The organism is Bordetella sp. 2513F2 (assembly GCF_054642735.1).
On record NZ_CM137755.1, the window covers coordinates 776,681 to 999,488 of the forward strand.

205 protein-coding genes, 3 tRNA genes, 2 pseudogenes, 1 CRISPR repeat array and 1 riboswitch (2 of these 212 cut by a window edge) are annotated in these 222,808 nt (G+C 69.1%); of the genes and pseudogenes, 77 read left to right on the forward strand and 133 right to left on the reverse strand.

Annotated features, from left to right (window positions below; all coding sequences use genetic code 11):
- Positions 1-1,626, reverse strand: partial view of a long-chain-fatty-acid--CoA ligase gene (locus tag ACYBYQ_RS03670; protein ID WP_459617024.1) — the 5' portion only. Its footprint begins 12 nt before the window's first position; the window shows 1,626 of its 1,638 coding nt (coding positions 1-1,626); it begins with the start codon at positions 1,624-1,626; its stop codon lies beyond the left edge, outside the window.
- A gap of 314 nt (positions 1,627-1,940) precedes the next feature.
- On the opposite strand from ACYBYQ_RS03670, the gene ACYBYQ_RS03675 reads away from it, so the two are divergent.
- Positions 1,941-2,717, forward strand: coding sequence for an SDR family NAD(P)-dependent oxidoreductase (locus tag ACYBYQ_RS03675; protein ID WP_459617025.1), 777 nt, complete (start codon positions 1,941-1,943; stop codon positions 2,715-2,717).
- A gap of 10 nt (positions 2,718-2,727) precedes the next feature.
- Here ACYBYQ_RS03675 and ACYBYQ_RS03680 read toward each other — a convergent pair whose 3' ends face one another.
- The 5 genes from ACYBYQ_RS03680 to ACYBYQ_RS03700 are packed head-to-tail and all read right to left on the reverse strand — an operon-like array spanning position 2,728 to position 7,451.
- Complete coding sequence (locus ACYBYQ_RS03680; RefSeq protein WP_459617026.1) at positions 2,728-3,723, reverse strand: Bug family tripartite tricarboxylate transporter substrate binding protein; 996 nt, start codon at positions 3,721-3,723, stop codon at positions 2,728-2,730.
- A 33-nt stretch (positions 3,724-3,756) separates the two neighbouring features.
- Positions 3,757-4,665 carry an NAD(P)-dependent oxidoreductase gene (locus ACYBYQ_RS03685; protein ID WP_459617027.1) on the reverse strand — a complete coding sequence of 303 codons (909 nt, stop codon included), beginning with the start codon at positions 4,663-4,665 and terminating at the stop codon, positions 3,757-3,759.
- Positions 4,662-5,084 (reverse strand): carboxymuconolactone decarboxylase family protein, encoded by a 423-nt coding sequence (locus tag ACYBYQ_RS03690; RefSeq protein ID WP_459617028.1) that lies wholly within the window; start codon positions 5,082-5,084, stop codon positions 4,662-4,664. The genes ACYBYQ_RS03685 and ACYBYQ_RS03690 overlap by 4 nt, the downstream gene beginning before the upstream one ends.
- Positions 5,085-5,105: 21 nt before the next feature.
- Positions 5,106-6,245 (reverse strand): acyl-CoA dehydrogenase family protein, encoded by a 1,140-nt coding sequence (locus ACYBYQ_RS03695; protein WP_459617029.1) that lies wholly within the window; start codon positions 6,243-6,245, stop codon positions 5,106-5,108.
- A gap of 15 nt (positions 6,246-6,260) precedes the next feature.
- A complete protein-coding gene (locus tag ACYBYQ_RS03700) occupies positions 6,261-7,451 on the reverse strand; it encodes an acyl-CoA dehydrogenase family protein (protein WP_459617030.1) in 1,191 nt (396 codons plus the stop codon).
- A gap of 348 nt (positions 7,452-7,799) precedes the next feature.
- Between ACYBYQ_RS03700 and ACYBYQ_RS03705 the strand changes: the two genes are divergently transcribed.
- Positions 7,800-8,756: an adenosine deaminase gene (locus tag ACYBYQ_RS03705; RefSeq protein ID WP_459617031.1), complete on the forward strand. Its 957-nt coding sequence runs from the start codon at positions 7,800-7,802 to the stop codon at positions 8,754-8,756.
- Positions 8,757-8,759: 3 nt separating this feature from the next.
- Here ACYBYQ_RS03705 and ACYBYQ_RS03710 read toward each other — a convergent pair whose 3' ends face one another.
- Positions 8,760-9,242, reverse strand: coding sequence for a cupin domain-containing protein (locus ACYBYQ_RS03710; RefSeq protein ID WP_459617032.1), 483 nt, complete (start codon positions 9,240-9,242; stop codon positions 8,760-8,762).
- A 46-nt stretch (positions 9,243-9,288) separates the two neighbouring features.
- On the reverse strand, positions 9,289-10,425 hold the full coding sequence (locus ACYBYQ_RS03715; protein WP_459617033.1) for a DUF1615 domain-containing protein: 1,137 nt from the start codon (positions 10,423-10,425) through the stop codon (positions 9,289-9,291).
- Positions 10,426-10,594: 169 nt separating this feature from the next.
- Here ACYBYQ_RS03715 and ACYBYQ_RS03720 point away from each other — a divergent pair, with 169 nt between their 5' ends.
- Together ACYBYQ_RS03720 and ACYBYQ_RS03725 are read left to right on the forward strand one after the other, a co-directional pair.
- Entirely contained in the window at positions 10,595-11,035 is a 441-nt protein-coding gene (locus ACYBYQ_RS03720) for a GNAT family N-acetyltransferase (protein ID WP_459617034.1), read from the forward strand.
- Positions 11,036-11,095: 60 nt separating this feature from the next.
- Complete coding sequence (locus tag ACYBYQ_RS03725; RefSeq protein WP_459617035.1) at positions 11,096-11,785, forward strand: MarC family NAAT transporter; 690 nt, start codon at positions 11,096-11,098, stop codon at positions 11,783-11,785.
- An 8-nt stretch (positions 11,786-11,793) separates the two neighbouring features.
- On the opposite strand, the gene ACYBYQ_RS03730 is transcribed toward ACYBYQ_RS03725, so the two are convergent.
- The gene (locus ACYBYQ_RS03730; RefSeq protein ID WP_459617036.1) at positions 11,794-12,696 is read right to left on the reverse strand and encodes an NAD(P)-dependent oxidoreductase; all 903 of its coding nucleotides are present in this window, start codon (positions 12,694-12,696) and stop codon (positions 11,794-11,796) included.
- A gap of 13 nt (positions 12,697-12,709) precedes the next feature.
- On the reverse strand, positions 12,710-13,681 hold the full coding sequence (locus ACYBYQ_RS03735) for a Bug family tripartite tricarboxylate transporter substrate binding protein (RefSeq protein WP_459617037.1): 972 nt from the start codon (positions 13,679-13,681) through the stop codon (positions 12,710-12,712).
- Between the two features lie 197 nt (positions 13,682-13,878).
- On the opposite strand from ACYBYQ_RS03735, the gene ACYBYQ_RS03740 reads away from it, so the two are divergent.
- Complete coding sequence (locus ACYBYQ_RS03740) at positions 13,879-14,778, forward strand: LysR family transcriptional regulator (RefSeq protein ID WP_459617038.1); 900 nt, start codon at positions 13,879-13,881, stop codon at positions 14,776-14,778.
- A gap of 27 nt (positions 14,779-14,805) precedes the next feature.
- Here the strand turns inward: ACYBYQ_RS03740 and ACYBYQ_RS03745 are convergent, their stop codons facing one another.
- A complete protein-coding gene (locus tag ACYBYQ_RS03745) occupies positions 14,806-15,705 on the reverse strand; it encodes a LysR family transcriptional regulator (protein WP_459617039.1) in 900 nt (299 codons plus the stop codon).
- Between the two features lie 109 nt (positions 15,706-15,814).
- Between ACYBYQ_RS03745 and ACYBYQ_RS03750 the strand changes: the two genes are divergently transcribed.
- Both ACYBYQ_RS03750 and ACYBYQ_RS03755 read left to right on the forward strand, forming a co-directional pair.
- Entirely contained in the window at positions 15,815-17,029 is a 1,215-nt protein-coding gene (locus tag ACYBYQ_RS03750) for an alpha-hydroxy acid oxidase (RefSeq protein ID WP_459617040.1), read from the forward strand.
- A 23-nt stretch (positions 17,030-17,052) separates the two neighbouring features.
- On the forward strand, positions 17,053-18,030 hold the full coding sequence (locus ACYBYQ_RS03755; RefSeq protein WP_459617041.1) for a D-2-hydroxyacid dehydrogenase: 978 nt from the start codon (positions 17,053-17,055) through the stop codon (positions 18,028-18,030).
- 10 nt (positions 18,031-18,040) lie between these two features.
- Here the strand turns inward: ACYBYQ_RS03755 and ACYBYQ_RS03760 are convergent, their stop codons facing one another.
- The 8 genes from ACYBYQ_RS03760 to ACYBYQ_RS03795 form a co-directional block, all read right to left on the reverse strand.
- Positions 18,041-19,048: a tripartite tricarboxylate transporter substrate binding protein gene (locus ACYBYQ_RS03760; RefSeq protein WP_459617042.1), complete on the reverse strand. Its 1,008-nt coding sequence runs from the start codon at positions 19,046-19,048 to the stop codon at positions 18,041-18,043.
- Between the two features lie 353 nt (positions 19,049-19,401).
- Complete coding sequence (locus ACYBYQ_RS03765) at positions 19,402-20,508, reverse strand: porin (protein ID WP_459617043.1); 1,107 nt, start codon at positions 20,506-20,508, stop codon at positions 19,402-19,404.
- Between the two features lie 567 nt (positions 20,509-21,075).
- Positions 21,076-22,185, reverse strand: coding sequence for a porin (locus tag ACYBYQ_RS03770; protein WP_459617044.1), 1,110 nt, complete (start codon positions 22,183-22,185; stop codon positions 21,076-21,078).
- A gap of 319 nt (positions 22,186-22,504) precedes the next feature.
- A complete protein-coding gene (locus ACYBYQ_RS03775; protein WP_459617045.1) occupies positions 22,505-23,497 on the reverse strand; it encodes a Bug family tripartite tricarboxylate transporter substrate binding protein in 993 nt (330 codons plus the stop codon).
- 121 nt (positions 23,498-23,618) lie between these two features.
- Complete coding sequence (locus ACYBYQ_RS03780) at positions 23,619-24,845, reverse strand: pyridoxal phosphate-dependent aminotransferase (protein ID WP_459617046.1); 1,227 nt, start codon at positions 24,843-24,845, stop codon at positions 23,619-23,621.
- Between the two features lie 10 nt (positions 24,846-24,855).
- Entirely contained in the window at positions 24,856-25,209 is a 354-nt protein-coding gene (locus tag ACYBYQ_RS03785; protein ID WP_459617047.1) for a RidA family protein, read from the reverse strand.
- Positions 25,206-26,129, reverse strand: a complete 924-nt coding sequence (locus ACYBYQ_RS03790; RefSeq protein ID WP_459617048.1) for an NAD(P)-dependent oxidoreductase — start codon at positions 26,127-26,129, stop codon at positions 25,206-25,208. Before ACYBYQ_RS03790 ends, ACYBYQ_RS03785 begins: the two co-directional genes overlap by 4 nt.
- A 22-nt stretch (positions 26,130-26,151) precedes the next feature.
- Positions 26,152-26,820 carry a GntR family transcriptional regulator gene (locus tag ACYBYQ_RS03795; RefSeq protein ID WP_459617049.1) on the reverse strand — a complete coding sequence of 223 codons (669 nt, stop codon included), beginning with the start codon at positions 26,818-26,820 and terminating at the stop codon, positions 26,152-26,154.
- Between the two features lie 268 nt (positions 26,821-27,088).
- Here ACYBYQ_RS03795 and ACYBYQ_RS03800 point away from each other — a divergent pair, with 268 nt between their 5' ends.
- Genes ACYBYQ_RS03800 through ACYBYQ_RS03815 form a run of 4 tightly spaced genes read left to right on the forward strand, consistent with a single transcriptional unit; the run spans position 27,089 to position 30,584 of the window.
- Entirely contained in the window at positions 27,089-28,744 is a 1,656-nt protein-coding gene (locus tag ACYBYQ_RS03800; protein ID WP_459617050.1) for a thiamine pyrophosphate-binding protein, read from the forward strand.
- A gap of 48 nt (positions 28,745-28,792) precedes the next feature.
- A complete protein-coding gene (locus tag ACYBYQ_RS03805; RefSeq protein WP_459617051.1) occupies positions 28,793-29,515 on the forward strand; it encodes an aspartate/glutamate racemase family protein in 723 nt (240 codons plus the stop codon).
- A gap of 32 nt (positions 29,516-29,547) precedes the next feature.
- Positions 29,548-30,279 (forward strand): GntR family transcriptional regulator, encoded by a 732-nt coding sequence (locus ACYBYQ_RS03810; RefSeq protein WP_459617052.1) that lies wholly within the window; start codon positions 29,548-29,550, stop codon positions 30,277-30,279.
- Positions 30,276-30,584, forward strand: a complete 309-nt coding sequence (locus ACYBYQ_RS03815) for a 4a-hydroxytetrahydrobiopterin dehydratase (RefSeq protein WP_459617053.1) — start codon at positions 30,276-30,278, stop codon at positions 30,582-30,584. The genes ACYBYQ_RS03810 and ACYBYQ_RS03815 overlap by 4 nt, the downstream gene beginning before the upstream one ends.
- A 33-nt stretch (positions 30,585-30,617) precedes the next feature.
- On the opposite strand, the gene ACYBYQ_RS03820 is transcribed toward ACYBYQ_RS03815, so the two are convergent.
- The 3 genes from ACYBYQ_RS03820 to ACYBYQ_RS03830 form a co-directional block, all read right to left on the reverse strand.
- Entirely contained in the window at positions 30,618-31,310 is a 693-nt protein-coding gene (locus ACYBYQ_RS03820; protein WP_459617054.1) for a DUF6776 family protein, read from the reverse strand.
- Positions 31,311-31,458: 148 nt separating this feature from the next.
- Positions 31,459-32,151, reverse strand: a complete 693-nt coding sequence (murU, locus tag ACYBYQ_RS03825) for an N-acetylmuramate alpha-1-phosphate uridylyltransferase MurU (protein ID WP_459617055.1) — start codon at positions 32,149-32,151, stop codon at positions 31,459-31,461.
- A complete protein-coding gene (locus ACYBYQ_RS03830; protein WP_459617056.1) occupies positions 32,151-33,191 on the reverse strand; it encodes an aminoglycoside phosphotransferase family protein in 1,041 nt (346 codons plus the stop codon). Before ACYBYQ_RS03830 ends, murU begins: the two co-directional genes overlap by 1 nt.
- 165 nt (positions 33,192-33,356) lie before the next feature.
- On the opposite strand from ACYBYQ_RS03830, the gene ACYBYQ_RS03835 reads away from it, so the two are divergent.
- Genes ACYBYQ_RS03835 through rsmA form a run of 3 tightly spaced genes read left to right on the forward strand, consistent with a single transcriptional unit; the run spans position 33,357 to position 38,120 of the window.
- Complete coding sequence (locus tag ACYBYQ_RS03835) at positions 33,357-35,738, forward strand: LPS-assembly protein LptD (RefSeq protein WP_459617057.1); 2,382 nt, start codon at positions 33,357-33,359, stop codon at positions 35,736-35,738.
- On the forward strand, positions 35,738-37,264 hold the full coding sequence (locus ACYBYQ_RS03840) for a peptidylprolyl isomerase (RefSeq protein WP_459617058.1): 1,527 nt from the start codon (positions 35,738-35,740) through the stop codon (positions 37,262-37,264). The genes ACYBYQ_RS03835 and ACYBYQ_RS03840 overlap by 1 nt, the downstream gene beginning before the upstream one ends.
- Before the next feature lie 13 nt (positions 37,265-37,277).
- Positions 37,278-38,120, forward strand: coding sequence for a 16S rRNA (adenine(1518)-N(6)/adenine(1519)-N(6))-dimethyltransferase RsmA (gene rsmA, locus ACYBYQ_RS03845; protein ID WP_459617059.1), 843 nt, complete (start codon positions 37,278-37,280; stop codon positions 38,118-38,120).
- Here rsmA and ACYBYQ_RS03850 read toward each other — a convergent pair.
- On the reverse strand, positions 38,083-39,222 hold the full coding sequence (locus tag ACYBYQ_RS03850) for a glycerate kinase (RefSeq protein ID WP_459617060.1): 1,140 nt from the start codon (positions 39,220-39,222) through the stop codon (positions 38,083-38,085). The two genes, rsmA and ACYBYQ_RS03850, sit on opposite strands and share 38 nt — an antisense overlap.
- Positions 39,223-39,336: 114 nt before the next feature.
- Between ACYBYQ_RS03850 and pyk the strand changes: the two genes are divergently transcribed.
- Entirely contained in the window at positions 39,337-40,779 is a 1,443-nt protein-coding gene (gene pyk / locus ACYBYQ_RS03855; protein ID WP_459617061.1) for a pyruvate kinase, read from the forward strand.
- Positions 40,780-41,037: 258 nt separating this feature from the next.
- Here the strand turns inward: pyk and ACYBYQ_RS03860 are convergent, their stop codons facing one another.
- The gene (locus ACYBYQ_RS03860) at positions 41,038-42,267 is read right to left on the reverse strand and encodes a spore maturation protein (RefSeq protein WP_459617062.1); all 1,230 of its coding nucleotides are present in this window, start codon (positions 42,265-42,267) and stop codon (positions 41,038-41,040) included.
- A 130-nt stretch (positions 42,268-42,397) separates the two neighbouring features.
- Here ACYBYQ_RS03860 and ACYBYQ_RS03865 point away from each other — a divergent pair, with 130 nt between their 5' ends.
- The gene (locus tag ACYBYQ_RS03865; RefSeq protein ID WP_459617063.1) at positions 42,398-44,641 is read left to right on the forward strand and encodes an acyl-CoA dehydrogenase; all 2,244 of its coding nucleotides are present in this window, start codon (positions 42,398-42,400) and stop codon (positions 44,639-44,641) included.
- Positions 44,642-44,668: 27 nt separating this feature from the next.
- Here the strand turns inward: ACYBYQ_RS03865 and def are convergent, their stop codons facing one another.
- The 13 genes from def to ACYBYQ_RS03930 all read right to left on the reverse strand — a co-directional run bounded on the left by def (position 44,669) and on the right by ACYBYQ_RS03930 (position 57,575).
- Complete coding sequence (gene def / locus ACYBYQ_RS03870) at positions 44,669-45,202, reverse strand: peptide deformylase (protein WP_459617064.1); 534 nt, start codon at positions 45,200-45,202, stop codon at positions 44,669-44,671.
- 14 nt (positions 45,203-45,216) lie between these two features.
- Positions 45,217-45,612: a lactoylglutathione lyase gene (gloA, locus tag ACYBYQ_RS03875; RefSeq protein WP_459617065.1), complete on the reverse strand. Its 396-nt coding sequence runs from the start codon at positions 45,610-45,612 to the stop codon at positions 45,217-45,219.
- 109 nt (positions 45,613-45,721) lie between these two features.
- A complete protein-coding gene (locus tag ACYBYQ_RS03880) occupies positions 45,722-46,696 on the reverse strand; it encodes a Bug family tripartite tricarboxylate transporter substrate binding protein (protein WP_459617066.1) in 975 nt (324 codons plus the stop codon).
- 83 nt (positions 46,697-46,779) lie between these two features.
- Positions 46,780-47,847, reverse strand: a complete 1,068-nt coding sequence (gene tcuB, locus ACYBYQ_RS03885; protein ID WP_459618702.1) for a tricarballylate utilization 4Fe-4S protein TcuB — start codon at positions 47,845-47,847, stop codon at positions 46,780-46,782.
- Between the two features lie 40 nt (positions 47,848-47,887).
- Positions 47,888-49,312 (reverse strand): FAD-dependent tricarballylate dehydrogenase TcuA, encoded by a 1,425-nt coding sequence (gene tcuA / locus ACYBYQ_RS03890; protein ID WP_459617067.1) that lies wholly within the window; start codon positions 49,310-49,312, stop codon positions 47,888-47,890.
- Positions 49,313-49,394: 82 nt separating this feature from the next.
- Complete coding sequence (locus ACYBYQ_RS03895; RefSeq protein WP_459617068.1) at positions 49,395-50,336, reverse strand: LysR family transcriptional regulator; 942 nt, start codon at positions 50,334-50,336, stop codon at positions 49,395-49,397.
- Positions 50,336-51,238, reverse strand: coding sequence for a M48 family metallopeptidase (locus ACYBYQ_RS03900; RefSeq protein ID WP_459617069.1), 903 nt, complete (start codon positions 51,236-51,238; stop codon positions 50,336-50,338). Before ACYBYQ_RS03900 ends, ACYBYQ_RS03895 begins: the two co-directional genes overlap by 1 nt.
- A complete protein-coding gene (locus ACYBYQ_RS03905) occupies positions 51,222-51,953 on the reverse strand; it encodes a lysophospholipid acyltransferase family protein (RefSeq protein WP_459617070.1) in 732 nt (243 codons plus the stop codon). Before ACYBYQ_RS03905 ends, ACYBYQ_RS03900 begins: the two co-directional genes overlap by 17 nt.
- A gap of 1 nt (position 51,954) precedes the next feature.
- Positions 51,955-52,494: a D-glycero-beta-D-manno-heptose 1,7-bisphosphate 7-phosphatase gene (gene gmhB, locus ACYBYQ_RS03910; protein WP_459617071.1), complete on the reverse strand. Its 540-nt coding sequence runs from the start codon at positions 52,492-52,494 to the stop codon at positions 51,955-51,957.
- Positions 52,491-54,626 (reverse strand): glycine--tRNA ligase subunit beta, encoded by a 2,136-nt coding sequence (gene glyS, locus ACYBYQ_RS03915; RefSeq protein WP_459617072.1) that lies wholly within the window; start codon positions 54,624-54,626, stop codon positions 52,491-52,493. The genes gmhB and glyS overlap by 4 nt, the downstream gene beginning before the upstream one ends.
- A gap of 1 nt (position 54,627) precedes the next feature.
- The gene (gene glyQ, locus ACYBYQ_RS03920) at positions 54,628-55,536 is read right to left on the reverse strand and encodes a glycine--tRNA ligase subunit alpha (RefSeq protein WP_459617073.1); all 909 of its coding nucleotides are present in this window, start codon (positions 55,534-55,536) and stop codon (positions 54,628-54,630) included.
- Positions 55,537-55,662: 126 nt separating this feature from the next.
- Positions 55,663-56,427: an alpha/beta fold hydrolase gene (locus ACYBYQ_RS03925; protein WP_459618703.1), complete on the reverse strand. Its 765-nt coding sequence runs from the start codon at positions 56,425-56,427 to the stop codon at positions 55,663-55,665.
- Positions 56,427-57,575: a cupin domain-containing protein gene (locus ACYBYQ_RS03930; protein WP_459617074.1), complete on the reverse strand. Its 1,149-nt coding sequence runs from the start codon at positions 57,573-57,575 to the stop codon at positions 56,427-56,429. Before ACYBYQ_RS03930 ends, ACYBYQ_RS03925 begins: the two co-directional genes overlap by 1 nt.
- A gap of 82 nt (positions 57,576-57,657) precedes the next feature.
- On the opposite strand from ACYBYQ_RS03930, the gene ACYBYQ_RS03935 reads away from it, so the two are divergent.
- On the forward strand, positions 57,658-58,710 hold the full coding sequence (locus tag ACYBYQ_RS03935) for a LacI family DNA-binding transcriptional regulator (protein ID WP_459617075.1): 1,053 nt from the start codon (positions 57,658-57,660) through the stop codon (positions 58,708-58,710).
- 22 nt (positions 58,711-58,732) lie between these two features.
- Here ACYBYQ_RS03935 and ACYBYQ_RS03940 read toward each other — a convergent pair whose 3' ends face one another.
- The 9 genes from ACYBYQ_RS03940 to hisD form a co-directional block, all read right to left on the reverse strand.
- Positions 58,733-59,788 carry an ABC transporter ATP-binding protein gene (locus ACYBYQ_RS03940; RefSeq protein WP_459617076.1) on the reverse strand — a complete coding sequence of 352 codons (1,056 nt, stop codon included), beginning with the start codon at positions 59,786-59,788 and terminating at the stop codon, positions 58,733-58,735.
- An 8-nt stretch (positions 59,789-59,796) separates the two neighbouring features.
- The gene (locus ACYBYQ_RS03945; protein WP_459617077.1) at positions 59,797-60,654 is read right to left on the reverse strand and encodes a carbohydrate ABC transporter permease; all 858 of its coding nucleotides are present in this window, start codon (positions 60,652-60,654) and stop codon (positions 59,797-59,799) included.
- The gene (locus ACYBYQ_RS03950) at positions 60,651-61,526 is read right to left on the reverse strand and encodes a carbohydrate ABC transporter permease (protein WP_459617078.1); all 876 of its coding nucleotides are present in this window, start codon (positions 61,524-61,526) and stop codon (positions 60,651-60,653) included. Before ACYBYQ_RS03950 ends, ACYBYQ_RS03945 begins: the two co-directional genes overlap by 4 nt.
- Before the next feature lie 15 nt (positions 61,527-61,541).
- Positions 61,542-62,873: an ABC transporter substrate-binding protein gene (locus tag ACYBYQ_RS03955; RefSeq protein ID WP_459617079.1), complete on the reverse strand. Its 1,332-nt coding sequence runs from the start codon at positions 62,871-62,873 to the stop codon at positions 61,542-61,544.
- A gap of 151 nt (positions 62,874-63,024) precedes the next feature.
- Positions 63,025-63,810, reverse strand: a complete 786-nt coding sequence (locus ACYBYQ_RS03960) for an HpcH/HpaI aldolase family protein (RefSeq protein ID WP_459617080.1) — start codon at positions 63,808-63,810, stop codon at positions 63,025-63,027.
- 31 nt (positions 63,811-63,841) lie between these two features.
- On the reverse strand, positions 63,842-64,828 hold the full coding sequence (locus tag ACYBYQ_RS03965) for a Bug family tripartite tricarboxylate transporter substrate binding protein (RefSeq protein ID WP_459617081.1): 987 nt from the start codon (positions 64,826-64,828) through the stop codon (positions 63,842-63,844).
- A gap of 63 nt (positions 64,829-64,891) precedes the next feature.
- Positions 64,892-65,917 carry a LacI family DNA-binding transcriptional regulator gene (locus tag ACYBYQ_RS03970; protein WP_459617082.1) on the reverse strand — a complete coding sequence of 342 codons (1,026 nt, stop codon included), beginning with the start codon at positions 65,915-65,917 and terminating at the stop codon, positions 64,892-64,894.
- Positions 65,902-66,669, reverse strand: coding sequence for an SDR family NAD(P)-dependent oxidoreductase (locus tag ACYBYQ_RS03975; protein ID WP_459617083.1), 768 nt, complete (start codon positions 66,667-66,669; stop codon positions 65,902-65,904). The genes ACYBYQ_RS03970 and ACYBYQ_RS03975 overlap by 16 nt, the downstream gene beginning before the upstream one ends.
- Entirely contained in the window at positions 66,666-67,985 is a 1,320-nt protein-coding gene (gene hisD, locus ACYBYQ_RS03980) for a histidinol dehydrogenase (RefSeq protein ID WP_459617084.1), read from the reverse strand. The genes ACYBYQ_RS03975 and hisD overlap by 4 nt, the downstream gene beginning before the upstream one ends.
- Before the next feature lie 200 nt (positions 67,986-68,185).
- Here hisD and ACYBYQ_RS03985 point away from each other — a divergent pair.
- Positions 68,186-68,431: pseudogene (locus tag ACYBYQ_RS03985) on the forward strand (enoyl-CoA hydratase-related protein); the annotation flags it as partial.
- A 350-nt stretch (positions 68,432-68,781) separates the two neighbouring features.
- Positions 68,782-74,179: a CRISPR direct-repeat array (repeat unit 29 nt; unit sequence GGGTCTATCTCCGCGCATGCGGAGCAACC).
- Between the two features lie 424 nt (positions 74,180-74,603).
- Here the strand turns inward: ACYBYQ_RS03985 and cas2e are convergent.
- The 8 genes from cas2e to cas3 are packed head-to-tail and all read right to left on the reverse strand — an operon-like array spanning position 74,604 to position 83,281.
- Entirely contained in the window at positions 74,604-74,900 is a 297-nt protein-coding gene (gene cas2e, locus ACYBYQ_RS03990) for a type I-E CRISPR-associated endoribonuclease Cas2e (protein ID WP_459617085.1), read from the reverse strand.
- The gene (gene cas1e, locus ACYBYQ_RS03995) at positions 74,872-75,765 is read right to left on the reverse strand and encodes a type I-E CRISPR-associated endonuclease Cas1e (RefSeq protein WP_459617086.1); all 894 of its coding nucleotides are present in this window, start codon (positions 75,763-75,765) and stop codon (positions 74,872-74,874) included. Before cas1e ends, cas2e begins: the two co-directional genes overlap by 29 nt.
- On the reverse strand, positions 75,759-76,505 hold the full coding sequence (gene cas6e / locus ACYBYQ_RS04000; RefSeq protein WP_459617087.1) for a type I-E CRISPR-associated protein Cas6/Cse3/CasE: 747 nt from the start codon (positions 76,503-76,505) through the stop codon (positions 75,759-75,761). Before cas6e ends, cas1e begins: the two co-directional genes overlap by 7 nt.
- Positions 76,502-77,215: a type I-E CRISPR-associated protein Cas5/CasD gene (gene cas5e / locus ACYBYQ_RS04005; RefSeq protein WP_459617088.1), complete on the reverse strand. Its 714-nt coding sequence runs from the start codon at positions 77,213-77,215 to the stop codon at positions 76,502-76,504. Before cas5e ends, cas6e begins: the two co-directional genes overlap by 4 nt.
- A gap of 2 nt (positions 77,216-77,217) precedes the next feature.
- Positions 77,218-78,399, reverse strand: coding sequence for a type I-E CRISPR-associated protein Cas7/Cse4/CasC (gene cas7e / locus ACYBYQ_RS04010; protein ID WP_459617089.1), 1,182 nt, complete (start codon positions 78,397-78,399; stop codon positions 77,218-77,220).
- Positions 78,400-78,433: 34 nt separating this feature from the next.
- Positions 78,434-79,018, reverse strand: a complete 585-nt coding sequence (locus ACYBYQ_RS04015; RefSeq protein WP_459617090.1) for a type I-E CRISPR-associated protein Cse2/CasB — start codon at positions 79,016-79,018, stop codon at positions 78,434-78,436.
- Positions 79,005-80,624, reverse strand: coding sequence for a type I-E CRISPR-associated protein Cse1/CasA (gene casA, locus ACYBYQ_RS04020; protein ID WP_459617091.1), 1,620 nt, complete (start codon positions 80,622-80,624; stop codon positions 79,005-79,007). Before casA ends, ACYBYQ_RS04015 begins: the two co-directional genes overlap by 14 nt.
- A complete protein-coding gene (gene cas3 / locus ACYBYQ_RS04025) occupies positions 80,621-83,281 on the reverse strand; it encodes a CRISPR-associated helicase Cas3' (protein WP_459617092.1) in 2,661 nt (886 codons plus the stop codon). Before cas3 ends, casA begins: the two co-directional genes overlap by 4 nt.
- A 447-nt stretch (positions 83,282-83,728) precedes the next feature.
- Between cas3 and ACYBYQ_RS04030 the strand changes: the two genes are divergently transcribed.
- From ACYBYQ_RS04030 to ACYBYQ_RS04055, 6 genes are all read left to right on the forward strand, one after another.
- Positions 83,729-84,496, forward strand: coding sequence for a crotonase/enoyl-CoA hydratase family protein (locus tag ACYBYQ_RS04030; protein ID WP_459617093.1), 768 nt, complete (start codon positions 83,729-83,731; stop codon positions 84,494-84,496).
- A gap of 52 nt (positions 84,497-84,548) precedes the next feature.
- On the forward strand, positions 84,549-86,072 hold the full coding sequence (locus ACYBYQ_RS04035; protein WP_459617094.1) for a fumarate hydratase: 1,524 nt from the start codon (positions 84,549-84,551) through the stop codon (positions 86,070-86,072).
- Positions 86,073-86,176: 104 nt separating this feature from the next.
- Positions 86,177-86,890: a class I SAM-dependent methyltransferase gene (locus tag ACYBYQ_RS04040; RefSeq protein ID WP_459617095.1), complete on the forward strand. Its 714-nt coding sequence runs from the start codon at positions 86,177-86,179 to the stop codon at positions 86,888-86,890.
- A 44-nt stretch (positions 86,891-86,934) separates the two neighbouring features.
- On the forward strand, positions 86,935-87,729 hold the full coding sequence (locus ACYBYQ_RS04045) for an aminoglycoside adenylyltransferase family protein (RefSeq protein ID WP_459618704.1): 795 nt from the start codon (positions 86,935-86,937) through the stop codon (positions 87,727-87,729).
- Positions 87,730-87,742: 13 nt separating this feature from the next.
- Positions 87,743-88,489, forward strand: a complete 747-nt coding sequence (locus ACYBYQ_RS04050) for a hypothetical protein (protein ID WP_459617096.1) — start codon at positions 87,743-87,745, stop codon at positions 88,487-88,489.
- The gene (locus ACYBYQ_RS04055) at positions 88,486-88,776 is read left to right on the forward strand and encodes a hypothetical protein (RefSeq protein ID WP_459617097.1); all 291 of its coding nucleotides are present in this window, start codon (positions 88,486-88,488) and stop codon (positions 88,774-88,776) included. The genes ACYBYQ_RS04050 and ACYBYQ_RS04055 overlap by 4 nt, the downstream gene beginning before the upstream one ends.
- Here the strand turns inward: ACYBYQ_RS04055 and ACYBYQ_RS04060 are convergent.
- Positions 88,766-89,158, reverse strand: a complete 393-nt coding sequence (locus ACYBYQ_RS04060; RefSeq protein WP_459617098.1) for a hypothetical protein — start codon at positions 89,156-89,158, stop codon at positions 88,766-88,768. The two genes, ACYBYQ_RS04055 and ACYBYQ_RS04060, sit on opposite strands and share 11 nt — an antisense overlap.
- Positions 89,159-89,292: 134 nt before the next feature.
- On the opposite strand from ACYBYQ_RS04060, the gene ACYBYQ_RS04065 reads away from it, so the two are divergent.
- Positions 89,293-90,693, forward strand: coding sequence for a 3-deoxy-D-arabino-heptulosonate 7-phosphate synthase (locus ACYBYQ_RS04065; protein WP_459617099.1), 1,401 nt, complete (start codon positions 89,293-89,295; stop codon positions 90,691-90,693).
- 31 nt (positions 90,694-90,724) lie between these two features.
- On the opposite strand, the gene ACYBYQ_RS04070 is transcribed toward ACYBYQ_RS04065, so the two are convergent.
- Both ACYBYQ_RS04070 and ACYBYQ_RS04075 read right to left on the reverse strand, forming a co-directional pair.
- Positions 90,725-92,050, reverse strand: coding sequence for a PQQ-dependent sugar dehydrogenase (locus ACYBYQ_RS04070; RefSeq protein ID WP_459617100.1), 1,326 nt, complete (start codon positions 92,048-92,050; stop codon positions 90,725-90,727).
- Positions 92,047-92,475: a DUF2231 domain-containing protein gene (locus ACYBYQ_RS04075; protein WP_459617101.1), complete on the reverse strand. Its 429-nt coding sequence runs from the start codon at positions 92,473-92,475 to the stop codon at positions 92,047-92,049. Before ACYBYQ_RS04075 ends, ACYBYQ_RS04070 begins: the two co-directional genes overlap by 4 nt.
- Before the next feature lie 211 nt (positions 92,476-92,686).
- On the opposite strand from ACYBYQ_RS04075, the gene dbpA reads away from it, so the two are divergent.
- A complete protein-coding gene (gene dbpA, locus ACYBYQ_RS04080; protein WP_459617102.1) occupies positions 92,687-94,075 on the forward strand; it encodes an ATP-dependent RNA helicase DbpA in 1,389 nt (462 codons plus the stop codon).
- A gap of 13 nt (positions 94,076-94,088) precedes the next feature.
- On the opposite strand, the gene ACYBYQ_RS04085 is transcribed toward dbpA, so the two are convergent.
- A complete protein-coding gene (locus ACYBYQ_RS04085) occupies positions 94,089-95,825 on the reverse strand; it encodes an ABC transporter ATP-binding protein (RefSeq protein WP_459617103.1) in 1,737 nt (578 codons plus the stop codon).
- 268 nt (positions 95,826-96,093) lie between these two features.
- On the opposite strand from ACYBYQ_RS04085, the gene ACYBYQ_RS04090 reads away from it, so the two are divergent.
- Genes ACYBYQ_RS04090 through ACYBYQ_RS04100 form a run of 3 tightly spaced genes read left to right on the forward strand, consistent with a single transcriptional unit; the run spans position 96,094 to position 98,950 of the window.
- Positions 96,094-96,924 (forward strand): HTD2 family dehydratase, encoded by an 831-nt coding sequence (locus ACYBYQ_RS04090; protein ID WP_459617104.1) that lies wholly within the window; start codon positions 96,094-96,096, stop codon positions 96,922-96,924.
- Positions 96,921-98,120 carry a CaiB/BaiF CoA transferase family protein gene (locus ACYBYQ_RS04095; RefSeq protein ID WP_459617105.1) on the forward strand — a complete coding sequence of 400 codons (1,200 nt, stop codon included), beginning with the start codon at positions 96,921-96,923 and terminating at the stop codon, positions 98,118-98,120. Before ACYBYQ_RS04090 ends, ACYBYQ_RS04095 begins: the two co-directional genes overlap by 4 nt.
- Complete coding sequence (locus tag ACYBYQ_RS04100) at positions 98,120-98,950, forward strand: HpcH/HpaI aldolase/citrate lyase family protein (protein WP_459617106.1); 831 nt, start codon at positions 98,120-98,122, stop codon at positions 98,948-98,950. The genes ACYBYQ_RS04095 and ACYBYQ_RS04100 overlap by 1 nt, the downstream gene beginning before the upstream one ends.
- 32 nt (positions 98,951-98,982) lie before the next feature.
- Here the strand turns inward: ACYBYQ_RS04100 and ACYBYQ_RS04105 are convergent, their stop codons facing one another.
- The 4 genes from ACYBYQ_RS04105 to hda are packed head-to-tail and all read right to left on the reverse strand — an operon-like array spanning position 98,983 to position 102,243.
- A complete protein-coding gene (locus ACYBYQ_RS04105) occupies positions 98,983-99,480 on the reverse strand; it encodes a 2-amino-4-hydroxy-6-hydroxymethyldihydropteridine diphosphokinase (RefSeq protein WP_459617107.1) in 498 nt (165 codons plus the stop codon).
- Positions 99,477-100,847, reverse strand: a complete 1,371-nt coding sequence (gene pcnB / locus ACYBYQ_RS04110; RefSeq protein ID WP_459617108.1) for a polynucleotide adenylyltransferase PcnB — start codon at positions 100,845-100,847, stop codon at positions 99,477-99,479. The genes ACYBYQ_RS04105 and pcnB overlap by 4 nt, the downstream gene beginning before the upstream one ends.
- Entirely contained in the window at positions 100,847-101,545 is a 699-nt protein-coding gene (locus tag ACYBYQ_RS04115) for an HAD family hydrolase (protein WP_459617109.1), read from the reverse strand. Before ACYBYQ_RS04115 ends, pcnB begins: the two co-directional genes overlap by 1 nt.
- The gene (hda, locus tag ACYBYQ_RS04120) at positions 101,542-102,243 is read right to left on the reverse strand and encodes a DnaA regulatory inactivator Hda (RefSeq protein ID WP_459617110.1); all 702 of its coding nucleotides are present in this window, start codon (positions 102,241-102,243) and stop codon (positions 101,542-101,544) included. The genes ACYBYQ_RS04115 and hda overlap by 4 nt, the downstream gene beginning before the upstream one ends.
- Positions 102,244-102,459: 216 nt before the next feature.
- On the opposite strand from hda, the gene purM reads away from it, so the two are divergent.
- On the forward strand, positions 102,460-103,509 hold the full coding sequence (purM, locus tag ACYBYQ_RS04125) for a phosphoribosylformylglycinamidine cyclo-ligase (protein WP_459617111.1): 1,050 nt from the start codon (positions 102,460-102,462) through the stop codon (positions 103,507-103,509).
- A gap of 25 nt (positions 103,510-103,534) precedes the next feature.
- Here purM and miaA read toward each other — a convergent pair whose 3' ends face one another.
- Together miaA and mutL are read right to left on the reverse strand one after the other, a co-directional pair.
- Positions 103,535-104,512, reverse strand: a complete 978-nt coding sequence (gene miaA, locus ACYBYQ_RS04130) for a tRNA (adenosine(37)-N6)-dimethylallyltransferase MiaA (RefSeq protein ID WP_459617112.1) — start codon at positions 104,510-104,512, stop codon at positions 103,535-103,537.
- Between the two features lie 7 nt (positions 104,513-104,519).
- Positions 104,520-106,403: a DNA mismatch repair endonuclease MutL gene (mutL, locus tag ACYBYQ_RS04135; protein WP_459617113.1), complete on the reverse strand. Its 1,884-nt coding sequence runs from the start codon at positions 106,401-106,403 to the stop codon at positions 104,520-104,522.
- 128 nt (positions 106,404-106,531) lie between these two features.
- Here mutL and ACYBYQ_RS04140 point away from each other — a divergent pair, with 128 nt between their 5' ends.
- On the forward strand, positions 106,532-107,179 hold the full coding sequence (locus ACYBYQ_RS04140) for a VTT domain-containing protein (RefSeq protein WP_459617114.1): 648 nt from the start codon (positions 106,532-106,534) through the stop codon (positions 107,177-107,179).
- A gap of 36 nt (positions 107,180-107,215) precedes the next feature.
- On the opposite strand, the gene ACYBYQ_RS04145 is transcribed toward ACYBYQ_RS04140, so the two are convergent.
- The 3 genes from ACYBYQ_RS04145 to tsaE all read right to left on the reverse strand — a co-directional run bounded on the left by ACYBYQ_RS04145 (position 107,216) and on the right by tsaE (position 109,616).
- Positions 107,216-107,641, reverse strand: a complete 426-nt coding sequence (locus tag ACYBYQ_RS04145; RefSeq protein WP_459617115.1) for a VOC family protein — start codon at positions 107,639-107,641, stop codon at positions 107,216-107,218.
- 71 nt (positions 107,642-107,712) lie between these two features.
- Positions 107,713-109,149 (reverse strand): N-acetylmuramoyl-L-alanine amidase, encoded by a 1,437-nt coding sequence (locus ACYBYQ_RS04150; RefSeq protein WP_459617116.1) that lies wholly within the window; start codon positions 109,147-109,149, stop codon positions 107,713-107,715.
- Complete coding sequence (gene tsaE, locus ACYBYQ_RS04155; protein WP_459617117.1) at positions 109,074-109,616, reverse strand: tRNA (adenosine(37)-N6)-threonylcarbamoyltransferase complex ATPase subunit type 1 TsaE; 543 nt, start codon at positions 109,614-109,616, stop codon at positions 109,074-109,076. Before tsaE ends, ACYBYQ_RS04150 begins: the two co-directional genes overlap by 76 nt.
- Positions 109,617-109,749: 133 nt before the next feature.
- Here tsaE and fumC point away from each other — a divergent pair, with 133 nt between their 5' ends.
- Positions 109,750-111,141 carry a class II fumarate hydratase gene (gene fumC / locus ACYBYQ_RS04160; RefSeq protein WP_459617118.1) on the forward strand — a complete coding sequence of 464 codons (1,392 nt, stop codon included), beginning with the start codon at positions 109,750-109,752 and terminating at the stop codon, positions 111,139-111,141.
- Between the two features lie 19 nt (positions 111,142-111,160).
- Here the strand turns inward: fumC and ACYBYQ_RS04165 are convergent, their stop codons facing one another.
- The gene (locus tag ACYBYQ_RS04165) at positions 111,161-112,057 is read right to left on the reverse strand and encodes an AEC family transporter (RefSeq protein ID WP_459617119.1); all 897 of its coding nucleotides are present in this window, start codon (positions 112,055-112,057) and stop codon (positions 111,161-111,163) included.
- Positions 112,058-112,292: 235 nt separating this feature from the next.
- Between ACYBYQ_RS04165 and ACYBYQ_RS04170 the strand changes: the two genes are divergently transcribed.
- Positions 112,293-113,282 (forward strand): tripartite tricarboxylate transporter substrate binding protein BugE, encoded by a 990-nt coding sequence (locus ACYBYQ_RS04170; protein WP_459617121.1) that lies wholly within the window; start codon positions 112,293-112,295, stop codon positions 113,280-113,282.
- 94 nt (positions 113,283-113,376) lie between these two features.
- Here ACYBYQ_RS04170 and ACYBYQ_RS04175 read toward each other — a convergent pair whose 3' ends face one another.
- Complete coding sequence (locus ACYBYQ_RS04175) at positions 113,377-114,276, reverse strand: LysR family transcriptional regulator (RefSeq protein ID WP_459618705.1); 900 nt, start codon at positions 114,274-114,276, stop codon at positions 113,377-113,379.
- Positions 114,277-114,388: 112 nt separating this feature from the next.
- Here ACYBYQ_RS04175 and ggt point away from each other — a divergent pair, with 112 nt between their 5' ends.
- From ggt to ACYBYQ_RS04190, 3 genes are all read left to right on the forward strand, one after another.
- On the forward strand, positions 114,389-116,128 hold the full coding sequence (gene ggt / locus ACYBYQ_RS04180) for a gamma-glutamyltransferase (RefSeq protein WP_459617122.1): 1,740 nt from the start codon (positions 114,389-114,391) through the stop codon (positions 116,126-116,128).
- Positions 116,129-116,337: 209 nt separating this feature from the next.
- Positions 116,338-117,156 (forward strand): SDR family oxidoreductase, encoded by an 819-nt coding sequence (locus tag ACYBYQ_RS04185; protein ID WP_459617124.1) that lies wholly within the window; start codon positions 116,338-116,340, stop codon positions 117,154-117,156.
- A complete protein-coding gene (locus tag ACYBYQ_RS04190) occupies positions 117,156-118,976 on the forward strand; it encodes a glycoside hydrolase family 15 protein (RefSeq protein WP_459617125.1) in 1,821 nt (606 codons plus the stop codon). Before ACYBYQ_RS04185 ends, ACYBYQ_RS04190 begins: the two co-directional genes overlap by 1 nt.
- Positions 118,977-119,012: 36 nt before the next feature.
- Here ACYBYQ_RS04190 and purU read toward each other — a convergent pair whose 3' ends face one another.
- From purU to ACYBYQ_RS04220, 6 genes are all read right to left on the reverse strand, one after another.
- Complete coding sequence (gene purU / locus ACYBYQ_RS04195) at positions 119,013-119,867, reverse strand: formyltetrahydrofolate deformylase (RefSeq protein WP_459617126.1); 855 nt, start codon at positions 119,865-119,867, stop codon at positions 119,013-119,015.
- Between the two features lie 10 nt (positions 119,868-119,877).
- Positions 119,878-120,987, reverse strand: coding sequence for an L-2-hydroxyglutarate dehydrogenase LghO (lhgO, locus tag ACYBYQ_RS04200; RefSeq protein ID WP_459617127.1), 1,110 nt, complete (start codon positions 120,985-120,987; stop codon positions 119,878-119,880).
- Between the two features lie 4 nt (positions 120,988-120,991).
- Positions 120,992-121,507, reverse strand: a complete 516-nt coding sequence (locus ACYBYQ_RS04205; RefSeq protein WP_459617128.1) for a flavin reductase family protein — start codon at positions 121,505-121,507, stop codon at positions 120,992-120,994.
- Positions 121,508-121,530: 23 nt separating this feature from the next.
- Positions 121,531-122,163 carry a pyridoxamine 5'-phosphate oxidase gene (gene pdxH / locus ACYBYQ_RS04210; protein ID WP_459617129.1) on the reverse strand — a complete coding sequence of 211 codons (633 nt, stop codon included), beginning with the start codon at positions 122,161-122,163 and terminating at the stop codon, positions 121,531-121,533.
- A gap of 69 nt (positions 122,164-122,232) precedes the next feature.
- Positions 122,233-122,883 (reverse strand): gamma-glutamylcyclotransferase, encoded by a 651-nt coding sequence (locus ACYBYQ_RS04215; protein WP_459617130.1) that lies wholly within the window; start codon positions 122,881-122,883, stop codon positions 122,233-122,235.
- Positions 122,880-124,022 (reverse strand): MFS transporter, encoded by a 1,143-nt coding sequence (locus ACYBYQ_RS04220; protein WP_459618706.1) that lies wholly within the window; start codon positions 124,020-124,022, stop codon positions 122,880-122,882. Before ACYBYQ_RS04220 ends, ACYBYQ_RS04215 begins: the two co-directional genes overlap by 4 nt.
- 370 nt (positions 124,023-124,392) lie before the next feature.
- Between ACYBYQ_RS04220 and ACYBYQ_RS04225 the strand changes: the two genes are divergently transcribed.
- The 4 genes from ACYBYQ_RS04225 to ACYBYQ_RS04240 are packed head-to-tail and all read left to right on the forward strand — an operon-like array spanning position 124,393 to position 129,866.
- Complete coding sequence (locus tag ACYBYQ_RS04225; RefSeq protein WP_459617132.1) at positions 124,393-125,577, forward strand: efflux RND transporter periplasmic adaptor subunit; 1,185 nt, start codon at positions 124,393-124,395, stop codon at positions 125,575-125,577.
- Between the two features lies 1 nt (position 125,578).
- Positions 125,579-127,552, forward strand: coding sequence for a MacB family efflux pump subunit (locus ACYBYQ_RS04230; RefSeq protein ID WP_459617133.1), 1,974 nt, complete (start codon positions 125,579-125,581; stop codon positions 127,550-127,552).
- The gene (locus tag ACYBYQ_RS04235; protein ID WP_459617135.1) at positions 127,549-128,994 is read left to right on the forward strand and encodes an efflux transporter outer membrane subunit; all 1,446 of its coding nucleotides are present in this window, start codon (positions 127,549-127,551) and stop codon (positions 128,992-128,994) included. Before ACYBYQ_RS04230 ends, ACYBYQ_RS04235 begins: the two co-directional genes overlap by 4 nt.
- A gap of 8 nt (positions 128,995-129,002) precedes the next feature.
- A complete protein-coding gene (locus ACYBYQ_RS04240; RefSeq protein ID WP_459617136.1) occupies positions 129,003-129,866 on the forward strand; it encodes a tRNA threonylcarbamoyladenosine dehydratase in 864 nt (287 codons plus the stop codon).
- Positions 129,867-129,888: 22 nt separating this feature from the next.
- On the opposite strand, the gene ACYBYQ_RS04245 is transcribed toward ACYBYQ_RS04240, so the two are convergent.
- The 3 genes from ACYBYQ_RS04245 to uvrA are packed head-to-tail and all read right to left on the reverse strand — an operon-like array spanning position 129,889 to position 137,552.
- Positions 129,889-130,521, reverse strand: coding sequence for an aminotransferase class IV family protein (locus ACYBYQ_RS04245; RefSeq protein ID WP_459617137.1), 633 nt, complete (start codon positions 130,519-130,521; stop codon positions 129,889-129,891).
- Positions 130,522-130,544: 23 nt separating this feature from the next.
- Complete coding sequence (locus tag ACYBYQ_RS04250; protein ID WP_459617138.1) at positions 130,545-131,666, reverse strand: aminodeoxychorismate synthase component I; 1,122 nt, start codon at positions 131,664-131,666, stop codon at positions 130,545-130,547.
- 42 nt (positions 131,667-131,708) lie between these two features.
- On the reverse strand, positions 131,709-137,552 hold the full coding sequence (gene uvrA / locus ACYBYQ_RS04255; RefSeq protein WP_459617139.1) for an excinuclease ABC subunit UvrA: 5,844 nt from the start codon (positions 137,550-137,552) through the stop codon (positions 131,709-131,711).
- 212 nt (positions 137,553-137,764) lie between these two features.
- Here uvrA and ACYBYQ_RS04260 point away from each other — a divergent pair, with 212 nt between their 5' ends.
- The 4 genes from ACYBYQ_RS04260 (at position 137,765) to ACYBYQ_RS04275 (ending at position 139,825) form a co-directional block, all read left to right on the forward strand.
- Complete coding sequence (locus ACYBYQ_RS04260; protein WP_459617141.1) at positions 137,765-137,908, forward strand: hypothetical protein; 144 nt, start codon at positions 137,765-137,767, stop codon at positions 137,906-137,908.
- Between the two features lie 15 nt (positions 137,909-137,923).
- The gene (locus ACYBYQ_RS04265; RefSeq protein ID WP_459617142.1) at positions 137,924-138,574 is read left to right on the forward strand and encodes a bifunctional 4-hydroxy-2-oxoglutarate aldolase/2-dehydro-3-deoxy-phosphogluconate aldolase; all 651 of its coding nucleotides are present in this window, start codon (positions 137,924-137,926) and stop codon (positions 138,572-138,574) included.
- A complete protein-coding gene (locus tag ACYBYQ_RS04270; protein WP_459617143.1) occupies positions 138,567-139,511 on the forward strand; it encodes a sugar kinase in 945 nt (314 codons plus the stop codon). The genes ACYBYQ_RS04265 and ACYBYQ_RS04270 overlap by 8 nt, the downstream gene beginning before the upstream one ends.
- Positions 139,512-139,696: 185 nt before the next feature.
- Entirely contained in the window at positions 139,697-139,825 is a 129-nt protein-coding gene (locus ACYBYQ_RS04275) for a hypothetical protein (protein WP_006226408.1), read from the forward strand.
- Positions 139,826-139,960: 135 nt separating this feature from the next.
- Here ACYBYQ_RS04275 and ACYBYQ_RS04280 read toward each other — a convergent pair whose 3' ends face one another.
- Positions 139,961-140,878, reverse strand: a complete 918-nt coding sequence (locus ACYBYQ_RS04280; protein WP_459617144.1) for a LysR family transcriptional regulator — start codon at positions 140,876-140,878, stop codon at positions 139,961-139,963.
- A gap of 196 nt (positions 140,879-141,074) precedes the next feature.
- On the opposite strand from ACYBYQ_RS04280, the gene ACYBYQ_RS04285 reads away from it, so the two are divergent.
- Positions 141,075-142,010 carry a glycosyltransferase family 2 protein gene (locus ACYBYQ_RS04285; RefSeq protein ID WP_459617145.1) on the forward strand — a complete coding sequence of 312 codons (936 nt, stop codon included), beginning with the start codon at positions 141,075-141,077 and terminating at the stop codon, positions 142,008-142,010.
- 107 nt (positions 142,011-142,117) lie between these two features.
- Positions 142,118-142,820 (forward strand): annotated as a pseudogene (locus ACYBYQ_RS04290) (2OG-Fe(II) oxygenase).
- A gap of 17 nt (positions 142,821-142,837) precedes the next feature.
- Here the strand turns inward: ACYBYQ_RS04290 and ACYBYQ_RS04295 are convergent.
- From ACYBYQ_RS04295 to ACYBYQ_RS04370, 16 genes are all read right to left on the reverse strand, one after another.
- Positions 142,838-143,608 (reverse strand): class II aldolase/adducin family protein, encoded by a 771-nt coding sequence (locus ACYBYQ_RS04295; protein ID WP_459617147.1) that lies wholly within the window; start codon positions 143,606-143,608, stop codon positions 142,838-142,840.
- Between the two features lie 13 nt (positions 143,609-143,621).
- Positions 143,622-144,608 carry a ketopantoate reductase family protein gene (locus ACYBYQ_RS04300; RefSeq protein ID WP_459617148.1) on the reverse strand — a complete coding sequence of 329 codons (987 nt, stop codon included), beginning with the start codon at positions 144,606-144,608 and terminating at the stop codon, positions 143,622-143,624.
- Positions 144,609-144,641: 33 nt separating this feature from the next.
- Positions 144,642-145,394, reverse strand: coding sequence for an ABC transporter ATP-binding protein (locus ACYBYQ_RS04305; RefSeq protein WP_459617149.1), 753 nt, complete (start codon positions 145,392-145,394; stop codon positions 144,642-144,644).
- The gene (locus ACYBYQ_RS04310) at positions 145,391-147,187 is read right to left on the reverse strand and encodes a branched-chain amino acid ABC transporter ATP-binding protein/permease (RefSeq protein ID WP_459617150.1); all 1,797 of its coding nucleotides are present in this window, start codon (positions 147,185-147,187) and stop codon (positions 145,391-145,393) included. The genes ACYBYQ_RS04305 and ACYBYQ_RS04310 overlap by 4 nt, the downstream gene beginning before the upstream one ends.
- The gene (locus ACYBYQ_RS04315; RefSeq protein WP_459617151.1) at positions 147,184-148,224 is read right to left on the reverse strand and encodes a branched-chain amino acid ABC transporter permease; all 1,041 of its coding nucleotides are present in this window, start codon (positions 148,222-148,224) and stop codon (positions 147,184-147,186) included. The genes ACYBYQ_RS04310 and ACYBYQ_RS04315 overlap by 4 nt, the downstream gene beginning before the upstream one ends.
- Positions 148,225-148,241: 17 nt before the next feature.
- Positions 148,242-149,390, reverse strand: coding sequence for an ABC transporter substrate-binding protein (locus ACYBYQ_RS04320; RefSeq protein WP_459617152.1), 1,149 nt, complete (start codon positions 149,388-149,390; stop codon positions 148,242-148,244).
- Between the two features lie 65 nt (positions 149,391-149,455).
- Positions 149,456-150,184, reverse strand: a complete 729-nt coding sequence (locus ACYBYQ_RS04325) for an SDR family NAD(P)-dependent oxidoreductase (RefSeq protein WP_459617153.1) — start codon at positions 150,182-150,184, stop codon at positions 149,456-149,458.
- Positions 150,181-150,975, reverse strand: a complete 795-nt coding sequence (locus tag ACYBYQ_RS04330) for a cyclase family protein (protein ID WP_459617154.1) — start codon at positions 150,973-150,975, stop codon at positions 150,181-150,183. Before ACYBYQ_RS04330 ends, ACYBYQ_RS04325 begins: the two co-directional genes overlap by 4 nt.
- A gap of 29 nt (positions 150,976-151,004) precedes the next feature.
- Positions 151,005-152,246: an SDR family NAD(P)-dependent oxidoreductase gene (locus tag ACYBYQ_RS04335; protein WP_459617155.1), complete on the reverse strand. Its 1,242-nt coding sequence runs from the start codon at positions 152,244-152,246 to the stop codon at positions 151,005-151,007.
- Positions 152,243-153,418, reverse strand: a complete 1,176-nt coding sequence (locus ACYBYQ_RS04340) for a thiolase family protein (protein ID WP_459617156.1) — start codon at positions 153,416-153,418, stop codon at positions 152,243-152,245. The genes ACYBYQ_RS04335 and ACYBYQ_RS04340 overlap by 4 nt, the downstream gene beginning before the upstream one ends.
- The gene (locus tag ACYBYQ_RS04345) at positions 153,415-155,049 is read right to left on the reverse strand and encodes an AMP-binding protein (protein WP_459617157.1); all 1,635 of its coding nucleotides are present in this window, start codon (positions 155,047-155,049) and stop codon (positions 153,415-153,417) included. Before ACYBYQ_RS04345 ends, ACYBYQ_RS04340 begins: the two co-directional genes overlap by 4 nt.
- A 10-nt stretch (positions 155,050-155,059) precedes the next feature.
- Positions 155,060-155,551, reverse strand: a complete 492-nt coding sequence (locus tag ACYBYQ_RS04350; protein ID WP_459617158.1) for an aromatic-ring-hydroxylating dioxygenase subunit beta — start codon at positions 155,549-155,551, stop codon at positions 155,060-155,062.
- Positions 155,548-156,879, reverse strand: coding sequence for an aromatic ring-hydroxylating dioxygenase subunit alpha (locus tag ACYBYQ_RS04355; RefSeq protein ID WP_459617159.1), 1,332 nt, complete (start codon positions 156,877-156,879; stop codon positions 155,548-155,550). The genes ACYBYQ_RS04350 and ACYBYQ_RS04355 overlap by 4 nt, the downstream gene beginning before the upstream one ends.
- A 19-nt stretch (positions 156,880-156,898) precedes the next feature.
- Positions 156,899-157,864, reverse strand: coding sequence for a PDR/VanB family oxidoreductase (locus ACYBYQ_RS04360; RefSeq protein ID WP_459617160.1), 966 nt, complete (start codon positions 157,862-157,864; stop codon positions 156,899-156,901).
- A 15-nt stretch (positions 157,865-157,879) separates the two neighbouring features.
- Entirely contained in the window at positions 157,880-159,442 is a 1,563-nt protein-coding gene (locus tag ACYBYQ_RS04365; protein ID WP_459617161.1) for an indolepyruvate oxidoreductase subunit beta family protein, read from the reverse strand.
- Between the two features lie 30 nt (positions 159,443-159,472).
- Entirely contained in the window at positions 159,473-161,692 is a 2,220-nt protein-coding gene (locus tag ACYBYQ_RS04370; RefSeq protein ID WP_459617162.1) for a thiamine pyrophosphate-dependent enzyme, read from the reverse strand.
- A gap of 345 nt (positions 161,693-162,037) precedes the next feature.
- Here ACYBYQ_RS04370 and ACYBYQ_RS04375 point away from each other — a divergent pair, with 345 nt between their 5' ends.
- Positions 162,038-162,571 (forward strand): MarR family winged helix-turn-helix transcriptional regulator, encoded by a 534-nt coding sequence (locus tag ACYBYQ_RS04375; protein WP_459617163.1) that lies wholly within the window; start codon positions 162,038-162,040, stop codon positions 162,569-162,571.
- Positions 162,572-162,619: 48 nt separating this feature from the next.
- On the opposite strand, the gene ACYBYQ_RS04380 is transcribed toward ACYBYQ_RS04375, so the two are convergent.
- Both ACYBYQ_RS04380 and ACYBYQ_RS04385 read right to left on the reverse strand, forming a co-directional pair.
- The gene (locus ACYBYQ_RS04380; RefSeq protein ID WP_459617164.1) at positions 162,620-163,225 is read right to left on the reverse strand and encodes a M23 family metallopeptidase; all 606 of its coding nucleotides are present in this window, start codon (positions 163,223-163,225) and stop codon (positions 162,620-162,622) included.
- 71 nt (positions 163,226-163,296) lie between these two features.
- On the reverse strand, positions 163,297-163,824 hold the full coding sequence (locus ACYBYQ_RS04385; RefSeq protein WP_459617165.1) for a hypothetical protein: 528 nt from the start codon (positions 163,822-163,824) through the stop codon (positions 163,297-163,299).
- A 148-nt stretch (positions 163,825-163,972) separates the two neighbouring features.
- Here ACYBYQ_RS04385 and ACYBYQ_RS04390 point away from each other — a divergent pair, with 148 nt between their 5' ends.
- The 4 genes from ACYBYQ_RS04390 to ACYBYQ_RS04405 all read left to right on the forward strand — a co-directional run bounded on the left by ACYBYQ_RS04390 (position 163,973) and on the right by ACYBYQ_RS04405 (position 167,566).
- Positions 163,973-164,845 carry a DMT family transporter gene (locus tag ACYBYQ_RS04390; RefSeq protein ID WP_459617166.1) on the forward strand — a complete coding sequence of 291 codons (873 nt, stop codon included), beginning with the start codon at positions 163,973-163,975 and terminating at the stop codon, positions 164,843-164,845.
- A gap of 78 nt (positions 164,846-164,923) precedes the next feature.
- Positions 164,924-166,597: an energy-dependent translational throttle protein EttA gene (ettA, locus tag ACYBYQ_RS04395; RefSeq protein WP_459617167.1), complete on the forward strand. Its 1,674-nt coding sequence runs from the start codon at positions 164,924-164,926 to the stop codon at positions 166,595-166,597.
- A 14-nt stretch (positions 166,598-166,611) separates the two neighbouring features.
- Positions 166,612-167,145, forward strand: coding sequence for an isochorismatase family protein (locus ACYBYQ_RS04400; RefSeq protein ID WP_459617168.1), 534 nt, complete (start codon positions 166,612-166,614; stop codon positions 167,143-167,145).
- Between the two features lie 199 nt (positions 167,146-167,344).
- Positions 167,345-167,566, forward strand: a complete 222-nt coding sequence (locus tag ACYBYQ_RS04405; protein ID WP_459617169.1) for a YMGG-like glycine zipper-containing protein — start codon at positions 167,345-167,347, stop codon at positions 167,564-167,566.
- 158 nt (positions 167,567-167,724) lie between these two features.
- On the opposite strand, the gene minE is transcribed toward ACYBYQ_RS04405, so the two are convergent.
- From minE to ACYBYQ_RS04425, 4 genes are all read right to left on the reverse strand, one after another.
- Positions 167,725-167,994, reverse strand: a complete 270-nt coding sequence (gene minE, locus ACYBYQ_RS04410) for a cell division topological specificity factor MinE (protein WP_459617170.1) — start codon at positions 167,992-167,994, stop codon at positions 167,725-167,727.
- Positions 167,995-167,997: 3 nt separating this feature from the next.
- Entirely contained in the window at positions 167,998-168,813 is an 816-nt protein-coding gene (minD, locus tag ACYBYQ_RS04415; RefSeq protein WP_459617171.1) for a septum site-determining protein MinD, read from the reverse strand.
- A 152-nt stretch (positions 168,814-168,965) separates the two neighbouring features.
- Positions 168,966-169,778, reverse strand: coding sequence for a septum site-determining protein MinC (gene minC / locus ACYBYQ_RS04420; protein ID WP_459617172.1), 813 nt, complete (start codon positions 169,776-169,778; stop codon positions 168,966-168,968).
- A 10-nt stretch (positions 169,779-169,788) separates the two neighbouring features.
- Positions 169,789-171,549, reverse strand: a complete 1,761-nt coding sequence (locus ACYBYQ_RS04425) for a glutamine--tRNA ligase/YqeY domain fusion protein (RefSeq protein WP_459617173.1) — start codon at positions 171,547-171,549, stop codon at positions 169,789-169,791.
- A 149-nt stretch (positions 171,550-171,698) separates the two neighbouring features.
- On the opposite strand from ACYBYQ_RS04425, the gene ACYBYQ_RS04430 reads away from it, so the two are divergent.
- Together ACYBYQ_RS04430 and ACYBYQ_RS04435 are read left to right on the forward strand one after the other, a co-directional pair.
- Positions 171,699-173,039, forward strand: coding sequence for a cytochrome ubiquinol oxidase subunit I (locus tag ACYBYQ_RS04430; protein WP_459617174.1), 1,341 nt, complete (start codon positions 171,699-171,701; stop codon positions 173,037-173,039).
- On the forward strand, positions 173,036-174,076 hold the full coding sequence (locus ACYBYQ_RS04435; RefSeq protein ID WP_459617175.1) for a cytochrome d ubiquinol oxidase subunit II: 1,041 nt from the start codon (positions 173,036-173,038) through the stop codon (positions 174,074-174,076). The genes ACYBYQ_RS04430 and ACYBYQ_RS04435 overlap by 4 nt, the downstream gene beginning before the upstream one ends.
- Positions 174,077-174,118: 42 nt before the next feature.
- Here ACYBYQ_RS04435 and risK read toward each other — a convergent pair whose 3' ends face one another.
- Positions 174,119-175,540 (reverse strand): sensor histidine kinase RisK, encoded by a 1,422-nt coding sequence (risK, locus tag ACYBYQ_RS04440; RefSeq protein ID WP_459617176.1) that lies wholly within the window; start codon positions 175,538-175,540, stop codon positions 174,119-174,121.
- Positions 175,540-176,241: a response regulator gene (locus ACYBYQ_RS04445; RefSeq protein ID WP_459617177.1), complete on the reverse strand. Its 702-nt coding sequence runs from the start codon at positions 176,239-176,241 to the stop codon at positions 175,540-175,542. The genes risK and ACYBYQ_RS04445 overlap by 1 nt, the downstream gene beginning before the upstream one ends.
- A 138-nt stretch (positions 176,242-176,379) precedes the next feature.
- Between ACYBYQ_RS04445 and ACYBYQ_RS04450 the strand changes: the two genes are divergently transcribed.
- Together ACYBYQ_RS04450 and recQ are read left to right on the forward strand one after the other, a co-directional pair.
- Positions 176,380-177,774: a fimbria/pilus outer membrane usher protein gene (locus tag ACYBYQ_RS04450; RefSeq protein WP_459617178.1), complete on the forward strand. Its 1,395-nt coding sequence runs from the start codon at positions 176,380-176,382 to the stop codon at positions 177,772-177,774.
- Positions 177,775-177,853: 79 nt separating this feature from the next.
- Positions 177,854-179,671 (forward strand): DNA helicase RecQ, encoded by a 1,818-nt coding sequence (gene recQ / locus ACYBYQ_RS04455; protein WP_459617179.1) that lies wholly within the window; start codon positions 177,854-177,856, stop codon positions 179,669-179,671.
- 15 nt (positions 179,672-179,686) lie between these two features.
- Here the strand turns inward: recQ and ruvB are convergent, their stop codons facing one another.
- Entirely contained in the window at positions 179,687-180,754 is a 1,068-nt protein-coding gene (gene ruvB / locus ACYBYQ_RS04460) for a Holliday junction branch migration DNA helicase RuvB (protein WP_459617180.1), read from the reverse strand.
- A 97-nt stretch (positions 180,755-180,851) separates the two neighbouring features.
- On the opposite strand from ruvB, the gene ACYBYQ_RS04465 reads away from it, so the two are divergent.
- Together ACYBYQ_RS04465 and ACYBYQ_RS04470 are read left to right on the forward strand one after the other, a co-directional pair.
- A complete protein-coding gene (locus ACYBYQ_RS04465; RefSeq protein WP_459617181.1) occupies positions 180,852-181,847 on the forward strand; it encodes a threo-3-hydroxy-L-aspartate ammonia-lyase in 996 nt (331 codons plus the stop codon).
- A gap of 47 nt (positions 181,848-181,894) precedes the next feature.
- A complete protein-coding gene (locus ACYBYQ_RS04470; protein WP_459617182.1) occupies positions 181,895-182,815 on the forward strand; it encodes a complex I NDUFA9 subunit family protein in 921 nt (306 codons plus the stop codon).
- 31 nt (positions 182,816-182,846) lie between these two features.
- Here ACYBYQ_RS04470 and ruvA read toward each other — a convergent pair whose 3' ends face one another.
- From ruvA to ACYBYQ_RS04500, 6 genes are all read right to left on the reverse strand, one after another.
- Positions 182,847-183,419 (reverse strand): Holliday junction branch migration protein RuvA, encoded by a 573-nt coding sequence (ruvA, locus tag ACYBYQ_RS04475; RefSeq protein ID WP_459617183.1) that lies wholly within the window; start codon positions 183,417-183,419, stop codon positions 182,847-182,849.
- Positions 183,420-183,494: 75 nt separating this feature from the next.
- A complete protein-coding gene (gene ruvC, locus ACYBYQ_RS04480) occupies positions 183,495-184,049 on the reverse strand; it encodes a crossover junction endodeoxyribonuclease RuvC (RefSeq protein WP_459617184.1) in 555 nt (184 codons plus the stop codon).
- Positions 184,049-185,638, reverse strand: coding sequence for a bifunctional phosphoribosylaminoimidazolecarboxamide formyltransferase/IMP cyclohydrolase (gene purH, locus ACYBYQ_RS04485; RefSeq protein WP_459617185.1), 1,590 nt, complete (start codon positions 185,636-185,638; stop codon positions 184,049-184,051). Before purH ends, ruvC begins: the two co-directional genes overlap by 1 nt.
- A 61-nt stretch (positions 185,639-185,699) precedes the next feature.
- Positions 185,700-185,939: a helix-turn-helix domain-containing protein gene (locus ACYBYQ_RS04490; RefSeq protein ID WP_459617186.1), complete on the reverse strand. Its 240-nt coding sequence runs from the start codon at positions 185,937-185,939 to the stop codon at positions 185,700-185,702.
- Positions 185,940-185,982: 43 nt separating this feature from the next.
- Complete coding sequence (gene dusB / locus ACYBYQ_RS04495) at positions 185,983-187,008, reverse strand: tRNA dihydrouridine synthase DusB (protein ID WP_459617187.1); 1,026 nt, start codon at positions 187,006-187,008, stop codon at positions 185,983-185,985.
- A gap of 61 nt (positions 187,009-187,069) precedes the next feature.
- Entirely contained in the window at positions 187,070-188,230 is a 1,161-nt protein-coding gene (locus tag ACYBYQ_RS04500) for a UbiH/UbiF/VisC/COQ6 family ubiquinone biosynthesis hydroxylase (RefSeq protein ID WP_459617188.1), read from the reverse strand.
- A gap of 53 nt (positions 188,231-188,283) precedes the next feature.
- On the opposite strand from ACYBYQ_RS04500, the gene ACYBYQ_RS04505 reads away from it, so the two are divergent.
- On the forward strand, positions 188,284-188,736 hold the full coding sequence (locus tag ACYBYQ_RS04505; RefSeq protein ID WP_459618707.1) for an NINE protein: 453 nt from the start codon (positions 188,284-188,286) through the stop codon (positions 188,734-188,736).
- A 7-nt stretch (positions 188,737-188,743) separates the two neighbouring features.
- Here ACYBYQ_RS04505 and ACYBYQ_RS04510 read toward each other — a convergent pair whose 3' ends face one another.
- Positions 188,744-190,084 carry an aminopeptidase P N-terminal domain-containing protein gene (locus ACYBYQ_RS04510; RefSeq protein ID WP_459617190.1) on the reverse strand — a complete coding sequence of 447 codons (1,341 nt, stop codon included), beginning with the start codon at positions 190,082-190,084 and terminating at the stop codon, positions 188,744-188,746.
- Positions 190,085-190,210: 126 nt separating this feature from the next.
- Positions 190,211-190,319, forward strand: a riboswitch (yybP-ykoY riboswitch).
- A 111-nt stretch (positions 190,320-190,430) separates the two neighbouring features.
- On the opposite strand from ACYBYQ_RS04510, the gene ACYBYQ_RS04515 reads away from it, so the two are divergent.
- The gene (locus tag ACYBYQ_RS04515; RefSeq protein WP_459617192.1) at positions 190,431-191,438 is read left to right on the forward strand and encodes a sodium:calcium antiporter; all 1,008 of its coding nucleotides are present in this window, start codon (positions 190,431-190,433) and stop codon (positions 191,436-191,438) included.
- Positions 191,439-191,462: 24 nt separating this feature from the next.
- Here ACYBYQ_RS04515 and hpxZ read toward each other — a convergent pair whose 3' ends face one another.
- Complete coding sequence (gene hpxZ / locus ACYBYQ_RS04520) at positions 191,463-191,858, reverse strand: oxalurate catabolism protein HpxZ (RefSeq protein WP_459617194.1); 396 nt, start codon at positions 191,856-191,858, stop codon at positions 191,463-191,465.
- A 137-nt stretch (positions 191,859-191,995) separates the two neighbouring features.
- Positions 191,996-192,322, reverse strand: a complete 327-nt coding sequence (locus ACYBYQ_RS04525; RefSeq protein ID WP_459617196.1) for a hypothetical protein — start codon at positions 192,320-192,322, stop codon at positions 191,996-191,998.
- On the opposite strand from ACYBYQ_RS04525, the gene ACYBYQ_RS04530 reads away from it, so the two are divergent.
- Both ACYBYQ_RS04530 and ACYBYQ_RS04535 read left to right on the forward strand, forming a co-directional pair.
- On the forward strand, positions 192,321-192,659 hold the full coding sequence (locus ACYBYQ_RS04530; protein WP_459617198.1) for a hypothetical protein: 339 nt from the start codon (positions 192,321-192,323) through the stop codon (positions 192,657-192,659). The genes ACYBYQ_RS04525 and ACYBYQ_RS04530 overlap by 2 nt on opposite strands.
- Before the next feature lie 82 nt (positions 192,660-192,741).
- On the forward strand, positions 192,742-193,614 hold the full coding sequence (locus tag ACYBYQ_RS04535) for a cytochrome c oxidase assembly protein (RefSeq protein ID WP_459617200.1): 873 nt from the start codon (positions 192,742-192,744) through the stop codon (positions 193,612-193,614).
- A gap of 6 nt (positions 193,615-193,620) precedes the next feature.
- Here ACYBYQ_RS04535 and galU read toward each other — a convergent pair whose 3' ends face one another.
- Entirely contained in the window at positions 193,621-194,466 is an 846-nt protein-coding gene (galU, locus tag ACYBYQ_RS04540) for a UTP--glucose-1-phosphate uridylyltransferase GalU (RefSeq protein WP_459617202.1), read from the reverse strand.
- Between the two features lie 87 nt (positions 194,467-194,553).
- Between galU and ACYBYQ_RS04545 the strand changes: the two genes are divergently transcribed.
- On the forward strand, positions 194,554-196,041 hold the full coding sequence (locus tag ACYBYQ_RS04545) for a beta-barrel assembly-enhancing protease (protein ID WP_459617204.1): 1,488 nt from the start codon (positions 194,554-194,556) through the stop codon (positions 196,039-196,041).
- A 25-nt stretch (positions 196,042-196,066) separates the two neighbouring features.
- On the opposite strand, the gene ACYBYQ_RS04550 is transcribed toward ACYBYQ_RS04545, so the two are convergent.
- The 4 genes from ACYBYQ_RS04550 to ACYBYQ_RS04565 form a co-directional block, all read right to left on the reverse strand.
- The gene (locus tag ACYBYQ_RS04550; RefSeq protein WP_459617206.1) at positions 196,067-197,170 is read right to left on the reverse strand and encodes a YheT family hydrolase; all 1,104 of its coding nucleotides are present in this window, start codon (positions 197,168-197,170) and stop codon (positions 196,067-196,069) included.
- Positions 197,171-197,181: 11 nt separating this feature from the next.
- On the reverse strand, positions 197,182-197,604 hold the full coding sequence (locus tag ACYBYQ_RS04555; RefSeq protein ID WP_459617208.1) for a YybH family protein: 423 nt from the start codon (positions 197,602-197,604) through the stop codon (positions 197,182-197,184).
- 25 nt (positions 197,605-197,629) lie between these two features.
- On the reverse strand, positions 197,630-197,842 hold the full coding sequence (locus tag ACYBYQ_RS04560; RefSeq protein ID WP_459617210.1) for a zinc-finger domain-containing protein: 213 nt from the start codon (positions 197,840-197,842) through the stop codon (positions 197,630-197,632).
- Between the two features lie 68 nt (positions 197,843-197,910).
- A complete protein-coding gene (locus ACYBYQ_RS04565) occupies positions 197,911-198,831 on the reverse strand; it encodes a branched-chain amino acid transaminase (protein WP_459617212.1) in 921 nt (306 codons plus the stop codon).
- A 174-nt stretch (positions 198,832-199,005) separates the two neighbouring features.
- Here ACYBYQ_RS04565 and ACYBYQ_RS04570 point away from each other — a divergent pair, with 174 nt between their 5' ends.
- From ACYBYQ_RS04570 to ACYBYQ_RS04580, 3 genes are all read left to right on the forward strand, one after another.
- Positions 199,006-199,761 (forward strand): AzlC family ABC transporter permease, encoded by a 756-nt coding sequence (locus ACYBYQ_RS04570; RefSeq protein WP_459617214.1) that lies wholly within the window; start codon positions 199,006-199,008, stop codon positions 199,759-199,761.
- Complete coding sequence (locus tag ACYBYQ_RS04575) at positions 199,758-200,093, forward strand: branched-chain amino acid transport AzlD family protein (RefSeq protein ID WP_459617216.1); 336 nt, start codon at positions 199,758-199,760, stop codon at positions 200,091-200,093. The genes ACYBYQ_RS04570 and ACYBYQ_RS04575 overlap by 4 nt, the downstream gene beginning before the upstream one ends.
- 113 nt (positions 200,094-200,206) lie before the next feature.
- Positions 200,207-201,613, forward strand: a complete 1,407-nt coding sequence (locus tag ACYBYQ_RS04580; RefSeq protein WP_459617218.1) for a DEAD/DEAH box helicase — start codon at positions 200,207-200,209, stop codon at positions 201,611-201,613.
- A 14-nt stretch (positions 201,614-201,627) separates the two neighbouring features.
- Here ACYBYQ_RS04580 and ACYBYQ_RS04585 read toward each other — a convergent pair whose 3' ends face one another.
- Complete coding sequence (locus ACYBYQ_RS04585) at positions 201,628-202,014, reverse strand: thioredoxin family protein (RefSeq protein ID WP_459617220.1); 387 nt, start codon at positions 202,012-202,014, stop codon at positions 201,628-201,630.
- Between the two features lie 38 nt (positions 202,015-202,052).
- Here ACYBYQ_RS04585 and ACYBYQ_RS04590 point away from each other — a divergent pair, with 38 nt between their 5' ends.
- From ACYBYQ_RS04590 to ACYBYQ_RS04600, 3 genes are all read left to right on the forward strand, one after another.
- Positions 202,053-202,859: an EI24 domain-containing protein gene (locus ACYBYQ_RS04590; protein ID WP_459617222.1), complete on the forward strand. Its 807-nt coding sequence runs from the start codon at positions 202,053-202,055 to the stop codon at positions 202,857-202,859.
- A 28-nt stretch (positions 202,860-202,887) separates the two neighbouring features.
- The gene (locus ACYBYQ_RS04595; protein WP_459617224.1) at positions 202,888-203,694 is read left to right on the forward strand and encodes a competence/damage-inducible protein A; all 807 of its coding nucleotides are present in this window, start codon (positions 202,888-202,890) and stop codon (positions 203,692-203,694) included.
- A gap of 134 nt (positions 203,695-203,828) precedes the next feature.
- The gene (locus tag ACYBYQ_RS04600; RefSeq protein ID WP_459617226.1) at positions 203,829-204,692 is read left to right on the forward strand and encodes an IclR family transcriptional regulator; all 864 of its coding nucleotides are present in this window, start codon (positions 203,829-203,831) and stop codon (positions 204,690-204,692) included.
- Positions 204,693-204,774: 82 nt separating this feature from the next.
- Here ACYBYQ_RS04600 and ACYBYQ_RS04605 read toward each other — a convergent pair whose 3' ends face one another.
- Positions 204,775-205,752, reverse strand: coding sequence for a tripartite tricarboxylate transporter substrate binding protein BugD (locus tag ACYBYQ_RS04605; protein WP_459617228.1), 978 nt, complete (start codon positions 205,750-205,752; stop codon positions 204,775-204,777).
- 339 nt (positions 205,753-206,091) lie between these two features.
- On the opposite strand from ACYBYQ_RS04605, the gene phaP reads away from it, so the two are divergent.
- Positions 206,092-206,667, forward strand: coding sequence for a TIGR01841 family phasin (gene phaP, locus ACYBYQ_RS04610; RefSeq protein ID WP_459617230.1), 576 nt, complete (start codon positions 206,092-206,094; stop codon positions 206,665-206,667).
- A gap of 148 nt (positions 206,668-206,815) precedes the next feature.
- Here phaP and ACYBYQ_RS04615 read toward each other — a convergent pair whose 3' ends face one another.
- The 9 genes from ACYBYQ_RS04615 to ACYBYQ_RS04655 all read right to left on the reverse strand — a co-directional run bounded on the left by ACYBYQ_RS04615 (position 206,816) and on the right by ACYBYQ_RS04655 (position 211,752).
- A complete protein-coding gene (locus tag ACYBYQ_RS04615; RefSeq protein ID WP_459617232.1) occupies positions 206,816-207,859 on the reverse strand; it encodes a quinone-dependent dihydroorotate dehydrogenase in 1,044 nt (347 codons plus the stop codon).
- Between the two features lie 59 nt (positions 207,860-207,918).
- Entirely contained in the window at positions 207,919-208,644 is a 726-nt protein-coding gene (locus tag ACYBYQ_RS04620; protein WP_459617234.1) for an arginyltransferase, read from the reverse strand.
- A gap of 72 nt (positions 208,645-208,716) precedes the next feature.
- The gene (gene aat, locus ACYBYQ_RS04625) at positions 208,717-209,475 is read right to left on the reverse strand and encodes a leucyl/phenylalanyl-tRNA--protein transferase (RefSeq protein WP_459617236.1); all 759 of its coding nucleotides are present in this window, start codon (positions 209,473-209,475) and stop codon (positions 208,717-208,719) included.
- A 4-nt stretch (positions 209,476-209,479) separates the two neighbouring features.
- Entirely contained in the window at positions 209,480-210,061 is a 582-nt protein-coding gene (locus tag ACYBYQ_RS04630) for an NUDIX hydrolase (RefSeq protein ID WP_459617238.1), read from the reverse strand.
- The gene (locus ACYBYQ_RS04635) at positions 210,058-210,660 is read right to left on the reverse strand and encodes a DUF2946 family protein (protein ID WP_459617240.1); all 603 of its coding nucleotides are present in this window, start codon (positions 210,658-210,660) and stop codon (positions 210,058-210,060) included. The genes ACYBYQ_RS04630 and ACYBYQ_RS04635 overlap by 4 nt, the downstream gene beginning before the upstream one ends.
- Positions 210,661-210,726: 66 nt before the next feature.
- Complete coding sequence (locus tag ACYBYQ_RS04640; RefSeq protein WP_459617242.1) at positions 210,727-211,275, reverse strand: TIGR00645 family protein; 549 nt, start codon at positions 211,273-211,275, stop codon at positions 210,727-210,729.
- Between the two features lie 131 nt (positions 211,276-211,406).
- Positions 211,407-211,480 (reverse strand) — tRNA-Cys (locus ACYBYQ_RS04645).
- Positions 211,481-211,535: 55 nt separating this feature from the next.
- Positions 211,536-211,611: transfer RNA gene (locus ACYBYQ_RS04650), tRNA-Gly, on the reverse strand.
- Between the two features lie 65 nt (positions 211,612-211,676).
- Positions 211,677-211,752 (reverse strand) — tRNA-Gly (locus ACYBYQ_RS04655).
- A 219-nt stretch (positions 211,753-211,971) separates the two neighbouring features.
- Between ACYBYQ_RS04655 and murB the strand changes: the two genes are divergently transcribed.
- On the forward strand, positions 211,972-213,042 hold the full coding sequence (murB, locus tag ACYBYQ_RS04660; protein ID WP_459617244.1) for a UDP-N-acetylmuramate dehydrogenase: 1,071 nt from the start codon (positions 211,972-211,974) through the stop codon (positions 213,040-213,042).
- 4 nt (positions 213,043-213,046) lie between these two features.
- On the opposite strand, the gene dapB is transcribed toward murB, so the two are convergent.
- Positions 213,047-213,838 carry a 4-hydroxy-tetrahydrodipicolinate reductase gene (gene dapB / locus ACYBYQ_RS04665; RefSeq protein ID WP_459617246.1) on the reverse strand — a complete coding sequence of 264 codons (792 nt, stop codon included), beginning with the start codon at positions 213,836-213,838 and terminating at the stop codon, positions 213,047-213,049.
- A gap of 20 nt (positions 213,839-213,858) precedes the next feature.
- Positions 213,859-214,458, reverse strand: a complete 600-nt coding sequence (locus ACYBYQ_RS04670; protein WP_459617248.1) for an outer membrane protein assembly factor BamE — start codon at positions 214,456-214,458, stop codon at positions 213,859-213,861.
- Between the two features lie 171 nt (positions 214,459-214,629).
- Between ACYBYQ_RS04670 and fur the strand changes: the two genes are divergently transcribed.
- A complete protein-coding gene (gene fur / locus ACYBYQ_RS04675; RefSeq protein ID WP_459617250.1) occupies positions 214,630-215,052 on the forward strand; it encodes a ferric iron uptake transcriptional regulator in 423 nt (140 codons plus the stop codon).
- A 30-nt stretch (positions 215,053-215,082) separates the two neighbouring features.
- On the opposite strand, the gene recN is transcribed toward fur, so the two are convergent.
- Both recN and ACYBYQ_RS04685 read right to left on the reverse strand, forming a co-directional pair.
- Positions 215,083-216,738, reverse strand: coding sequence for a DNA repair protein RecN (gene recN / locus ACYBYQ_RS04680; protein WP_459617252.1), 1,656 nt, complete (start codon positions 216,736-216,738; stop codon positions 215,083-215,085).
- A 16-nt stretch (positions 216,739-216,754) separates the two neighbouring features.
- A complete protein-coding gene (locus ACYBYQ_RS04685) occupies positions 216,755-217,660 on the reverse strand; it encodes an NAD kinase (protein ID WP_459617254.1) in 906 nt (301 codons plus the stop codon).
- Between the two features lie 115 nt (positions 217,661-217,775).
- On the opposite strand from ACYBYQ_RS04685, the gene hrcA reads away from it, so the two are divergent.
- The 6 genes from hrcA to dnaK all read left to right on the forward strand — a co-directional run.
- Positions 217,776-218,780 (forward strand): heat-inducible transcriptional repressor HrcA, encoded by a 1,005-nt coding sequence (gene hrcA, locus ACYBYQ_RS04690; protein WP_459617256.1) that lies wholly within the window; start codon positions 217,776-217,778, stop codon positions 218,778-218,780.
- Positions 218,781-218,839: 59 nt separating this feature from the next.
- On the forward strand, positions 218,840-219,937 hold the full coding sequence (gene hemH / locus ACYBYQ_RS04695; RefSeq protein WP_459617258.1) for a ferrochelatase: 1,098 nt from the start codon (positions 218,840-218,842) through the stop codon (positions 219,935-219,937).
- Positions 219,938-220,034: 97 nt separating this feature from the next.
- Positions 220,035-220,265, forward strand: a complete 231-nt coding sequence (locus tag ACYBYQ_RS04700; RefSeq protein ID WP_459617260.1) for a hypothetical protein — start codon at positions 220,035-220,037, stop codon at positions 220,263-220,265.
- A gap of 181 nt (positions 220,266-220,446) precedes the next feature.
- Positions 220,447-221,022 carry a nucleotide exchange factor GrpE gene (gene grpE, locus ACYBYQ_RS04705; RefSeq protein ID WP_459617263.1) on the forward strand — a complete coding sequence of 192 codons (576 nt, stop codon included), beginning with the start codon at positions 220,447-220,449 and terminating at the stop codon, positions 221,020-221,022.
- Between the two features lie 9 nt (positions 221,023-221,031).
- On the forward strand, positions 221,032-221,418 hold the full coding sequence (locus tag ACYBYQ_RS04710) for a thioredoxin family protein (RefSeq protein ID WP_459617266.1): 387 nt from the start codon (positions 221,032-221,034) through the stop codon (positions 221,416-221,418).
- A 69-nt stretch (positions 221,419-221,487) separates the two neighbouring features.
- Positions 221,488-222,808: the 5' portion of a molecular chaperone DnaK gene (dnaK, locus tag ACYBYQ_RS04715; RefSeq protein WP_459617268.1), read on the forward strand. 605 nt of this gene lie beyond the right edge of the window; only the first 1,321 of its 1,926 coding nucleotides appear in the window; it begins with the start codon at positions 221,488-221,490; its stop codon lies off the right edge, out of view.

A 222,808-nucleotide genomic window follows, 5' to 3' on the forward strand; every position in this document is an offset into this window, starting at 1 on the left:
GGAACCCGAGTTGATCAGATAGTCGCCATAATCCTTGCGCAGCGCCGCCTTGTTCAGCTTTCCCGTGGCCGTATGCGGAACGCTATCGACAAAGAGAATTTCATCGGGCAGCCACCATTTGGCCATCTTGCCGGCCAGAAATTCACGCAGCCTGCTTTTCTCCAGCATGACTCCTGGCTTGAGTACGATGAACAGCAGTGGACGCTCATCCCATTTGGGATGTCTGGCGCCGATGACCGCGGCTTCCTGTACGTCCGGATGCGTCATGGCGGCATGTTCCATGTCGATGGTGGATATCCACTCGCCTCCCGATTTGACGAGGTCTTTGGCGCGATCGGTTAGGCGGATGTAACCCAGTTCGTCGATGGAAGTGATGTCGCCCGAGTCGAAATATCCGTCATCGGTCAGTACATGCCCGGGGTGATTGAAGTACGCGCGGACGATGCAAGGGCCGCGCACCTGGAGGTGTCCCACACTCTTGCCGTCACGTGGACGCACTGCGCCCTGTCCATCCACGGTGCGTGTCTCGACCAGGAATGGAGGACGCCCTTGCGATTGCTGCAGATGCATTTTTTCTTCGCCTTGCACGTCGCGGTTTTCCGATCGCAGGGTACAGATGGAGCCGAGGGGACCCATCTCCGTCATGCCGTATGACGACCGGACTTCGGCGCCGTGCACATCCTGCAGTGCCACCAGGACAGGGTGCGGGCAAGGCGAGCCGCCGATATACACGCGTTTCAGTTCGGTAAGGCGGATATTCTGTGCCTGCAGATGGTCCAGCACGCTTTGCCAGATGGTGGGTACACCGCCCGTGACGGTGATGTGCTCGTTGATCAGCAACTCTGTTATCGAGGCTCCGTCCATGTGTTGGCCAGGAAAAACGAGGGTTGCTCCGGTCATGGGAGCCGAGAACGGCCATGTCCAACCGTTGGCGTGGAACATGGGCACGACCTGCAGGATGTTGTCCTGTGCGGAGAAACCGTACATGTCTGGACTGCCGCCGGTGAGCGACATGAGCAGGATCGCGCGGTGCGAATACAGCACTCCCTTGGGGTTGCCCGTTGTGCCAGAGGTGTAGGTCAGCGCGGCAGCGGTATTTTCGTCAAAAGTGGGCCACGAGAAATCGGCATCTGTGTCACCCAGCCAGGCGTCGAAAGAGATCGCATTGGGCAGTGTGGTGTCAGGCATGTCGGTCGTGTCGGCCAATACAACGTAGCGCTCGACGCAATCCAGGTTGGCAGCCAGGGATTCGAGCAGCCCCAAGAAAGTTGGGTCGACAAAAATGAGGCGGTCGCCCGCTTCCTTGATGATGAACGCAATTTGTTCCGAGAACAGGCGGGGATTGATCGGGTGATAAACCGCCCCGATCCCCGCGGCGCCATACCAGCATGCCATGTGTTGGGCGGTACTCCACGCAACGGTGCCGATTCGGTCGCCCAGCTGCACGCCGTCAGCGATCAGGCGCTTGGATACGCGTGCGGCCATGTCCCGGACTTGGCTATAGTTGCTTACGCTCAGGCTGCGGTCGGCCAGCCGCGTGACCACGCGGCGCTGGCCGTGTTCACGTGCGGCGTATTCAATGATTCGTTGGCATAAAAGCGGCCATTCCTGCATCAGTCCCAGCATGGTTGTCTCCCGATCATGAGGCGTGCGAAATCGGCCCGCATGAATGTTCTATGAGATGCAAGAAGCATGCCAAACCAGTGGGCATCAAGCACGACACGTATGAGCGCAGGCGTGGCGGCATGGGATACATCATCGGGTTGAGGCAAGTATCTTTGTCTCCTTTGTGGACAGATGTATTTGCCACAGACAACTCGGGCGCCGGGGCGCTTGCCTGTGCCTGTGAAAGAGGCTGGCACTCTAATTGCTTCGTTCCCGTGTTTGTTGAGTTTTGTCCCAAGGCGGCATGTCGCCATTTCTCCGAGGCCTCAAGCATCATGACTGACGAACGCATTTTTCGATTGGATGGAAAAGTCGCCCTTGTGACGGGTGGCGGTGGCGGCATAGGCTCCGCCATCTGCACGCTGTTCGCCAACGTGGGCGCCCGCGTGGCCTGTGTTGACTTGAACCGGGAAGCTGCGGAACAAACCGCTGCAGCCATCCGACAGGCCGGCGGGCAGGCGATCGGCATAGTCTGTGATGTCACCAACGAGGCGCAGACCCTGGATGCCGTTCAGCACGTGAAAAACGAATATGGTCCCGTGACCGTGCTGGTTACCGGCGCGGCACCGCTGGATCGCTCCGGCACCATACTCGACATCACTCCCGAGGAATGGGACGCAGTCGTACGGACCCATCTGGGCGGCGCCTATCTGATGTCGCGCGCAGTGTTGCCGGGCATGATCGGCGCGGGTGGAGGTGTCGTGGTGCATATCGCCTCGATGCATGCCCACGTGGGGCGCGGCGGACGTTCGCCCTATACCAGTGCCAAGGGATCGTTGTTGCAATTGACCCGCACGATGGCGATCGATCATGCTGCGGATGGCGTGCGCGTGAACTCGTTGTCGCCGGGGGCAGTGTGGACCCAGCGCATCGCATTTCGCTACGGCAAGATGTCGGCTGAAGTCCGCAAAGCGGCAGAGTCCAAGTACCTGCTCAACCGTTTCGCGGACCCGGGCGAAATCGCCAACGTGGCGCTGTTCCTTGCCAGCCCGGCCGCCTCCTTCATGACCGGGGCGGACGTGGTGGTCGACGGCGGTTACACCGCCGCCTGACCTCACGCCATCAATCACGGCGGGGGATGCTAAGCTCGCCCACTGCCTTGACGTAGTGGTCGCGTTGGCTGACGACGAAGCTGGCCAGCTGTGCGCGATCCATCGGCACATGGGCTACGCCGACCGATTGCATGGTTTCCCGCACTTTGGGGTCGGCCAACGCCGCGCTGAAGGCGCGATCCAAGCGATCCACAACCTTGGGGTCCATGCCCGCCGGTCCGAAAAAGCCCAGCCAGCCGCCGCCTGGCGAGAAGGGCACCTCCTGGAGGCTGGCTTCTTTCATGGAGGGAACATCGGGCATGAGTGGGCTGCGTTCGGACAGTGTGGTCACCAGGGCCTTGATCCCACCACTCTTGACGTGCGGTGCGGCGACGCCGGTACCAAAGAGCGCCTGCATGCGGCCGGCCATCATGTCGTTGATCACGGCAACCTCGCCGCGATAGGAGACTTGCTGCATTTTCAGCCCGTACAGCTTGCTCAGGTAGTTCATGGTGAGCAAACCCTGATTGTTTCCCGTGCCATAGTTGTACTTGCCTGGATTCTCCTTTACCTCTTTGATGAACTCCGCCATGTTATTGGCCGGGAAGCTCTTGTCGACGTAGAGGAAAAAGGAAAATTCAGCGATGCCCGCGATGGGAGTGAACGCCGTGGCGGGGTCGAATGGCGGATTATTGCGCAGGGCCGGTACGATCATCATTGACCCGGCACCGCCCCAGAACAGCCGATAGCCATCGGGTGGCGAGCGCATTACATCGGCAGCCCCCACGAGGCCCTCTGCCCCCGGCTTGCTTTCAACCACGACAGGCTGGCCCAGCTCCTTGCCGGCGGCAACAGCGATAGCCCGTGCCGCAATGTCGGCGGCGCCGCCTGCTCCGTAGGGCGATACCAGGGTAATGGGCCGGTTAGGGAAGTCATCCGCTGCATGCGTAGTCGCGACAGTCAAAGCAAAAGTGCCCAAGCCGGCCAGCAGCCGACACGCGGCCAAGAAATGCTGTCTCCTGTTCATGAGTTGTCTCCTATCTTCTGAGAATGTGAGTAGCTAGCCGGCACGAGACGCCAGTCGGTTCTTTTCAGCTATGAATTCGTAGATGCGGGTAAGGTCTGTCGCGCCCAGGCCTGCAGCCATGGCTTGATTCCAGACCGTCAGCACGCCTTGGGATGCCGTGGATGAAACTTCCAGCCGATCGGCTTCTTTGAGTGCGAGCTGAATATCCTTGTGTAGAATGTCGAGACGGGCACCCGTATGGAATTTTCCTGTCGCCACCTGGGTAGGCAATGTGTCTTCCGTGGCGCGGTTGCGACCCGTGCTGACGTTGATGACTTCCAGGGCGACATTCAGGTCTATGCCTGCCGCCTGGGCCATCAGCACCATCTCGCTGGAGATGGTCAGGCAGGCCGCGTTCAGCAGGTTGTTGGCCAGCTTGAGTACCTGAGACTGGCCAGGCTCGTGGCCGACATGGAACAGCCTGTCGGACATGACGGACAGCACGGGTCTGGCGGCGGCGAAGGCCTCAGGGGACGCTGCGACGAAACATGTCAGTCGGCCAGCGGCTTCGGCGCGCGGGCCGCCGCTGACGGGCGCGTCGAGGGTCTGCACGCCGGCGGCGGCCAGGCCGTCCGCGATGCGCGCCACGGTTTCAGGCCCTGAGGTAGAGGATTCTGCGTACCAGCGCATGCGCGTGCCATGCAACAGGCCATCGTCGCCCAGGGCCACCGTTTCGCTGATTGCAGGGCTGGGTAGGCAGGTAAAGACCAGATCGGCGAGGTCAGCCACGTCGCGTGCGCTTTGTACGGCCTTGGCACCTTCCGCGATGAAATCCTGCGTGGCGGCTACATTGCGATCGCAGACGACCATGTCGATACCCGCCTTGAGCAGGCGCATGGCCATGGGCTTGCCCATGTCGCCCAGGCCGATGAAGCCGACCGTAAGCTGCAATGGCTTACTCATGGCGTATCGGGCACCGACAAGGTGGAGAGGTCGACGTTCTCCTCCTTGAGCACGCGACGGGCGATGGCGAAGCAATCTCGGCCTATGGGCACGCCGCAATACATCGTGATGTGGAACAGGATCTCGCGCAGTTGGACCAACGGCACCTTGGTACGGTTCAGCGCAATACGGAAATGCAGTTCGAACTCTTCCATACGGCCCATGCCCGCCAGCATGCCTAGATTGACGAGGCTCAACTGGCGGTGCTCCAGAATGCCGCGGGCCCAGGTCCGGCCCCACAACTGATTGTTCACGAACCTTTGCCACTCGTAGTCAAAGGGCGTCAGGCTATCGAGCATCGGATCGACATACTCATCTCCGATGATGGTGCGACGCGTTTGATCGCCGAGCACGGAAAAATCTGCGGGTTTCCGGGTCAAGATAGTCTCCTCAGGAGTAGATCAAAGCTGGCCCGTGAAGGCAGCATCGGTCAATCGCATAAAACGTGAGAGATGATGATCGGTATCGCCGAAGTGTCGGCCTATGACGGTGGCGCGTTTGAAATAGTGCGATACGGGCAACTCATCGGTCAGCCCGATCCCTCCATGCAGGTGTATGGCGTTCTGGCCGATGTAGCGCAGCGCTCGATTGACACTGACTTTGGCTGCACTTATCACCTTGGCGCGATTGGCGGCGTTTTCGTCGCGCATGGCCAGGAGCGCCGCACGGGTGAGGGCGCGGGCTTCCTCGCGCGCCATGTGCATGTCGGCGCAGCGATGCTGCAGTGCCTGAAAGCTGGCCAGCGGCACGCCAAACTGTTTCCGGGTTTTCAGATATGCAAAGGTTGTCGTATTCAGCACCTCCATGACACCCAGGGCCTCGGCACAGATGGCCGTCGTTGCAAGCTCCTCGCAACGTGTCAGAGAGGCGGGGTCACAGGAAAGGCGCGCCTGTTCGGGTACGAAGGCATTTTTTGCGTACAGGTCGGAAGCACGTTTTCCGTCCAGGGTGGGGTAGGTGCGAGTCGCAAGGCCTTCCGTATGGGCAGGTATGCAGAGCAGCATGGGTACGCGAGCATCGCCAGTCAGCCGCGTGCTTAGCAGGAAATGATCTGCCGTAGCCCCGTGGGCAACCAGGGTCTTTTCACCATTCAACCGCCAGCCGCCGGCCACCTGTAAGGCCTGCATGGCGCCACCTGAGATGTCGTAACGTGAGTTTCGATCGAACAATGCGCACGAAACGCGAGCCTCGCCAGCGGCGATGGCGCGGACAAGGTCGCGGATGTAATCGCGGGAATCGCGGGCTCCCTTCAGCGCATCCAGCGCGACCAACGTGTCGAGTACAGGCTCGACTACCAGAGCTTGCCCCAGGTAATGCATGATGAGCCCGATATCGATGCTGTCGCCATTGAAGCCGTCCGCCCAATCCGGAGCGATCAGGGAGAAGACCCCCAGCTCGGCTAGCGCGCGCCAGTCGTCGGCATCGACGCCGTCTTCGCTGGAGGCTACCCGGCGTCGGTGTTCGAACTCGTAGTTCTGCCGCAGCCAGCGTTGCAGTGAATCGGCAAATTGCTGGCGTTCTTCGGTATCGGAAAAAGACATGGTCGCCTTCTCTCGCTAGGCCAAGAGCATTTTGGCCAGGATGTTCTTCTGGATTTCGGTCGCCCCGCCGTACACGGCGGGCTTGCGGTATCCAAGGTATTGTTGGCCTAGTGGCGCGGCGATGTCGTCGCCGAAGCTGCTCGTCGGCGCGTCGGCTTGGTTGTAGCCTGCATCCAGCAGCGACACGACGGGGCCGATGGCGTCGATCATGAGTTCGGTGATGTCTTCCTGGATGCTGATGCCCTTTACCTTGAGCATGGATGCCAGAGCATCGGCGTTCGCGGCCAGGCCTTGCACCCCTTCAAGCAACAAAAGCTCCAGCGCCATCAGGCGAATTTCTACGTCGGCGATCCGCGCATTGAATAAAGGAGAGGCTGTCAACGGGCGGCCCTCGGCCTGGCGCGTTGCGGCCAGACGTTTCAGGAAGGCCAGCTCACGCTTGGATCGTCCCAGGCCTGCGATCGAGGTGCGTTCGTGGCTCAGCAGAAACTTCGCGTAGGTCCATCCTTTGTTCTCTTCTCCCAGGCGGTTTTCCACGGGAACGCGCACGTTGTCGAAGAAGACTTCATTGACGTCCTGCTCGCCGTCGAGCATGGTGATGGGGCGAATCGTGATGCCCGGCGTGGCCATGTCGACGAGCAGGAACGAGATGCCTTGCTGCTTGGGCGCCGCCGGGTCGGTGCGGACCAGGCAGAACATCCAGTTGGCGTACTGAGCGAAAGTGGTCCAGGTTTTCTGGCCGTTGACAATGTAGTCCTCGCCATCGCGCTCCGCGCGTGTGCTCAACGAGGCGAGATCCGAACCGGATCCCGGTTCGGAGAAACCCTGGCACCACCAGTCGTCGCCCGACAGGATGCGCGGCAAGAAACGTGATTTCTGCTGCGCATTGCCAAAGGCGATGATGACGGGCGCCACCATGTTCACCCCGAAAGGTTGAATGATGGGCGCACCGGCCAGGGCACAGGCTTCTTGCCAGATATGTTGTTGCATGGGGGTCCAGCCCGTGCCCCCATATTCAGCAGGCCAGCTGGCTCCGACCCAGCCTTGGCGATGGACGATGCGGTGCCATCGCAGAAAGTCCTCTTTGTCGAGATGCAGATGGTTGACCACCTTGCGACGCAAGTCGGCGGGCAATTCAGTCTGCAGGAACCTCTCAACAGTTTTACGAAAGCTGTCTTCGTCGCTCAGGTTGGGTTGGGACGTCATGTTTACCTTCAATTCCTTCGTCGAATAGAGAGACGAACGTGGGAAGCGGCTCACTGGGCTGTGCAATTCCAAGCAAACTTCATGCCATCAGCCTCGCCGAATGCCAGAGCCAGGCGTCGGCGTTGTACTGTCCATGGAAAAGGCATGATCTGTGTGTCGTGCGTACACACGTCAACTGCTCGCCGCCAGCCATGGGCCAGCAGTCGTCCCCATGTCTCACTCCTATGGGTGCCGGTCGAGCTGGCGACCAGCTTCAGCTACACGACGATCCTGCAGCGCCAGGCCGCTTCGTCCGCCTGAGGCCCGGTATCATCTGCATCAGGTGCCGCGTCATCGAAGGAGCGCCCCATGCAAGACTGGCTCGTCACGCAGCCCAAGGCGGAGCTGCACATACACCTGGAAGGGGCGCTGGAGCCCGAGCTGCTGTTCGCCCTGGCGCAGCGCAACCGCATCGCGCTGCCCTGGCCCGACATCGATGCGCTGCGCCGGGCCTATCAGTACCGCAATCTGCAGGAATTCCTCGACCTCTACTATCTCGGGGCCACGGTGCTGCGCACCGAGCAGGATTTCTACGACCTGACCTGGGCCTATCTGCGCAAGTGCGCGGAGGATGGCGTGGTGCACACCGAGCCGTTCTTCGATCCGCAGACGCATACCGACCGTGGCGTGCCCTTCGAGACCGTGCTGGCGGGCATCCAGGCCGCGCTGGCCGATGGGCGGCGCGAGCTGGGCATCACCAGCGGGCTGATCCTGAGCTTCCTGCGCCATCTGCCCGAAGAGGCCGCCATGCGCACGCTGGAGCAGGCCCTGCCGTACCGCGACGCCTTCGTCGCGGTGGGCCTGGACAGCAGCGAGGCGGGCTTTCCGCCGCGGCTGTTCGAGCGCGTGTTCGCGCGCGCCCGGGCCGAAGGGTTCGCGGCCGTGGCGCATGCCGGAGAAGAGGGGCCGCCCGCCTATATCCGGGAGGCGCTGGACCTGCTGAAGGTGCAGCGCATCGACCATGGCGTGCGCGCCTGGGAGGATCCCGGGCTGGTGGCGCACCTCGTGGACATCCAGATGCCGCTGACGGTATGCCCGCTGTCGAACGTGCGCCTGCAGGTGTTCCCGCACATGCGTGAGCACATCGTGCTGGAGATGCTGGAGCGCGGCCTGAACGTGACGATCAATTCCGACGACCCGGCGTATTTCGGCGGCTACGTGGGCGCGAATTTCCAGGCGCTGCACGAGCATCTGGGCATGACGCGCGCGCAGGCGCAGCGATTGGCCGAGAACAGCCTGGCGGCCTGCCTGGCGCCGCGCGCCTGAGCTTCAGGCCGGCGCCAGGCGCCGGATCAGCGCGGCGTGGGCGGGATGGGCCTGCAGCAGCGCGGCCGTATCGGCCAGTTCGAACTCGCTGAATTCGAAGCCGGGCGCCACGGTGCATCCCACCAGGGCGTACGACGACGGCTCGGCCAGCTCCGCGGCGAACCAGTTGCCGGCCTGCACGGTGGCCTGGAACGTCGTGTCGTCCAGCGTGCCGCCCAGCCGGTGCGTGCGCAGGCTGCCGTCGGCCAGCAGCTCGTGCACGCGCAATTCGGTTCCCGCGTAGAAGTGCCAGGTCTCGTCCGAGCGGATGCGATGCCAGGCGGAATGGGCGCCGTCGCACAGCAGGTAGTAGATCGCGGTGCCCGCGGCGCGCACCGTGCCGTCGGCGCGCTGCAGCCGCTCGGCCGCGCGGTAGGTTTCGCGGTAGAAGCCGCCTTCGGGATGGGGCTGCAGGCCCAGGCGGCGCACGATGTCTTGAGGGTCCATGGGCGTATCGGAGTCGTGGCGAAAAGAGGGCCGGCGCGCCGCGCTGCTATCCCGCCCGGGCCATGCAGCGCTTCCAGCGTTCATGCACTCGGTTGGCGAACCAGGCCGTGGTGAGCTTGCGGGTGATCTTGGGGCTTTCCAGCGTGATGCCCGGGAGCACCGCCCGCGGCACGGGCTTGCCGGCCTCGCGGTCGGCGAGCGCGTACACGCGCTTGTACAGCCGCGTGTCCTCGAACGCGAGGCGGTCGCCCTCGAGCAGGTCGGCCCGGATGTCGACATGGTCCATGTCGAGCTGCCGGCGCAGGGCGCGCACGGCCAGTTCGGTGCGGCTGGCCTGGGCCGAGCCGCGTATCAGCAGGTCGCCGTCGAGGGCGAGCTCGATGCCGGAGAGGCGGCTGACCGCGCGCTGGAATGCCGCGTTGCGGCTGGCGTACCAGCCGGCATTGAAGTCGGCGTAGCGGTACAGCAGCGAGTCGTAGTTGGCCGGGTAGCCCAGCAGGTGCGCGATGCCGAAGTACATGCCGCCCCGGCGGGTGAACACTTCGCGGCGGATGGAGCCTTCCACCGGATAGGGGTAGTCGGCCGCGTGCTCCTGCGCAAACGCAATGCTGACCTGCATGGGGCCGCCGGTATGCACGGGGTTCAGTCCGCCGAACAGCCTGCGGCCCATGGGGACCATGCCGATGAAGTCTTCGAAGATCTCGCTGAGCTGCCTTTCGGTGCGCACCGCATCCAGGCGCTGGTTGTAGGTCTGGCCGGTGGGCGAGCGCAGGTCCAGCGCGGCCTCCACCAGGAAGCCGGGAATGTGCAGCGCCTGCGTGCGCCGCGCGATTTCCGATCGCGCGATGCGGGGGAGCCCGGGCACTGCCGGGTCGGCGTTGAAGCCGGACTCCTGCTCGGTCACGGCCACCGCGGCGCAGAGGTTGGCGGGCGTGGAGTCCAGGCCCTGCGCGGTGAAGGCGACGCTGATGTCGCGGGCCCATCCGTCGCGGTCGGCCACTTGCGGAGGCAGCAGTTCCCGCAGGTCGGCGCGCACCTCGCCGGGGCTGCGCGGGGCCTCCGGCGCCCGGGTCGCGCAGGCGGCCAGGAGCAGCAGCAGCGCCGTGCCGGCCCAACGCAAGGGGCGCGCCAGCCGATGCGCGGGCGCGTCGACCCCGGCCGCTAGCAGGGTAGCGCGCGGCATGCGTCGGGAGGCGGAAAGCAGGGCTTGGGCATGGCGGAAATTCTACCCGTGAATTCCGCCAACCCGGCCTGCGCTGCCGGCCCATGGGCCGGCGCCGCGGCGTCATGCTGCGGCGGTATCATGCCCGGGCCCGGCGCATCGTGCGCGCGGGCGTGTCCGGAGAGCAAGGATGACGGCGACGGCAATCAGGCCCATGATGGCGCAGGACATTCCCGCAGTGCGGGAACTGCTGGCGCAGCTGGGGTATCCGCTGGACATGGCGGAAGTGGCGCGGCGCCACGCGGCGGTGGCGCGCGACCCGGGCCACGTCCTGCTGCTGGCCGAGCATGAGGGGCGTGTGGTGTCGCTGTGCCACCTGTATGTGCGGCCGGCGCTGGAGAAGCCGCCGGAGGTGATGGTGCAGGCGCTGGTGGTGGACCAGGCCTGCCGCGGCGCGGGCGTGGGCAGGCGCATGATGGCGGCCGCCGAGCAGTGGGCCCGGTCACGCGGGCTGGATTCGGTGGCGCTGACCTCCAACGTGGCGCGCGACGGCGCCCATGCGTTCTACGAGGCGCTGGGCTACGAGCGCAAGGCCACGTCGCACCTGTTCCGCAAGCAGCTCGGTACCTGAGCGCCACGGGCGCGCGGCGGCCCCTACAATGGCGCCTGTCGGCTTACGCGAGGGTCCCGCATGATGCAAGAGCTGCTGCAACTGGTGCAATTGGTGGGGCTCGCGCTGGCGCTGATGCTGCCGCTGGCCAACCCGCTCACGTCCATGACCCTGCTGCTGTCGCTGGGCGAGCACATCCCGCGGTCCGAGCGCCTGCGCCAGGTCACGCAGGCCGCCTGGTATGTGGTGGGCATCATGCTGGTCACGTACTACGCGGGCAGCTGGATCATGCATACCTTCGGCATTTCCATACCGGGCATGCGCATCGCTGGCGGGCTGATCGTGGCCTTCATCGGCTTCACCATGCTGTTTCCCTCGAGCCCGGCGGAATCCATGCCCGAGGCCGACAAGAAGGCCTCGGCGGCGGCGGAGCACCGCCAGGTGCCGAACATCGCCTTCGTGCCGCTGGCGCTGCCCGGCACGGCCGGCCCGGGCACGATCGCCATGATCATCAGCGGCACCTCCAAGCATGCCGACATGGCCGCGAGCTATCCGGGCTGGGTGGTGGCGCTGGCGCCGCCGCTGGTCTTCCTGCTGCTGGGCCTGCTGTTCTGGCTGTGCCTGCGCTCGGCGGACCGCGTGGTGGCCGTGATCGGCCATGGCGGGGTGGAGGCCATCTCGCGCGTGATGGGCTTCCTGCTGGTCTGCATGGGCGTGCAGTTCGCCATCGACGGCGTGCTGGAGATCGCGCAGGCGCACGCCGCCGGCTGAGCGCGGGCTCAGTCCCCGGCGGAGCTGGCCGACAGGTCGGCGATCAATTGCCCGACCACGCTCCAGTCGTCCTGGTCGCGGCCCTGGTTGCAGACGGCCTGCAGCAGCTGCAGCGTGGTCGCGGCCACGGGCATGTAGGCGCCGGCCTCCTGGCCGCAGGCGGCGGCCAGCCGCAGGTCCTTGCGCATCAGCGCCGCGCGGAACCCGGGCTGGTAGTCCTGCTGCAGCATCCGCATGGCGTTCTTCTCGAGGATGTTGCTGCGTGCCGCCCCGCCCAGCAGGGCCTCGCGCACCGCGGCCGGGTCCACGCCGTTGCTGCGGGCCAGCGCGAAGGCCTCGGCCACGCCCAGCATGACGGCGCTGACCGCCACCTGGTTGCAGGCCTTGGCCACCTGGCCGGCGCCGTTCGCGCCCACGTGCACCACGCGCGTGGCGATCGCGTCGAGATACGGGCGGCAGGCCGCCACGGCCTCGTCGGACCCGCCCACCATGCAGCTCAGTTCCCCTTTCTCGGCGCCTTGCTGGCCCCCGCTCACCGGCGCGTCGATCAGGGCGATGCCGCGTTCGGCCAGCCGGCGGGCGTGGTCGCGCGTGGCCGAGGCGGCGATGGTGCTGGTGTCGATGACATGGCTGCCGGCCTGCAGGCCCTGGGTCAGGCCCTCGGGCCCGAACAGCACCTGCTCGACGGCCTCGGTATCCGACAGGCACAGCATGACCGTACCGGCGCTGCGCCCGACTTCGGCGGGCGAGGCGGCGGCGCGCGCGCCGGCCGCCACCAGCGGCGCTTCGGCCCCGCGGCTGCGGTTGTGCACCGTGACGGCGTAGCCGCGGCGCAGCAGGCACGCGGCCATGCCGCGTCCCATGATGCCCAGTCCTATGAATCCGATGGTGTTGGCGTCGGGTGTCGTCATCTGGCTGCTCCTGTCAGGGTCTGGATCCCGCGCGTATGGCCGCCAGCGATTCGCCGATGAGGGCGTAGCTTTCCTCGATCTCTTTCTGGAATGCGGGGCCGTCGGCGTAGTCCGTGGTGAGGCCGCTCTTCTGGGCATAGGCCTTCCAGGAATCGCTCTCGATGGCCTGGTGGAACACGCGGTTGAGGTAGCGGTAGACGGGTTCGGGCAGGCCTGCGGGCGCCAGCAGGCCTTTCATGTTGTCCAGCGCCACGGGATAGCCGAGCTCGGTGACGGTGGGCACGTCGGGCAGGGAAGGCACGCGGCTGCGCGAGAACACCGCGATGGGCCGGATCTTGCCCGCATCCATCAGGCCCTTGAGTTCCTCGGGCGCGCCGAAGGCCATGTCGAGCTGGCCGGCGGCCAGCGCGGTGAGCGAGTCCGCGGCGCCCTTGTACGGCACGTGCAGGAAGCGCAGGCCGCTCTTGGCCTGGAAGGCCAGCATGGTCGAGTGGAACAGGCTGCCTTCGCCGGTGGAGCCGTAGCTCAGGCCTTCGGGCTTCTCGCGCGCAGCCGCGATCAGGGCCTGCATGTCGGGGAACGGCGAATCGACGGGCACCGCCAGCACGGACGGCAGGCGCGCAGCCTTCAGGATGGGGGTGAAGTCGCGCCGCGCGTCGTAGGCGATCTTCTGGTGGTTGCCCACCGAGGTGGTCTCGCTGCCGCCGCCCACGAACAGCTTGTAGCCGTCGGGCGGCGCCTTGGCGACTTCCTGGGCTGCCAGCACGCCGGCCACGCCGGGCTTGTTCACCACGATCACGGGCACGGGCACGGTGTCTTTGACGGCATTGGACAGCTGCCGGGCGATCTGGTCGGCCGAGCCGCCCGGGGCGAAGCCCACCAGTATTTCGATGGGCCTGGCCGGGGTCCATTCCTGTGCCGTGGCCGGCACGGCCAGCGCGGTGGCCACGGCGGCGCCGGCCAGCCATGTGAAGGCTTTGTTCATGTGGGTCTCCTCCGCTCTCGTTGGAGCAGGTATCTGCCTTGCCAATGCCGGCACGCCCGCGGCGATCCGGCCTGGACAGCTCCTAGACTCTAGCAACAAGGGATATGGAAAGTAAGTGATAAATTTCCCAGGACATCCATCGCTTTTCTTCATGACGAGAAGGCCCGGCCAACGATCCGGGCCCATATGGAGACGCCATGACCTTCAAGCAGCTGGAGGCCTTCTACGCGGCCGCCATATCGCCCAGCTTCGCGGTGGCCGCCGCACACGTGCACCTGTCGCAGTCCTCGCTGTCCAAGCGCATCAGCGAGCTCGAGGCCGATCTCGGCCAGCGGCTGTTCGACCGCAGCGGGCACCGCAGCGTGCTCACGCCCGAGGGCGAGACGCTGCTGCCCCTGGCCCGCGAGATCCTCGGGGCGGCGGCCCGGGCGCGCGCCGCGGTGGGCCGCGGCGACGGCCTGCAGGGCGTGTGCCGCTTCGGCATGGGGGAACTGGCCGCCATGAGCTGGCTGCCCAAGTTCGTGGCGCGCTGCCGCGCCGATTTTCCCGAACTGCGCCTGGAGCCGCACGTGGACGTGGGCCAGAACCTGGAGCGGCGGGTGGAATCGGGCGAGCTGGATTTCGCCGTGGTGGCGGGCTGGTCCTCGCGCCCGGCCATCGCCTCGCACACCATCGCCGAGGTGCGCTACGCCTGGGCCGGCTCGGCGAGGCAGCTGCGCGGCATCCGGGTGCTGACGCCCGGGCACCTGCAGGACATGACGGTGATCACCATGCCGCCCGGCGCGGGCTCGACGCGCATCTTCGAGGCCTGGCTGCGCGAGAACAACGTCAGCGTGTCGCGGCAGCTGGCGTGCAACCACATGGGCGCGATCGCCGGCATGGTGGCCGCAGGCGTGGGCGTGGCGTTCTTTCCCGAAGGCTGGCTGCGGCCGCTGCGCGAGAAGCATGCCGTGCGGCCGGTGGAGAGCGAGCCGCCGCTGCATCCGCTGCATTATTCGTTCCAGTGCCGGCGCGACGACATCCGGCCGCTGGTGGGCGCCATGCGCGAGCGGGTGATGGCGGAGGTGGATTTCGCGGTGCCGCACCCGCTGTGGTGACGCTGGCGCCCGCCCGGCCGACGGCTCCTAGATCACGCAGGGCAGGATGTCGAAGTCGATCGCCTGCGCGGCGATCTCGCGCAGCTGCTGCACCATGGGGCGGGAGTCGTCGCGTCGCCATTGGTAGGTGTAGGGCAGGGGCCGCAGCGGCGGGAAGTGCGCCAGCGCCTCCAGCTCGCCGCGCCGGATCAGGGCTTCGGCCCAGGCGCGCGGCAGGAAGCCCACGCCCAGCCCTTCGCGCAGCATGCCGGCCACGGCCCCGAGGTTCTCGCAGGTCATGCGCCGGCCCACGGCGATCTGGTGCTCGGTGAGCCATTCGTCGAGGATGCGTATGGTGCCCGCGCCGGCCGGCAGGGTGATCAGCGTGGTTTCGGGGAGATCCTGGGCACGCAGCGGCGGATCCAGGGGCGAGAGCCGCGGCGACGCCACCCAGATGAACTCGGCCTGGCCGATGCGGTGCGAGGCGATGGCGCTGCGGGTGGAGGGGCCGGCGATGATGGCGAAGTCCAGTTCGCCGTCCTGCAGCTTGAGTTCCAGCGCCTGCCCCAGGTTGGCATGCGGCTCGATGGTGAGATTGGGATGGGCCCGCTGGATCAGCGAGACCAGCCGCGGCATCCAGGTCAGCGAGGTGAGCTCGCCCACGCCGAAGCGGCAGCGCCCGCTCAGCGTCCGCGCATCGTTGGCGCGGCGCATGAACTGTTCGGCGCTGCGCAGCACGTCGCGGGCGTGCGGCACCAGCCGGTCGCCCAGCGGCGTGAGCGTGGCGCTGCGCTGTTCGCGGTTGAAGAGCGCGGCGCCGATCGCGGATTCGAGTTCGCCGATGCGCTTGGAGAGCGAGGACACGGAGATGTCGAGGCGGCTCGCTGCCACCGCGAAACTGCGGCAGGTGGCCGCCCAGTAGAACGCCTCGAGCTGCTTGAGGGTCATGGTTGAATAAAAGCGAACGGTATCGATCAATTATTGTCGCTTTATTCTAACGATAAAGCCCGATATAGTCCCTCGCGTTTTCCCAGGACACCTGTTTCCCCGGACTCCCATGTCGACATCCGCCATCGTCAATCCCCTGGAGGCGCCCCGCACCTCGAACTATGTGCCTGCGCGCCGGCTCCGTTCCTTCCTGTCGCTGCACGATTTCGAGGCGGCGGCGCGCCGGCATCTGCCGCGCCCCATCTTCGGCTACGTGGCCGGCTCGGTCGAGGACCGGCAGTCGGAGCAGGACAACCGCGCGGCCTTTGCCCGCTACGGCTTTCGCACGCGCGTGCTGGTCGATGTGTCGCAGCGGCGGCAGGACCTGGAGATCTTCGGGCAGCGCTACGCCTGCCCCGTCGGCATCGCGCCCATGGGCATCTCGGCGCTCACGGCGTATCGCGGCGACGTGGTGCTCGCCCGCGCCGCGCGCGAGGCCGGCGTGCCCTGCATCATGAGCGGCTCGTCCCTGATCCGGCTGGAGGAGGTGATGGAGGCCGCGCCGGGCACCTGGTTCCAGGCCTACCTGCCGGGCGACGAATCGCAGATCGGCGCGCTGATGGACCGCGTGGCCGCGGCGGGGGTGCAGACGCTGGTCGTCACGGTGGACACGCCGGTGGCCGCCAACCGCGAGAACAACGTGCGCACCGGTTTCAGCACGCCGCTGCGTCCCAGCCTGGGCCTGGCCTGGCAGGGCATCACCCATCCCTCGTGGCTGTTCGGCACCTTCCTGCGCACCATCGCCCGCCACGGCATGCCGCATTTCGAGAACAACTACGCCACCCGCGGCGCGCCCATCCTGTCGAAGAACGTGCTGCGCGACTTCTCCGACCGCGGGCACCTCAACTGGACCCACGTGGCGCAGATCCGGCGCCGCTGGAAGGGGCCGATGGTGATCAAGGGCATACTCAGCGGGGCCGACGCGGCGCGCGCGCGTGAACTGGGCATGGACGGCATCGTGGTCTCCAACCACGGCGGCCGCCAGCTCGACGGGGCGGTGTCGCCGCTGCGCGTGCTGCCCGAGATCGTGGAGCAGGCCGGCAGCATGGTGGTGATGTTCGACAGCGGCGTGCGACGCGGCACTGACGCCATGAAGGCGCTGGCGCTGGGGGCGCGCTACGTTTTCGTGGGACGGCCTTTCAATTATGCTGCGGCAGTGGCCGGCGAGGCCGGCGTGCGGCATGCCATCCGCCTGATGCAGGACGAGATCGCGCGCAACATGGGCATGCTGGGCATCACGCGCCTCGACGAACTCGATCCCTCCTTCCTGGTGCGCCTCGACTAGCGCATCGCTCCCGGGCCTGAACCATGACCGAACCCCTGCACATCGTCTTCCTGGACCGCGACACGCTGTCTCCGCAGACCCAGCTGCGCGACCCCGCCTTCGCCCACCGCTGGACGGAGCACGCGCGCACCGCGCCCCACGAGGTGGCGGACCGCATCGCCGACGCCGACGTGGTGGTGGTGAACAAGGTGAAGCTGGAGGCCGGCGCGCTGGCGGCGGCGCCGCGCCTGAAGCTGGTGGCGGTGGCCGCCACCGGCACCGACAACGTCGACCTGCACGCCTGCGCCGCGCGCGGGATCGTGGTGTCCAACATCCGCGACTACGCGCGCAACACGGTGCCGGAACACACGTTCGCGCTGATCTTCGCCCTGCGCCGCAGCATCACGGCCTATCGCGACGCGGTGCGCGCCGGGCGGTGGCAGGAGTCGGGGCAGTTCTGCTTCTTCGACCATCCCATCCGCGACCTGGCCGGCTCCACGCTGGGCATCATCGGCGACGGCGTGCTGGGCAAGTCGGTGGCCCGGCTGGGGCAGGCCCTGGGCATGCGGGTGCTGTTTGCCGCGCACAAGGGCCGCGAGGGCATGGGCGCGCTGTATACGCCTTTCGAGGAAGTGCTGGCGCAGTCCGACGTGATCACGCTGCACTGCCCGCTGCGCCCCGAGACGCGCGGCATGATAGGGCCGGCGGAGTTCGCGATGATGCGGCGGCGCCCGCTGCTCATCAATACGGCGCGCGGCGGCCTGGTCGACGAGGCCGCGCTGGTGCAGGCGCTGCGCGACGGGCAGATCGCCGGCGCGGGCTTCGATGTGGCCACGCAGGAGCCGCCCGCGCCGGGGCATCCGTTCGAGGCCCTGGCGGACGCGCCCAACTTCATCCTCACGCCTCACGTGGCCTGGGCCAGCCAGGAAGCGATCCAGGCGCTGGCGGACCAGCTCATCGCCAACATCGAGGCCTATGTGGCGGGCCAGCCCCGCAACGTGGTGCAGGCGCCCGCCGCCTGAGTGCGCCGGCTCAGCGCTCGATCCAGGGCATGTCGCGCCAGAGGGCCCGGTACGCGGCTTCGCCTTCCTCGAGTTCGGCCGTGTATTGGGCCGGCGGCAGGTAGCGCAGCGGCGCGTAGAGCTCGGCCGACTTCTTGCGGAACTCCGGGTCTTCCACGGTGCGTGCAACGGCTTCCACCAGCTTGTCGCGCACCTCGGCGGGCAGGCCCTTGGGCGCAGCCAGCCCGCGCAGGGACGCCTGCTGCACGGCGTAGCCCTGCTCGGCGAAGGTGGGCACGTCCGGCGCCAGGTCGCTGCGGTCCTTGCTCATCTGGCCGAGGAACCGGATGGGCGTGCCGCCCTTGATGTACTGCAGGGCCTCGCCCACGTTGATGGCGCCGACCATGATCTGCTGCCCGGCGATGGCGCCCCGCACCTCGCCCGCGCCCTTGTATGGCACATGGTTGAGGGTGGTGCCGGTGGCGCGCTGGAACTGCAGCATGGCGATATGGTCGTCCGAGCCCGTGCCGGTGGTGCCCACCGTGACCTTGCCGGGATTGGCCTTGGCATAGGCGGCCAGCTCGCCCAGGGTCTTCACCGGGCTGTCCTGGTGCACGGTGAAGCCGCCCGGGTCGTCGATCAGGTTGCCGAGCAGGTCGTAGCTGCGCCAGGTGAAGGGCGTTTCGCGCTCGATCGGGATGGTGAGCAGGTTGGGCGTGTTGATGAAGCCGATGGTGTAGCCGTCGGGCTGGGCGCGGGCAAGTTCGGCGAAGCCGATGGCGCCGCCGGCGCCGGGGCGGTTCAGCACCACGATGCGCGCGTCGTTGCCCAGGTACTTCTGCAGGAAGGGCGCCATCATGCGCGCCACCAGGTCGGTGCCGCCGCCCGGTCCGTACGACACGATGAGGTTGATGGGGCGTTCGGGATACGCCGCGTGCGCTGCGGACGCGGCAGTTGCCATCGCGATGGCCAGGGCCAGCAGGGTGGGGGTGCGTACCGCGCGCGCAAGGCGGCGGGATGGGTTCGCTGCGTGGGGCATGATCGTCTCCGGTTTTGTCGTGGGACACGCCCGCGGTCGGCACGGCGTGTCGGGGGAGACTGTAGCCCGGGGCGGGGCCCGTCCGAAAGCGAATAATCTGCGTGGCGATTGTTCGCCAAATCGAAATGCCGGGCCCCGAAAGGAATGCCGAGCCCCAAAGCGAATGCCGGGCCCCAGAAGCGAGTGGGCCTCCCACCGGGGGAGGCCCAACCCTTCGGAACGCCGGATGCCGCAGGCGGGCGGGGGGAATATCGCCACTCGCGGTCAACGGAGAAGAAGCCGCGTGATCGGACGGATGCCCGCGCTGCGTCAGGCAGGGCCAGCCTGTTCCACGGGTGGCCCTGTCCGGTCGTTCAGAACCGGTGACGGATACCCACGGCTACGGCCGTGTTCTTCACGTCTTCCTGGAAGGCGTAGTTGTCGCCGTAGGCCGCGTAGGCATACAGGTTGGTACGCTTGCTCAGGTCATAGGTGGTGCCCAGGGCGAAGACGTTGAAGGTCTTGTCGTCGCCGGTGAGCTTGTCGTTCTTCGGATCGGCACGCTGCCAGGAGCCGAACACCTTGGTGGCGCCCAGCGGCACGGTGAAGCCCAGCATCGTCGAGTTCACGCGCGAGCCGTCGACCACGTTGTAGGTCCCCAGCGACTGGAAGCCGTCCGGATCGGTGCCCATGTCGGTGCCGACGAACCAGCCGTCGAACGTCTGGCCCCAGGCCGCATGCAGCTTCACGACCTCGAAGTCGTAGGTGCCGCCCACGATGTATTCCTGGATGCGGCCCTCGTCCTGGCCGCCGGCGGCGGCGTTGGTCGGGTTCAGGCGGTCGTAGGTGGCCACGAGGTCCAGCGGGCCGTTGTTGTAGCGCGCGCCGAAGGTGATGACACGGTTGTTGTCGTTGGTGGCGAAGTCGGTGTCGTCGCTGTTGTCGTCGGCGTTGAACGAGTAGCCGGCGCCGAAGCTGAAGCCGCCGAAGCTGGGCGACTGGTACATCACCATGTTGTCCAGGCGCATCGTGTTGGCGGCGCTGAACGTGGTGCCGGCGTTGGCCGTGACGTAGCTGGTGCCGAACGGATCGATGCTGTCGAAGTACTTCGACGCCATGTTGGTCTGGCGGCCGAATTCGATCTTGCCCCAGGTGTCGTCGGCCAGGCCGACGGTGGCTTGACGGCCGAACAGGCGGCCGCCCTGGGCGGAGTTGCCGGTCTGGCTGTTGAAGCCGGCTTCGAGGTTGAAGACCGCCTTCAGGCCGTCGCCCAGGTCTTCGGTGCCGCGCATGCCGAAGCGCGAACCGCTGCTCACGCCGTTGACGGCGCCGAAGCGGTTCTGTTTGAAGCCGTCGGGGCCCTTGACCTGTTCGTAGCCGACACCGGCGTCGATCAGGCCGTACAGGGTGACGTTGTCGGCGGCATGGGCTGCGCCGGCGAATCCCGTTGCCAGGGCGGCAACGAGCAGGGTCTTCTTCATGTTGATGCTCCCGTTGATTTCTATAAGTCCGAACCGGGACGTGCGCGACGGCACCGGCAGCTCGGGACAAGGCGAAGTCTAGGGAGCGGATACCTTTGGAAAAAGACGCACGGGACGAAAAGACTTTTCCATTCTTCCGGGCGTCATATTCAGTTTTTTTTCAGAGCAATGGGGGTAATCACGCATGTGCGCGCGTGGTCTATATGGGTAGATCGCGGCGCGCGCGGCTTGCCGGGCCTTCCCGCTTGCGCATCGGTGCCCCGGTGGGCGGGCGTTGTGGCCGCCGGCGTCGTGGTCGGTGTGGCGCAGAACCAACGTGTGCGGGCGGATGATCTGTTGCACGTTTCCAACGTTGGCCGCACCAATGGTTTGCCGCACCCGGCGCCATGGCCGGAAATGCGAGCGGGCCTCCCGCAGGGGAGGCCCGACCCTTCGGAACGCCGGGATGCCGCAGGCGGGCGGGGGCTCGTCACTCGCGGACAACGGAGGGAAAACCGCGTGATCGGACTGTGCCCGCCTGCGTCAGGCCGGGTTGCCTTGTTCCAGAGGCAGCCGGCCCCCGGTCGATCAGAACCGGTGACGGATACCCACGCCCACGGCCGTGTTCCGCACGTCCTCGTGGAACGCGAAGTTGTCGGCGTAGGCAGCATAGGCGTACAGGTTGGTACGCTTGCTCAGGTCATACGTCGCGCCCAGGGCGAAGATGTTCATGGTCTCTTCGCCGCCCGTCAGCTTGGCATTGTTCGGCTCGGCACGCTGCCAGCCGCCGAACACCTTGGTGCTGCCCAGCGGCACGGTCAGGCCCACCATGGCCGAGTCGACGCGCGAACCGTCCACGTAGGTCAGGCCGGACAGGTCGTCGTAGCCGCTGAAGTCGGGATCGGTGCCCATGGACAGGCTGGAGAACCAGCCGTCGAAGGTCTGGCCCCAGGCAGCGTGCACTTCCACGACTTCGAAGTCGTAGGCGCCGCCCACCACGTAGGCCTGGACGTTGTCGACGTCGCCTTCGGCGGCGCTGGGGTTCAGGTTGTCGTACGTGGCGACCAGGGTCAGCGGGCCGTTGCTGAACTTGAGGCCCGTGGTCAGGACACGGTTGTTCTCATTGGTGCGGAAGCCGCCGCCGGTGCTGGCCTTGGCGTCGGCATTGAACGAGTAGCCCACGCCGAAGCTGAAGCCGCCGAAGCTGGGCGACTGGTACATCACCATGTTGTCCAGGCGCAGCGACTTGGCCGTGCTGAAGGCCGAGCCGATGCCGGCCAGGCCGTAGTCGGTGCCGAACGGGCTGATGCCGCCGACGTACTTCGACGCCATGTTGGTCTGGCGGCCGAACTCGAGCTTGCCCCAGGAGTCGGCGGCCAGGCCGATGGTGGCCTGGCGGCCGAACAGGCGGCTGCTTTGCGACGAGGTGCCGTTCTGGCTGTCGAAGCCCGATTCCAGGGTGAAGATGGCCTTCAGGCCGTCGCCCAGATCTTCGGTGCCGCGCAGGCCCCAGCGCGAGCCGCCGCTCACGCCGCTGGTGGCGCCGATATGGCTCTGCTTGAAGCCGTCCGGGCCCTTGACCTGTTCGTAGCCGATACCGGAATCGATCAGGCCGTACAGGGTGACGCTGGTGTCGGCAGCGTGCGCCGCACCCGTGAATCCCGTTGCCAGGGCGGCAGCGAGCAGGGTCTTCTTCATGTTGATGCTCCCATGTTTTCGATGTGAAGTCCGGCCGCGCGGCACGTGGGATCCGTGCCGGAACGCCGGGACAGCCGAAGTCTAGGGGAGCGACACCTTCCGAAATATTGAGATACACCCGAAAAGACTTTTCCATGGATCAGGGTAATCCCTGACTACTTATGTAACAAAGGTGCGATATCGCGCGAGCGCGTGACGCGCGTGTTGCCGCGCAGCTGTGACACGACATGCTGCGAACAGGGCCCCAAAAACACGTAACTTCAATGAAAAACGCGCACCTTGCGGTGCGCGTGGTGTGGCGCGGATCAAACGGGCGGGGTCAGTCTACCCGTGCGCCCGAGGCCTTGACGACGTCGGCCCAGCGGGCGATGTCGGCCTTGTGGATGCGCGCGAAGGCTTCCGGGCTGGGATCGGCCGGCGGAGTGACGCCCTGGCTGTCGGTGAGCCAGGCCTGGAACTCGGGCGTGCTGATCAGCTTGATCACTTCCTCGCTCATGCGCTTCTGGATGGCTTCGGGCAGCTTGGCCGGGCCGAACAGGCCGTACCAGGTGCTGCTTTCGTAGCCCGGAATGCCGCAGGCCTGGGCCACGGGGGGCACGTCGGGCAGGGCCTTGATCGGCGCCGAAACCGTGACGGCCAGGGGGCGCACGGTGCCGCCCTGGACCGCGGCGATGGACGGCGCGCTCTGGTTGAAGAAGAAGTCGACCTCGCCGGCGAGCAGGGCCGTCATGGCGGGGCCCTGGCCGCGGTAGGGCACGTGCATGACGTCGACCTTGGCGCCTTGGGCGAACTGCACTCCCGCCAGGTGGCCCGACGTGCCGTTGCCGGTGGACGAATAGTTGAGCTTGCCCGGCTGGGCCTTGGCCATCGCGATCAGGTCGGCGCAGGTCTTGAGGTCGGGGTGCTTCTTCGGATTGACCAGCAGCACGTTGGGCACGTCGCCGAGCAGGGCGATGTGGCTGAAGTCTTTTTCCACGTCGAAGCTGAGCTTCTGGTAGAGCGCGGCGTTGATGGCGTGGGTGCCCGCCGTGCCCAGCAGGAAGGTGTAGCCGTCGGCGGGAGCGCGGGACACCAGGTCGGAGGCCACGTTGCCGCCCGCGCCGGTGCGCGTGTCGACCACGAAGGGCACGCCCAGTGCTGCGCTCAGGCCTTCGCCCAGCTTGCGGGCGTAGAGGTCGACGCCGGATCCGCCGGGAAAGCCGGCAATGATGGTGATGGGCCGGGAAGGCCATTTGTCGTCTGCCGCGCCGGCGGGCGATGCGGCGATGGCCGTGGCGAGCGCCAGGGCGGCTAGCGTGAATTTGCGCAACATGGTGTGTTCCCCTTAGTGTCGATGGTGGTGCGGAATACCGTGAAACAATCCGGCCGCGCCGCCGCCACGGCGGCCAGCGCGGCCGGGGCTCCCCGAAGGGGAGTTTGGGGCCGGACGCGGCTCAGCGCAACTGCGCGACCGCATCGGCGATGCGCTGCATGGCCGTGCGCAGCTGGGCTTCGGACGTCGCATAGCTGATGCGGAAGTAGGGCGCCAGGCCGAAGATGCTGCCCGGCACCACGGCTACGTCGTGGTCCCTGAGCAGGTATTCGCAGAAATCGGCGTCCGTCTCGAGGCGCTGGCCGGCCGGTGTGTGGCGGCCCAGCACGCCGGCGCAGCTGGCATACGTGTAGAACGCGCCTTCGGGCCGGCGGCAGGACAGCCCTTCGATCGCATTGAGCGCGTCGACGACCAGGTCGCGGCGCCGCTGGAACGATGCGCGCCGCTCGGCCAGCACGTCCTGCGGGCCCTCGAGCGCGGCGATGGCCGCGGCCTGCGTCACCGAGCACGGATTGGACGTGCTCTGGCTCTGCACCACGGCCATGGCGGCGATCAGCTCGCGCGGGCCGCCGGCGTAGCCGAGGCGCCAGCCCGTCATGGCATAGGCCTTGGAGAGGCCGTTCACCGTGAGCGTGCGCTGCTTCAGCTGCGGCTCGACCTGGGCGATGGTGCGGAAGGCGAAGCCGTCGTAGACCAGGTGCTCGTAGATGTCGTCGCTGAGTATCCAGACGTGCGGATGGCGCAGCAGCACGTCGGCCAGCGCCCGCAGGTCGGCCTCGCCGTAGGCGGCGCCGCTGGGATTGGACGGCGAGTTCAGCATCAGCCAGCGCGTGCGCGGCGTGATGGCGCGTTCGAGGTCCGCGGGCGCCAGGCGGAAGCCGTTGGCCTCGCTGCAGGCCACCGGCACCACCGTGCCTGCCGCGATGGCGATCATGTCGGCGTAGGAAGTCCAGTAGGGCGTGGCGACGATGACTTCGTCACCCGGGTCCAGCGTGGCCATCAGGGCGTTGTGGATGACCTGCTTGGCGCCGGCGCCGGCCGTGATCTCGTCCAGGGCGTAGTCCAGGCCGTTCTCGCGGCGGAACTTGTTGCGGATGGCCTGCTTCAGCGCCAGCGTGCCATCGAGCAGGGTGTACTTGGTTTCGCCGGCCTCGATGGCGCGGATGGCCGCCTGCTTGACGTGATCCGGCGTGTCGAAGTCGGGCTCGCCGGCGCCCAGCACGATGACGTCGCGGCCTTCGCGCTTGAGCTGTGCGGCCCGTGCCCCGATGCGCAGGATCTCGGAGACGGCGATGCGCGCGATGCGGTCGGCCCGGCGCAGGGGGGAGGATGAAATGGCCTGGGTCATGATGGGGGTATCAGAGTGCGGCGGTGACCATGATCTCGACCCGGATGTCGGGCGCCGCCAGTTCCAGCGCGCCGCAGCAGCGGGCCGGCGCCTGGCCGGGCACGATCCAGGCATCGTAGACCTCGTTCATGGCCTGGAAGTCGGCCATCGACTGCAGCCAGATCGTGACGTTCAGCAGGCGCGACTTGTCGGTGCCCGCGGCCGCCAGCATCTCGTCGATCTTGGCCAGTACCTGGCGGGTCTGGCCGGCGGCATCTGCGCTGCGGTCGTCGGCGGTGTGGCCGGCGAGGTAGACCGTGCCGTTGTGGATCACGGCGCGCGAGCGGCGGGTGTTCTGGTCGAAGCGGGTGATGTCGGTGCTCATTGCTGGGTTCCCTGGCCGGAGATGCGGCGGCAGTGGTTGAGGGCGGATTGGATCAGGTTGTCGCTGGCCTCGGGGGTGCGGAAGGCCGAGTGCGCCGAGAGCGTGACGTTCTCCAGCCGGGTGAGGGGGTGGTCCTGCGGCATGGGCTCGACGGTGTACACGTCGAGGCCGGCATGGCGGATCTTGCCGCTCTGCAGCGCCTCGGTCATCGCCGCTTCGTCGACCAGGGCGCCGCGCGCGGTGTTGACCAGGATCACGCCGTCGCGCATGGCGGCGATGCGCTCGCGCGAGATCAGGCCGCGCGTTTCGTCGGTGAGCAGCAGGTGCAGCGACACCACGTGGCTGCGCGCCAGCAGGTCGTCCAGCGATACGAACTCCACGCCCGGATGGGTCCTGGGGCTGCGGTTCCAGGCGATGACCTCCATGCCGGCGCCCTGGGCCAGGCGCGCCATCTCGGCAGCGATGCCGCCGAAGCCGACCAGGCCCAGCGTCTTGCCGGTGAGCTGCACGCCGTCGGTGCGCAGCCACTGGCCGGCGCGCATGGCGCGGTCCATGCCGGCAAAGCCCTTGGCTGCCGTCCACATCAGCGCGAAGGCGCACTCTGCCACGGCGGTATCGCCATAGCCCTTGATGATGTGCACGTCGATGCCCAGTTCGGCCAGTTCTTCCGGGTTCATGTAGGAACGCGCCCCGGTGCCCAGGAACACCACGTGCCTGAGCCCCTGGCATTGCCGGGCGATGTCGGTGGGCAGGTGGGTGTGGTCGACGATGGCGATCTCGGCGCCCGCGAGCACGGCGGGCAGCTGGTCCGGGGTGATGTCGGGCTGGCGGTTGATGGCCAGCGGCAGGTCGTCGGCCCGGTGCAGGCGTTCGGCCACGGCTGCGAGCGTGGGGTTGGCGTCGACAAAGATGGCTTTCATGCGGTCGTCCTTGTGGTGGGTGTCAGTTCGTCGTTTCGGTTTCGAGTAGGCGCGATTCGGCGTAGTCGGCCAGGGCGTTGCCCATGTAGATCTCGGCGTAGCCGGCGCGGGTGAGCGCGACCAGGTGGTCGAGATGGTGTTCGATGTGCTTGCGCATGAGGGCCTGCGCGCCGTCGAGGTCGCGCGCCAGCAGGGCCCGCATGATCTCGGGATGGTCGTTGCGGGTGAGCGAGCGGCGCGTCTTCAGGTCGAGCCAGCGTGCGAAGCGGATGCGTTCGTTGATCGACTTCACCGAGCGCAGGAATTCCTCGTTGCCCGCCAGCGCAGCCAGGCGCTCGTGGAAGGCTTCGTCGCGCCACAGCAGCCGGATGGCCTGGGCGTCGGATTCCGGTTCGTCGCGCGTCTGGTCGGCGAATTCGGCCAGCTCGCGCAGGGCGTCGTCGCTGGCGCGTTCGCAGGCCAGGCGCACCACGCCCAGTTCCACCGTGGCGCGGTATTCGTACAGCTGCAGGATCTGCCTGGCGTCGAGCGGCCGCACCGTATAGCCGCGGTTGGGCGTGGGCACCAGGAAGCCCTCGGCGGCGATGCGGCTGAGCGCTTCGCGCACCGGGGTGCGGCTCACCCCGAGCTGGCGCGCCAGCTCGAGTTCGTTGACGCGCTCGCCGGGGCGCAGGCCGAACGTGGTGGCCATGGCCTTGATGCGTTCATACGTGCGGGCCGGGATGGAAGCGATGGCGAGCCTCGGCTGGGTGAAAAGTGGGGGGAATGGCAGGCGCGGCCGCCTGGCGCAGGCCTGGGCCTTTCCTGAATTCCGAATTGTATACACATGATGAATATAGTTCTGTATGCAGTCAAGTGCTATCCTTGCCGCAAGCGTGGCGCCAGGGCGTCCGCGCCGGCTGCCGGACGCCGGGTTCCGGTACCAGAGAGGCGGGGCTGCCCGCGAGCGAGACAAGAACATGACTACCGAATTCCCCCGCCGCACCGGCGGCCAGGTTCTCATCGACCAGTTGCTGCGCCAGGGCGTGGAGCGCGTCACCTGCGTGCCCGGAGAGAGCTACCTGGCGGCGCTCGATGCCCTGTACGACAGCGGCGTCGAGGTGATCGCCTGCCGCAACGAGGGCGGGGCCGCCATGATGGCCGAGGCCTACGGCAAGCTCACCGGCCGTCCGGGCGTGTGCTTCGTCACGCGCGGCCCGGGCGCCACCAATGCCAGCCACGGCGTGCACATCGCCATGCAGGATTCCACGCCGATGCTGCTCTTCATCGGCCAGGTCGACCGCAGCATGCGCGAGCGCGAGGCCTTCCAGGAAGTCGATTACCGCGCGATGTTCGGCGCCATGGCCAAGTGGGTGGTCGAAATAGACCGGGCCGACCGCGTGCCCGAGCTGGTGGCGCGCGCGTTCCGCGTGGCCATGCAGGGCCGTCCCGGCCCGGTGGTGATCGCGCTGCCCGAGGACATGCTGGTGGACACCTGCGCCGTGCCCGACGCGCCGCGCGTGGAACCGGCGCAGGCCTGGCCCGCGCCGCACGACCTGCGCCAGCTCGAATCCCTGCTGGCCGGCGCGCGCAAGCCGATCGCCGTGCTGGGCGGATCGGGCTGGGATGCCGAGGCCTGCGCCGCCTTCGCGCGCTTTGCCGAGCGGGCCGGCCTGCCGGTGGCCACCTCGTTCCGCCGCGCCTCGCTGTTCGACGCCGACCATCCCAACTACGCCGGCGACCTCGGCATCGGCCCGGATGCGCGCCTGAAGGCCCGCGTGCTCGAGGCCGACCTGGTGCTGCTGGTGGGCGGCCGGCTCTCGGAAATGCCCTCGTCGTCCTATACGGTGCTCGACGTGCCGGTGCCGCGCCAGCAACTGGTGCACGTGCACCCGGGCGCCGAAGAACTGGGGCGGGTATACCAGCCGGCGCTCGCCATCCAGGCCGGGCCGCGCGCATTCTGCGCCGCGCTCGAGGGCCTGGCGCTGCCGCAGCAGCCGGCCTGGCAGGGCTCTGCCGAGGCGGCGCATGCCGAATACCTGGACTGGACCGGCGAGCCCCGCACGCTGCCCGGCGACTTCCAGTATGGCCAGGTCATCGCCTGGCTGCGGGACCGCCTGCCGCGCGACGCCATCGTATGCAATGGCGCGGGCAACTACGCCGGCTGGCTGCATCGCCACCATCGCTTCCATGTGCCCGGCACGCAGCTCGCGCCCACCAGCGGCTCCATGGGCTACGGCGTACCCGCGGCCGTCATGGCCAAGCGCCAGTGTCCCGAGCGCACCGTGGTGGCTTTCGCCGGCGATGGCTGCTTCCTCATGAACGGCCAGGAATTCGCCACGGCCGTGCAGTACGACGCGCCCATCATCGTGGTGGTGCTCGACAACGCGCAATACGGCACGATACGCATGCACCAGGAGCGCGAATATCCGGGCCGGGTGGTGGCCACGCAGCTGCGCAACCCCGATTTCGCCGCCATGGCGGTGGCCTTCGGCGGCCATGGCGAGACCGTGCGCCGCACCGAGGAGTTCGCACCCGCCTTCGAGCGGGCGCTGGCTTCGGGCAAGCCCGCCATCCTGCATTGCCACCTCGATCCGCGCGCGCAGTCGCATGCGCGGGATTTCGCCGGCGCCTAGGGTTTGTCAACAGGCCCTACCGACCCGGCCGCGCCGAAAGGAGCCCGCATGTCGCAGTCTTCCACGCAATCGGCCGCGCCGGGCGGCGCCCCGCTCGGCATCCTGATGCTGGACACGCGCTTCGAGCGCGTCCCGGGCGACATGGGCAACGCCGCCACGTGGCCGTTCCCCGTGCTCTACCGGGTGGTGCGCGGCGCCACGCCGCAGCAGGTGGTGCTGGAGGCCGGACGCGGTACGCTGGACGCATTCATCGAGGCCGGCCGCGAGCTGGTCGGCCTGGGCGCCGAGGCCATCACCACCACCTGCGGGTTCCTGTCGCTGTTCCAGCGCGAGCTGTCGGCGGCGCTCGCGGTGCCGGTGGCCACCTCGTCGCTGATGCAGGTGCCGTGGATCCAGGCCACGCTGCCGCCGGGCAGGCGGGTGGGCATCATCACCATCAGCCGGGAGGCGCTGTCGCCGGCGCACCTGGCAGCGGTCGACGTACCCGCCGATATTCCCGTGGCGGGCGTCGAGGGAGGCCGGGAGCTGTTCCGGGTGCTGGTGCAGGGCGAGAAGCGCGACCTCGACCGGGCCCTGGCCCGGGCCGACGTGGTGGCGGCGGCGCAGGACCTGGTGCGCCGCCATCCGGAAGTGGGGGCCATCGTGCTGGAATGCACCAACATGCCGCCCTATGCCGCCGCCGTCGCCGCTGCCGTCGGGCGTCCCGTCTATGATGTGTATTCCCTCATAACCTGGCTGCACGCCGGCCTGCGCCCGCGCGTGTTCGGCTGAAACCCGGCGGCGCGCAGCGCCAGAGGAACAGGATGACCGCCGCGAGCGACAGCACCGTCGAGAAAGTCTATTCCCGGCTACGGTCCATGGCGATCGGCTATGTATTCAAGCCGGGCGAGAAGCTCAATGAAGTGGCGTTGGCCAAGCGTCTGGGCGTGAGCCGCACGCCGCTGCGCGAGGCGCTCAACCGGCTCAGCATCGAGGGCCTGCTGCGGTTCCTGCCGGGCAAGGGCTTCTACTGCCGCGACCTGGACGTGCACGAGGTCTATTACCTGTATGAGCTGCGCAAGGCCATCGAAGTGGCGGCGGTGCGCCTGTCGGTCCAGCGTGCCCGCGACGACGACATCCGCGGGGCGCTGGCGTTTCTCGACGACACCGGCCCCGACGCGGGCGAGCGCACGATGGCCGAGCTGGTCGACCTGGACGAGTCGTTCCATGAGCGGCTGATGGCGATGTCGGGCAATGTCGAGATGCTGCGCGTGCTGCGCAACGTGAACGCACGCATCCGCTTCGTGCGCTGGATCGACATGACGCGCGCCGACCGGCCTGCGTCGCAGCGCGAGCACCGGGCCGTGCTGGAGGCGCTGCTGCGGCGCGACGAAGCCGCCTGCGTGGCTGTGCTGGAGAAACACATCGACCGCCGCATGGACCAGATCACCGCGGCCATCCGCGAAGGCTACGCGCAGATCTACATGGGCGGGGCGGAAGACCTGGCCGGACACGCCGCCCAGGCTCCCGCCATACCTGCAAGGAGGACAGCATGAGCAACGAATCCCTGGATCGCATCGGCGCCGAGGCTGCGCTGGCAGGGTTGCCGGGCTGGCGTGCGCAGCCCGGGCGCGACGCCATAGGCAGGCACTACCGCTTTGCGGATTTCAACGCGGCGTTCGGGTTCATGACCCAGGTGGCGCTGTACGCTGCCCGCGCCGATCACCATCCCGAGTGGACCAACGTCTATGACCGCGTGGAGGTGGTGCTCACCACCCACGCCGCGAGCGGCGTCACCGCGCGCGACGTGCAGATGGCCCGCCACATGGACGAGCTTGCCGCGCGCCTGGGCGGCGCCTGAACGCGGATCGCGCCAGGCGCCGGGTGACGCCGTTCAGCGCACGTAATAGATCCGCATGGCCTGCTGCTTCTGCTGCGCATCGAGCACGCGGATGGTGACGGTGCGCGGACGGAATCCCTCGGGCAGGGTCATGGCGTTGCGGGTCTGGCTGTAGCGGCCGAGGGTCACGGGCACCGGGTCCGATTCGATGGTCTGGCTGCGGCGCCCCTGGCTGCCGGCCACCGAGAGCACGATATTGCCCTCGAACGGCGTGGCGCCGGGCTCGTCCTGCATCAGCAGGATCTGGTATTGCAGCGCGCCGCCCTCGGCGCGGAACTCGGCCCAGCGCACGCCGATGGCGCTGCCGCGCGGATCGGGCGGCGCGGCGTCCACGAACATCTGCATTTCCTGCGTCTGCGCCTCGAGGCGCGCCCGCGCCTGGGCCAGGTCCGCCGTGAGCTGTTCGTGGGTGGACTGATTGGCGTCGCGCTGCCTGCGCGTCTCGTCCAGTTCGACCTGCAGGCGCTGGCGATCGATGTTGGCTGCGCTCAGTTCGCTGCGCAGCTGCTCCGACTGTTCGACCGTGAGGCGTTGCGGGCCGTAGTTGGCCTGCAGGAACAGCACGCCCCCGGCGCCCAGCCCGACGCCGATCAGCAGCACCACGAGCCAGCGCGGCATGCGGCGGCTGCGCTTGCCCGGCTGATATACCGAAGGCTTGAACACCGCACGCGACGATCGTCCGAACATCCCCATACTACGACTTCCTATCTGTGGATCGCGGGCGTGCACGATGCGTGCCGGCCCGGATAAAACCCGCGAGGATACCGCGGGCCCTTGCAGCTGCGCCAGAGCTGGAAAATTCTGGTTGCGTCCGCTGATATTCCGAAATATGCGGTCATGCAGCGCCGCCGGCCAGCGCGGCATCGAGGTCCTGCAGGCGGCGCGGCGTACCCACGTCCACCCAGCGGCCTGCGTGGCGCTGCGCCAGCACCTTGCCCTGCGCCATGGCTGCGCGCAACAGCGGGGCAAGGCGGGCCGGCTGCCCGGGCGCGAGCTCGGCGAACAGGGAAGGATGGTACACGCCGATGCCGGCAAAGGTGTAGCGCGGCCCGCCCTCCGTGGCCGCGCAGCCGTCGGCGGACAAGGCAAAGTCGCCTTCGGGATGCTGCGGCGGATTGTCGACCAGCAGCAGCCATGCCTGCGCCCGGACAGCCTGCAGTTGCTGCGCGAGAGGCGCTGCCTGCGCAGGGTTCCAGTCGCACCAGACGTCGCCGTTGAGCACCAGGAACGGGTCGGAGCCCAGCAGGGGCAGCGCCTGGGCGATGCCGCCGGCGGTTTCCAGCGCCACGGCCTCGGCCGAATAGCGGATCTGCACGCCCCATCGGCTGCCGTCGCCCAGCGCGGCTTCGATGCGGTCGCCGAGCCAGGCATGGTTGATCACGATGTCGCGCAGGCCGGCCGCCGCCAGGCGCTCGAGATGCCAGACGATCAGCGGCTTGCCGCCCACCGGGAGCAGCGGCTTGGGCGTGCGGTCGGTGAGGGGGCGCATGCGTTCGCCGCGTCCGGCGGCAAGAATCATTGCCCGCATCAGAAGGTGTATCCGACGACGGGCTCGCGCTGGTCGATGCGGTCGAGCAGCCGCAGCAGGGGAGCGAATGCGCGGTAGCGCTGCGCCACCTGGCGCACGTAGCCGTTGACGCGGGGGATGTGGGCCAGGTAGCCCGACTTGCCGTCGCGGTGGTGCAGGCGGGCGAACACGCCCAGGATGCGCAGGTTGCGCTGCAGGCTCATCCATTCGTAGGCGCGGTGGAATTCGGCGAAGTCCGGCTCCACCGGCAGGCCGGCCGCGCGCGCCATCTCCCAATAGCGGATGGCCCAGTCGAGCTGCTGCGGCTCTTCCCAGGTGGTGCGCGCGTCGGTGACCAGCGAGGCGAGATCGTAGGTGAGCGGGCCGGCAAGCGCGTCCTGGAAGTCGAGTATGCCCGGATTGGGCCCGTGGCGCGGGTCTTCGCAGACCATGAGGTTGGGCGAATGGAAGTCGCGGTGCACCAGCACGGCCGGCTGGCCCGCGGCGCTTCCGGCCAGCAGCCCGAACACCTGGCGCAGCGCGGCCGCGGTCTGGTCGTCGAGCGACAGGCCGTGGTGCCGCGCCACGTACCATTCCGGGAAGAGCTCGAGTTCGGCGGCCAGGCGGGCGGCGTCGTAGGCGGGCAGGCCTGTGACGGGCGCCTGCTGCATGCGCACCAGCGCGTCCAGCGCCTCGCGATAGAGCGCCTGTAGCCTGGCCTCGTCCAGGCCCGCCTGGATGCGCTGGTAGTAGGTTTCGTTACCCAGGTCGGACAACAGCAGCAGCCCCTGTGCGGTATCCTCCGCCAGCACGGCCGGCACGTTGAGGCCTGCGCCGCGCAGCAGCCCGGCCACGTGCAGGAACGGCCGCACGTCTTCATGAGGCGGCGGGGCGTCCATCACGATGGCGGTGCCGTCGCCTGCGTCGATGCGGAAGTAGCGGCGGAAGCTGGCATCGCTGGATGCCGGGCGCAGGGTCTCGGGGCGCAGGGCCAGGCTGGCGGGCAGCTGCGCGAGCCATGCCTGGAGCAGGGCCAGGCGCGGGTCGGATGCGGTAGTCAAGGGCCGTCTCTGAATGCTGGGCAGGAAATCGGGGCGGGCTTCCAGGGCCGCAGGAATGCGGACTTGGGGCCTCGCGAGGCTTCTCTATAATACCGGGTCATTCCAGCCCCCGCCGTGCCGCGGGGGTTGGCGGGTCTACACAGTCGAAAAGGTCTGGTTTCTCTCGTGCGCACGGTCCGATGGTTGATCCTATCCGCTCTTAGCGTCGCCGGGGCCGTGCAGGCTCAGGGCAGTCAGGATTCGCCCCGGTCCGCGCAGGTCGAGGTGCCCGGCCTGCGCACCACGCCCACGTTGCGCAGCGCCACGGGCTTGCGCGTGCACCGCCTCCCCGACGAGAAGATCCCCGCCTATCTCGAAGCCGACGCCATGGACGGCAGCCCGGACTCCGAGCTCACCCTCACCGGCAATGCGCAGGTGCGCCGCATCGACGGCGTGGTCAAGGGCGATCGCATCCGCTACAACCAGACCACCGGCGATACCTACATAGACGGCAATGCGCGCATCATGCGCGACGGCACGCTGGTAACCGGCCCGTCGGCGTCCATGAACGTCGATTCCTACAGCGGCGAGATCGAGTCGCCGAACTTCTGGATCGGCGCCAACGGCGCCACGGCCCGCGCGGCGCATGCCGACATCTTCAGCCAGTCGCAGATGCGGCTGCAGCAGGTCACCTACAGCGGCTGTCCCTGCGCCGAGCCGTCCTGGTACATCAAGGCCGATACCGTCGACGTCGACTTCGACGAGAACGAGGGCGTGGCCCGCAACGGCGTGCTGTATTTCAAGAACGTCCCCATACTGGCCTCGCCCTACCTGACCTTCCCGGTCAAGAAGGAGCGCAAGTCGGGCTTCCTGCTGCCCACCTACGGCACCACCAGCAACAGCGGGATCGACATCTCGCTGCCGTACTACTTCAACCTGGCGCCCAACTACGATCTCACCCTCACGCCGCGCTACCTGAGCCGGCGCGGCTTGCAGCTCGGCGCCGAAGGGCGCTACCTGGGGCGTTCGTACAGCGGCAACATCGTCGGCACCTACCTGCCCAACGACAACGAGGCGGGCATCGACCGCTGGATGTACCGCTGGCAGCATTTCCAGCAGCTGGGCGGCGGGTTCTACGCCGACTGGGACCTGGCCAACGTCTCCGACGACGACTACTTCCGCGACATGTCGACGCTGGGCCTGAACAGCGCCACCACCACCTACCTGCCGCGCCGCGGCCGCGTGGGCTGGTCGGGCCAGTACTGGCAGTCGTACGTGCAGGTCTACAAGTACCGCACGCTCCAGGATCCCGATGCGCCGCTGCTGCCGCCGCTCGACATGGAGCCGGAGATCTGGCTGAAGGGGTCGCGCTACGACTGGAACGGCCTGGATCTCGAATGGGAATCGCAGGCCGTGCGCTTCAAGCGGCCGTTCTTCGACGGCGAGCGCGTCGGCCCCCAGGGCGAGCGTCTCACCAGCTATCCCACCATCTCGTATCCGATCGTGCGGCCGGGCTGGTACATCAAGCCCAAGATCGGCATGCACCTGACGCAATACCAGACCGACTGGTACGGCACCGACTGGTACGGGCTGGGCAGCACCTCGCCGTATCGCGACAGCCGGTCGCGCTCGCTGCCCATCGCCTCGCTCGATACCGGCATGGTGTTCGAGCGCCAGACTTCGCTGTTCGGCAACGCTTCCATCCAGACACTGGAGCCGCGGCTCTACTACCTGTGGGTTCCCTACCGGAACCAGTCCGCGCTGCCGGTCTACGACACCTCGCTGGCCTACTTCAGCTACGACCAGGCCTTCGAGGAGAACATCTACGTCGGCGGCTGGGACCGCATCGCCAACGCCAACCAGCTGACGGCCGCGCTCACGACGCGCTGGCTCGACGCCGACACCGGCTTCGAGCGCCTGTCGCTTTCCGTGGCGCAGCGGCTCTACTTCGAAGACCAGCGCGTCACGCTGCCCGGCGAAACCCCGCGCGAGAACGTCCGCTCCGACTACCTGGTGGCCGCCGACGCCGCGCTCACCGACACCCTCAGCACCAGTCTCGCGGCGCAGTACAACCCCTACGATGACCGCTGGTCGCGCACCTACATGTCGCTGCGCTGGCTGCCGCAGCGCCTGACCTCGGTGTCGCTGTCCTATCGCTACCAGCGCGAGCCCCTGCCCGACGTGGCCTACCAGCCGCGCGGTCACAACCAGATCAGCCTGGCATTCCAGTGGCCGTTCACCTCCCGCTGGTATGGTGTCGGGCGCATCGATTATTCGCTGAACCCCGACTCCGTCTCCGCCTCCTCGGGCGAGAAGGGCGCGCGCATCCCGCAGGCCATTGCCGGTCTGGAGTACAAAGGCGATTGCTGCTGGACCGGCCGGGTCGTGTTCCAGCGCTATGCAGTGTCCGCAAGCGACACCAATACTGCCCTGTTCTTCCAGCTCGAACTCAGCGGGCTGGGCGCGCTCGGCACCGATCCCCTCGGGCTGCTCGACCGCAGCGTGCCGGGATACCAGTCCGTCACGTCGCCGCAGCCCGCGGGTACGACATTTGAAAGGTATGAGTAATGCGTAGATTGCAGAACCGCCGCCGCCCGGCCCAGTTGCTGGCGACGGCCCTGTGCGTGGCCATGGCGGCCCCGGCGCTGGCCCAGAGCGGCAGCGGTACGCGCGCCGCGCCGCCCGCGCCGGCCGCGGCGCCGGCCCAGGGCGATGCCTTCGTCGACGGCATCGCCGCCGTCGTCAACAAGGATGTGATCACGCTGCGCGAGGTGGACAAGCGGGCAGTGCAGGCCACGCAGGAACTCACCCAGCGCGGCATCCAGGTGCCCGACCGCGACACGCTGCGCCACCAGGTGCTGCAGCGTCTCATCATGGAAAGGCTCGAAAGCCAGGAAGCCGACCGGCTCGGCATCCGCGTTGACGACGCGCAGATCGACCAGGCCATCACCATGATCGCCACGCGCAACCGCATCACGCCGCAGCAGCTGCGTGCCGAGGTCGAGAAGACGGGCGTCACCTGGGACGAATACCGCCGTTCGCTGCGCGAGGACATCCGCACCGACCGCCTGCGCCAGCGCACGGTCGATGCGCACATCATGATCTCCGACGCCGAAGTCGACGCCTTTCTGAAGGACCAGGCGCGCAATCCTGCGGGCGCCGGCGCCTCCGCCGGCGTAGCGCTGGCGGCCCAGCCCGCCACGGCGGGCCAGGCCGGGCCGGTGGCGCTCGCCCTGGCGCAGATCCTGGTGCGCGTGCCCGAGGGCGCTTCGTCCAGCGAGGTTGCGGCCCTGCGCAAGAAGGCCGAGGATCTCCTCGCCCGGCTGCGCAACGGCGACGACTTCGCCAGCCTGGCGGCTTCCAGCTCCGATGGCCCCGAAGCCCTGCAGGGCGGCATGATGGGAGCGCGTCCGCTCGACGGCTGGCCCGATCTGTTCGTCCAGGCGGTCGCGTCGCTGCAGTCCGGCCAGGTGTCCGACGTGATCCGCAGCGGCAACGGCTTCCACATCCTGAAGGTCGTCGAGCGCACCGGCGGCCAGCCAGCCCAGCCCCCGGCCGCGCCGGCGCAGGCCGGCGGCGCCTTCGGCGCGCCGGCCATGCCCGCCGAGCAGGGGCCGGTGCGCGTCACGCAGACGCATGCCCGCCACATCCTCATCAAGACGTCCGCCGTGATGACCGAGGACCAGGCGCGCCAGCGGCTGGAGCAGGTGCGCCAGCGCCTCGTCAGCGGCGGCACCGATTTCGCATCCATGGCCCGCCAGTATTCGCAGGACGCCACGGCGCCGCAGGGCGGCGACCTCGGCTGGGTCAATCCCGGCGACATGGTGCCCACCTTCGAGTCGGCGATGAACGCGCTGCAGCCCGGGGAGATCAGCCAGCCCATCACCACGCCGTTCGGCGTGCATCTGATCCAGGTCGTGGAGCGCCGGGAGCAGGACGTCTCCGACGAGGTGCAGCGCATGCGCGCCCGCCAGATCCTGTTCGAGCGCCGTGCCCAGCCGGCGTTCGAGGATTGGCTCGAGACCCTGCGCAGCCAGGCCTACATCGACAACCGTCTCGAGAAGCAGGAACGTCTCGAGCAGCGCTACCGCTAGGCACGGCGGCTCCATGCCTCAGCACCAGGCGCGCAAGCGCTTCGGCCAGCACTTCCTCACCGACGAGAGCGTGGTCGAGGCCATCGTCCGGGCCGTGGGCCCGGCGCGCGGCGATCGCGTGGTCGAGATCGGGCCCGGCCTCTCCGCGCTCACCCGGCCGCTGCTGGAGCGGCTGGACCATCTCACCGCGGTCGAGATCGATCGCGACCTGGCCGCGCGGCTGCGCAGACAATATCCGGCCGACCGGCTCACGGTGGTCGAGGCCGACGCCCTCACCGTGGACTTCGCGGACTTCGGCGCAGGCCTGCGCGTGGTGGGCAACCTGCCCTACAACATCTCCAGCCCGCTGCTGTTCCACCTGATGGGGGCGGCGGAGCAGGTGCGCGACCAGCACTTCATGCTGCAACGCGAAGTCATCGACCGCATGGTGGCCGAGCCCGGCGGCGGGGACTACGGCCGGCTTTCCGTCATGCTGCAGTGCCGCTACCGCATCGAGAAGCTGTTCGACGTGCCGCCGGAGGCCTTCGATCCGCCGCCGCGCGTGGTGTCGGCCGTGGTGCGCATGGTGCCCCTGGGCTCGGAGCGGCTGCAGCCGCGCAGCGCGGCTGCCTTCGAGCAGGTGGTGGCGCGGGCGTTCTCGCAGCGCCGCAAGATGCTGCGGCGCGTGCTCGGCGACTGGGCGGCGCACGTGCCCTGGGAAGCGCTGGGCATCGCCCCGACCGCGCGGGCCGAGGAAGTGCCGGTGGCGGGTTTCGTGGGGCTTGCCGACGCGCTGCAGGACGCGGGCGTGCTGCAGGCCGAGGGGCCGGCCCAGGCCGCTACGGGCGGGAAGCCGCCGCCATCCACAGCTGCATGACGTCGCGGGCGCGGTCCGCCAGCAATTCATCGGCCTGGGCGCAGGCCTGCTGCAGCGTCATGGGGCCGCTCGCCAGGCTGAAGGCGGCGGTGATCCCGCCCGCGTGCAGCGCTTCGTAGCCGGGGCCGAGCGAACCGGCCAGGGCCACCACCGGCACGCCGGCGCGCGCCGCGATGCGGGCCACTCCCGCAGGGGTCTTGCCGCGCAGCGTCTGGGCGTCCATGCGGCCCTCGCCGGTGAAAGCCAGCGTGGCGCCGGCCATGGCGGCCTCCAGCCCGCCCAGCTCGGCCACGATTTCCACGCCGGGACGGAACACCGCATTGAGAAAGGCCAGGGCGGCATAGCCCAGGCCGCCCGCCGCTCCGGCGCCGGGCGTGTCGCGGCGGTCGTGGGGCAGCACGCGCGCGCACAGGTCGGCCAGATGCGAGAGGTTGCGGTCCAGTTCGCGCACCTGGGCGGGCGTGGCGCCCTTCTGCGGTCCGAAGACTTCGGAGGCGCCATGCGGGCCGCACAGGGGGTTGTCCACGTCGCAGGCCACCTCGATGCGCACCTCGCGCAACCGGGCATCGAGCCCGCTCGTGTCGACGCGGGCCAGCGCGCCCAGCGCGCCGCCGCCCGGAGGCAGCGGACGGTCGTGCGCGTCGAGGAAGCGCACGCCCAGCGCCGCCAGCATGCCGGTGCCGCCATCGTTGGTGGCCGAGCCGCCCAGCCCCAGGATGATGCGGTGCGCGCCGGCATCGAGGGCGGCGCGGACCAGCTGCCCCACGCCTGCGCTGGAGGCCCGCAGCGGGTCGCGCTGCGCCGCGGGCGTGAGTTCCAGGCCGGCCGCGGCGGCCATCTCCACCACGGCGGTGCCGTCCTGCAGCCAGCCCCATGCCGCTTCGCGGGTTTCGCCCAGCGCGCCCTGCACTTCGGCGTGCCGCCACTGGCCGCTGCTGGCGGCCAGCACCGCCTGCACCGTGCCTTCGCCGCCGTCCGCCATGGGTACGCACACCACTTCGGCATCGGGCGACGCCTGCCGCACGCCGCGCGCGATGGCTTGCGCGGCGGCCGGCGCGGAAAGGCTTTCTTTGAAGGAATCGGGCGCGACGACGATCTTCACGGCTGTGTCTCCTGCTGCGGCGCCGGCGCCGCGACGATGTTGTGTGGCAAGCATGATACCCGCAGGTCGGTGGGCTACCATAGGAGCCTCGTCCACCGTGCCGGAGAATGACGTATGACCGTATTGCGCCGTACCAAGATCGTGGCCACCCTGGGTCCCTCGAGTTCGTCGCCCGAGCGTATCGAGGCGCTGATCCGCGCCGGGATGGACGTGGCGCGCCTGAACTTCTCCCACGGCACGGCCGACGATCATCGCGAGCGCGCCGGGCTGGTGCGCGAGCTGGCGGCGCGGCAGGGGCGCTTCGTGGCGCTCATGGGCGACCTGCAGGGCCCGAAGATCCGCATTGCGCGCTTCATCGACGGGCAGGTGCTGCTGCGCGTGGGCCAGCCGTTCACCCTGTCGAACTCGTATCCCAAGGACGCCGGCGACGCCAGCATCGTGGGCATCGACTATCCCGCGCTGGCGCGCGACTGCCGTCCGGGCGACGAGCTGCTGCTGGACGACGGCCGGGTGGTGCTGCAGGTGGAGCGCATCGAGGGCGATGCCGTGCACACCACGGTGGTGGTGGGCGGGCCGCTGTCCAACAACAAGGGCATCAACCGGCGCGGCGGCGGGCTGTCGGCGCCCAGCCTGACCGAAAAGGACCGCGAGGACATCCTGGTGGCGGCCGAGCTGCAGCTGGACTACGTGGCCGTGTCCTTCCCGCGCTACGGCCACGACATCGAGGAGGCCCGCACGCTGGTGCGCAACGCCGGCAGCGAGGCCTGGATCATCGCCAAGATCGAGCGCGCCGAGGCGGTGGCCGACGACGAGGCGCTCGACGCGCTGATACGCGCCAGCGACGGCGTCATGGTGGCGCGCGGCGACCTCGGGGTGGAAGTGGGCGACGCCGAGCTGGTGGGCATCCAGAAGCGGATCATCCAGCACGCCCGCACGATGAACAAGCTGGTGATCACCGCCACGCAGATGATGGAGTCCATGATCGCCAGCCCGATGCCCACGCGCGCCGAGGTGTCCGACGTCTCCAATGCCGTGCTCGACTACACCGACGCGGTGATGCTGTCGGCCGAAAGCGCCTCGGGCCAGTATCCGGTCGAGGCGGTGCAGGCCATGGCCCGCGTATGCCTGGGCGCCGAGAAGCACCCCATCACCACGCATTCGCACCACAGGCTGGGCGAGACCTTCACGCGCTGCGACGAGACCATCGCCTTGTCGGCCATGTACGCAGCCAACCACTTCCCGGGCGTCAAGGCCATCATCGCGCTGTCCGAAAGCGGCATGACGCCGCTGATCATGTCGCGCATCCGCTCGGGCGTGCCGATCTACTGCTACAGCCCGCATCCCGTCACGCAGCACCGCGTGGCGCTGTTCCGCGGCGTGTACACCGTGCCGTTCTCCGCCTCGGAATACGACCCCGCCGAACTGAGCGACGCCGCCATCGCCGAACTGAAGAAGCGCGGCCGCGTGAGCCCTGGCGACTGGATCATCCTCACCAAGGGCGACTTCTACCGCGACAGCGGCGGCACCAACGGAATGAAGATCCTCAAGGTGGAGTAGCGCCCGCCTTCTCCCTTTGCCCGGTGGCGCAAGCCCCATCGATCGCATCGCCCGCCAGTCGCGCATGTCCAGCCATCCGGGGCAGGGCCGCGCACCGGCCAGTCCGTCGGGAGGGAAGCCGAAGGCCGAGGGCGCCTCCTGGCGCGCCCGAGCCGAGCGACGTGGCCGGTGCGCGGCCCTGCCCCGGATGGCGGCCCGGGAACCACTGGCTGGCTACCAGAAGACAGAAGAAACCAAGGCGTCCGCCCCGCATCTCCTTCATCCGAAGAACCAGTAGCAGACCCCGATCGCCGCCAGCACTCCCGCCAGGTCTGCCACCAGCGCGCAGCCCACCGCGTGGCGCGCCCGCACGATGCCCACCGACCCGAAATACACCGCGAGCACGTAGAAGGTGGTCTCGGTGCTGCCCTGCATCACGGCGGCCAGCCGGGCCGGGAAGCTGTCCACGCCGAAATGCGCCATGGTCTCGAGCATCATGGCGCGCGCCGCGCTGCCGGAGAAGGGCTTCACCAGGGCGGTGGGCAGCGCATCGACGAAACGCGTGTCCCAGCCGGCGGCCACAACCAGCCAGCGCACGCCGTCCAGCAGCATGTCGAGCGCGCCGGACGCGCGCAGCACGCCCACCGCGCACAGCATGGCCACGAGGTAGGGCAGCAGGCTGCGCGCCACGTCGAAGCCTTCCTTGGCGCCCGCCACGAAAGCCTCGTAGACCGGCACCTTCTTCCATGCGCCCACGACCAGGAAGGCCAGCAGTATCCCGAAGAGGGCCAGGTTGCCCAGCAATGACGACAGTGCGGCGATCGCGCCTGCCGACATGGAAGCCAGCAGGGCCATGAAGCCGCCCAGCAGCAGGGCGCCGCCGCCGAGCCAGGCCAGCACCACGGGGTCGTGCAGGCGCAGCCGCTGGCAGGCGGCCACCGCCAGGAGGCCGGCCAGGGTGGAAGCGCTCGTGGCAAGGAGTATGGGCAGGAACACCAGGGTGGGGTCGGCCGAGCCCTGCTGCGCGCGGAACATGAACAGCGTCACGGGCAGCAGCGTGAGCGACGAGGCGTTCAGGACGAGAAACAGGATCTGAGCGTTGCTGGCGCTTTCCGGGTCGCGATTGAGCGTCTGGAGTTCGCGCATGGCGCGCAGCCCGATGGGCGTGGCGGCGTTGTCCAGGCCCAGGCCGTTGGCGGCGAAGTTCAGGGTGATCAGGCCTATCGCCGGGTGACCGCGCGGCACGCCGGGCATCAGGCGGGCGAACAGCGGGCCGAGCAGGCGCGCAAGGCGCTCGACCAGGCCGGCCTGCTCGGCGATGCGCAGGAAGCCCAGCCACAGCGTGAGGGTGCCGAACAGCAGCACCATGACTTCCACCGAGACGCGCGCCATGTCGAACAGGCTGGCGACGATGCCGCGGAATACGTCGGCGTCGCCCAGGGCAAGCCAGCGATAGGCGCCGCACGCGGCGGCCACGAGGAAGAATCCCAACCAGAGTCTGTTCAGCATGCGTTCGTCCGCGAAGCGCCGGGAACCAACCGGCGCGGCACATTGTCGCAGACTCGTCCGTTGTCGTGATCCATGACAGGTAATCCTGCTAAGGTCATGATGCTATGTATCGCCGCTGCGAGGAATATGCATGGATTTCAATGCTTGGCGCCGCCGCCGGATTTCCGATCCGGTCTATCGCTGGGCGCGCCGGGCCATGCCGGGCCTGTCCGACACCGAACGCGAGGCCATCGAGGCCGGCGATGCAGGCTGGGAAGCCGAGCTCTTTGCCGGCAATCCCGACTGGAACCGGCTGCTGGCCGTGCCTGCGGCCACGCTCAGCGAGGCCGAGCAGGCCTTCCTGGACGGGCCGGTGGCCGAGCTGTGCGCCATGCTCGACGACTGGGACATCGCCTGGCGGCGCCATGACCTGCCCCCGCCCGTCTGGGATTTCATCAAGTCGCGGCGCTTCCTGGGCATGATCATTCCCCGCGAACACGGCGGGCTGGGTTTCTCGCCGTATGCGCACTCGGAGGTGGTGCGGCGCGTGTCGGCGCACTCCATCGCCGCCGGCGTCACCATCATGGTGCCCAATTCGCTGGGCCCCGGCGAGCTGCTGCTGCAGTTCGGCACGCCGGCGCAGCAGGCGTACTGGCTGCCCCGGCTGGCCGATGGCCGCGAGATTCCCTGCTTCGGCCTCACCAGCCCCGAGGCGGGTTCCGACGCGGCCGCCATGGTCGACACCGGCGTGGTCTGCCGCCAGGTGGTCGAAGGCGAGGAGCGCCTGGGCATACGCCTCAACTGGCACAAGCGCTACATCACGCTGGCGCCGGTGGCCACGGTGCTGGGACTGGCGTTCAAGCTGCACGACCCGGACGGGCTGCTGGGCGGCCCCGAGGACATCGGGATCTCGCTGGCCCTGGTGCCCGCCGACGCGCCGGGCGTCGAGATCGGCAGGCGCCACCTGCCGGCCATGCAGGCATTCCAGAACGGGCCTACCCGCGGCCGCGACGTCTTCGTGCCCATCGAGGCGCTGATCGGCGGGCCGGCGCGCGCGGGGCAGGGCTGGGCCATGCTGATGGCCGCGCTGGCCGCCGGGCGCGGCATTTCGCTGCCCGCGCTCTCGGCGGCGGCCGCCGCCCTGAGCGCCCATGCCAGCGGCATGTATGCGCGCGTGCGGCAGCAGTTCGGCATCGCGGTGGGCCGCTACGAAGGCGTGCAGGAGAAACTGGCGCGGCTCGCCGGCAACGCCTACGTGCTCGAGGCCGGGCGCCGCCTGACCTGCGCCGTGCTGAACCAGGGACGCAAGCCGGCCGTCGTGTCGGCCATCATGAAATACCACGGCACCGAGCGCATGCGCGAGTCCGTCAACGACGCCATGGACGTGCACGCGGGCAAGGCCGTGATCGACGGGCCCTCCAACTATCTGGGCGGACTCTATCGCGCCCTGCCCATCGCCATCACGGTGGAGGGGGCCAACATCCTGACCCGCAGCCTGATCATCTACGGCCAGGGGTCGGTGCGCGCCCACCCGTACCTGATGGATCTCATGCGCGCGCTGGGCGATCCCGATGCGCGGCGCGGCGGGGATGCCTTCCATCCCCTGTTCTGGAAGCAGCTGCGGCACTTCGCCATGAACGCGCTGCGTGCCTGGGGCCGGGCCTGGACCGCGGGCGCCATCGCCCCGGCGCCCGCCGTGGGGGCGGCGGTATGGCACTACCGGCGGCTCGGCCGCTATGCGTCGGCGTTCGCCCTGCTGTCGGACGCGGCGCTGGCGATGCTGGGCGGACAGCTCAAGCGCCGCGAGATGCTGTCGGGCCGGCTGGGCGACATGCTGTCCGAACTGTACCTGCTGTCGGCCGTGCTCAAGCGCTGGGAAGACGACGGCCGCTGCCATGCGGACCTGCCGGTGGTGGCCTGGTGCATGCACGACGGCATGGCGCGCATCGAACGCGCCATGGACCAGGTGCTGGCCAATCTGCCTAATGCGGCGGCTGCAGCGCTGCTGCGCCTGCTGGTGCTGCCGGTGCGGCTGCGGCGCGGCCCGTCGGATGCGCTCGTGCGCGACTGCGCCGCGCTGCTGCTGCGCGCCTCGCCCACGCGCAGCCGGCTGGAGGCCGGCCTGCGCCGCGGCCCCGCGGGGCGCGACGGGCTGGCTCGGCTGGAAGAGGCTTTCGGCCAGGTCGAGGCGGTGCAGCCCGTGCTCGACCGGTTGCACCAGGAAGGCCAGGCGGATTGGCGCGAGGCGCTGCGCAGCGGCAGGCTCGATGCCGACGCGGCAGCCCGGATCGAAGCGGCCGAGGCGGCCGTGGCGCGGGCCCTGGCCGTGGACGATTTCGCGCCCGAAGAGCTGGAACCGCCCCGCAAGGACGCGGAGCAGGGCGTTGACGGTTGACAGGCCCCAGAGCCTCGTCGACAGGCCCTAGTCGTCCTGGTTGGGATCCATGCCGGGGAACAGCACCTCGGTGTAGCCGAAGCGGGTGAAATCGCGGATGCGCGAGGGATACAGGCGGCCGATGAGGTGGTCGCATTCGTGCTGCACCACCCGGGCATGGAATCCCTCCGCCTCGCGGTCGATGGCCTCGCCCTGCGGCGTGCGGCCGGTGTAACGGATGTGCCGGTGGCGGGGCACCACGCCGCGCAGCCCGGGCACCGACAGGCAGCCCTCCCAGCCGTCTTCCATCTCGTCGGACAGCGGGGTGATGACCGGGTTGCAGAGCACGGTGAGCGGGACGGGCGGCGCATCGGGATAGCGTTCGTTGCGCTCGAAGCCGAAGATGACGAGCTGCAGGTCCACGCCGATCTGCGGCGCGGCCAGGCCCACCCCGTTGGCGGCGGCCATGGTCTCGAACATGTCGCGCACCAGCGCGTCGAGCCCGGGCGTGCCGAACTCCGTGACGGGCGCCGCCACGCGCAGCAGGCGCGGGTCGCCCATGCGCAGGATGGGGTGGATCATCGCGGCCCCGGGGCTCAGTCGGCCCGGCCCTTCTTCTGGATGAACTCGATCTTGTAGCCGTCCGGGTCCTCGACGAAGGCGATGACCGTGGTGCCGTGCTTCATGGGGCCGGCTTCGCGGGTGACCTTGCCGCCTTTTTCCTTGACCTTGCGACAGGCCTCGTAGGCGTCGTCGACTTCCAGGGCGATGTGGCCGTAGCCGTTGCCCAGCTCGTACTTGTCGGTGTCCCAGTTGTGGGTGAGCTCGATGACGGCGCCCTCGTCTTCTTCCTGGTAGCCCACGAAGGCCAGGGTGAACTTGCCCTCGGGATAGTCCTTGCGGCGCAGGACGCGCATGCCCAGGACGTTGGTGTAGAAGTCGATGGACTGGTCGAGATTGCCGACGCGCAGCATGGTATGCAGGAGGCGCATGGTGGATCCTTTTTTCGATGGAGACGCTAGGCCTCCATCGTAGCAAAACCCGCTGAATTCCTGCTTGCGCGAGGGCTGTCCCCGGGGGCTGCTCCGGGCCGCGGCTGCGTCAGTTCAGCGAGGCGCCGGAATTCCTGATGGCCTCGGCCCAGCTGGCGATCTCGTCGCCGATGAACCTGCCGAACTCCGCGGTGTGGAGATCGGCCGCCTGGGCGCCTTCCTCGAGCAGGCGCTGCTTCACTTCGGGCGCCTGCAGCGCCTGGGTGAAGGCCCGGTCCAGCTCGGTCACGGTCTCGGGCGGCGTGCCGGCCGGCGCCACGATGCCGTGCCAGGATATGGCCTGGAAGCCGGGCAGGCCGGCCTCTGCCATGGTGGGCACGTCGGGCAGCGCGGGCGAGCGCTTCAGCGAGGTCACGGCCAGCGGACGCAGGTTGCCCGCCTTGATGTGCGGCAGCGCGCCCGGGATGGTGGTGAACATGAAGTCGACCTGGCCGCCGATCAGGTCGGTGAGGGCGGGGCTGCCACCCTTGTAGGGCACGTGGGTGAAGTCGCCGCGGGTACGGTGGCGGTACATCTCGCCGGCCAGGTGGCCGGGCGTGCCCGCGCCCGCCGAGGCCATGTTGTACTTGCCCGGCGAGGCCTGGATTTCCTGCGTGAAGGCGGCCAGCGAGGTGGCGGAGATGTTCTTGCCCACCACCAGCACGTTGGGCACGGTGGCCAGCAGGGTCACCGGCGTGAACTCGCGCACGGCGTCGTAGCCCAGCGCGGGATACAGCGTGGGGTTGATGCCATGGGTGCTGGCCGTGGCCAGCAGCAGCGTGGTGCCGTCGGGCTTGGCCGACGATACCGTCTTGGCCGCGATGCTGCCGTTGGCGCCGCCCTTGTTCTCCACCACCACGGTACGGTTCAGGATCCTGCCCACTTCGGCGGCCACGGTGCGCGCCAGGATGTCGGAGGTGCCGCCGGCGGAGTGCGGCACGATCACCGAGATCGGCCGGTCGGGCAGTCCCTGGGCCTGCGCCGCGGCGGCACAGGCGGCCAGCGACAGGATGGCGAGCGGCTTGGTGAATCGGTTGCGGTACATGATGTCGTCTCCTCGATGAGGTGTGCTTCTTCTTGTGGTCGTCGCGGCCCCGCGGATGCGCTGTCCGGGGGCCGCTGGCCGGGCTAGTCGGAGCCCAGCTGCAGCTTGTTGGGCTGGCGTTTCTCGATCGCGAACTTCAGCAGCGCGGCGGAGCGGAAGATGCCGTGGGCGAACTTGCCGTAGGGCAGCGTCAGGAACAGCGCCATGACCACGCCCAGGTGCACGGCCAGCAGCAGCCCCATGAACGTGGTGTCGCGCAGCAGCATCAGCAGCAGTCCGGTGAGGCTGGTGAAGAACAGCAGGGCGATGAAACCGCGGTCCATGGGGCGCTGCCCCGGGTCGCCCTGCAGCGGGTGGCGCCGCAGGTTCAGCCAGAGCAGGCCGGCGGGGCCGACCAGCAGCCCGACGCCGCCCACCGTGCCCAGCGCCACCGGCAGGCTCAGGTACGGATACGGCGCTTCCCATCCCAGCAGGTAATGGTACAGCGTGGCCACGCAGGTGGCGGCAAAGCACAGCATGAAGCCGTAGAAGGTGCAGTGGTGGAAGCGCCGCCGCCACAGCGTGAAGGCGTCGTCCGACTCGTTGCACCCCTTGCCGTGCCCGCCGTCCAGGTACTTCAGGCGCAGCACCGCATGGGTGGCCTCGGCGGCTGCGGCGGCGCCCGGGGCGCCGGGGCTGACGTCGCGCCAGAAGCGCGCCACCCCCATGCCCAGCGCCAGCACCGCGAAGCCGAACACCACGCCGAACATCAGGGCCAGGGTGTTGTGCGGGAAGATGGCGTAGAAGTCGCCGGCCAGCGGCTCGTGCAGCAGCCCGCCGCCCAGGGCCGCGGCCAGCACCAGGAAGAACGCCAGCGCAACGGCGGTGGCCAGCGACAGCGCCAGGCCGTTGCGCTTGTACAGCGCGCCGAGCGCCGGGGGCCAGGCGTAGTCGGTATAGGTCTGCATCCGAACCTTGGCCATGGCCTGCGGCACGTTCACCGCGAAGTCATGCGGCGGCGCGTACTGGCAGGCATGCAGGCAGGCGCCGCAGTTGTGGCACAGGTTGGCCAGGTAGTTGACGTCGCCCTTGCCGAACTCCAGCCGGCGCGTCATGGCGGGGAACACGGCGCAGAAGCCTTCGCAGTAGCGACAGGCATTGCAGATCTGCATCACGCGCGCGACTTCGCCCTCGGCTTCGCGGGTCAATTGTTCAAGCGACTGCACGGGATGCTCCTTGCGTTGCGGATTGCTGTGCGGCGCGCGCCGCGGCCGCGGCGCGCGTGCCCGCGATGCGGCCGAAGGCGGTGCCGATCGACATGCCCACGCCCGCGGTATAGCCCTTGCCCAGCACGTTGCCGGCCATCATCTCGCCGGCCACGAACAGGTTGTCGCTGGGCCGGTCGTTGAAACGCACGGCGGCGGTCTCGTCGACCTTCAGGCCCAGGTAGGTGAACGTGATGCCCGGGCGCACGGCATAGCCGAAGTAGGGCGGGGTGTCGATGGGCCGGGCCCAGTGGGTCTTGGCCGGCGTGATGCCCTCGGTATGGCAGTCGTCCAGCGCCGTGTGGTCGAAGGTGCCGACGCGGCAGGCGCGGTTGAATTCCTCCACCGTGCGCACGAACGTGTCGGGGTCCAGCTCCAGCGCGCGCGCCAGTTCGGGCAGCGTGTTGGCGCGCACGCCCGGGAACACCGGGGGCATGAAGCGGCCCACCGCCTTGGCGTCGATGATGGAATAGGCGATCTGCCCCGGCTGCATGGCGGTCAGGCGGCCCCAGATGGCGTAGCGCTTGGGCCAGAAGTCCTCGCCCTCGTCGTAGAAGCGCACCGCGTCGCGGTTCACCACCACGCCCAGCGAGACGCAGTCGATGCGCGTGCAGATGCCGCCGTCGTAGAGCGGCGCGCGGGCGTCGATGGCCACGCAATGCGACTGCGAGGGATCCCCGATGATGTCGGCGCCCGCGTCCATCATGAACTTCAGCAGCACGCCCTGGTTGAAGCGCGTGCCGCGGATCAGGAAGTTGTCGGCGGGCCATTCGCCGCGCTCGTTCTGGCCCCAGGCCTCGCGCAGCCATTCGCGGTTGGATTCGAAGCCGCCGGCGGCCAGCACACAGGCGCGCGCCTCGATGCGCTCGCCGTTGACATAGGCGGCGCGGAAACGCCCGTCCTCGAGCTCGAGCCGGTCCACCGGCGCCTCGTAGCGCACCTGCACGCCCAGCGCCTCGGCGCTGCGGTAATAGGCATTGACCAGGGCCTTGCCGCCGCCCATGAAGAAGGCGTTGGTGCGCGCCACGTGCAGCGCGCCGGACAGCGGAGGCTGGAAATTCACTCCGTGCCTGCGCATCCAGTCCCTGCAGGTGGACGACTCGCGGATCACCAGCCGGGCGAGGTGCTCGTCGGTCAGGCCGCCCGTCACCTTGAGCAGGTCCTGCCAGTATTCTTCCTCGGGGTAGGCGTCCACCAGCACGTCCTGGGGCGCGTCGTGCATGCAGCGCAGGTTGCGCGTGTGCTGGGAATTGCCGCCGCGCCATTCCCGTGGAGCGGCTTCCAGCATCAGGACGCTGGCGCCGGCCTCGCGGGCCATGAGCGCGGCACACAGGGCGGCGTTGCCGCCGCCGATGACGAGTACGTCTATCATGTCTGCCACTTTCCGTAGTCGGAAACGGCAGACTATAGGGCGGCGCGGACGCCAGGCATATCCCCGATGGGGGATGGGGGTTTCACGCTTTGTGAAGGCTCGCGCCCGGCCAGCGGCCGGCGCGCACCAGTTCGGCGGCCGTCTGCTGCAGCAGCACGCGCACCGCCAGGGCGGCCGGCGACAGTTCGTCGTCGGACAGGCTGGCCAGGATGTTGGCGCGGGCCAGCAGGCGTTCCCGGATCGGATGCAGCGACAGCGCCACGCCGGCCGGGCCGTCGGCCGCCAGGTGCACCGCCGCCGCCCCGGGCTGCACGGTGGCGCCGTGTCCGGCCCGCACCAGCTCCATCAGGACCCGCAGCCCATCCACTTCCGCCGCCACGTTGGGCTCGATGCGCAGCCTCGCGCAGGCGCCGTCGACCAGGTTGCGCAGGCCGTGGCTGCGGCTGGGCATGAGCAGCGGCAGGGCCACCGCCTCGCGCAGGCGCACGGCCCCCGCCGGCGGCAGGCCGGGCAGGTCGGCGCGGGCGATCAGGAACAGGCGCTCCTCGAGCAGCGGCAATATGCTCCAGCGGCGCGCCGCCTCCGTCTGGAACACGATGGCCAGGTCGAGCTGGCGCGCGTTCAGCATGGTGCCCAGGTGGCCGGACAGGCTCTCCACCAGCCGCACCCGGACATCGGGATAGCGCTCGCGCATGGCCTGCATGAACGGCAGGGCCAGCACCGAGGCCGTGGTGGGCGGCAGCCCCACGCTGACGTGGCCGCTCAGGCGCGACGACTTGGCGGCCCGCACGGCGTCGTCGGCATGCCGCAGGGCCAGCTGCGCCTGGCGCAGGAAGGCCAGGCCGGCGTCGGTGGGCGCGGCCCCGGTGGCGGTGCGGGTCAGCAGGCGGGTGGCCAGCTCGCTTTCCAGGCGGCTGATCTGCTGGCTCAGGGCCGAGGTGACCATGCCCAATTCGGCGGCGGCGCGGCTGATGCTGCCGCACTCGGCCACCTTGGCGAAATAGCGCAGCTGGCGCAGTTCCATCAGAATTGCGGCAGGCTTGCCGGATCGTGGCGGCGCAGCACCTGCTTGGCGTCTTCGAAGCCGGGCAGGATGTTGCCCACTTCGGCCCAGAAGTCCTGGCTGTGGTTCATTTCGCGCAGGTGCGCCAGCTCGTGCGCGATCACGTAGTCGATGATGGACGGCGCGAAATGGATGAGGCGCCAGTTCAGCATGATGTTGCCGTCGCTGGTGCAGGATCCCCAGCGCGTGGTGGCCGACGACAGCCGCCAGCGGCGGATCTTCAGGCCGGTGAGCTGCAGGAAATGGGCCAGCCTGGCGCCGAACCAGGCGCCCGCGCGCTGCTGCAGCCAGGCCTGGGCGGCATCGCGCACGCGGGCCTGGTCGGCGTCCGGGGGCAGCGGCAGCCACAGGGCGTCGTCATCCTGCGGCGCGTCGGCATCGCCCGACAGCGCGGCCTGGCGCCGGTCGGCGCCCAGGCGCAGCACGATGCGCCGCCCCAGGTAGGGCAGTTCGCCGCCATCCTGCCAGCGCGTGCCGGCCATCGCCAGCTGTGCCTTGCGCGCATGCCAGTCGCGCAGCTTGGCGAGGATCCAGCGCGCCTTCTCGCGCACGGCGTCGTCGACCTGCGCCAGCGTGACCCAGTTCGGGGCGGTGACGCGCAGGCCGTCGTCGGTGATGACGAAACCGATGGTGCGCCGGCGCGAGCGCAGCAGCATGAAGCCGATGGGCTGCTGCGGCGTGGCCACCACGCGCCAGCGCGCGCCGGCGGGCAGCGGGTCGGGGCAGGGCGTGGGGATGACGGAGGATGCAGGGGGCGTGGCCGGGCCGGCGGGCGGGTCGCCCTGGCGCACGGCATCGCCGGGCGCGCCGGCGGCGCTGCCGCGGTCGAACAGGAGCTCGAGCTGGTCAGGCTGCGGGGCCATACCTTTCCGGGTTGAGCACGCGCATTTCCGCTTCGATCCATGCCTGGACCTGCGCGTTGAGCGCCTCGGGGGCGATGCCCTGGGATTCTATCGCGGGCCCGATCGACACGGTGATGAGGCCGGGCCGCTTGACGAAGGCGTTGCGGCGCCAGCATTCCCCGGCGTTGAGCGCAATCGGGATGACGGGCGCGCCGGTGCGGCTGGCCAGCAGCGCGCCGCCCATCTTGAAGCGGCCGGCCTGGCCCGGGGCCACCCGCGTGCCTTCCGGGAAGAGCAGCGGCCAGCGGCCTTCCTCGAGCCGCTGCTTGCCCTGGCGCACCACCTGCTCGAAGGCGTCGCGCCCCTTGCTGCGGTCGATGGGGATCATGCGCAGCAGCGCCAGGCCCCAGCCGAAGAACGGCACGGCATGGAGCTCCTTCTTGTAGACGAAGCACACCTCGCGCGGCATGTGCGCGGGGAAGAACAGCGTCTCCCAGGCCGACTGGTGCTTGGAGAGCAGGATGGCCGGGCCGTCGGGCAGGTTGTGCGCGCCCTTGATCTGCCAGCGGATGCCGCAGATGGCGCGCGCGCCCCAGATGGCCAGCCGCGGCCAGCCCACGGTGAGCCGGTAGCGCCAGTGCTGCGGCAGCGGAGCCCACAGCAGGCAGGCGAAGGCGTACGGGATCACCGTGACGATGAGGAATGCAGCGTAGAGGCAGGAGCGCAGCCAGGCCATGTCAGGCCTCCGCCAGCAGCAGGTCGGCCACGGCGGCCAGGTCGTCGGCGATGCGGGTGCCGGCAGGCAGCCCGCCCTTGTCGCGGGCGCGGGCGCCGTTGCCGCTCAGCACCAGCCAGGGGCTGCAGCCCGCCGCGGCGGCGGCCTGCAGGTCGCGCAGGGAGTCGCCCACGGATGGCACGCCTGCCAGGCTGATCTCGTAGCGGCGGGCGATGTCGAGGTACATGCCGGGCAGCGGCTTGCGGCAGCTGCAGCCGTCATCGGGGCCGTGCGGGCAGAAGAAGATGGCGTCGATGTTGCCGCCGACCTGCGCCAGTTCGCGGCGCAGTTTGGCGTGGATGGCATCCAGCGTGGCCATGTCGAACAGCCCCCGCGCGAGGCCCGACTGGTTGCTGGCGATCACGGCCGTCCAGCCGGCCTGGGTGAGGCGGGCGATGGCCTGCAGGCTGCCGGGCAGCGCGATCCATTCGTCGGGCGACTTGACGAAGGCCTCGCTGTCCTGGTTGATCACGCCGTCGCGGTCGAGGATGATGAGCTTCACTGCGCCAGCCTGGAAATGTCGGCGACCTGGTTCATCAGGCCATGCAGCCGGCCCAGCAGCGCCAGCCGGTTGGCGCGCACGGCGGGGTCCTCGGCCATCACCATGACGTCGGCGAAGAACGCGTCCACGGGGGCGCGCAGCTGGGCCAGCGTGCGCAGGCTGGCGGCGAAGTCGCCCTCCCGCGCCTGCTGCTGGGCCTGCGGCCCGAGCCGGGCCACGGCGGCAGCCAGCGCCTGCTCGGCCGGCTCGGCGAGGCGGTCGGCATCCACCTCGCCGATGCCGTCCTCGGCTTTCTTGAGCAGGTTGCCGATGCGCTTGTTCGCGGCGGCCAGGCTCACGGCCTCGGCCATGCCGCCGAAGGCGGCCACCGCGCGCACCCGCGCGGCCACCTGGTGCAGCGGCGGCGCGAGGCCTATCACGGCCTCGACGGCATTGCGGTCGAACTCGCCGATGAGCTGGTTGCGATAGCGTTCATAGACGAAGCTGCGCACCTCGGCCAGCGTGCCCGGCGGCACCTTGCCGTCGGGGAAGGTGCCGGAGGCCAGGTCCAGCAGTCCGTCCAGCGTCAGCGGGCCGTCCTCGCTGACGGAGAGCCAGCCGCCTGCGGCCAGCTGCTCGAAGGCGCTGATCAGGCCCAGGGCGGCGCGGCGCAGCCCGAAGGGATCGCGCTCGCCCGTGGGCGCCAGGCCGATGGCCCAGATGCCCACCAGGGTTTCGGCGCGTTCGGCCACGAACAGCACGGCTGCCGTGAGGGAATCCGAGGTGACGGGCGTGTCGAGGCGGATGCGGTACTGGCCGCGCAGCGCCTCGACCACCTCGGCCGGCTCGCCGTCGCCGGCGGCGTAGTAGGCGCCCATGATGCCCTGCAACTCGGGAAACTCGCCCACCATCTGCGTGCCCAGGTCGGCCTTGGCCAGCAGGGCGGCGCGGTCGGCGGCGGACTGGTCGCCGCCCAGCTGCTGCGCCACGCCGCGGGCGATGGCACGCACGCGGTCCACGCGCTCGAGCTGGGTGCCCAGCTGGTTGTGATACACGATGCTGCCCAGCTGCTCCACGCGGGCGGCCAGCGGCGTCTTGCGGTCGGTCTGGAAAAAGAACTGGGCGTCGGCCAGGCGTGGGCGCACCACGCGCTGGTTGCCTTCGACGATGTGGACCGGGTCCGCCACCCGCATGTTGCTCACGATCAGGAAGCGGTGGGTGAGCCGGCCGCCGGCGTCGAACAGCGGGAAGTACTTCTGGTTCAGGCGCATCGTGAGGATCAGGCATTCCTGCGGCACCTGCAGGAACTGTTCCTCGAATTCGCCCACATAGACCGTGGGCTGCTCGACCAGCGCCGTGACTTCGTCGAGCAGCGCGGCCACGTCGGCGTCGTCGCCGAGATTCGCGCCCAGCTCGCGCGAGCGCGCGTCGAGCGCCTGGCGGATCGCGGCGCGGCGCCCGTCGAACGAGGCCACCACATGTCCGCGTTCCGCAAGCACCGATTCATAGGCGCCGGCCTCGGGGATCTCGAGCCAGCCGCTGGACAGGAAGCGGTGCCCCTGGGTGGCGCGGCCCGCGTTCAGGCCCAGGGCCGACACCGGCACCACGTCGGCGCCGTGCAGCGCCAGCAGGCCGTGCGCGGGGCGCACGAACTTAACGGTGGTGACGCCGTCGGCCAGCTGGTAGCGCATCACCTTGGGAATGGGCAGGCCGTCGATGGCGGCATCCAGGCCTTCCTGGAGGCCGGCGGCCAGCAGCGCGCCCGGCGCCGTGCCGCGGGCCACCAGGTATTCCTGCTTGCCGTCGGACTCGCGCGCCAGCGTGGCCGGGTCGACGTGCTCCAGGCCCTTGGCGGCCAGCTTCTTGAGCAGGGCGGGGGTGGGCTCGCCGTTGGCGTCCAGGCCCACTTTCACGGGCATGAGTTTCTCGGCGTAGGCCTGGTCGGGCGCCTGCGCCAGCACGGCCGACAGCGCCACCGCCAGCCGGCGCGGCGTGGCGTAGGGCGTGACGGTGCAGCCCTCGGCCAGCAGGCCCAGGCGCGCCAGCGTGGCGCGCACGCCCTCGGCGAAGGCCTCGCCCAGCTTGCGCAGCGCCTTGGGCGGCAGTTCTTCGGTGAGCAGTTCGATCAGCAGCGGTTGAATGGACGTGGTCATGTCAGGCTTGCTCCCCGGCGGCCTGGCGGTCGAGCATGGGGAAGCCCAGCCGTTCGCGGGAGTCGTAGTAGGCCTGCGCGACGGCGCGCGACAGGTTGCGGATGCGGCCGATGTAGGCGGCGCGCTCGGTGACGCTGATGGCGCCGCGCGCATCGAGCAGGTTGAACGTGTGCGCGGCCTTGAGGGCGGCCTCGTAGGCGGGCAGCGCCAGCGGCACTTCCATCAGGCGCTTGGCCTCGGCTTCGTAGTCGTTGAAGTGGGCGAACAGCATCGCGGCCGAGGCGTGTTCGAAGTTGTAGGTGGACTGCTCCACCTCGTTCTGGTGGAACACGTCGCGGTACAGCACGCGCCGGCCGTTGGCGCCTTCGGTCCAGACCAGGTCGTACACGCTCTGCACGTCCTGCAGGTACATGGCCAGGCGTTCCAGGCCGTAGGTGATCTCGCCGGTGGTGGGCGTGCAGTCGAGCCCGCCCACCTGCTGAAAATAGGTGAACTGGGTCACTTCCATGCCGTTCAGCCAGACTTCCCAGCCCAGGCCCCAGGCGCCCAGCGTGGGATTCTCCCAGTCGTCCTCGACGAAGCGGATGTCATGCTGGGTGGGGTCGATGCCCAGCGCCTTCAGCGACCCGATGTACAGGTCCAGGATCTCGGGCGGCGCCGGCTTGAGCACCACCTGGTACTGGTAATAGTGCTGCAGGCGGTTCGGGTTCTCGCCGTAGCGGCCGTCCTTGGGGCGGCGCGAAGGCTGCACGTAGGCGGCGCGCCATGGCTCCGGGCCGATGGCGCGCAGGAAGGTGGCGGTGTGCGAGGTGCCGGCGCCGACTTCCATGTCTAGGGGCTGCAGCAGGGCGCAGCCCTGCTTGTCCCAGTATTCCTGGAGCGTGAGGATGATTTGCTGAAAGGTGAGCATAGGTTCTTGGAGAGCGGCGCGTCGGGCTGGCCCCGGCGCACGCGCGCCCTGGCCAGCCGGCTGGGAAACCGGGCATTTTAACTGCCCCGGGGGCCGGACGGGCGCCGGGCCACGGCGCCGGGCCGGTCACCGGATGCCGGGGTGGCCGGGGGCGCGGTAGGTGGGCCGGGCTCCCGCAGCGGCCGGATCAAGCCACGCCTGCAAGGCGCCGGCCAGCATGCCGGGCGCTTCCAGCGGCACGAAGTGTCCCACGTCCGGCAGGGCGATCCAGCGGGAGCCCGGGATGCCCTGCGCCATCTCGCGCTGGCGGTCGGCCGGGTTGAGCACGTCGTGCTCGCCGCTGACGATCAGCGTCGGCACGTCGATGGCAGGCAGCCGCGGCAGGCTGTCGGGGCGCGACAGGGCGATGTCCACCTGCCGGCGGAACGTCTCGAGGCCCACGCGCTCGGCCATGGCGGCGATGCCGGCCTGGAGGCTGGCGTCGTGCAGCCGTCCGGGCGCCACGTAGCTGGGCCAGAGCGCGCGCCGCACGTAGGCGCCGACCCCTACGCGCGCCGCGTCGGCCACGGCCTGGCGGCGTGCCTGCGCATTGGCCGGTGCATCGGCACGCGCGTTGGTGGCGATGAGCGACAGCGCGGCCACGCGGCCGGGCGCCCGCGCCTGCAACGCCAGCGCGACGAATCCGCCCAGCGAGAATCCCGCCACCGCGAAGCGCGGGGGCAGCGTGCGCAGCAGGTCCTGCGCGGCGGCCTGGGCCGAGGCATGCGGCGAATAGTCGGCCACGCAGGCCCGCGCGGCCAGCCGCGGCGCGGCCTGCAGCATCGGCTGCCACAGCGCCTCGTCGCACAGCGTGCCGCCCAGCAGGACGAGCGGAAGCGCGTCGTCCCGCATCACGTGCGCAGTTCGCCGACGCCGAGGGCGCTGGCGGGCAGCAGGTGGCGCGGCGCGATGTAGCCGTCGGGATCCAGCGCGCGGTCGTGGCGGGCGGCCTCCTCCAGCACCTCGGCGGGCCACTCGATGCGCTTGCGCTGGTCGCCCGCGCAGAGCGCCGCCAGCACGGCCGTCCGGTCGCCGGCCTGGCGCAATTCCCGCCACGTGCCGGCGGGCACGGAATACACCGCCTGTTCCTCCAGCCGCACGCTCACTTCCTGGCCCGGGCGGTTCAACACCAGGTCCACCGCGCCTTCCATCACGATCAGCACCTGCTTCTCGCGCAGCCGGAACCGCCGCGTCGTTGCTCCCGGCGCCAGCCGCAGCCAGTCCAGCGAGAAGCCGTGCGGATTGCCGATCGGGGCGCGCTGGCTGCGATCCTCGCTCATGCCGTGGCCGATGACGGGCGCCAGGTCGCAGCCCCCGCCCGCGGCATTGCCCAGCCAGGCATGGGACGACCAGGCGCGCTCGCCCGCCGGCACGTGCCGCTGCCGCATCTGCTCGGGCGTATAGCGCGGCAGGCTGGCCATGTCCTCGCCGGACAGCGGCTGGATCAGCTCGGCGGCCGGCGGCTTGCCCGGCGCCCCTTCCAGCAGGGTGTTGTCGGCGCCCAGGAACAGGCCATGCCCGGCCGCGGCGGACAGGATGTCCGGATGCCAGATGATGCCGCCCGTGTCGTCGCCGCCCAGGGCGGTGAAGATCCAGCCGGTGTCGTCGCCGATGTTGGAGAAGCCGCGGAAGATCCAGGTCGGGATGCTGAGCACGTCGCCCGGTCCGCCTTCGATCTCGCCGGCGCCCGGCCCCGACCCCCAGCGGAATTTCCAGCGGCCGGAATAGACCAGGAAGACCTCGGCGCTGAAGTGCAGGTGCAGGTTGTTGGTGACGCCGGCGGGCATGGCCGCGGCGCCGACGCTGAAGCCATGCGGCTCGGTCAGGTTCACCACCTGCCCTTCGGACTGCGTCACGCCGGCGCCGATGATGGAGTAATTCTCCTTCTGGTCGGAGCCCGGCAGCTTGCAGTCGATGAAAGCCAGCGTGCACGCCACCATGGCTTCGCGCGGTATCGCGCGGGCCTGCGCCGCGGCGCGGTCAAGAACGATCTCACTCATTGCTGTGCCTACTCAAGGAATGGCGCATACAGGCGCCGTGTTGATCGATTTGTGAAGGACTGCATTCGAATGCAAAATAGGCGTGACCATTGCCGCCAGCCTTGCCGCCGTCATGCCGCCTGCCGAGAATTCCCGCCGTGCCCGCGCCACTTCCTATGACGTCGCCATCGCGGCGGGCGTGGCGCAATCCACCGTGTCGCGCTGTTTCCAGGCGGACAGCAACATCTCGGCCGAAACCCGGCAGCATGTGCTGGAGACGGCCGCGCGGCTGGGCTATACGCCCAATGCCCTGGCGCGGTCGCTCATCACGCGGCGTTCCCATGCGGTGGGCGTGCTGATCACCCGCTACACCCTGCGCAATGCGCCCGCGCTGCTCTACACGCTGAACGACGCCCTGGCGCGCGCCAGGCAGCACATCATCCTGCTGGCCGCGGACGACGACGACTCGGTCAAGCCGGTGCTCGACGGCGTGATCGGCTATCCGCTGGACGGCCTGATCGCCTGCGCCGCCATGGACGCGGCCGACGTGCGCCGGTTCACCGACCGGGGCGTGGCGCTGGTGTTCTTCAACCGCAGATCCAGCGGCGTCGCGGTCGACGGCATATCGACCGACCACGCCGCGGGCGCCGGCGCGCTGGCCCGCGGCATGCTGGCCGCGGGCAGGCGCCGCTTCCTGTGCCTGGGCGGCCCCGCCCATGCGCCGGTGAGCCATGAGCGGATCGACGGCTTCCAGGCGGTCCTGCGCCAGGCCGGCCTGCCGGCCGCGCCCGTCCTGGACGGCGGGTTCTCGTACCCCCAGGCGCATGCGGCCTTCCTGCAGGCTGCGGCCGGGGGCGCCGCGCCCGATGCGGTGTTCTGCGCCAACGACCAGATGGCGATGGCCGTGATCGATGCCTGCCGCTACCGGCTGGGCTGGGACGTGCCCGGGCGGCTGATGGTGGCCGGTTTCGACGACGTTCCCGAAGCGGCGCGCGACCCCTATGCGCTGACGACCGTGCGCCCGCCCATCGACGAGATGGCCCGGCAGGCGGTGGCCATGCTGCAGCAGCGCCTGCGCCAGCCTGCGCGTCCAGCCAGGGTAAAACGGCTGGCCGGAGAGCTCATCGTGCGCGGCTCGGCCGTATGGCCGGCGTGACGGCGTCGCCATCGTCCGCGTCCTAGGCTGGCAGCCGCGCTTCCGTGGCGGCATCGAACAGGTGGCAATGCTCGCGCGGCAGGCGCAGCCCCACCCGCTGGCCGATGTCGTAGCGCAGGTGGCGGTCGCCGCGCACGCAGAGGCGCACGGCGCCCACGTCCAGCGTGACCAGCACGGCCTCGCCGGTCAGCTCGAACATGTAGACGGTGCCGTCGAGATCGCCTTCGCCCGCCGGGGCCAGCACCACGTCCTCCGGGCGGATGCCGAGCACCAGCTGGCGATCGGCGGGGCCGGGGATTCCGCTCAGCCGGCTGCCTTCCACCTCGAGCATGCCGCCGGCCATGCGGGCCGGCATCAGGTTCATGGGCGGCGATCCGACGAAACCCGCCACGAACAGATTGGCGGGCCGGTTGTAGACGTCGCCGGGCGTGCCCACCTGCTGGATGAGCCCGCCGCGCATCACCACCACGCGGTCGGCCAGGGTCATGGCCTCGATCTGGTCGTGCGTGACGTAGATGGTGGTCACGCCCAGTTCGCATTGCAGTCGACGGATCTCCGCCCGCATCGACACGCGCAGCTTCGCATCCAGGTTGGACAGCGGCTCGTCCATCAGGAACACCTGGGGCCGGCGGACGATGGCGCGGGCCAGCGCCACGCGCTGCCGCTGTCCGCCCGAGAGATCGCGCGGCCGGCGGTCGAGCAGGTGCGCCAGTTCCACCTTCTCCGCCACCTCGCGCGCCCGGCGGGCCCGTTCGGCGCGCCCCATGCCGCGCACTTTCAGCGGATACGCGATGTTCTCGCCCACGGTCAGGTGCGGGTACAGCCCATAGTTCTGGAACACCATGGCGACGTCGCGGTCCTTGGGCAGGGCCTCGGTCACGTTGCGCCCGCCGATCCAGATCTCGCCCGACGAGGGCTCCTCCAGGCCCGCCACCATGCGCATGGTGGTCGTCTTGCCGCAGCCCGACGGCCCCAGGAAGACCACGAACTCGCCGTCCTCGATCTCGAGCGATTGGCGGGCCACGCCCACCACGCCGCCCCAGCGCTTTTCCACATCGATCAGTTTCACGGAAGCCATCTGTATCCTCAGCGTATGGCGCCTGCAACCAGGCCCTTGACGAAGTAGCGCTGCACGAAGCGCGAAATCAGCAGCATCGGGGCGATGATGAACAGCCCCATGCTGGCCATGATGTCCCAGGCGTCGCCCTGTTCGGTGCGCGCGCTCATCAGCGCCACCGGCAGGGTGACGGCGTGGTCGCGGGTGAGCACGAGCGCGTAGAAGAACTCGTTCCACGACACCACGAAAGAGAAGATCGCCGCCGTGGCGATGCCCGGCAGCGCCACCGGCACCACCACGTCCCACATGGCGCGCAGCCGCGACGCCCCGTCGATCTGCGCCGCTTCCTCCATGTCGGGAGGCAGGGCGTCGAAGAAGGCCTTGATCATCCAGGTGGCGTAGGGCACGACGAAGGAAAGATTGGCCACCATCAGGGCCCACGGCGTGTCCAGCATCTGCAGGTTGCGGAACACCACGAACAGCGGGATGACGATGATGACCGGCGGCAGGAACTGCGTGGCCAGCAGCAGCAGCGGCCCCAGCTGGCCGCCGGGGAAGCGGAAGCGCGAGAACGCGTAGGCGGCCAGCGTGGAGATCGGGATGGCCATCGCCAGCGTGCCGGCCGTGACCAGCACGCTGTTTGCCAGGCGCTCGCCCAGCAGGTAGGGCGAACCGAAGGCGCTGAAGAAGTTGTCCAGCGTGGGCCGGAACAGCAGCGCCAGGCTGTAGACGTCGAGCCGGGGCTTGAAGGCCGTGGCCACGATCCAGACGACCGGCGCGAACCAGATTCCGGCGACCAGCCAGATGGCCAGCCGGCGCAGGCCGCCGCGCCGGCGGACGGGCCGCGCGGCGGCGCGGGCTTGAAGCGTTGCGGTGTGTGTCGTCACGATGTGCGCCCCATCACGAAACGGGAATAGACCAGCGCCAGCGCCATCATCACCACGGCCAGCAGCCAGGCCATGGCCGAGGCGTAGCCGATGTCGTAGAAGCGGAATGCGGTGCTGTAGACCATGTGCGGCAAGGTGTCGGTGGCCGCCCCCGGCCCGCCCGCCGTCATGGTCACGACCTGGTCCAGCATCTTCAGCGAGAAGATGGTCTTGAGCAGGATCGCGATGGTGAGCACCGGCTTGAGCTGGGGCAGCACGATCTCGAAGAAGATGCGCCCGCGTCCGGCGCCGTCCACCTGGGCCGCATCGAGCGTGTCCTGCGGCAATGCCGCCAGCGCGCCGATGAAGGTCAGCATGAAATAGGGCGCCCAGTGCCACACATCCACGACCACCAGCGCGGCCATCGCCAGCACGGGGTCCGCCAGCACGGGGGCGCCGCGCCATCCCGGCACCAGCGCCTCGAGCAGGGCGTCGACCACGCCGAATTCCGGATTCAGCATGAAGCGCCAGGAAATCCCCACCAGCGCGGGAGACATGGCGAACGGAATCACCAGCAGCGTGCGGGCGTTCACCTGCAGGCGCCCGTCGCCGGCCAGCAGCAGGGCCAGGCCCAGGGCGATCACCATGGTGAGCGCCACCGAGGGCACGGTGAACACCAGCGTCACCCAGGCGCTGTGCAGGAACTCCGGATCGTGGCGGAGCAGGTCGATATAGTTGAGCAGGCCCACATAGCCTTCCGGCTCGCCCGCGCGCGCCATGTTCCAGTCATGCAGCGAGTAGTACAGCGACTGGCACAAGGGATAGAGCAGCGTCGCGGCGCACACCAGCAGCGCCGGCGCCAGCATGGCGTATTTCAGGTAGCGGTCTTTCATCGTTCGCCCCGGCGGCTAGCTGCGGGACCGGCCGCCTGCGCGGCGCACGATCCGCGCCGTCTGGGCCGCGGCGTCGTCCAGCGCGTCCTTGACGGGCTTGCCGCTGGAGACGATCTCCGAGATGGCGCTCTCCAGCGCGGTGGCCACCTGCGGCCACACCACCAGTTGCGGGACCGTGCGGGCCTGCTGCAGGCTTTGCAGCGCGGCGCGGTGCAGGCCGTGGTTCACCGTGTTGACCTGCTCGTCCAGGTAGGTGGCGGTATGGGTGGCCACGATGTCGGCGGTCTGCGGATCGCTCTTGTCGCAGACGATCTCCTTCTCGAGCGCCGGATCCGATACCCACTTCAGGAACTCCCACGCGGCTTCCTGGTGGCGCGACTGGCGCGCGATGCCGAAGGGCATGACGATCGCCACCGTGGGGGAATCCTCCCGGCCCACGCGCAGCATCGGGGCGAAGCCCACCTGCCCGGGCTTCAGGCGGGAACGGTCGCCGGTGAGCACGGAGTAGGTCCACCACCAGACCATCATCGTGGCCGCGTTGCCCTGCGCCATCGCGTTCACCATGTCGTACTCGTTGAACTGGCTGGACCCCGGATTGGCCACCTTGTGACGGAGCAGCACATCCACATAGGCCTGGGTGGCGGCCACGCCGGCGTCATTGTTGAAGAGCGGGCGGCCATCGGCACCCAGCACGTCGGAGCCGTGCCCCCACAGGCAGTTGAACCACACCCACAGGTTCTGGAAGCCGCTGCCCTTCACATAGTCCATGGCCACGCCGGGCACGCCGGTCTTGGCCTGGACGGCAGCCGCGGCCGTCAGCATCTCATCCCAGGTGGCCGGCGGCGCAGCGCCGGCCTGTTCATAGAGATCCTTGCGGTAGAACAGCAATTGCGGATGCGCGCGCACCGGCAGGCCGTAGGTGGCGCCGTTGAACTGGCAGGCCTTGCGATACACCTCCGGATAGCGCGAGAGGTCCACGCCGTCGGCCCCGAGCGGCGCATCGATGGGGCTCAGGTAGTTGGCCAGGGACGCCAGCCAGCTGTCCTGGTAGGCCACCAGGTCGTAGGCCGATCCGCCGCCCACGGCCTCGGTGGTGAGCTTTTCCAGCAATTGCCCATAGGGCACGTACTGGTAGGCGACCTCGATGCCCGTGGCTTCCGTGAACGCGCCCAGGCGCTTCTCCTGGGCGCGGAACTGGGAAGAGGGCGGCAGCATGAGGGCGAGCTTCGTCCCGGCGTACGGCTTGCCCGGCTTCAGGCCCTGTGCTGCGCCGGCCCGGCTCCAGCCGGACAGCACGCTCAAGCCGGCACATGCGCCGGCGCCTTGCAGGAATTGCCTTCTTTTCATCGTCGTCTCCTCGTGGAAGCCCCGTCATGGCGGAGGCTGTCCCTTTGTGCATTCGAATGCATTGATGCATGTTAACGAACATCGCCGCCTTCGGGGGGCGGGTCGGCCCGTTGCCGGATCGGGGTTTTCCCTGGTTCCGGCCGCGGCCTCGTCAGTAGCGCAGCGACGTGTCCCGGCCTGCCGACGCCGCCTGAGCCAGGGCCCGGGTGATGATGCTGGTCGACACATTGGCGAAGTAGCGTGCGCCCAGGGCGGCGTACTTCTCCTCGTCGGCCGGCGTCAGGGCCACGATGCCGGGGCATTTGCCGGCCGCGGCGATGGCCTTCAGGCCTTCCCCGATGGCCTGCTGCACTGGCGCCGCGTTCCAGTCGCTGCCATGTCCCATGGCATGCGCCAGGTCGTTGGGGCCGATGAACACCGCGTCGACCCCGTCCACCGCGGCGATCTCCGCCGCCGCGGCGATCGCTTCGGGGGTCTCGATCATCGCGATCAAGGCGATGCCGTCGTTGCTGCGCTGGGTATGCCCCGCGCCGCCGAAGGCGCCGTAGCCGGCCGCGCGCGTGCTGAACGCGCTGCCGCGCCGGCCCAGCGGCGGATAGCGGACCATGTCGGCCAGCTGGCGTGCCTGCGCGGCGTTCTGCACCATGGGCACCTGCACCGCGCCGGCGCCCATGTCGAGGATGCGGGGCAGGTCGTGCTCGAAGCAGCGCACCACGGGCGCGATGCCGGCCGCACGGGCGGCACGCAGCATGTGCTCGGTCATGCCCAGGTCGGCGCTGCCGTGCTCGTTGTCGAGAATGATGAAGTCGAAGCCGGCGTAGGCGCACATCTCGACGATGGCCGGGCTGGGCAGGCCGTTGAACAGGCCGCGCAACGGCCTGCCGCTGCGCAGCATGGCGGGCAGGCGGCCGTCCAGGGGATAGCGGGGTTCGGTCATTCTGTGTCTCCGGGTGGGGAAGCAGGGTGGCTCAGTCGGCCTGGATGCCGGCGTCCTGGATCACCTTGCTCCATTTGTCGATCTCATTGCGCTGGAACTGCGCGAACTCGGCCGGGCCCCGGCCGTCGGGCGCGACGCCCAGCGTGAGCAGTCTGGCGCGCACTTCCGGCGTGTCCACGGCGGCCGCGATCTCGCGCGCCAGGCGCTCCACCACCGGGGCGGGCGTGCCCGCGGGCGCAAAGATGCCCTGCCACGACTGCATCTCGAATCCCGGCAGGCCCAGCTCGGCCAGCGGCCTGGCCTGCGGGAGGTCGGGCAGCACCGATGGCGCCGTCACGCCCAGCACCTTCACGCGCCCGGCGTCGATCATCGGCCGGGCCGCGGCCACGGTCTCGAACACCATGTCGATCTGTCCGCCGATCAGGTCGACCATGGCCTGCGAGCCGCCCTTGTAGACGATCTGGCGCAGGCGGGTGCCGGAGATGGACTGGAACAGCTGGCCCGCCAGGTGCTGCGAGGTGCCCGCCCCCGCCGTGCCGTAGGTGAGCCCGTCGGGCTGGGAGCGGGCCGCATCGATCACCTGCTGCACCGTGTCGTAAGGGCTGTCGGCCCGCACCACCAGCGCGTTGCTCACCATGCCGACCAGCGCGACCGGCGTGAAGTCCTTGACCGGGTCGTAGCTGAGCGACTTGATGAAGAAGGGGTTGACGGCGTGGGTGGTGATGGTGCCGCCCATGATGGTGTAGCCGTCCGGCTCGGCGCGGGCGGCCTGCTGCGTGCCGAGGATGCCCGACACGCCGGGCTTGTTCTCGATCACGACGGACTGGCCCAGGCGGGCGCTCAGCTGCTCGGCCATCAGCCGGGCCACGCCGTCGGACACGCCGCCGGGCGAGAAGGGCACGATATAGCGGACGGACTTGGCCGGCCAGGCCGCCTTGTCTTCCTGGGCGTGGGCGGCGGTGGCCGTGAACCCCAATGCCAGGGCGGCGATCAGGGTGCTGACAAAGGTGCTGCGCATGCGGTTGTCTCCTGCGATGAAGTTGTTGGCCGGGTCCGCACCCGGTTCATGGTGTGAAAGGGATCAGGATGCCGCCCTCACGGTGGATCGTTCGACGAGGTCGCAAGGCACGACGATGTCGCGCGGGCGCAGTTCGGCCTGCATCTGTTCGCGCAGCAGGTCCACCGTGGCGTCCACCATCGGCTCGACCCGCTGGCGCACCGTGGTGAGCCGATAGGCGCCCCAGGCGGCCTGGGGCACGTCGTCGAAACCCACGACCGCCACGTCCTCGGGAACGCGCAGCCCCAGTTCCTGGCGCAGCACGTCCAGCGCCGCGATCGCCATGTGGTCGTTGCCCGCGAACAGCGCATCGGGCGGCTCGCCGGCAAAGAGGCGACGCACCGCCGATTGCGCGCGGTCGAAGTCGTAGTGCCCCACGTCGCGGCAATGCACGTCGTGTCCCAGCCGGCGCAGTTCGTCGCGGTAGCCGCGTTCGCGCTCGATGCTGGTGGAGGAGTCCTCCAGGCCGGCCAGGTAGCCGAAGCGCCGGTAGCCGCGCTCGACCAGCAGCCGCGCCACCAGCCGCCCGCCCTGGTGGTTGTCCGACGTGACCGAGCTGCTGGCGTGTCGCGCCAGGCCGCCCAGGATGGACACGCGGTTGAACTGCACCACCGGCACGCCCACCTCGGCACAGCTGCGCGCGATGTTCTGCGACAGCATGGCCGAGGCCATGACGATGCCGTCCACCTGGTATTGCAGGATTTCCGCCAGCACGCCGTCGGCCGACTCGTCGAGCTCGGCGATGAACATCAGCACGTGGTAGCCCTCTTTCTGGAGCTTCTGCGAGAGCTTCTCGATGACCAGCGGATAGAACTGGTTCTCCAGGTAGCTCATCACCAGCGCCACGATCCGGCTGCGCCGGGTGATCAGGCTGCGGGCAAGCGCGTTGGGGCGGTAGCCCAGCTTCTGGGCGGCGGCCAGCACCTTGCGGCGCGTCTCCTCCGATACGCTGGCGCCCGGGGTGAACGTACGGCTGACCGCCGACTGCGAGACCTGCGCGAGGTCCGCCACGTCCTGGGCGCGCGGCGAGGTCTTCACGCGGCCGTCCATCCTGCGTCCAGCATCAGCGCGCTGCCCGTCATCAGGCTGGAGGCGTCGCTGGCCAGGAAGACGATGGCGCCCATCACTTCCTCGAGTCGGCCGACGCGCCCCAGCGCATTGCGGGCGCAGACCCAGTCGCGAAAGCCGGGCTGCGCCAGCATGCCTTCGGTGAGGGGGGTCTCGATGAAGGTCGGGCATACGGTGTTGACGCGGATGCCGGCGGCGCCGAGCTCCCACGCCAGCGCCCGGGTCATGCCCTCGAGCGCATGCTTGCTGGCGCAGTACAGGGTGCGCCGGGGGCTGCCCACGTGCCCCATCTGCGAGGACACGTTGATGATGGAGCCGGGCCGGCCCGCCTGCAGCAGGCGGCGGGCCACGGCCCGGCTGGCATAGAACGCCGCCTTCACGTTGAGGTCCAGCACGGCGTCGATGTCCTCGTCGGGCAGCTCCACCAGCGGCTTGGGCCGGTTCATGCCGGCGTTGTTCACCAGAATGTCGTAAGGTTCGCCCGCGTCCACAGCCCTGTCCACCGCGGCAGCGTCCGTCACGTCCAGCACCAGCGCCGCGCAGCCTATGCCTTCGGCGCGCAGGGCTTCGCAGACCTCCTCGAGCGCCGGGCCGCGCCTGGCCGCCACGGTGACGTGCGCGCCGGCGCGGCCCAGCGCGGCAGCGGCCGCCAGCCCTATGCCGCCGCTGCCGCCCGTCACGAGGGCGCGGCGTCCGTCCACGCGGAAGTCCGGTCCGTGGGGCAGCGCGATCATGCCTGCGCCTCGACGGGCTGGTACCACGGCAGGTCGGGCCGGTTGCCGTAGCGGCGCACGCGGATGTTGGCCTGCTCGCCATGGCCGGCGAAGTTCTCCATGTGGCACAGGCGCGAGCAGTACTCGCCCATCGTGGCGCTGGCGGCGTCGGTCAGCACGCGCTGGTAGGTGCAGGTCTTGAGGAACTTGCCCACCCACAGGCCGCCGGTGTAGCGGGCATTGCGGTTGGTAGGCAGCGTGTGGTTGGTGCCGATCACCTTGTCGCCGAAGCTCACGTTGGTGCGCGGGCCCAGGAACAGCGCGCCATAGTTGGTCATGTTGTTCAGGAAGTAGTCCGGGTCGCGGGTCATGACCTGCACGTGTTCGGACGCCAGCTCGTCTGCCACCTGCAGCATTTCCTCGTAGGTGTCGCAGACGATCACCTCGCCGCATTCCGCCCAGCTCTGGGCCGCAATGCCCGCGGTGGGCAGGATGGCCAGCTGGCGCTCGACTTCGGCCATGGTGTCCCTGGCCAGCTGCTCGCTGTTGGTCAGCAGCACCGCGGGCGAGGTGGGCCCATGCTCGGCCTGGCCGAGGAGGTCGACCGCGCAGAGCTCGCCGTCGACGCTGTCGTCGGCGATCACCAGGGTTTCCGTGGGGCCGGCGAACAGGTCGATGCCGACGCGGCCGTAAAGCTGCCGCTTGGCCTCGGCCACGTACATGTTGCCGGGACCGACCAGCATGTCGACCGGCGCCACGCTGGCCGTGCCCACCGCCATCGCCACCACGGCCTGCACGCCGCCCAGCACCAGGATCTCGTCGGCGCCCGCCATGTCCATGGCCGTCACGATGGCCGGATGCGGCTTGCCCTGGTAGGGCGGGGCCGTCGACACGATGCGCTTCACGCCGGCCACCTTGGCGGTCAGCACGCTCATGTGCGCAGAGGCGAGCAGGGGATACTTGCCGCCCGGGATGTAGCAGCCCACCGCGTTCACCGGTACGTGCTTGTGGCCCAGCACCACGCCGGGGTAGGTCTCGACCTCGACCTCGCGCATGGAATCGCGCTGGATCTGCGCGAAGTTGCGCACCTGGGCCTGGGCGAAGGCGATGTCCTCGATCTCGCGCGCCGACAGCTGCTTGCGCGCAGCCTCGATCTCCGCGCGCGACAGCCGGAAATCCGCCGGGTCCCAGTTGTCGAACTTGCGGCTGTAGTCCCGCACGGCTTCGTCGCCGCGGGTTTCGATGTCGCGGATGATGCCTTCGACGGTGGCCCGCACCTTGGCGTCGTCATCGGTCTTCACGGCGGCGGTACGGCCGCGCTTCAAATAACGGATCATGGTCTGCTTGCCCTGCAAAGTGGTTGGGTAGAGAAAGTGTGCGAACTTTTGAGCCTTTGCATACGTATGCAAATAGGGGGAAACCCGTAGCCGACGGTGGGCGTGCCGGCCCGCCCCGCGGAGCGATGGCCGTATGATCCGGTATCCTCCAGTCTTATATAAAACCTACGAGGCCAGGCCTCGCTCCCCAGGAGACCCGCATGTCCGATCTGATCAAGGTGGAAATCGTCGACGGCATCCAGGTGATCACCATCAACCGCCCGGAAGCCAAGAACGCCATCAATCTGGAAACCGCGCAGGCCATGGCCGAGGCGCTGGAGCAGCTCGACGCGCGCGACGACGTACGCATCGGCATCCTGACTGGCGCGGGTGGCACGTTTTCCTCGGGCATGGACGTCAAGGCCTTTGCCCAGAGCGGCCAGCGCCCGCTGGTCCCCGGCCGGGGCAGGGAAACCTATTATTTTAACCGGGGCATGGGAGAATTGTTTGCGGCGGCTGGGCTGGGGGATCATGCTCAGCGTTAATGCCGGTGGCGTGCCGTTTATCTCCGCATGCGGAACAGTCAGGAGAACACCATGATGGTGGCCCCAGGCTGACGCGACATTCAAGGCATCCATAGGGCAATGGAAGCCAGAGAATGAATGCGAGGAAGTTGGCGGGTTTTCTATCGTAGGCGGGTGGCGATGCGCCGGTGTTGTATGAGCCGCGCGAAGCAGCGCTCGACGCCGCCTGTGCATGCGCCCGGACAATGCTGCTATCGATCATCGGGTACTCGTTTTCTCGGTCCTGAGTGAGCGCGTCTATCTCCGCGCATGCGGAGCAACCCGGTCGGCCTCGGCCCGATTTGCCGCCGCTTCGGGTCTATCTCCGCGCATGCGGAGCAACCTGTCGGAGGCCCAGGCGTTGCGCTTGTCGGTGGGGTCTATCTCCGCGCATGCGGAGCAACCATATTCAGCGCCCCCGTCCCATGAGCCAGCACGGGTCTATCTCCGCGCATGCGGAGCAACCGACCCCGCGGCCGACTGGGGCGACATTCCGCAGGGTCTATCTCCGCGCATGCGGAGCAACCATGACCAACACACCCCCGATGGCTGGAAGCTGGGGTCTATCTCCGCGCATGCGGAGCAACCCGCACGACCCGCGACAGCGAAGTGGCTGAGCTGGGTCTATCTCCGCGCATGCGGAGCAACCCAGGTGATGCGTCTGAGCCGGGATGGTGAGACGGGTCTATCTCCGCGCATGCGGAGCAACCGCAGGAGAAAAACGCCAGGAAGGACCCAGCGCGGGTCTATCTCCGCGCATGCGGAGCAACCTTCTTCCTCAACACCATGGCGGGCCAAGTCCGGGGTCTATCTCCGCGCATGCGGAGCAACCGCGTCGCAACCGTAAGAAGACCTGATCGGCTTGGGTCTATCTCCGCGCATGCGGAGCAACCGCCAGGGACCGGCATGCGGCCCGCTGCTGCCCGGGTCTATCTCCGCGCATGCGGAGCAACCTTCTGCGACGTGAACAGCCAATGATTCCAATGGGGGTCTATCTCCGCGCATGCGGAGCAACCTGGAATACCGGACAACTGGATGAGCGGGCGGCGGGTCTATCTCCGCGCATGCGGAGCAACCGGCCCGAGCCCGTACCGGCACAATGGCTTTCCGGGTCTATCTCCGCGCATGCGGAGCAACCTGAAGCCAGCGGGGCGTATCCTTCACTTCCGGGGGTCTATCTCCGCGCATGCGGAGCAACCCCGACGACCCCGGACCCTGCACCACCAGGTCGGGGTCTATCTCCGCGCATGCGGAGCAACCGCCCAGTAGGCGTTCGGTGCTGTTCGGTAGACGGGTCTATCTCCGCGCATGCGGAGCAACCCCAAGGTCACGTGGTTCGACCATGAGGGTGACGGGTCTATCTCCGCGCATGCGGAGCAACCTCAAGCATGCCCGCGAGGCAGGTAAATTGCGGGGGTCTATCTCCGCGCATGCGGAGCAACCAGGATGGCAACCCGTTCATCCGCATCGACGGCGGGTCTATCTCCGCGCATGCGGAGCAACCCGGTACTTGCCAGTGAACTTGATGATGCCCAGGGGTCTATCTCCGCGCATGCGGAGCAACCAAGGCCCGTGCTTCTCGCAGGATCCCGCCTCAGGGTCTATCTCCGCGCATGCGGAGCAACCTATTTCCAGTGCGTTGTGACGTTCACGCCGACGGGTCTATCTCCGCGCATGCGGAGCAACCGTAGTCAAGCCGTCCAAGCTGGATAGCCCCGAGGGTCTATCTCCGCGCATGCGGAGCAACCCTGAGCAAGTCGCTCATGTAATCTTGGATCAGGGGTCTATCTCCGCGCATGCGGAGCAACCGATCAGAGCGGTGACATTCAGTATTTGGGCGAGGGTCTATCTCCGCGCATGCGGAGCAACCGCGCTGCGTCAGACGCCCCGCAAGACCGTCGAGGGTCTATCTCCGCGCATGCGGAGCAACCGCTCTGATTTCCGCACGCTCAGCGGAGGTAAGGGGTCTATCTCCGCGCATGCGGAGCAACCGGAATTCGGCAAGGGTCATGATTGCTATCTCCGGGTCTATCTCCGCGCATGCGGAGCAACCCTCCTGATCGGTGGGCAGCAGTCCCATTTCCTGGGTCTATCTCCGCGCATGCGGAGCAACCCCAGCAGCCTGGTGCCAGCCGGCCAGGACCGGGGGTCTATCTCCGCGCATGCGGAGCAACCTGGTGCCGCTGGTGGACAGCTTCGGCAGGCGGGGGGCTATCTCCGCGCATGCGGAGCAACCACTTTCCTCATTGTCAAACAACGGGCGGCTTCGGGTCTATCTCCGCGCATGCGGAGCAACCGTCCTGAACCAGGTGGCTGCGCATCGTGATGTGGGTCTATCTCCGCGCATGCGGAGCAACCGGGCCATCAACGACAACGGGGGCGCTGCAGACGGGTCTATCTCCGCGCATGCGGAGCAACCTTCCAGGCGCGTCCACGGTATTTCAGGCGGTCGGGTCTATCTCCGCGCATGCGGAGCAACCCACGCGCCACGGCCGCCGTGACGCCCCACATGGGGTCTATCTCCGCGCATGCGGAGCAACCGATCCGGTGATGGGGGCCACCCCAACAAGCTGGGGTCTATCTCCGCGCATGCGGAGCAACCGCCGACTGGGGGATGGGTGCGCCGGCCGCCGCGGGTCTATCTCCGCGCATGCGGAGCAACCGGGTACAGCGGACCCTCGACGGACGGTTGCCAGGGTCTATCTCCGCGCATGCGGAGCAACCTTCGCCGGCCTGGCTGCGGCTCGCGGGGTTGCGGGTCTATCTCCGCGCATGCGGAGCAACCTCCTGCGTGCGCGAGCGCGTGGACCAGGACAGGGGTCTATCTCCGCGCATGCGGAGCAACCTCGTCATTGCACCAGCGCCGCAGATATTCGAAGGGTCTATCTCCGCGCATGCGGAGCAACCCGGGCAGAGCTGGTGGACGGCACCAGCAAGACGGGTCTATCTCCGCGCATGCGGAGCAACCTGGCCAAGGTGATCGAGCGGCACGGCCACACCGGGTCTATCTCCGCGCATGCGGAGCAACCGCGGATGGTCATTTCGCCAGGCCAGCCGGCCAGGGTCTATCTCCGCGCATGCGGAGCAACCGCGACGCGCCGAAGTCCCGCAATGGCTGGTACGGGTCTATCTCCGCGCATGCGGAGCAACCCCATATGGAATGCTCCGCTTGAAATCGCCAACGGGTCTATCTCCGCGCATGCGGAGCAACCGCCGGGTTCAGGCTGATACCGATGGCCGCCACGGGTCTATCTCCGCGCATGCGGAGCAACCAGCATCTGGCGCACCTTTAATTTGGTGACCAAGGGTCTATCTCCGCGCATGCGGAGCAACCAGGCAGATGGCCGATAGGATGGTGGCCACGTCGGGTCTATCTCCGCGCATGCGGAGCAACCGGGCGTGCTCATGATCGGCCGCGCTCCTCGAAGGGTCTATCTCCGCGCATGCGGAGCAACCCATGGCTTGTGTTTTATCTATAGCAAAGCTATAGGGTCTATCTCCGCGCATGCGGAGCAACCTTGGTGATGCCGCGGTCCACGGCCCACTGGTGGGGTCTATCTCCGCGCATGCGGAGCAACCCCAGACGCTGCGGCGGTTGCGGCCCGTTTTGAGGGTCTATCTCCGCGCATGCGGAGCAACCGCTGAACACCGCCGTGTTGATGTCCTGCACCAGGGTCTATCTCCGCGCATGCGGAGCAACCGATGCTATGGTCGCCCCGTTATTCATTGGTACGGTCTATCTCCGCGCATGCGGAGCAACCATCGGGAAACGGTGCGAGCTTGGCCAAGATAGGGGTCTATCTCCGCGCATGCGGAGCAACCGAGCCCGGCCAGTGCAACGACATTGACGATCAGGGTCTATCTCCGCGCATGCGGAGCAACCGCCGAAGGCACCAGCCAGCGGCGCGCCCGGCCGGGTCTATCTCCGCGCATGCGGAGCAACCTCCAGGACGCCGTTGGCAAACCGCACATTCCCGGGTCTATCTCCGCGCATGCGGAGCAACCCGCAGCGCCTCGAGGATAGCGGGAGCCGTCTTGGGTCTATCTCCGCGCATGCGGAGCAACCTGATCTGGTTGGCGATGGCGCAGGCCAGATGGGGGTCTATCTCCGCGCATGCGGAGCAACCGGGCTCGCGGAACTGGCGAGCAAATGGAACTCGGGTCTATCTCCGCGCATGCGGAGCAACCTCGGGCACGCTGCAATTCCTGCACGTCTCTGAGGGTCTATCTCCGCGCATGCGGAGCAACCGGCGGCGCGATTATCGCACCACCCTGGGCATAGGGTCTATCTCCGCGCATGCGGAGCAACCAGCGGCACCATTTCCTTGATGATGTCTGGCAGGGGTCTATCTCCGCGCATGCGGAGCAACCGAGGCAGGCTTGGCTGGCTTCTCGGGCCGGTCGGGTCTATCTCCGCGCATGCGGAGCAACCCACCTGGCCTTTCAGGGCAATGGCGCTGGTCAGGGTCTATCTCCGCGCATGCGGAGCAACCATGAACCCCATCTTGTTGGCGCCCACCCGCGCGGGTCTATCTCCGCGCATGCGGAGCAACCGGCGCCATCAACTACCTGGCCGGCGCCGTGGTGGGTCTATCTCCGCGCATGCGGAGCAACCCCCTACTCAGCTTCGGCGCCTGCCTGCTGTTGGGGTCTATCTCCGCGCATGCGGAGCAACCTTCTTCCCACACCGTCTGCGGGTCGCGGCCCTGGGTCTATCTCCGCGCATGCGGAGCAACCGTACGGCCCGGACGCCAATCTGACCATGAATGGGGTCTATCTCCGCGCATGCGGAGCAACCGTACCGGCCTGCCGGAGTCAGAACAAGCACCAGGGTCTATCTCCGCGCATGCGGAGCAACCGGCCTCTTTCCGATTGCGGAGCGGATTACCGGGGGTCTATCTCCGCGCATGCGGAGCAACCTACCACTGGCCGTCGCCGGCCTGGAAAACCGGGGGTCTATCTCCGCGCATGCGGAGCAACCATGCTCGGCAGCCATTCGAGCCGGCACCAGACGGGTCTATCTCCGCGCATGCGGAGCAACCGCGACGGTTTCTGCCATGGCTTACCTCTTTACGGGTCTATCTCCGCGCATGCGGAGCAACCGGAAATTGGCAGCGCACCGTTTCGCCGTGTCCGGGTCTATCTCCGCGCATGCGGAGCAACCTCTGCATTGTCGTGTGCTTACATTTCGGGGTGGGGTCTATCTCCGCGCATGCGGAGCAACCTTCGGCGCGGTAGCCGTTCACTGTGCCGCCGGGGGTCTATCTCCGCGCATGCGGAGCAACCCTCAGGGCTGGAACAGTGCCGAGAAGCACGAGGGGTCTATCTCCGCGCATGCGGAGCAACCCTGCGCTGTGTGTGTGAGCGCAGTGGCAAGCCGGGTCTATCTCCGCGCATGCGGAGCAACCGTCATGCACCAAGCCGGCGAGCCTGTTAACACGGGTCTATCTCCGCGCATGCGGAGCAACCGATGACAGATATCGCGGTGGAAGTGATCGCCGGGGTCTATCTCCGCGCATGCGGAGCAACCTCGCTGGACTTCTGCGAATACATGGTGGGCGAGGGTCTATCTCCGCGCATGCGGAGCAACCACGAAGACGGCGGCATCGCCAAGGTTCTGGAAGGGTCTATCTCCGCGCATGCGGAGCAACCTCTCCCATCCAAGTCTTTGATGGGAAAAGGAAAACTTAGATTCCTATCTTTCTTTCTTAGCTCGGCCTGTGACAGTGAAATTGTATCTGGGTGAAATTAACTATGAAAAAGAACATCCAATAGCTTTTATCCCAAGGAAACCGCCGTGTAGGTAAGGCCGATTAATCCGGGACCAAAGAGCGTCCGGATATTCTCAACTTCGGTGCTCGCCCGGCCGAAATATGCTGCAAGGAAGTAAGCGGCGTGGATTGGTCAACATGAGAGCTATCCATTCGGCTCATCTCCGCATATGCGAGATGACTTTTGCGGGTCGGTTCAACTAGCATTATTAGAGGTCCATCTCCGCGAATGCGGAGGATTCCCCGCATTCCGTCACTGAGGAAAGCAGGTTTCGCATTTCAACTAATTTTTAAAGATCACCTGATCACCCGGACTTTCGAGCGATCCACATCCCATCGACTTCAAGCAGTTTCTTGGGCGGCGTGCCAAGATGAGATAGGCCGACACCGCCCGTGGCGTTATTGTCCCGCCAGATCATGATCACGCTGCCTTGATCCAGCGCTTCGTGCCATTCCTGTAGGACCTTCCAGATTCGCTCGCGAACGCCTTTGCTCATATGGGGCGATACGTAAGTCGCCGGGGCGACCTCAAGCATGGTGGAGGAAAGAAAGCCCCGGAACCTGTCGGGCACATCACGAGTCACTATCACTACCAGTGGCATTTCCCACCTCGTCCATCCGAAGCACCTGCTTGACGCGATCTATCATCGAGGAAACGACGCTCTCTTTGCGGAATATGCGCGAGGCTTCGCGCCGGACCAGCCTGTCAATGGTATCGCTGCTTTTTTCTGCCTGCTTTACGCAGGAAAATGCGATGGAAAGCGTGATCTGGTCTCGGAACAGGTCTGCAATATCCAGAACGAAAGACTGACCGGAATCTTCGTGGATGAATCCCAGCTGTGGGATTGCGCCGACGGCTTGAACCGCTATGGCCGCGGCTCCCTGCACGGCCGTCGCCGCATGGTTAATCGCCTGATTGGGCAGGTCTTCCGAACCGGGGTTGTTTCGGTCGAATCGCCGCCCCTGCCAGTCCACCCCATACTTGTCGGCCATCAGCCGATAGATCGTCTTGACGCGGCTACCTTCGATGCCACGCAGCGTATCCAAGTCACGATGCGGCAGGATCTCTCCCAGGCGCAGCGCGTACATATGGCGCGCCACGCTGATGCGGCGCCGGGGATTGCCCCACAATTCAGCCTGGCGCCTTGCCACATCGCTTCTGTCCGGCATCAATGGCGGTGCTGTGTAGCAACGTACGCCATCCACGCCGACAGCTGCCAGCAGGGTGCCGTGGCGAGCCAGCAGCCGCAGCGCATCGTGCGTGACGCTGCTGCCCGGCCCCAATAGGACCATCGAGACCGTCTGGTGAGGAATCTGGTCCGTGCTCGGCGTCAGGCTGTTCTTGCCCTGCAGAAAATGCAGGCAGCCATCGATCACGCAAAGTTCGCCTCGGTCCAGCCAGATCAGTCCGTGGCGATCCGCATGGGGAATGCGGGCGCTCTCCAGTCCCAGGCGCCCCTTCAACATGCCGAGCGACCGGGCTGGGCGGGCTTCAGCAGAAGCATGCCGAAGCCAAAGGTGCGGTGCCTACCAATCCCGCGTATCACCTTTTGCGCAAACTGATCGCCATCCTGCACCGTCAGATGACCCATAAAAACGGCATCGGGACCATTGACTAGTTGCAAAGGTCGAGGGCTTTCGCCTTTCGCTGCATGACGACGCAACACGGCGGACAGCTTGAATTGTGTCATCGTTGCGTCGATGAGGCGCGCGGCGCCATCGAACTGGCGGCGAAGCCATTCCTGGTACGTCGCTGCGCGATCCACTGCAGCATCCGAGTGTTTTTCCAGTTCGGCCAGGAAAACATCTCGTTCGCCGCCCCGGACCGCGCGTTGGACCGGCCTCACCCTGACTTCGAAGCTCAATACTTGGCCCGTCCGCCAAGAGCTGGGAAAGGGCCTGATCAACAGGCCGGGACTTCTTGGCGTTGGCGTCAGTCCAAGCATGTCCGAAACTTCCGGGATGGCAAGGCTGGCGTTTTCCTGCAACGCCTGGGGCGAGTGCTGGGTATATGCCAATAGCCCGTGAGGCGAACGGTAGCTGTATGGCTTGGGTGCCAGGTTGCCGAATGCTTCGCTCAAGGCACCATGAAATGCGTAGCCCAGGTCGCCACCACCGCGCGAGGCAAGTAGGCCGCGACGTTCCGCCCACGGAAGCAGCCGGCGCAGATCGGGTTGAAATTGCATCAGGTAGAGCGGTGTTGTCACAAGAGGCCTCCTTGGCCGGCGGCGGCCCGAAGCGTGCCCTCGCGCACAGGACGCATCCCGCCATGCACCCCGGAGGTCCAGTTGCGCTCGTCGGTGATCATCACCAAGCGGTCATTGGGCAGTCGGCCTTCTCCGTCAGGCCATTGCACGCGATCATCCGGCGAACCGTCGGCGGCCGCCAAAGCTTGCAGTATCGAGTCCGCCTCCCTCCATCCCGCCATGATCCGGTGCGTGGGAAGGCAGGTTTTTCGGCCGAAGAAAAGTGGACGGGCGGGGGTGTCCAGCGCTGCCGCCAAATCCTCCAAGCGTGGCCACTGGTCGGCGGGTTCCAACCGCAACGCCACCAGCACATCCAGGTCGGCGTGATAGTCGCGGTAGCGCAGGTGCGGTCCTTCATAAGTGCTCGCTCCGCCCGCGCGTCCTTGGGCAGCGCCGAGCGTGGTCCAGCCCACGTCATTGGCGCCGAGCTCGGCGGTCTGGAAGTCGGTCAGGCGTTGTCCTTGACACAGAATTCGGGAGCCCATACGCAGTCGCTGCTGAAGGCGGTTGTGATGATCGCCTTGCGATCCATTCCAGCCCAGCGCATTGGCCAACAGGCCGGTCACCATCGACAACGCGGGAAAGTCGCGTATGACGCCAAGGTTATCGATGGCCTCGCCGCCGAAAGCGATCAGAGGCGCGCGCAAGCGCATCAGTAGATGGCGCGCCATCCTCAGGCTCCTTCGACGACGCGTGCCTGGATCCACTGAGCCATTGCGGGCAAGGCCAGTCGTTCCGCGCTGGGAACCTGGACATCGTCCACGCTCAGGAAGCGCCGCAGGCCCGCGGTGCCGTAAGCGGCGTCGGTCATCTGCAATTCCTGCGAGAGTCGGGCGATGGCCTGCTGCCGAATGTGCGTTTGGTCCAGAGGCAAGGCATCGTGATAGGCGCCCGCCAGGCTGCGTGGTTGTTGGTCGCCTGCTTCCACCAGCATGAACCTTGCCCATTCGAAAGGCGCCGTCGATCCCTTCTTGGCGCCCGGACTGACGGTGGCAATCAGATGCAGCAGGTTGTGGATGACCTGGCCCGCCAACTCCCGATATTGCTTGTCGACGGAAAAGCAGTCCTTGGTATCGATCCCTTCGAGGTTGGCCACCAATTGCGGCACGTCGACCGCAACATAGCCGTAATACAGGCCGGACGTCAGTTCCGTGTCGAAAATGCCGGCGGAACCTTGTTCGCCTTCTTCTCGAAGCAGATCGTCCACGACTGTGAAGTAATCGTTTTCCACTTGGGCTTCATGCACGGTGAAGGCGTGCGCCACATAGACCGCCGCCTCTCGCCTAGCCAGCACGTCCGACGTGACCATTCTGCCGAACAGCGCGGACTCCAGGCCGCTGCCCAACTTCATCGCCTGAATGTTGCCCTTTTCCTTTTTTAGTGTTTCGGCGACTTCCTTACGCAATGCCTTCTCGTCGGGATGCTGCCGCGCCAGTTCCGCACATTTGGCGACCAGGTAGTCCATTTCCGCCTTGCCCAGCAGCACCGCCTGTCCGGTGGACAGGGCGTCCTTGCCTTTCTGGTTCTTTCCCGCCTTGTCGAGCAATCCCTCATTTCTGAGTGTCTCCACGGCGGCCTGGGCCAGCGGCTCCGCTATCTCCTGTTCGAGCAGGCGCTTGCGGATCTCGCCCAGTAGTTCGCGTGAGCGAATGGCCATCGGCACCCCGATTCCCGATAGTGCATGCTTGCCCTCCGCGGTGCGCCAGTGGCGCTTCTGGCATTGGGATGAAATGCGCGTGCGCACGGCATTGCCATAGGGTAGGCGCTTGGCCAGGCCGGCATCGTCCCGGTTGAGCAGGGCGGCGGGGTAGTTGTGCAGCGTGTGGATCTGGACGAAGCGGGGATGAGCGGACATGGCTTTCCTGAAGTTGGAGGTTTACGGATAAAGGTCAGGCGCGCTTTGCGGGTTTTGCCAGGGTGCTGTAGTAATCGCCGGCGATAGCTCGCCGTCTGGATTCATGGGTCATGCGGTTGTCTTGGCTGTCTGCGTTGCTGGTGCCGATCAACGCGCCGAGTTCGTACCAGTTGGGCTGCACCGACTTGCTGGCTAGCAGCCGCAGCACGCGTGGCAGCAACTGGAACAGCGCTTCGCCTCGGGCAACCAGCAGACGGGTGATGCGCGATTCGGCAAGACCGGCTTCGGCGAGTTGCGCACCCAGCCGCCCTTCTTTGTGCCCAGCCATCGCCATGCCGTGTGCGACATAGGACCAGCGCCGCCAGGTCTCCGGCAGCCAGTTCCCGCTGGGAGTCAAGCCTGCCGCGATAAGCGCCCGCGTCAGTGCGGCGAGTTGGTGCGGCCGGGGGGCGTCCGGGTCCAGCCGGGCCAGTGCGGCGTACTCGCCACGGCTGTGCGGTCCCGCCTTCAGTTGCGCGATATGGCGCGCCAGCGACTTGATCGGATCGAAAGGCTCTGCGCCGCTGGCGGGCGCCGGATCCGTCGTACGATGATCAGCCTGCGGGTTAGGCAGATTCATTGCAGTGCTCCTTTACTCGAAGATCGTCTTTCTTCTGGTTGAGGGCGGTCGCCATGATTTCGAAGTTTTTCTCGCTGTGCAGCATTCCAGTCAGCTTGGCCAGTGCGTTGGCCTGGGCGCGATAGCGCAGCACGCCGCTGCGCGGCCCGGCGTTGAATGCGGCAAGCAGCAGGTCTTCTGCGCGCTGGGCCAGGCCGCGCAGCCAACGCGATCTTTCGTCTGCGGGTGAGTCCGATTCGATTTCCTCGACCAGATCGGAAAAAAAGCGCGCGTCCTCGCCCGTCTCCAGCGGCCGTGCGTAGCGATTGGCACGATCCTTGATGGAGTCGGGGGCGTCGCGGTCTTTGCCGGTTTCGTCCTTGGCGGCATTCATGAACAGCACGACCAAGGCGGACCACAGGATTTTTCGCACTTCGGAGATGGCTGCGATGCGCTCGTTGGCAATTTTTGCCAGCGGGTCCGTGTGCCGGACGAGCAGCCTGGCACGCATTCTGGGCGAGATCGGGATGCGCCGTTCGTGATAGCCCTCTGTCTTGCCTTGCCCGCGCGTAATGCCTTGTGCCACGAGCGTCACGCCTTCGATGCCGTCGTCGGCGCGCAGCTTCTGTGCGGGCGGCTTGCTGTATTTCCCGCCGAACAACAGTTCAGAGGCCAGCCGGTAGTCGAATCCCCGGCTCGTTATGGTCAAGGCTTTCGCGCCGCCGATATCGATGGGCATCCAGGCGTCGCCCGTCACGCCGTTAAGTTCTTTGGCTGCGATGCGGGCGGCCTTGCTGCCCGTGGCTTTGGCACGCCAACGGCCTTGCGCGTCGGCTTGCAGGCGTACGCGCCGGCAGATTTCGATGTACCAGGGGTCCAGCCGCGACACGCTCAAGCTGGTTTCGCCATCCCAGGGCAGCAGCCAGACCAGGGCGATCCCGTCTTCTTGCGCCAGCCCCAGCGTTTCCGCGGTTTCTGCGCGCTGCTCGTGCAGCGCGCAGATGTCGCGGCGCCAGCGTTTGCCCAGCCCGCCTACAGGCTGGATGCCTACCCCGCAACGGCTGGCGAATCCGCCGTTCATGCGAGAGATGCCGTAGTTGCCGGCCCCAAGAAAGCCCTCCTGGGTCTGCAGGCTGACCAGTGCGTAGCACCAATCCTGTGCCGTGCAGCAGACCATACTGCCTGTCTTCACGTCGTGATTTTTGGACGTGACCAGCATGTCCAACTCGTCGGCCGCCACGAGTTCATTTTTCCAGCGCGAGATGTCGCCGTCCGGGACCGCGGCTTGCAGGAAGGCCGGACGGTCGGGCGGCGAAGCCAGGCACCATGCGGCTCCATCGGGATCGTCCGGCGTCAGCGCCAGCAAGGCGCGCCGCCATGCTTCCGAGTCCTCGAACGGCTCGTCCTGCGCGGCTCGCAACAGGGCCAACGCGGCGATATGCACCAGTAGCGCATGCCACGGGTGGCGCTGGTGGGAGCGCAAGGCGGGGAAGTCCCGCACCTCATCGCGTGCCAATGCTACGAACAGCTCGGGCAGTGTCGCAGCGATAGTCGTGCCTGCAGCAACATTGCGGTATGTCAGGATGCGTTCGTCCAGCAGGTTTCCCATCAGGGCGGATTGCATCATTGAGTCCTCCTTTCAACGGAAGGCTGGGGAAGCCGTTCCAGGCCCATGCGGGCGTATCGGTAGTGGTAGCCGCCGAGGACGAAGGTGAATCCGCCTTCGGGAAGGATCTGGATGTCCTGCGCGGCCGCGTCCGGGTTCAGGCCGGCGGGCAGTAGGTGGAAACGGATCGGAAGTTGCGCGACTGCGTTGCCGAATGGGCCGGGCAGGGCGGGTTCGAATGTCTGCAAGCGGTCGGCCGTGCCCAGGCGGGTCGAGATTTTCTGGTCGTCGTCAGGAAACCCAAAATCGTCGTCGGAGAAGTTCTTGTCGAACGGCAGCGCCTGCAGCCTTGCGAAGCTGCTGTTCGCCTGAAAAATGCCTTCGATTCTCTGGCCTAATTCCTCCCATGCCGGACCCAGTTCAAGCGCGATTTTTTTCAGTACTTCGGGATGGGTAGCGTGTTCGACCAGATACCTGTTGTCTCGGGGAATGACACAGGATGGATGGCTGGCGATCAAGCGGCGCGTCGCCTCGACAGTGCGCAGGTCGGTATAGATGCCGCCGCCGTTCCGTTGAAACAAGCCCAGGCCATGTTTCGGGTGTGCGAGATGCGGCGTCAGATCGCCATACTCTGGGGTAAGAATGATGGCCTGGGCCTGCCGGTAAGGTGCAGGCCGCTCGTCGATGCGTCGCGAGTGCCGGTGCAGGCGGCCCAGACGCTGTAGCAAGACGTCCATCGGGCAAAGATCGCAGATCAGGAAGTCGGCGTCGATGTCCAGGCTTTGTTCCAAGGTCTGGGTGCCCACGACGATACGGCCCTGGCTGGAAGGTTGACGATGTTTGCCTAGCTGGTTTTCTATCGCCGCGTCCAGCCGTGGACGGTCTTCCTTGCTATAGCGGCTGTGATGTACCGTGCTGACGTCGTTCACGCGAAACAGCAGCGCTTCCTGGTTCGAGGCCTTTACCCGGGCCTCGATTGCGCATAGCGTGGCAATGGCGGCGGGAACGGTGTTGCGGATGACCAGCACTTTCGCGCCCTGGGCGGCGGCATGCACTGCCAGCGCCGCGATGGAGTCGGGCCTGTCCACGTCGTCCTGCAACCGCCAATGCACGGTCTTGTGCGATGTGGGGGCGGGCAGCGCATGTAATGTACTGGCATCGCTGATGGCGGGGTAGGCCTGTGCGCTCGCCTGTTCCAGGGATGGCATAGCTGCTTTGGACCGGCGGCCAAGCGCATTGGCCGCGACGGCCTGATAGCGATGGCGTGCGCTGGCGCCCAGCGTTGCCGAGAGCAGCAGGACATGGCCTCCCGCTCGCAGATGTGCGTCAATCAGGCATGCCAGCACGGCGGACATATAGGCGTCCGAGGCGTGGACCTCGTCGACGACCAACAGGCTGCGGGCCAGCAGGCTGTGCCTCAGATGTGCATGGCGAACTTGCAGCGCCGCAAGCAAGGCCTGGTCGATCGTGCCGACCGCGATCGGTGCCGCCAGGAAACGCTTAGGGGATTCCGCCGCCCAGCGCAGATGGGCTTTCTGATCGTCAGGGTCGTCTGTCCACAGGACCTTGAATTCCGGCAGGCGATGCATGCGTGCGCCGTCTGCGCTTTCGTAGCCCGCCAGGGCCCGTACGACGGCCGGGGCACGTGCTGACGAGCCCATCCAAAGGTGTTCGGCGAAGTTTTCCGCACGGCCGCACAATTGGCTGGCGGCCACCCGGGTCGGCAGCGCGAAGTAGAGGGCGTCCACGATTCCTGCCTGAAACAGGGTGGCATAGCGCCATAGTGCCGCTTCGGTCTTTCCACTGCCCGTCTCCGATTCAACGATGAGCAGTGGATCCCAGTCCTGCTGCGCCATTTTTTCCTGCATGGGGCGCGGGCCTGGAAGCTGGAAGACCTGGCCGAATGTCGGCGGAGACTGCAATGCTTCGCGCCATGTCGCCATGTCCAGTCCGATGCCGGCTACAGCTTGCCTTGCCCTTTGTTCGGCGGTTTGGCGGCGGTCTTCGCCCGGCTGAGTGTAGGGAAAGAATCGCGTGTCCGACCCTAGCCAATCCGCCAGTTGAACCAAGCCCGCGAAAAGGTGTGTGAACCGTGCTGCTGTGGGCAGCGGATTGCCGCCTTTGGCAAATGCGCCGGGAAACCAGGCGAGGGCGCGCTGGCCGAGCATCTTCAAGGTGGCCGCGGGGTCGTAGGCAACGCCTTCAGAAGCGATGACCGGGGCCCATGTTCTGTGCGAATTGAGGGGTGATTTCGCAATGGGTCGGCCATGGTGGCTGATCGCGGCCAGCATCAAGCCAAATGTGGCCGAGCCCCATTCATCCAATTCATCGGCGGGGAGTTGGTATAGCAAATCCGCCTGTTCGAAAATGTAGAAGGCCTCACCTGAATGCCCGGTGTGCGGCGGCCAGCCTTCGGGCGTCTCGCCGATTTTCCAGCGCTTGGCGATGAAGCCAGCGCACGCCTTGCCGACGTCGTGGAGAAAGGCGAGCACCGTCAGGCGCAGTATGTCTGTCTCGTTAAGTAATCGGCCTGCGCAGCTGTTCAGTGCGCGTCGCAGTGCGGGAATTTGAGCCAGGACATAGAAGACCATGGCTACATCGAGCATATGGTCTTCCAGCGGATGTTCGTGCCCCTGGTTGTCGCGCTTGCCCCAAGCCGCAATGCCTTTCCGTGACATGGATACTCTAGCCTTCAGTCAAAGAGCCTGCTGAGTTACTGAATGTTGCCACAGGTTCTTCGCGCTTGCACATAAACGGCACGGCCCACCACGGGATTTCCCTATCGCCCTATCGTTCAGCGAGCGAGTCGCACATGTATCCAAAGCACGTCTGAGCGCGTGATCGTTGTGCCTGCCATTCTGGTGGTCCTGTGCGCAGGCTCATTGGGACGCGTCATGGATTTTTAATTCTGTTTAACATACACAATTAGATTCAAATACCTGTGTGATGCGACTATCGTACGCAGCCAGTGTGTCCGTGCGTGACAAAAGTATCGATAATTTTCCGGGTTCCAGTGGCGTTCCCCGCTGGCTATAGAGGCGTCAGTCGTATCATTCCCCTTTGCCGCAGTCTTATACATAACCGCGTATCCCCCGCAGCGGGGGCGCCCACAGAGGAGCAGCAGCATGTCGGAACTGGTGAAGGCGGACGTCGCCGACGGCGTCCAGATCATTACCATCAACCGCCCCGAGGCTAAGAACGCCATCAATCTGGAGACTGCGCAGGCCCTGGCGGCCGCGTTCGACCAGATGGATGCCCGCGACGACGTACGCATCGGCATCCTGACTGGCGCGGGCGGCACGTTTTCCTCGGGCATGGACCTCAAGGCCTTTGCCCAGAGCGGCCAGCGCCCGCTGGTCCCCGGCCGCGGCTTTGCGGGCCTGAACGAGCGTCCGCCGAAGAAGCCGCTGATCGCGGCGGTGGAGGGCTATGCCCTGGCCGGGGGCTGTGAAATGGCGCTGGCCGCCGACCTGATCGTGGCAGCCAGCAATGCCAAATTCGGCCTGCCCGAAGTCAAGCGGGGCCTGGTGGCGGGCTCGGGCGGCATGCTGCGCCTGCCGCGCCGCCTGCCGTATCACATCGCCATGGAGGTCATCCTCACCGGCGACATGCTCAGCGCCGAGCGCGCGCACGGCTACGGGCTGGTGAACCGCCTCACCGAGCCCGGCAAGGCCGTGGAAGGCGCGATGGCGCTGGCCCGCGTGATCGTCGAGAACGGCCCGCTGGCCGTGCAGACCGCCAAGAGCATCGTGGCCCAGGCCACCGACTGGGACCAGGACGGCATGTTCGACCGGCAGCGTCCGCTGATCGCCCACATCTTCACTTCCGCCGACGCCAAGGAAGGCGCCACCGCCTTCGCCGAAAAGCGCAAGCCCGTCTGGCAAGGCAAGTAAACTCGAGCTACTTCCACGCATCCGGCGGGCTCCATGCCCGCCTTCCCACATCATGACCACGCTCATCAAAGAAGAAGACCTGATCCAGTCCATCGCGGACGGCATCCAGTTCATCAGCTACTACCATCCCGTCGACTACATCCGCCACCTGGCGCGCGCCTACGAGCGCGAGGAAAGCCCCGCCGCGCGCGACGCCATGGCGCAGATCCTGACCAACTCGCGCATGTGCGCCGAGGGCAAGCGCCCGCTGTGCCAGGACACCGGCATCGTCAACGTGTTCCTGAAGATCGGCATGGACGTGCGCTTCGAGACGAAGCGCAGCCTGCAGGAGCTCTGCGACGAAGGCGTGCGCCGCGGCTACACCAATCCCGACAACCCGCTGCGCGCCTCGGTGCTGGACGATCCGCTGTTCACCCGCAAGAACACGCGCGACAACACCCCCTGTATCCTGCACGTCGAGCTGGTGCCGGGCAGCACTGTCGATGTGCAGATCGCCTCCAAGGGCGGCGGCTCCGAGAACAAGTCCAAGTTCGTCATGCTCAACCCCAGCGACTCGCTGGTCGACTGGGTGCTCAAGACCGTGCCCACCATGGGCGCGGGCTGGTGCCCGCCCGGCATGCTGGGCATCGGCGTGGGCGGCACGGCCGAGAAGGCCATGCTGATGGCCAAGCAGTCGCTCATGGAAGACATCGACATGTACGAGCTGCTCGAGCGCGGTCCGCAGAGCAAGCTCGAAGAGCTGCGCATCGAGCTCTACGAGAAGGTCAACGCGCTGGGCATCGGCGCGCAGGGCCTGGGCGGCCTCACCACCGTGCTCGACGTCAAGATCAACACCTTCCCCACCCACGCCGCTTCCAAGCCCGTGGCCATGATCCCCAACTGCGCCGCCACGCGCCATGCGCATTTCGTGCTGGACGGCTCCGGCCCGGCGCGCCTGGATCCGCCCTCGCTGAGCGAGTGGCCCGACGTGCACTGGGCGCCCGACTACAACAAATCCAGGCAGGTCAACCTCGACACGCTGACGCGCGAGGAAGTGGCCAGCTGGAAGCCGGGCCAGACCCTGCTGCTGTCGGGCAAGATGCTCACCGGCCGCGACGCCGCGCACAAGCGCATCCAGGACATGCTGGCCAAGGGCGAGAAGCTGCCGGTGGACTTCACCAACCGCGTCATCTTCTACGTGGGCCCGGTCGATCCGGTGCGCGACGAAGTGGTCGGCCCGGCCGGCCCCACCACCGCCACCCGCATGGACAAGTTCACCGACATGATGCTGGCCCAGACGGGCCTGATCGCCATGATCGGCAAGTCCGAGCGCGGCCCGGTCGCCATCGAGGCCATCAAGAAGCACCAGTCGGCCTACCTGATGGCCGTGGGCGGCGCCGCCTATCTGGTGTCCAAGGCCATCCGCCAGGCCCGCGTGCTGGCCTTCGAAGACCTCGGCATGGAAGCCATCTACGAGTTCGACGTGAAGGACATGCCCGTGACGGTGGCGGTGGATGCCCAGGGTACCTCGGTGCACACCACCGGCCCGAAGGAGTGGCAGGCCCGGATCGGCAAGATTCCGGTCGCCGTGGCCTGACGGCGCTGCCAGGCGGTTGGCCGCCTGGCAGCGCATGCAACTTGGTGATGCAGCCTGGCTTGGGTACATTCAGGGCTCCGTAAGCGCCACAGGCCCGCCCAAGCATGCCCACCAAGCCCTATCACCCCGTCGTGCTGTCCATCCTGCGCCAGCACGGCGCCCGCGTCGTGCTGGACATGCCCTGCGGCACCGGCTGGCTGGGCCGGGCCGTCGCCGCCGGGCAGCTGGCGCTCGACGCCCTCGACGGCCTGGGCCTGTGGGAATTCCCCGGCCCCGACCTGCCGTACCGCCGGGTGCGCGAACATGACCTCGACACCCCGCTGGCCGACGCCGGCGGCTATGACGCCATCGTGTGCGGCGAGGCCATCCACCTGCTGCGCAACCCCGGCATGATGCTCGAAGGCGCCTTCCGCGCCCTGCAGCCCGGGGGCAGGCTCATACTCACCACGCCCAACACGTGGCGCGTGGGATCGCGGCTGGCCTACCTGCTGCGCGGCTTCCACTACGGCTTCAGCCCCATGGTCGACAAGCGGCGCGGCGACTACGTCACCTACGTGCCCTGGTCGTTCCCGCAACTGCATCTGTTCCTGGCGCACCAGGGCTTCTGCGACATCACGCTGCACGACGTGGACGAGCCCAAGCCCAAGTACCTGGTCGAGCGGCTGGCCGGCCTGCCCGCGCAGCGGTACTGCCGCGCGCGCCTGCGCGGCGCCGGATCGCCGGGCGAGCAGGATTATTGGCGCCAGGCCGGCAGCGCCCAGTCTCTTTACGGGCGCTGGCTGGTGATGTCGGCACGGCGGCCCGGGCCGGACGCCTGAACCGGGCGCGGCATATATCCACGACCACGATGGCCCACGGCGTGATGCCCGCATCGATTCCTGCCGAAATCGCCTTCCAGCTGTCGCGCACGCGCGTCGTGCTCGAACGCCACCTGGGGGGCGCGCTGCGCGCGCTCTACCTGTTCGGGTCCGCGGTCGACGGCGGGCTCAAGCCTGGCAGCGACGTCGACCTGCTGGCCCTGGTGGGCGCGGCGCCGGCGGAACCCGCGCGACAGGCGCTGATGCGCGATCTGCTGGCCGTGTCCGCCCCGCCGGGAACCGACCCGGCGTGCCGGGCGCTGGAAGTCACGGTGCTGGCGCACGATGCGGTGGTGCCCTGGCGATATCCGGCGCGCCGCGAATTGCAGTTCGGCGAATGGCTGCGCCACGACCTGCAGGCCGGCAGGTTCGAACCGCCCATGACGGATCACGACCTCGCGATCCTGCTCGCCAAGGTCCGGCAGCACAGCATCGCCCTGTTGGGGCCGCCGGCGCCCACGCTGCTGGATCCGGTGCCCCACGCCGATTTCGTCCGCGCGCTGGCCGACACCGTGGCGCAATGGAACGGACCGGAAGACTGGGAAGGCGACGAGCGCAACGTCGTGCTGGCCCTGGCGCGCGTGTGGTACAGCGTGGCAACGGGCCAGATCGCGGCAAAGGACGAGGCCGCCGCGTGGGCCCTGGACCGCCTGCCGCCTGCGCACGGGCCGGTGCTGGCCGCCGCGCGTGACGCATACCTGGGCCGCGGGCCGGATGAGCTGGCGAGGCGGGCAGGGCAGGTGCGGGACTACGTGCATCACACGAAGAGGGTGATCGAGAGATTGTTGACCCACGCGTAGACAAAGGAAACGCATGCATGCTGCATTAGGCCTGGTGCTGGCCGCTACGATCGTCATTGCCTTGCCTTTTGCCCTGGCGCTGGTGATTGCCGCGTTGGCGAGAAATCTGCAGCGCTGGTGTCGCAACATGCTCGCGTTCGCGCGCGGGCAGGTCCGTGCCTGGTCTGCGCGCAGGCTCTGGACCGTGCTGCTGCTGCAGGTGCTGGCGCTCGCGGTCTTCACGCGAACCATAGTCGGGGAGCTGTCCTTCCTGGAGCTGATCGGGGCGCTGCTCATCTACCCGCTGTTCGTATGCGCCCTGTCCCTCTCGCTGCTGGCGCGACTGCCGATAGTCCGGGCTTTGTGGAATGACGTCTTTTTCAAGATATTCCTGGGTGGCAGCCAGTTGATCGTGCTCTATCTGGCCAAAGGCGGTGCAGCCTACTGGATCGCAGACCTGTGGCAGATAAGCGCAGACAACGCGCCGATGGCCCGTATCGCCGCCATGGGTTTCCTGATATTGATGTTCAATTCGCTGCTTTTCATCGTGGCCGCCCTGCTGTTTCAATTGTTGTTCATGGCGGGCATGCTGGGGCCGGTAGGGCGGGGCAAGAAGACGGTTGCCAGGAGGCCACTTTCCGCCTGGTTCTCGCCGACGCGCGCCACGCGTCACGGCGAGACGGGCCAGGGGCGCCTTCCCGTCCGGACGATAGGGCGTTTGCAGCCACTTTCTGTACGCTCCTTGCCTGCCTCATGGCGGCCCATGCGTCTCTGGCGATGACTCATAACCGCATCGCCAGCATCCTGCTGGCAGCCGTGGTGTTCGAGATGGATGCCGTACCTGCCAGCCGATGTGCGCTGGATGGCGACGATCTGGCGGCGGCGCGGGGGCCGGACCCCGCGGTCAAGGTGTTGTTCCTCTCGACCACCCAGGAGAAAGCGGTGGTCGTGCGGCGGGGCGAAGACCTGTACGAGCCCATTGTGTTGCGCAACTACAAGGGAGACGATTCCGCGCGGAGGGGGGTGTCGATAGGCAAAACAGTAACCTGCTACGACATCAGGGCTTGACAGCCCTGGCCTGGTCGGCCGCTTGCAGCGCGTCGAAGTCGATGCCCTGCTTCAGCCATTTTTCTCTAGTCGCAGGGTAGCGTTCGGCGAGATCGGGCTGATGCCGGGCCAGCTCCCCCAGCATGCGGTCGAGTTCCGCGATCGCCTCATAGGCGCGGGCCAGCTGCCGCGGCAGCCACTGGGCATAGGCCTCTTCGGCCTTCAGCAGCCCGCCGTCGCGCACCCGGTTCGCCCAGGCGCTCACGGCCGAGGCATAGCCGGCCTGGTAGGCGGCCGAGGGCGGCGCCGCGGCGGGTATGCCGTCCGACTCGCTGTCGCAGTCGGCCAGTCCGGCCATGTAGCCCTGGATGAAATCTTCGTGTTCGAGGTTGGGACCCGGCATGGCAGCTCCGATTCGACGTTCATGAATACCGTGTCCGCATAAAGCATGCCCGGGACGGCATGCGCCTGCCCGGGCATGCCGCGCGATACAGCCGGGATGGCGACTGCGGGCCTGGCTGGTGTGTAATCCTTGCCATGGACCGGCCATCAGCTCCCGCTTTCCTCGACGAGATCCTGCGCACCGTGCGGCGCCGCTATCGTCTGCCGCCGTCGTCCGACCTCGGCGTGCCGCCGCAGGCCGGCACGGCTGCCGCGCTGGCCCTGGCAGTGGAGCACGCGCGCGCCGCCCTGTCGCTCGGGCAGGCGCCCGGGGCGGTGCCGAAGCGGCGTTTCCTCGAGGCGCTGGCCCGGATGATCCGGGACGCGATGCGCCCCGGACACGGCGACCCCGCTTTCCAGGCCATGGTGCTGCGCCACAGGGCGTCCCGGGTGCGCGAGTATGCCTCCCTGTCGGCCCATGCCGGGCGCGATCGCAGGGCCCTGCGCGCCGCCGTCAATGCCATGGCCCATCCCGCCCGGCAGCAGCGCATACCCCAGGAGGGCCTGCGCCGGGCCCTGGCGCGGCTGCATGCGTTGGCATCCTCGGCGGACTGGCATGGGCTCGAACTGGCCGCGCGACGCATTGCGGACATGCCCGAAGCAGAAGAAACCCCGCCATTGGCAGCCAGCGTGGCGCGATTGCTGCAGGATCCTGCACTGGGGCGCCTGCAGCGGCTCGACGCCCTGGCGTCCGACGGGCTCGTGCGGCAGTACCAGGCGCTGTGGCAGCGGCATGGCCCCCCCTCGGGAAGCCCGGACGCCGCCAGGCAGGGTTCCGTCGCGCAGCAGCGCGGCGCCGCCGTCGAGGCCGCGGCCGCGCAGGCCCTCGAGGCGCTGGCGCGGCGGCTGGACGGCTCGGGGGGCACAGGCCAGGCCCACCGTGTCGTCACGTCCATGCGCGTGCCGGCGTCGATCCCCGGCAGCGCCGAACGGGCCAAGACCGAATGGGACGCCGTGCTGCTGAGACGGGCGCCGGGCGATCACGAAACAGGTGCCTGGGACGTCTGCCTGCTTGTGGAGGCCAAGGCCTCCGTGGACGCCGCCACCACCGACCTCCCGCGCCTGCAGCGGGGATTGCGGCTGCTCGCGCATGCCGACCCGCAGGCCTGCTACCCGTTCGAGACCCGGCAGGGTACGGTGACGCTGCGCGGCGCTTCGTTGAGCGCGCTGGCCGTGGACGAGGCGGGCCTGGCCGGCACCGTACTGTATTGCTGCGATGCGCCCGTCGACGGCACCCCGCGCCTGCTGGGCGCGGCAAGCCGCATGCAGTTGCTGTCCGCGCCGGCCAGCCTGGCGTTTGCGTGCCGTCTGGCGGAGGGGCGGGATGCGGATCCGGGCCAACTCGAGGCCGTCTGGAATGCACTGCTCGAATCGCCGCGGTGGGCGGGCGTGCTGAACCAGTATCCGATGCTGCGCCAGGTCCGCGAATTGATGGTGCATCCGGAGGACCTGATGGGCATGCTGGGGGAAGGCACGGCAGCGGGACTGCCGGCCTGAGCCGCTACGTGCGGTGCGCCGGCGGGAAGGTTCAGCGACCTGCCGTGGCGACCGGCTGGGGCGACTTTGCCGCCTCCGTGGGCGTGATGCGCCAGATCGTGTTCGAAAGGTCGTCGGCCACGATGAGCGCGCCGTTGGGGTCCACCGTGACGCCTACCGGACGGCCGCGTGTCGTGCCGTCGCTGTCGCGGAACCCGGTGACGAAATCCACGGGCTCGCCGGACGGCCGTCCGTCGCGGAACGGGACGAAGACCACCTTGTAGCCGGAGGGATCGCTGCGGTTCCAGCTACCGTGTTCGCCGACGAAGACCCCGTCGGCGAACTGCCCGCCCATCGCGTCGTTCGAGAAGTCCACGCCCAGCGCCGCCACGTGCGAGCCCAGGCTGTAGTCGGGCTTGATCGCCTGGGCGACCTTTTCCGGATCCTGCGGCCGGACGCGCTCGTCCACATTCTGCCCCCAATAGCTGTACGGCCAGCCGTAGAAGGCGCCTTCCTGGACGGCAGTCAGATAGTCGGGAACCAGGTGCGGGCCGATCTCATCGCGTTCATTCACGACCGCCCACAATTGGCCCGTATCGGGCTGGATGGTCAGTGCGGTGGGGTTGCGCAGCCCCGTGGCGTAGGTCTTGTATTCGCCGGTGCGGGCATTTATGCGCCATATGCGGGCACGGTCGGCTTCCGCCGTCATGCCGCGTTCCGTGATGTTGCTGTTGGACCCGATGCCCACATACAGGTACTGTCCATCGGCGCTGGCGGTCATCGCCTTGGTCCAGTGGTGGTTGATTTCCGAGGGCAGGGGCGTCACGGTTTCAGGGGGGCCGCTCGCCTGGGTCTGCCCCGGCTGATAGTCGAATCGCACCACGGCGTCCTGGTTGGCAACATAGAGATTGCCGCCCACCAATGCGAGGCCGTACGGCGCATTGAGGTTCTCCGCGAAAGTCGAGGCCTCGTAGGTGCCGTCGCCGTCGGGGTCGCGCAGCAGGGTCAGGCGGTTGCCGCCCTTTACCGGGCTGGTGCCCCTGGCCTTGATGATGCCGGCGATCACGTCCTTGGGCTTGAGCTTGGCGGCATTGCCGCCGCGGCCCTCGGCCACCAGGATATCGCCGTTGGGCAGGACCAGCGTCTGCCGCGGGATTTTCAGGCCGGTCGCGATGGCGGTAACCGTATAGCCGTCCGGCACCGTCGGCAGCCTGTCTCCCCACTCGGCGGGTTGCGCAATCACCATGTCGGGCAGCAGCCCCTGTTTGGGCTCGGGCAGTTCGGGGGCGGGTCCGAACTCGGAAGGTCCGGCCTGGCCGCTGCATACGCCCACCATCGCGGCCAGCGGGACAGCGGCAAGCAAGCTCAGGTATTTCATATGGCGCCTCTGACGTGCGGGGTGCGAAAGCCCAGCCATGTTGCCGCGCAGGCAAGCACCACAAGGACGATCGACAGGACCAGGCCGGTGGGCATGCTGCCCCACGCGTCGCGGGCATGTATCAGTGCATTGAAAATGCCGACGATCCATGTGGCCAGCAATACCACCGCATACGGAATGACGCCCCGCGCGCGTTGGCGGGGGCGGAAAAGATCGACGATGGCGAAGATCAGCGCGATGCCCGCGAACACCAGTCCGCCGACCAGGAGCCAGGAGGCAAAATTATTCCATTGGATGTGAAAAGACTTCGCATAGGCCGCATCGGCGAGGGCGGCGCCGAGGAACAAGGGCAGCGTTCCCGCCAGGAATGCCGCATGGATCGGGTGCACGGTGAGGGCATACCGGTGTTCGATGGTCTGGTTCACTTGTGATCGCCTCGTTGGTAGCGTGGTGGCGGGCCCAGGCGCATGGTGGGACGCCCCGACAGCCCAGCAAGTGCCATGCCTGCGGCACGGCGTCGACCGGATCAGCCCGCCGCCGAGGCGCCCCTGTGCCGCTGGCGGCGCGGCAGGCGGATGCCAAGGCATACACTGTCGATCTATCCGCCTTTCGCGGTTGCCGAGATCCGCTCCTATCGTGACCAACACCTCTTTCTCCTCCCTGCCTCTCATGCCCGCCTTGCTCGAGAATCTGCAAGGCCTGGGCTTCGAACAGATGACGCCCATCCAGGCGCAGAGCCTGCCGCTCATCCTCGAAGGCCGCGATCTCATCGCCCAGGCCAAGACGGGCAGCGGCAAGACCGCGGCATTCGGCCTGGGCGTGCTGCAGAAGCTGGACGTGGATCGTCTCGTCCCGCAGGCGCTGCTGGTCTGCCCGACCCGGGAACTGGCCGACCAGGTGGCCCAGGAGCTGCGCCGGCTGGCCCGGCTGATCCCCAATGTGAAAGTGCTGACGCTGTGCGGCGGCGCCGCCGCGCGTCCGCAGGCCGAATCGCTGGCGCGCGGCGCGCACCTGGTGGTGGGCACGCCCGGCCGCATCCAGGACCACCTGGAGCGCGGCAGCCTGGACCTGTCGGGCCTGAACACGCTGGTGCTGGACGAGGCCGACCGCATGGTGGACATGGGCTTTCACGACGACATCGTGGCCATCGCCTCGCACTGTCCTGCCAGGCGCCAGACCCTGCTGTTCTCGGCCACCTACCCCGACAACATCCGCAAGCTCAGCGCGCGTTTCCTGCGCAACCCCGCCGAAGTGAAGGTCGAGACCCAGCACGACGCCAGCCGCATCGAGCAGGTCTTCTACGAAATCGAGGAGGGCGCGAGGCTGGACGCCGTGGTGACGCTGCTGGCCCACTTCCGGCCCGCTTCCACGCTGGCGTTCTGCAACACCAAGGTCCGCAGCCACGACCTGGTCGAGCGGCTGCGGTCCGAGGGCATCAGCGCCCAGGCGCTGAACGGCGACCTGGAGCAGCGGGAGCGCGACGAAATCCTGATCCAGTTCGCCAACCAGAGCTGCGCCGTGCTGGTCGCCACCGACGTCGCCGCCCGCGGGCTGGACATCCAGAACCTGGGCGCCGTGATCAATGTGGACGTGACCAAGGACACCGAGGTGCACGTGCACCGCATCGGCCGCAGCGGCCGTGGCGAGCAGAAGGGGCTGGCGCTGAGCCTGTGCTCGCCGAACGAAATGCGCTGGGCCAACCTGATCGAGCAGTACCAGGGCGCCCCGCTGAAGTGGGGCGATCTCGGATCGCTGCGCCCCAAGTCCGACCGCCCGCTGCGCGCGCCCATGATCACCTTGTGCATACAGGGCGGCAAGAAAGACAAGCTGCGCCCCGGCGACCTCCTGGGCGCGCTGACCGGCGACGGCGGCCTCGCCTTCGAGCAGGTCGGCAAGATCAACATCACCGAATTCAGCGCCTATGTGGCGCTGGACCGCACGATCGCCAAGCAGGCGTTTGCGCGCCTGTCCAACAGCAATATCAAGGGTCGCCGCTTCCGCATGCGCTTCCTGGAAGCGTTCTGAGCCATCACGCCCGTCAATGCCCGCGCCGTGCCAGCACTGCTTCGCGCGGGCCGGCGTCCACCACCCTGCCGGCCTCCATCACCACGATGGTGTCGAACCGTGCCAGCAGGCTGGGGCGGTGCACCGAGGCCACGATGCAGGCGGAAGGGAAGGCGGCCACCATGCGGTCGAACACCCGGGCCTCGGCCTGCGGATCGAGCGCGCTGGTCGGCTCGTCCAGCAACAGCAGCGAGCTGCCCCGCGCCGCCAGCGCCCCGCGTGAGAGCGCCAGCCGCTGACGCTGGCCGCCGGAAAGATTGCCGCCGCGCTCGTTGAGCGGGCTGGCCAGGCCGTCGGGCATGCGCTGCAGCACTTCGTCGAACACCCCTGCGTGCACGGCGGCCTGCAGCGCCGCCGCGTCGGCCGGCTCGCCGAAAGTGAGGTTTTCTTCCACGCTGGCTTCGAACACCTCGGCTTCCTGGGGGATCAGCGTGGCCAGCGTGCGCAGCTCTGTCCATGCCACGGGCGCGCCGTCGCGCAGCAGTTCGCCCTGCTGCGGCGGATAGAGGCCGGCAAGCATGCGCAGCAGGGTGCTCTTGCCGCCGCCGCTTGGGCCGATCAGCGCCACGCGTGCGCCGCGCTGCAGCACCAGGTGGATGTCGTGCAGGCCCCCGCGCGCGTCGTCGGCGTAGCGCCAGGTGGCGCCCTGCAGCGCCAGGGTCTGCCAGGGCGCATCCGGCGCCACCGCAGGCACGGCCGCATCCGGATCGCTGGGCGCCTCCCAGATCGGCTCGGCGCTGCCGTAGTCGGTGTGCATGCGCGCGAAGCTCTGGAAATTCATGGCCATGGAGCCGATCACCGTGGCGGCCTGCTGCGCATACTGGTAGATCATGAACACCGTGCCCAGCATCACCGCCTGTCCGGGCTCGCGCGCCTGCAGCACATACACCACCACCAGGATCCAGGTGAGCCCCATGCCGAGCAGGTCCACCACGAACCACTTGCCTTCGTTCACCATCACCGCGCGGCGCAGCGGCGCCATCACTGCGTCCATGCGGCGCCCCAGCACCTTGCGCGAGGCCGCCTGCAGCCGCAGGCCGATCACCGTGCCCGCATTGCCCACGAAGTCCAGCAGCGCCGCGGCATAGCGGCGCTCCGCGTCGTTCTCGGCGCGCGCCAGCTGCATCAGCACGCGGTCGAAGCGCAGGATGATGAGGGCGATGATCACGTAGCCCGTGATCGCGATCGTGCCGCTGGTGCGCGACAGCAGGGCGAGCGCGACCAGCGGGCCGACGAAATTGAAGGCGCTCTGCAGATAGCCGAACTGGTTCTGCGCAAACTCCGAGAGCGCCCGGCTGGACTGCATCACGCGGTGCTGCAGCTCGCCCGAATGGCGGCCGTCGCGCCAGGGCAGCGGGGCCGCGGCGATGCGCGCATACAGCTGGTCGGCCAGCCGCTCGCGCACCCGCACGCCCACGTTGCGCTCCAGCACCCGCCCGGGGCCGTGCAGCAGCCACGACAGCAGGTACACGCCCACGAGATACACGATCCAGCGACCGGCCGTGGCCATGTTGCCCTGCTGCAGCGCGTTGATCGCGTGGGACGCCAGCCACGGCATGGTCAGCCGCAGCAGCTGCGCCGCCGACAGCAGCCCGGCCGCGCCGAGCATATGGGCGCGCACGCCCTGGGCGTGGCGCCAGAGCGCGCGATAGAGTTCGCGGGCGGCGCTGGCGAGGCCGATGGCGGGGGGAAGGGGGGCGGGGGTGCTCACGTGGATGGGAGGATTCGTGTCGAGGGTGGGCCGCCAGGAGTGCGGCACGGCATTGGCGGGGCGGGAGATAGTCTAGCGGCTCGGCCGGGTTATCGGGATGGATTGGCCTTGCCTGGTCAACTCGAAAGGGCGTCTTGCAGTCCGGCATTGCCAGGCCAGGCGCCCGCCGATTCCGGGTCATTGAATACCGCCTTGATCAAATACGAATACACAAATCCTCCCTGGCCGGGCATGCTTGCAGCTGCGACGGACTAGCCGAGGATACAAAATGACATCTCCCGACCCGACCACCTGGATCGGCAGCAGCGAGCGCATGGCCGACGGCCTGGACGCCACGCTGGCGGAGCGCGTGGCCGCCACCCTGGGCGAGCCGGCTCCTGCCGCGGGCGAGCCGCTGCCGGCCTTGTGGCACTGGGCGTTCTTCATCAAGGCGGTGCAGGCCCCCGGGCTGGGGCGCGATGGCCACCCTGCGCGGGGCGGCTTCCTGCCGCCGGCCCACGACCGCAACCGCATGTGGGCGGGCGGCCGGGTGGAGTTCCGCGCGCCGCTGCTCGTGGGCGTGCCGGCCGAGCGCATTTCCACCGTGGCGCAGGTGCAGGAAAAGGCCGGGCGCACGGGCTCCCTGCTGTTCGTGACGGTGCGCCACGAGTACGTGCAGAAGAACGAGGTGGCGATCCTGGAGGAACAGGACATCGTGTACCGGCAGCCTTCGCCGCCCCGGCTGGCCGGCAGCGAGGCGCCGCCCGCCTCGCAATGGCGCGAGGCCATCGAGCCCACGCCGGTGCTGCTGTTCCGTTATTCGGCAGTCACCTTCAACGGCCATCGCATCCATTACGACCATCCCTACGTGACGGGCGCCGAGGGCTATCCCGGCCTGGTGGTGCACGGGCCCATGATCGCCACGCTGATGGTGGCGGCGTTCCGCCATGCGCATCCGGCGGCCGTGCTGCAGCACCTGTCGTACCGCGGCCTCAGGCCGCTGATCGCGCCCACGCCGTTCGACGTGGCGGGGCGGGTGGCCGAACCCGGGCTGGCCGAGCTCTGGGCCGAACAGGACGGCACGCTGGCGCACCAGGCGCAGCTGAGGTTCTCCGCATGAGCGCCGCCCCGGACACGGTGCGTCCGCTCGACGGCATCACGGTGGTGAGTTTCGAGCATGCCATCGCCGCGCCCTTCTGCACGCGCCAGCTCGCCGACATGGGGGCCCGCATCATCAAGGTGGAACGCCCGGGCGCGGGCGATTTCGCGCGCCGCTACGACGAGCGGGTGGCCGGGCTGTCTTCGCATTTCGTCTGGACCAACCGCGCCAAGGAAAGCCTCACGCTGGACCTGAAGCATCCGCAGGCGGCGGGCATCGTCGAGCGCCTGCTGGCCCGGGCCGACGTGCTGGTGCAGAACCTGGCGCCCGGCGCGGCGGCGCGCCAGGGGCTGTCGTTCGATGCGCTGCATGCCAGGCATCCGCGCCTGGTGGTGTGCGACATCTCCGGCTATGGCGAGGGCGGCCCCTACCAGGACAAGAAGGCCTATGACCTGCTGATCCAGAGCGAGAGCGGCTTCGTGTCGGTAACGGGCACGCCGGCGGACCCGGTGAAGGCAGGCTGCTCGATCTCCGACATCGCCGCGGGGATGTACGCCTACAGCGCCATCCTCAATGCGCTGCTGCTGCGCCACCGCACGGGCGAGGGCAGCCGCATCGACGTGTCCATGCTGGAGAGCATGGTGGAGTGGATGGGCTATCCGCTGTATTACGCCTACGACGGCGCGCCGCCGCCGGCCCGCGCGGGCGCGGCCCACGCCACCATCTATCCTTACGGGCCGTTCCCGGTGGGCGACGGCAAGACCATCATGCTGGGGCTGCAGAACGAGCGCGAATGGCGGGTGTTCTGCGAGCAGGTGCTGGAGCAGCCCGGACTGGCAGAGGACCCTCGCTTTGCGTCGAATTCGGCGCGCGCCGCCAACCGCGAGGCGCTGCGCGCGCTGATCGTGGCGGCCTTCGCGGGCATGGACATCGCCGGCGTCACCGGGCGGCTGGAGCGTGCCGGCATCGCCAACGCGCGCGTGAACGACATGCACGACGTCTGGAAGCATCCCCAGCTGCAGGCGCGCGGCCGCTGGCGCGAGGTGGGCAGCCCCGTGGGCCCGCTGCCGGCGCTGGTGCCGCCGGCCAGCAGCAGCGCCTTCGAGGCGCGCATGGGCGCGGTGCCCGATGTGGGCGAGAACACCGACGCGGTGCTTGCCTCGCTGGGCTATGGTGCCGAGGAGATCGCGCAGTTCCATCGCGAGGAGGTGGTGTGATGGCCGGCGTGGCGCGCAGCGCGCTGTTCGTGCCGGCCAGCCGCCCGGAGCGCATTCCCAAGGCGCTGGCCAGCGGCGCGGACGCCGTCATCGTGGACCTGGAAGACGCGGTGGAGCGCGAGGCCAAGGACAGCGCCCGCGACGCGCTGTGCGAATTCCTCGACGCCCATCCGCAGGCGCGCGTGTGGGTGCGCGTGAACGACGCCGGCACGCCATGGCACGCCGCCGATCTGGCCGCATGCCATGGGCGGGCCGGCGTCGCCGCCGTGGTGCTGCCCAAGGCCGAGCATGCAGATGCGGTGCGCCGCGCCGCGCAGGCGGGCCAGCCGGTGGTTCCCATCATCGAGAGCGCGGCGGGGCTGCTGCACGTGGCCGCGATTGCCGCCGCCGGCGGCGTGCTGCGGCTGGCTTTCGGCAGCCTGGACTACGGACTGGACCTGGGCCTCATGGAGGGCACGGCGGGTGCCGCCACGGTGCTGGACCACGCCCGGGTGCAGGTGCTGCTGCACAGCCGGCTGGCCGGCCTGGCTGCGCCCTTCGACGGCGTATATCCGGCGGTGCGCGATGCCGCAGGCCTGCGCGCCGCGGCCTGCCGCGCACGAGACATGGGCTATGGCGGCATGCTGTGCATCCATCCGGCCCAGGTCGAGGTGATCCACCAGGCATTCCTGCCGGACCCGGCCGAGCTGGCCTGGGCGCGCCGCGTGCTGCAGGCTTGCCGCGAGCATGCGGCGGGCGCCTTCATGCTGGACGGGCAGATGGTGGATGCGCCGGTGATCGGGCGGGCGCGGGCGCTGCTGGAGCGCGCCGGCGAGGCGCCGGGCGGCTGAGCCAGGTTGGTGCGGCCCGGCGCCGCGTGCCGTCAGGGCAGGCGGGAGATGGCCTGGTCGGCCACGGCGGCCAGCAGGGCGTCGAGCCTGCCTTGCGGCAGTTTCAGCTGGGGCGCCAGGTCGTGCAGCGGGCGCAGCACGAAGGCGCGCAGATGCATGCGCGGGTGCGGCAGCACGAGCCTGGGCGTGTCCATCGCCGTGTCGCCGTGCAGCAGCAGGTCCAGGTCCAGCGTGCGCGGGGCGTTGCGGTAGGGGCGCTGGCGGCCGTGGCGCTGTTCCAGCGCCTGCAGCAGGTCCAGCAGTTCCAGCGGCGCCAGCGTGGTGTCCAGTTCGGCCACGGCATTGACGTAGTCCGGGCCGCCCGCGTCCACGGGCGCGCTGCGGTAGTACGGGGAGGGCCGGCAGGCCCGGATGCCGGAAGCGGCGGCCAGTTCGGCCAGCACCGTGTCCAGCGTGGCGCGGCTGTCGCCCAGGTTGGAACCCAGGCCCACATAGGCGCGCGCGGCGGCGGCCGCCTTCACTGCCGTCATTCGGGCGCGGCGCCGCCCGCATCGGCGGGCCCCGGGCGGCGCCGGCGCGGACGACGGCGCTTGCGCGCCGGCGCCTCGTCGCCGGCCTCGCGCGGCTGGCGCGCAGCTTCCTCGATCATTTCTGCGCGGGCGGCGTCGTCGGCATTGGCGAGGTCCATCCACCATTGGGCCAGCACGCTGTCGAATTCGCCGGCGGCGGCACGCAGCTGCAGGAAGTCGCATGCGGCGCGGAAGCGCGGCTGCTCGATCATGCGGTAGATGGTCTTGCCCTGGCGGCGCTCGAAGCGCGGCTGCATGAACCAGATCTCGCGCATGTCGGCCGAGAAGCGGCGCTGGATGGCCAGCTTCTCGGTCTGCTCCTCGAGCACGGAATCGGCCGCATGCACCAGGGCCGGCATGGTGTGCTCGCCCGCCTCGCGGTATTGGCGCCAGCGCAGCTCGACCTGCTGCCACAGCAGCGCGGCGAACAGGAAGCTGGGGCTGATGCCCTTGCCGGCCCGCACGCGCGCATCGGTGCGCTCCAGGGCCTCTTCGACGAACTTCTCGCCGTTGGGCTGCTCCAGCACGACGTCGAGCAGCGGCAGCAGGCCGTGGTGCAGGCCTTCGCTGCGCAGCTGGCGCAGGCAGTCCATGGCATGGCCGCAGGTCAGCAGCTTGAGCATCTCGTCGAACAGGCGCGACGCCGGCACGTTCTCGACGAGGCCCGCCATGGTGCGGATGGGCTGGCGCGAGGCGAGTTCGATGGTGCCGTTGAGCTTGGCCGCGAAGCGCACGGCCCGCAGCATGCGCACCGGGTCTTCGCGGTAGCGCTTCACCGGATCGCCGATGATGCGCACCTGGCGCTTCTTCAGGTCCTGCACGCCGTTGTGGTAGTCGATGACTTCCTCGGTATGCGGGTCGTAGTACAGCGCGTTCATGGTGAAGTCGCGCCGCGCTGCGTCCTCGGCCTGCGTGCCGAACACGTTGTCGCGCAGGATGCGGCCGTGCTCGTCGGTCTCCTGGTCGGCGGAGGCCGGCGCGCGGAAGGTGGAGGTTTCGATGATCTCCTGGCCGAACACCACGTGCACCAGCTGGAAGCGGCGGCCGATGATGCGCGCGCGGCGGAACAGCGGGCGGATCTGTTCGGGCGTGGCGTTGGTGGCCACGTCGAAGTCCTTGGGCTCGAGGCCGACGATGAGGTCGCGCACGGCGCCGCCCACGATGTAGGCCTCATAGCCGTGCTGGCGCAGCACTTCGCACACCTTGATGGCGTGGCGCGACACGTTGCGCCGGTCTATGCCGTGCTCGGAGCGCGGGATGCGCAAGGGGCCGCTGGCGGCCGGGCCGAACAGGCGGCCGACGAATTTTTTTATGGTGTCGGTAATCATTACGACTTGGCGTCTCGGGTATGGTCGAACAGCTCGATGACCTGCCAGCCCTGGCGTTCGGCGATGGCGCGCAGGGCGGGACTGGGATTGGTGGCGATCGGCCGCGTCACGCGTTCCAGCAGCGGAACGTCGTTGACCGAATCGCTATAAAAGAACGATTCGGGGAAATCCGCAAGCGTGCGGCCCATGCCGGCCAGCCATTGCTGCACGCGGATGACCTTGCCTTCGCGGAAGCTCGGCGTGCCGTGGATGCGGCCGGTATAGCGCCCGGCCACGTACTCGGGCTCGGTGGCGATCAGGTGCGGCACGCCGAAGGCGCGCGCGATGGGAGCGGTGACGAAGCTGTTGGTGGCTGTGACCACGGCGCACAGGTCGCCCGCCTGGAGGTGGCCGGCCACCAGCGCCACGGCGGCGGGCGTGAACGATGGCCGTATCACCTCGGCCATGAAGGCCTCGTGCCATTCGGCCAGTTCATGGGGGGCATGGGCGGCCAGCAGGCCCAGCATGAATTCGGCGGCCTGCTCCGCGGTGAGCTCGCCGCGGTTGTAGCGCTCCATCAGGTCGTCGTTGCGGCGCCTTGCCTCGTCGGGGTCGCCGGCCCGGCCGGTGCGGGCCAGGTAGTCGGCCCACTGGTAGTCGCTGTCCAGCGGCAGCAGGGTGTGGTCCAGGTCGAACAGGGCGAGTCGTGGGGCGGTCATGAGGCTTGGGATTCGGGGTCTGCCAGCATCGCGCGCAGCAGCGGTATGGTGATGGGCCGGCCTGCGGCCAGCGAGTAGCGGTCGAGCGCGTCGAGCAGGGCGGCCAGCTTGCGCAGGTCGCGTTCGTGGTGGGTGAGCATCCAGTTGATCACTTCGGGCGCCAGCTGCAGGCCGCGGTCTGCGGCCTGGCTGGCCAGCGCCGCGAGCTTGTCGGCATCCGACAGGCGGTCGAGGCGCAGGACCAGGTCCCAGCCCAGGCGGGTGCGCAGGTCTTCGCGCAGCGGCATGGACATGGGCGCGCGATCGCCCGAGACTGCCAGCGCGAAGGCGTGGCCCGTGGCCGCGGATTCGCGCCAGCGATTGTACAGGGCGAAGAGCGCGGCCTGCTGCGGGTCTTCCATGAGATGCACGTCGTCCACGGCCACGATGCGCGGCATGGGCTTCGCGGCGTCGGCCTGCGCCAGGCCGCGCAGCGCGCGCGCGCCGGCATCGGCATCCAGGTAGACGGCCTCGGGCCGGGCGGCCAGGCCGCGCAGCAGGTGCGTACGGCCGCAGCCTTCCGGGCCCCACAGGTAGAGCGCCCGCCCCGGCGCAAGCGCGCGCACGGCCGCCAGCGCCTCGCCATTCGGGCCGGCGATGAAATTGTTCAGCGTGGGCGCTGGCGCGGGAAGCACGTCGAGCAACAGCTGGCGGTTCATCTGGCGGTGTCGTGTCGAAGGTGGCGTCTGCGGATCGGGACGGCCCGGCGCGGGCCAAGCCCGCACTTTAAACCACGGCCCGCCGGCGCGTCGCGCCGGCCGGGGCCGCACGCGGCGCCCGGGCAGGCGTGGATTGGCCGAACGCGGCGCGGGCAGCGTAAAATCCGCGCATTCCACTCAAATCCCGCAATTGTTACATACCCCACGGTTTTCCTCATGACGACTCCCTCCTCCGCACCCCTGACCTACCGCGACGCCGGCGTCGACATCGACGCAGGCGATGCGCTGGTCGATCGCATCAAGCCGCTGGCGGCCCGCACCATGCGCGCAGGCGTGCTGGCAGGCATCGGCGGTTTCGGTGCGCTGTTCGAGGTGCCGAAGCACTATCGCGAGCCCGTGCTGGTGTCCGGCACCGACGGCGTGGGCACCAAGCTGCGCCTGGCTTTCGAGTGGAACCGCCATGACACCGTCGGCATCGACCTCGTGGCCATGAGCGTCAACGACATCCTGGTCCAGGGCGCCGAGCCGCTGTTCTTCCTCGACTACTTCGCCTGCGGCAAGCTGGCCGTGGATACCGCCGCGGCGGTGGTCGGGGGTATCGCCCGCGGCTGCGAACTGGCGGGTTGCACGCTCATCGGCGGAGAAACCGCCGAGATGCCGGGCATGTATCCCGACGGCGAATACGACCTGGCCGGCTTTGCGGTGGGCGCGGTCGAGAAGTCCGCCATCATCGACGGCAAGTCCATCGCGCCGGGCGACGTCATCCTGGGCCTGGCGTCCAGCGGCGCGCACTCGAACGGCTATTCGCTGGTGCGCAAGATCCTCGAGCGCGCGGACGCGCGGCCCGACCAGGACTTCCACGGCCAGCCGCTGGTCGACGTGGTGATGGCGCCCACGCGCATCTACGTCAGGCAGGTGCTGGCCGCGCTGGCCGTGCACGGCACCGCCATCAAGGGCCTGGCGCACATCACCGGCGGCGGCCTGCTCGACAACGTGCCGCGCATCCTCCAGCAGGGCCTGGCCGCGCAACTGCACCGCGACGCCTGGCAGCTGCCGCAGCTGTTCCAGTGGCTGCAGCAGCAGGGCGGCGTGGCCGACGCCGAAATGCACCGCGTCTTCAATTGCGGCATCGGCATGGTGCTGGTGGTGCAGGCCGACCGCGCCGACGCCATCGCCGCCACCCTGCGCGAGCAGGGCGAAACCGTCTACGCCCTCGGCGAGATCGTCGAACAGGCGCCCGGCATGGCCCAGACCGTGGTGGTGTGATCCGGATCAGGGTCGCTTGAAGGCGTCAGCCACCTTCGGTGGCTGACGCCTTTCTGGTTTTGGCGCCTGCAAGCACGGCAGCGACGGCATCTATGGTGCGCGCGACGGCGTCGGGTGCGAGGCAGTCCACGATGTGCCGGCCGGGTTGGGCGCGCAGCCAGGTCAGCTGGCGCTTGGCGAGCTGCCGCGTGGCGGCGATGCCTTGCTCGCGCGCCTGGGCCAGGCTGGTCTCGCCATCGAGGCAGGCCCACATCTGGCGGTAGCCTACGCAGCGCACGGAAGGCAGGCCGGGGTGCAGGTCGGGCCTGGCGTGCAGGCGCCGCACCTCCTCCAGGAATCCCTGCTCCAGCATGGCGTCGAAGCGTTGCGCGATGCGGGCATGCAGCGCGGCGCGTGCGGCGGGTTCCAGGCTGATGGTGCAGTAGCGCGGCCCTTCCTCGGGCGCGGCACGGCGCGCGCCGTGCAACAGCTCCGACATGGGCCGGCCGCTGAGCATGCAGATCTCCAGGGCGCGCTGGATGCGCTGGCTGTCGTTGGGCGCCAGGCGCGCGGCCGTGGCCGGATCCAGGCCGGCCAGCTCGGCATGCAGGGCGGGCCAGCCGCGGGCCGCGGCGCGGGCCTCGAGCTCGGCGCGCAGCGCCGGATCGGCTGCCGGCAGGTCGTCCAGGCCGTCGCGCAAGGCCTTGAAGTACAGCATGGTGCCGCCTGCCAGCAGCGGCATGCGGCCGCGCGCGCGGATCTCCGCGATCAGCCGCCGTGCGTCGCTGCGGAATTCGGCGGCCGAATACGATTGCGCCGGATCGCGGATGTCCAGCAAGTGCTGCGGCACCCGGGCGCGTTCCTGCGCCGTAGGCTTGGCCGTGCCGATGTCCATGCCGCGATACACGGTGGCCGAGTCGACGTTGATGATCTCGACCGGCCAGCGCTGCGCCAGCGCCAGGCTGGCTGCGCTCTTGCCCGCGGCGGTGGGCCCGGCGAGGCAGATGACGATGTCCGGTTCCATCGGCCCGCTATTGCCCGCGCAGGAACAGCCGGTCCAGGTCCGAAACCGACCACTGGATCCAGGTGGGGCGTCCGTGGTTGCACTGGTCGGCCCGCTCGGTGGCTTCCATCTGGCGCAGCAACGCGTTCATTTCCTCGATGGTGAGGCGGCGGTTGGCGCGCACCGAGCCGTGGCAGGCCATGGTGGACAGCAGTTCGTTGCGCTGCTCGGTGAGCAGCCGCGATACGCCCACCGTGGCCAGGTCGCGCAGCACGGCGCGGGCCAGCGTCTCGATGTCGCCGCGCGCGAGCAGGGCGGGCACGCTGCGCACGGCAACCGAAGACGGGCCGGCGGGGCGCATCTCGAATCCCAGTTCGGCGAGCTGCCCGTGGTGTTCCTCGACCAGGGCCACGTCTTTCTCCGGCGCGTGGAACACCACCGGCACCAGGAGCTCCTGGCGCGGCAGGCTCTGTGTGTCGAGCGCGCGCTTGAGCTGCTCGTAGACCACGCGTTCGTGGGCGGCATGCATGTCCACCAGCACCAGGCCGCGCGCATTCTGGGCCAGGATGTAGATGCCGTGCAGCTGGGCCAGGGCCTGCCCCAGCGGCTGTTCGCCTTCGGGCAGCGTGGGCGCGCCGCCCGAAGGCGCAAGCGCGGCGCCGCCGTCGGGCGCGGGCGCCGGCCCTGCGGGCGAGGCTTCGGGCAGGGGGCGGTATAGCGCCTGCCAGTCGGCCACGGGGTTGCCGGCCTGTTCCGCATGCAGGCGGAACGGCACCTGCGTGTGCGGCCGCGGGGCGGGACTGCGCGGCGTTGCCGCAGGGAAGGCGCCATAGCTTGCCGCGGCCTCGGCCAGCGCCCGCGATGCCTGCGCGGCGGCCGCGGGCATGGCCTGGGCCTGCAGCGGTTCCGCGATGGCGGCCGAGCCGCCGGTCTGGGCCAGGGCCTGGCCCACCACCTGGCTCACGTACCGGTGCACGGCGCCGCTGTCGCGGAAGCGCACCTCATGCTTGGCAGGATGCACGTTGACGTCAACTGCCGCGGGGTCGATGTCCAGGTACAGCACGTAGGCGGGCTGGCGGTCGCCGTGCAGCACGTCGGCATAGGCGCTGCGCAATGCATGGCTCACGGTGCGGTCGCGCACGTAGCGGCCGTTCACGTAGAGATACTGGCGGTCGGCCCGCGCGCGCGCCGCCGTGGGCCGCGTGACCATGCCGGCCAGCCGGACCGGGCCGGCGGCGCTGTCCACGGGCAGCGCCTGCGCCGCGAACTCGGCGCCCAGCACGTCGCGGATGCGCTGGCCGGCGTCGGCCGGCAGCCATTGGCGCTGCGCGCGGTCGTGGTGGAACAGGCGGAAGGCGATGTCGGGATGGGCCAGCGCGATGCGTTCCAGCGCATCCAGGCAATGGCCGAACTCGGTGGCCTCGGAGCGCAGGAACTTGCGCCGCGCCGGAACGTTGTCGAACAGCTGCCGCACGTCCACGGTGGTGCCGACCGGCCCGGAAGCGGGCCCGACTTCGCCGCTGCCCGCGTCGATCTGCCATGCATGGTCGGCGTCGCGCGTGCGCGAGATGAGCCGCAGCTGGGCCACGGAGGCAATGGATGCCAGGGCTTCGCCGCGAAAGCCCATGGATGCGACGGATTCGAGCTCGCGCAGGTCGCGGATCTTGCTGGTGGCGTGGCGCGCCAGCGCCAGCGGCAGTTCCCCGGGCGGGATGCCGCCGCCGTCGTCCGTGACCGCGATGCGCCGGATGCCGCCGCCCTCGAGGCGCACCTCGATGGCGCGCGCGCCCGCGTCGATGGCGTTCTCGAGCAGCTCCTTGAGCACCGAGGCGGGCCGCTCGATGACTTCGCCGGCCGCGATCTGGCTGATCAGCAGGTCGGGCAGGGCGGCGATGGGACGGCGTTCGGACATGGTGCGGGGCGGGCGGCAGGATGATCCGGATGATTGTATCTCCCTGCCCCGCGGCGCCATCCGGTTTACCGCGGCTGCCCGCATGCGTGGGCTATAGTTCCGGGCTGTTTCGTTGCACACGTATCGCCATGCCAGAACTGCTCGACATGATCCTGCACATCGACCGCACTCTCGGGGTCTGGGTGGCCGAGTACGGCGTATGGGTGTACCCGGTGCTGTGCGCCATCGTTTTCGCCGAGACGGGGCTGGTGGTGACGCCGTTCCTGCCGGGCGATTCGCTGCTCTTCGTGGCCGGCGCATTCAGTGCCACGGGAGCGCTGCATCCCGTGCTGCTGGCCGTGCTGCTGGTGGCCGCCGCCGTGCTGGGCAACTGCGTGAACTACGCCATCGGCCGCTACGTCGGGCCGCGCGTGTTCACCATGAACGTACGGTTCCTGGACCGCGCCGCGCTGATGCGCACGCATATGTTCTACGAGAAGCACGGCGGCAAGACCATCGTGATGTCGCGCTTCATCCCGGTGTTGCGGACTTTCGCGCCATTCGTGGCCGGCGTGGCCGGGATGCCGCTGGGACGCTTCCAGTTCTTCAACGTCGCGGGCGCGCTGCTGTGGGTGGTGGGCCTGGTCACGCTGGGCTATTTCTTCGGCAACATTCCCGTCGTGAAGAACCACCTGAACACCATCGTGCTGGTCGGCCTGGCCGCGGCCGTGGTACCGGTGGTGCTGGCCGCGGCGGTGCGGCTGTGGCAGCGCCGCGGCGGCCAGCCCAACCGCTGAGCCCGCGGTTGTCCGCTCGGGCGAAGGCGCACCGCCTCACGGTGCGGCGCCTGCCCTGGGCCAGTAGGTGCCGAAGGTCCACAGGTTCTGTTCGGGGTCGCGGCACGAGAATTCCCGGCTGCCGTAGGAAGTGTCGTAGGGTTCGACCTCGATCTTCACCCCGGATGCGCGCACCCGGGCATACAGCGCGTCGGCGTCGTCCACCGCCACATACAGGGCGTCGGTGCGGCGGCCATCGGGATCTCCCAGCAGCCGGCCGTATGCATCGGCACGATGCTGCCCCAGCATCAGGATGGAAGACCCGAGCGCCAGCTCGGCGTGCTGCACGGCCCCGGCGTCCCGGTATACGGCATGTTCGGTGAATCCCAGCACGTCCTTCAGCCAGCGGATCATGGCGTCGGCGTCGTGGCAGCGGAGCGTGGGGAAAATGCATGGCGCCTGGGGATGCGCATTGCGGTTCATGGCGGCTCCTCCCTCGGGGTTGGAGCTGCCATGATAGGCGACGCAGGGAGCGATCGCCGCGCCGGCCGCCCTCAGCTCACCTCGCCCAGGCGCGCCAGCGGCGGGTTGGCCGTGAAGTACCGGTCGATGCCGGTGAGCATGGCCTGCGCCAGCTTCTCCTGGTGTGCGGCAGACCGCAGCAGCGCTTCCTCACGGGGATTGCTGATGAAGGCCGTCTCGACCAGGATGGACGGGATGTCGGGGGCCTTCAGCACGGCGAAGCCCGCCTGCTCCACGTGGTTCTTGTGCAGCCGGTTGATCTTCCTGATCTCGTCGAGGAAGGCCGTGCCCACCTTGAGCGAATCGTTGATCTGCGCCGTGGTGGAGAGATCGAGCAGCACCTTGGCCACCTGGCGGTCGTGCGAGCCCAGGTTGACGCCGCCTATGAGGTCGGCGGCGTTCTCCTTGTTGGCCAGCCAGCGCGCCTGCGCGCTGGAGGCGCCGCGCTCGGACAGCGCGAACACCGAGGAGCCGTTGGCCGTGGGCTTGATGAAGGCATCGGCGTGGATCGACACGAACAGGTCTGCGCGCACGCGCCGCGCCTTCTGCACGCGCACGTGCAGCGGCACGAAATAGTCGTCGTCGCGCGTGAGATAGGCGCGCATGTAGGGCTGCGCGTCGATAAGCGTCTTGAGGCGCCGCGCGATGCGCAGCACCACGTCCTTCTCGCGCAGGCCGGAACGGCCTATGGCGCCGGGATCCTCGCCGCCATGGCCGGGGTCCAGCGCGATCGTGAGCATGCGCTTGCGGGCGGTCCGGGACGGCGCGGACGGCGTGGGGGCGGGCCTGGCTGCGGGCGGCGTCGCCGGCAGTGCAGGAGGCTGCGGCACGGGCAGGGCGGGTGCGGGCTCCTGGCCCCTGGCCAGCGGCACGCCCTCATCCTGCGGGCCCTGCGGCGTGGCCGGATTGCGCGAGATTTCGTCGAGGATGCGGGCCAGCGGGTCGTCCACGTCGGGGCCCGCCTGCTTGTTCAGGATGGCGACCAGCGGGTCCTGGGCGATCTTGGGATAGAGATCCAGCACCAGCCGGTACTGGTAGTCGGCCACGGGCTTGAGCGTGAAGACCTGCGGCGCCACCGCCTGCTTCAGGTCGAACACGATGCGCACCACGTTGGGCCGGTTCTGGGCCACGCGCAGCCCCCGGATATAGGGATCGTCCGGGCGTACCTTGGAAACCAGGTCGTTGAGCGCGGAACTGGTGCTCAGGCCTTCGATGTCCACCACCAGGCGGTGCGGATTCTCCAGCGTGAAGTGTTCGGCCTTGAGTTCGCTGTCGAGTTCCAGCGTGACGCGGGTGTATTCCTCTGCGGGCCAGGTACGCACCGCCAGGATGGTGGCCGCCTGGGCCAGCCGCGGCAGCACGGGCAGGACGAGCAGGGTGGTGGCGACGCTGATCAGCCGCCGGCGGGCGGTGCCCCTTCCGGAGAGAGATTGGTCGCCGCTGGCGGGGGGACGATCGCGTTCAGCCATGTGAATCCTCGAGCGGTATAGGCGATCAGGACGGCGTCCCGGCCCGAACCGGCATAGGCCAGGCGGACCAGCAGATCCGGCGGGGGCAGCAGGCCCCCGGCACGCTCGGGCCATTCGATCAGGACGACCGCGTCGTCACGCAGCAAATCCCGAAACCCGGCGTCCAGCCATTCGCGCGAATCGCTAAACCTATAAAAATCAAAGTGATAGAAGTATAAGTTAGAAACTTTATAGCTTTCAAGCAGCGCGTAGCTGGGGCTCTTGATCCGGCCCGTTATGCCGCATTCGCGCAACAACGCCCGGGTGAAGGCCGTTTTGCCGGCTCCCAGCTCCCCTTCCAGGTGGATGCGGCCTCCCGGCGCCGCCCCGGTGCGGCCGTCGAGCAGCGGGGCCAGCCGCCGGGCCAGCGCCTCGGTGGCGGCTTCGTCTGGCAGGTGCAGGGTGGTGGAGGACAGGGCAGCGGACATGGGGTATCGCCGGTGGTAAAACGGGGAGAGTGTCCGGGATTATAGGAAGCGCCCGGTGTGCTACGCTTTTATTTGATATTGATTCTTGTTCAGTATTTCCGGCCTGCCCGGCCGGCCACGGAGCCGCATCATCATGAAAACGCGTACCGAGAAAGACACCTTCGGCCCCATCGAGGTGCCCCAGGAGCATCTCTGGGGAGCCCAGACCCAGCGTTCGCTGCATTTCTTCGCCATTTCCACGGAGCGGATGCCGGTGCCGCTGGTGGTGGCGATGGCCCGCCTGAAGCGCGCCGCCGCCAAGGTCAACGCCGGGCTGGGCGAGCTGGACGGCACCCTGGCCGATGCGATCGTCAAGGCGGCCGACGAGGTGATCGCCGGCAAGTGGCCGGATGAGTTCCCTCTGTCGGTATGGCAGACCGGCTCCGGCACGCAGAGCAACATGAACATGAACGAGGTGCTGGCCAACCGCGCCTCCGAACTGCTGGGCGGCGAACGCGGCGAGGCGCGCAAGGTGCACCCCAACGATCACGTCAACCGCGGCCAGTCGTCCAACGACACGTTTCCCACGGCCATGCACGTGGCCGCGGCGGTCGAGATCGAGCACCGTCTGCTGCCTGCGCTGAAGGCACTGCGCGCCACGCTGGCGCGCAAGAGCGCCGAGTTCTACGACATCGTCAAGATCGGCCGCACCCATCTGCAGGACGCCACGCCCCTGACCCTGGGGCAGGAGCTCTCGGGCCACGTGGCCCAGCTCGACCTGGCCGAGCAGCAGATCCGCGCCACGCTGCCCGGCCTGCACCAGCTGGCCATCGGCGGCACGGCGGTGGGCACCGGGCTGAACGCCCATCCCGAGTTCAGCGCCAAGGTGGCCGCCGAACTGGCCCACGACACCGGCAGCGCCTTCGTGTCGGCGCCCAACAAGTTCCAGGCCCTGGCTTCGCACGAGGCGCTGCTGTTCGCGCACGGCGCCCTCAAGGCCCTGGCGGCCGGCCTCATGAAGATCGCCAACGATGTGCGCTGGCTGTCCAGCGGCCCGCGTTCCGGCCTGGGCGAGATCCGCATCCCGGAGAACGAGCCCGGCAGTTCCATCATGCCCGGCAAGGTCAATCCCACGCAGTGCGAGGCCCTCACCATGCTGGCTGCGCAGGTCATGGGCAACGACGTGGCGATCAACATCGGCGGGGCCAGCGGCAATTTCGAGCTCAATGTCTACAAGCCGCTGCTGATCCACAACTTCCTGCAGTCGGTGCGCCTGCTGGCCGACGGCATGGCCAGCTTCGACCAGCATTGTGCCGCCGGCATCGAGCCGAACCGGGAGCGCATCGCCGAACTGGTCGAGCGTTCGCTGATGCTCGTCACGGCGCTGAACCCGCACATCGGCTACGACAAGGCCGCCCAGATCGCCAAGAAGGCGCACAAGGAAAACCTGTCGCTGAAGGAGTCCGCCCTGGCGCTGGGTTTCCTCACGGAAGCAGAGTTCGACCGCTGGGTGGTGCCGGCCGACATGACGAACGCCCGCCACTGAGGCCGGCCGCGCCGGGCCTTCAGGCGCCCGCCGCCATCAGCCACAGCGGGATGGTGGCGGCCGACAGCAGCGTGCCCAGCGAGATCATCACGGCCACCATGCGGCCGTCGCCGCCCATGCGCATGGCCAGCACATAGGCGGCCGAGGCGGTGGGCAGGGCGGCGAACAGCAGCAGCATCCGGCCTTCCAGGGCGGACAGCCCCAGCAGGCGCGCGGTGCCCAGCGCCGCCAGCGGCAGGGCCAGCAGTTTCACCGCCAGCATCCAGGCGATCAGCCGCCCGTGGCCGCGGCCGCCTTCCCAGGCCAGGCTGGCGCCCACGCAGATGATGCCCAGCGCCAGGGCCGCCGCGCCCAGGCGCGCCAGCACCGTGTCTATCGGCCCGGGCAGCGTCAGGCCGGCCAGGTTGGCGGCCAGCCCGAGCAGCGTGGATACCAGCAGCGGATTGCGCGCCAGTTCCTTGAAGAGGTTGTTGCCGCTGTGCCGGGCCAGCCCGTAGACCGCCGCCACGTTGGCCATGGGCACGGCGAAGCCGATGATCAGCGCCATCACCGTCTGGCCCGGCGGGCCCGCCAGGCTCGCCGACAGGGCCAGGCCGATGTAGGTGTTGAAGCGGTAGCCGCATTGCGCCAGCGATGCCTGGGCCAGCGGCTGGGGCCGCAGCAGCGGCACGGCCAGCCAGGACAGCGCCACGCCCGCCCCGATCACCATGACGGTGGCCTGCAGCAGCAGGACCGCGCTGCCCGCGCTGATCGGGCTGCGCAGGATGGACTGGAAGAGCAGCGCCGGGAACAGCACGTAGTACACCATGCGCTCCGTGCCGGCGAAGAAGTCGCGGGAGTAGCCGAGCCGATGCCGCAGCACCCACCCGAGGACGACCAGCAGGAAATCGGGCAGGACCAGCAGTGCAACGGACATGGGAACCAGGCGGAGTCGGGGTGGAGGGCGCTTACGCGGCCCGGCGATTTGCTGCTATTCTTGCGGGACTCGAAATGCGGCGCACCGCCACGAGCGGTTTTCCATATACCTACAGCGCGCCCGTTCCGTCGCCACCAAAGATCCGACAGCCAGAGCGTCTTACGGCAGATCTGGCGACTCAACTCGCACATTGCGTCCGCTACCCGCGGTTCGCATTCTAGGAGGAAAAACGACAATGGTTAAAGTACGCTCCCTGGTCCGGGCCATTGCCCTGGCGACCGGCATCGCTGCTGCTGCCGGCGCCTCGGTGGCCCACGCGGCGGACTACCCCGACCGCCCCGTACGCGTGATCGTGCCGTTCGCGCCCGGCGGGTCCACCGACATCATCGCCCGCCTGGTCACCCAGCGCATGAGCCAGGAGCTCGGCCAGCCCATGGTGGTCGAGAACAAGGGCGGCGCCGGCGGCGCCATCGGCGCCACCGAGGCAGCCCGCGCCAAGCCTGACGGCTACACGCTGTCCATCGCCACGGTGTCCACCATGGCCGTGAACCCGGCCTGCCGTCCCAAGGACCTCCCCTACGATCCCCTCAAGGACTTCCAGCCGGTCACCAACTTCGCCAACACCGCCAACGTGGTCGCGGTCAATCCGAAGTTCCCGGCCAAGGACTTCAAGGGCCTGCTCGAAGAACTCAAGAAGAATCCCGACAAGTACTCGTACGGCAGCTCGGGCACCTGCGGCGTGCTGCACCTGATGGGCGAATCGTTCCGCATGGCCACCGGCACCGACATCGTGCACGTGCCCTACAAGGGTTCGGGCCCGGCCATCGCCGACGCCGTGGGCGGCCAGATCGAACTGCTGTTCGACAACCTGCCTTCGTCCATGCCGCAGATCCAGGCGGGCGCGCTGCGCGCCATCGCCATCGCCTGGCCCGAGCGCATCGATTCCATCAAGGACGTCCCCACCTTCGCGGAAGTGGGCTTCCCCGTGCTGAACCAGCCTGTGTGGTACGGCCTGCTGGCGCCGGCCGGCACCCCCATGGACATCGTGAACAAGCTGCGCGATGCCGCCGTGGTGGCCCTGAAGGATCCCAAGGTCATCGAGGCGCTGGCCGCGCAGGGCTCGGCCCCGTCCGGCAACACGCCCGAAGAGTTCGCCAAGGAGATCAAGTCGCAATACGACTGGGCGCATGAGGTCGTGAAGAAGCAGAACATCACGCTCGAGTGATCGCGCGCATCCCTCGCGGGATGCCGCCGCCACGACGCCCTGTCCGGCCTCCCGGACAGGGCGTCGTGCATTCCGGCGCGCCAGCGCCGCGCACTCAGTGCGCGCCGGCTCCGTCCTCGGTTTCCAGCCGCCGGCAGGCTTCGCGCAGGCGTTCGATCAGTTCCTGCTGCAGCGACGACATAGGATCCTGGCTGCGCATCATGGCGTTGATCGGCACGCGCAGGTCGGGGTCCAGCCTGCGCATGAACATGCCGGGCCGCAGCATGGCACGCGCGGTATAGGCGTCGACGATGGCCTCGCCGCAGCCGGCCTCGGCCAGGGCGCAGGCCACGTAGTGCGTCTGCACCTGCACCGCCACGTCGGGCGCCACGCCCTGCGCGTCCAGGGCCATCTGCAGCAGCGCCCCGGTGGGGTCGCGTGCGTCCAGCACGATGAGCGTCTCGCCTGCCAGGCTGGAGAGCGCAATGGGCGCGTCGCCGGGCCTGCGTCCCAGGTGCACCAGGCGCGCCTGGCCCAGCCCCATGCGGGTCAGTCCCGGATAGTCGCTGGTGTCGAAGGTGATTGCCAGGTCCAGCTCGCGCATCTGCAGGCCTTGCACCAGCTCGGCGCTGTGATAGGTGTGGATGTCGAAGGTGAGGCCGGGGCGGGCATCGCGGCTGGCGCGCACCACCGATGGCAGCAGACCCATGCCCAGCGCCGGTGCGCAGCCGACGCGCAGGTGGCCGTGTGGCCGCTCGCGCAGGCTGGCGGCCAGCTTGCGCACGCTGGCCAGGTCCCGGTTCAGGCGGGCCACCTCGGGCGTGAGGATCTCGGCCTCGCGCGTGGCCACCAGCCTGCCCTTGACGCGCTGGAACAGCTTGAAGCCCAGCTGGGCCTCGGCATGTGCCAGCAGCTTGCTGGCCGCCGGCTGGGAGATGTGCAGCGCCGCCGCGGCTTCCGTGAGCGAGCCGGTGCGGCGTATGGCTTCGAAGATCTCGATGTGGCGCAGGCGCATGGCGGTGTGGCAGGCAGAAAGCCCCGATTCTATGCCGCCGGCGGGCCGCGGAGGGGCCTGCGCGTGCCGCTGCCCTATCATTGCCTCCATCGACGCACGAAGAGGAGCACCCATGCGCGGCATTCTTCAGGCACTGCTCGCCGCCCTGGCGCTGGCCGGGCAGGCGGCCCTGGGCCAGCCGGCCGCCACGCCGCCCGATCCCGAGGCCGCCACCGGCTACCAGGACAAGGCGCTGGTGCACGCGGAACGGTACATGGCCGCCACCGCCAACCCCCTGGCCACCCGCGCAGCCTACGACATCCTGCGGCAGGGCGGCAGCGCGGTGGACGCCGCCATCGCTGCCCAGCTCGTGCTGGGCCTGGTGGAGCCGCAGTCCTCCGGGCTCGGCGGGGGCGCCTTCATGCTGCATTACCGGGCCGCCACGGGCGACCTGCAGGTCTACGACAGCCGGGAGACCGCGCCGGCGGCAGCCCGGCCCGACCGCTTCCTGCGCGACGGCAAGCCCATTGCGTTCCGGGAAGCGGTGGACAATGGCCGGGCCGTGGCCACGCCCGGGCTGCTGCGCGGCCTGGAGCTCGCCCACGCCCAGCAGGGCCGGCTGCCCTGGAAGACGCTGTTCGCGCCGGCCATCGCCCTGGCAGAGCAGGGCTTCGAGGTATCGCCGCGGCTGCATGCGCTGCTGGCCGACACGCCTGCGCTGCGCGAGCAGCCTGCCGCGGCGGCATACTTCTACGCGCCCGACGGCCAGCCCTGGCCGGTGGGCCACCGGCTGCGGAACCCCGCCCTGGCGCAGGTGCTGCGCCGCGTTGCCGAGGAAGGCGCGGATGCCTTCTACCGGGGCGCCATCGCCCGGGACATCGTGGCCGCCGTGCACGCCCATCCCAAGCCGGGCGACCTCACGCTGGATGACCTGGGCGGATACCGCGCGCGGCTGCGCGAGCCGGTCTGCGGGCGCTATCGCAGCTACCTGCTGTGCGGCCCGCCGCCGCCCAGCAGCGGACCGCTGGCCGTGCTGCAGATGCTGGGCGCGCTGGAGCAGCACCCCATGGATCGGCTGCGTCCGGATTCGGCCGAGGCGGTGCACTACCTGGCCGAGGCCGGTCGGCTGGCCTATGCCGACCGCGGCTTCTACGTCGGCGATCCGGAATACGTCGCCGTGCCGGTGCGCGCCATGCTGGACCCGCGCTATCTGCACGCCCGCGGCGCGCTCATCCGTCCGGACCGCAGCATGGGCACGGCGCTGCCGGGAGACCCGGCAGGCCTGCTGCAGGCGCGGGCCCTCGACGACGCGTTCGAGGTGCCGTCCACCTCGCACCTGTCCGTGGTGGACGCGCGGGGCAACGTGGTGTCCATGACCTCGACCATCGAATCCGCGTTCGGCAGCAAGATCTTCGTGCGCGGCTTCCTGCTCAACAACGAGATGACGGATTTCTCGTCCTCGTACCGCGACCCCGAGGGGCGCCTGGTGGCCAACCGCATCGAGGGCGGCAAGCGCCCGCGCAGCTCGATGGCGCCCATGATCGTGTTCCGCGGCGGCAAGCCCTACGTGGTGGTGGGTTCGCCCGGCGGCAGCGCCATCATCAACTATGTGGCCAAGACGCTGGTGGGCGTGCTGGACTGGGGGCTGGACATCCAGCAGGTCATCAGCCTGCCGAACTTCGGCAGCCGCAACGGGCCCACCGAGATCGAGCGCGGCACCGCGCTGGAACAGCAGGCCGGGGCCCTGCGCGCCATGGGCCACGAGGTGCGGGCCGTGGATCTGGCCAGCGGCCTGCAGGGCATCGTGATCGAGCCGGGCCGCCTGTCGGGCGGCGCGGACCCGCGGCGCGAAGGGGTGGTGATGGGGGATTAGGCCGGCTGCCGTGCCGGGTCTGCGCCTGCATTGGGCCGATCAGGAGCCCCTTGCAACGCTTTCCTCGCAAAGTGTGGGAAACGATGACAGGCCGCTTCGGCGCACCGGACGGCGCTTGTCGGAAGGGGGCGGGAACCGATAAGCTGGACGCGGAGATGGAAACGCCGTCACGCCGGGCGGCACGCCGCGCCGGCGCCAAGGAGATTCGCATGCCGCAGAACACGGAGTTGCAGGATCGCGTGGCCATCGTCACGGGCGCCTCGTCCGGCATAGGCCGCGCCACCGCCATCGCGCTGGCTGCCGCGGGCGCGCGCGTGGTGGTCAACCACAGTTCGCCCGGTTCCTCGGCCGATCGCGCGGCCGAGGTGGTGGACGAGATCGGGCGCGCGGGCGGCCAGGCCTGCGCGGTGCAGGCCGACGTCAGCAAGGAGGCGGAGGTAGAGCGCCTGTTCCAGGCCGCCCGGGAGCGCTATGGCCCGCTCGACATCCTGGTCAACAATGCGGGCATCGAAAAGCCCGCCGCGATCCAGGACATGACGCTGGAACAATGGCAGCGCGTGATCGACGTGAACCTCACCGGTCACTTCCTATGCGCGCGCGCCGCGGTGCGCGCCTTCCTGGCGCGCTGGCCGCAGCCGCCGGAGCACGGGGCGGCGGGCAAGATCATCTTCATGAGCTCGGTGCACGAGGTGATCCCCTGGGCTTTCCAGGCCAACTATGCCGCTTCCAAGGGCGGCATCTCGCTGCTGATGCGTTCCCTGGCCCAGGAACTGGGGCCCTACCGGATCCGTGTCAACAGCGTGGCGCCGGGCGCCATCCGTACGCCCATCAACCGCGAGGCCTGGGAAACCGAAGAGGCCATGCAGGCGCTCCTCAAGCTCATTCCGTACGGCCGCATCGGCGAGCCGGACGACATCGGCCGCGCCGTGGCCTGGCTGGCGTCGGATGCCTCCGACTACGTCACCGGCACCACGCTGTTCGTCGACGGGGGCATGACGCTCTACCCCGAGTTCCGGGGCGCAGGTTGATGTCCCGGCCGCTCGAGGACTACGGCCTGATCGGCAACATGCTGTCGGCTGCGCTGGTGGGGCGCGATGGCTCGATCGACTGGCTGTGCCTGCCTCATTTCGATTCGCCGGCCTGCTTCGCCGCCCTGCTGGGCGATGCCAGCCACGGCCGCTGGCTGCTCGCTCCTGCTGCGCCCGACGCATCCGCCCAGCGGCGCTACATCACCGACACCGCGGTGCTGGAAACGCTGTACGAGACGCCCTCGGGCCGGGTGCGCGTCTGCGACTTCATGCCGCTGAGCGACGACGAAGGACGCGTGGACGTGGTGCGCATCGTCTGCGGGCTCGACGGCCGGGTCGAGATGAACATGGAGCTGGTGCTGCGCTTCGACTATGGCCGCACCGTGCCCTGGGTGCGGCGGCGCGACTACGGGCTGAGCGCCATCTCCGGCCCGGATGCGGTGGAGCTCCATACCGCCGTGCCGCTGCATGGGCACGACATGACCAGCACGGCACGCTTCACGGTGCGGGCCGGCGAGACGGTGCCGTTCACGCTGTCGTATCACCGCTCGCACCGTACGCCGCATTTCGTGCCGGACCGCATGGAGAGCCTGGACCGCACGGTGTCGTGGTGGCAGCAGTGGGCCAGGCGTTGCAGCTGGGACGGCCCGCACGATGCGCGCCGCGACGCCGTCGTGCGCTCCCTGATCACGCTCAAGCTGCTCACTTTCGCGCCCACCGGGGGCATCGTGGCGGCGCCCACCACCTCGCTGCCGGAAACGCTGGGCGGCAGCCGCAACTGGGACTACCGCTATTGCTGGCTGCGCGATTCGGCGCTCACGCTGTACGCCCTGCTCAACGCGGGTTACCGGGAGGAGGCCGAGGCGTGGCGCCAGTGGCTGTTGCGCGCGGTGGCGGGCCACCCGAACCAGCTGCACATCATGTACGGCATCGCGGGCGAGCGCTGGCTGCCCGAACTCGAGGTCGACTGGCTGCCGGGCTACGAGGGCAGCCGGCCGGTGCGGGTGGGCAATGGCGCAAGCGGGCAGATGCAGCTGGACGTCTACGGCGAGGTGGTCGAGACCCTGCATGCGGCCCGCGCCGCGGACCTGGCGCCGCTGGCCGAGGCCTGGCGCCTGCAGAACGTGCTGCTCAAGCCTCTCGAGACGCTCTGGCGCGAACAGGACCACGGGCTCTGGGAAGTACGCGGGCCCAAGCGCTCCTTCACGCACTCGCGCCTGATGTGCTGGGTGGCGTTCGACCGCGCCATCAAGTCGTGCGAGCGGTTCGGGCTGGAAGGGCCGGTGGAGCGCTGGTCGCGCGTGCGCGACGAGATCCGCGACGACATCTGCACGCATGGCTACGATGCCGCGCGCAATACCTTCGTGCAGTACTACGGCGGCCAGGCCCTGGATGCCAGCCTGCTGCTGATCCCCCAGGTGGGGTTCCTGCCGCCCGACGACCCGCGGGTGCAGGGCACGGTGAGGGCCGTCGAGCGCCACCTGCTGCGCGACGGCCTGCTGCTGCGCTACGACACCGGAGACACCGACGACGGCCTGCAGGGCGAGGAGGGCGCGTTCCTCGCCTGCAGCTTCTGGCTGGTGGACACCTACGCGCTGATGGGCCGCATCGACGATGCCGAGCGCCTGTTCGAGCACCTGCTGTCGCTGCGCAACGACCTGGGCCTGCTGGCAGAGGAATACGACGTGCGGCTGGGAAGGCAGGTGGGCAATTATCCGCAGGGCTTCTCGCACATCGGGCTGGTGAATTCGGCCTACAACCTCGCCCGGGTCAATGGCCCGGCGCGGCAGCGTTCCACCAACCAGGCGCCGCACGAATGATCGCGCGGCCCGGGCATATGCGAGCGGCCATCATGTCTAGCGGAACACCACCGTCTTGGAGCCGTTGAGCAGTATGCGGTGCTCGACGTGGCTGCGCACGGCGCGCGACAGCACCAGTGACTCGACGTCGCTGCCGACCTGGGTGAGGTCCTGGGCGCTCATGGTGTGGTCCACGCGTTCGATGTCCTGCTCGATGATGGGGCCTTCGTCCAGGTCGGAGGTGACGTAGTGGGCCGTGGCGCCGATGATCTTGACTCCGCGCGCGTGGGCCTGATGGTAGGGCCGCGCACCCTTGAAGCTGGGCAGGAAACTGTGGTGGATGTTGATCGCCCGCCCGGCCAGCGCCTCGCACAGCGAGGGCGACAGGATCTGCATGTAGCGCGCCAGCACCACGAGGTCGATGCGCTCGCGCTCGACCAGGTCCAGGATGCGCCGTTCCTGCCCGGCGCGCGTGTCCGGCGTGACCGGCAGGTGGTGGAAGGGCACGCCATAGGACGCCGCCAGCCCGGCGAAGTCGGGGTGGTTCGACACCACGGCGGCCACCTCGGCATGCAGCTGGCCGCTGCTCACCCGGAACAGCAGGTCGTTCAGGCAATGGCCCTGCCGGCTCACCATGATCAGCAGGCGCTGCTTGCTGCGCGCGTCGTGGATCTGCCATTGCATGGCATAGCCGTCGGCCAGCTCCGCGAAGCGCGCGCGCAGGTCCTGGGCCGCAACCGATTCCGGCAGGTCGAAGTGCACGCGCAGGAAGAAGCGGCCGGTTTCCTCGTCGCCGAACTGCTGCGAGTCGAGGATGTTGCAGCCCAGCTCGAACAGCAGGCCGCTGACGCGATACACGATGCCGGTGCGGTCCGGGCAGGACAGGGTGAGGATGTAGTCGTTGTGCTGCATGGTGGGGGTGTCAGGGGTTCAGCCGCGCCAGGGTTTCCTCGGCGATGGCTAGGCTGGCGGTCAGGCCGGGCGATTCGATGCCGTAGAGATTGACCAGGCCGGGCACGCCGTGCGCGGCCGGGCCGGAGATCATGAAGTCGGCGGCAGGCTCGCCGGGGCCGGAGATCTTGGGCCGGATGCCGGTGTAGCCGGGCGCCAGCGCGCCGTCGGGCAGCCCGGGCCAGTAGCGGCGCACGGCGTCGTAGAACACATCGGCGCGGCGCGGGTCCAGCGTGTAGTCTTCGGTGTCGATCCACTCGGTGTCGGGCCCGAACTTGGCCTGGTTGCCCAGGTCCAGCGTCAGGTGCACGCCCAGGCCGGCATGGCCGGGAACCGGATAGATCAGGCGCGAGAACGGCGCACGGCCCGACAGCGTGAAGTAGCTTCCCTTGCACAGGTATTCGGGCGGAATGCTGTCGGGGGGGATGCCCTCGATGCGGCGGGCCAGCGTGGGCGCGTGCAGGCCCGAGGCATTGATCAGCACGTTGCAGCTCAGCGCCATGGCCTCGTCGCCGCCGAACTGCAGCGTGAAGCCGCCCTCCGGGCGTACGGAGCCGTTCAGCGCCGGCGTGTGGAACACGCACTGCGCGCCGGCGTTCTCGGCGTCTCCTTGGTAGGCCAGCATCAGCGCGTGGCTGTCGACGATGCCGGTGGAGGGGGAGACCAGCGCGGCGGTACAGCGCAACGCCGGCTCCAGCCGCGCCGCCTCGGCGCCGTCGATCATGCGCATGTCGTCCACGCCGTTCGCCTGCGCCCGTTGCGCGATGCCCTCGAGCTGGGCGGCCTCGGCCTCGGAGGTGGCCACGATCAGCTTGCCCAGCCGCTTGTGCGGGATGCCGCGCTGCGCGCAGTACTCGTACAGCAGGTGCTTGCCGCGCACGCACAGCCTGGCCTTGAGGCTGCCTGCCGGGTAATAGATGCCGGCGTGGATCACTTCGGAATTGCGCGAGCTGGTGCCCGTGCCTATGCCTTCGGAGGCCTCGGCCACCAGGACTTCGCGGCCCCCCGCGGCCAGCGCACGCGCGATGGCCAGGCCGACGACGCCGGCGCCGATAATGATGCAATCGATGTCAGTGCTCATGATGTCAGCGATGTCGTTGTCCGGCGGGCGTGAGGTCGAAGCCGCCGGCATGGAAGACGAGCGGGTCGGCCCCGCTGTGTCCGCAGCGCTCGACCTGGCCCACCATGATGAGGTGGTCGCCCTCGGCGTAGCGGCTGCGGTTGTGGCATTCGAACCAGGCCGCGCACGGGCCCTCGAGCATGGGCGTGCCGCCCGGCGCGCGCGCCAGCGACAGCCCCAGGAAGCGCTCGGGCGTCTTGCCGGTGGCGAAGCGGCGGGCCAGCGCGATCTGCTCGGCCGAGAGCACGTTGACGACGTAGCGCCGGCATTGCTCGAACGCGGCCAGCGACGAGGAAGACTGCGACAGGCTCCACAGGACCAGCGGCGGATCCAGCGAGACCGAATTGAAGGAGCTGACCGTCAGGCCCACGGGGCTGCCGTCGGGCGCCTCGGCGGTGACCACCGTGACGCCGGTGGCGAAGCGGCCCAGCGCCGTGCGGAAATAGGAGGCGTCGAAGTCAGGCGGGGAAGCGAGCGACATCAGGAATGCAGCGGGAGGAGGCCCTAGGGCGAAAGACGGTCGATCTGCCATCCGGCGTCGCCGTCGGGGCGATAGCGCAGCCGGTCGTGCAGGCGCGAGGGGCGCCCCTGCCAGAACTCGAAGGAGGAAGGGACCACCCGGTAGCCGCCCCAGAACGGCGGGCGCGGCGGCTGGTCGCCATATTGCTCGCGGAAGGTGCGCTGGCGCGCCTCCAGCTCCTCGCGGCTGACCGGCTGGCTCTGGCGCGAAGCCCAGGCGCCGATGCGCGATCCCGCCGGACGGCTGTGGAAGTACTGGTCGGATTCTTCGGGCGAGACCAGTTCGACGCGGCCCTCGATGCGCACCTGGCGCTCGAGGGGCTGCCAGAAGAACAGCAGGGCTGCCCGCGGGTTGGCCGCCAGGGCCAGGCCCTTGCGCGAGCCATAGTTGGTGAAGAACGTGAAGCCGCGCTCGTCGAAGCCCTTGACCAGCACGATGCGCGCCGAAGGCTGGCCATCGGCGTCCACGGTGGCGAGGGTCATGGCGTTGGGCTCGGGCACCGAGGCGGCCAGCGCCTCGTCGAACCAGCGCTGGAACTGGAGGAACGGCGAGGACGCGGCCTGCTCTTCGAGCAGGACGCCTTTTTCGTAGCTTTGGCGCAGGTCGGATACGGACATGGGGGCGGGCTTCGAGGGAACAGCCCCGAGTTTACCGCCATCGCCGTCCTGGCCCGCTGAGCAGAGGCCCTAGGCGGCCGGCAATCCTTCCAGCCGCCGGGCGATGGCCTCGAGGCGGGCGTCGCGGATGCCGGCGGCGCGCAGCGCCCTGGCGGTTTCCATGACGTAGTCGGTGCAGGGCCCATAGCGGCCGGAGGCGCGCTGCACGATGGCCACCAGGTCGCTCTCGGGCAGGGCGCTGATGTAGCCGGGGTTGTTGCGGTTCATCACGAAGACCAGCGCCGTGACGCGGCCGTCGTGGGTCTCGCAGTTGAGCCAGCGCGGCAGGTAGGCTCCCGTGGACATCTCGCGCTCCCAGAGCGCGGGAAAGTAGTCGGGCACCCGCGAACCGGCCAGCCGGTAGGCGACGCCCCGGCAGGACCCGCCCCGGTCCAGGCCGAACACCAGCCCGGGGCATTCGGGCGTACCGCGGTTGACCCGCGACCACAGGCATAGCGCGCGGTGGTGGCCGCGCAGGGTGGCCAGGCGGCGCTCCTCGAAGGGAAAGTCGGGCCGCCAGATGAGCGAGCCGTAGCCGTAGATCCAGACGTCCTCGCCGGGCGTCCAGTGCTTCAGCGCGGCTTCCAGCGAAGCCTGGCGTTCGGCCGGCGTCCACAGGCGGAACGGCAGGGCGGCCGGGTTGAGCAGGTCGGAAGAAGGAGGATGGGCGGGGGTAGTCACGACGAAGGCGGAGGATCGTGGGTATCTTGCGGAGGCCGGCGGTTGAACCAGCCGCCGACCGCGACGGCCAGGGCGTAGGCCCAGAACAGCGGGGCGACGCCAATTACCGCACCGAGCGCGCCGAACGTCAACGGCAGCGTCACCTGCGAGCTGTTGATCAGCGCCATGCGCAGCCCCACCGCCTCGGCAGCCCGGCCGGGCGGGGAGAACTGGTGCAGCAGCGACAGCATGCTGGGCTGGCAGCTGCCGAGCGCCAGGCCCAGGACGAAAGAGAGCGTGATCAGGGCAGCTACGTCGTCGAACAGCGGGTAGAGCAGGAAATCGACCGCGGTGGTCAGCATGGTGACGCGCACCAGCGTCCAGGGCAGCACCCGATTCTGGATATAAGGCAGAAGCAGGCGGATGACGAAAGTTGCCGCCGAGAACGCAGCCAGGATGACGCCGATGGTGGTGGCCGACAGGCCGATGGCCACGCCGTAGATGGGCACCACGAAAAGGTGGGTGTCCCAGGCGCCCGAGACGATGGTGTTGACCAGCAGCACCCGGCGCAGCGCCGGCACGGCCAGCAGTTCGGCGATCCGCGGCCGGACCCCGTCGTTGCGCCGCGCGCCCGCCAGGCTTGCGTCGAACTGGCGCAGCGGCGTACGCAGCAGATACAGCCCGAGGGCCGCGGTCAGCGGGCCCAGTGCCAGTATGCCGAAGGCCAGGCGGGTGCCGAGGTGGTCGATGGCCAGCCCGGCGGCCAGCGGGCCGGAGAAGCCCGAGGCCGCCAGCGTGAGCGAGAGCCACGAGAAATTGCGCAGCCGCAGCCGGGCTTCCGCGTGCCCCAGCAGGTCCTGGGTTGCCACCTGGTGCAGCATGAAGCCGATGCCGATGGCGCAGGATGCCAGGAGCAGCGCCGCCTGCGTCTGGAACAGGAAAGGCAGCAGCGTGCCGATCGAGACCAGCCCGGTGCCGATCGTCAGGGGCCGGTACACGCCCACCTTGTCCACCCAGCGCCCGGCGTGGATGGAAGCCAGCATCGGCAGCACCGCGAACACCGCCACCAGGGTGCCGACCTGCAGGGTCGACAGGCCCAGCTTCAGGGCGGTGAGCGAGACGGTGATGCGTCCCCCGGTGAGGGCCACGTGGTTCAGCATGGCCAGCACGCACAGCCAGCCCGTCCCTGAAAATTCAGGGCCGTGGGCGGTACGGGAGGGGAGTGGTCGGGGCGAGTCGGGCACGGCGCGGGCTTTCTGCACGCATTCTGTGGCCATCGTCTGTCATTGTCGATGTTGCAGTGCCGCATCCCGGAGCCGGCGCCAGGGCGGAGATGGCGGCATGTTCACCGGCAAGTGCAGGCACGATTGGCGCGGAATCGGCGCAGATCGCCGCAACTGCAGCGCGCGGAACCGGCGGGCGGGGACTGCAGAATGTCTCGTCCGCGCAACGCACGGGGCGTCCGCGGCGCAGCAGCGTCCTTCACCGGCCCCACGTAGAATGCGACGGTACCGCATTCTCTCCGTCCCCATGAAACCCAAGACCAAGCGCTCGCTGCTGATTGTCATCCTGCTGCTGCTGGCAGCCGTTGCCGCCAGATGGGCGTTCTTTTCTCCGCCGCCCGCGCCTGCCTACGCCACGGCCGAGGTGCGCCGCGCCGACCTGGAAGACAGCGTGCTGGCCAGCGGGACGCTCGAAGCGGTGCGCCAGGTGAGCGTGGGCGCGCAGGCCACCGGGCAGTTGAAATCCCTGAAGGTGCAGTTGGGCGACCAGGTGAAACATGGCCAGCTGGTCGCCGAGATCGACGACCTGACCCAGCAGAACGACCTGCGCACTGCCCAGGCCACCCTGGAAGCCCGCCGGGCCGACCTGCGCGCCAGGCAGGCCAGCCTGCGGCAGGCCGAGCTGGCATTCCGCCGCCAGCGCGAGATGCTGGCGGCCGACGCCAGCTCGCGCGAGGACTACGAGGCCGCCGAGGCCACGCTGAACGTCACGCGCGCCGAGATCGCCTCGCTGCAGGCCCAGATCGTGCAGGCCGGGGTGGAGGTGGACACCGCCAAGGTGAACCTGGGCTACACGCGCATCGTCTCGCCCATCGACGGCACCGTGGTGGCGGTGGTGACCAAGGAGGGCCAGACCATCAATGCGTTCCAGACGGCGCCGACCGTCATCAAGGTGGCGCAGGTGGACACCATGACGGTGAAGGCGCAGATCTCGGAGGCCGACGTCACGCGCGTGCGGCCGGGCCAGAAGGCGTACTTCACCATCCTGGGCGAGCCGGACGCGCGCCACTACGGCACGCTGCGGGCCATCGAGCCGGCGCCCGATTCCATCCAGCAGGACGATTCGAACAGCCTGTTCAACAACACCTCGTCGTCCAGCAGCACGTCGTCGGCCGTCTACTACAACGGCCTGTTCGACGTGCCGAATCCCGACGGCAAGCTGCGCATCTCGATGACGGCGCAGGTCTTCATCGTGCTGGGCGAGGCCAGGGGCGCGCTGGCGGTGCCCGCCGCGGCGCTGGGCCCGGCGGGCAAGGACGGCATGCGCACCGTGCGCGTGGTGGGCGCGGACGGCAAGGCCGTGGAGCGCCAGGTCAAGGTCGGCCTGAACAACAACGTCGACGCGCAGATCCTGGAAGGCCTGGAGGAGGGCGAGAAAGTCGTGATCGGCGAGACGGCCCCGGCGCCTTCGGCCGGCGCGGCCGGAGGCTGAAGTGGGCGAGGCGCTGATCCGGCTGGAGGGCGTGCGGCGCGAGTTCGTGTCCGGCGAGCAGACCATCGCGGTGCTCAAGGACGTGAACCTGGAGATCGCCGCGGGCGAGATGGTGGCCATCGTGGGCGCGTCGGGCTCGGGCAAGTCGACCCTGATGAACATCCTGGGCTGCCTGGATCGCCCTTCTCGCGGCACGTACCGCATCGGCGGACGCGCCACGGGCGAATTGTCTCCCGACGAACTGGCCGAGCTGCGGCGCGAGCATTTCGGCTTCATCTTCCAGCGCTATCACCTGATGGCCGACCTGACCGCGCGCGGCAACGTCGAGATGCCGGCGGTGTACGCGGGCCGGGCCAGCGGGCAGCGGCGCGAGCGCGCGCAGGCGCTGCTGCGGCGGCTGGGCCTGGGCGAGCGCATGGAACACCGCCCCAGCCAGCTGTCCGGCGGACAGCAGCAGCGCGTCAGCATCGCCCGCGCGCTGATGAATGGCGGCCAGGTGATCCTGGCCGACGAGCCCACCGGCGCGCTGGACACGCACACCGGGCAGGAGGTGCTGCGCATCCTGGAAGAATTGAACGCCGCCGGCCACACCATCGTCATCGTCACCCACGACATGGAAGTGGCGCGCCATGCGCGCCGCATCATCGAGATCCGCGACGGCGAGATCGTGGCCGACCGGCCCAATGCGGACTCTACGTCGGCGCCATCTGCGCCGCCCGCGCCGGCGGCCGACGAGCCGGCGCCGGCCGGCAGCCGGCCGAGGTGGCAGGGCGCCCTGGAGCGCACCGGCGAGGCGCTGCGCATGGCGCTGGTTGCCATGAATGCGCACCGCCTGCGCACGGCGCTGACCATGCTGGGCATCGTGATCGGCATCGCGGCCGTGGTGTCGGTGGTGGCGCTGGGGGAGGGCTCGCGGCGGAAGATACTGAGCGACATCAGCCAGATGGGCACCAATACGGTGGACATCTTCCCGGGCGAGAATTTCGGCGACGAGGAGGCCACGCGCATCCGCACGCTGGTGCCTTCCGACGCCGACGCCCTGGCGCGCCAGCATTTCGCCGACAGCGTCACGCCGCAGGTGTCGACCAGCGTGTCGCTGCGCTATCGCAATGTGTCGGTCAACGGCACCGTGCAGGGCGTGGGCGAGCAGTTCTTCCGCGTGCGCGGCCTGCGGCTGGCGCAGGGGCAGTTCTTCGACGCCACCGCCGTGACGCGCCGCAGCCAGGACGTGGTGATCGACGAGAACACCCGCAACCGGCTGTTCGGCGCCCATGCCGACCCCATCGGCCAGGTGATCCTGCTGGGCAGCGTGCCCAGCCGCGTGGTGGGCGTGACGTTCAAGCAGGATGCGCTGTTCGGCGCGGCCGAGACGCTGAACGTCTACATTCCCTACACCACGGCACTGAGCCGCGTGCTGGGCCAGCAGCACCTGCGCAGCATCACCGTGCGGGTGGCCGACGACACGCCGATCGAGACGGCCGAGCAGGCCATCGTCAGGCTGCTCACGCAGCGCCACGGCACCAGGGATTTCTTCGTCTTCAACACCGACTCGGTGCGCCAGACCATCGAGCGCACCACCGCCACCATGACGCTGCTGGTTTCCATGATCGCGCTGATCTCGCTGGTGGTGGGCGGCATCGGCGTGATGAACATCATGCTGGTGTCGGTCACCGAGCGCACCCGCGAGATCGGCGTGCGCATGGCGGTGGGCGCGCGCCGCGCCGACATCATGCAGCAGTTCCTGATCGAGGCGGTGCTGGTCTGCCTGATCGGCGGCGTGGCCGGCATCGCGCTGTCGCTGGGGCTGGGCGTGCTGGTATCCAGGGCCACCGGCGGCTCGTTCGAGATGGTGTATTCGGCGGGCTCCATGGTGGCCGCCTTCGTATGCTCCACGCTCATCGGGGTGGCCTTCGGCTACCTGCCTGCGCGCAACGCGGCGCGCCTGGACCCCATCGAATCCCTGGCCCGAGAATGAAGCTGCCCGTACCGATTCTTCGACCCGTGATCCTGGCGCTGGCAATGGCCCTGCCGCTGGGCGGCTGCGGCCTGCTGGACAGCCGCTACGAGCGGCCGGCCGTTCAGGTGCCGCCGCAATGGACCCAGGGCCTGCCGGACGACGCGGCCCAGCCCTCGGGCCCCTGGTGGCAGGCCTTCGGCGATCCCGAGCTGAACCGGCTGGTCGGGCAGGCCCTGGCGCGCAACAACGACCTGGCCGCCGCCGGCGTGCGGGTGCGCCGCGCCCAGCTGGCCGCCGGCCTGGCGCGCAGCGATCTCTTCCCGCTGTTCGGCGGCACGGTGGACGTGAGCCGCTCGCGCAATCTGTACGGCGACAGGCAGATCCTGCGCAGCAACCAGGCGCAATTGACGGTGAGCTACGAACTGGACCTGTGGGGCCGCCTGTCGCGCGCCCGCGACGCCGCGCAGTGGGAGGCCGACGCCACCGAACAGGACCGCCAGAGCGCCGCGCTCAGCCTGACCGGCACCACGGCGCAGCTGTACTGGCAGATCGGCTTCATCAACCAGCGCCTGGCCGCCAGCACGGAAAGCATCGCCTATGCGCGGCGCACGCTGGAGCTGGTGCGCGCGCAGTACGCGGCCGGCGGCGCGTCGGCGCTGGAGGTGGCCGAGGCCGAGCAGAACCTGTCCAACCAGCAGGCGGCGCACACCGACCTGCTGCAGCAGCGCGTGGAATACCGCAACGCGCTGGCCATCCTGTTCGACGGCCCGCCGGACCGCATCGTGGCCGATCCCCAGGCCCTGCCGCGGGCCGAGCCGCCGCCCGTGCGCGCCGGCCTGCCGGCCGACCTCCTGGGCCGTCGCCCCGACCTGCGCGCGGCCGAACTGCGCCTGCGCAGCGCGCTGGCCCACGTCGACGCCACGCGCCTGAGCTATTACCCGCCCATCACGCTGACCGGCGCATTGGGCACCGCCAGCACCGCGCTGGGCAACCTGCTGCAGGATCCGGTGGGCACCCTGGGTGCGGGGCTCAGCCTGCCGTTCCTGCAGCTGAATTCGATGCAGCTGAACATCGACATCTCGCGCGCCGACTTCGAGGAGCGCGTCGTGACGTTCCGCCAGGCGTTGTACCAGGCCATGGCCGACGTGGAGAACGCGCTGTCGGCCCGCACGCAGCTGACCGACCGCGCCCGCCTGCTGGCGCAGTCGCTGGAATCGGCGCGCCGCGCCGAGCGACTGTACGAAGTGCGCTACCGCGCGGGCGCCGTCTCCCTGCGCTTCTGGCTGGATGCGCAGGAGCAGCGCCGCAACACCGAGATCGCGGTGGCCGAGAACAGGCTGAATCGGCTGGTGAACCAGGCGTCGCTGTACCTGGCGCTGGGCGGCGGCGATGCGCCGACCGTGCCTGCGTTGCCGGAGGAGCAGGCCCGCCAGGCGCCGCCGCGGAACGTGGGAAAATAGCGCCCATCATGACGATCGCCCAGCCCGACCTGACGCCGACCTGCGACATCGACGCCGAGCGCCGCTTCGGCGGCCTTGCCCGCCTGTACGGGCCTGCCGCGCCCGCCCGCATGTATGGCGCGCACGTGGCGGTGGTAGGATTGGGCGGCGTGGGCTCGTGGACGGCGGAGGCGCTGGCGCGCTGCGGCGTGGGCGCGCTCACGCTCATCGACATGGACCATATCGCCGAGTCCAACGTCAACCGCCAGATCCACGCGCTGACTCCCACGCTGGGCCAGGCCAAGGTGGAGGCGATGGCGGCGCGCATCCGCGACATCAACCCGGAATGCGTGGTGACGCGGGTGGACGAGTTCGTCGATCCGGGCAACGTGGGCCGATTGCTGGCCGGCCATTATGCCGCCATCGTCGACTGCACGGACCAGGCGGCGGCCAAGATCGCCATGATCCTGCATGCGCGCGACCGCAAGCTGCCGGTGCTGCTGTGCGGCGGGGCGGGCGGCAAGACCGACCCGCTGTCGCTGCGTGCGGGCGACCTGTCGGAGGCTGCCCACGACGCCCTGCTGTCCAAGCTGCGCAACACCTTGCGGCGCGAGCACGGCTATCCGCGCGCATCCGACGCCCACGGCCGCGCGCTGAAGCGCGTGCCGCGCATGGGGGTGCGGGCACTGTGGTTCGACCAGCCCGCCATCCTGCCCAGGGCCTGGACGCAGTCCGCCGAGGCGGACGATGACGTGGGCGCGGCTGCCGCCGCGCCGGCCCCACAGGGGCTGTCCTGCGCCGGTTACGGGTCGGTGGTGACGGTGACCGCGGCCATGGGCCTGGCCGCGGCCAACGAGGCATTGCGGCTGGCGCTGTCGGATACGCCGCGCTAGCCGCGCTAGGGGCGCGGCGGCCTCAATCGCCGCGCAGCGCGACGTCGAACCAGCCGCGCAGCGCGTTCGACAGGCGCAGGCCCTGGGCATTGCGCAGCGCTTCCACCCGCAGCACGCGTTCGCGCACCTTGCCGCCGGCCAGCAGTTCGGCGCGCTGCACGCCGGGCAGGCAGCCGCTGGCAAGCGGAGGGGTATACCACTGGCCGTCGAGCAGCAGGTAGAGGTTGCTGCGGCTGCCCTCGCACAGCTCGCCGTCGGTATTCATGTAGACCATGTCGAACACCTGGGGGTGCGCGGGCAGCCACTCGGCGGCGCGCGCGTACCAGGGCCGATGGGTGGTCTTGTAGCGCAGCAGGGGCTCGTTGGCGTCGAGCAGGTCGGGCGAAAGCAGGATCTCCTGGCCGGGCGGCAGCGGCGCCAGCGGCAGGGCCTCCAGGTTGCAATGTCCGGCCATGTCGAGCAGCAGGCGCAGGCGGTGCGGGCCGGGAGCCTGGATGCCTGCGATGCAGGCCCGGACCTCGCGCTCGACGGCACCCGGATCGCAGCGATAGCCCAGCGCCTGGGCGGACCGCCCCAGGCGGTCGAGATGCCGCGCCAGCAGGGGGGCCTGGCGGTCGGCGGTGACCAGCATGGTTTCGATGAGATGGGGCTGCACGGCGTTCTCCGGGCCGGCGGCCGTCAGCGCAGGATGCGCGCCTTCCACTGGCACTCCTGCCACTCCTGTGCGGGGTCGGAGTCGTGGACGATGCCGCCGCCCACATGGTACACGCCATGGCGCAGCGTGGCGCGGCCCGAAGGCAGGACCAGGGTGCGGATGGCGACGTTGAGGGAGAAGTCGCCGGTGGGCGCCAGCCACCCCACGCTGCCGCAATAGAGCCCCCTCGGCCATGTTTCCAGCTGGCGGATGCGCCGCATGGCGGCCACCTTGGGCGCTCCGGTGATGGACCCGCAGGGAAACAGGGCGCGCAGCACGTCCTCGAGCGTGGCGTGCGGGGCGTCGGCCGAGATCGTGGAGGTGAGCGTCCACACGCTGGGATAGCGTTCCAGCGTGAACAGCGCGTCCACGCGCACCGAACCGGGCGTGGCCAGCCGGCCGAGGTCGTTGCGCAGCAGGTCGGTGATCATGAGATTCTCCGCGCGGTCCTTGGGGCTGGCGCGCAGCGCCTCGCCGAGGCGGCGGTCTTCGTCGGGATCCGCATGGCGCGGCGCCGTGCCCTTCATGGGGCGGGTCAGCAGGCGCCCGCCCTGGCGCGCCACGAACAGCTCGGGCGAGAACGACAGCACCAGCCGCTCGCCATCGTCCACATAGGCCGCATGCGCGGCCGGATGCCGGCTGGCGATGCGGCGGTACAGGGCCGCGGGATCGCCGGCCACGGCCACGTCCAGCGGATGGGTGTAGTTCACCTGGTAGAACTCGCCCGCGGCGATGCCGGCGCGGATCTGCTCGACCTGGCGGACGTAGTCGTCGCGCGCCAGGCGCGGCGCCACGGCCTGCACCGACGCCTCGGCGGCGTCGCCGGCATCGGCGATGGGCTGCCGTTCGGCGGCATCGAACACCAGCGCGGTCAGGCGTGGCGCGCTGCCGGCGCGCGGCGCGCCGGCCCCGGCAGCCTCGGGCAGCAGCCATTCGCCCAGTTCGTAGTCGAGCAGCAGCGCGATCCAGCGCCCGCGCGCGCGCGCCGCCTCGATGGCGGCGAAGGCGGCAGGAAGCTCGCCGGGCGTGCGGGCCTGGACGCGTTCACGCGGTTCGCGCAGCACCAGCGCCTGGCCGGCGAGGCGGTCCTCGAAGCGGCTTTCCATGCGTCTGCGTTCAGTCGATTTCCTGGCGGTGGCGGGGCGCCGTCATGCGGTTTCCCTAGCCTGCTGCGACATGAACTCCTTCAGGATGCGGCCGGTGTGCGTGTGCGCATGGCCGGCCATGACGTCTTCGGGGGAACCCTGGGCCACTAGGCGGCCGCCGCCGGTGCCGCCCTCCGGGCCCAGGTCGAGCAGCCAGTCCGCCTCGGCGATCACGTCGAGGTTGTGCTCGATGACCACCACGGTATTGCCGGCCTCGACCAGCCGGTGCAGCACATGCACCAGCTTCTCGACGTCGGCCATGGACAGGCCCACGGTGGGTTCGTCGAGCACGTACAGCGTGTGGGGCGCGCGCGAGGCGCGGCCGGTCTTGAACAGGCCCTCGGGGTCGAGCGCCCTCGCGCTGCGCCCTGCGGGCTTGCCGCCCTCCAGGGGGGCAAGCCCGGCCGGGGACGCCCCGGCGCCGGGCATGCGGGTCTTGGACAGCTCGGTGACCAGCTTGATGCGTTGCGCCTCGCCGCCCGACAGGGTGGGCGAAGGCTGGCCCAGCGTGAGATAGCCCAGGCCGACGTCCTGCATCAGCTGCAGCGGGCGCAGCACCTTGGGATGCGACGCGAAGTAGCCGATGGCGTCGTCGACTTCCATGGCCAGCACTTCGCCGGCGTGCCGGCCGCGCATCTGCACCGACAGCGTATCGCTGTTGAAGCGGGCGCCGTTGCAGGCGTCGCAGGGCACCTTCACGTCGGGCAGGAAGTTCATCTCGATGGTGCGCATGCCCTGGCCTTCGCACACCGGGCAGCGGCCGTCGCCGGTGTTGAACGAGAAGCGCGCGGGGGTCCAGCCGCGCATGCGCGCCTCGCGGGTATCGGCGAACTGCTTGCGCACGTCGTCCCAGAAGCCCACGTAGGTGGCCGGGCATGACCGCGGCGTCTTGCCGATCGGGGTCTGGTCGACCTCGAGCACGCGGTCCAGGACCTCCCAGCCCGTGATGCGCGCGCAGCCGTTCCAGCCCGGCGCCGCGCCGGCCGACACGGCACGTGCCAGGTTGTCGAGCAGCACTTCGCGCGCCAGGGTGGACTTGCCCGAGCCCGACACGCCGGTGACCACGGTGAGGCGGCCCACCGGAATGCTGGCGTCGACCTGCCTCAGGTTGTGCAGGTGCGCCCCGTGGATGTGGATCATGGGCGTGTCGGCCCGGACGGCGCGGCGCCCGTTGAGGGGATGCGCCAGCGGCCGGGCGAGGTAGCGGCCCGTGACCGATTCGGGGGAAGCGATGAGGTCCTGGGCGGTGCCCTGCGCCACCACGCGTCCGCCGCGTATGCCGGCGCCCGGGCCGATGTCGATGATGTGCGAGGCGCGGCGTATGGTGTCGTCGTCATGCTCCACCACGACCAGTGTGTTGCCGTTGCCTTCCAGGCGCGCCAGTGCGTCGAGCAGGATGCGGTTGTCGCGCGGATGCAGGCCGATGGTGGGCTCGTCGAGCACGTAGCACACGCCCTGCAGGTTGGACCCCAGCTGTGCCGCCAGGCGGATGCGCTGCGCCTCGCCGCCCGAGAGGGTGGGGGCGGCGCGGTCCAGGGCCAGGTAGCCCAAGCCCACTTCCTGCATGAAGTTCAGGCGTCCGCGGATCTCGGCCAGGATGTCGCGGGCGATCTCGCCCTCGCGGCCGCGCGCCACCAGGCCGGTGAAGAAGGTGTGGGCATCGCTTACCGGCAGCGACGCCAGTTCCGCAATGGAGCGGTCGCGCCAGCGCACCGCCAGCGCCACGCGGTTCAGGCGCTGGCCATGGCACACGGTGCAGGGCTGGGCCTCGCCTTCGTACCAGGCGTTCCAGGCGGTTTCCTCGCCGGTCTGCTCCGCGTCGAAGCCCTGCAGCTGCAGGCCCGTGCCGTAGCAGCCGGGACACCAGCCGTGCTTGGAGTTGTAGGAGAACAGCCGCGGGTCGGGCTCGGGGAAGCTGGTGCCGCAGGAGGGGCAGGCGCGCTTCACGGAGAAATGCTGGTGCTGCAGTTCGCTGTCCAGCGACTCGTACAACCGGTCGAGCGGCCACACCACGTTGAGCACGCCCTGGCCATGCTCCAGCGTGCGCTTCACGGCGTCGCGTAGTTCGGCCTCGCGGTCGGCATCGACCACCAGGTCGGCCACCGGCAGCTCGATGTTGTGCTCCTTGTAGCGGTCCAGGCGCGGCCAGGGCGATACCGGGATGAAGGCCCCGTCGACGCGCAGGTGGCTGTAGCCCTTGCCGGCGGCCCATTTGGCCAGGTCGGTGTAGTAGCCCTTGCGCGCGGTGACCAGCGGCGCCAGCAGGCCGATGTGCCGGCCCTTGTGGTCGCGCAGCAGGCGCGCGACGATCTGGTCGGCGTTCTGCGGCTCCACGGGCACGTTGCAGTCGGGACAATGCTGCGTGCCCAGCTTCATGTAGAGCAGGCGCAGGAAATGGTGGATCTCGGTCATGGTGGCCACGGTGGACTTGCGCCCGCCGCGGCTGGTGCGCTGCTCGATGGCCACGGTGGGCGGGATGCCGAAGATGGCGTCCACGTCGGGCTTGCCGGCCGGCTGCACGATGGCGCGCGCATAGGCGTTGAGCGACTCGAGGTAGCGCCGCTGGCCCTCGTTGAACAGGATGTCGAAGGCCAGCGTGGACTTGCCCGAACCCGACACGCCGGTGATCACCGTGAAGGTGTCGCGCGGGATCTCGACGCTGACGTTCTTCAGGTTGTGCTCGCGCGCATTGAGGATCTCGATCTTGCGGCTCGCCTGGCGCCGCCGGCGCATCAGCGACTGCAGCGGGGTGCCGGCGGCGTAGTCTGCGCGCGGCTCCGCCACCCGGGCCGTGAGCCCCGCCTGTTCGGCTTCCTGCGCATCGGCGTCGGTGCTCACCACCACGTCGGCAGGAAGCACGCTGCCGGCGTAGTCGCGCAGCGCCTGGCCCGTGTACGAGCGCGGATGGTCCATGACTTCCTGCGGCGTGCCGGCGGCCACCAGCTCGCCGCCGGCGTCGCCGCCGTCCGGGCCCAGGTCGATCAGCCAGTCGGCCGCGCGCACCACGTCGAGGTTGTGCTCGATCACGAGCAGCGTATGGCCCGCCGCCAGCAGCTTGCGGAAGGCGCGCATCAGGCGCGCCACGTCGTCGAAGTGCAGGCCGGTGGTGGGTTCGTCGAACAGGAACAGGCTGCCCTTCTTGGCCACCCTGGCGCTGGAAATGCCGCTGCGCGCCGCCTCGGCCAGGTGGCCGGCCAGCTTGAGGCGCTGGGCCTCGCCGCCCGACAGCGTGGGCACGGGCTGCCCCAGGCGCACGTATTCCAGGCCCACGTCGGCCAGCGGGGCCAGGCCCGTCTGCACGTCGCGCAGGCCCTTGAAGAAGTCCAGGGCTTCGCTCACCGTCATGTCGAGCACCTCGTCGATCGAGGCGGCGCGGCCCAGGTGCTCGACCCTGACCTCCAGCACTTCGGGACGGAAGCGCTTGCCGTCGCAGTCGGGGCAGCGCAGGTAGACGTCGGACAGGAACTGCATCTCCACGTGCTCGAAGCCGGTGCCGCCGCAGGTGGGGCAGCGGCCGTCGCCGCTGTTGAAGCTGAAGGTGCCGGCGGTATAGCCGCGCTCGCGCGCCAGCGGCGCATTGGCGTAGAGCTTGCGGATGGCGTCGAAGGCGCCCACGTAGCTGGCCGGGTTCGAGCGCGCCGTCTTGCCGATGGGGGTCTGGTCGACCATGACCACGTCGGCCAGCTGTTCGGCGCCGAGCAGCCTGTCGAATTCGCCCGGGGCTTCGGTGGGCTTGCCCTGGTGCTTGAGCAGGGCCGGATACAGCACGTCCTGGATCAGGGTGGACTTGCCGGAGCCCGAGACGCCCGTGACGCACACCAGGCGGCCCAGGGGGATGGATACCGACACGTTGCGCAGGTTGTGGGCGCGCGCGCCTTCGAGGATGAGGCGCGGCGTGTTGTCGGCCACGGGCATGGGGCGGGGCGCCTCCACGCGCCGGCGGCCGCCGAAGTAGTCGCCGGTGAGGGTGGCGGCGGCGCGCAGCTGCTGCGGCGTGCCGTCGAAGACGATGTGTCCGCCGCGCTCGCCGGGACCCGGGCCGATGTCGATGACGCGGTCGGCCGCCACCATGACCTGCGGATCGTGCTCCACGACCACCAGCGTATTGCCGGCGTCGCGCAGCCTGTGCATGACCTCGACCACGCGGTGCATGTCGCGCGGATGCAGGCCGATGGAGGGCTCGTCCAGCACGAAGAGGGTGTTGACCAGCGAAGTGCCCAGGGCCGTGGTGAGGTTGATGCGCTGCACTTCGCCGCCCGACAGCGTGCGGCTCTGGCGGTCCAGCGTGAGGTAGCCCAGGCCCACGTCGCACAGGAACTTGAGGCGCGCGCGGACTTCGGTGAGCAGGAGATCGGTGGCGGCGTCGAGCACGCCTTCGAAGCGCAGTTCATCGAAGAAGCGCCGCACGCGCTCGATGGGCAGCAGCATCACGTCGTGCACCGACAAGCCGGGCAGCGCGTCGAGCAGCGCCCGGTTCCATGTGACGCCGGCCGGCATGAAGCGGCGATAACGTTCGTCCTGGGGCGGCAGCACGGCGTCGGCGTCGGCCTGCGTGCCCAGGCGCCACAGCAGCGCGTCGGACTTGAGGCGGGCGCCATGGCAGGCCGGGCAGGGGGTATAGCTGCGGTACTTCGACAGCAGCACGCGCACGTGCATCTTGTAGGCCCTGCTTTCGAGCCATTCGAAGAAGCGGTGCACGCCGTACCACTGCGTCTTCCAGGCCTGGTTGCCGCCTTTCCAGTCGGGGTCGCCGCCCAGCACCCAGTCGCGCTGTTCCGGGCTCAGCGACTTCCAGGGCACCGACAGCGGCACCCCGGCGCGTGGCGCGTACTTGACCAGGTCGTCCTGGCATTCCTTGAAGGAGGGCGTCTGCCAGGGCTTGATGGCGCCTTCGAGCAGGGTCTTGTTCTCGTCGGGTATCACCAGGCCGAGGTCGATGCCGATCACGCGCCCGAAGCCGCGGCAGGCCTCGCAGGCCCCCAGCGGGGAATTGAACGAGAAGCTGCTGGGCAGCGGCTCGGCGTATTCGATGTTGCAGTCGGCGCAGTGCAGCCGGTCGCTGTATTTCCAGACGGCGGCATCGCGGCCTTCGTCGTCCAGGGCGCGGATGGCGAGATGGCCGCCGCCCATGCGCAGGGCGGTTTCCAGCGCTTCCATGATGCGTTCGCGCTCCGCGCCGGCGTGGCGGAAGCGGTCCTGCACCACGTGCAGCACGCGGCGCGGCGCCTCGGCCGGCGCCGCCTTGCCCTTGCCGCCGCGCCTGGCCGCGCGGGCCGGCAGCCCTTCTGGCGCTTCTTCGGCGTGCACGCGGGTATAGCCCTGCTGCTCGAGGAAGCCGCGCACCTCGTCTTCGGTGAAATTGGCCGGCACCGCGATCGGGAAGGTGATCACCAGCCGCGGGTCGCCGGCGGCCGCCGCGCGCCCGGCCAGCGAGCGGTGGATGGAGTCGGGGGTGTCGCGCCGCACCGGCTTGCCGCAGCCGCGGCAGTACAGCGTGGCGCCGCGCGCGAACAGCAGCTTGAGGTGGTCGTTGAGCTCCGTCATGGTGCCCACGGTGCTGCGCGAACTGCGCACCGGGTTGGTCTGGTCGATGGCGATGGCAGGCAGGATGCCTTCGATGCGGTCGACCTGCGGCTTGTCCATGCGGTCGAGGAACTGGCGCGCATACGGGGAGAAGGTTTCCACGTAGCGCCGCTGGCCTTCGGCATAGAGCGTGTCGAAGGCCAGCGAGCTCTTGCCCGATCCCGAAACCCCGGTGACGACCACCAGCTCGCCGGTGGCGATGTCGAGATCGAGGTTCTTGAGGTTGTTCTGGCGCGCGCCAGTGATGCGGATATGGGAGCTCATGGAGCGATATCGTAGCCTGAGGGTGGGGAGCGGCCGCGTAGGCGGGCGCCGGGACGCCGTGGGATAATTTGCCTATATCGTGGCGGGCATGCCCACATGGTGAGCGCTTGCCGGGCCAGGGCTGTACATATAAACAGTATCGCAGATTTGTCCGACTCCATGCCACCTTGCGGCGCCGCGTCGCAGCGGCGGATCGGACCGGAGGAGGCCGTTTGTCCGAGCGCCAGGTGGCGGGTACCGCCGCATTCCCCAAGTTCATGAGCGTGCTGCAGGCCGTGGCCGACGCGCCTGCGCGACCGCGCCGCTCCCTGGCTGCAGGCCCTGCCGGCGGCTCCCCGAACCCGATCAACCCCTAGCAAGAGGAAGATGCCGTGCCCCAATCCGATGATGTTTTCGCTTCCCGGCGGGCCGCGCTGCTGGCTGCCCGCCTCGTGCCCGTGCTGCGCTACGGCGACGTGGCCGCAGCCGCCTATGCGGCGGAAGTGGCCGTGGCCGCCGGCTGCCGCACGCTCGAGCTGACCTGCACCATCCCGGACGTCAACGACCTGCTGCGCGCCCTGCGCGACAAGCACGGCGACAGCCTGCTGCTGGGCGTGGGCACGGTGCTCACCGAGGCCCAGGCGCGCGACGCGCTGGTGGCGGGCGCCGACTTCCTGGTTTCGCCGGGGGTGCTGCCGGCCACCGTGGAGCTGGCGCACGCGGCCGGCGCGCTCAGCCTGCAGGGGGCCTTCACGCCCACCGAAGTGCTTGCAGCCCGGGCCGCCGGCGCCGACGTGGTCAAGATCTTTCCCGCCGACACCGGCGGGCCGCGCCATCTCGCGGCGTTGAAGTCCGTCTTCCCCGATACCGTGTTCTGCCCCACGGGCGGCGTCACGGCACAGAACATGGCCGACTACTACGCGGCGGGCGCTGCCCTGGTCGGGATCGGCGGCAACCTCTACGACAAGGCCGCCTTCGCCGCCCGCGACACCGCGGCGCTGACGCGGCAGGTGGCGCAGGCGCTGGAGGCGGCCCATGGCTGAGGCGCGCATCGACGTGGTGGGCCTGGGCGAGGCCCTGATCGAGTTCAACCAGACCGAGCCCGGCCGGCCCGCATACCTGCAGGGATACGGCGGCGACACCTCCAATGCAGTCATCGCGGCGGCCCGGCAGGGCGCGCGCTGCGCCTATCTCACCCGGGTCGGGGGCGACGCGTTCGGCGAACAGCTGCTGGGGCTGTGGCGTGCCGAGGGCGTGGACACGGACGGCGTGGCCGTGGACGCCGAGGCCCACACCGGCGTGTATTTCGTGCAGCACGGGCCCGATGGCCACGTGTTCAGCTACCTGCGGCGCGATTCGGCGGCGGCGCGCATGCGGCCGGCAGACCTGCCTGAGGGCGCCATCGAGCGCGCCCGCTATCTGCACGTCTCCGGCATCAGCCTAGCCATCAGCGCCAGCGCCTGCGATACCGTGTTCGCGGCGATGGCGCGGGCACGCGCGGCCGGCACCCAGGTCTGCCTGGATTCCAACCTGCGCCTGCGCCTGTGGCCGCTGGACCGGGCGCGCGCCATCCTGCGCGAGGCCATGCGGCAGGCGGACCTGTTCCTGCCCAGCCTGGACGACCTGCGCCACTTCACCGGGCACGAAGATGCCGGCCGCACGCTGGACTGGGTGCGCGAGGCCGGCGCGCCCGGCATCGTCGTGCTCAAGCTCGGCAAGGATGGCGCCGTGCTGGACGACGGCCATGACCGGATCGCGGTGCCGGCGCTGCCCGTGCATGCGGTGGATGCCACGGGAGCGGGCGACTGCTTTGCCGGCAGCCTGCTGGCCCGACGCTGCCAGGGCGACGACTGGCAGGAGGCGGTCCGCTATGCCAGCGCGGCGGCGGCGCTCTCCACCCAGGGCTACGGCGCCGTGGAGCCGCTGCCCCGGCCCGATGCGGTGCGCGCCGCGCTGGCCCAGGCCGGGGCCGGCGCCTGATGTAACGGGAGGCGGAATGCGGTGCGCGGCGGCCCCGGCCGCAGGGCCGGATTTGTCATGCAGTGCCGACGCGGGCTAGAATGCCGAGTTATCCCGATTTTTCCTGCACGCTTATTACCTGGCGGTGCAATCGAATGCAATCGGAAAGTTCCTGAACCTGCTGCATACCACCGGAGTACACCGTCATGGCCGAACGTAAACGCGTCCGTCGCAATACCCTCGAGCGCCGCTGCCTGGGCAAGGCGTTCAAGCGCCTCTTCGTGAAGTCGCCCAAGGGCGTCTTCAAGATGCTGGAGAAGATCAAGCGCGTGTAAGCCCGGGCACGGCACCGGATGCACGGCGCCGGATGCACGGTGCCGGATGCACTACGCCGGATACACCGCACCGGAAGCACGAAGCCCCGCGACGCCCTCCGCAAGGAGGGCGTCGTGCTTTGGGGCCCGGGCGTTTCACAGGGGTTCGAGCATGGGCCGGATGAAGTCCAGGAAGGCGCGCGTACGGGCCGGCATGATGCGCGAGGGCATGGCGGCGTACACCGAGATGGGTTCGACGCGCCATTCGGGCAGGATGCGCTGCAGGGAATTGCGCTGTATCACCGGGTGCAGGGCCAGGCACGATGGCAGCCGGGTGATGCCCAGCCCCTGGCCGGCCAGGGTGCCCATGACGCTGATGTTGTTGCCGGCGAGATGGCCGTCGACCCGCACGCGCACCGTGCGTTCGCCGTTGCGCAGCGTCCAGTAGGAGTGCGCTTCGTCGATGGCGGTGCGCAGGCATTCGTGCCGGGCCAGGTCTTCCGGAGCCGCAGGCACGCCGTGGCGTTCCAGGTAGTCGGACGAGGCATACAGGTAACCCTCGAGCGATACCAGCTCCTGCACGATGTCCTCGTTGTCCACGCCGGCGTCCGCGCGGTCGTGCCCGAAGCGCAGGAGCAGGTCGAAGGGGGCTCCCTCCGAACTCGTGCCGGGCCGCATGCTGAGGTCGAATTCGCACTCCAGTTCCGGATAGCGTTCGGTGAAGTCGTGGATCACCTCGGGCAGCAGCCAGATCGCCATGCTGTAGGGAATCGAGACGCTCAGCCGCCCGCGCGGCTTGTCAGTGAGTGCAAGCAGTTGTTCGTGCGCCAGCCTCGCCTCGTCGATCAGCCGGTGGCATCGATCCATGTAGACCTCGCCGGCCTGCGTGAGCTCGAGCCGGCGCGTGTTGCGGTTGATCAGGCGCAGCCCTATGGCCTGTTCGAGCTGGTTGATCCGGCGCGACAGGGTGGAGGTGGGCATGTCCAGGGCGCGCGCGGCCAGGCTGAAGCTCTTGCGCTTGGCGACTTCGACGAACAGGGCTATGTCGTTCAGTTGGAGGTTGTGGCTTTCCATGGCGCACCGGATGGAGTCGCCGCGAGTTTACCGCGCTGCAACGTCCGAAAAATGCTGCCATATGACGACATATTCATTTTCAAACTCTCGACTGCCCGAAATCGGTGCGCGGGCCCATATCCCATACACTGAGCCCCTCCTACAACGCTAAGACCGCACATTCCGCCCCAGCGGCCCCGGCCGCGGCCGATTGCGCATGATGGATCCGCAACACCTCCATACCGTCCTCACGCCCACCTACAACCGGGCTGGCACCCTGCATCGTGTTTTCGAGTCGTTGTCCCGCCAGACCAGCCGGGATTTCGAATGGCTGATCGTCGACGACGGCTCGACCGACAACACGCACGAGCTGGTGCGCGCCTGGCAGGCCCGCGCCGATTTCCCCGTGCGCTACATCTGGCAGAAGAACCAGCACAAGAAGGCGGCTTTCAACCGCGGCGTGCGCGAAGCCCGCGGCCGGTACATCGTGGCGCTCGACAGCGACGACGAAATACCGCCCGACGCGCTGGAAACCTTCCGGCGGGCGTGGGAGGAAGTGCCCGCCGAGCGGCGCGACAGTTATTTCGCCGTCACCGGGCTGTGCGCGCGGCCCGACGGCCGCATCGTCGGCGACCGCTACCCCGAGGGCCTGCGCGACGGCACCGTGATCGACATGTACTTCCATCATCGCGTGCGCGGCGAGAAGTTCAGCAGCATGCGCGCCGAGGTGCTGCGCCGCTTCCCGTATCCCGAGGACGTGGCGGGTTTCGTGCCGGAAAGCCTGGTGTGGTGGGCGATAGCCCGGGCGGGCTACCAGACGCGCTTCATCAACGAGGTGGTGCGCATCTACCACGACAATCCCGCGGGGCTCAGCAGCAGCGGCCTGTCTCTGGCCAGCAACGTCCAGGGCCTGTACCTGCTGGCCTGGGACATGCTGCAGCATCACATGGCACTGTTCCGCCATCGACCGCGCGCCTTCATCATGGCGGCGGCCCGCTATACGCGCTTCCGGCTGCACCTCGACCGCTCCGGGCTGCCCAGCGCCGTCAGCGATTATGCGCTGACCCGGCCCTCGGCCCGCGCGCTGGTCTGGCTGCTCTGGCCGGTGGGCTATGCCATGTACCGGCGCGACCGCTACCGCGGCATGGCCTAGGCGCCGGTTCGCCGGCAGCCGGGATTCGACGGCAAGAAACGGGGTGCGCCCGCACGGCGCCGGCGTCTAGCCTGGCGGGCAACGGACACTGGCTGGGAGGCCATGGCATGACACCCGCGGAGCGGATCGAACGATACGACTGGAACGGGCTGGCGAGCCAGCTCGACGCCCGGGGCTGCGCGGTGCTCGGCGAGCTGCTGACGCCGGACGAATGCGCCCGGCTCGCCGAACTCTATCCGCAGCACGGGCATTTCCGCAGCACCATACACATGGCCCGCCACGGTTTCGGCCAGGGCGAATACCGGTCTTTCGCCTATCCGCTGCCCGGGCTGCTGCAGGCGCTGCGCACGGCGCTCTACGCGCGCCTGGTGGACACGGCCAATGCCTGGAATGCCCGGCTGGGTATGCAGGGCCGCTATCCCGGCGGGCACGACGAATTCCTCGAGCGCTGCCACCGGGCCGGCCAGGCGCGGCCCACGCCCCTGCTGCTGAAGTACGGCCCCGGCGACTACAACTGCCTGCACCAGGATCTCTATGGCGAGCTGGTGTTCCCGATCCAGGTGGCCATCCTGCTGTCCGAACCGGGCCGCGATTTCAGCGGCGGCGAATTCGTGCTCACCGAGCAGCGCCCGCGCATGCAGAGCCGGGTGGAGGTGGTGCCGCTGGCGCAGGGGGACGCCGTGGCGTTCGCCGTGCACACCCGGCCGGTGCAGGGGGCCAGGGGCCATTACCGCGTCACGCTGCGCCACGGCGTGAGTCCGCACGGGAGAGCGCTATACGGCAGGCATCATCTTCCATGACGCACAGTGAGCCCCGGCCGCCGCGGGCTATGGCCGCCGCTGCGCCATCCGCATCCGCCGCACTGTGGCATCGAACAGCTTGATGGCGAAGGCGTCGTTGCGGATGAGCTGCGCCGCCAGCTCGGTGCAGCGGACGCGGATCGCGTTGGCCAGTTGCACGTCGGGGCCGGGCAGGGCGGCCGCCTGGCACTGGATCTCGGCGGCGCGCTGCACCGTCCAGAGCAGCATGAACGTCCCCGGGATGTCGCGCTCGCACACCGCCACGCCGTGGTTGCGCAGCACCAGCACGTGCCTGTCGCCCAGGCTGGCCAGCATGCGGGCCTTTTCGTCGGCGAACAGCGTGATGCCCTCGAAGGCGTGGTAGGCCACCCGGCCGTACAGCTGGGCGCCGTAGAAGTCGTCGTGGCGGAAGCCTTCCTGCTTGAGGGCAATGGCGGAGACGGGCGTGGTGTGCGTATGGGCGATGCAGTGTATGTCGTCCCGCGCGCCATGGATGGCGCTGTGGAGGGCGAAGCCCGCGGGATTCGCGGGGTAGGGCGAGGGTTCCACCAGCTTGCCGTCGAGGTCCACCTTCAGCAGGTTCTCCGGCGTGACCTCGGCATAGTTGAGGCCGAACGGGTTCACCAGGTAGTGATGGGCCGGGCCGGGCAGGCGCGCGGAGATGTGGTTGAAGATCATCTCCGTCCAGCCCAGGTAGTCGACCAGGTGGTAGAAGTCCGCCAGCTGTACGCGCAGCCGCCATTCGGTTTCGTCGATGTGGGCCGGCCTGGCGGCCTCCTGCGATATCTCGGCATGCATGGTGATCTCCGGTTCAGGCGGCGTGCGGCAGGGCCCGGTAGCGGGCCAGCGCGAGCACCGCGCGGGTGGTGGGCATGGGTAGGTGATGCCGGCCGGCCAGCTCGAGCACGGCGTCCCCGATGGCCGCCAGTTCGAGCGGCCGGCCGTTTTCGTAGTCCTGCAGCATGGAAGTGCGGAAGTCCCCCATGCGTTCGCCCAGCGCCAGCAATTCGGCCGGGGGCAGCATGAGGCGGGCGCCGTGGGCCTGCGCCACGGCGTCGAGCTCGCCGATCACCGCAGCAGCCAGCTCGCGCAGCGGCGTCGGCCCGTAGATCTGGCGCAGCGTGGCGCCGGTGATGACCGACAGCGGATTGGAGCTCAGGTTGGCCGCCAGCTTGGTCCAGATGGCGTCGCGGATGCGCGGCGCCGGCTCCGCGTCGATGCCGGCCAGCCGCAACAGCGCGCACAGGCGGGAGAGCCGTTCGCCGGGCTGATTGTCGGGCTCGCCCAGCACCAGGCGGTGGGGCGTGCGGGACACCACCACGCCGGGAGCCGGGCTCTCCGCCGTGATGTACACCACGCAGCCCAGCAGCTGGCGCCAGGGCACGTTTGCCAGCAGCCAGCCTTCGGGGTCCACCGCGCGGACCGCCTGGCCGGCCAGCGGGCCCGTCTCTCCCTGGAAGTACCACCACGGCACGCCGTTCACCGCCGGCACCAGCACGGTATGCCCGGCCACCATGGGCCAGGCCTGCCTCACCAGCGGTGCGAGGCTGTGCGCCTTGGCGCACAGGAAGATCGCGTCCTGGGGACCGAACTCGGGCTGGTCGCTGGCGGGCACGTGCACGCGGGTGCAGCCCGACCGGTCATGCAGGCACAGCCCGTCGCGGCGCAGGGCCGCGAGCGTGGCGCCGCGCGCCAGCACGCTGACCTGATGGCCCGCCCGGGCCAGCCGGGCGGCCAGCGTGCCGCCGACCGCCCCGGCGCCGGCCACGCAGATGCGTAGCCCGGATAACTCGTTCATCTGGAGACCGCCTTCCGCGCCCTCCGGGCGCGGTCAATGCCCCTGGCCCAAGCCCAGGTAGACCTCGATCACGCGCGGATCCCGGGCCAGCTCGGCCGCGGGGCCCTCCAGCGTGATCGCCCCTGTCTCCAGTACGTACGCGTAGTCCGCCACCTGCAGGGCGGCTCGCGCATTCTGTTCTATCAGCAGGATGGACACGCCCATCCTGCGCAGTTCGCCGACGATGTGGAAGACCTCGCGCACGATGCGCGGGGCCAGTCCCAGGCTGGGTTCGTCCAGCATGAGCAGCCTGGGCCTGGCCATCAGGGCCCGGCCCACCGCCAGCATCTGGCGCTCGCCGCCCGACAGCGTGCCGGCCAGCTGGCCGCGGCGCTCGCGCAGCCGCGGGAACAGGTCGTAGACCTCGCGCAGCGTGCGTTCCTGGTCGCGCTGGCCGGTCCGGTAGCGATGGAAGCCGCCCAGCATGAGGTTGTCCTCGACCGTCATCTCGGCGAACAGCTCGCGCTTCTCGGGCACCAGGTTCATGCCGGCCGCGACCATCTCCTCGATCTCGGCGTGCGGCCGCGCGCGGCCGCAGAACACGATCTCGCCGCGCGCGGGCAGCACGCCCATGATGGCCGACAGCAGCGTGGTCTTGCCGGCGCCGTTGGGCCCGATCACCGTGACGATCTGGCCCTCGGCCACTTCCAGGCTGACGCCCGAGACGGCCTCGATCTTGTCGTACGAGACGTGGAGGTCGCGCACCTGCAGCAGGGGAGAGCCGCCCTTGAAACGATCCTGGCTCATTCTTCCACCCCGCCGAGATAGGCCTCGAGCACGGCCGGATGGCGCTGGATCTCGGCGGGCAGGCCTTCGGCGATCTTCTCGCCGAAGTCCATCACCACCACGCGGTCGACCAGGCCCATCACGAAGTCCATGTCGTGCTCCACTAGCAATATGGCCATGCCCTCGCTGCGCAGGCGCGCCAGCAGCTCGGCCAGCTCGCGCTTTTCCTGGTAGCGCAGCCCCGCGGCGGGCTCGTCCAGCAGCAGGACGCAGGGGTCGGCGGCCAGCGCCCGGGCGATCTCCAGCACGCGCTGCTGGCCCAGCGCGAGCGAGCCGGCCTCGTCGTGCAGATGGCGTCCCAGGCCCACGCGCTCGACCTGGCGCGCGGCCTCGGCGAGCAGGCGCCGTTCCTCGGCACGGTCGATGCGCCACGCGGCCTGCAGCACGCCGGCCTGCCCGCGCAGGTGGGCGCCGATGGCCACGTTCTCGAGCACGCTCATGCGGCCCAGCAGCCGCACGTGCTGGAAGGTGCGCGACAGGCCGAGGCGCGCAATGGCGCGGGCGCCCAGGCCGGTGACGTCGCGGCCGAGCAGCGTCACCGTGCCGGAAGTGGGGGTGTCCACGCCCGAGACCTGGTTGAACATGGTGCTCTTGCCGGCGCCGTTGGGGCCGATCAGGGCCAGGATCTCGCCGGCGCGGATCTCCAGGCTCATGGCATTGTTGGCCACCAGCCCGCCGAAGCGCCGCGTGATGTCGCGGGCCTGCAGCACGACCTCGCCGCGCGGCGGCATGGGCCGGCGCGGCAGCGGCTCGGCCTGCGTATCGACGCGGCGCGGCGCGCGGCGCAGCGGCACGCGCCGCGCGATGGCCGGCCACAGCCCCCCGCGTGCACGATGCAGCAGCAGCACCATGCCGAAGCCGAACACGATCACTTCGAAGTTGCCGCTCTGCCCCAGCAGCCGCGGCAGCAGGTCCTGCAGCCACTGCTTGAGCACGGTGAACACGCCCGCGCCCACCAGCGCGCCCCATACCTGGCCGGCGCCGCCGATCACGGTCATGAACAGGTATTCGATGCCCATCTGCAGGCCGAAGGGGTGCGGATTCACGAAGCGCTGCATGTGGGCGTAGAGCCAGCCCGACGCGCAGGCCTGCAGCGCGGCGATGATGAAGATCACCATGCGCGAGCGCGCGGTGTCCACGCCCATGGACTCGGCCATGATGCGGCCGCCCTTGAGCGCCCGGATGGCCCGCCCTTCGCGCGAATCCAGCAGGTTCTGCGTGCTCCAGACGGCCAGGAGCAGGAACAGCCAGATCAGGTAGTAGATCTCGCCGCCCTGGTCCAGGGTCCAGCCCAGCAGGCGGATGGGCGGGATGTCGGTGAGGCCGGTGTGACCGCCCAGCCCTTCCACCGAGCCGAACACGAAGTAGAGGCTCAGGCCCCACGCGATGGTGCCCAGCGGCAGGAAATGCCCCGACAGCTTGAGGGTGATGGCGCCCAGCAGGTAGGCCACGACCAAGGTGATGGCCAGGCCCGCCAGCAGCGCCAGCCAGGGCGAGGCGCCCAGCCAGGACAGCCAGGCGGGCAGCACCTCGGCCCGGGAGGTCAGCACGGCGGTGGTATAGGCGCCCAGCCCGACGAAGGCCGCCTGCCCGAAGCTCGTGAGCCCGCCCACGCCGGTCAGCAGCACCAGGCCCAGCGCCACCATGGCGTACAGGCCGATGTAGTTGAACAGCGTGACGTAGAAGGGCGGCAGCCCCAGCGGCGCCAGCGCCAGCAGTGCGAGGAACAGCAGCAGCACGTGGCGCGGCGTCATTCTTCTTCCTCCTCGACGTGGTGGCTCCGGAGCGAGCGCCACAGCAGGACGGGAATGATGAGGGTGAACACGATGATTTCTTTGTAGGCGCTGGCCCAGAACGACGAGTAGGCCTCGATCAGGCCCACCAGCACGGCGCCGGCGGCGGCCACGGGATAGCTGGCCAGGCCGCCGATGATGGAGCCGACGAAGCCCTTGAGGCTGATGAGAAATCCGGAGTCGAAGTAGATGGTGGTGATGGGCGCGATCAGCATGCCCGACACGGTGCCGATCAGCGCGGCCATGAAGAACGTGGCCTTGCCGGCGAACACCGGCGAGATGCCCATCAGCCGTGCGCCCAGCCGGTTGTATGCGGCGGCGCGCAGCGCCTTGCCGTACATGCTGCGCTCGAAGAAGGCGAACAGCACCACGATGAGCAGGACCGAGACGGCGATCACCGACACGGCCTGGCCGCTCACGTTCACCGGGCCCACCATCCAGGTGGCGTCGCTGAACGGCGTGGTGCGCGCGCCTTCGGCGCCGAACGCCAGCAGGCCCAGGCCCACCAGCGCCAGGTGCACCGCGATCGACACGATGAGCAGCACCAGCGTGGAGGCCGAGGCCACGGGCTGGTAGAACAGGCGGTAGAGCTGCGGCCCCATGGGCACCACCAGGGCCAGGGTGAGCAGGGCCTGCAGCGCCATGGGCAGGTCCGCGAGCGGCAGGCTGTACAGCAGGGCGGCCAGCACGAAGGGATAGGCCAGCTTGAGCAGCAGGCCCGGCCGGGGCCGCAGCCTGCCATGCCGCCTGCGCTGCGCCTGCAGGTCTGCCAGCGCCTCGCACACCGCGAATGCGGCCAGCAGCCAGACCAGCGTCACCGGCCGGCCCGACTGGATGGCCGCCATGCTGAGCGCCCCGAAGGCCACGAACTCCCCCTGGGGGATGAACAGGACCCGGGTCACCGTGAAGACCAGGAGGATGGCCAGCGCCAGCAGCGCGTAGATGGCGCCGTTGGTGATGCCGTCCTGGCCGAGGATCAGTGCGATCTGTGCGTTCATGCGGCGCCCGGGTCTTCTTACTTGAGCAGCGTCCAGTTGCCGTTGCTGACCGTGATGAGCTCGCGGCCGCGGTCGTCGAAGCCGCTGTGGTCCTCGGGCGTCATGTTGTAGACGCCCTGCGTGCCCACCAGCTCCTTGGTCTGTTCCAGCGCATCGCGCAGCGCGCTGCGGAACTCCTTGGTGCCCGGCTTGCCGGCCTTGGCGGCCACCGGGATGGCCTGCTCCAGCAGCAGCCCGGCGTCATAGACGTTGGCGCCGAAGGTGGCGGGCACCGAGCCGTGCAGTTTCTTGTAGGCCTCGATGTAGGCGGTGGCGACCTTCTTGGAGGGATGGCTGTCGGGAATCTCGGGCAGCACCAGCATCAGGCTGGCCGCCAGGATGGTGCCCTCGACCTTCTTGCCGCCCAGCTTGAGGAAATCGGGCAGCGCGGCGCCATGGGTCTGGTAGAACTTGCCCTTGTAGCCCTGGTCGAACAGCGTGCTCTGCGGCAGTACGCTGGCGGCGCCGGGTGCGGCGATCAGCACCGCGTCGGGGCGCGCGGCGAGGATCTTCAGCGACTGCCCGGTCACCGAGCTGTCGAAGCGCAGGTAGCGCTCGTTGGCGGTGATCTTGATGCCTTTCTCGGCGGCCAGGCCCGAGAACACCTTGTACCAGTTCTCGCCGTAGGGATCGTTCAGGCCGATGAAGCCCACGGTCTTGATGCCCGTCCTGGCCATGTGCTCGACCAGCGCGCGGGCGATGATGTCGTCGTTCTGCGTGGTCTTGAACACCCACTTCTTCTGTTCCGTCATGGGCAGCACCACGGCCGCCGTGCCCACCGGCGCCAGCATGGGAACGCCGGCCTCGGCGGCGAACTGGATCACGCCCATGGCATTGGGCGAGCCCGACGGCCCGATGATGGCGTCGACGTTCTGCTCCGAGATCAGCTTCTTGAATGCGGTGACCGACGCGGTGGAGTCGCTGGCGTCGTCCAGCGAGATGTACTCCACGCTCAGGCCGCCGATTTCCTTGGGCAGCAGCGGCACGCTGTTCTTCTGGGGAATGCCGACCAGCGCGGTAGGCCCGGTGGACGAGGTGACCACGCCGACCTTGACCTGCGCGAGCGCGGGCAGCGCCAGCAGGGCGGCAACGGCCGCGGCGGCCAGGGAGAGCTTCTTGGACATCATGACGATTCCTCCTGTGCGGGAGTGGTGGGTGCTGCGTTGGAATGTTCGGGGCGGCTGCGGGGTGCTCAGATCGTGATCGCGCTCACGCTGGCCCCTCCGCAGACGTACAGCGTCTGTCCGGTGATGAAACTGTTGTCGGGGTCGCAGAAGAACATCACGGCCCGCGCCACATCGTCCGCGCGGCCGATGCGCCTGACCGGGATGCCTTCGGCGAGCTTGCGCTCACGCTCGCTGCCGGGTTCGATGACTTCGTAGAACATGTCGGTCTGGATGGGCCCGGGCGCGACCACGTTGACGGTGATGCCGTGCGGCGCCAGCTCCAGCGACCAGGTGCGCGCCATGCCTATCATGCCCGCCTTGGTGGCCGAGTAGGCGGTGCGCGTGGGCAGCCCCAGCGCGCCGCGCGAGGACATCAGCACGATGCGGCCGTAGCGGCGCTGCTGCATGCCGGGCAGGACGGCCTGCACCAGGCTGATGGCCGCGCCCAGGTGCAGCTGGGTCAGGCCGTGCAGTTCCTCCTGCTTGACGTCGGGCAGCAGGTTGGGCCAGATCACGCCCGCGTTGTGCACCACGTGGGTCACGGCATGCTGCTGCGCGATCTCGGCCGCAGCCTGTGCCGTGGCGGCCGGGTCGAGCAGGTCGGCCTGCACGCTGTGCAGCCGCGCATGGCTGAATTCGGGCGCGCGGCGCGCCAGCGACACGACTTCGTAGCCGGCGTCCAGCATGCGCCGGCAGATCTCGGCCCCGATGCCGGCGCTGCCGCCGGTGACCACGGCGACGTCGGCCTGGCTCATCGTCCGGCCTCCGTGGGAGCGAGGGCCAGCACCCGCAGCGGGCTGCCCGAGCCGTTGCGGATCTTCAGCGGCGCGGAGAACACCACGGCGCCCGTGGGCGGCAGCTGGTCGAGGTTGGTCATGCACTGCAGGCCGTAGCGGTTGTTGCCATGCATGAAGTAATGGCACGGGTAGGGGGGATCCAGGTGCGCCGCCTGGCCGGCATCGGTGCCCACCGACTCCGTGCCGAAGCCATGCACGTCGCGCTCCTTGATCAGCCAGGGCACCACTTCGGCGTCGGGGCCGGGCGAATGCTGGCCATCCTCGCGCATGTTCAGGTAGTCGCCGGGCTTGGCGCGCTTGGACCAGTCGGTGCGCATGAAGACCCAGGAGCGCGCGGGGATGCGGCCGTGCTTCTCTTCCCAGGCCTGCACGAAATCGATGCTGAGCAGGAAGTCGGGGTTCCCGCGCGCCTCGGCCGAGCAGTCGATCACGCAGGCGCTGGCGATGAAGTTCTCGACCGGGATGGTGTCGACAGTGTTGTCGGGCTGGTCCTTGCCGGAGATCCAGTGCGCCGGAGCGTCGAAGTGCGTGCCGGTGTGCTCGGAGCACGAGAAGTTGTTCCAGTACCAGGCCGGGCCGCGTTCGTCGTAGCGCGAGATCTCCTCGATGCGGAAGGGCCAGGCCTGGCCGAACTCGGGCGGCAGCACGATGGTGGGGAATTCCGGCGTCAGCGTCTCGGTGAGGTCCACCACGCGGATCCGGCCGCTGGCCAGCTCGGTCATGAATTGGGCAAGTATGTTCGCGCTCATGCGGGGCTCCTATAAGTGGTGCAGGGTGCTCAGGCACCCAGTTCGCGTTCCAGGCCCTTGGGGTTCTCGGCCAGGCGGGCGCGGAACTCCTGCGCCACGTCGCCGACATAGACGTCTTCCAGGCCTTCCTGCAGGGCGCGCACCAGGGCGCGCGCCAGGGCGGCCGGCGCCACGCGCGGGGGCGGCGTGCGCTGTTCCCATTCGTGGTCCAGCGGTCCGGGGAAGAGGTTGATCACTCGCACGCCCGCCGGCCGCATCTCGGCGCGCAGGCATTGCGCCAGCGACAGCGCGGCCGCCTTGGACGCCGACCACGCGCCGCGGGCCGGCAGGTTCATGTGGGCGTAGATGGACAGCACGTTGACCCAGGCCACGGCATTGTTGACGCCGTCGGCGGCGCGGCTGCACAGGGCCGGCCCGAAGGCCTGGGCAAGCCGCATCATGCCCAGGCAATTGACGTCGAAGGCATCGCGGGCGGTGTTCACGTCGCGGCGCATCATCAGCCCGCCTTCGCGCTCCTGGTCGGCCGTGTTGACCAGGATCTCGACCTTGCCGCCGATGGCGCCCGCGGCGCGCGCCACCGAATCGGTGTCGGTCACGTCCAGCGGCACCACCTGCACGCGCGGGTCGGCGGCCAGGGCGTCGAACGCGGCAACCTGGCGCCAGGTCTGGGGATCGCCCAGGAAGACCGTGCCGGCGCCTGCCTCCAGCAGCGCGCGGGCCATGGCCATGCCCACCGCGGACTTGCCGTCGGTGACCAGGGCGCGGCGGAATTTCGGGTCGCACGCGGTCTCGCGCAGGATCTTGTCGTCTTCCATGTGGGGGGTGCTCCTTTCGGGCAAGGCCAGCATCACGGCCTGGCCGGCGCGGTCCAGCCGCAGCGCCAGGCGCACGCGGTCGCCGTCGGCGCAGTCCTGGTGCACGTGGGCCACCACCGAGGGGCCGGCCTCCATGCGCACGGTGCCGATGCGCCAGGGCAGGCGCTCGCGGAAATACAGATCGTTGCTGTGGTGCAGGGTGGTGCTCGCCAGCAGCCGGCCCAGCGGCGAGACCTCGCGCCAGGGCGGGTCCGCCTCGAGGCAGTGGCCGCAGACTTCGCGCGGCGGGTACTGCACCGTGCCGCAGGCGGCGCACTGCTGCAGCACGAACCGGCCCTCGGCCGCGGCGGCCGTGAGATGCAGCGCGAGCCGGCTGCGCGATCCCGGCGGCAGCGTGGGCTGCCGGGTGCGGGCCATGGGGTCTTTCCTGGGCGGGCGCGCGAGCGGGATCGTCATGGCGCGCTCCGGGCCAGCACCGCGGCGGCCGTGCACAGGCCGCGGTCGTAGTTGATCATGCCGAAGCCGCTCACCAGGCCCAGGCGCGCGCCGTCCACCTGGGTGCCGCCGGCCGTGCCGGAGAGCTGGCGCAGGGCCTCGACCAGGCCCAGGTAGCCGCCTGCGGCGCCGGCCTGGCCCACCGACAGCTGGCCGCCGTTGGTATTGAACGGAAAGCTGCCGTCCACGGTGAAGCGGTGCCTGCGCACGAACTCCGGGGCCTCGCCCTTGGCGCAGAATCCCAGGTCTTCGATCTGCATGAAATTGATCACGGGGTAGTCGTCGTAGGCCTGCAGGAAGTCCATGTCGGAAGGCCCCGCGCCGGCCTGGGCATACAGCTCGTCCACGTCCAGCGTCCAGCCGCCGCGCATCTGGATGGGATCGTCCGGCCAGGCGTTGTGCCGCTCGATGGTGCCCAGGATGCGGGCGTGCGGCAGGCCCAGCTCGCGGGCGCGCGCTTCGCGCATCATCAGGAACCCGTCGGCGCCGGCGCAGGGCATCACGCAGTCGAACAGGTGGATGGGGTCGGTGATGACCCGCGCCGCCAGGTACTGCTCCAGCGTCAGCGGCTTCTTCATCAGCGCATGGGGGAAGCGCAGGGCGTTGTCGCGCTGCGCCACGCACAGCTTGCCGAAGTCGGCCCGGGTGGCGCCGGTGGCGCGCATGTAGTGCGCCGTCATGAGCGCGAAGCTGGCGTTGGGGCCGCCGGCGCCGTAGGGATAGACGGCGTCCTGCGCGAAGCGCGAGAACTGGCTGACGGTGTTGCGGAAGGAGTCGACGTGGTTGGTGTCGCCGGCGATGCAGGCCACCACGTCGGCGTCGCCCGCCTGCACTGCGCGGGCCGCGCGGCGCAGCGCCACCACGCCGCTGGCCCCGCCCATGGGGATGTGGTCGAGCCAGCGCGGGCTCATGCCGAGGTGCTGCGTGAGGCCGACCGCGGTATCCGGCGCCAGCGTGAAGCTGGAGACGCACAGGCCGTCGATGGCCTGCTTGGCAAGGCCCGAGCCGCGCACCAGCTCGCCCAGCGCCCGGCCCAGCCACCAGTGCGCCGCCCGCGTGGAGTAGCGCTCGTAGGGGACGGTGACGGGCAGGGCCGCCACGATGCCGTCGTAGCCCTGGCGCCGCGCCGTCACCGGGCGTCTCCCTGGCGTTTCTTCAGGGCGCAGGTGTCCACGCAGTTCGGCTGGCCGACCAGGGCAGGCGCCAGCGCCTTCATTTCGCCGCGCTGGATCTTGTTGGTGGTGGTCAGGGGCAGGGCGTCCACGAAGGCCACGTAGCCGGGCGCCTTGTAGTAGGCCAGCTCGCCCAGGCACCACTGCACCAGTTCGCGCGCGGCGTCGTGCATCGGCGCGCCCGGTTGCGGCATGGATTCGGGCACGATGCAGGCCAGCACTTCGTCGCCGCGCACGGCATCGGGCACGGCGGCCACGGCCACGGCCTTGACCAGCGGATGGCCCAGCAGCACGCTTTCCACTTCCACGGCGGAGATGTTCTCGCCGCTGCGGCGGATCACGTTCTTCTTGCGGTCCACGAAGCGGATGGCGCCGTCGGCGTCGCGGCGCACGATGTCGCCGGTATGGAACCAGCCACCGGCCCAGGCGGCGGCGGTGGCCTCGGGGTCCTTCAGGTAGCCGGAGAAGAAGCCGTAGGCCGGATCCTCGCCGGCATGGCGCACCAGCAGCTCGCCGGGCTCGCCGAGGGCGGCTTCGCGGCCGTCCTCGGCCACGATGCGCACCTGCACGTCGGGCTCCTCGCTGCCGATGCTGCTGGTGCCGACGTGGCGCGGCTCCCTGCTGGCGATGATGACGGCGCCGTTGCCGGTCTCGGTCATGGCCCAGGCCTCGAGCAGGGGGAAGCCGAAGCGTGCCTCGAAGGGCGCGTGCAGCGATCTTTCCACGCCGGCGCCGAAGCCGAAGCGCACGGCATGGTCGCGGTCGGCGGGCGTGGGCTCGGCCTTCATGAGGATGGCCGGCATCACGCCCAGGTAGTGCAGCACCGTGGCGCCGGACTGGCGCACGCTGTGCCACCACGTTCTGGGGTGGAAGCGGTCGAGGATCACGAGGCAGCCGCCCGTGGTGACCATGGCCATCGTGGAGCAGGCCATGGCGTTCATGTGCACCAGCGGCAGGGGCGTGAGCATGCGCTCCACGCCCTCGCGCAGCGTGGCCAGCCCGCCGATGCCGGCGTACCAGCGGCCGCAGTGCAGGAAATAGCGGTTCGAAAGAATGCAGCCCTTGGGCCGGCCGGTGGTGCCCGAGGTGTAGAGCAGGGCGCACTCGGTGAGTTCGCCGGGCGCCCCTTCCAGCGGAGCCGGCGTGGCGGCGGGCGGCGGCGCGTCGTCCGGGCCGACGATGCGCAGGGGGCTGGCGGCGCGCCGCGCGGCCTCGTGCAGGTCCGGATGCCGGCCGGGCAGCGCCACGGCCAGGACGATCTCCGAATGGCCCACCAGGTATTCGAGTTCCGCGGCGCGCAGGTCGCCGTTGATGGGCACCACCGATGCGCCCAGCGCATTGAGCGCGAACCAGTGCAGGAAGAAGGCGGGGCGGTTCTCCAGCAGCAGGCCGACCCGGTGCCCGTGGCCGTAGCCGGCGGCGGCGTAGGCCTCGCGCAGGGCCTCGATGCGGGCCAGGGCATCCGCATAGCGCAGCTCGCCCGGCCCGATGCCGTAGATCTCCGCCGTTTCAGGCAGGGTGCAGAGGAATGGGTTGCCGCCCCAGCGCTCGGTGGTGTTGCGGAAGGCCTGGTAGACCGTGGTGGCGCTCACTGGGGGTCCTTTACATGAAGAGTTGCATGTTGCCGAACGCGGCGTCGCAGTTCACCAGGTCGACCCGCTTCAGGCGGATGCGCAGGCCGGCCTCCGTTTCGACGAGGTGGTGCGTGGCCCAGCCGGCGTACAGCGTCTGCTCGTCGAGCCGGGTCTCCACGTAATGGAACGCCGTGCGCAGGACGTGGCGGCCCTCGGCGGGGGCGGCATCGGGATGGTCGCGTTCTATCGTGGGCGCCTGCAGCAGGTGGTGGCAGCGGCTGCGCGGCTGCTGCGAATAGGTGCGCTGGCCCGCCAGGCGCTCGACGCGCACGCGCAGCAGCAGCTTGTCCTCGTACATGAGGGAGGTGTGCAGGCGCGGATCGGGCTGGTCGTGCGTGAGCGGCATCCAGTAGTGGGCATCCTCGGCATAGAGGTCGAGCCACGCCTCGTAGCGCTGCTCGTCGAGCAGGCGCGCCTCGCGGTAGACGAAATCGATCAGGTGCTGGTCGGAAATATTCATGATTCCCCGCCGACTCCCTCGGTCATGTAGCGGGCCCAGGCCCGGTACTGGTTACGCATCTGCCATTCGTTGGTGCCGTTGGTGACTTCGTTCTCGCGGGTTTCCTCGCCGGGTTCGTACAGGCGCGCCACGTTCACCCATTCGCGCGCCCGGGCCGCCAGACCGAGCTGCGCGCGTTCGTACATTTCGAGGTCGTCGTGCCCCACCACCGAGGTGGGAGCGTTGATCAGGCGGTTGTACATGACGGTGCGCTCCAGCAGTTCGTCGGGCGCGCCCACCAGGCGGAACGTCCAGGACTCGACCAGGGTGCGGTCGGCCGCCAGCGGCTTGAACACGCGCAGGGTCTGGATCGGGCCCTTGACCATGATGTTGGGAAAGTACACCGTGTTGTGGCGCACGTCGCCCAGGATCTGCCCTGCCCGCTCCTCGCCGTAGGCGGCCACCATGGCATCCCAGTAGCCCGGAACGGCCGAGTACGAAGCGTGGATGGAGTCCGCGACGCCGGTGTGGCCATGGCCGTTCTTCCAGACGCGGATGCCCATCTTCTCGAAGAACTCATAGGGCGAGATGAAGGGCGCGAACTGTTCCACCGCCATGGGCTTGGGCGTGCCTTCGGGCGCCTGCTCCCAGACGCGCACGGCGGTGCCGGCGGAAGATTCGTGTGCCACCATCGGATGGCAGGTGTCGGTCTGGTTGTCGACCAGCATCTTCCAGTTGCAGCGGTGCATGTAGCGCAACACCCCCCCGGCCACCTCCACGCGGCCCGCCGGGGCGCGGTCGACCAGGTTGTCCAGGGTGGACAGCGATTCGCCGAAGAACGACTCGAAGGATTCCCCGCGCTCGCTCAGCCGGCAGAACACGAAGCCGCGGTAGTTGCGCACGTTGGCCACCGCCGCCATGCCGCGGCTGGCCTCGCAGGATTCCAGGCCGGTGTTCTCGTAGCCCTTCTTCAGCGGGATGGACAGCAGGCTGCCGTCGGTCTTGAAGGTCCAGGCATGGTAGGGGCAGCGGAAGAACCTGCCGGTATTGCCGCAGCCTTCGCCCACCACCATGGTGCCCTTGTGGGGGCAGCGGTTGACCAGCACGCGCACGCTGCCGTCACTGTGGCGCACCATGACCACGGGCTGGTCGCCCACGGTGGTGGTGAAGTAGTCGCCGGGGTTGGGCACCTGGCTGTCGTGGCCCACGTATACCCAGGTGACGGCGAAAAGGCGCTCCATCTCGAGCTGGAACACCTCGGGGCTCACGAACAGGTCTTTGTGGACTTCGCGGTCGCGCACCAGGCCGTGCAGGGCCTGCGCATCGTGGCGGTATCGGGAGGCGGACATGGGCTTACCTCTTTCGGCGTTACAGGTCCAGCACCAGGCGGGCCGATTTGGCGCGCGAGATGCAGGTCTGGATGACCTTGCCGCCGGCTTTCTCGGCATCCGACAGGTAGTAGTCGCGGTGGTCCGGCGTGCCCTCCAGCACCGTGGCCTGGCAGACGCCGCATTCGCCGCGCTTGCAGTCGTAGAGCGGGTCGCAGCCGGCTTCCTCGAGCACGTCGACGATGGTCTTGTCGGCCGGCACGACCAGCACCTTGCCCGACTGCCTGAGCTCGATCTCGAACGCGCCGTCGCCGGCCTGCGGCGCGGCGGTGTCGAACAGCTCGAAATGCACCCGCTTGCCATCCCAGCCGCGCGCCTTGGCACCGGCGATCACGGCATCGATCAGGCCCTTGGGCCCGCAGACGTAGACGTGCTGGCCCGGCGTGGCCGCATCCAGCAGCGGATCGAGGCGCAGGGCGCAGGCGGGCTCGTCGTCGGCATGCACGACCAGCCGCTCGCCGGCCAGGGTCTGCAGTTCGTCCAGGAAGGCCAGCTGGGCGCGGCTGCGGCCGGTGTAGTGCAGGACATAGTCGGCGCCGCCGGCCTGCATGGCGGCGGCCATGCTGGCGATGGGCGTGATGCCGATGCCGCCCGCGATCAGCAGCGTCGCGCCTGCATGGTCGGCCAGCGGGAATTCGTTGAAGGGGCCCTGCACGACCAGGGTGTCGCCCTCGCCGAGGCCGTGCATGTGCCGCGAGCCGCCCTGGCTGTCTTCCTCCAGGCGCACCCCGAGGCGGTATTCGGCGGGCGAGGCGAAGTCGTGGCCGGCGCCGGTATGGATCAGCGAATAGCAGCGCGGATCCTCCAGGCCCGGCACCCGGACCTTGAGATGGGCGCCGGGCGCGTAGGCCGGCAGGGCGCCGCCGTCGGCGCGCACGAGGCGCAGCGAGCGGACCAGCGGGGTTTCCTGGCGGACTTCACGGACGACGAGGGTGTAGGGCTGCATGGGAGTCACTTCGGGTCATTGGGCGGCAAGGGGTTGGGCCGGCGCCGCCAGCTTTTCGGCGGCCTGGCGCTCCAGCGGGGCGCACTGCACCTCGGTGAGTGCCGTCTCGCGCAGCGCGCGCAGCGTGTCGGCGGCATCGGGGCGCCCCAGCAGGCCCTCGGCGGCCTGCAGCAGCGTGCGGAACTTGCCGCCGCCGCGCGCATGGGTGTCGCTGTAGCCCTTGACCAGGCGGCGGCACAGCACCGTCTCGACGGCCAGCGCGTAGTCGCGCGGGGCGATGCGGGCCACCAGGGCCAGCCATTGCCGGAGGCTGGCCGCCTCGGCCTGGTGGCGCAGCGTGCTGCGCCGCCAGCGCCGCATGCCCGCCAGGGCGTACAGGGAGAGAAAGCCGCCCAGCGTGCCGCTCTGCAGCCGGCGGCCCTTGCCCAGGCGGCGCTCGATGAAGCCGCCGAGCGCGCGCGATTGCTCGAGCCGGCGGCCCAGGCCTGCGGGCAGCGTGCCGCAGATTTCCTCCAGCCGCGGATGCATGAATTCAGTGGTGTAGACCAGCTGTCCGGCCTTGGCGCCGGTCTCTTTCCTGACGCGGTCGAAGCGCGTGCCCCGGGTCTTGAGGTCGGCCACGCGGATCACATCGTCGTAGCTCATGGCGACTGCCACGTAGCGCGCTGCGGCGCAGGTGAGGGCCCAGCCGGCCTGGTCGCCGCCGTATTGCGCATCCAGCCGGCGCACGGCTTCCATGTGGTCCAGGTACTCGGCGGCGTAGGCCAGGTCCTGGTAGTCGATGAGGCGGCGCAGGCCGGCGGCCAGCAGCGGGTGCGCCGCGGCGGGGAAACCGGCGCGCATGCGCTCGAGCAGCGCGCGCACCTTGGGATGCGCGGCGGATTGGGGCGCCTCGGGAACCGGGCGGGACAGATCGATGGGGGCGGGTTGGGCCGGCGCCTGGGCCGCGCCTTCGTAGCCCAGGGCGAAGGCGCGCAGGCTGGCGTCCACGCCCACGCCGGCGCGGCGGATGGTGGCCTCGAAATCCTCGCGCGTGAAGGGCAGGGCGCCGCTGCCGGCGATGGCGCCGAACAGGCTGGCGCTGATGACGCTGCCGGCGCGCTCGGCGGCGGCCTGCAGGTCGAAGCAGATGAAGCGCCTGGCGGCCTCGCGGCCGGCATCCAGCACCTGGTTGGGATCGGCGATGCCATTGCCCGGCACGGTCTTTTCGCCGATGGCGTAGCTGCGATGGGACGAGGTGATGAGCACGCTGCGGTCGGGCGTGACCAGGCCCCGCTGCATGGCGCGGCCGGCCTCCATCAGCTCGGCGGCCACGATCAGGTCCACGTCGCCGGGCGTGGGCATGAGGGCCAGGGTGGGCGCGCGGCCGGCGCGGCGCGCATCCGCCTCCGGCACGATCTCGAGGTAGTAGATGGTGGCGCCGGTGCGCTGCGCCACGCCGGGAACCGACGTGGTCTGCGCCCACCAGCCGGCGTGTTCGGCCATGTCGACGATCCAGTCGGCCAGCACGCCGCCGCCCTGGCCCCCCATGGCCAGGACGGCGATCTTGATCGGATTGGACGGAACCAGGGTGCTCATGTGTTTTTCCAGACTGCGGCTTGCGGGGGGTCAGAGCGCGTAGCGGGCCAGGCGCGTTTCGCGGCGGCGCTGCAGGAAGCCGATCACGGCGCTGCGCACGCGCGCGGCGTAGCGGTCCCAGCGGGTGGGGTTGTGCACGATGTCGGCGCGGTAGAACGACGGGCACAGCACGGCGGCATGGGCCACCTCGCCGCAGTTGCCGCAGCCCACGCAGCTGCTGTCCACGTGGGCGACCGGGTCTTCCTTGAGCGGGTCGCCGCTGTCCTTGATGGACAGCGAGGGACAGCCGGAGAGCCGGATACAGGCGTGGTCGCCCGTGCAGACGTCGGGATCGACGCCGAAGCGTTCCTTCACCACGCGCCGGCCTTCCTTCACGGCCTTGTTGAAGGCGGGCTTGATGCGGCGCTGCTTGTTCAGCATGCACTCGGACTGCGCGATGATGACCTTGGGCCCTTCCGCGTCGGTGGTGAGCGCTTCCTCGAGGATGGCGCGGGCGCGCGACACGTCGTAGGTGCGGTCGATCACGCGCAGCCACTTCACGCCCACGCCGCGCACCGCGGCTTCGATGGGGTTGTTGGTGGTGCGGTCGGGGTTCTGGGCGCGCGAGGAGGGGATGTCCTGCCCGCCGGTGGCCGACGAGTAGTAGTTGTCGACGATGACGATGACGCCGTCGTACTTGTTGAAGACGGCGTTGCCGATGCCCGACGTGAGCCCGTTGTGCCAGAAGCCGCCGTCGCCCATGATGGAGATGGCACGCTTGCCTCCCTTGACGTTGAAGGCGGAGCTGCTGGCGGCCCCCAGGCCGTAGCCCATGGTGGTGGCCCCGAGGTTGAAGGGCGGCAGGATGGCGAACAGGTGGCAGCCGATATCGCAGCTGATGTGGTGCTCGCCCAGCTTTTCCTGCGTGAGCGTCAGCGCCGAGAAGATCGGCCTTTCCGGACAGCCGGTGCACAGGCCGGCCGGCCGCTGCGGCACGACCTTGGCCAGGCCCTGGATGCGCTTGTGCAGGGTGACGGGCTGTTCGACGGGGCGGGGGCGCGCGACTTCGGTGATCTCCAGCTGCTGCACCGCCCGGGCCGCCTGCGCGTCGGCGGCCACGGCCGGGTGGGCGTGCAGGCTGTCGGGCCGCCATTCCTTCAGGAAGGACTCGATGCCCTTGCGCATCACGGCAGTGGTGTATTCGCCGGCCATGGGCAGCACGTTCTTGCCCCACAGCGGGGTATCGATCCCTGCGCGGCGCAGCACCGCGTGCATGTTCTGCTCGATGTAGTCGGGCTGGCCTTCCTCGACCAGCAGCACGGCCTTCCTGCCCTGGCAGAAGCCGATGACCTCGTCCTCGATGACCGGATAGACCACGTTCATCACATACAGCGGGATGCGGCTGTTGCCGAAGTGGTCGGCCAGGCCCAGCAGCTGCAGGGCGCGGATCACGTTGTTGTAGACGCCGCCCTGCACGATCAGGCCGATGTCGTCGAGATCGCCCTCGAAGAACTCGTTGAGCCCGCGTTCCTTGATGAAGCGCACGGCGGCGGGCCAGCGGCGCTGCACCTTCTCGTGCTCGTGCTCGTAGGCGGCGGGCGGCAGCACGATGCGGCTGAGGTCGCGCCGGGGCGCCTCCAGCGCCTGCTGCAGGGTATAGGCAGGACGCTTGTTGTCCTTGGCGATGAAGCGGCCATGCACATGGCAGGCGCGCACGCGCACCTGCATCATGACCGGCGTGTTGCTGGCCTCGGAGAGCGCGAAGGCGTCTTCCACGGCCTGCACCATGCTTTCAAGGTTGGGGCGCGGATCGAGCAGCCACATCTGCGACTTCATGGCGAAGGCGTGGGTGCGCTCCTGCATGATGGACGAGCCCTCGCCGTAGTCTTCCCCCACGATCACCACGGCGCCCCCCGTGACGCCGCCGGAAGCCAGGTTGGCCAGCGCGTCGGAGGCCACGTTGGTGCCGACGGTGGACTTCCAGGCCACCGCGCCGCGGATGGGATACATGACCGAGGCCGACAGCGTGGCGGCCGCGGTGGCTTCGGAGGCGCTGGCTTCGAAGTGCACGCCGAGCTCCTGCAGGATGTCGTTGGCGTCGGCCAGCACGTCCATGAGGTGCGAGATGGGCGAGCCCTGGTAGCCGCCCACGTAGCCCACGCCCGATTGCAGCAGGGCCTTGGTGATGGCCAGTATGCCTTCGCCGCGGAACTCTTCGCCCGCGCCGATGCGCAACTGCTGCACTTCTTTCTTGAAAGACCTTTCAGCCATGCCTAACCCCTTGGACGGACGCGTGCGGCGCCCTTGCGGCGCGGCGCGGACCATGCCGGCGCGCGCTTCATCGATCCCGTGAAATTACTTTAGGAGTCAACGTTTTAGTTGTCAACAAAAAAGATGAAATTTCATGGAAAGAAAAAAATATCACTTAAAAACAAGCATGTATATACTGGTTGTCCTGCGGTGCATCGGCCGGCGCGCGTGCCTTTTCATGGTGCCTTGCAAGCAGATTTTCATGCTGCAAGACAGCAAAAATGCCGCCTGTTGGTGCATGGTCTTCCCGGCCGGGTCGCGGTGGCACGGAGTTGGTGCCGCGCCCGGGTTTCGATGCGGAGCAACATGAGATCACCTCTCCCCGAAGCCGACGACGCACCGGCGGGCGTGCCAGCCCGGTTCATCGACGACTACCTCGCCTACCTGCTGGCCCAGGCCAGCCAGCGCATCTCCGCCGAATTCCACCGGCAGGTGAACGCAGCCGGCCTGTCTGTCACCGAATGGCGGGTGCTTGCCAGCCTGGAAGGCAGCCAGGGAGAGACCGTCGGCAGCCTGGCGGAGCTCGCGCTCACCAAGCAGCCCACGCTCAGCAAAGTGGTGCAGCGCATGGAGGCCGAAGGCCTGGTTGCCCGCACCGAGGTGCGGGCCGACCGGCGGCAGACCCGGGTGTGCATCACGGCCAAGGGCCATCGCCTGGTTGGCGCCCTGTGCAGGCAGGCCAGGGCGCACCAGCAGGCGGTGCTGGAGCCCTTCGGCCACGAGCGCGCGCGCATGCTGATCGAGATGCTGCGCGCGCTCATCGAGCCCTCGCCGCCGGAGGCGCCGCCCGCGGCTGCGGCTGCCGCAGCCGCGCGCGCGGCGGCCGGTTCTGCCCCGTAAGCTGCCCGGAGACGCGCCGGCCACGCGGCAAGCCTGCGCGACAGGACGCTACTTGCCGCCGGCCAGCAGCGGATATGGATTGCGTGCGCCGCCGGGCTCGTAGATGCCGTAGTGCAGGTGCGGCGGCGTGGTGCGGGCGTTGCCGGTATTGCCCACGTAGCCCAGCGGCGTGCCGGCCTGCACCAGGTCGCCGGGCTGCACGTCGGCATAGCCGTCCAGGTGGGCGTAGTAGTGCATCTGGCGTCCGGGGCCCAGCACCCAGACCACCTTGCCGCCCAGCCGGTTGGTGCCCAGCCGCGTGACCACGCCTTCGGTGGCGGAAAGCACCGGCGTGCCGCGACGGGCGAAGATGTCTATGCCTTCGTGTGTGCGGCCCTCGGAGCGCGCAGCGCCCCAGGTGTCGACCAGCCCGGACGGCCGCACGCCCTGGACCGGGACGGGCAGGGACACGGGCACGGGCTGCAGCGCCAGCCGCAGCACGTGCCATGGCGCGCGCCAGGCGTCAGGCAGGCGCGGCCAGCTCCACCAGCCTGCGGCCGCCAGCAGCCCCAGCACCATGGCCGTGCCCAGCAGCCGGCGCAGTGCGGCGGCCCAGCGGCTGCGCCGTGCCGGGGCGGTTGCAGGTATCGTGTCGGGGCGGGCGTCGGGGTCCACGTGGGGTTCGACTGCCGGGATGCGCCGAGGTTTCCTGCCCGGAGGCCCCGGCCGGCGCGCCGCCCCGCGGCTCAGTGCCCGCCGTGCGGCCGGGCCGGCCGGCCGTCCCGATCCGCCTCTTCGTCGTCCTCGTCTTCGTCGTCCTCATCCTCGTCGTCCTCATCGTCGAGGTCGCCGGGTTCGAGCGGGGCGTCGGACAGCGCGAAGGGCAGCACGTCGGCCAGCGCGTCGGACCAGGCCGAAGCCTCGCCGTCCTGGTCGATCTTGACGAAGCGCTCCCCCGGCTCCTGCGTGAGCTGGACCGCCCACAGGTACAGGCAATCGTAGGCGTCGGCGTCGGGCAGGCCGCCGCGCTGCCCCAGCAGGCGGGCCGCATCGCCCCCCAGCTGGACCCGGACCTGCTCCTCGCCGGGCTTGGCATCCCGATCCAGGGGCACGCCGAAGGTGACCCATTCGTTGCCGTCCTCGTCCTGGTCGACCTCGGCCAGGACGGGCTTGCCCAGATAGGCGCTCATGGCGTCGGCCGTGCGGGCCAGCATGTCGAGCTCCTGTTCGCTGAAGCGGGAGGACGGGGTGGGAGGCGTGGCGGAAGCGGACATGGCGCACCTGCGTGGATTCGATGAGGCAGACGCTATTGTCGCCCATCGCCGGCCGGGGCGGCACGGCTCATTAGAATAGCGGCCTGCTCCGATTCCCTCTGCCTCCATGTCCCCCTCTGCCGTTTCGCACGCCCCGCTTTCCCGTTACATGCTGTACCCGCTGCTGGCCGCGCTGATCTGGTCGGTCAACATGAGCGTCACCAAGCTGGCCGCCGGCGTCATCGCCCCCGGCGCCATCGGGTTCTATCGCTGGGTCCTGGCGGGCGCCCTGCTCACGCCGTTCATGCTGCCCGCGCTGTGCCGCCAGTGGCGCGGCGTGCTGCCGCACCTGGGCAAGCTGGCGGTGCTGGGCGGGCTGGGCATGGCGCTGTACCAGGGGCTGTCGTACGTGGCGGCGGAAACCACCACGGCCACCCACATGGGCATCATCACGTCCACGATCCCGCTGCTGACCATCGTGGTGGCGTCGCTGCTGCTGCGCGAACGCCCGTCGGCGGCCGTGGTGGCGGGCGGGCTGGTGTCGCTGGCCGGCCTGGCCATCCTGGTAGGCGAGGGCGATCCGGCACGGCTGCTGGCCCTGGGAGGCAGCCGCGGCGACCTGCTGATGGCCCTGGCCGCGCTGTCCTATGCGCTGTACGGCGTGCTGCTGCGGCGCTGGTCGCTGCCCGTGGGAGCCTGGCTGTCGCTGTACGTGCAGGTGCTGTTCGGCATTGCGTTCCAATTGCCGGCCTTCCTGCTGGGCCCGGCCTCGCCCCTGACCGCGGAGAACCTGCCGCTGGTGCTGTACGCCGGCATATTTCCGTCGTTGTTCGCGCCCTTCCTGTGGATGCAGGGCGTGCGCCATCTGGGCCCGAACCGCGCCAGCATCTTCCTCAACCTGATGCCGGTCGCCACGGTGGCGATTGCGGCGCTGTGGCTGGACGAACTGCCGCACGTCTACCACGTGGTGGGCGGCGCGCTGGCCCTGGCCGGCGTCATGCTGGCGCAGCGCGCGCCGGCCGGCACCCGACGCGGCGCCTGAACCGGCCTACAATCACTCTCTCCAGCCGGGGCCGGGCACGGCCAGGCCCCGCACATCCTGTTTCTCTTCTACGCATCCATGGCCCAATACGTCTACACCATGAACCGCGTCGGCAAGATCGTGCCGCCCAAGCGGCAGATCCTGCGCGACATCTCGCTGTCGTTCTTCCCCGGCGCCAAGATCGGCGTGCTCGGCCTGAACGGTTCGGGCAAATCGACGCTGCTCAGGATCATGGCCGGCGTCGACAAGGAAATCGAGGGCGAGGCCATTCCCATGCCCGGCCTGAACATCGGCTACCTCCCGCAGGAGCCGCAGCTGGATCCCGGCCATACGGTGCGCCAGGCGGTCGAGGAGGGCCTGGGCGCGGTGGTCAATGCCAAGAAGCGCCTCGACGAGGTGTACGCGGCCTACGCCGAGCCCGACGCCGACTTCGATGCGCTGGCGGCCGAGCAGGCCGAGCTCGAGGCCATCATCGCGGCGGCGGCCTCCAGCGGCGCCGACGACATCGAGCACCAGATGGAGATCGCCGCCGACGCGCTGCGCCTGCCGCCCTGGGATGCGCAGGTGGCCCATCTGTCGGGCGGCGAGAAGCGCCGCGTGGCCCTGTGCCGCCTGCTGCTGTCCAAGCCCGACATGCTGCTGCTCGACGAACCCACCAACCACCTCGATGCCGAGAGCGTGGAGTGGCTCGAGCAGTTCCTGCACAAGTTCCCGGGCACCGTGGTGGCCGTGACGCACGATCGCTACTTCCTCGACAATGCCGCCGAATGGATCCTCGAACTGGACCGCGGCCATGGCATTCCGTGGAAGGGCAACTACAGCTCCTGGCTCGAACAGAAGGAGGCCCGGCTCAAGCAGGAGGAAGCCAGCGAGTCCGCGCGCCAGAAGACGATCAAGAAAGAACTCGAATGGGTGCGCCAGAATCCCAAGGGCCGCCAGGCCAAGGCCAAGGCCCGGCTGTCGCGCTTCGAGGAGCTGTCTTCCTACGAATACCAGAAGCGCAACGAGACCCAGGAGATCTTCATCCCGGTCGGCGAGCGCCTGGGCAACGAGGTGGTGGAGTTCTCCGGCGTGAGCAAGGCCTACGGCGACCGCCTGCTGATCGACAACCTCAGCTTCAAGGTGCCGCCGGGCGCCATCGTGGGCATCATCGGCCCGAACGGCGCGGGCAAGTCCACGCTGTTCCGCATGATCGCGGGCCGCGAGCAGCCGGATTCCGGCGAGGTCAGGATCGGCCAGACCGTCAAGCTGGCCTACGTCGACCAGTCGCGCGACGACCTGCAGGACGCCAAGACGGTGTTCGACGCGATCTCCGACGGCGCCGACCTGCTCACCGTGGGCAAGTTCGAGATGAGCTCGCGCGCGTACCTGGGCCGCTTCAACTTCAAGGGCGGCGACCAGAACAAGATCGTGGGCCAGCTCTCCGGCGGCGAGCGCGGCCGGCTCCACCTGGCCAAGACGCTGGTCGCAGGCGGCAACCTGCTGCTGCTCGACGAGCCGTCCAACGACCTCGACGTGGAGACCCTGCGGGCATTGGAGGACGCGCTGCTGGAGTTCCCGGGCAGCGTCATGGTGATCAGCCACGACCGCTGGTTCCTGGACCGCATCGCCACGCACATCATGGCGTTCGAAGGCGATTCCCAGGTGGTGTTCTTCGACGGCAACTACCAGGAGTACGAAGCCGACAAGAAGAAGCGCCTGGGCGAAGAGGGCGCCAAGCCCCGCCGGCTGCGCTACAAGGCCCTCAAGTAGGGCCGGGCCGCGCCATGTTGCTCGAGCGCGCCGATTGCACGCTGCTCGTCGTGGACATGCAGGCCAGGCTGATGCCCGCCATCCACGACGGCGCCGGGGTGCTGGCCACGGCGGCCAGGCTGGCGCGCGCGGCGGCGCTGCTCGAGGTGCCCGTGGCCTATACCGAGCATCGGCCCGACAAGCTCGGCGGCACCGTGATCGAGTTCGATGCGGCGCCGGATGCGGTCTACGCCAAGAGCCATTTCTCGGCGATGCGCGAGCCCGGCTTCGAAGACTGGCTGCCTGCGGGCCGCCGCAGCATCGTGCTGGCAGGCTGCGAGGCGCACGTGTGCGTGCTGCAGACGGCGCTGGACCTGCGGGCGCGCGGCTGGCGCGTGGCGCTGGTGGCGGACGCGGCCGGGTCGCGCAAGCCGTCGGACCATCACGCCGCCTTGCGCCGGGCACGCGCCGCCGGCGCCGATATCGTGACCGCCGAGATGGCCATCTACGAATGGCTGGGAGACAGCCGGCATCCCCGCTTCCGCGAGCTGTTGCAGTTGGTCAAATAAAACACCACTCTCCACAACCTTGCCTGCCGAAACAGGCGAAAATGGGTTCATTGACACAATTGCTGGGCAAATTTCACAGCCTGCCGGAACCGATTCTGCAATCCTGGGTCTGAAAGACTATCCGGGCGCGCGAGGTGCCGCTGCCGGCCGGTCTGCGAGGGGCCGGGCCCATGCACAGATAAACAATAGGAGTCTCACCATGAAGATCCAAACCCTTTCCAAAGTTGCCGTTGCCGTGATGATGGTCGCCACCATGGCCGGCTGTTCCTCCTGGGATGGCATGAGCAGCCGCCAGAAGAGTACGGTCGGCGGCGCGGCCCTCGGCGGCCTGGCCGGCGCGGTGATCACCAACGGCGGCATCCTGGGCACGGTGGGCGGCGCCGCCATCGGCGGCGTGGTCGGCGACCAGGTCGGCCGCTGATTCCCGCAAGCGCCGGCGGCACGCCGCCGGCAGCAGCGCAAAAAAAACGCCCGGCATGAACTGCCGGGCGTTTTTTTGCGTCGCATCCTGGCCGCCAGCGCGGCCTGCGGGCCGCCTCCGCTTCCGTTGGCGGCGCGGCACCGCCCGGTCGGGGCCGTTCAGGATTCGGTTTCGGCCCGCTGCGGCATCTCGATCTTCACCTCCAGCACTTCCAGCGTGTCCTGGCGTTCGAGATGGACCTTGATGTCTTCAGGATCGATCTTGATGTATTTCGAGATCACGGTCACCAGCTCCTGCTGCAGCTGCGGCAGGTAGTCGGGCGACGCGCCGCGGCCGGAGCGCTCGTGCGCCAGGATGATCTGCAGGCGCTCCTTGGCGACGGTTGCGGTGGGCTTCTTCTGACCGAGCAGGAATGAGAGGAACGACATCGCTCACTTCCCCCCGAAAAGCCGCCGCAGGAGACCGGGCTTGTTGTAGTCGGTGAAGCGCAGGGGGCGCTCTTCGCCCAGGTAGCGCGCCACCACGTCCTTGTAGGCCTCGGACACGTCGGTATCCTTGAGGTGGATGGCGGGCAGGCCCTGGTTGGACGCCTGCAGCACGGCTTCGGACTCGGGGATCACGCCGATCAGCTTGATGCGCAGGATGTCCTCGATGTCGGTGAGCGAAAGCATTTCGCCATCGTTGACGCGCTTCGGGTTGTAGCGCGTGAGCAGCAGGTATTCCTTCACCGGCTCGTCGCCTTCGACGGCGCGGCGCGATTTGGCGGCGAGGATGCCCAGGATGCGGTCGGAGTCGCGCACCGAGGAGACTTCCGGATTGGTGACCACCAGCGCATCGTCGGCGAAGTAGGCCGCCATCAGCGCGCCCGTCTCGATGCCGGCAGGCGAATCGCAGACGATGTAGTCGAAGCCCATTTCCTTGAGTTCGTTGATCACCTTCTCCACGCCTTCCTGCGTGAGCGCGTCCTTGTCGCGCGTCTGCGAGGCCGGCAGCACGAAGAGGTTCTCGAGCTGCTTGTCCTTGATGAGGGCCTGCTTGAGCGAGGCCTCGCCCTGGATCACGTTGACGAAGTCGTACACCACGCGCCGTTCGCAACCCATGATGAGGTCGAGATTGCGCAGGCCGACGTCGAAGTCGATGACAGCGGTTTTGTGGCCCCGCATGGCGAGGCCCGAGGAAAAGCTGGCGCTGGTCGTCGTCTTGCCGACCCCACCCTTGCCGGATGTCACCACAACAATGCGTGTCATGACCACAAACCCTTATGTCCGAATAAATCGCGTTATCGTAAAGCAAAACGCCTGTGTAAGGCGTCTTACAAGATGTAGGCGCGCCGTGCCTCGCGGCGCGGGGCGGCGGCGTCCGGGCCGGCCGCGCCGCAGGTCCGGGGCGTTGGCAGGCCCTAGCCTTTCAGGGCTTCGATGTGCAGCGTGTCGCCCTCGAGCCGCACCAGCGCGGGGCGGTTGTGCAGGCTGGCATCGAGCTTGTCTTCCACGACGCGGTATACGCCCGCCACGGCCAGCAGCTCGGCGTCGAGCTGGGTGGTGAAGATGCGCGCCGTCGTGTCGCCGCGGGCGCCGGCCATGGCCTTGCCGCGCAGGGGGCCGTAGACGTGCACGTTGCCGTCGGCAATGACTTCCGCGCCCTGGCTCACCATGCCGATGACGACCACGTCGGTGTGCCGCGCATAGACGCGCTGGCCCGAGCGCAGCGGACGGTTGACGATGAGCGCGGAAGGCGCGGGCGTCGTGGCGGCAGCCTGCTGCTGCGGCGCGGCGGCGGGTTCGGGCGCCGATTCGGGGGTGGGCGCAGGGGCGCTGGAGATCTGCGTGGCGGCCGCCGGCGTGTCGGGCATGGGGGCGGAGGAATCGGCCACCTGTTCCACGGCGGGCTGGGGGCGCGCCGGCGGCGTCGAGAGCTCGACCGCCGCGAGCCCGGCGGCCTGGGCGGCTTCCAGATTGGCGCCCGCGGCCACCACGCCGATGGGCGGCAGGTTGTGGCGGCGCAGGGCGTCCAGCAGCGGCGGCCAGTCGATGGCTTCGTCGATCCGGCTGGCGTCGATCACCACCGGTTCGTTCTCGAAGAAGCTGCCGGCGTCGTGCATGCGCTGGGCCAGGGCAGCTTCCAGCTGTGCCGGATCGGCGCTGTGCAGCACCACCCGGATGGCATACAGGGTGGCGCTCTTGAAATCCAGGGCTGAGGTTGCGGTGTTCATGCGGATTCCCTCACGCGGCCCAGGAGTCGCGCAGCGTGACGATGCGGTTCAGCACGGGAGCTTCGGGCCGCGACGTCACGCTGTCGGCGATGAAATAGCCCAGCCGCTCGAACTGCCAGGTGGCGCCAGGCGTGGCCACCGTGCCCGGCTCCAGCCAGGCCTGCACGGTCTGTTTGGAATTGGGATTGAGACAGGCCAGGAAATCCTTGTCGCCGGCGTCGGGATGCGGGTCTGCGAACAGGCGGTCGTAGAGGTGCACCGTGGCCGCCACCGCGTGCGCGGCGCTGACCCAGGTGATGTTGCCCTTGACCTTGACGCTGTCGGCGCCGGGCGTGCCGCTCCTGGTTTCCGGCAGGTACTCGGCCTGCACCTCGATCACGTTGCCGGCCTCGTCGGTGCGGTAGCCGGTGCAGCGCACCACATAGCCGTACTTCAGGCGCACGGTGTTGCCGGGATAGAGGCGGAAATACTTCTTGGGCGGCTCGATGCGGAAGTCGTCGCGCTCGATCCAGAGCTCGCGCGAGAAGGGGAATTCGCGCATGCCGGCGCCGGGGTCGTGAGGGTTCCTCGGCGCCTGGCACGGTTCGGCCTGGCCTTCGGGATAGTTGGTGATCACCAGCTTGAGCGGGTCCAGCACCGCCACCGAGCGCGGCGCCACGGGATCGAGGTCGTCGCGCACGGCCTGCTCGAGCAGGCTGTAGTCGATGCGCGAGTCGGACTTGGATACCGCGGTGCGGTCGCAGAACAGGCGGATGGACGCCGGCGTGTAGCCGCGGCGGCGCAGGCCGAACAGCGTGGGCATGCGCGGATCGTCCCAGCCGTCGACGTGGCCCTCGCGCACCAGCTGCAGCAGCTTGCGCTTGCTGGTGACCACATACGTGAGATTGAGGCGCGCGAATTCGTACTGGTGAGGCAGCGGCTGCGACAGCCTGCCCAGTTCGGCCAGCCGGGCCAGGATCCAGTCGTAGAACGGCCGCTGGTCTTCGAATTCCAGCGTGCAGATGCTGTGCGTGATGCCTTCGAGCGCATCCTCCACGGGGTGCGCCCAGCTGTACATCGGGTAGATGCACCAGCGGTTGCCGGTGCGATGGTGCGCGGCATGGCGCACGCGATACATCACCGGGTCGCGCAGGTTGATGTTGGGCGAGGCCATGTCGATCCTGGCGCGCAGCACCAGGCTGCCGTCGGGATGCTTGCCGTCGCGCATCTCCCGCAGGCGCGCCAGCGATTCCGCCGGCGGGCGGTCGCGCCACGGCGAGTCGATGCCCGGCTCGGTGAGCGTGCCCCGGTTGGCGCGGATCTGCTCGGCGGTCTGTTCGTCGACGTACGCGTGGCCGGCCTGCACCAGGGCCTCCGCGAACTCGTACATGTATTCGAAGTAATCGCTGGCGAAGTACAGGTTGTCGTTGCCGTCGGCCTTCCAGTCGAAGCCCAGCCAGCGCACCGCCTCGACGATCGCGTCGACGTATTCCTGTTCTTCCTTCTCGGGATTGGTGTCGTCGAAGCGCAGGTGGCAGACGCCGCCGTAGTCGCGCGCCAGGCCGAAGTTCACGCAGATGCTCTTGGCGTGGCCGATGTGCAGGTAGCCGTTGGGCTCGGGCGGGAAGCGCGTGCGGATGCGGGCGGGATCCGGCCCCCCCTGCTGCTGGACCGCGGCCGGGCCGGGCCGGCCGGCCCAGCGCTTGCCCTGGAAGCGGCCTGCCTCCAGGTCGTCTTCGATGATGTGGCGCAGGAAATTGCTGGCGGCAGGCGGCGTCGGGGCGGTGGTCATTCTGGGAAGAATAGGAAGGTACGGCGACAAAGCGTCAATTTTGCCACGTTCGGGCCGGGGCGCCGTTGCACGCCTGCCGCCACCGGGGCCGGCACAACCGATACACTACGGCCCTGCTCATACGGGAAGGGGCTGTCGCCGCCGTCATCATGAATCTTCCACCGCTATTGCTGGCCCGGGTCCAGTTCCTGGGGAGCTTCAGTTTCCTGGCGCTGTTCATGGCCCTCGCCCTGGGGCTCGCCTGGATGCTGCTGTATTTCAAGATCCGCGCCCGGACGTCGGGCGCGCCGGGCTGGACCGCCGCCTATCGCTTCTGGGTGCGCATCTTCGCCCTGTGCTTCGTGCTGGCGCTGGCCGCCGTCCTGCCGGTGCTGATCCAGTTCGGCAGCATCTGGAGCGGGCTGATGGACAAGATCGGCAATGTGGCGGGCCCGCTCGTGGGCTTCGGCGTGCTCTCGGTGTTCATCCTCAAGTCCTGTTTCCTGGGCGTCATGCTGTTCGGCCAGCGCCGCGTGTCGGACCTGGCCCATACCCTCGCCGTATTCATGGTGGCCCTGGGTCAGCTGGTCGCGACGGGCTGGCTGGTCTCGCTGCACGGCTGGATGCAGACGCCCGACGGCGCGGCCCTGATCGACGGCCGCTACCAGGTCTATGACTGGATGGCGGTGGTGTTCAATCCCTCGTTCGGCTGGAGCATGGCGCTGGCGGTGCTGGGCGCCGCGCTGGCGGCCGCCTTCCTGGTGCTGGGCGTGACTGCCCTGCAGGCCCTGCGCCGTCCGGTCGACGAGGGCGAGCGCTGTGCCTTCAAGACGGCGCTGGTGACGGCGGCGCTGGCCTCGGCGCTGCAGGTGCCGGCGGCGGCCGGCATGGCGGACCTGGTGGCCCGCTACCAGCCTGCCAAGGCCGCGGCCCTGGCAGGCTACTGGCACAGCGGGGCGGAACCCGCCATCGTGCTCGTGGGCTGGCCGGATGCCGCCGCGCAGCGCAACCTGGGCGAGTGGGCCCTGCACGGCCAGGGCGGCCGCTGGCTGGGGCGCGACCCCGGCGGCGTCTACCTGGGGCTGGACAAGTTCTCCGGCATGCAGCCGCCCGTGGCCCTCACGTTCTGGTCGCTGCGCGCGGCAGTGCTGCTCGGCCTGGCGATGCTGCTGGTCTCCTGGGCGGTGCTGCTGCGCACCGTCCGGCGCAGCCTCGACATTGCCGTGCTGGGCCGCGGCACGCTGCGCGTGCTGATCGCCTTCATGGGGGCCGGTGCGGTGGCGGTGGTGGCCGGCTGGTGGGTGTCGCTGCTGGGCCTGCAGCCTTTCGTGGTCAACCGCGTCATCACCCAGTCCGAGGTCCTGTCGCCAGTCTCGGTGGCGTCGCTGGCCTATGGGGTGGGCGGCTATACGGCGGTATACGTGGCGTTGCTGGCGGCTTTCGCCGGCATGCTGTTCCATGCGGCGCGGTACGGCGTGGTGCCGGTGCGCAAGGCCGGAGGCGCGACATGATCGAGATGCTGGCTGCGGCCCTGGGCACCACGCCCGACGACCCGCTGTTCTGGATGCCCCTGGTCTTCATGGGCCTGTTGCTGCTGCTGATCGCTGCCGGGGTGGTGCTGGACGGCTTCGACATCGGCGTGGGGCTGCTGCTCGGCGCGGCGCCCGCCGAGGAGCGCGGCCGCATGATGGGCCTGCTCAGCCCGTGGCGCGATGCCAACGAGTTCTGGCCCCTGCTCGGGCTGGGCCTGTTCTGCGCGGCCTTTCCGTTCGCCTGGGGGCCGGTGCTGGGCAAGCTGCATGCGCCGCTGGTGCTGGTGGCGCTGGGCATGGTGCTGCGCAGCGTGTCCTTCGAGTTCCGCATCCGCGCCCGCACCGAGCGCAAGCCGCGCTGGATCTTCGGCTTCTGGCTGGGATCCCTGCTCGCCGCCCTGGGGCAGGGCATGGTGTTGGGGCGGGTGGTCACCGGCTACCAGACCGACGCGGGCTACGGCGGGTTCTCCGTCCTGGTGGGCCTGTGCACCGTGGCGGCGTATGTGCTGCTGGGCGCATGCTGGCTGGTGATGCGCGTCGATGGCGAATTGCAGCGCCGCGCCGCCCTCTGGGCCCGCCACGCCATACGCTGGACCGCCGTCGGCATGGTCGCCGTGGCGGTCACGCTGGGCCTGGCCAATTCGGGCGTGTTCTACAAATGGAGCGACGATGCCCACCTGGGCGTGGCCGCGGCGGTGTGGGTGGCCATGCTGCTGTGCTTCGTGGGCACCGAGATGCTGCTGGCGCGCGTCACGGCCAAGGCCGAGCCTTTCTCCTGGCTGCCGTTCGCGCTGTGCGTGCTGCTGTTCCTGCTGATGCTGGGCGGCCTGGCCTACAGCTTCTTCCCGTACCTGATCCTAGACGACATGACGCTCTGGGACGGCGCCGGTTCGCTGGCCTCGATGCGGCTGGTGCTGGCCGGCGCCGTGATCGCCGTGCCGGTCGTGCTGGTCTTCAACGTGCTGGCCTATCGGTCGGTGTTCGGCCGCGAGCGGCGGGGGATTGCGGCGCCCTGAACGCCGCCGGTGGGGTGCGGCGCGGGCCGGATCCCTGCCGGTTCAGGCATGCTCGAGGCCCTGCGATCCATTGGCCGAGACGGGCAGCGTGACCCGGGCGAGCAGGCCGCCGGTGGGCGCCTGCAGCAGCTCCAGGCCGCCGCCATGGGCGCGCGCGATGGCTTCGGCCAGCGCCAGGCCCAGGCCCACGTTGCCGGTGCGGGTGCGGGCGTCGTCCAGGCGGGCGAAGGGCCGCAGCGCTTCCTGGCGGCGTTCCGGCGCGATGCCGGCGCCATGGTCCATCACCTCCAGCACGGCCTTGTCGCCTTCCTGGCGCAGCTGCACCACGATGGGCGGCGCGCCGTGGTGCAGGGCATTGCCGATGAGGTTGTCGAGCAGGCGGCCCAGCGCCACGGCGTCGCCCTGGATGCTCAGGTGTGCCTCGTCGGCGCCGTGCAGCGCCACGTCGGTGCCTGCGCCCTGCCAGGCGGCCACGCGCTCGGTGAGCCATTCGCCCAGCGCCAGCGGCGCGTAGCGATAGGCGGCGGGATCCGTGCCGCGCACGAAGCCGATGAACTGGTCGACCATGTGCTGCATGTCCTGCAGATCCTTGCGCAGGCCTTCCTTCAGGGCGGAATCGTCGGCCAGCTCGATGCGCAGCCACATGCGCGACAGCGGCCCCTTGAGATCGTGCGGCAGGCCGGAGAGCAGCGTGCGGCGCACCGAGTCGGCTTCGGACAGCGCGTCGAGCATGGCGTTGAAGCGCTCGCCCAGCACCCGGGTCTCGTGCGGGCCCGAGGGCTCGACCCGCTGGGGCTGGCCCGCGGCCAGGCGGTCGGCGGCGTCGGCAAGGCGGGTGATCGGGCGCGTGATGTGCCACGAGAAGCCGGCGGCGAGCAGCAGCACCAGCCCCAGGCCGCCCAGCCACATCACGACCAGCGGGGTGGCCACGGGAGGATCCAGGCGCTCCAGCGGGATGACCAGCCATTCGCGCAGCAGGGGGGCGTCCTCGCTGGCGGGGTTGGGCGCCAGCGAGATGAAGATTTCCGGGCGCGGCCCGCGCGACAGGGCCACGCGCGTGCCGTCGTTCAGGCGCTCGTTGAGTTCGTGCACCAGGCCCCGCAGGTTGCGGCGCACGTCGTCCACTTCGGGCCGGCCGTCGCGGCGCGGCGGCGGGGGCGGGCGATCGAAGCGGCGCTGCAGCCGGGCCTCCGCGGGCAGGCCGCGCGACCACAGGCGCCACTGGTTCTGCGAGGCGACGCGCACGAATTCGGCGCGCTCTTCGGCCGGGACCTGGGAAACCGCGGCGCGCAGCGTGCGGATGGTGGTGGTGATGTAGCCGATGGCCACGTCTTCCATGAACTTGTCGCGGAAGTACGAGACGGCGGTCAGCGTGGCAGCCTGGGCCAGCAGCACCGCGCCCAGCACCAGCAGGACCAGGCGGGCGCGCAGCGACCGGGGCAGCAGGCGGGTGAGCAGCCGCATCAGGGCGAGAACCGGTAGCCGATGCCCCAGACGGTCTGGATCCAGCGCGGCTGCTTGGGATCGTCTTCGATGGCGCGCCGCAGGCGCAGCACCGCGATGTCGATGGCGCGGTCGTTGCGCTCGCCGCCTTCGTCGTCGCGGGCCAGGGCCAGCAGGCGCTCGCGCGAGAGCGGCTTGCCGGCGTTGCGCACCAGGGCCTCGAGCAGGTTGATTTCGCCGCCGGTGAGCTTCACCGGCGTGCCGTCACGCAACAATTGCCGCGTGGACGGGTCGAACACGAACGGGCCGAACGACACCGGGGCGTCCTTGGTGAGCGCCGAGGGGCCGCGTTTGCGGCGCAGCACGGCCTCGATGCGCGCCAGGAGTTCCCGGGGGTCGAAGGGCTTGCCGAGGTAATCGTCGGCCCCGGCTTCCAGGCCGATGATGCGGTCGACGGCTTCGTCGCGCGCCGTGAGCAGGATCACCGGGAGGTCTTCGCCCTGTTCGCGCAGCCGGCGGCAGGCATCGGCGCCGTCGCCTCCCGGCAGCATGCGGTCGAGCACCAGCAGGTCGGGCGCGTAGCGGGTGATGCGCGCCGCCAGGTCGCTGGCGTCCGGAGCGAGCAGCGTGTCGTAGCCGTGCCGGTTGAGATAGTCGGCGAGGAGCTGCCGCAGGGCTGGATCGTCGTCGACGACCAGCAGCTTGGTGTGGGGTTGGTCCATGGCGGGCATAGTGACTCGCCGGGGCGGGCTCGGCAAGATGGAGGAAATGGACTGAAATATACTGCGCTGCGGCAGGGTGCGCTCCCCGCCTGAGGGTCTGCCCCGTTCCCGTTGCCGTTTGGTAAACACGCCTTACAGATGCTGCGCCGCCCAATCCCTACACTGGTCCGTGTGATGGTTCTCTGCGAACGCGAACGCCAGGCCGTGTCCCGGGTCCTGCTGGCTGCCGGCCTGGCGGGCAGCGCGGCGCTGGGCGCCTGCGCCAGCCCGCCGGGCACGGCGCCCGAAGCCGCGTCGGCGCCGGACGCCCCTGCAGCGTCCGGCGCCGACGCGGCCCGGGCGCGCGACCATGCCCGGCGTGCCGCCGAGGCCGCCCGCTATGGCATACGGGTGCTGGCCCCCGCCATGCCGCTGCCGGTGGCTACCGGCAGGCCGGTGGCGATGCAGGAGCTGCCGCCGCCCTGCGAGCCGGCCGCCGTGCCGCCGGCGGGCGAACCGTTCCCCGAAGGCGGGCCGTCCGCAGAAATGCCGCCGGCGGATGCCGGGTCGGTGGCCACCGCCGAGGTTCCGGAGATGGCGTGCGCTACACCGGTGCCGCCGGCGGAATCCGGGCCGGAACCCGAGCCCGAGTACGTCCTCGCCCTGCAGGAGGGGGACCTGGCCCGCACCTCCGGCGTGGTGCTGCAGACGGGCGTGGGCGAGCCGCCCCGTCCCTGGTTTTCCTCGGTGAATGCGGTGCCGGTGCTGGCCTACGACGACCGGCACTGGACCTACCGCGTGCCGTCCGGCCCCACCGTGGCGCTGGGCAACCTGGTTGCGAACGCGCCCGCCTGGGGCAGTTCCGCGCCGATCGGCGGCGTGCAGCTCTACAGCGGCTTCGAAGAAGTGAAGGAAGGCCAGCTGGGTTATTCCTCGGTGTTCGGGCGCATCAACAACATGGATCCGGCAGCCACCGCTGGCGCAGTGGATTACGGCGCCTCGGCCGCCAGCGGCGCGCTGCGCTACGGGCTGACGCCGTCCCTGACGCTGGAAGGCCAGGTGCAGACGGCGCCCGACCTCACCGCCCACGGCCTGGGCACCACCTATTCCGCGGGCGAGTACGGAACCTTCCAGGCCGGCGTCACGCGCAGTTCCTTCGACGCGGTCCATGCCTGGCGCTACCGCTTCGGCTACAACGTCAGCCTGGCCGACACGGTCCGCCTGGGCGTCACAGGCGAACGGGTGCAGGGCCGCTTCGGCGACCTGGCCACCTATGAATCGGGCGGCTCCGCGCCGTACGCGCGCAGCACGTGGTCTGCCGGCGTGCCGCTGGCCAGCGGCGGAATCCTCAGCGGCACGTATTCGGTCGGCTTGAACAGCGGTTCCGAGCCCGACGAGCGGCGCCTGGGGCTGCTGCACAGCAGGCAGCTGGCGCCGGGGGTGCAGTTCGACCTCGGCGCCGACCGCGACATCGTGTCCGGCGACTATGAAATGCGCGCCAACATCACCATGCCGGTGGACGCATTCATGCGCGGCCGATGGCTGGAGCCGTGAGTCCATCCTGCGCACCGCCGGCCGCGGGCCGGAAAGCTTGGGCTTAAAATCGCGTCCATGATGCATCCGGCAACTTCCCATGTCTGACGCGCGCGCCCTCGGCGTGCTGCAGCGCGTTTTCGGTTACGAGTCCTTCCGCGGAGACCAGCAGGCCATCGTCGAGCACGTCATCGGCGGCGGCGATGCGCTGGTGCTGATGCCCACGGGCGGCGGCAAGTCGCTGTGCTACCAGGTGCCCGCGCTGGTGCGCGAAGGCACCGGCATCGTGGTCTCGCCGCTCATCGCCCTCATGCAGGACCAGGTCGACGCGCTCACGGAACTGGGCGTGCGCGCCGCCTTCCTGAATTCCACCCAGGAATGGCGGGTGGCGCGCGAAGTGGAGCAGGCCTTCCTGGCCGGCGAGCTCGACCTGCTCTACGTGGCCCCCGAGCGGCTCATGACAGACCGTTGCCTGCAGCTGCTGGAGCGCGGCCGCATCGCCCTGTTCGCCATCGACGAGGCCCACTGCGTATCGCAATGGGGCCACGATTTCCGGCCCGAATACCTGGCGCTGTCGATGCTGCACGAGCGCTGGCCCGAAGTCCCGCGCATCGCGCTCACCGCCACGGCCACCGCCGCCACGCGCGTCGAGATCGCGCAGCGCCTGGCGCTGGACCAGGCGCGCCATTTCGTCGCCAGCTTCGACCGGCCCAACATCCGCTATCGCATCGTCGAGAAGAACGATGTGCGGCGCCAGCTGCTGGACCTCATCCAGACCGAGCATGCGGGCGACTCGGGCGTGGTGTATTGCCTGTCGCGCAACCGGGTGGAGGAGACTGCCGAGTTCCTCTGCGCCAACGGGATCAATGCGCTGCCCTACCATGCGGGGCTCAGCGCCGCCGTGCGCGCCGGCAACCAGTCGCGCTTCCTGCGCGAGGACGGCATCGTGATGGTGGCCACCATCGCCTTCGGCATGGGCATCGACAAGCCCGACGTGCGCTTCGTGGCGCACATCGACCTGCCCAAGTCGGTGGAGGGCTATTACCAGGAAACCGGCCGAGCGGGCCGCGACGGCCTGCCCGCCACGGCATGGCTGGCATATGGGCTGCAGGACGTGGTGCAGCAGCGCCGCATGATCGACGAGTCGCCCGGCGACGACCTCTACCGGCGCAGGCTGGGCCAGCAGCTCGACGCCATGCTGGGCCTGTGCGAGACGGTGGAATGCCGCCGCGTGCGGCTGCTGGCGTATTTCGGCCAGACCATCACCGCCTGCGGCAATTGCGACGTGTGCCTGGATCCGCCGCAGGCCTGGGACGGCACGGTGGCGGCGCAGAAGGTGCTGTCGGCGGTCTACCGGCTGCAGCAGCGCGGCCAGCGCTACGGCGCAGGGCACATCATCGACATCCTGCGCGGCAAGAGCACCGAGCGCACCCGCCAGCACGACCACGAGTCGCTCAGCGTGTTCGGAGTGGGAGCCGACCTGTCGGAGCAGGCCTGGCGCGGCGTGCTGCGGCAGTTGCTGGCCCAGGGCCTGCTGATGGTGGACCACGAAGGCTACGGCACGCTGGCCCTCACCGAGGCCAGCCGCGAAGTGCTCAAGGGCGAGCGCCAGCTCATGCTGCGCCGCGAGCCCGAGAAAAAAGGGCGCAGCACGCGCGGCGGCGGGCGCGTGCGCGCCGAGCCCATCGCCCTGCCGGCCGAGGCCCAGCCGCTGTTCGAGGCGCTGCGCGCCTGGCGCGGCGAGGTGGCGCGCAGCCACGGCGTGCCGGCATACGTGATCTTCCACGACGCCACGCTGCGCGAGATCGCCCTGGCATCGCCCGGATCGCTGGAAGAACTGGGCCACATCAGCGGCGTGGGCGCGCGCAAGCTCGAGGCCTACGGCGAGGAGATCCTGCGCTGCGTGGCGCGGCCCTGAGCCGGGCCGCCGGCCCTAGAACAGCTCGGCGGTGTCGCCGGTGCGGCCCGGGGGCGGGTTGAGCCCCAGGTGGCGCCAGGTGGTGAGCGTGGCCATGCGGCCGCGCGGCGTGCGCTGCAGGAAGCCGTGCTGGATCAGGTAGGGCTCGATCACGTCTTCGATGGTGTCGCGCTCTTCGCCTATGGCCGCGGCCAGGCTGTCCACGCCCACGGGACCGCCGTCGAATTTGTGGACGATGGCCTCGAGCAGCTTGCGGTCCATGAGGTCCAGGCCTTGGGGGTCCACCTCGAGCATGGCCAGCGCCTGGCCTGCGACGGCCTGGTCTATCACCCCGCCTGCCTTCACTTCGGCGTAGTCGCGCACGCGGCGCAGCAGCCGGTTGGCGATGCGCGGCGTGCCGCGGGCGCGGCGCGCCACTTCCTGGGCGCCGTCAGGCGTGATGCCGGCATTGAGCAGCCCGGCGCTGCGCGTGACGATGCGCGCCAGGTCTGCGGTGTCGTAGAACTCGAGCCGCGAGACGATGCCGAAGCGGTCGCGCAGCGGATTGGTGAGCATGCCTGCGCGGGTGGTGGCGCCGACCAACGTGAAGGGCTGCAGGTCCAGCTTGACGCTGCGCGCCGCCGGCCCTTCGCCGATCAGGATGTCGATCTGGAAATCCTCGAGCGCCGGATAGAGGATTTCCTCCACGACCGGCGACAGCCGGTGGATCTCGTCGATGAACAGGACGTCGTTGCGCTCGAGGTTGGTGAGCAGGGCGGCGAGATCCCCCGGCCGCTCCAGGACCGGCCCGGAGGTCTGGCGCAGCTGCACGCCCATCTCGTGGGCGATGATGTGGGCCAGCGTGGTCTTGCCCAGCCCGGGCGGGCCGAACAGCAGCACGTGGTCCAGCGACTCGCCGCGCTGGCGCGCGGCCGTGATGAAGATTTCCAGCTGCTCGCGCGCGCGCGCCTGGCCCACGTACTCCTGCAGTGCCTTGGGGCGCAGGGCGCGTTCGATGGATTCCTCGTTGGGCGAGGTGGCCTGGGGCGCGACGATGCGCGGCGCCTCGGGCAGGGAGGAAAGCGAATCTTTCTGGATGGCCATGGTTCGAATGCGGGCGTATGCGAAAAGCATGGTACACCAGCGGCCGCCGGCCGACGGCTGGCGCTATCATGCGCGATTGCCCAGTTTCTTGCCGAGGATGCCACCCATGTCTGCCCCCGTCCTGCCCACCTATGCCGATGTCGAGCGCGCCAGCGAGGTGCTGGCCGGGGTTGCGCACCGTACGCCGGTGCTCACGTCGGCCACCGCCGACGCCCGCACCGGCGCCAGGCTGTACTTCAAGTGCGAGAATTTCCAGCGCATGGGCGCGTTCAAGTTCCGCGGCGGGTACAACGCCATCGCCCAGCTCACGCCCGCGCAGCGCGCCGCAGGCGTGGTGACCTTCTCGTCCGGCAACCACGCGCAGGCCATCGCGCTGGCGGCCCGGCTGCAGGGCGTGCAGGCCACCATCGTCATGCCCCACGACGCCCCCGCGGCCAAGCGCGCCGCCACCGAGGGCTACGGCGGCAACATCGTCACCTACGACCGCTACAAGGACGACCGCGAAGCGGTGGCGCGCGAGGTCCAGGCGCGCACCGGCGCCACGCTGATCCCGCCCTACGACCACGCCGGCGTGATTGCCGGCCAGGGCACCGCCGCCAAGGAGCTGCTGGAGGAGGTGGGCGAGCTCGACTATCTCTTCGTATGCCTGGGCGGCGGCGGCTTGCTGGCCGGCTCACTGCTGTCGGCCCGGGCGCTGAGTCCGCGCTGCAAGGTCTACGGCGTCGAGCCCGAGGCCGGCAACGACGGCCAGCAGTCGCTGCGGCGCGGCGAGATCGTGCGCATCCCCACCCCGAAGTCCATCGCCGACGGCGCCGTCACCACGCACCTGGGCGAGCTCACCTTCGGCATCATCCGCCAGCACGTGGCCGACATCCTCACCGTCAGCGACGCGCAGCTGGTGGACACCATGAGGTTCTACGCCGAGCGCATGAAGATGGTGGTGGAGCCCACCGGCTGCCTTTCGGGGGCCGCCGTGCTGCAGGGCGTGCATGCCGTGCCGGCCGGGGCCAGGGTGGGCGTGCTGATCAGCGGCGGCAACGTCGACCTCGCGGCCTACGGCGCCATGCTGGAGGGCGGCTTGCGGCAGCCGTAGGGGCAGGGCAGAATGGCCGCGTGAATGGCGATCCCCGGGAGTAGCGCATGCGTATCCTCGTCATCGGCGGCACCGGCTTCATCGGCCGGCACCTGGCCGCCCGGTTGTCGGCGGGCCAGCACACCCTGCTGGTGCCCACGCGCCGGTATGCGCATGGGCGTGACCTGCTGGTCCTGCCCACCGTCACGCTGGTCGAGGCCGACGTGCACGACGACCTGGCCCTGGACGACCTGATGCGCCGGTGCGACGCGGTGGTCAACCTGGTGGGCGTGCTGCATGGCGGCCGGGGCCGGCCCTATGGCAGCGGTTTCGCGCGGGCGCACGTGCAGCTGCCGCTGCGCATCGCCCAGGCCTGCCGCCGCAACGGCGTGCAGCGCCTGCTGCACCTCAGCGCGCTGGGCGCCGATCCCCAGGGGCCCAGCATGTACCTGCGCTCCAAGGGCGACGGCGAGGCCGCCGTGCGCGGCGAGCTCATAGGGTGGCAGGGCGGCTGGACGATCTTCCGCCCTTCGGTGGTGTTCGGCCCCGACGACAACTTCACCAATCTTTTCGCCCGGCTGGCGCGCCGCCTGCCGGTGTTGCCGCTGGCGGGCGCCCAGGCCCGCATGCAGCCCGTCTATGTGGGCGACGTGGCGGCAGCGGTGGCCAATGCCCTGGAGAATGGCCGGACCTGGGGCCGCACCTACGGCCTGTGCGGGCCGCAGGTCTACACCCTGGGCGAGCTGGTGCGCCTGTGCGCATTCTGGAGCGGCCATCGCCGGCCGGTCTGCCCGCTGCCGATGGCGCTGGGCCGGCTGCAGGCGGGCTTCATGGAAATGCTGCCCGGCGCGCCGCTCATGTCGCGCGACAACCTGGCTTCCCTCACGGTGGACAACGTCTGCGCCGAGGGCATGGCGGCCGAACTCGGGGTGGTGCCCACGGCGCTGGAGGCCGTGGCCCCGGGTTACCTGCAAATGCGGCGCAGGTAGCTGCGCCGACGGGGCGGCGGCAGGCCGGGCGTCAGCGCACCAGCGCCTTCAGCGCCAGCCGGATGCCGTCGGACACGCCCACGCCCTCGGGCAGCTGCTTGAGCGCCGCCTGCGATTCCTTTTCCGAGTAGCCCAGCGCGAGCAGGGCATTGAGGATGTCGGCCTGGCCGTCGGGCGCCGCGTGCGGCGCGTTGCCGAGGTCGGCGCCGAGCTTGCCGCGCAACTCCAGCAGCAGGCGCTCCGCGGTTTTCTTGCCGATGCCCGGAACGCGGGTCAGCCGGCCCGATTCCTGCAGCGTCACGGCCTGCGACAGTTCGGCTATCGACAACCCCGAGAGCACAGCCAGCGCCATCCGCGCGCCGATGCCGCTGATCTTGATGAGTTCCCGGAAGGTGCTGCGTTCGGCGGGAGAGCCGAAGCCGAACAGCAGGTGCGCATCCTCGCGCACCACCAGGTGGGTGTACAGCGTGACGCGCGCCCCGGTGTCGGGCAGGGCGTACAGCGTGCTCATGGGCACGTCGATCTCGTACCCCACGCCATTGACGTCCACGCAGACGGTAGGCGGGGTTTTCTCGAGCAGGGTTCCGGTGATGCGTCCGATCATCGCGTAGGCAGGGCAGTCGGGGGCCGCGGCGCGGCCGATGGCGCGATTCTATACGCCGCGGCGGCTCGGCGCCCTTCAGCGCAGCAGCCGGCCGCCGCGCAGGCGCGTGCGGCTGCTGCCGGCGGCGTTTGTGGCCGCCGCCACCGCGCCCAGCCGCTGCTGCAGCGGGCCCACGTGCGCGTGGCAGATGGCGCAGGCCAGCGCGTCGGCCGAATCGGGGGCGGGCGTGCCATCCAGGGACAGCAGGCGCTGGACCATCATCTGCACCTGTTCCTTGGCGGCGCGGCCGGTGCCCACCACCGCCTTCTTGATCTGCAGCGCGGTGTATTCGTGCACGTCGAGCCGGCTGTCGGCCAGCGCGCACAGGGCCGCGCCGCGGGCCTGGCCCAGCAGCAGGGTGGACGCCGGATTGGTGTTGAGGAAGACGATTTCCAGCGCGGCCACGTCGGGCCGGGTGTCCCGGGCCACCTGGCGCAGGTTGTCCAGGATGACCTTGAGCCGCTCGGGCAGCGGCAGGGCCGGCGGCACGACGATGGTGCCGCTGGCCACGTACCGCATGCGCATGCCCTCGGCGTCGATCACGCCGAAACCGGTGCGGCGCAGGCCCGGATCGATGCCGAGGACGCGCATCAGTGGCGGAAGTGGCGGGTGCCGGTGAGCACCATGGCGATGCCGTGTTCGTCGGCCGCGGCGATCACCTCGTCGTCGCGCACGCTGCCGCCCGGCTGGATCACGCAGGTGGCGCCGGCCGCCACGACCACGTCCAGGCCGTCGCGGAACGGGAAGAAGGCGTCCGAGGCCACGGCCGAGCCCTGCAGGCTCAGGCCGGCGTTCTCGGCCTTGATGGAGGCGATGCGCGCGGAATCCACGCGGCTCATCTGGCCGGCGCCCACGCCCAGGGTCATGCCGCCGCCGACGAACACGATGGCATTGGACTTGACGTACTTGGCGACTTTCCAGGCGAAGGCCAGGTCGTTCATCTCCTGCTCGGTGGGCTGGCGCCTGGTGACGACCTTCAGCGCATCGCGTGGCACGTTGTAGGCATCGGGCGTCTGCACCAGCCAGCCGCCGCCCACCCGCTTGACGTCGAAGGGGTTCTGGCCGGCGCCGGCCGGCACTTCCAGCACGCGCACGTTCTTCTTGGCTGCCAGGACGGCCAGCGCCGCGCCGTCGTAGGCCGGCGCCAGCAGCACCTCCAGGAACTGGCCGCTCACCGCTTCGGCGGTGGCGGCGTCCACGGGGCGGTTGAAGGCGATGATCCCGCCGAAGGCGGATGTCGGGTCGGTCTTGAATGCCTGCTGGTAGGCATGCAGCGGATCCTGGGCGATGGCCACCCCGCACGGGTTGGCATGCTTCACGATCACGCACGCCGGCGTGTCGAATGTGCGCACGCACTCCCAGGCGGCGTCGGCGTCGGCGATGTTGTTGTACGACAGTTCCTTGCCCTGCAGCTGGCGGTAATTGCCCAGCAGGCCGGCCGGACTGTGCGCGTCGACGTAGAAGGCGGCCTTCTGGTGGGGGTTCTCGCCGTAGCGCAGCACCTGGTGCTGGCGCGCCTGGATGGTGAGCGTGCGCGGCCAGTCGGCACGGGCGGGCTCGGCGTCCTGGACGGGTTCGGGCTCGTTCAGGCTGCTCAGGTAGCCGGCGATGGCGCCGTCGTAGGCGGCCGTGTGCGCGTAGACCTTGGCTGCCAGTTCCAGGCGGAGGGCGTAGGAGGTGGCGCCGTCGCGGTCGATCTCGGACAGCACGCGCGAGTAGTCGGCGGGGTCGATCACCACGGTGACGCCGCCGGCTTCCGTGCCGTGGTTCTTGGCGGCCGCGCGCAGCATGGCGGGGCCGCCGATGTCGATGTTCTCCACCGCGTCGGCGAAGGTGCAGCCGGGCTTGGCGACGGTTTCCCGGAAGGGGTAGAGATTCACCACCAGCAGGTCGATGCGGCCGATGCCGTGCTGGTCCAGCGTATCCATGTGCTCGGCGCTGTCGCGGCGTGCCAGCAGGCCGCCGTGGATCTTGGGATGCAGGGTCTTGACGCGGCCGTCCAGGATCTCCGGCGACCCGGTGTGTTCGGCCACTTCCGTCACGGCGATGCCGGACTCGGCCAGCAGTCGGGCCGTGCCGCCGGTGGACAGCAGACGGACGCCACGCGTGCTCAGTGCGCGGGCGAATTCGACGATGCCGGTCTTGTCGGACACCGAGAGCAGGGCGGTTTCGATTTTCATGGTCGGGAGCGGGTTGGCTGGGCGTGCCGCACGGGGGCCGCGCACGCCGCGATCTAGGGAATCAGGGCTGGATGTTGTGCGCCAGCAGTTTCTTGCGCAGGGTGTTGCGGGTGATGCCCAGCATCTCGGAGGCGCGCGACTGGTTGCCGCCTGCGCGCTCCAGCGCCACTTCGAGGACGGGGCGCTCCACGCAGCGCATCACCATGTCCCACATGTCGTGGGGCTCGGAGTCGCCCAAGTCTTCGAAATAGCGCGCCAGGCTGGCGCGCACGCATTCTTCCAGGACATCTTGCTTGCTCATGTGCGTACAGATAGTTATTGTGATTTGAAGACTGGCCGGCGGCTCAGGCCGCCAGCCGGGAGGGGGCTGCGCAGGCGGCCTGGGCCGGCCCCGCCTGCAGGATGCTGTCGAACCATTCGGCCACCGCCTGCGATTGTTCGCGGGTGTTGTCGATGAGGTTCATGCGGGCGCAGAACGCCTGCGCGCCCGGCAGGGATTCCAGGTACCAGCCGATGTGCTTGCGCGCGGTGCGTACGCCCGTGTGCTCGCCATAGAACCGGTAGTGGTCGTCGAGATGCTCCAGCAGCAGGTCGCGCATCTCGGCGTACGACGGCGCCGGCAGCGCCTGGCCCGTGCGCAGGAAGTGGTCGATTTCCCGGAAGATCCACGGGCGGCCCTGGGCCGCCCGCCCGATCATCACCGCATCGGCGCCAGTGTAATCCAGGACGGCGCGCGCTTTCTCGGGCGTATCGATGTCGCCGTTGGCCACCACCGGGATGCGCAGTTCGGCCTTGACGGCGCGGATGGTGTCGTACTCGGCTTCGCCGGCATACAGGTCGGCACGGGTGCGGCCATGCAGCACCAGGGCGGCGATGCCGGCCTCCTCGGCCATGCGGGCCACCCGCAGCGCATTGCGGTTGCTGCGGTCCCAGCCGGTGCGGGTTTTCAGCGTGACGGGCACGCCCAGCGGCGCGCAGGCGCCCACCACGGCGTCGAGGATGCGGGCGATGAGGTCTTCGTGGCGCAGCAGGGCAGAGCCGCTGGCGAGGTTGCAGACCTTCTTCGCCGGACAGCCCATGTTGATGTCGATGATGCGCGCGCCGCGCGCCACGTTGAAGGCCGCCGCCTCGGCCATCATGGCGGGGTCGGCGCCGGCGATCTGCACCGCCACCGGGTCGATCTCGCCGTCGTGGTTCAGGCGCCGCGAGGTCTTGACGCTGTCCCAGAGGCGCGGGTTGCTGGCCGCCATCTCGGACACGGCGTAGCCGGCGCCCAGGCGCTTGCACAACTGGCGGAACGGCCGGTCGGTGACCCCCGCCATGGGGGCGACGAAGACGTTGTTGGGGAGGGTCCAGGGGCCGATGCGCATGCGCACATTTTAACCGGCTTGGCCTCGGCCCCTGTTTGCCGGCCGGCCTGGCCCGCGCCCGTCAGGCGCGCAGGCCCTGCAGCAGGTGGCGGGCCAGCGGCGCGCGCACCGGCGCAGCCAGGTCCAGCCCCAGCAGGGCCAGGCCGCAGGCATGTTCCACCGGCGCCCAGCCCGTGGCGAAGACGCGCGGCAGCAGGTCGGTGAGGCCCGCGGTGAGCCAGCGGTCGGGGCGCCGGGCGCGCGCGAATTCCTGCAGGTGCGGCGCGGGATCTGCGCCCGGACGGGCCAGCCAGCCCGCCAGCGCCTGCGCCAGGCGGGCCGCGTCGCGCAGGCCCAGGTTCAGGCCCTGGCCGGCAACCGGATGCAGCGTCTGGGCGGCGTTGCCGATGGTGGCCACCCGGCCCAGCACCTGCGCGTGGCGCGCCTTCATCTCGAGCGGCGCCACGTGGCGCGGGGCGTGGCTGTGCAGGCGCCCCAGCCGTGTTCCGAAGGCGGCGCTCAGGGCGGCGGAGAAGTCCTCGTCGCCGGCCCGGGCCAGCTGCGCGGCGCGTTCGGGCGCACAGCACCACACCACGGAGTAAGTGCCGGCTTCCAGCGGATGCGGCAGCAAGGCAAGCGGGCCTTCCCGGGTGAACCGTTCCCAGGCCCAGCCGGCGCGCGGCAGGGTGGCCCGCGCCTGCGTGAGCACCGCATGCTGCCCGTACTCGCGCCGCAGGTCGGGGCCGCCGGCGCCGTCCGACAGGACCGCCACGGCACAGCGGTATCGGGCATCCCCCTGCGCCACGACGACGCCGTCCGGGCCGCGCTCGGCCACGACGGCCGCGGGGCCATCGGCCACGGTGATGCCGCTGTCGGCGAGGCGGGCCTGCAGCTGCGCATGCAGCATCCCGTAGCCCACGGTGCTGCCCAGCGCGGGTACGCCGAAGTCTGCGCGGTCTATCACCGTGCGGCCCAGGCGGCCGCGCTGCGAGACGTGGATGTGGTGGATCTCGGCAGCTCGCGCAGGCCAGGCCCGCAGGCCTTCGAGCAACACCCTGCTGCCATGGTTGAGCGCCAGCACGCGCGGATCCGCGGCCGGCGCGCCGGCGCCCGCCGCCTGCAGCAGCAGGATGCGGGCCGGGCGGGGGGCCAGCCGCGCAAGCAGCAGGGCCAGGGCCTGGCCCACCGGGCCGGCGCCGAGTATGGCCACATCGTGATCGTGGGCGTCGTCGAGGGGGATCATGCGGCCGATTTTACTGTCCACTACAATTCCGCGGCCGCAGGGAGATCGACATGATGCAGGGACACGAGACAGCACGCGCGGGCGCCGGGCAGCCCGGCCGGCGCCCGCGCGACAAGGTCACGCTGGGCCTGCTGGCCTGCCTGCTGGGCTGGCTCGGCGCGCACTGGTGGTACCTCGGGCGGCGCGGCGCCTGGCTGCACACCCTGGCCAGCCTTGCCTGCCTGGCCGCCGCCTGGCGGTTTCCCGTCTGGTACGACAATCCGGCGTTCTTCCTGCTGTTCGTTCCCATGACCGCCGGTTTCATCGAGGGGGTGGTGTACTGCCTCATGCCCGATGCCGGCTTCGACCGCCGTTTCAACCCGGGCCTGGGCGCCGTCACCCGGACCGGCTGGGCCGCGGTGCTGGTGGCCGTTTTCGGCGGGCTGGTGGGCGCCATCGCGGTGACGCTCGCCATCGCCATGGTGGTGGTGCACGTCTGGACCGCGCTGGGCTGGCTCGATTTCTGAGCCGCCGCTATTCCCGCATCAGCGCCTCGATCTCGCGCGCCTGCACGGGCACCCCGCGGGTGATCAGCTCGCATCCGGTGTCGGTGACCAGGGCGTCGTCCTCGGTGCGGATGCCGATGTTCCAGAAGCGGGCCGGCACGTCGTCGGCCGGCTGCACGTAGATGCCCGGCTCGATGGTCAGCATCATGCCGGGCTGCAGCCTGCGCCAGCCGCGCTCGGCTCCCATGGGGCCCGGCTCGCGATAGTCGCCCGCGTCGTGCACGTCCATGCCCAGCCAGTGTCCGGTGCGGTGCATGTAGAAGCGCGTGTAGGCGCCCGACTCCAGCACGCCGTCCAGCGAGCCCGACAGCAGCTTCTCGTCGATCATGCCCTGGGCCAGCACGCGCACGGCGGCCTCGTGGCCGTCGTTCCAGGTCAGGCCGGGCCGGGTGGCCGCCGCTGCGGCTTCCTGCGCCGCCACGGTGAGATCGTAGAGCGCCCGCTGGGGCCCGCTGTAGCGGCCGTTGACGGGAAAAGTACGGGTGATGTCGGCGGCGTAGCCGTCGAGTTCGCAGCCCGCGTCGACCAGGACCAGCTCGCCGTCGCGCAGTACGGCGTCGCCGGCCGGATAGTGCAGCACGCAGGCGTTGGCGCCGCCGGCCACGATGCTGTCGTACGCCGGCGCCTGGGCACCGTGGCGGCGGAATTCATACAGCAGCTCGGCTTCCAGCTCGTATTCGCGCATGCCGGGGCGTACGGCGCGCATGACGCGTGCGTGCGCCCCGGCGGAGATGCGCGCCGCCCGCCGCATGACCGCGATCTCGAAGGGGTCCTTGACCAGCCTCATTTCGGCCAGCGCCGGGCCGAGGTCATGGATGCCGGCCGGGGGGCGGCGGCCGGACCGGGCGCGCCCGCGCGCGGCCTGCATCCAGGTCCGCAATCGCGCGTCCAGGGCCTCGCCGCGATCCAGCGGGGCATACAGCACCGGCTGGTCGAGCAGCAGGGCCGGCATCAGTTCGTCCAGCGTTTCGATGCTGTGGGCGTCATCGAAGCCGTAGCGTTCCGCGGCGGCCTCGGGGCCGCAGCGGCGCCCCTCCCAGACTTCCTCCTCGGGGCGGCGCGGCCTGCAGAACAGCACGGCGCGGTCGTCTGCCCCCGCCTGCAGCACCAGCCAGGCCTCCGGCTCGACGAAGCCGCTGAGGTAATAGAAATCGCTGTCGTGCCGGTAGGGATAGGTGCAGTCGCGGTTGCGCACGGCCTGCGGGGCGGTGGGCAGGATGACGATGCCGCCGCCTTGCGCGCGCAGGTGGGCCATCAGCCGGCGGCGGCGCTGCAGGAACGGTTCGATGTCGGAAGGGGGCAGGCTCATCGGGATGGGGAGTGCCGAGGCGGCGGCGTGGTGGTGCGGCTACTTTAACCGCTTTGGCGCGGGTATTCCGGCTGGCGTGCGGCGGCCGGCGCTGCTTGCGCCGTCGTGCCGCGCTGCTACAATCTGCGCTCTGTCATTGGGGAGTAGCCATCCTTTCCCCGAAGGGAGTCAGCGTCAACAGACTTGGCGGTCCGGATACCTCTTCCGGCCCCATGGCGCTGACGGCACCCGGGCCGCGATGCGGCCCGGACCAGCCAGGCGAGACCTTTGGCCGCGTCGCGTTCACCCCAGCCGGGCGAGCCGCGTCGTCGCGCCTTGGGTATTCCGCTCGTCCGGCTGTCGCACCATGCTGCTCACCTTGTTCCTGTTCGTCCTGTCCGCGGCCGCCATCTACCTGGCCTGCGAATACTTCGTCAATGGCGTCGAATGGGTCGGCCATCGCTGCTCGCTCGGGGCGACTGCCACCGGCACCATCCTGGCAGCCTTCGGCACGGCCCTGCCCGAAAGCGCGGTCACCTTCATGGCCGTGGTCTTCGGCGACACGCCGGCACAGAAGGACATCGGCGTGGGAGCGGCCATGGGCGGCCCGCTGGTGCTCGCCACGGTGGCCTACGCGGTGGTCGGCCTGGCGCTGCTGGCGATGCACCGGGCGAAGTCGGTGCGCACCGTGGCGGCCATCAACGCCGACCAGCAGCGCCTGGCGCGCGACCAGGCCTGGTTCATGGGCATTTTCGTTTTCAAGGTGGGCCTCGGCCTGCTGGCTTTCGCATGGAAGCCATGGCTGGGACTGCTGTTCCTGGCCGTCTACGCGCTGTATGTGAAGCGCGAGCTGGCCAACGACGAGCCCTGTATCGATTGCCTCGACCTCGCGCCGCTCAAGCTCAGGCCGCGCGACGCGTCCCCGAGCCTGGCCTGGGCCGGCGCCCAGACCGTGCTGGCCCTGGTGGTGATCGCCGGGGCCTCGCGCGTCTTCGTCCACCAGATCGAGGCCCTGGGCATCGCCATGGGCGCATCGCCCCACGTGGCGGCCCTGCTGCTGGCGCCGGTGGCCACGGAGCTGCCGGAGATCCTCAATGCGCTGATCTGGGTGCGCCAGGGCAAGGAGCGGCTGGCGCTGGCCAACATCTCCGGCGCCATGATGATCCAGGCCACCATTCCGAGCGCCCTGGGGATCTTCCTCACGCCGTGGCTGCTCGACGGTCCCTTGCTGGCTGCCGGTTTCTGTACCCTGGCCGCCATCGGCCTGATGTGGCTGAAATTCCGGCGGGGCGTCATGAGCGTGTCCGCCCTGGCGGGGGTGGGAACCATCTACGCGGTGTTCGCGGCCTACCTGGTCTGGCACTTCTACGGCTGACGGATGCGTGCGCGTCGGGGCGGGTCAGCCCATCAGGCTCACGTGCGCAGCCGCCACGCGCCACCCGGCGCCAGTGCGGATCCATGTCTGGCTCTGGCGACCGGTGCGCGGCGAGCCGTCGCGCCGGAATTCCATATTGCAGGTGGCAAAGTCGCGTCCGTAGGTCGTGATGGCCGTGCGCAGGATTTCCCGCTCCAGCCCGGCAGCGAGCCGCGCGGCCCGGAACGCCTGGATCTCGGCATAGCCGTACAGGTTCTCGGTGGCGCCGTAGCGCAGCGTATGGGGGCTGTTCCAGAACAGCTCGTCGAGCGTGGCCACGTCGTTGGTGGTGAGGGCCTTTTCGTAGCGCGCGAAGGCGGCCTGCACCTCGGCCAGGACGTCGGGCAGGTTGATGGCCGGTTCGCCGGTTTCGGGATTCATCGCCGCTCCTGTCGGTGAAAAATCCACATTGTGCACAGGGCCGGCCGCGCGCGCTGCGCGGCGTAAAGTATGGTGCATAAAGTCTTGCCCTTGCGGGCAAACCCGCATAAAATCATTGGGTTTTCATTCCTGGGGTTCTAAACCGTGAATACCGATTCCGGCGACAGTAGTAGTCGATCTTGTATCGACCTCGCTGCCTGACAGGATTTACGCAGAACTTCATCTGCCGTGTCCTGCCAGTGCAGGGTGCGGCGTCTTCCGCGCGTAGTGTGATCCAGCCCCGGCCCATCGCCGGGCATCCGGCTACCGCGGCAAACTCCCCGCAATACCAACGCCAGAACCGTCGCGTCGTCGCTGCGCATGCGTAACCGTGCTTTATCGGTGCCGCATGCGATGCGCGGGTACGCCTGCGCCGACGCAACACGGTGGACTTCCCCGACTTTGCAGAAGAAGGAGGTCATCATGCGTTTCTTCGACTTGTTCCTGCGTCGTGCCGGCGTGGACCGAGCCGCCGCGCCGCGTCGCCGCGGCACCTCCCGCCTCACCGTGGTGTGCCCGCGCGACGCGCTCGGCGCCGTGCGCAAGCAGGTCTGCCTGGATTTCTCGGCTGCCGGCCTCAGCGTGGCCCAGTTCCACGTCGACAGCGCCAGCCACGCCGAACTGGCCTCGGCCTGCATCACCGTCAACTGTCCGCCCGAACTGCGCGGCGAGCTGATGTCCCAGGCCAGGCGCCTGCAAGACCATCCCTCGGTGCGCCAGGTGCATTTCGGCACCGCAACGCAGCAGCGCGCCGCAGCCTGAAGCGGGCATACTGAAGCAGGCATAGGGCATACAATCGGATGGCGGCCCGTTTCGCGGCCGTCATCCGTTTATCTCTCCGGATTTGCCGTGCATGGATAGGCTGGGCTGGCTGGTTCCCTGGGAATTCTCGCCCACGCTGGTGGTGCTGTTCGTGGCTGCCGGCGTGCTGTTCGTCCGCGGGCGTCGCGTGCATCGCGTCAGCCTGGCGCGCCAGGTCCTGTTCTGGAGCGGCCTGGCGCTGCTCTATCTGTCCCTGCATACCCATCTCGACTACTACGCCGAGCGGATGTTCTTCATCCACCGCGCGCAGCACCTGGTGCTGCACCACCTGGGCCCGCTGCTGGTGATGGCGGCCTATCCGGGCTCCGTGCTGCGCGCCGGCCTGCCCATGGCCTGGCGGGTCCGGCTGCGCGACCTGCGCCGGGGCCGGCCGGGCAGGGCGCTCGAGGCCGTGCTCACCCATCGCATCCTGGTGCCGGTGCTGTTCGTGTTCCTGGTCGTGGTCTGGCTGATTCCGTCGGTGCAGTTCTACTCGATGCTCGACTGGCGGCTGTATCGGCTGATGAACTGGTCGGTGGTGTTCAGCGGGTTCCTGTACTGGAACCTCATCCTGGACCGCCGCCCCAGCCCGCCCGCCGCCATGACGCCGGGCGGCAGGGTGATCTCGCCGGTGCTGACCATGGCGCCGCAGATGGTGGCCGGTGCGGTCATCGCCTTCACCGAACGCGACATCTACCCCTTGTTCGATCTCTGCGGCCGGGCCATCGCCATGTCGGCGCAGACCGACCAGATGATAGGCGGGCTCACCATGTGGATTCCGGCCGGGCTGGTGGAGGTGGTGGGGCTGCTGGTGGCGCTGGCCACGCTGATGCGCCTTTCGGGCCGGGGACGGCTGCGGCGGGGCGATCGCGCCCGCCGCAGCCCTGGGAAGGCCGCGCCGGGCGCGGCCGTATAGCGGGGCTTACTCCGACTCGGGAATCAGGCCGTGATACTTGCGGCCATACGCCACGTTGGCCTGGAACATCCCGGCCTTGTTGCCGCAGTCGTAGCGTTTGCCTTCGTAGCGGTAGGCGTACACGGGGCGGTCGCGCATCAGCGCCGCGATGCCGTCGGTGAGCTGGATCTCGTTGCCGGCTCCCATCTTGGTGGCGCGCAGGTGGTCGAAGATTTCCGCTTCGAGCACATAGCGGCCCACCACGGCCAGATTGGACGGGGCATCCTTGGGGGCGGGCTTTTCCACCATGTGGGTGACGCGCTCGGTGCGCTCGTCTACCGTGTTGCTGGCCACGATGCCGTACTTGCTGGTTTCCTCGTGGGGCACTTCCTGCACGCCCAGCACGCTGGCGCCGTGGGTGGTGGCGGCGTCGATCAGCTGCTTGAGCACCGGCACCTCGGCGTCGATGAGGTCGTCGGCCAGGAGCACGGCGAAGGGCTCGTTGCCCACGGCCGGGGCGGCGGTCAGGACCGCATGGCCCAGGCCCAGGGGAGCCTTCTGGCGGATGAAGAGGCAGTTGACGTTGGCGGGCAGGATGCCGCGCACGGTGGCAAGCAGCTCGAGCTTCTGCTTGCTTTCCAGGTCGGCCTCGAGTTCGGGGGCGTTGTCGAAGTGATCCTCGATGGCCCGTTTGTTGCGACCAGTTACGAAAATCAGGTCGGTGATGCCGGCGGCAACCGCTTCCTCGACGGCGTACTGGATCAGGGGCTTGTCCACCACGGGGAGCATTTCCTTGGGCATCGCCTTGGTGGCGGGTAGGAAACGCGTACCCATGCCTGCGACGGGGAATACGGCTTTGCGTACGGCTTGCATTCGGACTCCTGCAGAAAAAGGGCTGAAATGTGAAACTTTTGCCGAGGTGGCTATCATAGTGCCATGGATGTGAGGAACAGGAGACTTATGCTGCCGAATGCAACACGCGCCGGAATTGCCGCGCTGTGCATGGCCTTGGTGTTTCCCCCCGTGGCGGCGCAGCCGGTCGGATTGCCCGCGATGGGCGCGGCATCGTCGGCGGACCTCTCCCCGGGCCTGGAGCGCCAGCTGGGCCAGGCCATCATGGCCCAGGGCCGGCGGGATCCCACCTACATCGACGACGTCGAGCTGCGCCAGTACCTCACCACCATGGGCCGCAAACTGGCGGCCTACGCGCCCGGCGGGCCGCCCGAGATCGAGGTGTTCGGCGTGCGCGATGCCGCCATCAACGCCTTCGCCCTGCCGGGCGGCTTCGTGGGCGTCAATTCGGGGCTGATCGTGGCGTCCGACAGCGAGTCCGAGCTGGCGTCGGTGCTGGCGCACGAAATCGGCCACGTGGTGCAGCGGCACATCGCCCGCGGCATGACCCAGCAGAACCAGAACAGCACGGTGGCGCTGGCCAGCATGGCGGCGGCGCTGCTGGCCGCGCTGGCAGGCGGGGGCGGCAACCTGGCGATGGGCGTGGCCGCCTTCGGCCAGGCGGCCGCCATCAACCGGCAGCTCGGATTCTCGCGCGACGCCGAGCGCGAGGCCGACCGCACCGGATTGCAGATGCTTTCCCGGGCCGGCTACGACCCCGACGGCATGGCCCGCATGTTCGCCCGCCTGATGAGCGCCTCGCGCCTGAACGAAGGCATGGGGGGCGGCTCGTGGGCCAGCACCCATCCGCTGTCCATCGACCGCATGTCCGATGTCCAGAACCGCATCCGCGACCTCGGCACCTCGCGCTACACCGACAGCCCCGACTTCTGGTTCCTGCGGGCCAAGATGCGGGTCTACCAGGGGCGCGACGCAGCCAGCCTGCGCACCGTCGAGCAGCTGTTCCAGGACGAGACGCGCACCCTGACCGGCGTGCGCCGTTCGGCCGCGTTCTACGGCCTGGCCCTGCATGCCTTGCGGCGCGACGATGCCGCCCGGGCGCAAACCTATTTCGACCAGGCAACGGCGGGCGGCGTCGACGCGCCCCAGCTGGCGCATCTCGGCGTGGACATCGCCCAGGCGCGCAGGAACGCGCCCGAGGCGCTGCAGCGGGCCCAGGCAGCGGTCAAGCGCTGGCCGGAAGATCGCGCCCTCGGCATGGCCTACGCGTCGGCGCTGCAGGCGGTGGGCCGCCACGACGAAGCCCAGGCCTATCTGCGCGACCGCGTCCGGCAGTGGGGCAGCGACGAACCGCGGTTCTACGAGCTTCTGGCGCAGAGCGAGGAGCGCAACGGCCGGCCGGTGGAGGCGCGGCGCAACATGGCGCGCTTCTACGAGCAGACCGGCGCCTACGCGGCGGCGGAGTCGCAGCTGCAGCAGGCCCGGGGCATGTCGAAGGACTTCTACGAGCAGTCGCAGATCGACGTGCAGATCAAGGACGTCAAGCAGAAGCTCGCCGACGAGCGCGAACTCCTGGAGCGGTTCAAGTCGGGCTAGGGACTCGGGCCTGGGCCGGAGGCGCCTACAGGCCCGTCTCGAAGAAGCGGCCCAGCCGCTGCGGCATCCAGTACAGGTGCCCGGGAAAGGGGCCGGTGGGAAAGCCGCCGTGGCCGCCCTGGGCCGGTTGATGCAGCAGCACGCTGGGCGAGCAGTCGGCCGGGCCGGGCAGCGCCGACTCCGGCAGGAACGGATCGTTGCGGGCGTTCAGCACCAGCGTGGGCACCCGGATGTGCGCCAGCCAGGGCTTGCTCGAGGCCCGCGTCCAGTAATCCAGCGCATTGCGGAATCCGTGCATGGGCGCGGTGTACGCGTCGTCGAAGTCGCGCAGGTCGCGCGCGTGCGCGATGCGCATCACGTCGATCGCCCCGGGGAAGCGCTTGGCCTTCTCCAGCACTTTCCTGCGCATGCTGTGCAGGAAATACCGTGTGTAGACCTGCCGGGCCATGACGCCCTGGCACAGGGCGCGTCCGCCGGCGACCAGGTCCAGCGGCACCGACACGCCGGCGCAGGCGGCCAGCCAGCCGAGTTTCTCGCCCTGTTCGCCCAGGTATTTCAGCATGGCGTTGCCGCCCAGCGACACGCCCACGGCGTGCCAGCGAGCGTGCGGCAGGCGGCTGCGCACCGTGTCGAGCATGAAGCCCACTTCGGCAGAATCCCCCGAGTAGTAGGCGCGCGCGAGCCGGTTGGGAACGCCCGAGCAGCCGCGGAAATGCGCTACGACCACGACCCAGCCGCGCGCGCGGAAATGGTGGGCGATGCTCTGGGCGTAGCGGCTGGTGCTGCTGCCTTCCAGCCCGTGGAACAGGATCAGCGCCGGCGTGTCGGGCGTCTGGGGCAGCGAGCCCCAGTCGGCCGGAGACATCCAGCGCGCTGCGGCGATCTGGCCGGTGGCCGCCACCGGCGGGTGATCCTGGAGGGGGCTGCCGTCGGCTGCCTTGTGGGGGAAGAGGCCCGGCCCGGTCCAGTCGAAATCGACGAAGTCCGTGTCGGGCGTGTCCACCCGTTCGCGCACGAAGGCGATGCGGTGGTACTGCGCGAAGAGGGCGGCATGGATCGTCTGGCTGTGCCCGTTGGGCAGCCAGGCGGGAACGGGGCAGGGGGTGGAGTCGAGTCGTGCGCCAGCCAAGGCAGTTTTACCTAGTGCAGCCGGTCCGGGATGTCGTGCAGGTCCAGGACGCCCGCCTCGGTCGGGGCCGGCGAGGCATGGTGGAGCACCATGCGCCAGCCGGTGGGCCCCTTGTGATAGATATTGGTGGTGTAGCAGTGGGCCACCTGCGCACCTTCGCGCGTGAGCGCCGACACCTGTTCGACCACCACGTGCACGGCGCACATCATGCTCTGCATGACGACCGGCCGCATCGGCCGCACATGCACGGACCCGTGGGACAGGATCTGCTGCCAGGACTCCTGCACGGCGCTGTGGCCGACGATGCGCAGGCCGCCCGGATGGATGCAGACGACCTCCTCGTCGTCGGCCCAGACCTGCATCAGGCGGTCCAGGTCGGCGTTCTCGAGGGCGTCGTAGAAGGCGTGCTCGGCTTCGTCGGGTGTGGCGAACATGGCAGCGGCGTGGCGGTGGTGCGGATCAATGGCCGTGGAGCACGGTGCCCGGCTTGAGCCGGTATTCGGCGCCGCAGTAGGGGCAGCGCGCCGAACCGGTGTGGGCGACGTCGAGGAACACGCGGGGATGCATGCTCCAGAGGGGGGCCTTGGGCCCGGGGCAGTAGACGGGCAGATCTTCGGCGTCGACTTCGATGGTCTCGCGGGAAGCATCGGTTGCCGGGGCGGCTGCGGTCATTGCGTATTCCTGAAACTGAACTGGGCCGTTGGACACGGCGGGATGGGCAGGCTGGGGCGGCTTCCCGGTCAGACCGGGGTGAGCCACTCCGCATAACGGGGGTTGCGGCCGCGCACGAGGTCGAAGAAGGCCTTCTGCAGCTTCTCGGTGACCGGCCCGCGGCGACCGGCGCCGATGCGGCGGTTGTCGATCTCGCGGATGGGCGTGACCTCGGCCGCGGTGCCGGTGAAGAAGGCCTCGTCGGCGATGTACAGGTCGTCGCGGGTGAGGCGGCGCGTGACCAGCCGCAGGCCCAGGTCTGCGGCCAGGGCATGGATGGTGGAGCGCGTGATGCCGGTGAGGGCCGACGCGATCTCGGGCTCGTACAGCACGCCGTCCTTCACGATGAACACGTTCTCGCCCGAGCCCTCGGCCACGAAGCCCTCGGTGTCGAGCAGCAGGGCTTCGTCGTAGCCGTTCTCCAGGGCTTCGGCGTTGGCCAGGATGGAATTGGCGTAGGTGCTGGCCACCTTGGCGCGCGGCATGGTGACGTTGACGTGCTGGCGCGCGAACGACGAGATCTTCACCCGGATGCCCTCGGCCAGTGCGGCCTCGCCCAGGTAGGCGCCCCAGGGCCAGGCGGCGATGGCCACGTGGACCTGCGCGCCCACCGGCGACACGCCCATCTTCTCGGAACCGTAGAACACCAGGGGCCGCAGATAGCAGGATTCCAGCTGGTTGGCCCGCACGACCTCGCGCTGCGCGGCGTTGAGCGTCTCGGCGTCGTAGGGGACCGCCATCTGGTAGATGTGGGCCGAGTTGAGCAGGCGGCGGGTGTGGTCGTGCAGGCGGAAGATGGCGGTGCCGGCTTCCGTCTTGTAGGCGCGCACGCCTTCGAACACCGAGAGGCCATAGTGCAGAGAGTGGGTAAGGACGTGCGTGGTGGCCTCGCGCCACGGCACCAGCTTGCCGTCGTACCAGATGAATCCGTCTCTGTCGGCCATCGACATGGGTGTTCTCCTTATCGTGGCGCGTATTGTATCAAGCAGCCGGTTTACAATACGCCGTCATGCGCGCGGCTGGTCTCGGGGTTTTCCTGGCGTAGGCCCGGCGGGGCAGTCCGCGGCGCGCGTCCATTGCAGCGAGTCCCATGTCGTCGAGTCCGTTTCCGCAGAGGCCGCTCCTTGGCCTCTGATCCTGCCACACAGCCCGCCGATCCCCACGACGCCGCCCAGGCAGGGCGCGAGCGTGCCGCGGCATTCCGCGCCGGGGTCCGGGCGATCTCGCCGGCCCTGATCGCCACCGGCACCTGGGCCCTGGTCACGGGGGTGGCCATGGTCAAGTCCGGCCTCACCGAGTCCATGGCCCTGGCCATGACGCTGCTGCTCTACGCGGGTTCGGCCCAACTCACCTCGCTGCCCCTGATCGCCACCGGCGCGCCCCTGTGGCTGATCTTCGCCGCCGGCTGCGTAGTCAACCTGCGCTTCGTGATCTTCGGCGCCGCGCTGCATCCCTATTTCCGCCACCTGAGCTGGCCCAAACGCCTGGGGCTGGGCTACTTCACCACCGACATGGGGTTCGTGCTGTTCATGCCGCGCTATGCCGATGCGCCGGTGCGCGGCACGCGCGAACAGCTGTGGTTCTTCATGGGCACGATCGTCCCGGGCTGGCTGGTGTGGCAGTCGTTTTCCATCGTGGGCATCTACCTGGGCGTGATGGTGCCGTCGAGCTGGTCGCTGGATTTCGCCGCGGTGCTCGCGCTGCTCGCCATCACCGTGCCGCTGGCCAATTCCCGTCCCATGCTCGTGTCGATGCTGGCCGCCGGCGTGGTGGCGTGGGTGGGGCAGGCGCTGCCCCTGCGCCTGGGGCTGGCTGCCGCCGTGGTGGCCGGCATCGTGGCGGGCATGCTGGCAGAGCGCTATCTTCCGGGGCGCACATGACTTTCTGGCCTTCCGAGATCTACGTCTATTCGGCCATCGTGCTGCTGGCGCTGTGCAGCGTGATCACGCGCGCCGGCTATATGGTGTTCGGCGACTACCTCCCCCTGCCCGAGGGCGTGCGCCGTGCCCTGCGCTACGCCCCGGCTGCCGCGCTCACCGCCATCGTGGTGCCCGACCTGTTGCCCTGGCAGGCTGGCGTGGGCCCCGTGTTCGACTACAAGCTGGTGGCGGGGGTGGTGGCCATCGTGGTGTTCCTGCGCACGCGCAGCGCCGTGCTGGTGATCGTGGCCGGCATGCTGGCGCTGTGGGCGCTGCGCTGGCTGGCCGGGTAGGCCGGTTGGCGGGCCGGTGGACGCGGCTGCTAAAATAAGTTATCCACAGCAATCCGGGACAGTCCTTTCTCTTCCGTTTTGTTCCTCGACTGCCCCGGCTTCTGCCACACCCGATGACGCAATCCACCAATCCCGCAGCACCAGCCGCTGACGCGCCCACTCGCACCTTCGACGAGTTCGGGCTGCATCCGCTGCTGCTCAAGTCCATTGCCGACACCGGCTACACCACGCCCACGCCCATCCAGGCGCAGGCCATTCCGGTCGTGGTGGCGGGCCGCGACGTCATGGGCGCCGCCCAGACCGGCACCGGCAAGACGGCGGCCTTCACGCTGCCCATCCTGCATCGCCTGATGCCGCTGGCCAACACCAGCGCATCGCCGGCGCGCCACCCGGTGCGCGCCTTGATCCTCACGCCCACCCGCGAGCTCGCCGACCAGGTCTACGAAAGCGTCAAGCGCTATGCCAAGAGCACGCCGCTGCGCTCGGCCGTGGTGTTCGGCGGCGTCGACATCGGCCCGCAGAAGGAAGCGCTGCGCAATGGCTGCGAAGTGCTGGTTGCCACGCCCGGGCGGCTGCTCGACCATGTGGAGCAGAAGAACGTCAACCTGGGGCAGGTGGGCATCCTGGTGCTGGACGAAGCCGACCGCATGCTCGACATGGGTTTCCTGCCCGACCTCGAGCGCATCATCCGGTTGCTGCCGCCGCAGCGCCAGGGCCTGCTGTTCTCCGCCACCTTCAGCAACGAGATCCGCAAGCTGGGCCGTTCCTACCTGAACCAGCCGGTCGAGATCGAAGTCGCGGCGCGCAACGCCACGGCCGACACCGTCAGCCAGATTGCCTACAAGATGCGCAGCGACGCCAAGCGCGCCGCCGTCGTGCACCTGGTCAAGTCGCGCGGGCTGAAGCAGGTCATCGTCTTCTCCAACACCAAGATCGGCACGGCGCGGCTGGCGCGCGAGCTCGAGCGCGACGGCGTCAGGGCCGAGTCCATCCATGGCGACAAGACCCAGGCCGACCGCATGAAGGCCCTCGAGGCCTTCAAGGCCGGAGAGCTGGAAGTCCTCGTGGCCACCGACGTGGCCGCGCGCGGCCTGGACGTGGCCGGCGTGCCCTGCGTCATCAACTACGACCTGCCGCACAATTCCGAAGACTACGTGCACCGCATCGGCCGCACCGGCCGGGCCGGCGCCACGGGCGAGGCCATCGCGCTCTACACCGACGACGAAGAGCGCTACCTGCTCGACATCGAGAAGCTCATCAAGCGGCCGGTGCCGCGCGGCACGCTGGCCCTGCCGGCCGAGGCCGTCGCGCGTCCCGCCCGCGGCGAGCGCCGGCCGTCCCGCGAACGGGGCGGCGAGCGCCCGCAGCGCCAGCGCCAGCCGGCCGACGACTTCTTCTACAAGCCTTACGAGCCCTCGTCTTCCGAGCCGGCTGCCGCACCCGGGACAGAGAAAGGGAACCAGCCTGCGACGCCCAGGCGCCAGCTGGCGGTGTTGCTGGGCGGCAGCCGCAAGTCCTGAGGCCGCCGGCCGGGTCAGGCCGCAAGCAGCGCGCCGACGTCGGGCAGCCGCGTGGCCACGGTAGCCGCGTGCGGGTCTTGTGCGAGCGTGCCGAGCAGGCGCTCCAGATGGCCGATGTGCGGCAGCATGGGGCCGTAGAACAACGTGCGTCCGCCCGCCTGAACCAGCAGCGTGGGAAAGTTCTCGACGTCTTCGTCGCCCAGCAGCTCGGGGTGATCTTCGATGTCGATCCAGGCGAACACATGGCCCGGATGGCGTTCGGCCAGCTCTGCCAGCCGGGGCCGGTACTGGTTGCAGGTGTCGCACCAGGCCGCGCAGAAGCAGGCCACCAGCCAGGGCTCGGGCCGTGCCAGTGCCTGGCGCAGGGCGGAAGAGTCGGTTCCGGGGACGAACAGGGGCATGTGGGCAAATCGCAGCGTGTTTGACTATGATACCCGGCATGTCGAATCCCCGTCCGCTGCCCATGCCCGGTCCCCGTCCCGGCGCCGCCTTATCCCGCACCGCGGCCATCGCCAGAGCATTCAAGCGGGCGCTGGTCTCGCAATGCCATCCGAACATGCTGTTCGCGGTGCTGCTGCCGTTCCTCATCGCCCTGGTCGGAGCCATCCTGCTGCTCTGGCTGTTCTGGGCGCCGCTCACCGAATGGCTGCGCCTGGAGGCCGGCGAATGGGAAACGGTGAACCAGGTCGATGCCTGGCTGGTTTCGGTAGGGCTGTTTTCCGTCAAGCTCTATCTGGTGCCGGTGATTGCCGCGGCCATCCTGCTGCCGGTGTCCGGCATCCTGGGGCTCACCATCGCCGCCATCTTCGTCATGCCGCTGGTGCTGCGGCACGTGGGCTCGCGCGAGTACGCGGGCCTTGCCCGCCAGGGCCGCAATGCCACGGCCGTGAGCGTCTGGAATGCGCTGTGGGTCAGCTTGGCCTTCGCGGCCGGCTGGCTGCTCACGCTGCCGTTCTGGCTGATCCCGCCCATGGCGCTGCTGCTCTCGGTGTTCTGGTGGGCCTTCGCCTTCTCGCGCATGCTGCGCCTGGACGCCATCGTCGAACACGCCAGCCCGGCCGAGCGCAAGCTGCTGATCGAGCGGCACGACGGCGCGTTCTGGATCATCGGGTTCATCTGCGCCCTGATCAACCTGCTGCCGCCCGCCTGGATCATCCTGCCGGTGTATTCCGGGCTGGTCTATGCGCACTACGGCCTGGACGCGCTCGAGCGCCTGCGCAGCGAACGCACCCTCGACGCCTCCTGAACACGTCACGCCCACTTCCCGGAATCCCATGGCTGCCGCTCCTTCCCGCCGCATCGGCCTGATCATCGTCGGAGACGAAATACTCTCCGGCCGCCGCCAGGACAAGCACTTCTCCAAGATCGTCGAATTGCTGGCCGCGCGCGGCCTGAGGCTGGGCTGGGCCGAATTCCAGCCCGACGACCGCGAACGCCTGGTGGCCGCGTATCGCCGCAGCTTCGCGTCGGGCGACGTGGTCTTCTCGTGCGGCGGCATCGGGGCCACGCCCGACGACCATACCCGGCAGGCCGTTGCCGAAGCGCTGGGCGTGCCGCTGGTGCTGCATCCGGAAGCGGCCGAGGCCATCGCGTTGCGCACGGCGGAAATGGCCGCGAAAGGGCAGGGCACGCCCGACATGCGCACCCCGGAGAACCAGCAGCGGCTGAAGATGGGCGAGTTCCCGCAGGGCGCCGAGATCGTGCCCAACCCGTACAACCGCATTCCGGGCTTCCACATCCACGACCATACGTTCGTGCCGGGCTTTCCCGTGATGGCCTGGCCCATGCTGGAGTGGGTGCTGGACGGCCGGTACCGCTGCCTGCACCATGCGGTGGCCCATGCCGAGCACGACTTCCTCGTCTACGGGCTGCCGGAGTCCCGCATTGCGCCGGTGATGCAGGCCGTGGAACAGCGTTGGCCCGGCGTGCGCGCCTTCAGCCTGCCCAGCGTGGGCGAGGGGGGCGGTACGCCGCATATCGAGCTCGGCGTCAAGGGCGAGCCCGCGGCCACCGCCGAGGCGCTGGCCTTCCTGAGGGAGCAGGTCCAGGCGCTGGGTGGCCGATTCACGCCGGCGGCGTAGCCCCGGCACGGCAGGCCGGCCCGGGACGCCGCCCCACAAACCGGTTGCCAAAAGGCGCAGGAAATTTCACAATACGATAAATCATCGTTTGCTGCGCTGCCGCATCCGGCCACGTCGCGCCACGCACACTGCCTATGCCCCGCCTATCCCTCGCCCCGAACGAACCGGGCCCGGACCCCAAGTCCGGCTCCGGCCACGGCCCGGTGGCCATCCAGGTCATCGACCGGGCCATGCGCCTGCTCGACGCGCTGGCGGCCCAGCCCGAGCCCGTCACCCTGAAAGACCTCTCCGCCACCACGGGCCTGCACGCGTCCACGGCGCACCGCATCCTGAACGACCTTGTGGTGGGGCGATACGTCGAGCGCGTGGACAACGGCCTGTACCAGCTGGGCATGCGGCTGCTCGAGCTGGGCTCCCTGGTGAAAGGCAGGCTGAACGTGCGCGAGGCGGCCATCCCGGCCATGCGCAACCTGCACAAGCTCACCGGCCAGACCATCAATCTGTCGGTGCAGCAGGGCGACGAAATCGTCTACATCGACCGCGCCTGGAGCGAACGCTCGGGAATGCAGGTGGTCCGCGCCATAGGCGGCCGGGCGCCGCTGCATCTCACTTCCACCGGCAAGCTCTTCCTGTCCATGGGGGATGCGCGGCAGGTGCGCGCGTATGCGCTGCGCACAGGGCTGGCCGGGCACACCCGCAACAGCATCACCGAGGTCGAGCGCCTGGAGCGCGAACTCGCCCTGGTGCGGCGCCACGGCTATGCGCGCGACAACGAAGAGCTGGAGCTCGGCGTGCGCTGCATCGCCGCCGGCATCCACGACGACACCGGCAAGCTGGTGGCGGGCCTGTCGATCTCCGCTCCGGCCGAACGCATGCAGGACGAGTGGATACAGCTGCTGGTCCAGTCGGCACGCGACATCTCCGAAGCCCTGGGTTTCGAGGCAGCGCACGCTGCCGAGGGGTCGCCGCTCGCGATGGCGGCTGCCGGCAAGTCCTGAACCCGGCCCGGCAGGCAGAAAAAAACCCGGCATGAGCCGGGGCGGGAACAGGCCGCGAACGGGCCGCGGCGCTGCTGCGTCGTTATTGTTTTTCGATGCCGACTTTCTTGAACAGCTCGGCCCATTGCGGCACCTGCTGCTTGACCTTGGCGTCCAGGGCTGCCGGGTTGGCTTCCTTGACGAGCACCGTGGCGCCCAGCTGCTTCATGCGTTCCTGGAACTTGGGATCCGCCAGGCCGGCCTGCAGGCTCTGCACCAGCTTGTCGACCACGGGCTTGGGCGTGCCCTTGGGTACCCACATGCCATGCCAGATACCGACCTGGAAGCCCTTGTATCCGGATTCGTCCATGGTGGGCAGGTCGGACAGCGTGGGCACGCGCTGCAGGCTCGTGACCGCGTAGGCCTTGACCTTCTTGGCCTGTATCTGCTGGGTGGTGTTGGTGGTCTGGTCGCACATGATGTCGACCTGCTTGCCGAGCAGGTCGTTCATGGCCGGGGCCGTGCCCTTGTAGGGGATGGTGAGCAGGTTGACGCCCAGCGCGTCGGTGAGCATGGTGCCGCACAGGTGGCTGGCCGCACCGATGCCGGCATTGGCCAGCGATACCTTCTCGGCATTCTTCTTCAGGTAGTCGGCCAGCTCGGTGATGGTGTTCGGCGGGAAGTCTTCGCGCGCGATGACGGTCATGGGGACGTCCACGACCAGGCCGATGGGCTCGAAGCCCGCGTAGGGATCGTAGCCGGGATTCTTGTAGAGCGAGGGCGCGGTGGAAAAGCCGATGTGCATCAACAGGATCTGGTAGCCGTCGGGCTTGGCGCGGGCGACCTGGGAGGTGCCGATGGTGCCGCCGGCGCCGCCCTTGTTTTCCACGACCACCGTCTGGCCGAGCGAGGCGCGCATGGCCTCGGCCAGCGAGCGGGCCACGTTGTCGGTGGGGCCGCCCGCCGCGAACGGGACGACCATGTTGACCGGGCGGTCAGGATAGTCGGCGTGGGCGGCTCCGGCCGCGAACAGGGCGCCCGCGGCCACGACGGCCGAGAAAGTACGGGTAAAGCGGATCATGTAGTCTCCGTGCAGTGATTGGTGGACTGCGTCGATTGTTCGTTATTGTCCGGCGGGCGGGGATCATCCCGGGCCGGCATGCGCAGAGTGTAGAAAACGATTGATACAACGTCATCTCGGGTATTCCCCCAGCGCGTCGCGCCCGTGCTACACGGAGAATTTGTTGCGTTGCATCAAAATGGCTTGACAGCTGCCTGAATCCCGATAGAATGGTGATTGTGCATTGCAGCAAACGCGCTGGCCGCATCTGCCCGCATCTTCAGGCAACTGTCCGCGCGTATCGATTTCCACGTCGCAGACCATAGGCCGTTCCACCCGGCCAACTGAAGGAGATACTACATGAGCGCCATTCCGCAACAAGTGCTGGCCCAGCAAAAGGCCGCCGTCAACACCCTGCTGGCCACGCAGGCCGCCATGTTCGGCGGATTCGAGAAGCTGGTCGACCTCAACATGAAGGTCGTCAAGGCCACGCTCGACGAGGCTGCCCAGAAGTCGCAGCATGCTGCCGAGCTGAAGGATCCGCAGGAAGTGGCCGCTTTCGCCAGCGGCATGATCCAGCCGGGCGCCGAAAAGGCCCTGGCCTATGGCAAGCATGTCTACGACATCGTCGCCGGCGTCCAGGCCGAACTGGCCCAGCTCGTGGAAGCCCAGATTGCCGAAGGCCAGCAGCAGCTCGCCGAAGCCGTCGAGCAGTTGTCCAAGAACGCCCCCGCGGGCTCGGAAAGCGCCGTGGCCATGCTGAAGTCGTCGCTGGCCACCGCCAACAGCGCCTACGAATCGCTCACCAAGGCCGCCAAGCAGGCTGCCGAGGTCGCCGAGTCCAATCTGAATGCCGCGGCCAATGCCTCGTTCAAGGCCGCCACCGATGCCGCTGAAGCCGCCGGCAAGGTCTCGCGCACCCGCCGTGCCGCCTAAATCGCGCACGGGGCTGTTGCAAGACCCAAGCTTGTAGTACTGTTGAGTGACAGAGCAGAGCTGGAATTAGGCCACCTTCGGGTGGCCTTTTTTTTGGTGCGCCCGGCAGGGCGCACCCACTGGGAGGCCTTTTTGCCGGCGCGCTGGCTCAGCGGCGCGCCAGCGCCGCCACGCACTCCGGCACGAGGGCGGGCCCGCGGTAGATCAGCCCGGTATAGAGCTGCACCGCGTCGGCGCCGGCGTCGATCTTTTCCCGCGCCTGGCGTCCGGAAACGATGCCGCCCACGCCGATGATCGCCAGATCGCGCCCCACCCGGCGGCGCAGGCGCTCCACCACCGCCAGAGACAGTTCATGCACCGGCGGGCCCGACAGGCCCCCGGCTTCGGCGGCGTGGGCCTGGCCTTCGACGGCGGCGCGCGACAGCGTGGTGTTGGTGGCGATCACGCCGTCCACGCCGTGGCGCAGCAGCGCGTCGGCGATGGCATCGATCTGTTCGTGCGTGAGGTCCGGGGCGATCTTGACCGCCAGCGGCACCTGGCGCTGGTGCTGGTCGGCCAGCCGCTGGCGCTGGGCCTGCAGCCTTGAGAGCAGCGTGGTGAGTTCGTCGCCGCCCTGCAGGGCGCGGAGGTTCTTGGTGTTGGGCGAAGAGATGTTCACCGTGACGTAATCGGCGTGCGGGTACACGCCGGCCAGCCCGGTGGCGTAGTCTTCGACCGCGCGCTCGATGGGGGTGTCGGCGTTCTTGCCGATGTTCAGCCCCAGGATGCCGCCGGTCTGGCGCCAGGTGCTGCGCTGCACGTTGGCGAGAAAGGCTTCCAGGCCCTGGTTGTTGAAGCCCAGGCGGTTGATGAGCGCCTGCGATCTCGGCAGCCGGAACAGCCGGGGCTTGGGGTTGCCGGGCTGGGCGCGCGGGGTCACGGTGCCGACCTCGACGAAGCCGAAGCCGAGGTTGCCGAGCGCGTCGATGTGCGCGCCGTTCTTGTCCAGGCCGGCAGCCAGCCCCACCGGATTGAGCAGCTTCAGGCCCATCAGCGTGGCAGGTGCGGCAGGACGCGCGTGCAGGAGCTTGCGCGTGGCCGTGCAGTCGTAGGCGCGCTGCAGGCCGGCCAGCGTGGCTTCGTGGGCGACTTCCGCATCCATCGCGAACAGCGCGGCGCGGGCCAGGGGGTAGGCTTGGAAGAGGATGGACATGGGGCGGGATTGTACCTGCGCTGCCGGCCGCCGGTGCGCATGCCCGGGGGCGGCGGGACTCAGCCGGTGCAGGGCTCCCAGTGGCCGTCGACGCGCATCTGGAGGGGCTGGAAGGCGGACTTGTAGGCCATCTTGCGGCTGTCCCGGATCCAGTAGCCCAGGTACAGCCAGGGCAGGCCGAGGATGCGGCACTGCTCGATCTGCCACAGGATGCTGTAGGTGCCCAGGCTGCCGCGCGCCTCGGGATCGTAGAAGGTATAGACCGAGGACAGCCCGTCGTCCAGGACGTCGATGATGGACACCATGGCAAGTTCATCCCCGGGCGTGCGGAACTCCACCAGCCGCGTGTTGACCCGCGTTGCCAGGAGGAACTGCGCATATTGCGTGCGGCTGTCCTCGTCCATCCCGCCGCCCGGATGGCGGCCCTGCTGGTAGCGTGTATACAGCGCGTAGTGCTCGGACGACCAGGTCAGCTCGGCCACCAGCGGGCGCAGCGGCTGGTGGAAGCGCCAGGCGCGGCGCTGGCTGCGGTTGGGCGAGAAGTTGGCGGTGTCGACCCGTACCGGCACGCAGGCTTTGCAGTGGTCGCAATGGGGCCGGTACGTGAACAGCCCGCTGCGGCGGAACCCCTGTTCGACGAGCTGGCTATACGTGCCGGCATTGATCAGGTGGCCGGGCGCGGCCACCTGCGACCGCGCCTGCCTGCCGGGCAGGTAGCTGCACGGATAGGGCGCGGTGGAGTAGAACTGCAGCGTGGAGAAAGGGAGTTCTTTTAGCTGGCTCATCGGAAACGCGCCGCGCATGCGGAAGCCCGCGGCGTCATGCCCATATTAACGCCAACGCCGCTGCGGCGTGGCTCAGAGCAGCGTGGCGGGGGGAAGCGGCTGCAGCCGGCCCTCGGCGTCGATCTCCCCGGGCATCCAGGGCGGGGGCGGCGCATCCACCGTGTCAGCCAGGTGTTGCAGGAACCGCGCCCGCGGCACCGGACCCGCGCCCAGGCTGGCGAGGTGCCGGGTCTGCTGCTGGCAGTCGATCCAGGCCACGTCGTGGCGGCTCAGGAAGCGCACCAGGTATGCCAGCGCGATCTTGGACGCGTCCGTGGTGCGGGCGAACATCGATTCGCCGAAGAACATGCGCCCGAGGCTGACCCCATACAGGCCGCCGGCCAGCTCGCCGTCGATCCACGTCTCGATGCTGTGCGCACGGCCGGCCTGGTGCCAGGCATGGTAGGCCTTGCGGACCGCCGGCGTGATCCACGTGCCTGCCTGGCCCTCGCGGGGCGCCGCGCACTGCTGCATGACCTCGTCGAATGCCGTGTCGACGCGTACCCGCACCGAAGGCCACGACCCGGTGGACTGGCGCGCAATCTGGCGCAGCCGCTTGCGCAGCGAATGGGATGGGGCAAAATCCCGGCAGGCCAGCACCATGCGCGGATCCGGGCTCCACCAGAGTATGGGCTCGCCTTCGGAGAACCACGGGAAGATGCCGTTGCGGTAGGCCTGTTCGAGCCGGGCGGTGGAGAGATCGCCGCCTGCCGCCAGCAATCCGGGCGGGTCCTCCAGCGCCAGGTGTGCGGGCGGAAACGGCGTATCCAGGGTGAGCCAGGGCAGCTTCACGATGTCAGCGGCGCGAGTCCAGCGTGTAGTGGTGGGTCTGGAAGCTGCCCTGCCTGCGGTCGGCGAAATAGCGCTCGAGGGTGGTGGCCACCGTACGGAAGGAAAGCTCGTTCCACGGCACCTCGTCTTCGTCGTAGTAGCGGGCCTCCAGGCTCTCGGGGCCGGGATCCAGTTCGGGGCCCAGCGCCTGGGCCAGGTAGAACACGTGCACCTGTTCGATCTGGGGCACGTCGATCACGGTGAACAGGGCGCCCAGGCGGATGCGGGCGCCGGATTCCTCCAGTGTCTCGCGCTCGGCGCCCTGTCCGGTGCTTTCTCCCAGCTCCATGAAGCCGGCCGGCAGCGTCCAAGTGTCGTAGCGGGGCTCGATGGCGCGGCGGCACAGCAGCACGCGGCCTTCCCAGACCGGCACGGTGCCCACCACCAGCCGCGGGTTCTGGTAGTGGATCGCGCCGCAATGGTCGCAGATGTCGCGTTCGCGGTTGTCGCCGTCCGGCACGCGATGCTGGATCGGCGAGCCGCACTGGCTGCAGAAGCGGGCGCGGCGCGGGGCCGGGAAGTAGCGGGAAGGCGATGGGGCGGTCATGATGCGGATTCTACCGGGCGCCCGGCTGCGTACCCCAGCCGGGCCGGCGCTTCTTCAGGCCGCATGCGGTACACCGGCGCGGCCGGGTACGGGCCCAGCGCCATCCTGCCGCTGGGCCCGGCCTGGGCAGGCTGAGCCAGCAGGTCGGCCAGGGCGCCGCCGCCGGCCAGATGCAGCCGATCCAGCAGGGCCGCGAGATCGCGGTCTTCGACGAGCCCCGGTCCGTGGTCGGTTCGGGCGTACAGGCGCCCGGCATCGTCCAGCCACCAGTCGCGTACCTGCCGCACCGGCAGGCCGGTATGCGTCTGCAGGCCGCGGGCCTGTTCGTCCAGCCGCAGCACGAAGGGCGCGGCGTCGAGGCGCACGTAGACACGCTGCGGGCCGTTCTGGAAATACCAGCGGCCCTCGTCGTCCCCGGCGTAATTGCGCCCGATGAACGTCAGGATCTGGGTGTTGGTGATGGGTTCGCCGGGGGAGCCCGCCAGCGCGTCGCCGCCGGGATGCAGGCGCCAGCGGCCGCGCGGGTCCAGCGAGAGCCAGCCATGGACCGCCGGCACGTCGGGCCAGCGCGCCATGGCCTCGATGACGGAGGGGTCCATGCGATGCCCGGGTAGCGTGAGGAGCGTTCCATTATAGGGGCGGCGCCACGCGCGGGCGGCGAAATCTCAGTGGTCGGTGCGCTTGGGTTCGTCCTGGGCGAGCTTGTCCACGTACGCGATCCCGATGGCCGACAGGATGAACACCACGTGGATGATGGTCTGCCACATGACGCCCTGGCTCGTGATGTTGGAGCCCGGCGTTCCCAGCTTGCTGACTTCGATGAACGTGCGCAGCAGGTGGATGGAGGAGATGCCGATGATGGCCATGGCCAGCTTCACCTTGAGCAGGCTGGCATTGACATGGCCCAGCCATTCGGGCTGGTCGGGGTGGCCCTCCAGGCCCAGCCGCGAAACGAAGGTCTCGTAGCCGCCTATGATCACCATGACCAGCAGGTTCGAGATCATCACCACGTCGATCAATCCGAGCACGATGAGCATGATCTCGAGCTCGCCGAACGAGGTGGCGTGGCTGACGAGGTGCCAGAGTTCCTTGAGGAACAGGAGCACGTAGACGCCCTGGGCGATGATGAGCCCCGCGTACAGCGGCAGTTGCAGCCAGCGGGAGCTGAAAATGAGGGCGGGCAGGGGTTTGAGGCGGGAAGCAGATTGGGTCATGTCGATCCGACGGACATCCGGGTGCGCGGATTCTATCAAGCGCGCAATGAAGCAGCGAAGACTGGAGCGGCAAACACGAAAAAGCCCTCGCTGCGCGGGGGCCTTATCGTGGACGTTATCGAGGGCGGTATTGGAGGCGCAAGCCGGAATCGAACCGACGTACACGGATTTGCAATCCGCTGCATAACCACTCTGCCATTGCGCCGGCAGCTCAACAAAAAAGGAAGCGCGGAAACGACCGAAGCTTCCTTTTTGGAACCTGGAGCGGGAAACGAGTCTCGAACTCGCGACCTCAACCTTGGCAAGGTTGCGCTCTACCAACTGAGCTATTCCCGCAGGATAACCTGCTGGTGCCTTAGCACCGGAACACCCGGCAGCGTGCCGGATCTTCCACCGAATTCTGGAGCGGGAAACGAGTCTCGAACTCGCGACCTCAACCTTGGCAAGGTTGCGCTCTACCAACTGAGCTATTCCCGCGTCGTGCCATGCCTGTGTTGCATGGATACTGCCATCCCGGTGGCATTGCAAGGGTGCTGAACTTCCGGCAAACCCGTTTTCAGCAAACCATCGGGAGCCGCGCATTATACATGAATCCGAAGGCGGTGGGCCTGAGCCTGATCCCCAGAAAGAGCGGGGATGCCGGTGATTCAAGTAATATGAGCGAAGACAGAAACTATAGCATAACCCTACCCATCGATGTCAACGCTGCCCATGCCGAAGGGCGCAGCTCCTTCGGCCACTCCGCCATTGCAACCCCGCGCCTGCGACCTCGGCTCCGCCAATACCCTGGGCCTGCCTTGCCGGGCCGAGCGCTGCGTGGACATCGGCCATGCCTCGCAGCTGGGTGCCCTGTCGGACCTGGCCGATACGCTGGGCCTGCCGCTGGTTCTGGGCGGCGGCAGCAACGTGGTGCTGCCCGAAACGCTCGCCACGCTCGTGGCGCGGGTGCGGCTGGCGGGCGTGCGGCTGGTGGCCGAGCGGCCCGATGCCTGGGTGGTGGAGGCCGCGGCCGGCGAGAGCTGGCACGGCCTGGTGGCGCAATGCGTGGCGCAGGGCTGGGACGGCTTGGAGAACCTGGCGCTGATCCCGGGCACGGTGGGTGCCGCGCCGGTCCAGAACATCGGCGCCTATGGGGTGGAGCTGGCCGACCGGTTCGAGGGGCTTGCGGCCTGGCACGTTCCGGGCCGGCGCCTGCATCGCCTGGGGCGCGAGGAATGCGGCTTCGCCTACCGGGACAGCATCTTCAAGCATGCCCGCCCCGGCGAGTGGCTGATCGTGTCGGTGCGCCTGGCGCTGCCGCGCCCCTGGCAGCCCGTGCTCGATTATCCCGACCTGCGGCGCAACGATGCGCTGGCGCAGGGCCGGCCCACGGCCCGGGCCATCTTCGAGGCTGTCTGCGCGATACGCCGCGCCAAGCTGCCGGACCCGGCGGAGATCGGCAATGCGGGCAGCTTCTTCAAGAATCCGCTGGTGCCGGCCCAGGTGCGCGATGCGCTGCTGGCGCGCCACCCGGGGCTGGTGTCGTATCCCCAGCCGGATGGCCGCTACAAGCTGGCGGCCGGGTGGCTGATAGACCAGTGCGGGTGGAAAGGACGTGCGCGCGGCCCGGCCGGCGTGCACGACCGCCAGGCCCTGGTGCTGGTGAACCGCGGCGGCGCGCGGGCCGCCGACATCCTGGCCCTGGCCCGAGCCGTGCAGGCCGACGTGCAGGCGCGCTACGGGGTGCTGCTCGAGCCCGAGCCGGTGGTGGTGCCGGCGGGCGGGTAGGGCGCTACAGCCCCAGCACGGCCTGCATGTCGTAGAGGCCGTGGTGCTTGCCGCCCAGGAAGCGGGCGGCGCGCAGCGAGCCCTGGGCATACGTGAGGCGGCTGCTGGAGCGGTGGGTGATCTCGATGCGTTCGCCGGCGCCGCAGAAATACACGGTGTGGTCGCCGACGATGTCGCCGCCGCGCACCACCGAAAAGCCTATGGTGCCGGGTTCGCGCACGCCGGTGTCGCCGTGACGCGTCCAGGTCGCCACGTCGGGCAGCGCCACGTTCCAGGCCGAAGCGATGGTCTCGCCCATCTTGAGCGCCGTTCCCGAGGGGGCATCGACCTTGTTGCGGTGGTGGGCCTCGAACACTTCGACGTCGTAGCCGCTGTTCAGGATGCGTGCCGCCATGTCGAGCAGCTTCAGGGTGGCGTTGACGCCCACGCTCATGTTGGGCGCGAACACGATGGCGATCTGCTGCGCGGCGACTTCGATGGCGGCGCGGCCGCTGTCGTCGAAACCCGTGGTGCCGATGACCAGGCGGGTGCCATGCCGTACGCAGGCCTGCAGGTGGCGCAGCGTGCCCTCGGGGCGGGTGAAGTCGATGAGGCAGTCGGCCCCGGCCAGCGCGTCGAGCTGGTCGGTGACGAGCACGCCGGTTTCCCGGCCGAGGAATGCGCCGGCATCCTGGCCCAGCGCCGGCGAACCGGGCCGGTCGAGGGCGACGGCGAGCTGCAGGTCGGGGGCGTCGAGCACCGCTTCGATCAGCATCTGGCCCATCCGGCCGCGGCATCCGGCGATGGCGATGCGCATGGCGTTTTCGTTTTCCGGAGTCATCGGAGCGGCTCGGCGTCGTTGGACGGATTTGGCGTTTCGGCGCCCGGCGGCGTCGGCTGCTGCGGCGCGTTCAGGATCATTTCCCGCCTGCCGGTGGAGGGCTCTTCGGCCGGCGCCCGCTCGTCCGCATCGGTTGCGGCTTTCGAGTCTGCCCCTGCATCCGCGTCGGGGTCGGCGCCGGGTTCGGTATAGGCGGGCGTCGTCTTGTCGATCTGGAACGGCTCCACCGTGGGCTGCTTGTCGCCGCTCCAGCGCACCAGCCTGTCGTTCTCGAACCAGACCGTGAACTTGCGTTCTTCCGGCTCGCCGTAGCCCGGCTTGAAATAATAGGGGTAGTCCCAGCGGTCGGCATGCAGTACGCTGGTGAGCGTGGGGCTGCCGAGCGCGAAGCGGACCTGCTCGCGCGTCATGCCAGGCTGCAGCAGGGCGATCTGTTCCTGCGTGATCCAGTTGCCCTGCTGGACGTCGATCTTGTAGGGAAAGCCCCATTTGCCGGAGGAGCAGCCGGCCAGGGCGGCAGCCAGTGCCGCCGCCAGCAGGATGGCCCGCAGGGGCCGGCTGGCGGAGCGGATCGGAGTACGTGCAGTCGTGGACACTTGCGCCCCTGTTATTGATAAACGGGTAAAACCGTTATCATAAAGGTTTCATGACGACAGTTCCGTGCGACCGTCCTGCCGGCGGCAGAACGGTGAGGCTGGGCGGGTTGCCAGCGGCAAGCGGAACCTGTGGTTTCCTGGTCCATGCCAGCGCGGGCGGAGAGCGAAACAATGAGCGACCAAAGCGAACTTAAGAACATGGGCCTGAAGGCGACCTTCCCTCGCCTGAAAATCCTCGACATCTTCCGCAAGTCCGGCGAGCGCCATCTCAGCGCCGAGGATGTCTATCGTGCACTGATCGGCGAGAACGTCGAGATCGGGCTGGCCACGGTCTATCGGGTGCTCACGCAGTTCGAGCAGGCAGGCATCCTCACGCGCAGCCAGTTCGACACCGGCAAGGCCGTGTTCGAACTCAACGATGGCGATCACCACGACCATCTCATCTGCACCAACTGCGGAACCGTGGTGGAATTTTCCGACCTGGACATCGAGAAGCGCCAGCACAAGGTGGCCAAGGACAACGGCTTCGTGCTCGAAAGCCATGCCATGGTGCTGTACGGCATCTGCAACAACTGCCAGAAGTCGTCGCGCTGAGGCCCGCGGCGTGCGCCGGCCGCGCCGGGATCATGCCGGCGCCGAGACGCCCAGCATTTCACGCGCATGGCTGCGCGTGGTTTCGGTGATGCGGATGCCGCCCAGCATGCGGGCCAGTTCCTCGACCCGCCCCGACTGATCCAGTTCCACGATCTGCGAACGGGTGGTGCCGCCCGACTCCGATTTGCTTACGCGGTATTGCGTGGCGCCGCAGGCCGCCACCTGGGGCAGGTGCGTCACGCACAGCACCTGGTGGCGCGCGCCGAGTTCGCGCAGCAGCTTGCCCACCACTTCGGCCACCGCGCCGCCCACTCCGCTGTCGACTTCGTCGAAGATCAGGGTGGGCACGCGCGCCGCGCGGCTGGCAATCACGGACAGCGCCAGCGAGATGCGAGACAGTTCGCCGCCGGAGGCCACCTTGGCCAGCGGGCGCGGCGTGGTGCCGGCATGGCCGGCCACGCGGAACTCCACGGTTTCACTGCCGTGCGCCGACGGCGCGCCGGGCGCCAGCACCACTTCGAAGCGGCCGCCCTGCATGGCAAGCGTCTGCATGGCCTGGCTGACCTGCCGGCCGAGATCCTTGGCGACCTTCTGGCGTGCGGCCGACAGCCGCGCGGCGGCCGCTTCGTATTCCTGCTGCGCCGCCTCGGTGCGGGCGCGCAGCGCGTCGACGTCGGCGGCCTCCTGCATCTCGGCCAGGCGCGCGTGCAGGGAGTCGCGCAGGGCGGGCAGCTCCTGCGGTTCGGCCCGGAATTTGCGGGCCGTCTCGAAGATGGCCCCCAGGCGCGCCTCGACGTCGGCCAGCCGCTGCGGATCGAGCTCGATGCGGGCCACGTAGCTGTTGAGGTCGGAAACCGCTTCGCCGATGGCGATGCCGGCGGATTCGAGCTCGTCGAGTATGCCCTGCAAGGCGGCATCGTGGCGCAGCATCTGCTGCACGCGCTGGACGGCCACCGTGACGCGGTGCCGGGCGGAGTCGTGCTCGCCGTCCAGCGCGTCCAGCACCTGGGCGGCGCCGTCGAGCAGCGATTGCGCATGCGCCAGGCGGGTATGTTCGGCCTGGATGGCATCCCATTCGTCGGGGCCGAGGCCGAGCTGGTCGAGCTGGTCGGCCTGCCACTGCAGGCGTTCGCGTTCGGCGGCCAGGGCGCCGGCGTCGTGCTCGGCGGCCTCGAGCTGCTGCAGCAGCTCGCGCCAGCGCTTCCAGGCCTGGGACGTGGCCTGCCGCAGCGCCGCGTGGCCGCCGTGGGCGTCGAGCAGGTCGCGCTGGGCGTCGGCGCGCATCAGGCTCTGGTGGGCGTGCTGGCCATGGATGTCGACCAGGCTGTCGCCCAGTTCGCGCAGCAGCGCCACGGTGACCGGCGTGCCGTTCAGGTAGGCGCGGCTGCGGCCCTGCGCATCGATGACGCGGCGCAGTGCGAGTTCGTCGCCGGCGTCGAGTTCGCGCTCGGCCAGCCAGCTGCGCACCGGTTCGGGCGCGTCGAACACCGCGGTGATGTCGGCGCGGCTGGCGCCCTCGCGCAGCACGCCCGCGTCGGCGCGCTCGCCCAGGGCCAGCGCCAGGGCGTCGACGAGTATGGACTTGCCGGCGCCGGTTTCTCCGGAAAACACCGTGAAGCCGGGCCCGAAGTGGATCTCGGCCTGGTCGACGATGACGAAGTCGCGGATATGCAGAGTGCGCAGCATGATGACGGTTGCGCGGCTATTCGACCGGGTTGTTGTCGGTAGCCTGCGGCATGAGGTTCCAGTGCAGTTTGCGTCGCAGGGTGGAGAAGAAGCTGTAGCCTTCGGGGTGCACGAAGCGTACCGTGTGCGGCGCGCGCTGCACGGTGATGCGGTCGCCCGGCTGCAGGTCGGACCAGGTCTGCATGTCGAAGTGCGCGCTGGCGCCCACTTCGACGCGGCCCATGGCCGTGAGCGTCAGGTTGAGCACGCCGCTGTCGGGGATGACGATGGGGCGGTTCGACAGAGTCTGCGGCGCCACCGGCACCAGCACCATGGCGTTCAGGCCCGGGTGCAGCAGCGGGCCGTTGGCCGACAGCGCATAGGCCGTGGATCCGGTGGGCGTGGCGATGATCAGGCCGTCGGCGCGCTGGGTATACATATAGGACCCGTCGAGTTCCACCCGCACCTCGATCATGCCGCCGCGCCCGGCGCGGTTCAGGACCACGTCGTTGAGGGCGGAGGCCGAGTACATCTGCTGCTCCCCGCGCCAGACGCTGCCCTGCAGCAGCATGCGCTCCTCGGCCTGGTAGCTGCCCTCGAGCACCCGCGCCAGCGCGCTGTGGGCGTCCTGCAGCGGGATGTCGGTGATGAAGCCGAGGCGCCCGTGGTTGATGCCCACCAGCGGCACGCCGTAGGGAGCCAGGTGGCGCGCGGCGCCCAGCACCGTGCCGTCGCCGCCCATGACCACGGCCAGCGCGGCCGACCGGCCGATTTCCTGGATGTCGGCTGCCGGATACTCGTGCACCTGCGTGTTGCGGGCGGTCTCGGCCTCGATCAGCACCTTGCGGCCTGCCTGCGTGAGCATGTGCGCCAACGCCCGCAGGGGGGCGTCCAGGCCGGTGTCCTGGTACCTGCCGATCAGGGCAACGGTAGGAAAATGCATGAATCTGACTCTGTCTGGGCGGGAACGCACGGGGTGAGCCGATTATAGGGGGCGGCTTGCCCGCCGGGCAGGACAAAAATCGCCGCTTGCGCAAATCTTTCCCTAAAATAGTGTCATGGACGATCGTGCTCGTGCACTACTCAAGGCGTTGATCGAACGCTACATCGCCGACGGGCAACCGGTCGGTTCGCGTACGCTTTCCAAGGTCTTCGATCTGTCGCCCGCCACGATACGCAACGTCATGGCCGACCTCGAAGACCAGGGGCTGATCCACAGCCCGCACACCTCCGCCGGCCGGGTGCCCACGCCCCGCGGCTACCGCATGTTCGTCGATTCGCTGCTCGCCGTGCGGCCCTACCAGTTTCAGCCGGCCAACATCGGCGAACTGCTGCCGGTGGCCGAGCCCACCCGCGCCGTGAATGCCGCGGCGGCGCTGCTGTCCAACCTCACCCAGTTCGCGGGCGTGGTGCTCACGCCCAAGCGCTCTCAGGTGTTCCGCCAGATCGAATTCATCCGGCTGTCCGACCGGCGGGTGCTGCTCATCATCGTCACGCCCGACGGCGACGTGCAGAACCGCATCATGTCGGTGCAGCGCGATTACTCGGAATCGGAGCTGATCGAGGCGGGCAACTTCTTCAACGTGCATTTCTCCGGAAAGTCCTTCGACGCGGTGCGGCGCACGCTGGCCACCGAGCTGGCGCAGCTGCGCGAAGACATCAGCCGGCTCATGCAGGCCGCGGTCGAGGCCAGCGCCGAGGCGGCCGACGACGGCGATGCGGTCGTGATCTCGGGCGAGCGCAAGCTGCTGGACGTGACCGACATCGCGTCCGACATGGACCGCCTGCGCAAGATGTTCTCGCTGTTCGAGAAGAAGACCGACCTGCTGCAGCTGCTGGACGTCTCCAGCCGCGCGCAGGGCGTGCAGATCTACATCGGCGGCGATTCCCAGCTGGTGCCCCTCGAAGACGTTTCGGTGATCACCGCGCCCTACGGGGTCGACGGCAAGGTGGTCGGCACGCTGGGCGTGATCGGCCCCACGCGCATGGCCTACGAGCGGGTGATCCCCATCGTCGACATCACGGCCCGGCTGTTGTCCAACGCCCTCAGCCACAATCAATAAGCAGTCCAACAGCATGGGCCGGCCGCCTGCGCGGGGCGGGGCCCGGAGGTGTCCACGTCGTGTTCCTACGCTTGTTCAAGTACCTGTGGCCGGAGCGCTACCTGCCCGAGACGCCGGGGCGCGACCTGCTCGACGAGACGCCGCCGCCCTACGCGCCCGGGCGGGTCGGGGTGCTGCTGGTCAATCTCGGCACTCCGGCCACGCCGGGGCGGGCCGACATACGCCGGTACCTGGGCGCCTTCCTGTCGGACCCGCGCGTGATCGAGATCCCGCGCTACCTGTGGCTGCCCATCCTGCACGGGCTCGTGCTGACCCTGAGGCCGGCCAAACTCGAGCCGCGCTATCGCGGCATCTGGATGGAAGGCGGTTCGCCGCTGCTGGTATACAGCCTGCGGCAGGCCGAGGGCCTGGCGCAGGCGCTGCGCGCCCGCGGCCTGGACGTGGACGTGGAGCTCGGCATGCGCTATGGCGAACCGTCGCTGCCGGCCGCCATCGACGCGCTGCGGCGCCGCGGCTGCGAGCATGTGCTGACCGTTCCGCTGTATCCGCAGTATGCGGCGTCGACCACCGCCACGGTGGTCGACGCCGTCACCCGGCACGCGGGACGCCTGCGCGACCAGCCGGCGCTGCGTTTCGTCAAGCGCTTCCACGCCGATCCGGGCTATATCGCCGCGCTGGTCGGGCGCATCCAGTCGTACTGGGCCGAGCACGGTCGTCCGCAGAAGCTCGTCATGAGCTTTCACGGCCTGCCGCGCTATTCCATCGAATTGGGCGATCCCTATTACCGCGACTGCCAGCAGACCGCCGCCCTGTTGCGCGAGGGCCTGGGCCTGGCGCAGGACGAGGTGGAAATCACGTTCCAGAGCCGCTTCGGGTCGGCGCGCTGGCTCGAGCCCTATACCGAGCCCACGCTGAAGATGCTGGCGCAGCAGGGCGTGCGCGAGGTCGACGTCGTCTGCCCCGGTTTCCTGGCCGATTGCCTGGAGACGCTGGAGGAGATCGGCATGGAGTGCCGCGATGCCTTCCTGCAGTCCGGCGGCACGCGCTTTCGCTACATTCCTGCCCTGAACGACAGCGACGCCTGGGTGGCGGCCCTGGCGGCGCTGGTCGACAATCACTTACAAGGCTGGCCGGTGCGTCCGGCCGCCTCCCTATAAACTGGAGACGATCAACTGGAACCGGCCGGCGTGCGGCGCGTGCGCGGCCCGCCGGCCTTTCGGGCGAGCGCCCGCACTTTCCTGAAGGAGGCGACGCATGACTACCCCGTCCAAACCCAGTGCTGCCGGCAATCCGGGCCAGGACCGTCCTCCCGGCGAGGACGACATGGAACGCGACCTGGACGAGGCGCTCGAGGAAACCTTCCCGGCGAGCGACCCCATTGCGATCCGTCCCGAGTCGCAACGCGAGGACCGGGTGGACGAGGCGCTCGAAGACACGTTCCCGGCCAGCGATCCGCCCTCGCCGGTGCAGCCGGACAAGAAGTGACCGCAACGGGCGCCGCAGGCGCCCGTTGCGCTTCTGCCCCTGCGCCCCGGGGCCGGACCGGCCGGGATGCGGCGGGAGGTACGAGCCCCTGTCCAGCGAAAATTTTGCATGCAGGCCTTGAAATGGGGGCGGGTGCCCCCATGGTCCATGCGACGCCATTGAAATTTACCGGAGGAATTCCATGACGGCACCTCAAGCGCCTGTCGACCCGACCCCCGATCCCGCTTCCCAGGGCGAGGCCGGTTCCGCGCCCCAGGCTGAAACCCAGCCCGGCGACCCGCAGGCCGAGATCGCCGCGCTGCGCGCCGAGCTCGAAGCCGTCCAGGCCGAGCTCAAGGCCCACCAGGACCAGGCGCTGAGGGCGCTGGCCGAGTCCGAGAACGTGCGCCGGCGCGCCCAGGACGACGTCGCCAAGGCGCGCAAGTTCGGCATCGAATCGTTTGCCGAGAGCCTGGTTCCCGTCAAGGACAGCCTGGAGGCCGCGCTGGCCCAGGCGGACCAGACCGTGGACACCCTGCGCGAAGGCGTCGAAATGACCCTCAAGCAGCTCTCGGCCGCTTTCGAGCGCAACCTGCTCAAGGAAATCGCTCCCGCGCAGGGCGACAAGTTCGACCCGCACCTGCACCAGGCGATTTCTTCCGTGCCGGCCGAGCAGCCGGCCAATACGGTGGTGCAGTGCCTGCAGAAGGGCTATGCCATCGCCGACCGTACCCTGCGCCCGGCGCTGGTGGTGGTATCCGCAGGCCAGCAGGGCTAGGAGCCGGACATGGCCGCCTCGTTCAACCCCGCGCAGATCTTCGAGACCTTCGGCATGCGCCACGTCGGCAGCGATGACTTCGACCGGCTGGTGGTCGAGGCGCCCGGCGACGACCTGCGCTGCGTGTTCCTGTGGGGCGAAGACTGTTACAACTGCAATGTGTTCAAGCAGACCGCCCTGTTGCACCGCGAGGCCCTGCTGGCGCTGGGGCTGACGTGGTTCGAGGCGGACGTCTATGCCGACGAGGCGCTGGGCCGCCGTTTCGCCCTGCACGGCGTGCCCACGTTCGTGCTGTACCGCTCGGGCAGGCGGCTGGGCCGCATCACGGGCTGGCCCGGGCTGCCCCAGTTCACCGAGGCAATGCGGCGCCAGCAACAGGGCCTTGAAAAACCCTGACGGCAACCCCAGTTAGGCTGGGACTGAGTTTTTCACCCGAATTTTCGCGATTTCTTCAAGGCAGACACCATGAGCAAAATCATCGGCATCGACCTGGGCACCACCAACAGCTGCGTGGCTGTGCTGGACGGTGGCCAGGTCAAGATCATCGAAAACGCCGAGGGCGCCCGCACCACGCCCTCCATCGTCGCCTACATGGACGACGGCGAAACCCTGGTGGGCGCGCCGGCCAAGCGCCAGGCCGTCACCAATCCCAAGAACACCCTGTACGCGGTGAAGCGCCTGATCGGCCGCAAGTTCGACGAAAAGGCGGTGCAGAAAGACATCGACCTGATGCCCTACAGCATCGTCAAGGCCGACAACGGCGACGCCTGGGTCGAAGTGCGCGGCAAGAAGCTCGCGCCGCCCCAGGTGTCGGCCGAAGTGCTGCGCAAGATGAAAAAGACCGCCGAGGACTACCTGGGCGAGGAAGTCACCGAGGCCGTGATCACGGTGCCGGCCTACTTCAACGACAGCCAGCGCCAGGCCACCAAGGACGCCGGCCGCATCGCCGGGCTGGAAGTCAAGCGCATCATCAACGAGCCTACCGCGGCGGCGCTGGCCTTCGGCCTCGACAAGACCGAGAAGGGCGACCGCAAGATCGCCGTGTACGACCTGGGCGGCGGCACGTTCGACGTGTCCATCATCGAGATCGCCGACGTGGACGGCGAGAAGCAGTTCGAGGTGCTGTCGACCAACGGCGACACGTTCCTGGGCGGCGAGGACTTCGACCAGCGCATCATCGACTACATCATCGCCGAGTTCAAGAAAGAGCAGGGCGTCGACCTGTCGAAGGACGTGCTGGCGCTGCAGCGCCTGAAGGAAGCCGCCGAGAAGGCCAAGATCGAGCTGTCCGCCAGCCAGCAGACCGAGATCAACCTGCCGTACATCACGGCCGACGCCTCGGGCCCCAAGCACCTGAACCTGAAGATCACCCGCGCCAAGCTGGAAGCGCTGGTCGAGGACCTCATCGAGCGCACCATCGAGCCGTGCCGCGTTGCCATCAAGGATGCGGGCGTCAAGGTCTCCGACATCGACGACGTGATCCTGGTCGGCGGCATGACCCGCATGCCCAAGGTGCAGGAGAAGGTCAAGGAATTCTTCGGCAAGGATCCGCGCAAGGACGTCAACCCTGACGAAGCCGTCGCCGCCGGCGCCGCCATCCAGGGTTCCGTGCTGTCGGGCGACCGCAAGGACGTGCTGCTGCTCGATGTGACGCCGCTGTCGCTGGGCATCGAGACCCTGGGCGGCGTCATGACCAAGATGATCCAGAAGAACACCACGATCCCCACCCGGTTCTCGCAGGTGTTCTCCACCGCCGACGACAACCAGCCGGCAGTGACCATCAAGG

Coding starts and splice junctions, on each gene's coding strand:
- ACYBYQ_RS03675 (WP_459617025.1), top strand. CDS start 1,941: ATGACTGACGAACGCATTTTTCGATTGGATGGAAAAGTCGCCCTTGTG.
- ACYBYQ_RS03680 (WP_459617026.1), bottom strand. CDS start 3,723: ATGAACAGGAGACAGCATTTCTTGGCCGCGTGTCGGCTGCTGGCCGGC.
- ACYBYQ_RS03685 (WP_459617027.1), bottom strand. CDS start 4,665: ATGAGTAAGCCATTGCAGCTTACGGTCGGCTTCATCGGCCTGGGCGAC.
- ACYBYQ_RS03695 (WP_459617029.1), bottom strand. CDS start 6,245: ATGTCTTTTTCCGATACCGAAGAACGCCAGCAATTTGCCGATTCACTG.
- ACYBYQ_RS03700 (WP_459617030.1), bottom strand. CDS start 7,451: ATGACGTCCCAACCCAACCTGAGCGACGAAGACAGCTTTCGTAAAACT.
- ACYBYQ_RS03705 (WP_459617031.1), top strand. CDS start 7,800: ATGCAAGACTGGCTCGTCACGCAGCCCAAGGCGGAGCTGCACATACAC.
- ACYBYQ_RS03710 (WP_459617032.1), bottom strand. CDS start 9,242: ATGGACCCTCAAGACATCGTGCGCCGCCTGGGCCTGCAGCCCCATCCC.
- ACYBYQ_RS03715 (WP_459617033.1), bottom strand. CDS start 10,425: ATGCCGCGCGCTACCCTGCTAGCGGCCGGGGTCGACGCGCCCGCGCAT.
- ACYBYQ_RS03720 (WP_459617034.1), top strand. CDS start 10,595: ATGACGGCGACGGCAATCAGGCCCATGATGGCGCAGGACATTCCCGCA.
- ACYBYQ_RS03725 (WP_459617035.1), top strand. CDS start 11,096: ATGATGCAAGAGCTGCTGCAACTGGTGCAATTGGTGGGGCTCGCGCTG.
- ACYBYQ_RS03730 (WP_459617036.1), bottom strand. CDS start 12,696: ATGACGACACCCGACGCCAACACCATCGGATTCATAGGACTGGGCATC.
- ACYBYQ_RS03735 (WP_459617037.1), bottom strand. CDS start 13,681: ATGAACAAAGCCTTCACATGGCTGGCCGGCGCCGCCGTGGCCACCGCG.
- ACYBYQ_RS03740 (WP_459617038.1), top strand. CDS start 13,879: ATGACCTTCAAGCAGCTGGAGGCCTTCTACGCGGCCGCCATATCGCCC.
- ACYBYQ_RS03745 (WP_459617039.1), bottom strand. CDS start 15,705: ATGACCCTCAAGCAGCTCGAGGCGTTCTACTGGGCGGCCACCTGCCGC.
- ACYBYQ_RS03750 (WP_459617040.1), top strand. CDS start 15,815: ATGTCGACATCCGCCATCGTCAATCCCCTGGAGGCGCCCCGCACCTCG.
- ACYBYQ_RS03755 (WP_459617041.1), top strand. CDS start 17,053: ATGACCGAACCCCTGCACATCGTCTTCCTGGACCGCGACACGCTGTCT.
- ACYBYQ_RS03760 (WP_459617042.1), bottom strand. CDS start 19,048: ATGCCCCACGCAGCGAACCCATCCCGCCGCCTTGCGCGCGCGGTACGC.
- ACYBYQ_RS03765 (WP_459617043.1), bottom strand. CDS start 20,508: ATGAAGAAGACCCTGCTCGTTGCCGCCCTGGCAACGGGATTCGCCGGC.
- ACYBYQ_RS03770 (WP_459617044.1), bottom strand. CDS start 22,185: ATGAAGAAGACCCTGCTCGCTGCCGCCCTGGCAACGGGATTCACGGGT.
- ACYBYQ_RS03775 (WP_459617045.1), bottom strand. CDS start 23,497: ATGTTGCGCAAATTCACGCTAGCCGCCCTGGCGCTCGCCACGGCCATC.
- ACYBYQ_RS03780 (WP_459617046.1), bottom strand. CDS start 24,845: ATGACCCAGGCCATTTCATCCTCCCCCCTGCGCCGGGCCGACCGCATC.
- ACYBYQ_RS03785 (WP_459617047.1), bottom strand. CDS start 25,209: ATGAGCACCGACATCACCCGCTTCGACCAGAACACCCGCCGCTCGCGC.
- ACYBYQ_RS03790 (WP_459617048.1), bottom strand. CDS start 26,129: ATGAAAGCCATCTTTGTCGACGCCAACCCCACGCTCGCAGCCGTGGCC.
- ACYBYQ_RS03795 (WP_459617049.1), bottom strand. CDS start 26,820: ATGGCCACCACGTTCGGCCTGCGCCCCGGCGAGCGCGTCAACGAACTC.
- ACYBYQ_RS03800 (WP_459617050.1), top strand. CDS start 27,089: ATGACTACCGAATTCCCCCGCCGCACCGGCGGCCAGGTTCTCATCGAC.
- ACYBYQ_RS03805 (WP_459617051.1), top strand. CDS start 28,793: ATGTCGCAGTCTTCCACGCAATCGGCCGCGCCGGGCGGCGCCCCGCTC.
- ACYBYQ_RS03810 (WP_459617052.1), top strand. CDS start 29,548: ATGACCGCCGCGAGCGACAGCACCGTCGAGAAAGTCTATTCCCGGCTA.
- ACYBYQ_RS03815 (WP_459617053.1), top strand. CDS start 30,276: ATGAGCAACGAATCCCTGGATCGCATCGGCGCCGAGGCTGCGCTGGCA.
- ACYBYQ_RS03820 (WP_459617054.1), bottom strand. CDS start 31,310: ATGTTCGGACGATCGTCGCGTGCGGTGTTCAAGCCTTCGGTATATCAG.
- murU (WP_459617055.1), bottom strand. CDS start 32,151: ATGCGGGCAATGATTCTTGCCGCCGGACGCGGCGAACGCATGCGCCCC.
- ACYBYQ_RS03840 (WP_459617058.1), top strand. CDS start 35,738: ATGCGTAGATTGCAGAACCGCCGCCGCCCGGCCCAGTTGCTGGCGACG.
- rsmA (WP_459617059.1), top strand. CDS start 37,278: ATGCCTCAGCACCAGGCGCGCAAGCGCTTCGGCCAGCACTTCCTCACC.
- pyk (WP_459617061.1), top strand. CDS start 39,337: ATGACCGTATTGCGCCGTACCAAGATCGTGGCCACCCTGGGTCCCTCG.
- ACYBYQ_RS03860 (WP_459617062.1), bottom strand. CDS start 42,267: ATGCTGAACAGACTCTGGTTGGGATTCTTCCTCGTGGCCGCCGCGTGC.
- ACYBYQ_RS03865 (WP_459617063.1), top strand. CDS start 42,398: ATGGATTTCAATGCTTGGCGCCGCCGCCGGATTTCCGATCCGGTCTAT.
- def (WP_459617064.1), bottom strand. CDS start 45,202: ATGATCCACCCCATCCTGCGCATGGGCGACCCGCGCCTGCTGCGCGTG.
- gloA (WP_459617065.1), bottom strand. CDS start 45,612: ATGCGCCTCCTGCATACCATGCTGCGCGTCGGCAATCTCGACCAGTCC.
- ACYBYQ_RS03880 (WP_459617066.1), bottom strand. CDS start 46,696: ATGTACCGCAACCGATTCACCAAGCCGCTCGCCATCCTGTCGCTGGCC.
- tcuB (WP_459618702.1), bottom strand. CDS start 47,847: ATGCAGATCTGCAATGCCTGTCGCTACTGCGAAGGCTTCTGCGCCGTG.
- tcuA (WP_459617067.1), bottom strand. CDS start 49,312: ATGATAGACGTACTCGTCATCGGCGGCGGCAACGCCGCCCTGTGTGCC.
- ACYBYQ_RS03895 (WP_459617068.1), bottom strand. CDS start 50,336: ATGGAACTGCGCCAGCTGCGCTATTTCGCCAAGGTGGCCGAGTGCGGC.
- ACYBYQ_RS03900 (WP_459617069.1), bottom strand. CDS start 51,238: ATGGCCCCGCAGCCTGACCAGCTCGAGCTCCTGTTCGACCGCGGCAGC.
- ACYBYQ_RS03905 (WP_459617070.1), bottom strand. CDS start 51,953: ATGGCCTGGCTGCGCTCCTGCCTCTACGCTGCATTCCTCATCGTCACG.
- glyS (WP_459617072.1), bottom strand. CDS start 54,626: ATGACCACGTCCATTCAACCGCTGCTGATCGAACTGCTCACCGAAGAA.
- glyQ (WP_459617073.1), bottom strand. CDS start 55,536: ATGCTCACCTTTCAGCAAATCATCCTCACGCTCCAGGAATACTGGGAC.
- ACYBYQ_RS03925 (WP_459618703.1), bottom strand. CDS start 56,427: ATGCGGGACGACGCGCTTCCGCTCGTCCTGCTGGGCGGCACGCTGTGC.
- ACYBYQ_RS03930 (WP_459617074.1), bottom strand. CDS start 57,575: ATGAGTGAGATCGTTCTTGACCGCGCCGCGGCGCAGGCCCGCGCGATA.
- ACYBYQ_RS03940 (WP_459617076.1), bottom strand. CDS start 59,788: ATGGCTTCCGTGAAACTGATCGATGTGGAAAAGCGCTGGGGCGGCGTG.
- ACYBYQ_RS03950 (WP_459617078.1), bottom strand. CDS start 61,526: ATGAAAGACCGCTACCTGAAATACGCCATGCTGGCGCCGGCGCTGCTG.
- ACYBYQ_RS03955 (WP_459617079.1), bottom strand. CDS start 62,873: ATGAAAAGAAGGCAATTCCTGCAAGGCGCCGGCGCATGTGCCGGCTTG.
- ACYBYQ_RS03960 (WP_459617080.1), bottom strand. CDS start 63,810: ATGACCGAACCCCGCTATCCCCTGGACGGCCGCCTGCCCGCCATGCTG.
- ACYBYQ_RS03965 (WP_459617081.1), bottom strand. CDS start 64,828: ATGCGCAGCACCTTTGTCAGCACCCTGATCGCCGCCCTGGCATTGGGG.
- ACYBYQ_RS03970 (WP_459617082.1), bottom strand. CDS start 65,917: ATGGACGGCCGCGTGAAGACCTCGCCGCGCGCCCAGGACGTGGCGGAC.
- ACYBYQ_RS03975 (WP_459617083.1), bottom strand. CDS start 66,669: ATGATCGCGCTGCCCCACGGACCGGACTTCCGCGTGGACGGACGCCGC.
- hisD (WP_459617084.1), bottom strand. CDS start 67,985: ATGATCCGTTATTTGAAGCGCGGCCGTACCGCCGCCGTGAAGACCGAT.
- cas2e (WP_459617085.1), bottom strand. CDS start 74,900: ATGCCACTGGTAGTGATAGTGACTCGTGATGTGCCCGACAGGTTCCGG.
- cas1e (WP_459617086.1), bottom strand. CDS start 75,765: ATGTTGAAGGGGCGCCTGGGACTGGAGAGCGCCCGCATTCCCCATGCG.
- cas5e (WP_459617088.1), bottom strand. CDS start 77,215: ATGGCGCGCCATCTACTGATGCGCTTGCGCGCGCCTCTGATCGCTTTC.
- cas7e (WP_459617089.1), bottom strand. CDS start 78,399: ATGTCCGCTCATCCCCGCTTCGTCCAGATCCACACGCTGCACAACTAC.
- ACYBYQ_RS04015 (WP_459617090.1), bottom strand. CDS start 79,018: ATGAATCTGCCTAACCCGCAGGCTGATCATCGTACGACGGATCCGGCG.
- casA (WP_459617091.1), bottom strand. CDS start 80,624: ATGATGCAATCCGCCCTGATGGGAAACCTGCTGGACGAACGCATCCTG.
- cas3 (WP_459617092.1), bottom strand. CDS start 83,281: ATGTCACGGAAAGGCATTGCGGCTTGGGGCAAGCGCGACAACCAGGGG.
- ACYBYQ_RS04030 (WP_459617093.1), top strand. CDS start 83,729: ATGTCGGAACTGGTGAAGGCGGACGTCGCCGACGGCGTCCAGATCATT.
- ACYBYQ_RS04035 (WP_459617094.1), top strand. CDS start 84,549: ATGACCACGCTCATCAAAGAAGAAGACCTGATCCAGTCCATCGCGGAC.
- ACYBYQ_RS04040 (WP_459617095.1), top strand. CDS start 86,177: ATGCCCACCAAGCCCTATCACCCCGTCGTGCTGTCCATCCTGCGCCAG.
- ACYBYQ_RS04045 (WP_459618704.1), top strand. CDS start 86,935: ATGCCCGCATCGATTCCTGCCGAAATCGCCTTCCAGCTGTCGCGCACG.
- ACYBYQ_RS04050 (WP_459617096.1), top strand. CDS start 87,743: ATGCATGCTGCATTAGGCCTGGTGCTGGCCGCTACGATCGTCATTGCC.
- ACYBYQ_RS04055 (WP_459617097.1), top strand. CDS start 88,486: ATGACTCATAACCGCATCGCCAGCATCCTGCTGGCAGCCGTGGTGTTC.
- ACYBYQ_RS04060 (WP_459617098.1), bottom strand. CDS start 89,158: ATGCCGGGTCCCAACCTCGAACACGAAGATTTCATCCAGGGCTACATG.
- ACYBYQ_RS04065 (WP_459617099.1), top strand. CDS start 89,293: ATGGACCGGCCATCAGCTCCCGCTTTCCTCGACGAGATCCTGCGCACC.
- ACYBYQ_RS04070 (WP_459617100.1), bottom strand. CDS start 92,050: ATGAAATACCTGAGCTTGCTTGCCGCTGTCCCGCTGGCCGCGATGGTG.
- ACYBYQ_RS04090 (WP_459617104.1), top strand. CDS start 96,094: ATGACATCTCCCGACCCGACCACCTGGATCGGCAGCAGCGAGCGCATG.
- ACYBYQ_RS04095 (WP_459617105.1), top strand. CDS start 96,921: ATGAGCGCCGCCCCGGACACGGTGCGTCCGCTCGACGGCATCACGGTG.
- ACYBYQ_RS04100 (WP_459617106.1), top strand. CDS start 98,120: ATGGCCGGCGTGGCGCGCAGCGCGCTGTTCGTGCCGGCCAGCCGCCCG.
- ACYBYQ_RS04105 (WP_459617107.1), bottom strand. CDS start 99,480: ATGACGGCAGTGAAGGCGGCCGCCGCCGCGCGCGCCTATGTGGGCCTG.
- pcnB (WP_459617108.1), bottom strand. CDS start 100,847: ATGATTACCGACACCATAAAAAAATTCGTCGGCCGCCTGTTCGGCCCG.
- ACYBYQ_RS04115 (WP_459617109.1), bottom strand. CDS start 101,545: ATGACCGCCCCACGACTCGCCCTGTTCGACCTGGACCACACCCTGCTG.
- hda (WP_459617110.1), bottom strand. CDS start 102,243: ATGAACCGCCAGCTGTTGCTCGACGTGCTTCCCGCGCCAGCGCCCACG.
- purM (WP_459617111.1), top strand. CDS start 102,460: ATGACGACTCCCTCCTCCGCACCCCTGACCTACCGCGACGCCGGCGTC.
- miaA (WP_459617112.1), bottom strand. CDS start 104,512: ATGGAACCGGACATCGTCATCTGCCTCGCCGGGCCCACCGCCGCGGGC.
- mutL (WP_459617113.1), bottom strand. CDS start 106,403: ATGTCCGAACGCCGTCCCATCGCCGCCCTGCCCGACCTGCTGATCAGC.
- ACYBYQ_RS04140 (WP_459617114.1), top strand. CDS start 106,532: ATGCCAGAACTGCTCGACATGATCCTGCACATCGACCGCACTCTCGGG.
- ACYBYQ_RS04145 (WP_459617115.1), bottom strand. CDS start 107,641: ATGAACCGCAATGCGCATCCCCAGGCGCCATGCATTTTCCCCACGCTC.
- ACYBYQ_RS04150 (WP_459617116.1), bottom strand. CDS start 109,149: ATGGCTGAACGCGATCGTCCCCCCGCCAGCGGCGACCAATCTCTCTCC.
- tsaE (WP_459617117.1), bottom strand. CDS start 109,616: ATGTCCGCTGCCCTGTCCTCCACCACCCTGCACCTGCCAGACGAAGCC.
- fumC (WP_459617118.1), top strand. CDS start 109,750: ATGAAAACGCGTACCGAGAAAGACACCTTCGGCCCCATCGAGGTGCCC.
- ACYBYQ_RS04165 (WP_459617119.1), bottom strand. CDS start 112,057: ATGTCCGTTGCACTGCTGGTCCTGCCCGATTTCCTGCTGGTCGTCCTC.
- ACYBYQ_RS04170 (WP_459617121.1), top strand. CDS start 112,293: ATGGTTAAAGTACGCTCCCTGGTCCGGGCCATTGCCCTGGCGACCGGC.
- ACYBYQ_RS04175 (WP_459618705.1), bottom strand. CDS start 114,276: ATGCGCCTGCGCCACATCGAGATCTTCGAAGCCATACGCCGCACCGGC.
- ggt (WP_459617122.1), top strand. CDS start 114,389: ATGCGCGGCATTCTTCAGGCACTGCTCGCCGCCCTGGCGCTGGCCGGG.
- ACYBYQ_RS04185 (WP_459617124.1), top strand. CDS start 116,338: ATGCCGCAGAACACGGAGTTGCAGGATCGCGTGGCCATCGTCACGGGC.
- ACYBYQ_RS04190 (WP_459617125.1), top strand. CDS start 117,156: ATGTCCCGGCCGCTCGAGGACTACGGCCTGATCGGCAACATGCTGTCG.
- purU (WP_459617126.1), bottom strand. CDS start 119,867: ATGCAGCACAACGACTACATCCTCACCCTGTCCTGCCCGGACCGCACC.
- lhgO (WP_459617127.1), bottom strand. CDS start 120,987: ATGAGCACTGACATCGATTGCATCATTATCGGCGCCGGCGTCGTCGGC.
- ACYBYQ_RS04205 (WP_459617128.1), bottom strand. CDS start 121,507: ATGTCGCTCGCTTCCCCGCCTGACTTCGACGCCTCCTATTTCCGCACG.
- pdxH (WP_459617129.1), bottom strand. CDS start 122,163: ATGTCCGTATCCGACCTGCGCCAAAGCTACGAAAAAGGCGTCCTGCTC.
- ACYBYQ_RS04220 (WP_459618706.1), bottom strand. CDS start 124,022: ATGCTGAACCACGTGGCCCTCACCGGGGGACGCATCACCGTCTCGCTC.
- ACYBYQ_RS04225 (WP_459617132.1), top strand. CDS start 124,393: ATGAAACCCAAGACCAAGCGCTCGCTGCTGATTGTCATCCTGCTGCTG.
- ACYBYQ_RS04235 (WP_459617135.1), top strand. CDS start 127,549: ATGAAGCTGCCCGTACCGATTCTTCGACCCGTGATCCTGGCGCTGGCA.
- ACYBYQ_RS04240 (WP_459617136.1), top strand. CDS start 129,003: ATGACGATCGCCCAGCCCGACCTGACGCCGACCTGCGACATCGACGCC.
- ACYBYQ_RS04250 (WP_459617138.1), bottom strand. CDS start 131,666: ATGGAAAGCCGCTTCGAGGACCGCCTCGCCGGCCAGGCGCTGGTGCTG.
- uvrA (WP_459617139.1), bottom strand. CDS start 137,552: ATGAGCTCCCATATCCGCATCACTGGCGCGCGCCAGAACAACCTCAAG.
- ACYBYQ_RS04270 (WP_459617143.1), top strand. CDS start 138,567: ATGGCTGAGGCGCGCATCGACGTGGTGGGCCTGGGCGAGGCCCTGATC.
- ACYBYQ_RS04275 (WP_006226408.1), top strand. CDS start 139,697: ATGGCCGAACGTAAACGCGTCCGTCGCAATACCCTCGAGCGCCGCTGC.
- ACYBYQ_RS04280 (WP_459617144.1), bottom strand. CDS start 140,878: ATGGAAAGCCACAACCTCCAACTGAACGACATAGCCCTGTTCGTCGAA.
- ACYBYQ_RS04285 (WP_459617145.1), top strand. CDS start 141,075: ATGATGGATCCGCAACACCTCCATACCGTCCTCACGCCCACCTACAAC.
- ACYBYQ_RS04295 (WP_459617147.1), bottom strand. CDS start 143,608: ATGCATGCCGAGATATCGCAGGAGGCCGCCAGGCCGGCCCACATCGAC.
- ACYBYQ_RS04300 (WP_459617148.1), bottom strand. CDS start 144,608: ATGAACGAGTTATCCGGGCTACGCATCTGCGTGGCCGGCGCCGGGGCG.
- ACYBYQ_RS04305 (WP_459617149.1), bottom strand. CDS start 145,394: ATGAGCCAGGATCGTTTCAAGGGCGGCTCTCCCCTGCTGCAGGTGCGC.
- ACYBYQ_RS04310 (WP_459617150.1), bottom strand. CDS start 147,187: ATGACGCCGCGCCACGTGCTGCTGCTGTTCCTCGCACTGCTGGCGCTG.
- ACYBYQ_RS04315 (WP_459617151.1), bottom strand. CDS start 148,224: ATGAACGCACAGATCGCACTGATCCTCGGCCAGGACGGCATCACCAAC.
- ACYBYQ_RS04320 (WP_459617152.1), bottom strand. CDS start 149,390: ATGATGTCCAAGAAGCTCTCCCTGGCCGCCGCGGCCGTTGCCGCCCTG.
- ACYBYQ_RS04325 (WP_459617153.1), bottom strand. CDS start 150,184: ATGAGCCAGGCCGACGTCGCCGTGGTCACCGGCGGCAGCGCCGGCATC.
- ACYBYQ_RS04330 (WP_459617154.1), bottom strand. CDS start 150,975: ATGAGCGCGAACATACTTGCCCAATTCATGACCGAGCTGGCCAGCGGC.
- ACYBYQ_RS04335 (WP_459617155.1), bottom strand. CDS start 152,246: ATGACGATCCCGCTCGCGCGCCCGCCCAGGAAAGACCCCATGGCCCGC.
- ACYBYQ_RS04350 (WP_459617158.1), bottom strand. CDS start 155,551: ATGAATATTTCCGACCAGCACCTGATCGATTTCGTCTACCGCGAGGCG.
- ACYBYQ_RS04355 (WP_459617159.1), bottom strand. CDS start 156,879: ATGTCCGCCTCCCGATACCGCCACGATGCGCAGGCCCTGCACGGCCTG.
- ACYBYQ_RS04360 (WP_459617160.1), bottom strand. CDS start 157,864: ATGCAGCCCTACACCCTCGTCGTCCGTGAAGTCCGCCAGGAAACCCCG.
- ACYBYQ_RS04365 (WP_459617161.1), bottom strand. CDS start 159,442: ATGAGCACCCTGGTTCCGTCCAATCCGATCAAGATCGCCGTCCTGGCC.
- ACYBYQ_RS04370 (WP_459617162.1), bottom strand. CDS start 161,692: ATGGCTGAAAGGTCTTTCAAGAAAGAAGTGCAGCAGTTGCGCATCGGC.
- ACYBYQ_RS04375 (WP_459617163.1), top strand. CDS start 162,038: ATGAGATCACCTCTCCCCGAAGCCGACGACGCACCGGCGGGCGTGCCA.
- ACYBYQ_RS04385 (WP_459617165.1), bottom strand. CDS start 163,824: ATGTCCGCTTCCGCCACGCCTCCCACCCCGTCCTCCCGCTTCAGCGAA.
- ACYBYQ_RS04390 (WP_459617166.1), top strand. CDS start 163,973: ATGCTGTACCCGCTGCTGGCCGCGCTGATCTGGTCGGTCAACATGAGC.
- ettA (WP_459617167.1), top strand. CDS start 164,924: ATGGCCCAATACGTCTACACCATGAACCGCGTCGGCAAGATCGTGCCG.
- ACYBYQ_RS04400 (WP_459617168.1), top strand. CDS start 166,612: ATGTTGCTCGAGCGCGCCGATTGCACGCTGCTCGTCGTGGACATGCAG.
- ACYBYQ_RS04405 (WP_459617169.1), top strand. CDS start 167,345: ATGAAGATCCAAACCCTTTCCAAAGTTGCCGTTGCCGTGATGATGGTC.
- minE (WP_459617170.1), bottom strand. CDS start 167,994: ATGTCGTTCCTCTCATTCCTGCTCGGTCAGAAGAAGCCCACCGCAACC.
- minD (WP_459617171.1), bottom strand. CDS start 168,813: ATGACACGCATTGTTGTGGTGACATCCGGCAAGGGTGGGGTCGGCAAG.
- minC (WP_459617172.1), bottom strand. CDS start 169,778: ATGAACACCGCAACCTCAGCCCTGGATTTCAAGAGCGCCACCCTGTAT.
- ACYBYQ_RS04425 (WP_459617173.1), bottom strand. CDS start 171,549: ATGACCACCGCCCCGACGCCGCCTGCCGCCAGCAATTTCCTGCGCCAC.
- ACYBYQ_RS04430 (WP_459617174.1), top strand. CDS start 171,699: ATGAATCTTCCACCGCTATTGCTGGCCCGGGTCCAGTTCCTGGGGAGC.
- ACYBYQ_RS04435 (WP_459617175.1), top strand. CDS start 173,036: ATGATCGAGATGCTGGCTGCGGCCCTGGGCACCACGCCCGACGACCCG.
- risK (WP_459617176.1), bottom strand. CDS start 175,540: ATGCGGCTGCTCACCCGCCTGCTGCCCCGGTCGCTGCGCGCCCGCCTG.
- ACYBYQ_RS04445 (WP_459617177.1), bottom strand. CDS start 176,241: ATGGACCAACCCCACACCAAGCTGCTGGTCGTCGACGACGATCCAGCC.
- ACYBYQ_RS04450 (WP_459617178.1), top strand. CDS start 176,380: ATGCTGCGCCGCCCAATCCCTACACTGGTCCGTGTGATGGTTCTCTGC.
- recQ (WP_459617179.1), top strand. CDS start 177,854: ATGTCTGACGCGCGCGCCCTCGGCGTGCTGCAGCGCGTTTTCGGTTAC.
- ruvB (WP_459617180.1), bottom strand. CDS start 180,754: ATGGCCATCCAGAAAGATTCGCTTTCCTCCCTGCCCGAGGCGCCGCGC.
- ACYBYQ_RS04465 (WP_459617181.1), top strand. CDS start 180,852: ATGCCACCCATGTCTGCCCCCGTCCTGCCCACCTATGCCGATGTCGAG.
- ACYBYQ_RS04470 (WP_459617182.1), top strand. CDS start 181,895: ATGCGTATCCTCGTCATCGGCGGCACCGGCTTCATCGGCCGGCACCTG.
- ruvA (WP_459617183.1), bottom strand. CDS start 183,419: ATGATCGGACGCATCACCGGAACCCTGCTCGAGAAAACCCCGCCTACC.
- ruvC (WP_459617184.1), bottom strand. CDS start 184,049: ATGCGCGTCCTCGGCATCGATCCGGGCCTGCGCCGCACCGGTTTCGGC.
- purH (WP_459617185.1), bottom strand. CDS start 185,638: ATGAAAATCGAAACCGCCCTGCTCTCGGTGTCCGACAAGACCGGCATC.
- ACYBYQ_RS04490 (WP_459617186.1), bottom strand. CDS start 185,939: ATGAGCAAGCAAGATGTCCTGGAAGAATGCGTGCGCGCCAGCCTGGCG.
- dusB (WP_459617187.1), bottom strand. CDS start 187,008: ATGCGCATCGGCCCCTGGACCCTCCCCAACAACGTCTTCGTCGCCCCC.
- ACYBYQ_RS04500 (WP_459617188.1), bottom strand. CDS start 188,230: ATGATCCCCCTCGACGACGCCCACGATCACGATGTGGCCATACTCGGC.
- ACYBYQ_RS04505 (WP_459618707.1), top strand. CDS start 188,284: ATGCAGGGACACGAGACAGCACGCGCGGGCGCCGGGCAGCCCGGCCGG.
- ACYBYQ_RS04510 (WP_459617190.1), bottom strand. CDS start 190,084: ATGAGCCTGCCCCCTTCCGACATCGAACCGTTCCTGCAGCGCCGCCGC.
- ACYBYQ_RS04515 (WP_459617192.1), top strand. CDS start 190,431: ATGCTGCTCACCTTGTTCCTGTTCGTCCTGTCCGCGGCCGCCATCTAC.
- hpxZ (WP_459617194.1), bottom strand. CDS start 191,858: ATGAATCCCGAAACCGGCGAACCGGCCATCAACCTGCCCGACGTCCTG.
- ACYBYQ_RS04530 (WP_459617198.1), top strand. CDS start 192,321: ATGCGTTTCTTCGACTTGTTCCTGCGTCGTGCCGGCGTGGACCGAGCC.
- ACYBYQ_RS04525 (WP_459617196.1), bottom strand. CDS start 192,322: ATGATGACCTCCTTCTTCTGCAAAGTCGGGGAAGTCCACCGTGTTGCG.
- galU (WP_459617202.1), bottom strand. CDS start 194,466: ATGCAAGCCGTACGCAAAGCCGTATTCCCCGTCGCAGGCATGGGTACG.
- ACYBYQ_RS04545 (WP_459617204.1), top strand. CDS start 194,554: ATGCTGCCGAATGCAACACGCGCCGGAATTGCCGCGCTGTGCATGGCC.
- ACYBYQ_RS04555 (WP_459617208.1), bottom strand. CDS start 197,604: ATGTTCGCCACACCCGACGAAGCCGAGCACGCCTTCTACGACGCCCTC.
- ACYBYQ_RS04560 (WP_459617210.1), bottom strand. CDS start 197,842: ATGACCGCAGCCGCCCCGGCAACCGATGCTTCCCGCGAGACCATCGAA.
- ACYBYQ_RS04565 (WP_459617212.1), bottom strand. CDS start 198,831: ATGTCGATGGCCGACAGAGACGGATTCATCTGGTACGACGGCAAGCTG.
- ACYBYQ_RS04575 (WP_459617216.1), top strand. CDS start 199,758: ATGACTTTCTGGCCTTCCGAGATCTACGTCTATTCGGCCATCGTGCTG.
- ACYBYQ_RS04580 (WP_459617218.1), top strand. CDS start 200,207: ATGACGCAATCCACCAATCCCGCAGCACCAGCCGCTGACGCGCCCACT.
- ACYBYQ_RS04585 (WP_459617220.1), bottom strand. CDS start 202,014: ATGCCCCTGTTCGTCCCCGGAACCGACTCTTCCGCCCTGCGCCAGGCA.
- ACYBYQ_RS04590 (WP_459617222.1), top strand. CDS start 202,053: ATGTCGAATCCCCGTCCGCTGCCCATGCCCGGTCCCCGTCCCGGCGCC.
- ACYBYQ_RS04595 (WP_459617224.1), top strand. CDS start 202,888: ATGGCTGCCGCTCCTTCCCGCCGCATCGGCCTGATCATCGTCGGAGAC.
- ACYBYQ_RS04600 (WP_459617226.1), top strand. CDS start 203,829: ATGCCCCGCCTATCCCTCGCCCCGAACGAACCGGGCCCGGACCCCAAG.
- ACYBYQ_RS04605 (WP_459617228.1), bottom strand. CDS start 205,752: ATGATCCGCTTTACCCGTACTTTCTCGGCCGTCGTGGCCGCGGGCGCC.
- phaP (WP_459617230.1), top strand. CDS start 206,092: ATGAGCGCCATTCCGCAACAAGTGCTGGCCCAGCAAAAGGCCGCCGTC.
- ACYBYQ_RS04615 (WP_459617232.1), bottom strand. CDS start 207,859: ATGTCCATCCTCTTCCAAGCCTACCCCCTGGCCCGCGCCGCGCTGTTC.
- ACYBYQ_RS04620 (WP_459617234.1), bottom strand. CDS start 208,644: ATGAGCCAGCTAAAAGAACTCCCTTTCTCCACGCTGCAGTTCTACTCC.
- ACYBYQ_RS04630 (WP_459617238.1), bottom strand. CDS start 210,061: ATGACCGCCCCATCGCCTTCCCGCTACTTCCCGGCCCCGCGCCGCGCC.
- ACYBYQ_RS04635 (WP_459617240.1), bottom strand. CDS start 210,660: ATGGACCCCTCCGTCATCGAGGCCATGGCGCGCTGGCCCGACGTGCCG.
- ACYBYQ_RS04640 (WP_459617242.1), bottom strand. CDS start 211,275: ATGACCCAATCTGCTTCCCGCCTCAAACCCCTGCCCGCCCTCATTTTC.
- murB (WP_459617244.1), top strand. CDS start 211,972: ATGTCAACGCTGCCCATGCCGAAGGGCGCAGCTCCTTCGGCCACTCCG.
- dapB (WP_459617246.1), bottom strand. CDS start 213,838: ATGCGCATCGCCATCGCCGGATGCCGCGGCCGGATGGGCCAGATGCTG.
- fur (WP_459617250.1), top strand. CDS start 214,630: ATGAGCGACCAAAGCGAACTTAAGAACATGGGCCTGAAGGCGACCTTC.
- recN (WP_459617252.1), bottom strand. CDS start 216,738: ATGCTGCGCACTCTGCATATCCGCGACTTCGTCATCGTCGACCAGGCC.
- ACYBYQ_RS04685 (WP_459617254.1), bottom strand. CDS start 217,660: ATGCATTTTCCTACCGTTGCCCTGATCGGCAGGTACCAGGACACCGGC.
- hrcA (WP_459617256.1), top strand. CDS start 217,776: ATGGACGATCGTGCTCGTGCACTACTCAAGGCGTTGATCGAACGCTAC.
- ACYBYQ_RS04700 (WP_459617260.1), top strand. CDS start 220,035: ATGACTACCCCGTCCAAACCCAGTGCTGCCGGCAATCCGGGCCAGGAC.
- grpE (WP_459617263.1), top strand. CDS start 220,447: ATGACGGCACCTCAAGCGCCTGTCGACCCGACCCCCGATCCCGCTTCC.
- ACYBYQ_RS04710 (WP_459617266.1), top strand. CDS start 221,032: ATGGCCGCCTCGTTCAACCCCGCGCAGATCTTCGAGACCTTCGGCATG.